The organism is Sphingopyxis sp. QXT-31, assembly GCF_001984035.1.
Taxonomy (GTDB): Bacteria; Pseudomonadota; Alphaproteobacteria; order Sphingomonadales; family Sphingomonadaceae; genus Sphingopyxis.
On record NZ_CP019449.1, the window covers coordinates 2,257,061 to 2,478,265 of the forward strand.

The window sequence follows — 221,205 nt, forward strand, 5'->3', positions numbered from 1 at the left end:
CGAGCGGGAAGTTCGCCATAGCCAGCGGATTCCAGTCCGGCCCCGGCGTAACGCCCGATTCATGGAACATCGGCTGCCCGCCCACACGCCACGCCGCGATGGCACCGCCCGCCTCGGGCACCAGTATCAGCCGCGCATCGCCCGAGGCCAGTGTCAGGGTATCAAGCAGGGTGGTGCAGCTCATTTCCCCAGTTCAACCGAAGGCGTGCCTTCGCGCAAGACATAGACCGGACCGATCTCGAGCGCCTGCTCCGCCCCCGCGGTGTGTAGCGCCAGCTGGCCCTGTCCCGCGGCAAGCGCCCGTGTGGCGGTCGTACCGATCTGGTAGAGCCGCCAGTTCGGCCCGACGATCAGGATATTGTCGGCAAAGCCATCGTAAGGCGCGCTATTCTGCTGCACCCGGATGGCGAGCTTGCCCTGCCCGTCGGGGGTCGCCGCCGAGACGGTGCGCGCGAGGACCGCGATGCGCAGCCGGTCGCCCTCGGCGATCGCGCCCTGCAGCGGCACCGAAGCCCCTGCGTCATAGGCATTGGCGCTGGCGGTGCCGACCGTCAGCAGCGTCGCGACGCGGCCATAGACATTGGTCGTGGTCGCCTTCGCCGTCTGCGCGGTGCCATAGAGCAGCCATTCGCGGTTCGCCGGATCGTTGAGCAGGTCGCCCTTGCCGACGAGCTGCGGCGGCAATTCGGGATCGGCGGCGGGCGCGGCCGGCGCCGCGGCCTGGCGGATCGTCTTCGCACCCTCGACGACGATCACCTGGCCGATCTCGATCGTCTGGCGCGCACCGGCGAGCTGCAGCCCGAGCACCGCCTGTCCCTTGGCGATGTCGCGATCGGCCTGCGCGGCGACTTCGTAGAGCTGCCACTCGGAGCCGATGGTCAGCGCGGTGTCGCCGAACCCGGCATAAGGCGCGACATTCTGCTGGAAGCGGACGCCGATCCGCCCCTTACCGTCGGGCGCGTCGGACTTGATCGTGCGCGCCCAGAAGGCGGCGACATAATCGCCCTTGCTGCGCAGTGCGGTGCGGATCGGCACATTGGCACCGGCGTCATAGGGCGCCGTGCCCAGCGATTGCAGCGCGAACTGCACCGCCGCGCCGCCGCCGGGGATATCGGCGGACCGGACGTTCTTCGCCTTCATGATCGCGCCGAAGGTCGCCCAGTCGAGCGCGGACGGATCGTTGATCAGATGGCCGGGCAGCGCGTCGTCGAGCGCCTGCAGTTCGGGGGTCGGCTGCCGTTCGCCGGCCACAGCGGCTGGCACCGCCGCGGGAGCGGGCGCGGTCGTCGTGTCGGGAAGGCCGATCGCCCCGCGCATCGCGGGCAGCCATTGCTTCTTGTCGCTGTCGTAAAAGGGGAAGGTGTTGGTGTAAGCCCAGGTGCACATGCCGATGCCCAGCGGCGCGAAGGCCTTGGTCACCGCGGCATGATATTTCACGCGCTGGTCGAGCGGCGCCGTCGTATGCGCGCCGGTCTCACCCATGAAGGGCAGCAGGCCGGTGCGCGCCGTGTAATCGCGGATCTTCTGCACATCGCGCACCAGCCGCGCGGCATCGTCGGCGCTGCCATATGTACGGCCGAGCGGCGGCACTGGCTCCACCCAGTCGGCGCCTTGGTGGGTAAATTCGAACGGCTCGTAATAATGGAAGGTCGGATAGACGTTGCGATCGTCCGGCAGCGTCAGCGTGGCGAGCGAATCGATCCCGCTCCAGAACTCGCCGCCGATGATCACCGGCCGGTCGGGATTGGTCGCGCGCACCGCCGCCAGCGCAGGCGACAGCGCTTCAATCAGGTTGGCGTTGGTGAATTTGTCGTGCGGCTCATTCTCCAGTTCGAACCACAAGGTCTTGATCGGCTGGTCGGCGAAGGCAACGGCGATCTGCTTCCAGATCCCGGCAAAGCGCGGTGCGCTGCCCAGCGGATCGCTGTGCATCGATTCGAAATTATGGCTGTCGAGGATGACGTTGAGGCCCGCCGCCTGCGCCGCGCCGACCAGATGCTTCACCCGCGCGAGGAAGACAGGTTCGATCGTGTAGGGCGCCTCCTTTCCTGCATGACTGTCCCAGCGCACGGGCAAGCGAATGGTCGTGAAGCCGGCTGAAGCGATATTGGCGAAATCGTCGTCGGCAATGCGATGCCCGCCCCATGCCGTTTCGGTTGGCGGCTCGAGGCTGTTGCCCATGTTGATGCATGTCCCGACGGGCAATCCACGCGGTGCCGCGATGCTGCGTACGGGCACCGCCATCGACGCCACGACCGCAGCCAGCAAAATTGCCCTTTTCATCCGGACCCTCCCAATCGGCCGTCGTTTGATCGCGGCTTACCACAATTTGGTAGCGCTACCAGTCTGCCGGGTCAAAACCTAATTGTCCCCATAAATGGGTCCCGCTCCAACGGGCGAAGGCGTCGCCGAATGCCCGTAATGCACTAAATATTGGTCATAAGCTGGGGAAGATGACCGGCGGCGCGACATCCGAATTGGACAAAAGCCAGCGCCAAAGTCCTCTATGGAAATACCCACTGAACGCGATGCCCGCCCGAAAGACTGGCACAGAGCGTACTTTTAAGCGTTCGTGATCGGCATGTTTCGGACGGCTGCCTCGCGGTCGGCCAGGACTCAAATCAGGCGAGATGCCGACTTCCCGGTCCGACCTGAAGGGGCCCTGCGCGGTGCCGGGATCCGATCAAGGAGACCACCCATGACCAGGACGACCACGCGCGCGAAGCTGCTCAAGCTCCCGGCCCTCGCGCTCGCATGGTCCGACCAGCGCCGACTGCTCGAATTTACCTGATCGAATCACCCCTGCGGTGGCCACCGAATTGCGCCGCAGAGACTTTCCGAGACGTTGCGCTGAATTAGCTCGCCGGACGCCCTGTCTCTGACCACGCCCGAGCGATTGACCGCGGGAACGGTCGCACAACCGCGCCGATTGCGTGTGAAGGGCTTAGAATAACCGATTTATATCAGTCACTTACATGTTCGTGGTGCACCCGACAGGATTCGAACCTGTGGCCCCCAGATTAGGAATCTGATGCTCTATCCTGCTGAGCTACGGGTGCGCCGCGGTCCGTTTAGCGGCGGCGGATGCGCAGCGTCAATCGGCCCGGTAACCCGCCCGGTCAATTCGTCGCTTCGGGCGGCACGAAGGGCACGAGCAGCGGCATCGCCGCAATGCCCTCGTCGCGCAACGCCTGCGCTTCCTCGGGCGAGGTCTGGCCGTGGATCAGGTCCTCGGCGGCGCGGCCCTCGTGCATCGCGCGCGCAGCATCGGCGAAATCGCGACCGACCCAGCGCGACTGCGGCAGCATCTCGGCCTGTTTGGCGGCGATCCCCGCCATCACCTTGCGCACCAGTTCGGGGGTCACCTCGCCCGCGCTTTCGGGGGCGGCAGGCGTAGCGGGCATGGCCGCCTGGTTCGACTTGGCACCGACGCGCGGCGCCATCACCGCCTTGGCCACATCGCTGTCGCCGCACACCGGGCAGGCGATCAGCCCGCGCACCTGCTGGTCGGCAAAGCTCTCGCTGCTCTGGAACCAGGCTTCGAACCGGTGATCGCCGACGGCGCAGCAAAGGTCGAAGACGATCAAGGGGTCAGGCCGTGCCGAGCAGCGGGTCGAGCGCGCCCTTGGCATCGATCGCGGCGAGGTCGTCGCTGCCGCCGATATGCTTGCCGTCGATGAAAATCTGCGGGACGGTGCGGCGCCCGCCGGCGCGCTCGACCATCGCTTCGAATCCGGCGCGGTCCATCGTCACGTCGATTTCCTGATACGCCGCGCCCTTGCCGTCGAGCAGCGCCTTCGCCCGCGTGCAATAGGGGCAGAAGAATTTGGTGAACACTTCGATCTTGGCCATGGCCGCTACCTTGTCATCCTTTCGTCAACCATATCGGAATCCAACGAAGCAAAGTCAAATATGTTGCCGCTGGCGAGCGCGTCGGGGACGACGCGCGCCCAGCATAATGCCGACACGCGCGCCGCGCCGCTGCGTTTGAGCGCCCGCGCAGCCGCGCGCAACGTCGCGCCGCTGGCATGGACATCGTCGATCAGCACCAGATGGCACCCCGCGGCGCGCGCCTTCGCGCCCTCGGCGAGCTTGAAGGCGCCCGCGACGATCTTTTCGCGCTCGCGCCGCCCCTTGCCGCGCAGCGACGCGGTCGCCTTGGCGCGCAGCAGCAGGTCGTGGTCGTGCGGCACGCCGGTCAGCCGCGTGAGCTCATCGGCGACCAGCGCCGCCTGGTTGAAGCCTCGCGACCACAGCCGCCAGCGGTGGAGCGGTACCGGCACCAGCAGCGCCTCGCCGCCGCCGACCAGGCTCGTCAGCGGCCGCACCATCAGCCCCGCCATCAGCCGCGCATGGCCGACGCGCCGTCCATATTTCAGCCGCAGCGCGACGGTGCGCGCCGCCGGGCCATAAGCGACCGCCGACGGCGCGCCGTCGAAGGGCGGCGCATCGGCGAGGCACGCGCCGCACTGCATCTCGCCCCCCGGCAGCGCATCGGGCAGCGGGATTGAACAGCGCGCGCAGGCGGGGCCGTCGAGGAAGTGCAGCGACTGCCAGCAAGCAAGGCAGAATTGCCGGTCGCCCGCGACGATCGTCCCGCACGCCGGGCAGCGCGGCGGCAGCGCATAGTCGACGAGCGCGCGGCCGGTCCGCTGCAGGCCGCGAAGGATCGCATCGGCCGCTCCCGCCGAGGGTCCGCTATCGACATCGCCCATCGCTGCCCCCATGTGCCGCTTGTGAAGCAGGACGCGAGGCGGCACAAGCGCCGCATGTCGCCGCCCCCCGTCCCGCTTTTCTCCGCCACACGCCTGCGCGCCCAGCGCGACCGCCTCGCGAAACTGGCGCCGGGCGCAGATTTCCTCGCGCCGATCATCGCCGAAAGCCTCACCGACCGGCTGGCGATGGTCACGCGCAGCTTCCCGCGCGCGCTGCTGATCGGCGGACACGACCCAGCGCTCGCGGCGCATCTGCGCGCTGCGGGCAGCGACGTGACGATTCTCGAGGCCGGGACCCGCCTCGCGGCGACCACGGGCGCGCTGGTCGGCGAAGCCGATGCGATCGACCTGCCCTTCGAAAGCTTCGACCTGATCCTCTGGCCCGGCGGGCTCGACAGCGTCAACGACGTACCCGGCGCGCTGGTGCGGCTGCGCGCGCTGCTCGCGCCCGACGGATTGCTGCTCGGCAGCTTCGTCGGCGACGGCAGCCTCGCGAAGCTGCGCCGCGCGGTGATGGCCGACGGGGTGCGCTCGATCGCGCGCCTGCATCCGCAGATCGATCTCGCGGCGATGGGCAATCTGCTCCAGCGCACCGGCTTCTCGCTGCCCGTGGTCGATGTCGAGGCGCTGAGCGTGCGCTACGGCGACTGGTTCGCGCTCGTCCGCGACCTACGCGCCGCAGGGCTGGCGAGCCGGCTCGCCGCCGCGCCGCCGCCGCTCACGCGCGAAGAGGTCGCCCATATCGCGCTCGCCTTTGCGGCGCAGGCCGACCCCGACGGCCGCGTCGCCGAAACCTTCCGCCTGATCCATTTCAGCGGCTGGGCGCCGCACCCCGACCAGCCGCGCCCCGCGCGGCGCGGCAGCGGGACAGCGTCATTGGCCGACGCACTCAAACCAAATGGCTAGAGCAAAGCCTCGAGCAGCCCGATCAGCGGCCGGTCGGCCGGGGGCATGTCGAGCGCATAGAGTTCGACGGGACGCACCCAGCGCAGCGCCGTCGCGTGCCGCGCCTCCGGCACGCCTTTCCATTTGCGCAGCGCATAGACAAGCAGCAGCAGATGCCGTTCGCCCAGCGGCTCGCTCGCAAAACAGGCGGGAGCGAGGCACGCATGGTCGACCTCGATCCCCAGTTCCTCGGCGAGCTCGCGGATCAGCGCCGCCTCGGGCGTCTCGCCCGGCTCCAGCTTGCCGCCGGGGAACTCCCACAGCCCGGCCATCGACGTGCCCGGCGGCCGCTGCTGGACAAGCACCCGGCCGTCGCGATCGACCATCGCCGCGGCGACCACAATGAGACAGTTTTCGGCGGCTTTTAACGAGGCAGGTGAGGACAAATTGTTAACCCTGATATGCGAAATCCATAGGCCTCGGGAACTCTAGGACCAGAATCCCCGAATTGCACGGCCAAGGTTTGAATTGCATTTCGTTCAGGGCAAAGGCGCGACGCGGCACGGACCAGTGACCGCCCGCACCGCATAAAAGCCACGAACAAAGGGCTTTGCGGTTCAGGGACAATGATCCTGTCAAAGGCAGGGGCAGGGACATGACACATATCGTGGAGCTGATGCGGTCGACCAGAGCCGCCACAGCTGTCGAATATGGGCTGATACTCGCATTGATCTTCGTGGCCGCCAGCGTCGCGATGACCAACGTCGGCAAATCGGCCAGCTCCATGTGGAACAACGTCGCGACGAAAAGTACGTCTGTCCTGTAACGGGACTCATCGAAAAATCCGGCGCGCCGCCACATTAAGAATTTCAAAACCAATAGCGCTTAGAACCGTCCCTGTTGACCAAGACCAGAGTGTCAACCGGGCAAGTGACTTGTTAGGAGACCAGACATGAAGTTCATCAAAAAGTTCATTCGCGACAACAAAGCCGCCACCGCCATCGAATATGGCCTGATCGCCGCTCTGATCGCCGTTGCCGGCATCACCGCGATGACCTCGGTTGGTAAGGGCGTGAGCAACACGTTCAACAACGTCAACGCCAAGCTCTAAGCTTCGCGTCGGCGCCCGGTTTTTCCGGGTACCAATGAGCAGAGATGGGGCGGTGGGTTTCCACCGCCCCATTTTCTTTGCGCGAGCAACGCGCCGCTGCTCCGGCTTTCGCCAGCCGCGAACTCAGCGGCTGGCGTAGACCACGATCTTGACCTTCTGCCCCGGGGTGAGCCGGCTCGTCGAATTCAGCCGGTTGAGCACCTGGAATCGCTCGGTCTGGTAATTGCTGTACGCCATGCGCCGCGCCAGCGTCGCCACGGTGTCGCCGCGCGCGACGGTCACCACGTCGATCCGCCGCGGCTTGATCGCCGCCGCCTCGGCGCTGCTCAGTCGCCGCACGCTGCCAAACATCGAGTTGAACGCCGATCCGCCGCCGGCCTTGGTCAGCGCGACGAAGTGAAAGGCGCTGGTCCGCGAAAATTCATAGGCGAAGACGGTAACATCGACCGCGCCCGACTGGGTGTTCGCGCGCGCGGTCGATGTATAGGCCGGAATGCCGTTCACCGTGGTGCGCTGAATGCTGCTGGGGCTGAGCGCCGTATTGCCCGCGACCGACTTAAACGCCGCGGCGACATAGGCGTTCATGTCGCCATTATAGGCGGCGGTCGTGAACTGTGCCTGCCCGCCGCTGCCGCTCACCGACACCGCGGTCGTGCCGTTCTGCATCCCGTAGCCGCTCGGCACCGCGAATTTCAGCCGCAGGTCGGGATGCAGGAACTCATTGCCCTCGACGACGCCCTGCGCGGGATCGTCGCCATAGAGCACGCCGTCGACCGACGCGTAAAAGGCATCGGCGTTGCGCACGCCGCCGGCACCGGCGCGCGCCGCCAGCGTCTGGGCGTTGCGCACGCGCGACGCGGGGTCGGGGTGAGTGCTCGCCCATTCGGGCAGCGAACGCGCGTCGCCGCCCGACAATCGCGCTTCGAGGCTGGTCTGGTTGGCGAGGCTCGCGAGCACAGTCGACAGCGCCTTCGGGTCGTAACCCGCGCTCTTCAGATATTGCACGCCCAGCTGGTCCGCTTCCAGCTCCTGGCTGCGCGAGAAGCCCAAAGTCGCGAGCTGTGCGACCTTCATCGCATTATTCTGCAGCAATCCGCCCAGTCCACCAAGCAATCCGCCATTGTCGCCGATCGCGCCGCCGAGCACCCCCGCAAGCACGCCGAGAACGGCGTTGCGCGTCGCCGCCGACTGGCGCTTCTTGCTGTGCTGCGCGGCGACATGGCCGACTTCGTGGCCGAGCACGCCGGCCAGTTCCGCCTCGTCGTTCATCAGCGCCATCAGCTGGCGCGTGACATAGACATAGCCGCCGGGGATCGCGAAGGCATTGTTCACCGGCGAATTGAGCAGGGTGACGGTGAAGTCGGAGCGCGCGTTGGACAGCCGCGACTGGACCGCGATATTTTGCCCGACGCGCGCGACATAGGCGGCCTGCGGCCCCGTATAGGTGCCACCGAATTCCTGGACCAACTCGGGATGCGCCTCGGCGCCCTGCTTGCGTTCGCTCGCGGTGATCGCGGTCGCGGTCTTGATCGTCTTGGTCTTGCCCTTGGTCTGGGCCTCGGCGCTGGTGCCGATGCCGCCGGCGCCCACCGCGGCGGCGAGGCAAATCGCCAATGCTGTCGTCATTTTCCGGGCCATTATCGCGCTCCCTTTGGTCCTGTTTGGCTTGCCATAGCCTATATCGGCGCACGACAAGACCCGCGATGAACATCTTGCTCAGCGGATTGTCAGGGAGAACGTCGATCCCGCGATCGGGTTCCGCTGGGCTCAGGCCCGGCCCATGGCGAGGAATTTCTCCTCGCGCGCGGCGAGGATCGTGTCGCGCGGCAGCCCCGCCAGCGCGTCCAATTCCTGCGCGATCGCGTCGCCCAGCGCCCTGATCGCGATCTCGGGCGCACGGTGCGCGCCGCCCACGGGTTCGGGGACGATGCGGTCGATGACCTTGAGCGCCAGCAGGTCATCGGGCGTCATCTTCATCGCCGCGGCCGCATCGGCGGCCTTGTCGGCGGTGCGCCACAGGATCGACGCACAGCCCTCGGGCGAGATCACCGAATAGACGGCATGTTCGAACATCAAGACGCGGTTCGCTGCGGCGATCGCGATCGCGCCGCCCGATCCGCCCTCGCCGACGATCGTCGCGACCATCGGCACGCCCAGTGCGAGGCATTGTTCGGTCGAGCGCGCGATCGCCTCGGCCTGCCCGCGCTCCTCGGCCTGGATGCCCGGGAAGGCGCCCGACGTGTCGACCAGCGACACCACCGGCAGCCCGAAGCGGTCGGCAAGCTGCATCAGGCGGATCGCCTTGCGATAGCCTTCGGGCTTCGCCATGCCGAAATTATGCTTCATCCGCGACGGGATATCGTCGCCCTTTTCGTGTCCGATGACCATCACGCGGCGCCCGCGAAAGCGCGCCAGCCCGCCGAGGATCGCCTGGTCGTCACCGAAATTGCGGTCGCCGGCCAGCGGCATCCAGTCGTCGAACAGCCCCGCGACATAATGTTTGAAATGCGGCCGGTCGGGATGCCGCGCGACCTGCGTCTTCTGCCACGGCGTAAGCTTGGCATAGATGTCGCGCAGCATCTTCGAGGATTTGTCCTCGAGCCGCGCGATGTCATTGTCGATGTTGAGCGACGGATCGTCGCCCATTTCGCGCAATTCGGCAATCTGGCGATCGAGCGCCGCGACCTGTTTTTCGAAGTCCAGAAAGGCTGTCATGGGGGACGTCGCTAGGCCGATGGCGGCGTCAGGTCAACGTCCGCCGGCGTCGGGACCATGTGCGCCAGCGGATGCCGCCGGTTGACCAGCTCGACCAGCCGCCGGCTGTCGACATGCGTGTAAATCTCGGTCGTCGCGATATCGGCGTGGCCGAGCATCAGCTGCAATGCGCGGAGATCGGCGCCGCCTTCGAGCAGGTGCGTCGCAAAGGCGTGGCGCAGCACATGCGGGCTCACCGCCGCGGGATCCAGGCCCGCGCGCGCCGCCAGTTCGCGCAGCATCTGGAACAACCGCACGCGCGAGACATGGCTCTTGCCCGACGGGAACAGCCAGGGCGACCCGTCGGCGACCAGCGGCAGCCAGCGATCGAGCGCCTCGCGCGCGCGCTCCGACAAAGGCGCCAGCCTCTCTTTGTCGCCCTTGCCGCGGATGATCAGATATTGGCGCTCGCCCGCGACCGCACGGCGCGGCAGTCCGACGAGTTCGCTCGCGCGCAGCCCCGATCCATAGAGCAGCTCGAGCAGCAGCAGCATCCGCACCGCGCTCGCCGGCGGCGCCTCGCCCGCAGCTTCCTCGCCCGCCTGCGCGAACAATCGCTCGACATCGTCGTGCGTCAGGATGCGCGGCAGCGGCCGGCGCGTCGCCGGGCGCGCAAGCGGCTGCGCGGGGTCGTCCGCCCGCTCGCCTTCGTCGCGGAGGAAGGCGTAGAACTGCCGCAGCGCCGACAGCTTGCGCGCCGCGCTGCTCGCCGCAAGCAATTGATATCCGGCCATGACCTGCCGCAGTGCCGCGGTGTCGGCGCCCTCCAGCCCCGCGGGCACCATCGCCGCCGCCTGCTCGAGGTCGCGGCGATACGCCAAAAGCGTGTTGCGCGCCGCGCCGCGCTCGGCGGCCATCATTTCGAGGAACCGGTCGATCAGCGCGGCGTCGCCGTCTTGCACCTCAAACCCGAACCAGCGCCTCGGCCGCGATCATCCGCGCCTCCGACGGCAGCCCGACTTCGCGCAGCGCGCGCACGATATGATAGAGGTGATAGGGCGGCATCTTCGACCAGTCGCCCTGCATCCCCGTCGCCGCGAGCAGCGCAACCATGCCCGGCTCGCGCCGCGCCGCGGCGTCCGAAATCGCCCGCGTCCAGCGCGTCTGCTTGCCAAGGTCGACGCCGAGGTCGCTCGCCGCCGACGCCGCCTCGCCGGGCTCGATCCGCCCGAGCCCCGCGAGTCCGGCGAGCAACAGCTTCGAACGCAGCGCGCCGGGGCTGCCGTCCTCGCCCGCGAAATTCGACACCGCACCGGCCGTCGTGCCACTCAGCGCACGCGGCGATCCGACTGCGAGCACACCCCAGGCGCGGCTGCCGACGTTGACCGACGGCACCCAATCGATCGCGCGATTGTCATACCCGCCCGCGAGCATCGATCCGATCAGCTGCCAGGGATCTTCGTCCACCGCGGTACCCACAGGCAGCGCCGCGGCGGCGCGCGACGTCGCGATCAGCGCGGCATAGCGGTCGATGTCGCCCGTGCCGCGGCCCCACAGCCCCTGCATCGCGGCATAGCGCGCGGTCGCCGTCTCGCCGCCAAAGGCGTTCTGCAGCAGATCGGTCTGCGCGGTCAGCGTCTCGGGCGGCTCCTCGGCGCTCGCGGCGGCGCTCAGGAGCGAGACATAGGCTTCGCTCGACAGCACGCCGCGCGCGGCGGCGTCGGGCGCGGCGGCGACGCGGTCGTTCATCTCGCTCATCGGCGCGAGCACGGTCCACGCGCGCATGGCGGGCGTCTCGCTGTTCCGCAGTTCAGCGGGGATCGGCGTCGCGGTCGCGGTCGCCATGCCGAAGCGCCAGCTGGTCAGCCGGTCGACCTTGTCCCACTGGATCGTGATCGAGCGTCCGCCCGCGATGCTCGCGCCCAGCACGCGCTCGGCGAGCAAAATGTCGAAAGCGGCGACCTTGCCGCTCGACCGCACTCGGCTCATCGCCCAGCTTGCCGGGCCGGCTTCGCCCGACAGCCCGGCGCAGATGCCGGCGGCGAGCCGCCAGCTATGCTGGTCGCCATGCGCGAGACCGCCGGGGACATAGGGGCAGAGGCCCGCCGGATCGGCATTCGCTAGAAACACCTGTTGCGCGATCTGCACCAAGCGCGGGCTCGCGCGGTCGTAATCGACCGACTGCACAATCGTGCGCGCGACATTCGCCTCGCCCATGCGCAGCAGCAGCCCGGCGCGGTCGGCGGCGAGGTCGGCACCGTTAATCGTCGCGGGCGTGTCGATCGCCGAGGCGAGCGAGCGGCGCAGCAGGATCGATCCCCAGCGCGAGGCGATCGGCCCGCGCGTCGCGCGCATCAGCGCCGCGGCATATTGGCCGCGCACCCCGAAAGCGTCGGGCGCCAGCCCGCCGGTCTCGGGCGTCAGCGGCCCGATACGCGTCAGCAAGCGCCGCGCGCCCGGCGGCAGGTCATATTTCAGCGTTCCGGGCTCGACCTCCTCGCCCTCTTCGAGCGTCTCGTCTTCGGCCGCGGCGCCGGTGGTCGGCACCACCGCGGGCGGGGCAACGCCGGTCGCGGTCGGGGCCGGGGTCACCGAAGGCGTCGGCGTACCCGGCCGCGGCGCAGGCGCCGGCGTCGGGGCGGGAGACGGCGCGGGCGTCCCGAAACCTTCGGGCAGCAGCGATTCCTGCGCCAGCGCGGGCAGCACCAGCGCCGCCGCGATCGCCGAGCCCGACAGCCCGAGCGCCAGCGTCCAACCCTTGCTCTTCCTCACCGCGCGCCCTCGCCAAATCCGTCGATCACAAACACCTCATGCCCAATATTTGCGCGCCGCAGCAAAACCATTGTCCCGCGCGCCGCGGGCGGTATAGCCGCGCCCAGCATGACGGGAAACCCGAAAAGCCCGGCCGGATCGACATCCGGGCCCGCAGCCGCCGATATCCGCGCGCGGCCGATCGTGCTCGTCGGGCTGATGGGATCGGGCAAGTCGACCGTCGGCCGCCGCCTTGCGCAGCGGCTCGGCATGCGCTTCGTCGACGCCGACGACGAGATCGAGCGCGCCGCGGGCATGAACATCTCGGAGATTTTCGCGCGCTTCGGCGAGGGGCATTTCCGCGACGGCGAGCGCCGCGTGATCGCGCGGCTGCTCACCGGCAAGCCGCTCGTGCTCGCGACCGGCGGCGGCGCCTTCATGAACGACGAGACGCGCGCGCTGATCAAGGACGCCAGCCTGTCGATCTGGCTCGACGCCGACATCCCGACGCTCGTCGAGCGCGTCGCGCGCCGGAGCCACCGCCCGCTGCTCAAGGGCCGCGACCCCGGCGAAGTGCTCCGCGACCTCGCCGCGGTGCGCAACCCCGTCTATGCCGAGGCGCATATCCGCGTCAGCTCGGCGTCGAGCCCGCACGAACATACGGTGCGCGCCATCATGGAGGCTCTCTCGACATGGAACGCCTGACCGTCGACCTCGGCAGCCGCAGCTATCCCATATTGATCGGTGACGGCCTGCTCGACGAGATCGGCACGCATGTCGCGCCGCTGCTGAAGCGCCCGCGCACGATGATCGTCACCGACGAGCATGTCGCGCCGCATTATCTCGCCGCGGTCGAGGCCTCACTGGCCGCCGCGGGCATCGCGCACAGCGCGCTCGTCCTACCCGCAGGCGAAGGCACCAAAGGCTGGGACGGCCTCGCGCGCCTCACTGAGTGGTTGATCGGCGAAGGCGTTGAGCGCAGCGACCATGTCATCGCGCTCGGCGGCGGCGTGACCGGCGACCTCGTCGGTTTCGCGTGCAGCATCGTCAAGCGCGGCTGCGCCTTCGTCCAGGTACCAACCACCCTGCTCGCGCAGGTCGACAGCAGCGTCGGCGGCAAGACCGCGATCAACGTGCCCGCGGGCAAGAATTTGATCGGCGCCTTCCACCAACCCGCGCTCGTGCTGATTGACCCGACCACCCTCGCCACCCTGCCGCGCCGCGAGCTCGGTGCGGGCTATGCCGAGGTCGTCAAATATGGCCTGATCGACGATGCGGCCTTCTTCGCCTGGTGCGAGGCCCATGGCGCCGCGCTGCTCGCAGGCGACAGCGCAGCGCGCCACAGGGCGATCGCGCATAGCGTCGCGGCGAAAGCGCGCATCGTCGCCGCCGACGAGCGCGAGACGCAGGACGTGCGCGCGCTCCTCAACCTCGGCCACAGCTTCGGCCACGCGCTCGAGGCCGAAACCGGCTATTCGGACCGCCTCCTCCACGGCGAGGCCGTCGCCGCGGGCATGGTCCTCGCGCATGAATTTTCAGCCGCCAACGGCCTTTGCCCGCCCGAAGAGGCTGCGCGCGTCCGCGACCATCTCGCGAGCGTCGATCTCCCCCACAGCCTTGCCAGCGCGGGCATCAACACCGGCGGCGCCGAACTCGCAGCCCACATGGCGCACGACAAGAAGGTCCGCGCGGGCAAGCTGCCGCTGATCCTGACGCGCGGCATCGGGCAAAGCTTCGTGACCGACGAATATGGGCTGGATAAGGTCGCGGCGTTTCTCGACGGCGCGCGCAGCTAAAGTTTCGCGCCCGATATTTTTGATATGCTTTGGTCCAGTAGACAGCCGGACCATCGCCACCCACATCCCCTGCATAGCTTGCTTCCCCGCCGCTCTCCCGCGCGCGATTATGGAGATTTGCCATGCAGCGTTTTGCCCAGAAGATTTTCATCGCCCCCGGCCTCCGCACGCCTTTCGGGCGCGGCGGCGGCGCGCTTGCCGACCATGATGCGATCAGCCTGTCGGTCCCGCTGGTCCAGGCGATGGCCGCCAAGGCGCGCCCCGACCTGTTCGTTTGGGGCACGGTGATCCCCAGCCTCGGCTGGAGCAACATCGGTCGCGAAATCTGGCTCGATGCCAAGCTCGACCCGACCGTGCCCGCCTTTTCGGCGGTGCTCGCCTGTTCGACCAGCATGATCGCGGCCTTTGCCGCCGCCGGCATGCTCGGCGGCTCGGCCGAGCTCGCGCTCGTCGGCGGCGCCGAAGTGATGAGCAGCCCGCCGATCGGGCTCAAACCCGCCAGCTCGAAGCGCATCGTCAAGCTGTTCCGCACCGACCCGCCCGCCGCGGTCGCCGCGCTGCAGGCGCTGACCGCCGACGACCTGACGCCGGTCAAGGGTTGGGCGAACCGCATCACCGGCCGCACGATGGGCGACCATATGGAAGAGACCGCGCAGGAGTGGGGCATCGCCCGCGAAGCGCAGGACGATTGGGCGCTGAAGAGCCACCAGCGTGCGATCGCGGGGTGGGAAAGCGGCTTCTTCGACGACCTGGTGCTGCCGCTCCCAGAGATCGCGCGCGACGCCAACCCGCGCGCCGACACCTCGGCCGAGAAGCTCGCGGCGCTGAAGCCGGCTTTCGACACGTCGGGCAAGGGCTCGCTCACCGCGGGCAACAGCTCGCCGATCACCGACGGCGCCGCGTCGCTATGGGTCGCAACCGAGGCAGGGCTCGGCAAGCTGCCCGAGGGCACGCCTTATGCCGAGCTGGTCGATCACGAGATTGCCGCGGTCGATCATCATGTCGACGGACTGCTGATGGCGCCGAGCTTCGCGATCCCGCGGCTGCTCGCGCGGCACGGGCTGCGTTACGAGGATGTCACGCTGTGGGAAATCCACGAGGCCTTCGCCGCGCAGGTGCTCGCCAATGTCGCCGCGCTCGAAAAGCCGGGCTGGACGCATGATCATGCGGGCGTCGACTTCGATTTCGGCCCTTTCCCTTGGGACCGCGTCAATCCCAATGGCGGCTCGGTCGCGATCGGCCACCCGTTTGCGGCGACCGGCGCGCGCGACCTCAGCCAGGCGGTGAAGGAGCTCTGGGACAAGCCCTCGGGCTCGTGCACGATCGTCAGCGTCTGCGCCGACGGCGGCCATGGCACGGTCTCGCTGCTGCGCCGCCGCTGACGCTCAGCCCCGTTCGCCGCAGCCCGGCGGGCGGGGCCGCAGCAGCGCGCGGCCGGCGGCGACGCCGGTCGTGCGCGAGCCGTCGACCGCCAGCTGGCCGTTGACGAACAATTTGTCGACCCCGACGCTCAGCTCGCGCGGGCGCACATAATCGGCGCGCGGCGCATAGCCCTCGGGGTCGAACACCAGCACATCGGCGAAATAGCCCGCGCGCAGATAGCCGCGCCGATCGAGCTTGTAGATGTCGGCGGTGCGCCCGGTCGACTGGCGTATGAACGTGGCAAGATCGATGACCTTCCGCTCACGCACATAACGCACATATTTTTCGGGAAAGGTCGCGAACATGCGCGGGTGCCCGTCGGAGCCGTCGGACGCGGTCACCATCCACGGCTGTTTCATCAGCAGGTCGACGTCGGCCTGCGCCATGTTGAACGACGCGACCGACGTACCGCCGCCGCTTTCGCCGCGCGCCTTCGCCTCGACGCTCGCGCGGATGATGCGCAGCGCCGCGTCGCGGCTGTCGAGCTTCCACGTCGCGGCGACCTTTTCGAGCGTCTGCCCGGTCCAGGGATAGCCCGCGGAGATCAGGAGCAACGCCTTCGCCCCGCCGCGCCGGCGCAGATTTTCCGCCATCTCGCCGCGAATCTTCGTCAGCGTCGCGGGATCGTCCAGCCGCTTCAGCAGCGCCTTGCCGCCGCCGTCGACCGCCCAGCGCGGCAGCAGCGAGGCGTCGAGGTTCGATCCCGACGCGAGCCAGGGATATTGGTCGGCGGTGACGTCGACCCCTTCCGCGCGCGCCTTCTCGATCGCCGCGATCACCGCGCCCGCCTGGCCGTGGACGTCGACGCCGAGTGCCTTCAGATGCGCGAAATGGACCGGCATGCCCGCCTGCTTGCCGATGTCGATGACCTCCTGCACCGATCCGAGCAGCCCGATGCTGTAGCTCGATTCGTCGCGCTGGTGCGTGTCGTAGATGCCGCCGCGGGTCGCCGCCTCGCGCGCTACCGCCACGACCTCGCCCGTCCTCGCGAAGCTCTGCGGCGCATAGAAGAGCCCGGTCGACAGGCCGACCGCGCCCTCGCACATGCCCTTCGCGACCAGCGCCTTCATCCGGTCGAGCTCGGCCGCGTCGGGCGCGCGCGCATCCTGCCCCAGCACGCGCTGGCGCACCGGCCCGAAGCCGACGAACGACACGACATTGGTGCCGATGCCCGACGCCTCGAGCTTCGCGGCGTCGGCGGCGACGTCGGGCGTGCCCGACCCGTCGACTCCGATCATCACCGTGCTCACCCCCTGGGCGAGCCAGGCGGCGTTGACGCGCATCGCCTTGTCGGGCGAGCGCAGAAAGCCGTCGGCATGGGTGTGCGGATCGACGAAGCCCGGCGCGACGATCATCCCCTTCGCGTCGATGATACGCGGTGCGGTAAAGCCGCCCGGCGGACCGACATGGACGATCCGCTCGCCGCGAATCGCGACGTCGCCGACGAAAGGCGCACCCTCGCCGCCGTCGTAGATCGTGCCGCCGCGGATGATGACATCGACCGCTTCGTCGGCCTTGGCGGAGGCCCCCGATATCGAGAGCAGAGCCGCTCCAGCAGGAAGCAGAGCCATGGTGCGCACGAGGCGAAGCGGGGCAAGCGGCATCGGCATAACCTTTCTGCGGGACGTCGGCGAACAGATGTCCCGAGCGGGCGCCCGACGTCCAGCCAGCGTTGTTGCACCCCCTATAACCCGATGGCATAGAGAGGAAAGTGCGCCGACATTTTCAGCCCGAGGCCCTTAAGCGATGAACCTGCGCCAGATCGAAATCTTTCACGCGGTGTTCCTGCACGGCACGGTCAGCGCCGCGGCGCGCTCGCTCAACGTGTCGCAGCCGTCGGTGACCAAGGTGCTGCGCCACGCCGAGCGCTCGATCGGCCTCACCCTCTTCGAACGTTCGAAAGGCCGGCTGATCCCGACGCAGGACGCGCACACTTTGTTTGCCGAAGTCTCGGACATCCAGGACCGCGTGCGCTCGCTGCGCCAGGCGTGCCAGAACCTCCGCCACGGCCGCGGCGGGCTGCTGCGCATTTCGGCGCTCCCCTCGCTTGGCCTCGGTGCGGTGCCCGAGGCGGTGTCGCGCTTCCTTGCCGATCATGACGACATCATGTTCGACCTCCAGACGCTTCACCACGACGAGATGGTGCGCAAGCTCTACGAGCATGAAACCGACATCGCGATCAGCTTCGAGGTGCCGCTGTCGGCCCCCGTCGCGCATCAGGTGATCGGCGAGGGCGAGCTGGTCGTGATCTATCGCGAGGAGGATATGCCCGGCGCCCCGCCGCGGCTGCACCTCGACGAGCTGCGCGGGCACAAGTTCATCAGCCCGGTGCAGAGCGGCCCGATCGGGCGGATGCTGTCGAGCGAGCTCAGCCGGCTCGAGGTCGAACTCGACGAGGTGGTGTCGGCCCGCACCTATTATGTTGCCGCGGCGCTGGTGAACGCCGGGGTCGGCATGGCCATCGTCGACAATTTTACCGCGCACGCCGCTTTGCCCCCCGGCCTGTCGAGCCGGCCGCTCCAGCCCGCGATCACCTTCGACATCAACGCGGTCTATCTGCAGAACCGCCCGCCGTCGAAAACCGCCTCGGCCTTCCTCGCGGTGCTCGCGACGGTGCTCGAGGGGTTATAGAGCCAGGCTATGGGATAGCGGGCGCTAGATATATACACCGCCGTCCCAACCGGGCGTAAGAACGCGGTTCCACCGTTACGCAGGTCTGCCGACATATGATCGAAACGCCCTATCTTCTCTACCTCGGCCACGCGACCGACCCCGCCGATATCAAGACCTCGCGCGGGCTCGCCGTCTTCCGCCCCGACATCAGCGTCGGCGAATTTCGCCACGACGATTGCCCGCTGACCTTGAACCTGCCGCGCATGGATTTCGCCGCGGCGCGCGCCGCCGGTGCCCGCACCCTCGTGCTCGGCATCGCCAACGCCGGCGGCAAGCTCGGCGAGCCGCTGATCCTCGATGCGCTCGCCGCGCTGGAGGCCGGGCTCGACATCGCATCGGGGCTGCACCACCGGCTGAACGCCGAACCGCGGCTGGTCGAGGCCGCCGCGCGGCTCGGCCGCCAGCTCCACGACGTGCGCGACCCGCGCCCCGACATCCCCGTCGGCAACGGCAAGAAGCGCGCCGGCAAGCGCCTGCTCACCGTGGGCACCGACTGTTCGGTGGGCAAGATGTACACGACGCTCTGCCTGGCGGACGCGCTCGCCAAGCGCGGCGTCGCCGCCGACTTCCGCGCCACCGGACAGACAGGCATCCTCGTCGCGGGCGACGGCGTGCCGCTCGACGCCGTGGTCGCCGACTTCATCTCGGGCGCGATCGAACAGGTGTCGCCGCCGCGCGATGACGACGGCTGGGACCTGATCGAGGGCCAGGGTTCGCTTTACCACCCCTCCTTCGCGGGCGTCTCGATGGGGCTGCTCCACGGCGCTCAGCCCGACGCGCTCGTGCTCTGCCACGATCCCGTGCGCCCGCATATGCGCGGCCTGCCGCATTATCCGCTCCCCGGCATCGCGCAGACGATCGAGGCCAATCTCAACGCCGCGCGGCTCACCAACGACGATGTCCGCGTCGTCGGCATCGCGCTCAACACCTCGGCGATGCCCGAGGCGGAGGCGCGCGCACTGTGCGCGAAGATCGAGGCCGAATTCGAGCTGCCGACCAGCGATCCCTATCGCTTCGGGGTCGAGACGATCCTCGACCGGCTGCTCGGCACCGAAGCCGCCGCGCAAAACGTCGCGGCCACCGCCTGACCGCATGCGCCGCTCCCTGACCGTCGCGGGTGAGACGCTGCCGCTGCACACGCCGTTCCGCATCTCGCGCGGCACGAAGACCGCGGCGCAGGTCGTCACCGTCGCGCTCAGCGAGGACGGGGTCACCGGCCGCGGCGAATGCGTCCCCTATCCGCGCTACGGCGAGGATGAAGAAAGCACGATCGCCGCGATCGAGGCGGCGCGCGATGCGATCGAGCATGGGATCAGCCGGCAGGATCTGCTCGCCCTAATGCCCGCGGGCGCAGCGCGCAACGCAGTCGACTGCGCGCTGTGGGACCTCGAACTGCGCCTCGCGGGGAGCGATATCGCCGCCGCGCTCGGCCTCGAAAAACCGCTGCCGCCGATCGTCACCGCGATGACGATCAGCCTCGACGCCCCCGATCGCATGGCGGCCGCCGCGGCAGCGCTCGCCGATGCGCCGCTGCTCAAGGTCAAGGTCGACCGCAGCGACCCCGCGGCGCAGATCAAAGCGGTCCGCGCGGCGGCGCCTCATGCCAAAGTCATCGTCGATCCCAACGAAAGCTGGACCATCGCCGAAGTCGCCCGCCTGCAGGATTTGCTCGTCGAGCTGCACATCGACCTGCTCGAACAGCCGCTGCCCGCCGACGCCGACGGGGACCTCGCCGGTTTCCGCTCTGCAATCCCGATCGCGGGCGACGAGGCGGTGCATGTTGCCGCCGATCTGGACACGCTGCCCGATGGTTATGGTGTGGTGAACATCAAGCTCGACAAGACCGGCGGACTGACGGCCGCACTCGAGCTGGCAGAGGCGGCGCGGACGCGCGGGCTCGGCGTGATGACCGGCTGCATGATCTGCTCGTCGCTCTCGATCGCCCCCGCCTGGGCGATTGCGGCGCAAAGCAGCTTCGCCGACCTTGACGGACCGCTCTGGCTTGCCGAGGATCGCCCGGGCGGGGTGAGCGCAGCGAACGGCATATTGTCGCCGCCGCAGCCCGGCTTCTGGGGTGGCATTTGACGGCATCGGGGCAAAACGGGGGTGAAGGTTGCGGGGCTGCGGTCCTGCAGTGGTTTTGGGGTGGGAATAATACAATCCTCCCCAGTTGTGGGGAGGTGGCAGTGCGAAGCGCTGACGGAGGGGGTTCGCCTCCTCGCGCAACGTCGCTTCAGGCCGCGCCCCCCCTCCACCACCCGCTTCGCGGACGGTCCCCCCCCCCGCAAGCGGGGAGGATTAATTGACCGCCGCCACCACCGCCCTCCCGTCGGAAACCCCCGCCAAGCCCTCCGCACGCCGCCTGTTCGGCCTCTACCTCCTGCTCGGCTTCTCCGCCGGCCTGCCCTTCTACATGTTCAACGCGGTGCTCACGCTGCGCCTGTCGAAGCACGGCGTCGACATCGTCATCATCGGTTTCTTCGCGTGGATCGCGCTGCTGCCGACCTTCAAATTCGCTTGGGCGCCGCTCGTCGAGCGCTACGATATCCCCGGCTTCGCGCGTTTCTGGGGCCGCCGCCGCGGGTGGATCATGCTGTCGCAGCTCGGCATTTTCCTCTCGATGGTCGCAATGGCCTTCACATCGAGCGACAAGAGCCTGCCGCTCACCGCGCTCTTCGCGATCCTGCTCGCCTTCTGGACGACGACGCTCGAGGTCGCCGCCGACGGCTGGCGCATCGAGCTCGCACCCACGCAGGCCGAGCAGGCGCCGATCGTCGCCGCGAACCTCTGGGGCTATCGCAGCGCGATGGTCGCTGCAGGAAGCGGCGCGATCCTGGTGGCGGCCTGGGCCGACTGGACCTGGGCTTATCTGGTCATCGCGGTCGCGGCCTTCGCGCCTTTCCCGATCCTTGCCGCGATGCGCCCCGACCAGCCGGGGACGGCCGGCCGCGGCGCCGCGCTGATCAAGGGGATATCGGCCAGCCTGCTGATTCTGCTCGCCGCGACGCTCGCCACCACGGCCGTCGGCTGGGTGCTGCTTTCCGCAGCGCAAGGCGCAGGCATCTCGGCCAAGACAAACATCACCCCCGTCGTTCTCGCCATTGCGCTGCTGCCCTTCGCCCTGCTCGCGCTCGCGCTGCCGCGCATCAACCGCCTGCCCGCCGACTTCCTGGCCCGCAAATCGGGCTTTGCCGCGGCCTATGTCGAGATCTTCTGGCGCTACGGTTATGCCATGCTCGCGCTGCTCGCCTTCGTCTCGCTCTACCGCATGGGCGACGTGCTCGCGCTGACGCTGTCGCACCCGCTGTGGAACGAGCGCGGCTACAGCCTGCACCAGATCGGCGTCGCCGACGGCGTCGTCGCCCTGTCGGCGAGCATGGCGGGGGTCGCGCTCGGCGGCTGGCTGTCGACGCGGCTGTCGCTCGGCTGGACGCTCGGCATCGGCGCGGTGACTGCTGCGCTCGGCAACTGGATCTACGTCTGGCTGTGGCACAGCGAGCCCGCGTCGTTCATCCTCTATACCGCGGTCGCGGTCGACCAGTTCGGCAACGGCTTCGCGGGCGCGGTGTTCGTCGTCTATCTCTCGATGCTCGTCAGCCCCAAATATCCCGGCGCGCAATATGCCCTGCTATCGGGCTTCGCCTTCCTGCTGCCGCGCCTGCTCGCGGGCGCCTCGGGGTCGATGCAGACCCAGATCGGCTATGACGGCTTCTTCCTGCTGTCGGGCGCGCTCAGCTTCGCCGCGATCTTCCTGCTCCCCGTCATCGTCCGCGTGAAGGGGCGCACGGCATGAGCCTCGGCGCCCTCTGCGAAGCGGGCTTCGCCCCCACGCTCGAAGCGACGCAAAGCGGCCGCATCCCCGGCGCCGCGCTCGGCGTGGTGAGCGCCGACGGCACAAGCGCGGTGCGCTTCGCGGGCATGGCCGCGCTCGTCCCCGAGCGCGAGGCGCTGACCCGCGAGCACTGGTTCGACCTGGCCTCGCTCAGCAAGGTGATCGCGACGACGGTTATGATCCTGACGCTCGCGGACGAAGGCCGGCTCGACCTCGACCGCCCGCTGACCGACGCGATCCCGGATCTCCGCCAATATGATGTCGCGAGTGCCGCCGAGCGGCGGCTGACCTTCCGCGACTGCCTGATGCACCGCAGCTTCCTGCCCGCGGTCGAGCCCATCTATACCTATGGCGACGATCCCGCACGGCTGCGCGCCTTCGTCCTCCAGCGCGAATGGCGCCATGGCCCGCCGGTCTATTCGGACATCAATTTCATCCTGCTCGGCATCGCGATCGAACGCCTCACCGGCGCGCCGCTGTCGGACTGGCCGCTCGGCGAAGGCCTCGGCTTCGGTCCGCCCCCCGGTCCCGCCGTCGCCACCGAAAATTGCAGCTGGCGCGGGCGTGTGATGCAGGGCGAGGTGCACGACGAGAACGCCTATGCGCTCGGCGGCGCGCCGGGACATGCCGGCCTGTTCGGCACCGTCGACGGCGTGCTCGGCTTCGCGCGCGCGCTGATGGCGGGCGAGATCCTGTCGGGCGCGATGATGGTCGAAATCCGAACCGCGGGCGAGCGCCACCGCACCTGCGGCTGGGAACGCGCCTTTGCCGGCTGGCACGGCGGCGATGCCTGCTCGGCCGAGACCATCGGTCACACCGGCTTCACCGGCACCGGCCTCTGGATCGATTTCGAACGCGGCCTCGCCTGGACCCTGCTCACCAACCGGGTCCATCCGACCCGCCATGCCGACAGCGGCATCACGGCCGTGCGCCCCGCGGTGGGCAATGCGGTCATCACAGCCTGGGATGAACGGACATAATATGACGCCAACGATCGCACGCTTCGCCCTCGGCTCGGCCCTCGCGCTGTCGCTTTCGCTGAGCGCTGCGAGCGCGCAGACCAGCCCGGCGCCCGTCCCCTTGCAGACCATGGTCGAACAGAAGCTCGCCGAGGGCCCGCCGGGGTCGCGCTTCGGCATGCTCGTCACCACGTTGGATGGCGAAATCCTCGTGTCGATCGCCCCCGATCAGCGCTTCATCCCCGCGTCGAACACCAAGATGTTCACCACCGCGATTGCCTATGCCGAACTGCCTTTGCTTCAGCAGACCGCCAAGGGTACCGGCGTCCGCCTCGAACAGGCGGGCGGCGCGACCGATGTCGTGCTCCACGGCCGCGGCGACGCGCTGCTGTCGAGCGCCGACGACTGCAAGACCGACTGCCTGCAAACCCTCGCCGACGCCGTCGCGGCGAAGACGCGCCACGTCCGCAACATCGTCGGCGACGACAGCTGGTTCCCCGACGAGCGCTGGAGTCCCGGCATGAGCTGGAACAATATCCAGTCGCGCTACGGCACCGGCAATTCGGCGCTGACGCTCGACGACAACGAGCTGGTGGTGAAGCTCAAGCCCGGCGCGATCGGCGCCGCGCCGACATTCCACACCTCGGGCTATTACAGCATCGACAATCAGGTCGTCACGATCGCGGGCAAGACAGAGGAGATCGAGGCCGACCGCATGCCGAACAGCCGCACCCTCCGCCTCACCGGCACCGTCGGTGCCGAGGCCGCACCGCTGACCCTGCGCTACGGCATCGACGACCCCGCGCATTATGCGGCGTGGCGCCTCGGCGAATTGCTGCGCGCGCGCGGGGTGAAGGTCGATGGCGAGATCGCGGTCCGCCATCGGCTGCTCGCCGCGACCGACAATCCCGAGAACCGCAAGGGCGCGCCCGCCACCCTGCCGACCGAGCCCGCGATGCTCGCCGAACTGCCCGCGCCGTCGCTCGCCGAGAATATGATCCGTATCAACAAGGAGAGCCAGAATCTCCATACCGAACTGATGCTGCGCCGCGTGTCGCGCCACGCGGGCAGCGGCTCGATCGCCGACGGACAGGCGGTGATGCACCGCGTAATGACCGCAGCCGGGCTGCCTGAGACCGGCTATCACTTCGCCGACGGCTCGGGCATGTCGAGCTACAACCGCATCAGCCCGCGCGCCGCGGTCGCCCTGCTCAGCTGGATATCGCGCCAGCCGTGGAGCATGGCGTGGCGCGAGACGCTGCCGATCGCGGGGCAGGACGGCACCCTCAAAAGCCGCTTCAAGGGCACGATTTTGGAAGGCAAGCTCTTCGCCAAGACCGGATCGCTCAACGCGTCGCGCGCTTTGTCGGGCTATCTCACGACCCGCAGCGGCAAGACGCTCATCTTCTCGGCGCTCGCCAACGACATGCCCGAGGACACCGACAGCCAGGCCACCGCCGCCGTCGACCGCGCTCTCGTCGCGATCGCCGAGGCGCTTTAAGCGGGGGTTAGGATTGTGCGCGCCGCGGCGTGGCGGTCCACCGCCGCCTTGCTGTACCACAAGGGCTGCATCGTCCCCGCGAGCCACAGCGGATAGAAGTCGCGGTAGCGCGGCGAGCGCGGGTCGGCCGACTGGCCGGGCAGCAGCAGGAAGCGGCTGTTGTCCCAAGCCCCGACGTCGGCGACGAACAAATAGCTCGCGCCGTGCGACACGTCGAAATTGCGGCGCGCGTTGAAACCGCGCGCCATCGGCGTGTTCCAGTCGCCGCCCGAGCGGCCGCCCATGATCTTCGGGAAGGCCGCGGCGATCGCGCGGTTCGAGGCCGCGAGGGGATGCTCGATGGTCACGCGGTGAAGGTCGCCCCATTGCCAGCCCGCGGGATCGGGCCCGCCGAGTTCGATCGCCTTTCTCCACCCGGCGACCAGCGCGCCGTCGACCAGCGCATCGCGCGCCGCGGCGGGATCGTCGCCCAGCCTTTTGTCGCGCTCCGCCAGCATGCGCAGCATCTCGGCGAGGTTGAGCGACGTCACCAGGTCGCGCGCCGCCGCGGGCACGACCCGCTCGTATACCGCAGTCGACAGCAAGGGCAGCACCATTTCGTAGAGCATGGCCGCGCCGCTGTTCGCCTCGATCCCGCAATCCCAGCGCTTGAGCAGCGCGACCGCCTGCGCCGCTTCGGCCGAGGGAGCGGCGGGCAGCATCTTGACCAGAGCGCGCGCGGGCAGCGACTGGACGTCGTGCTGCAGCGCGATGCTGTCCTCGATCCGGTGCTCGGGCTGCGCGCGCAGCACCTCGGCGCAGCGATCGTAGCGGAAGGGGTCGCTCCAGCCGAAGCTGATGATCCGCTCGCGATACGGATAATCCTTCGGCAGGTTCATCTGGTTCGCCGAGGCGAACCAGCCCTCGGCGGGGTTATAGACGTGCGGCATATCCTCGACCGGCAATATGCCCGTCCAGTCATAGTCGCCGTCGCCCGGCGCGGGGAACAGCCCGTCGTGCTTCGGCCGCCGCGGGGTGAAGCCGATCGTCTGCCAGCCGGTGTTGCCGTCGATGTCGGCATAATGGAAATTGGTCGGCGAGACGTGCAGCTTGAACGCCTGACGCAGCGAGGCCCAGTCGGTCGACAGGTTGATCGCGATCATCGCGAAACGCGCATTGGCGCCGGGCAGCATCGCGACGGTGGCGAAGGCGACCGCGCGGCCGCGCGCTGCATCCTCCGACACGATCGGCCGCCCGTTCGCATAGCGCAGGGTGACGCGCTCGGCGGGCGCGCCCTTGACGAGGATATCCTCCTCGAAACTCTCGAACGCCTTCCATTCGCCCTTGTGCCAGTAACGGCCCGGATCGCCTTCCTTCGTGCGCAGGATGAACAGGTCGGTCTGATCGATGTGGAAATTGGTGCGGCCGAAGGCGAAGCGGTCGGTGTGCCCCTGCATGATCCCCGGCAGCCCCGGCGCGCCCGCGCCGATCACGTCGAGCCCCGGCGCCGACAAATGGCACATATGCCGCGGGCTCGACCGCCCGATGCCGAGGTGCGGGTCGTTGGCGAGGATCGGACGCCCCGTCGCGGTGCGCGAGGGCGAAACGGTCCAGGCGTTGCTGCCCTGCGCGAAGCGGTCCTCGCGCCGCGCCTCGGGGTCGAACCACGCGGCCTCCTGCAGCGGCTCGAAGCCCCCCGGCCGGTTGGCGGGATCGAGCACGCCGAGGTCGGCCTCGCTCACCGCCGCGGTGTCGAGACCGTCGGGTATGGTGAAGGACCAGGCGGGGCGCAGCGGCGCCATCAGCCGGTCGGCCTCGAGCAATCCGCGCGCGTGAAGCATCGCGCGGCGTATCTCGTCGTCGGCGTCGCCCATGCCGATACCGCGGCCCCGCACCAGGTCGCGCACATCCCAGCGCAGCGGGCTGATCCCGAGGATGCCATATTCGAGCGGCAGATGCGACGGGTCGGCGGCCAGCTCGTCGATCCGCGCGTTCACGCCCGCGATATAGCCCTTCGCGCATTCGAGCACGTCGGCCGGTATTGCCGCCAGTTCGGCGTCGATATCCCCGCGATAGAGGAAGAGCCGCGCCGCCTTGTCGGCCGCGACGAAGCGCGGCCCGAAGGCCTCGGCCATGCGCCCCATGTCGCGCCGGCGCTCCATGTCGATCTGGAACAGCCGGTCGCGCGCGACCAGATAGCCCTGCCCGAAAAAGGCGTCGTGCTTCGACGCGGCGCGGATATGTGGCACACCTAGTTCGTCCTCGACCACCTCGATCGGCGCGCGCGCGCCGGCGAGCTTGATCTTTTGCGTGCCGCCCTTCACCCGCGGTTTGGCGAACAGGCTGCCCGGCATCGCGACGAACGCGGCGGAAGCCAGCAAGAATGCGCGGCGCTGGATCAACAGGCCCTCCCCGAAAGTGAATGACGATCGCGAACCAAAACCCTATCGCAGCCCCCCGGCGCGGCCCCATAACAAGCGGGGCGCCGCCTATAACTGCAAGCTATCCGCGTGATGGCGCCGCACGGCAACCCTATGCCCCCAGGCTATATGTCTATATCGCAAGGTTAGCAGCGGAGCAGTTGACCGGCTGCAACCACCCTGTAACCTCGCCGTCACGAAGCCGGACATCCGCGGCCCCCGGTCGCGGCCTTTGCCGGCCGGTTACGGTGACTATCCAAGAAAATAACGGGACGGGGCGACGCTCCGCCAGGCGGACAGGTGGGACGACAGGGCGAACCAGAGCACGCGGCAAGCGACGTGCGGTTCGACCTCCAGGGCAACAAAGGGGACGGTAGAAATGCGTAATATTGGACGAGTTCGTGGGTCGCTGGGCCGCAATATCGCCTTCGGCGCGGCGATGACCGCGCTGGCGCTGGTTCACAGCGTCCCGGCCATGGCGCAGGAAACGCCCCCGCAGGAAGAAAGCGACGAAGCGGCCTCGGGCGATCAGATCATCGTCACCGGTTCGCGCATCGCGCGCGACGGCTTCAAGGCGCCGACCCCGGTCATCGTACTGACGCAGGAGGATATTCAGAACACCTCGCCGTCGAACAATATCGCCGACTTCGTCAACCAGCTGCCCCAGCTCGCGGGCTCGACCAAGCCGGCCAACTCGCGCCTCAACATCTCCAACGGCTCGGCGGGCATCAACGCGCTCAACCTGCGCAACCTCGGCGAGAGCCGCGTGCTCGTGCTGGTCGACGGCCGCCGTTCGGTCGGTTCGACGATCTTCGGCTGGGTTGACATCAACACCATCCCGCAAGCGCTGATCGAACGCGTCGAGCTGGTCACCGGCGGCGCGTCGTCGGCCTATGGGTCGGACGCAGTCACCGGCGTCGTCAACTTCATCCTCAACAAGAAGCTGGAGGGGATTCGCATCACCGGCGACGTCGGCATCACCCATGTCGGCGACGGCTTCAACTATTCGGGCAGCATCGCGGGCGGCAAATCCTTCGCCGACGGCCGCGGCCATTTCGTCTTCAACGCCGAGATCGCGCATCAGGACGGCATCTACGAAGTCGATCCGAACGACCGGCCGTGGAACCACAAGGGCTATCTGGCCTTTGCCAACCCGGCCTATACCGCAACCAACGGCCAGCCCGCCTTCATCACCTTCCGCGAAAATGCAGGGCAGACCAACCAGGCGCCCGGCGGCTTCATCACCGGCTCGGCGGGCAACAACAACGGACTGCGCGGCCTCTATTTCGGCCAGAACGGCCAGGTCATCCCGTTCCAATATGGCTCGTTCAACTCGCCCGCGCTGGGCGGCGCGGCCGCCGTCACGCGCACGGTCGGCGGCGACTGGCGCGTCAACGATTCGGGCCGCCGCATCGGCCTTGCGCCGAAGGACGATCGCTACGGCTTCTACGGCCGCCTCAGCTTCGACGTCTCGGACGGCGTGACTTTGTTCGCCGAGGGCTCGTTCAACAAGCAGGAAGTCTTCTTCAACGCCGGCCCGAACCTCGGCTCGGCGACGCTCAACACCACCGGCTGTACGGTCGTCCCGACCCCGATCACCTGTAACGCCTTCGCGCTGCAGACGCTCGGCGCGCAGCGGCTCGCGGGCGTCACCAGCGTCAGCATCACGACGACGGCCGCCGATCTTCCCTTCCGCGGCATCAACAACAAGCGCCAGGTCCAGCGCTATGTCATCGGCGCCGAGGGCGAATTCGACGCCTTCGGCAAGTCGGCGCGCTGGGACGTCTATGGCCAATACGGCCGCTCCGACGTGCGCGAACAGCTGCGCAACATCATGCACGTCGCCAAGATGACGGCGGCCACCAACGCGGCCTTTGCGCCGGCGGGCAATGCCGGCGGCTATGCGGTTGGCTCGATCCAGTGCTTGATCAACGTCGATGCCGACCCCCTCAATAACGACGCCGCCTGCGTGCCGCTCAACCGCCTCGGGATCGGCGTCGCGGACCCGGCGGCGATCGACTATGTGCTCGGCGATCCGTTCCGCAAGCAGGTGCTGGAACAATATGTCACCGGCGCCAACCTGTCGCTGACGCCCTTCGCCACCTGGGCAGGCGACGTCAGCATCGCGATCGGCGGTGAATATCGCGAAGAGAAGATCCGCGGCAGCGTGCCCGCCGAGTTCCAGCCGATCATCAATCCCAACGGCACCACCTCGAACCGCTGGTCGGTCGGCAACTACCTGCCCTTCCGCGGCAGCTATAATGTGAAGGAAGCCTATCTCGAAACGCTGATCCCGCTGGGCTTCGGGCTCGAATTCAACGGCGCGGTGCGCGCGACCGACTATTCGACCTCGGGCTATGTCACGACGTGGAAGCTGGGCGCGACCTGGGCGCCGATCGACGACATCCGCCTCCGCGTCACGCGCTCGCGCGACATTCGCGCGCCGAACCTTAACGAGCTGTTCCAGGCCGGCACCGCGAACAGCGATTCGGTGCGCAACCCCGCCTTCACCCCCGACCTCGCCAATGGCCCGCAGTTCTTCCCCTATTCGGGACTGACCACGGGCAACCCCGCGCTCGAGCCCGAAAAGGCCGATTCGTGGAACATCGGCGGCGTGATCACCCCGCGCTTCCTGCCGGGCTTCCAGGCGTCGGTCGATTATTTCCGCATCGATCTGGAGGATGCGATCGACTCGATCAGCGCGCAGGAAGTGGTCAACCGCTGCAACGAAGGCATCCAGGCCTTCTGCGACGCGATCACCACCGATCCGGTGCGCTCGACCCCGACGACGCCCTATCTGCTGATCCGCACCCAGCCGTTCAACTATGTGCGCCGGCTGGTGCGCGGCATCGACTTCGATGCCGCCTATCGCCTGCCCGTGGGCGAAAACAGCAGCATCACCTTGAAGGGCACCGCGACGCGCTACATCGAGAATCTGTCGGAGACCGGCATCGCCGGGACGACGCCGGTCAACACGGTGGGCGCCAACGGCGGCCAGTTCAGCACGCCCAAGTGGATCTTCCGCGCCAATGTCAATTATTCGACCCCGACCTTCTCGGGCACGGTCACCGGCCGCGGCGTCAGCTCGGGCAAATATCTGGCGAACGCGATCGAATGCACCAGCGGGTGCCCGACCTCGACCAGCCAGTTCCCGACCTACGACAACAACCGCGTCAAAGGCACCTTCTACGTCGACCTCAACCTGACGCAGAAGATCAAGGTCGGCGGCGCGTCGGAGGCCGAATTCTTCTTTAACGTCACCAACCTGTTCGACGCCAACCCGCTGCTGCTCCCCGAAACGGGCCTTGCCGCGAACAGCACCTTCTCCGACCTGCTCGGCCGGACCTATCGCGTCGGCGTCCGCTTCAAGCTCGACTGACGCCAAGGCAAACCGAAGCGAAGAGGGGTGGACGCGAGTCTGCCCCTTTTTTCCGCTCGCTCGCTTCCTAGTGTAAGGCGGCGGCTTCTGCCTCTTCCTTCGCCAGCTTTGCCGCGCGCCGCGTCTCGCGCAATTTTTCGAGGATGCTTGTCCCCTCGCGGCTGCCACCCGGCTGGAAACGATGGTCCATGCCCGCCGACAGGTCGCCGCCCGCCATCTGCGCGCCGAGCCGAACCTCGTCGAGGTGGCGCAGCGCAGCCTCGACATCCTCGATCTCGCGCGCGTCGATGTCGAGCTGACGTAGCGCCATCAGCCCCAGCGCGATCGAGCTTTCGAACACCTCGCGCACCGCGCCGCTCGCGCCCGCGCCGTCGATCGCGATCAGCTGACGGCGGTCGAACACGCGGGTCAGGACCCGGGCGTGCGGAAAGGCCTCGACCACGGGGCGCAGCGCCTCGGCGTCGACGCTGCGGTCGTCGATGCAATAGACGATCAGCTTCGCCTCGTCGGCACCCGCGCGGCGCAGGAGATCGAGCCGCAGCCCGTCGCCGAAATAGACCTTGGTGTCGAAACGCTCGGACAGCTCGATCTGGCTCGGCTTCTTGTCGATCAAGGTCACCGAACAGTCGACCGCGTGCAGCATCTGCGACACGATCTGCCCGAAGCGACCGTAGCCGATGACCAGCGCCGACCCGCGCGGCGCATGTTCGGGGCCCGCCAGCTCCTTGCTGCTCTTGTCGGGGGCGAATTCCAGGTTGCGCGCGAAGAGCATCAGGAAAGGCGTCGAGACCATCGACAGCGTTACCACCGCGCTGAACAGGCTCGCCGCCTCGGGCGCAATCAGCAGCGCGTCGGCGGCCTGGGTGAATAGCAGGAAGCCGAATTCGCCGCCTTGGCTGAGCAGCAGCCCCAGCCCCAGCGCCGCGCGCCAGCCCATCCCATAAATCCGCGCGATACCGGTGAGCACCGCGACCTTGACCGCCACCAGCCCGGCGGCGAGACCGAGCACCAATAGCGGCCGCTCGAGCACGGCATCGACGTCGAGCACCATGCCGACCGCGAGGAAGAAGAGCCCGAGCAGGATCAGGCGGAAGGGTTCGACATCGGCCTCGATCTCGTGCCGGTACGGCGAATCGGCGAGCATCACCCCCGCGATGAACGCGCCGAGCGCGGTCGACAGGTGCAGGCTGTGCATGAACGCCGCGCTCGCCAGCACGACGAGCAGGCCGACGACGACGAACAATTCACGCTCGCCGTAGCGGCCGACGAGCCGCAGCAATGGGTTGAGCACGAAACGCCCGACGAGCACCAGCGCCGCGATCGCGCCGACCGTGTAGAGCGCCATCTGCCACCCCGGCGGCGCCGAGGGATCGGCGGGCGCGCGCGACAGCGCCGCGACGATGGTGATCATCGGTACGATCGCCAGATCCTGGAACAGCAGGATCGAAAAGGCCTTTTCGCCGAAGGGCGAGTTGATCGTGCCCGAACTCTTGAGGCTGGGCAGCACCTGCGCGGTCGACGACAGCGCGAGCGGCAGACCCAGCGCGAGCGCCGCCTGCCAGCTGAAGCCGAGCGTGGCGAGGATCAGCGCGGTCAGGATCAGCCCCGATATCACGACCTGCGCCATACCCAGCCCGAAGATCGCGCGGCGAAGATCCCACAAGCGCCGCGGATGGAGTTCGAGCCCTACGAGGAAAAGCAGGAAGGCGATGCCGAGCTCGGCGAAGGCGAGCTTCGATTCGCCGCCGCCGACGAGCCCGAGCCCGTGTGGCCCGACCAGCGCACCGGCGATCAGATAGCCGAGCACCGCGCCGAGCCCCAGGCGACGGAAGATCATCACGAACAGGGTCGCGACCCCGAGCAGGATCGCGCCTTCGAAGAGCAAGGTGTCGGTCGCGGTCTCGCCCGCCTTTTCGGCGGCGATGTTCGACGCCGCGGTAGCGAACAGCAACAGGCTCACGCCCGCGCCGCCTGCGGTTCGAGCGCCGCGATCGCCGCGTCGAAGGGCAGCAGGATCGCGCCGTGCCGCGCGGGATAATCCTTCGCCGGCGCGAGCAGGTCGAAACCGGGCCAGTCGGGCCGCGCGCCGCTGCCGCCGAACCAGCCCGCGATCGCCGCGCGCGCCGCGCGGATTTCGGCGAGCCCCTTGCCCGCCGCATGGCGCGCGAGCAGCGACGCCGACGCCTGCCCGAGCGCGCAGGCCTCGACATGCATACCGACCTTGGTCACGCGCCCGGCATCGTCGGTGTCGAGATCCAGCAGGATGCGGCTGCCGCAGAGCGGCGCGCGCAACGAGGCATGATGGCGCGCGCCCGGCAGCGGCAGATATTCGGCGGTCGCGACCGCCAGCGACAAGATGTCGCGGTTATAGAGCGGCGCGCTCATTTCGCGCCCGCGGCGGGTACGTCCTTGCCATTGGCCTCGGCCTCTCGCGCCGCGGCGCGGCGCTCGGCGATCACCTTGCTCATCGCCGAACTCGTCGCATTGAGCGCCGGATAGGTGCGGCTGGCGGTCATCCACGCAGGGCGCTGTGCATTGCCGTATCCGATGTCGTAGAGGAGGGTGATCAGCATGAAGCCGATCGTCGCGATCAGCAACCCCTTGATCGCGCCGAAACCCGCGCCGAGCCCGCGGTCGAAACCGCCGACGATCGACGCGCGGCTGCGCTGTCCCATCGCGCGCGATCCCCATTTGGCGAGCGCAAACACGCCGCCGAACAGGATCACGAAGGCAAGCACGGCAGCACCGCCTTCGGTGCCGACCCAGCCCGCGACCAGCCCGGTCACCGTGCCGTGGAGCAGCCGCACCGCGAGGATCGCGAGCACCCACGCAAGAAGCGTCGTCACCTCCTGCACCAGCCCGCGCGAAAAGCCGAGCACCGCGGAGCCGCCAACCAGCAGCAGCACGAGCACATCCAAAGCCGTCAAACTTCCCATGTGCCGGTCGCTAGTCGCGCCCGAGCATCAGGTCAACGAGTTCGCCGAGCCGCGCAAAACCGGTGACCGAAATCCCGCCGACGCCCTTCATCCCCTTCGGCCCCCAGCCGGTCGAAAAGCCGAGCTTCGCCGCCTCGCGCAGCCGCAGGCCGTCGTGCGAAACCGGGCGCACCTCGCCCGACAGCGACAGCTCGCCAAAGACGATCGCATCAGCGGGCACCGGCCGCTCGCTGAACGCCGAGATCAGCGCCGCCGCGACCGCGAGGTCGGCGGCAGGATCGGTGAGCCGATAGCCCCCCGCGATATTGAGATAGACCTCCGCGCCGCCGAGTTGCAGCCCGCACCGCGCCTCAAGCACCGCGAGCACCATCGCCAGCCGCCCGCTGTCCCAGCCGACCACGGCGCGCCGCGGGGTCGCCCCGCTCGCCAGCCGCACCGTCAGCGCCTGCACCTCGACCAGCACCGGGCGCGTGCCCTCCAACGCGGGGAACACCACCGACCCCGGCACGTCGCGGCTGCGGTCGGTCAGGAACAGGCTCGAAGGGTTGGCGACCTCGCCCAGCCCGCCCTCGCCCATCGCGAACACCCCGATCTCGTCTGTCCCGCCGAAGCGGTTCTTGACCGCGCGCAGGATGCGATATTGGTGGCTGCGCTCGCCCTCGAAGGCGAGCACGGTGTCGACCATATGTTCGAGCACGCGCGGCCCCGCGATCGTTCCGTCCTTGGTGACATGGCCGACGAGCACCAGCGCGGCACCGCTGTCCTTGGCAAAGCGGATCAGTTCCTGCGCCGAGGCGCGCACCTGGCTCACCGTCCCCGGCGCGCCCTCGATCAGGTCGCTGTGCATCGTCTGGATCGAATCGATGACGACGAAGTCGGGGTCGCTGCCGCCGAGCGTAGCAAGAATGTCGCGCACCGAGGTCGCGCTCGCCAGCTGCACCGGGGCTTTGCCGAGGCCCAACCGCTGGGCGCGCAGCCGCACCTGCGCCGCGGCTTCCTCGCCGCTGATATAGACCACTGCCTTGCCCGAAAGCGCCAGCCGTCCTGCCGCCTGCAATAGCAGCGTCGATTTGCCGATCCCCGGATCGCCGCCGATCAGCGTCGCCGACCCCGCGACGAAGCCGCCGCCCATCGCCCGGTCGAATTCGGCGATGCCGCACAGCATGCGTTCGGGCATGACGCTGTCGGCGTCGAGCGATTCGAGCGCGATCGTCCGCCCGCCCTTGCTGAGGTCGTGCTTCGCCGAAAAGGCGGTCTCGCCCGCTTCCTCGATCAATGTGTTCCACTCGCCGCAGTCGGCGCATTGCCCCTGCCAGCGATAGGTGACAGAGGCGCAATTCTGGCAGACATATTGACGCTTCGCTTTGGCCATGCCGTTCGCTTAATCGGAACAAATGCGGAACGCTAGAGTTTTCAGGAGAATGACGATAACCGCCCCCATCACCGATCGCCGGACGTTGCTGTCGGGACTCGCACTCGCGCCCATCCTCGCCTTGCCCGGCTGCGCCAGCCTGCCGGGTTTCAGCCTAACCGAGGCGATCCGCGAATTGCTCACCCTCTCGTCGCAGCGTGCCTTCGCTTTGCTCCTCAAACCGAACGGTTTCTACGACAGCCAGGTCGCACGCATCGACCTGCCGCCGCAGCTCGGCGGCAGCGGAGCTTCGTCGATCGTCGCGCGCGTGCTGCTGACAGGCGCCTTCAAGACGCGGCTAACGAAGCAGGTCAACAGCGCCGCGCGCGAAGGCGCCGAGCGCGCCGCGCCGCTCGTCGCCGACGCGATCCGCAGCATTAGCATCGCCGACGCCGCGGCGATCGTGCGCGGCGGCCCGACCGCGGCGACCGACCTGCTCGAACGCGCGATGGGCCGCAGCCTCGTCGGCGCGATGTTCCCGGGCATCGACCAGGGGCTGCGCCTCGCGGACAATGCCGTCGTCACCGAAGCGCTGCGCGCCGCGACCGGCATCGATTTTCGCGGGCTGGTGCAGGACGTCAGCGACCGCACGCATGACAGCATCTACCGGGCGATCGCCCAGGAAGAAGCCGCGATCCGCGCCAACCCGCGCGAAACCGGCAGCCCTCTGCTCACCGCCGTCTTTGGCCTCGCGCGCTAGGCCGCTATAGGCACCCTCACGAATCGACCTCCCAACAGGAAGCCCGCCATGAAATTCTTCGCCGACACTGCCGAAATCGCCGACATCCAGGAACTCGCCGCGACCGGCTTGCTCGACGGGGTGACCACCAACCCGTCGCTGATCGCCAAGTCGGGCCGCGATTTCAAGGAAGTGACGCGCGAAATCTGCGCGCTGACCACCGGCCCCGTTTCGGCGGAGGTCGTCGCGCTCGATCACGCGACGATGATGAAAGAGGCCGAAGTCCTGCGCAAGATCGCACCCAATGTCTGCATCAAGGTGCCGCTGACGATCGACGGACTTAAAACGTGCAAGGCGCTGACCAGCGACGGTACCATGGTCAATGTCACGCTCTGCTTCTCGGCGGCGCAGGCGCTGCTCGCGGCGAAGGCCGGCGCGACCTTCGTCTCGCCTTTTGTGGGCCGCCACGACGACAATGGCTTCGATGGCATGCAGCTCATCTCCGACATCCGCCTGATCTACGACAATTATGGTTATGAGACCGAAATCCTCGTCGCCAGCGTGCGCCACGGCATCCACGTCCTCGAAGCCGCCAAGATCGGCGCCGACGTGATGACCGCGCCGCCGTCGGTGATCAAGGGGCTGTTCAAGCATATCCTGACCGAGAAAGGCATCGAGGGCTTCCTCGCCGACTGGGCGAAGACCGGCCAGTCGATCTGATTCCAATGATCCTCCCTGTCGTGAAGCGATGGGGAGGTGGCAGCGCGAAGCGCTGACGGAGGGGCTATGACGCGGCCCCTCCACCATCCGCTTCGCGGACGGTCCCCCTCCCCACCGCTTCGCGACAGGGAGGATTACAGTTGACGTAAACGTCAACCTGCGCCGATACTCTCCCGCGACAAAGGGAGAGATCCGATGACCGACACCGCCGCCCCCGCCGTCCTCAGCGAACGCCGGGGCCATATATTGATCATGACGATCAACCGGCCCGAGGCGCGCAACGCGGTCAACGCCGCGGTGCATGTCGGCATCGGCACCGCGCTCGAGGAAGCCGAGAACGACCCCGAAATCCGCGTCGTGGTGATCACCGGCGCGGGCGAGAAGAGCTTCTGCGCGGGGGCCGACCTCGTCGCGCTCTCGCGCGGCGAACATCTCGCGCCGAAGGATCCGGCGCAGCAGGCATGGGGCTTCGCGGGCATGGTGTCGCATCCGATCTCGAAGCCGATTATCGCCGCGGTCAACGGCTTCGCCTTCGGCGGCGGCTGCGAGATCGCGCTGATGAGCGACATCATCGTCGCCGCCGAGCACGCGCAATTCGGCCTGCCCGAGGTCAAGGTCGGGCTGTTCGCCGCGGCGGGTGGCGCCTTCCGTCTCGCGCAGCAGCTGCCGCGCAAGCTGGCGATGGAATATATGCTGACCGGCGACCCCATCCCCGCCGCGCGCGCCGCCGAATATGGGCTGGTCAATCACGTCGTCTCGCTCGCCGACCTGCTCCCCACCGCGCTCGCGCTCGCCGAGAAGATCGCGGGCAACGCACCGCTGTCGGTGCAGGTGTCGAAGCGCGTCGCGCTCGGCATCCAGGACGGCCGCATCGCCTCCGATGCCGCCTATTGGGAGCACAACACGATCGAGCGGAGCGCGCTGATGCGCAGCGAAGACGCCCGCGAAGGCCCGCTCGCCTTTGCCCAGAAGCGCAAGCCCGAATGGAAGGCGCGCTGAGATGATGACCGCCGGCGCCCTCCAATGTCCGTTCGCATCGAGCGAAGTCGAGATGCCCATCGGCTCGGCGCTTGACTTCGGGTCGTCTCGACTTCGCTCGACACGAACGGAGAATCTGGATGACTGATCCCGAGCACATTCCCGTCATCATCGGCGTCGGCCAGGTCAACGACCGGCCCGAGGACCCTGATCAGGGGCTCGATTCTCTCGGCCTGATGGTCGCGGCGCTGAACGTTGCGGCCGAAGATGCCGGCGTCTCGCTGACGGAGCTCGACAGCCTCGCGATCGTCGACCAGATCAGCTTCCACAGCCTCGGCAAACTGCCCGAACCGCTCGCCGCCGCGATCGGCGCCAGCCCCAAGATCAACTACCAGTCCGACGCCCCGCACGGCGACACCCCGATCCGCCTGCTCAACGAAGCCGCGAACCGCATCGGCGCGGGCGAGGTGAAGCTCGCCGCAATCGTGGGCGCCGAGGCGCTGCGCACCGCCGCCGGCCGCGCCGCGAAGGCCGCGAAGGGCGAGGACAAAAGCTATAACGCGGTGCGCCAGGTCGCGACGCGCCGCGAGCCCAATTATGCGCAGGTCCACGGCCTGTCGGCGCCGGTCGACGTCTACCCGCTCTACGAAAACGCCACCCGCGCCGCCTGGGGCCAGAGCCTCGCCGAAGCACAGGACGAGAGCGCGCAAATATGGTCGCGCTTCTCCGAAGTCGCCGCCGCCAACGACGGCGCGTGGATCCGCAAGCCCGCATCCCCCGCCGACATCCTCCGCGTCGATGAACGCAACCGCCCGATCGCCTTCCCCTATTCGAAGCTGATGGTTGCCAACTCTTCGGTGAACCAGGGCGCCGGTTTCATCGTCACCAGCCTCGCCGAAGCGCGCCGCCGCGGCATCGCCGACGAGCGCCTGATCTACGTCGGCATGGGCGCCGCCGCGAAGGAGCCCGCGAGCATCCTCCACCGCGACCGCTACGACGGCAGCGTCAGCATGGAGACGAGCATTACCCGCACGCTCGACCTCAACGCCATGACCGTCGACGACTTCGACTGCGTCGAACTCTACAGCTGCTTTCCCTGCGTGCCCAAGATGGCGCGGCGCATCCTCGGCTGGCCGTGGGATCGCCCCGCGACGGTGTTCGGCGGCCTGACCTTCGGCGGCGGCCCGATCGCCAATTATATGAGCCACGCGGTGGTCTCGATGGTCGAGAAGCTCCGCACCGAGGGCCGCACCGGCTTCCTCTTCGCCAACGGCGGCTTCGCGACCGACAATCATTGCATCGTCCTGAGCAACGCGCCGATCGCTGCCGCGCGTTTCCCGCAAGACTTCGACTATCAGGCCGAAGCCGAGGAAAAGCGCGGACCCGTCCCCGAGCTGGTCAAGGATTACGCCGGCCCCGCAACGATCGAAAGCTACACCATCTTCTACGGCCGCGACGGCGCGCCCAAGGCCGGCGTCGTCGTCGCCCGCACGCCGGGTAACCAGCGCACGCTGGCGCATGTGGATGTCGGCGACGCCGCGATGCTGACGTTCCTGACCGACGGGGCGGCCGAGCCGGTCGGCACGGCGGGCGCGGTGGTGGCGCTCGGCGAAGATCGTTTCGGCTGGCGGGCGGCCTAATCCTCCCCGCTTGCGGGGAGGGGGACCGTCCCAAGGATGGTGGAGGGGGCGGTCGGCCTAGAGCAGCGTAGCCCGAGGACGCCAACCCCCTCCGTCAGCGCTTTGCGCTGCCACCTCCCCACTAGTGGGGAGGACCCTAAATCTCGAAACTCACCCCCTGCGCCAGCGGCAGCGCGTCCGAATAATTCACGGTGTTCGTTGCGCGCCGCATATATTGGCGCCAGCTGTCCGAGCCGCTCTCGCGCCCGCCGCCGGTCTCCTTCTCGCCGCCGAAGGCACCGCCGATCTCCGCCCCGCTGGTGCCGAGATTGACGTTGGCGATCCCGCAGTCGCTGGCCGCCAGAAACCGCTCCGCCTCGCGCATATCGTTGGTGAAGATCGCCGACGACAGGCCGGCCGCGACCGCATTATGCTGTTCGATCACCGCGTCGAGATCGTCGTAGCGCATGACATAGAGGATCGGTGCGAACGTCTCTTCGAGCACCGGCCCGACCTGCCCCGGCATCTCGACCAGCGCCGGGCGCGCATAAAAGCTCGCGCCCTCGCCGACGCGCTCGCCGCCCGTCACGACGCCGCCCGCCACCTTCGCCGCGGCCAGCGCCTCCTGCATCATCTCATACGCCGCACGGTCGATCAGCGGCCCAACGAGCACATCGCCTTCCAGCGGATTGCCGACGCCGACGCTCGCATAAGCCGCCTTCAGCTTGGCGACGAAGCCGTCGTAGATGCTGTCGTGGAGGAACAGGCGCCGCGTCGTCGTGCAGCGCTGCCCCGCTGTCCCCATCGCCCCGAACGCCACCCCGCGCAGCGCGAGGTCGAGATCGGCCGACGGCGCGACGATCACGCCATTGTTGCCGCCAAGCTCGAGGATCGGGCGCGCAAAACGCTGCGCCAGCCGCGGCGCCACCGCGCGGCCCATGCGCGTCGAGCCCGTCGCCGACAGCAGCGCCACGCGGCCGTCGTCGACCAGCGCCTCGCCCGCCTCGCGCCCGCCGATCAGCAGCTGCGACAGCCCTGCCGGCGCATCGCCGAAGCGTGCCACCGCGCGTTCGAAAATCGCCTGTGTCGCGAGCGCGGTCAGCGGCGTCTTTTCGGACGGCTTCCAGACCACGCTGTTGCCGCACACCAGCGCGAGCGCCGCATTCCACGCCCACACCGCCACCGGAAAGTTGAACGCCGAAATCACCCCGACGACGCCCAGCGGATGCCAGACCTCCATCATCCTGTGTCCCGGACGCTCGGTCGCGATCGTCAGGCCGTAAAGCTGGCGCGACAGCCCGACCGCGAAGTCGCAGATGTCGATCATCTCCTGCACTTCGCCCGCGCCCTCGGACGGAATCTTGCCCGCCTCGATCGTCACCAGCTTGGCGAGGTCATCCTTCGCCGCGCGCAACTCCTCGCCGAACAGGCGCACCAGTTCGCCGCGGCGCGGCGCCGGCACCTTGCGCCAGGCGCGAAACGCCGCGGTCGCACCGTCCAGCGCCTCCTCGATCGCCCCGGCATCGGCGACGCGCACCATCGCCACCTGCTCGCCGGTCAGCGGCGTCACCGACGGCATCGATCCCTCGGTCCACGTGCTGCGATCGACGCCGAGTCCATCGAGCAGCGCCGCGACCTGCTGGCCCATATCCGTCATTATCTGTCCCTTCATCGACGCGTGCGCGCCCTTGCAGTTTGTGGCTCGCGGGTTATCGCAGGCGGCGCACAATGCAAACCGAAAGCGGGAGACTCCAGTGTCCGAATTGCCCCCCTCCGAGCCCTTCGTTCCGGTCCCCGCCGACGCCGCCGCGAACACCCATTGCACCGCCGCCGACTATGACCGTCTCTATCGGCAGAGCGTCGAGGACCCCGACGCTTTCTGGGCCGAACAGGCCAAGCGAATCGACTGGATCACCCCGCCCACCAAAATCGCCAACTGGTCCTACGACCCGGTCAGCATCAAATGGTATGAGGACGGCGTCCTCAACCTCTGCCACAACGCCGTCGACCGCCATGTCGCCGCCGGCCATGGGATGCGCACCGCGATCATCTTCGAACCCGACGCCCCCGACGGCGAGACGCGCATAATCAGCTATGCCGCGCTGCTCGCCGACGTCATCCGCATGGCTAACACGCTCGGGAAAATGGGCGTCCGGAAGGGCGACCGGGTCACCATCTACATGCCGATGATCCCCGAGGGTGCGGTGGCGATGCTCGCCTGCGCACGCATCGGCGCGGTGCACAGCGTCGTCTTCGGCGGCTTCTCGCCCGAGGCGATCCACGGCCGGATCGAGGATTGCGCGAGCGACTGGGTGATCTGCGCCGACGAGGGCCTCCGCGGCGGCAAGACGGTGCCGCTGAAGGCCAATGTCGACAAGGCGCTCGAACGCATCGACGTGAAGGCGGTGCTCGTCATTTCGCACACCGGCGGCGACGTCGCGATGAAGGAAGGCCGCGACCATTGGTACGACGCCTTGTCCGCGGACGTTCCCGCCGACTGCCCGTGCGAGCCGATGAATGCCGAGGACCCGCTCTTCATCCTCTACACGTCGGGCTCGACGGGCAAACCCAAGGGCGTGCTCCACACCGTCGGCGGCTACAGCGTCTGGACCGCGACGACCTTCTGGTACGGCTTCGACTATCGCCCCGGCGAAATCTTCTGGTGCAGCGCCGACATCGGCTGGGTCACCGGCCACAGCTATGTCGTTTACGGCCCGCTTCAGAATGGCGCGACGACGTTGATGTTCGAGGGCGTCCCCAACTACCCCGACCACGACCGCTTCTGGCAGGTCGTCGACAAGCATCGGGTCAATATCCTCTACACCGCGCCCACTGCAATCCGCGCGCTGATGCGCGAGGGCGACGACTATGTGACTCGCCACGACCTCTCGTCGATCCGCCTGCTCGGCAGCGTCGGCGAACCGATCAATCCCGAAGCATGGCGCTGGTATCATCAGATCGTCGGCAATGTCCGCGTGCCTGTGATCGACACCTGGTGGCAGACCGAGACCGGTGGCATCATGATCACCACCCTGCCCGGCGCGCATGCGATGCAGCCGGGCAGCGCGGGGAAGCCCTTCTTCGGCATCCGCCCCGAACTCGTCGATGCCGAGGGTAACAAGCTCGTGTGCGAAGAAACCGGCGGCGCAGCCGAAGGCAACCTCTGCATCACGCACAGCTGGCCCGGGCAGGCGCGGACAATCTATGGCGACCATGGCCGCTTCGCCGAGACCTATTTCTCGACCTACAGGGGCAAATATTTCACCGGCGACGGCTGCCGCCGCGACGCCGACGGCTATTGGCGCATCACCGGCCGCGTCGACGATGTGATCAACGTCTCGGGCCACCGCATGGGCACCGCCGAGGTCGAAAGCGCGCTCGTCTTGCACGAGAATGTCGCCGAGGCCGCGGTCGTCGGCTTCCCGCACGTCATCAAGGGCCAAGGCATCTACGCCTATGTGACATTGAACGCGGGGGTCGAGCCGACCGAAGAGGTCGCGGCAGCATTGAAACAGCAAGTGCGCAAGGAAATCGGCCCGATCGCGACCCCCGACCATATCCACCTGACCCCCGGCCTGCCCAAGACGCGCTCGGGCAAGATCATGCGCCGCATCCTGCGCAAGATCGCCGAAAACGACTTCGGTTCGCTGGGCGACACCTCGACCCTCGCCGACCCAAGCCTCGTCGACGGGCTGATCGAGGGGCGGAAGAACCGCTAAGCCGCCACCGCATGCCCGCGTCGCATCGCCAGGATGCGCGCCTCCACCTGGTCGAGCGCGTCGAGCGCGGTGACCAGGTCGGCGTTGACCGACGCCCCGACCTCGCCGCTGAGCGCGTCGCCGGTGGCGAGCAGCTCGCGGAAGGTGTCGCGCTCGAAGCGGAGCAGCGTCGCCTGCTCGCTGGTGCGCAGCAGCCGGTCGTGCGGGACGCCCAGCAACAGCGGCGACAGCCCGACGAGCTGACCCGGACCGGTGACGGTGAGCTGGTAGACGCCGTCCTTGTGCGGCAGCGCGCTGCGCACCGCGCCGCGCACGACAAGCCATAAGCCATCCGACGCCGCGCCGACCGCGGTAAGGTCGGTGTCGGCGGCCAGATCGACCCGTTCGCCCGCGTCCCAGAACGCCTGCCGCTGCCTCGGGCTCATCTCCGCGCAGCAGGGCAGCTTCGCGAGGAACGCCTCGGCGGCGAAATCATCCTCGGCGACTGGCGGCAACGCCCGCTGCGGGCGCGGGGTGAAGCTGTCGGGCGCGTCGCTCAGCAATGCCGCAATATCGTGCGTCTTGCCCGCGACGCGCGCGGCGATCAATTCGCCGAGCGCCGCCTGCAGCTTGAGCGACGCCGGCTGCAGCCGCGCCAGCGCGGCGCGAAACTGGTCGGCGGGCAGATACCAGGTCGCCACCGGCCCGCGCGCGATGCCCATCGCCGACCGTTTGAGGTCGCGGCCGATCAGCGCCATGTCGCCGATCACCTCGCCGGGCCCGACCTTCGCCAGCAGCGCAAGCCCGCCGCCGGGCAGCCGCTTGCCGATATCGACCCGGCCGGTGTCGATCAGATAGAGCCCCTCGGCGCGCTCGTTCTGGACGAGCAGCGCTTGCCCGTCGGCGAAGTGCCGCGGCGAAAATCCGTCGGCGAGCTCGGCCAGCTCAGCCGCGTCCAATCCGGCGAAGAGCGGCGCGTCCGCCAGCTTCGCGGCGGACAACAGGCTCATCCCAGCACCGCCCAGGTCGGCGCATGGTCGCTCGCCTTCTCGCGCCCGCGATGGTCCTTGTCGACGCCCGCATCGACCAGCCGATCGGCGAGCGCGGGGCTCAGCAGCAGATGGTCGATGCGGAAACCATGGTCGCGCTGCCAGCCGCCCGCCTGATAGTCCCAGAAGGTCCACACCCCGCCCGCCGGATGGCGGCTGCGCACCGCGTCGGTCCAGCCGTCGCCGAGCAGACGGAACCAGGCATCGCGCGATTCGGGCTGCATCAGCGCGTCGTTCGCCATCGGCCCGCGGGGGTCCCAGACGTCGTCGTCGTGCGGGATGACATTATAGTCGCCGGTCAGGATCGCGGGGATTTCGGCCGCGAGCAGTTCTTTCGCGCGCTCGCGCAGCCGCGCCATCCAGCGCAGCTTATAATCGAACTTCGGCCCCGGATGCGGGTTGCCGTTGGGAAGATAGATGCAACCGACGCGCAGGCCGTGGATATCGGCCTCCAGATAGCGCGACTGCTCGTCCTCGGCCTCGCCCGCCAAACCGCGCTGCGTCTCGACCGGCATCGTGCCTTTCGCGAGGATCGCGACGCCGTTGAAGCCCTTTTGCCCATGATAGAGGAAACCATAACCGGCTCCCTCGATCTCCTTCGTCGGCATCGTCTCGTCGCTCGACTTCAGCTCCTGCAGGCAGGCGATGTCCGGCTGGGTTTCCTCCAGCCATTCGATGAGGCGCGGCAGCCGCGCCTTGATACCGTTGATATTGAAGGTCGCGATTTTCATGCCGCATCTATGGCAGCATGCGACGCCCCGCGAAAGGCGTCAGATCGAGAAGCTCGACCCGCAGCCGCAGCCCGAGGCCGCGTTGGGATTTTCGACCTTGAACGACGATCCGCCGAGCGAATCGACGAAGTCGACGACGCAGCCACGCACCAGGTCGATGCTCACCGGATCGACCACCAGCTTCACCCCGTCGGTCTCGGTGACGATGTCATCGGCGTCGATGCTCTCGGCCAGCCCGAAGCGATAGGTGAAGCCCGAACAGCCGCCGCCGTCGACCGCAAGCCGCAGCGCGGCGTCGGCCTCGCCCTTGCGGTTCGCGATCCAGCGGACGCGCGCCGCGGCGGCGGGGGACAGGGCGATATCGGAAAGCTGCGTGGCCATGGGGTCAAGATAGGGCGTGCGGGCGCGAATGGAAGGGGGGTGAAGATCCTCCCCATCGCGAAGCGTTGGGGAGGGGGACCGCCGCGAAGCGGTGGTGGAGGGGTCTCGACGGTGCGTCATGGCGAGAGGGTTGAACCCCTCCGTCAGCCCTGCGGGCTGCCACCTCCCCATCGCTGCGCGTGGGGAGGATCTTTACCGGCCCTCAAATGAAAAGGGCGCCCCGGCTTGAACCGTTGGGCGCCCTATCCTCTCCGACCCTGGAAGCTTGAGTTATTCGGGACCGCCCATCGCGGCCTTGTCGCCGGTAATCGCGGCGATCGCCATCGAATCCTGACGGCAGAAGGGCATCGGGTTGACCGGCGCGCCTTCGATGCGGACTTCATAATGGAGGTGGTTGCCGGTCGAGCGGCCGGTCGAGCCGACATAACCGACGATCTCGCCCTTCTTCACCTGCTGGCCGGGGCGAACGATGTAGGACGACATATGGCCGTAGCGCGTCTGGATCGCGTTGCCATGTTCGATTTCGACATAATTGCCGTAACCGCCGAGGCGCTGGGCGCGGCCCACGATGCCGTCGGCGGTGGCGTAGATCGGGGTGCCGTGCGGCGCCGGAATGTCGATGCCGTTGTGGCGCGCGACCTTGCCGGTGATCGGGTGGACGCGCATGCCGTAGGACGACGAGAGCGACATGTTCTGGATCGGAACCCGCGACGGGACCGACACGCCCAGGCTCTGCGTCAGCCCGGTGTCGAGGCGCTTCCACGCCTGGAAAATCGCGCGCGCTTCGCTGTCTTCGCCGACCTGCGGCACGCCCGCATCGAAGCTGTCGTCATCGGGTTCGTCGGGAACGACGATGCCCGCATCGGCGCTGTTTTCCGCGGCATGAACCGCCGGAGCGCTCACGCCCATCAGCGCGGTGGCACAAAAAATCAGTCCAAAACGAAACTTTTGCACCAGAAGAGTGTTAATCACTTACGACCCCGCATCTGCCTTGTCGCCGATGGTCCGAAACGGCCATCGGTGCCGGTTTAGTCTGCTTTTGGATGATTGATCATCCGCCCGGCATCCTGTCTGCGGGGGGAGTCGTTACGAAGCAACAACAGCATAGTATTCTTGCGTTAAACCGGCGTCGCGGCGCGCCGAGTCGTTGAACGGCGGCTTCAATTGACCCCGAAATCGCGATTTTACGAGGCTTTGCCAAGTTAACGCCGGGGCGAATCCCCGTTTGTCGCACGCCCATTCGAACCAGTCTGTGCCCGCGCTCACATGGCGAATTTCGTCGGCGTAGATGCGTTCCAGGATTTGCGCCGAGGCTTTGTCGCCGGTGCCGCGAAACCGTTCGATCATTGCCGGCGTGACGTCGAGCCCGCGCGCCTCGAGCACCATCGGCACGATCGCGAGCCGCGCCAGCGCGTCGTCGCTCGTTTGCTCGGCCGCTTCCCACAGCCCGGCATGCGCGGGGAGCGCGCCATAATAGCTGCCGAGCTGGCGCAGCCGCCGGTCGATCAGCGCAAAATGCATCGCCTCGTCGGCCGCGACGCCGATCCAGTCGTCAACGAAACCGCGCGGAAATTCGCCGCCGAAACGCCCGACCAGATCGACCGCGAGGTCGATCGCCACGAACTCGATATGCGCGAGCGCGTGGAGCATCGCGATCCGCCCGCGGTCGGACCCGCCCTTGCGGCGGCGCGGCATCTGGTTCGGCGGCAGCAGTTCGGGTTCGGCCGGCCAGGCGGGCCGGTCGGGCATCGCGACGTCGCAGCGATGTTCGAGCGCACCCTGCCGCCACGCCCGCGCCAGCCCCCGCGCCGCGCGGCGCTTGGCGTGCGGATCGGCGGTCAGCAGCACCGCGCGCGCGGCTTCGCCCAATGTCGTCACGGTTTCCCTATCCGGTTCGCGTCAAGCGAAGTCGAGACGCCCCTCGGTCCAGCGCGGCGTCTCGACTTCGCTCGACGCGAACGGAAATAGGGTGCCACAAACATTAGAGCGCCTTCGCCGCCTCCAGCACCGCGTCGGCATGGCCCTTCACGCGCACCTTGCGCCATTCCTGCGCGAGCTTGCCGTCGGCGCCGAACAGGAAGGTCGAGCGCTCGATGCCCATATAGGTCCGCCCGTAATTCTGCTTCTCGACCCACGTCCCGAAGGCCTCGCACACCGCGCCGTCCTCGTCGGAGGCGAGCCGCACGGTCAGCCCATATTTGTCGCGAAACTTGCAGAGCTTCGCCGGCGCATCGCGCGACACCGCGAGCACCTGCGCGTTCAATTTGGCGAACTCGGGCGCCAGCCGCGTGAAATCCTGCGCCTCGACGGTGCAGCCCGGCGTGTCCGCCTTGGGGTAGAAATAGACGACCAAAGGTGCGCCCTTGAGCGCCGCAAGGTCGATCGCCGCGCCGTCGGCGTCGAGCAGTTTCACGGCGGGTACGACATCGCCGATGGCAAGGGTCATCGTTGGTCTCCTCAATAAATAAATAGGGACAGTCCCTATTTATTGGCTGCGGTCGCGAATCGACGCCCACCAGTTCGCGATCTCCTGCCGCGCCGCGTCGTGCGCCGCAAGCAGTTGCGGCCAGCCGGGCTCGCCGCACGCCGCCGCGACCAGCTCGCGCGCCGCGGGGGTCGCGGGCTCGCCCTCGGGCGCGGTCAGCCGCAGCATCACCAGCATCCGCGCGAGCAGGCCGTGCGCATCGCAAATCTCGACCGGCGCCAGCCCCTCGACCCGCAGGCACGCCAGCGCCGAGCCGATATTGGGGTCGTGGCAGCGCCCGCTTTGGAGCTGCGTCACCTGCATCGCGAATTCGAGATCGACGAGCCCGCCCGGCCCGCCCTTGATGTCGAGCGGGCCCTTGGGCGGCTTGTGCGCCGCCATCTTGGCGCGCATCTCGGCGGCGTCCTGCGCCAGCTTCGCCGGATCGCGCGGGATCGCGAGCAGCGCATCGATGATCCGCTGCACTGCGGCCCTGGCACGATCCGAGCCATAGACCGGCCGCGCGCGGAGCAGCGCCATATGCTCCCACGTCCACGCCTCTTCGCGCTGGTAACGCTCGAAGCTGTCGAGCGTCACGACCAGCGGCCCCTGCGCGCCCTGCGGCCGCAGCCGCGTGTCGACCTCATAGAGCTTGCCGGCCGCGGTCGGCACCGACATCGCGCCGGTCAGCCGCTGCGCGAGGCGGTTGTAATAGGTCGTCGCGCCGAGCGGCCGCCGCCCGTCGGATTCGGCGAGATGGTCGCCGGTGAAGAGATAGATGAGGTCCAGGTCCGACGCATGCGTCAGTGCGCGCCCGCCAAGCCGCCCGAGCGCGAGCACGACGAGCTCACTATCGGCGATCCGCCCATGCGCCTCGACGAATTCGGCGACCGTCGCGTCGGCGAGCACCTGCAGCGCCGCCTCGGCGAGTTCGGAATAGCCGCAGGCGATCATCATCGGGTCGCTCGCCCCCGCGATCAGCTGGACGCCATAAGCGAAGCGCCGCTCGCCGACGCGGTCGCGCACGCGGTCGAGCAATCGCTCGTAATCGAGCCCCGCGAGCCCCGGCGCCCATTCGGAGAGCAGTTCGGCCTTGGTCGCGGGCGCCTCGAACGCGCGCTTGTCGATCAGCCCCTCGATCAGCTCGACGCGCGCGCCGAGCGCCTCCGCGAGCGTCGGTGCCAGCGTCAGCACGCGCACCGCGACCTTGGCCAACTCGGGCTGCGCCGCGAGCAGGTGGAAGAAGTTGATTGCACTCGGCAGGCCCGAGACGAGCTTGTCAAAACGCGTCAGCGCCGCCTCGGGATCGGGCGCCGCGCCCAGCGCGCGCACCAGCCCGGGCAGCACCGTCTCGAGCGCGTCCTGCGCCGCGGGGGTGCGCAGCGCGCGCAGCTTGCCACCGCGCCATTCGGCGATCGTGCGGAGCGCCGGCTCGGGCGGCTCGAACCCCGCCGCCATCAGCGCGCCCGCGAGTTCGCCCTCGTCGCGCGGCAGCCCGCTGGTCGCCGCGCGCTCGAGCACCAGCCGGTCGTAGCAGGCGGCGACATCCGCAGTCACCGGCTCGAGCATCGCGAGCAGCGCCGCACCGTCGGCGTGCCCGTCAAGCCGCGCCACCGCGTCGAGCGCGGCGGCATTGGTCGGCAGGCAATGCGTCTGCTGGTCCTCGATCATCTGCAACCGATGCTCGACCCGTCGCAGCAGCGCATAATGGCCGGTCAGCCGTGCCGCGATATCGGCGTCGATCCGCCCCGCCTTCGCGAGCGCCGCGAGCGCATCGACCGTCGCGGGCACGCGCAGCGACGGATCGCGCCCGCCATAGATCAGCTGGTGGACCTGCGCGAAAAATTCGATCTCGCGGATCCCGCCGCGCCCACGCTTCAGGTCGTAACCCGGCCCGAACGCCTGCCCCTGCGCAAAATGGTCGCGGATCCGGTCGCTCATCGCGCCGATTTCCTTCAATTGCCGGAAGTCGAGGCTGCGGCGCCAAATGAAGGGGCTGATCGCCGACAGGAACTCGGCGCCCAAGGCGCGATCGCCCGCCGAAGCGCGCGAGCGGATGAAGGCGGCCTGCTCCCACGCCAGTGCCTCGGACTCATAATAAGAGATCGCCGCATCGACCGGCAGCACGATCGGCGTCACCTCGGGATGCGGGCGCAGCCGCAGGTCGACGCGCAGCACATGGCCGTTCGCGGTGCGCGCGGACAATATCTCGGTCATCCGCCGCGCGATGCGCACCGCCGCCTCGGTCGGGTCGTCGCGCTGGCGGCGCGGCATCGTCTCGGGATCGAAGATCAATATCGGGTCGATGTCCGACGAATAATTGAGCTCATGACTGCCGAGCTTGCCGAGCGCGATCACCGACAGCCCGCTCGCTTCCTCGTCGGGCGTGCGTTCGGCGAAGGCGGCGGCGAGCGCGGCGTCGCAGGCGGCGTCGGCAAAGGCCGACAGGTGCCGCGTGGTCGTCGCGACGTCATGCTCGCCCGACAGGTCGCCGAGCGCGAGCAGCAGCGCCATCCGCCCGCGCCAGTGGCGCAGCGCCGCCATAATGTCGTCATCGCCCGGCGGCGGCGTCACCGCGGCGAGCGCGGCGTCGGTGCCGGCGCTGAGGAAAAGCGCGACATCGCCCGGATGGATTTCGGCAAGCCGCGCGAGGAACGGCGCGTTGGCGGTCAGGCGATCGAGCGCCGATTGGCGTTGGGACGTCATTACGCCCGGCTATCGCGCGCCCGGCCTCGCATGACAAGGCCAGCGGCGAGGGCATAAATAGGGACAGTCCCGATTTAACGGCATCCTTTTGGCGAAGGTCTATGCGCCAACGGTTAAATAGGGACTGTCCCTATTTATGAGCGTCAGGCCGGAACCGTGCTCTCGTCGAAGAACAGCACCTGCGCGATCGCCGCGCGCAGCGTCGCGGGCTGGTAGGGCTTGGTGAGCAGGAAGGCCGGCTCGGGGCGGTCGCCGGTGAGCAGCCGTTCGGGAAAGGCGGTGATGAAGATGACCGGCAGCTTCACCTCGGCCAGGATTTCCTGCACCGCCTCGATCCCCGAGCTGTTGTCGGCGAGTTGGATGTCGGCCAGCACGAGGCCGGGCTTGTGCTTTTGCGCTTCGTTGACCGCCTCGGCATGCGTGGTCGCGACCGCGACGACGTCGTGGCCGAGGTCGCGGACGATCATCTCGATATCCATCGCGATGATCGGCTCGTCCTCGATGATCAGGATGCGCGCGCGCGTCTGGCGGTCGATCTCGTCCATCGCTTCGGTGATCAGATTGTGCACCGTGCCGGCGTCGCGCCCGATGATGCGGCCGGCCTCGTCCTCACTGAAGCCCTCGACCGCGGTGAGCAGCAGCGCCTGCCGCGCGAGCGACGGGATACGGCGCAGCCGTGCGTCGGCGATCGCGATATCGGCGGCGGCGGGCTCGTCGGTTGCGGCGGCCTGTTCGCTCGCGAGCCCGAAATTGTCGTGCACCATGCGATAGAGCTGGATGCGCAGGTCGGCGCTGGTATCCACCGCGGCGGGGTTCGCCACCAAAGTCTGCAAAAGGCCCGCGACCAGCGCATCGCCGCTTTGCTGGCTTCCCGAAATCGCACGGCCATAGCGGCGCAGGTAGGGAAGATGCGGCGCGATCGCCTGACCCAATGACATATAGTACCTCCTAAAACAGGTCGATGCCTGCCCCGAAACTCGTGCAAAACCGGGCGAAAAGCGCGCACACGCCAACCGCGCCCGATATTATTGCGCTGTCACGGAACGATTTAGCCGCAAATTGGTTTCATGGGGAAGGAACAAAGCGTCATTGCGCTTTGCTCATCGCGCGGTTAGCTACAGGCCCCATGTCCATTGGATGTCACGATAATGTCGTCTGAAACCGGTTCCCAGCGGAAGGTCGCCGGAAAAGACGCCGACAAAAAAATGCCCAAAAAGGCGCAGGACGTGAACATCGCCCTGCGTCGCGCTTATGAGTCGGCGATCGAAGAGAATATCCCCGATTCGATGATGGACCTGCTCAACAAGCTCAACTGAAAGCCAAGCTGATCCGGAGTCAGCCGCCGCCGCGACGGTAGCGATCCTCGAAATTCGACTGGAAGGCCGCGAAGCGCCCCTCGGCGATCGCGTCCCGCATGCCCGCCATCAGATCCTGATAGAAATGCAGATTATGCTGCGTCATCAGCATCGCGCCGAGCATCTCGCCGGCGCGAACGAGGTGGTGCAGATAGGCGCGCGACCAGGTCGTACACACCGGACAGCCGCACGCCGCATCAAGGGGGCTCTTGTCCTCGGCATGCTTCGCGTTGCGGATGTTGACCGGGCCCAGCGAGGTGAACGCCTGACCGTTGCGCCCCGAGCGCGTGGGCAGCACGCAGTCGAACATGTCCACACCGCGCGCGACCGCGCCGACCAGGTCGTCGGGCTTGCCCACCCCCATCAGATAGCGCGGCTTGTCGGCGGGAAGCTGCGCGGGCGCGAAGTCGAGCACCCCGAACATCGCCTCCTGCCCTTCGCCGACGGCGAGGCCGCCGATCGCGTAGCCGTCGAAGCCGATATCGGTCAGAGCCGCCGCCGAGCGTGCGCGCAATGTCTGATCGAGCGACCCCTGCTGGATACCGAACAGCGCCGCGCGCGCGGCATGCTCCTCGCCCGCGTCGAAGCCGGCACGGCTGCGCGCCGCCCAGCGCATCGAACGCTCCATGCTTTGCTCGGCGCGCTTCGCATCGACGCCGTTCGGCGGGCACTCGTCGAACGCCATCACGATGTCGCTCCCCAGCAGCCGCTGGATCTCCATCGAGCGTTCGGGGGTCAGCATGTGGCGCGACCCGTCGAGGTGGCTTTTGAACGCGACGCCTTCTTCGCTCTGTTTGGTCAGCGCCGACAGGCTCATCACCTGATAACCGCCGCTGTCGGTCAGGATCGGCCGGTCCCAGCCCATGAAATGGTGCAGCCCGCCGAGCCGCGCCATGCGCTCGGCGCCGGGGCGGAGCATCAGATGATAGGTATTGCCGAGGATGATGTCGGCGCCCGTCGCGCGCACTTCGGCGGGGCGCATCGCCTTCACCGTCGCGGCGGTGCCGACGGGCATGAAGGCAGGCGTGCGGATCTCGCCGCGCTGCATCGCGATCGTGCCCGTGCGCGCGGCGCCGTCGGTGGCGGCGACCGAAAAGGCGAATCTTTTCGTCATGGCGCGCGCCTATGGCGGGGGCGGGGGGAAAAGTCGAGGTGGGGCGGTCGGTGGGATTTCCAGACCACCCATATTTCCGTTCGTGTCGAGCGAAGTCGAGACACGCCGAGTTAGCGCGTGCCTTCACGTGTCTCGACTTCGCTCGACACGAACGGGGTTTATAGGGCGGGTTGTCAGCGAGCGGCCCGGCCCTACTCCCGTTCATCCTCGCTCGACGGCTCTTCCGCGGCCGCCTTCGCCTTTTCCTTCGGCTTTTCCTTGGCAAAGATCTCGGCGATTTCCTTCTTGCGCGCCGCGCTCAGCCCTTCCTCGGCGGCGGGGAACATCTCTTCTTCTTCTTCCTCGATATGATGAAGGTAGCGGTGCTTCATCGTGCGAAAGCGCGTCAGGCAGCCGGTCGAGGCGAAGTCCATCTCGTAGAGCTCGGTGAGCATCTCGTCGATTTCCTTATGCTCGCTCGCGCTGTGCTGCGCGTCTTCGCGCAGGTCCGGCTTTCCCATCATCGTCGCATAGAGCGACAGCTCTTCGGACGCGGCATGCGCGGTCACCTCGACACGGAAGGCCTCGAACAATTGTTCGCGCTCTTCGCTGTCGCCATGCGTCTCGTCGATCCGGTCGAGCAGTTCGCGATGCCGGTCGTGGTCGGCCTTCAGCCGCTCGAAAATCTTGCTTTCCGCCATGATCGTCTCCGTCGTTGATCGTCAACGTGAGAACGGACGGCGCCGCGGGCGGTTCCCTGCCCGATGCGATCAGGGCGCCTTGGGAGCGGGCGGAGCCGCCGCCGGCGCGGGCCGCGCCAGCGGACCGATATATTCGGCGTAGATCGCATTGGCCTTGGCCGCGACGCGGTCGAGCACGTCGTTCTTCTGCCCCGCGAGCAGCCGCTCGCTCGTCGCCTTGCCCTGCGCGTCGCCGAGCAGGTTCGCGACCGAGAACCACGCCGCCGCGGTTTCGCCGTCCTTCGCGACCCCCTGCCCCTCGAGGTAGAGCAGTCCGATGCCGAAAAAGGCGTGCGGCTGGCCCGCCTTCGCTGCGGCCTGGTAACTCTCCATTGCCTTGGCGTAATCGACCGGCGTACCGCGCCCGTTGGCGTGCATCACCGCGAGGCTCATCTGCGCCTGCGGATTGTTCTGCGCCGCCGCCTTCGAAATCAGCGCCAGCGCCGCGGCGGGATCCTCCGCCACGCCCTCGCCGGTGTCGAGCATCACGCCGAGACGCCACTGGCACTGGCTGAGCCCCGCATCGGCGCATTTCCGGTACAGCCCCGCGGCCTTCGCCTTGTCGGCGGTCATATGCTCGCCATTGTCGTAGAACCAGCCGAGCGCGAACTGCCCCTCGGCATCGCCCTCGTTCGCTTTCGTCTGCGCCAGCGAAAAGGCCTCGATCGGCTTGTTCGCGTCGAGCAGGTCGGCGACCTGTTCGCCCGTCGACGGGCCCGGCGATGCGGCTATGAGCAGGGCCCAAGCCAGCGCAGCGGCACCCAAGGCTTTGATGTTGCGAATATCCCTCATGCCGCGCTTGTGACAGCATGGCGGCGAAAGCGCTAGAGCCTCAAAGCGGCCCCGATGATCATTTGCCCGCCCAGTCGCTCGTCGTCGTGAAATTGGGCAGCGCGATGCCCGCCTGCTGGCTCGCCGCGGCGATCAGATAGGGCGAGACGCGGTGCCGTGTACACAGCCCGCCATTGCCGTCGCTGACCATCGAGCTTTCGAATTCGATGCCCTGCTGGTGATTCTTCGAGCGGCGGACGGTCGCGGTGACCAGCTGGCCTTCGCCGAAATCGATCACGAACTGCGTGCCCAGCGGCACGTTCATGATGCCCTCGATAAAGGCGCCGGTCGCCGACAGGTTGCGCATCACGACGGTGTAGCGGTAATTGTCGTGGATCGCGCCGACCTTGCGGAACATCTGGAAGCGGTCGTTGCGCTGGCGCGCCGGGCCCGCGGGCTCGATCATCCAGTTGCCCGTCTCGGCATGGCCGAGCAGGTCGGCGTTCGAGACCGGCTTGCTGTAGACATAGCCCTGCACATGGCTGACGTTGAGCTTGCGGATCAGGTCGAGCTGGTCGAGCGATTCGATGCCCTCGGCGGTCGTTTCCATCTCCAGCGCCTCGGCGAGCGCGACGATCGCCGCGATGATCGCGCCGTTGCGCGACCCCGGGTCGGTCGCGCCGCGCACGAAGCTCTGGTCGATCTTGATCTTGTCGAACGGCGCCGACTGCAGATAGCCGAGCGACGAATAACCGGTGCCGAAATCGTCGAGCGCCAGCCGCACGCCAAGCCCCTTCAGCGCCTTGAACATCGCGGCGGTGTCTTTCGAATCGCCCAGGAACACGCTTTCGGTGATCTCGAGCTCGAGCTGCTCGGGCGGCAGTCCGCTGTTCGCGAGCGCGCTGGCGACAATCTTGGGCAGGTCGGGGTTGGCGAACTGGATCGGCGACACATTGACCGCGACGCGCATTGCGCCCGGCCACTTGGCAGCGTCTTCGCATGCCTTGCGCAGCACCCATTCGCCCAGCGCCCAGATCAGATTGGCTTCCTCGGCGATCGGGATGAACAAGGCGGGCGAGATCGGCCCGCGCTCGGGGTGCGTCCAGCGTACCAGCGCCTCCGTCCCCGTGACGACATTGGTCTTCGCCTTGACGATCGGCTGGTACGCCAGCGCCATCTCGCCCCGCGCCAGCGCGTCGCGCAAATCTTCCTCGAGCACGCGGCGATCCTCGGCCGCCTGGTGCAGGTCGCTCGAATAGAAGCTGAACCGCCCGCGCCCGTTGCCCTTGGCGGCGTAGAGCGCAAGGTCGGCGTTGCGGACGAGATTGTCGCTGTTTTCGCCGTCGAACGGGCTGATCGCGACCCCGACCGACGCGCCGATGATGCAGCGGCTGCCCTCGACCGAATAGGGCTGCGACAGGCTGTTGATGATGTCCGCCGCCATGTCGCCCAATTTGCCGCGGTCCTCGACGTCGGGCAGGATGATCTGGAACTCGTCGCCGCCCAGCCGGCTGACCATCTCCTTGTCGCCGACGATCTTGAGCAAGCGGCCCGCGACCTGCTTGAGCAGCGCGTCGCCCGCGGGATGGCCCAGCGTGTCGTTGACCTGCTTGAAGCGGTCGAGGTCGAGCAGCATGATCGCACAGCTGCGCTGCTGCTGCGCAAAGGCGGCAAGCGTGGTGTCGAGCTTTTTCGAGATGTTGAAGCGGTTAGCGAGCCCGGTCAGGCTGTCGTACATCGCGAGCCGCGAGGCATCCTCCGCCGAGCGGCGCTGTTCGGTGATGTCGGTGCCGCTGCCGCGATAGCCGGTGAAGCGCCCGCCGCCGTCGAAATGTGGCCGCCCCGACACCGCCCACCAGCGGTCGCCCTCGAAGGCGCAGCGCAGCGGCAATTCATCGAATTTGGACTGTTTTGTGAGCAGAAAGGGCAAGGTGCGCTGGCGCTCGCCATGGCTGTCGACGGGCAGGAACAGCTCGGCAAAGCTCGCGCCGATCAGCGTCGCGGCGGTGCGCCCCATCTGCTGCGCGACGGTGTCGGTGATATAGGTCAGCCGCCCATTGGCGTCGGTCGACCAGAACCAGCCCTGCCCGCTTTCCTCGTAATTGCGGAGGAGGAGCAGCGCTTCTTTGGTATGAATGCTGGGCACGACTTCGGCGCGCGGCGCCGCCGCGCGGCCCGCGCCGAACTTGCCCAGAAATCCCCGCCCGCCGCCGTCTGGCACCGCCTTATTCCCCTGGTCCTCCGGGCGCAGCGCCGGCCTATGCATGATGCATCGTCATACTGGTCCCCACCAATATGGACCATTTAGCAGGCAAGGCCTTGAAAATCGGTAAATGACTAAGGATTGGGTTCAGCCCGGCAGCAGCAGGCTCGAATCGCCATAGCTGTAGAAGCGATACTCACTTTCGACTGCATGCGCGTACGCCGCCTGCATCGTCGCCAAGCCCATCAACGCGCTAACCAGCATGAACAGCGTCGACTTGGGCAAATGGAAATTGGTCATCAGCCCGTCGATCGCCTTGAAGCGATAGCCGGGGGTGATGAAGATCGACGTGTCGCCGGCGAAGGGTGCGATCTGGCCGTCCTCGCCCGCCGCGCTTTCGAGCAGGCGGAGGCTCGTCGTGCCCACCGCGATCAGCCGCCCGCCCGCAGCACGCACGGCGTTGAGCCGCGCCGCGGTGTCGGGCTCGATCCGCCCCCATTCGGCATGCATGACATGGTCGTCGGTGTCGTCGGCCTTGACCGGCAGGAAGGTCCCCGCGCCGACGTGCAAGGTCAGCGTTTCGCGCTGCACCCCCGCGGCGTCGAGCGCGGCGAGCAGCTCCGGCGTGAAGTGCAGCGCCGCGGTCGGCGCGGCGACCGCGCCGTCCTCCTTGGCGAACATCGTCTGATAGTCGCTGCGATCCTCGGCATCGGTCGGGCGCTTGCCCGCAATATAAGGAGGGAGCGGCATCGTGCCCGCGCGTTCGAGCAGCACCTCGACCGGCTCGTCGCCCGCGAAGGCGAGGATGAAGCTGCCGTCGGCGAGCCTTTCCTCGGCGACCGCCTCCACCCCCGCGCCGAAATCGACGGTTTCGCCGACGCGCAGCCGTTTCGCGTTGCGCACGAAGGCCTGCCAGCGGCGGAGGTCGATGCGCTTGTGGAGGGTCGCGCCGATTTTGGCGTCCCCCCGACGGCCTTCGAGCTGCGCCGGGATCACCCGCGTGTCGTTGAACACCAGGCAGTCGCCCGCGCGCAACAGGCCCGGCAGGTCGCGCACGCCCCTATCGGACATCGCCCCGCCCTCGACCACGAGCATCCGCGCCGCGTCGCGCGGGCGCGCGGGGCGGAGCGCGATGCGCTCGCTGGGCAGGTCGAAATCGAAGGCGTCGACGCGCATCGCGCGCCTCTCCTTACTGGATCGGCGCGTTGAGCTGGTCGGCGGTGATCTCGGCCGGCGCCGGCTGCGTCTCGGTCAGCGCCGACAGCGGCGGCATCGGCTTGTTGTCGGCGGCGACCGACACCTGGACCATGCGCGACATCACCGCGGGCGGTTCGCCCTTCTGGATCGCGTCGACATATTGCATGCCCGACACGACGCGGCCGAAGGCGGTATAGCGACGGTCGAGGCTGAAGCGCGGCTGGAGCATGATGAAGAACTGGCTGTTCGCGCTGTCCTCGCTCTCTGCGCGCGCCATCGACACCGTGCCGCGCAGGTGCGGCGAGGGATTGAATTCGGCCTTGAGGTCGGGGAGCTGCGAGCCGCCCTGCCCCGTCGCGGTCGGATCGCCCGTCTGCGCCATGAAGCCGTCGATCACGCGGTGGAACTTGACCCCGTCATAGAAACCCGCGCGCGCGAGCTGCTTGACGCGCTCGACATGGACCGGCGCGACATTGGGATAGAGCTGGATCACCACCCGGCCGCCGGTGGAAAGGTCGATGTTGAGCATATATTCGGGGACGCCGATATATTGGTCGGGCGTCATCGACGGCACCGCGGGAGCCGCGGTCGCAGCCGTCGCATCGGCGGCCGGCGCCGGGGTCTGGGCGGGCGGCGTCACGGGCGTTTCGGGGGGCGGCGTCTCGGCAGGCGTCTCGGCCGGCGGCGCGCTGCCGTCGGGCATCGGCGCGGGCGGCGCTTCCTGCGCGACGGCCGAAGCCGCAAGGCCGAACGCCATCGCCGTCAGGATCAGGGGGCGGAAGGAAGAATTCATGCTGGATCGGCCTTTGTAAAAAACTGCAATGTGCGCCCCGTCTTGGCGCGCCCTAGCGGGAAAAAGCTGAACGCTCAATGATTGGGATCAGGCCATCCCTTGGCGCAAGCCCCGCTCGGCGATGCGCGATACCACGGCGTCTTTCACCGCAGGCGTCACGAATTTGTGGATGTCGCCGCCGAAGATCGCGATTTCCTTGACCAGCCGCGAGGCGATCGGCTGCAGGTTGACGTCGGCCATCAGGAACACCGTTTCGACGCGGTCGTTGAGCTGGCGGTTCATGCCAGTGAGCTGATATTCATATTCGAAGTCGGTGACCCCGCGGATGCCGCGCACCACCACCGAAGCGCGCTGCGCATCGGCGAAATCCATCAGCAGCGAGTTGAAACCGACGACCTCGATGTCGCCGTCGATGCCGGCAACCTCGGCCTTGACCATCGCGATGCGCTCGTCGTCGTTGAAGAGCGGCGATTTGGCGATATTGGTGGTGACCCCGATGATCAGCTTGTCGACCAGCTTCGCGCCGCGGGTGATGATGTCCATATGCCCCAGCGTGATCGGGTCGAACGTCCCCGGATAAACCCCCACCCGCATCAGCGATCCCTTTCCACGATATAGCGCGCGATCGCACGCAGCAGCGCCGCCTCCTCGCCGAAGCCCGCGAGGTGCTGGACCGCCTGCTCGACGAGCATGTGCGCCTGGTCGCGCGCACGGTCGAGGCCCATCAAGGTGACGAAGGTCGCCTTGCCCGCGGCTTCGTCCTTGTGCAGCGCCTTGCCCGCGAGCGCCTCGTCGCCCTCGACGTCCATGATGTCGTCGGCGATCTGGAAGGCCAGCCCGATATCGCGCGCATAACCGCGCAAGGGCGTGCGCGCCTCGGCCGGGATGCGCGCGAGGATCGCGCCCGCCTCGACCGAAAAGGCGATCAGCGCGCCGGTCTTGAGCTGCTGCAGCCGCGTCACCGTCGGCAGGTCGAACTGCGCGGTCTCGGCGGCGAGGTCCATCATCTGCCCGCCGGCCATGCCCGTGGGGCCCGCCGCGTGGGCGAGTTCGCGGATCAGTTCGTTGCGCACGAAGGGGTCGGCGTGAGTCGCGGGATCGACGAGCCATTCGAACGCCAGCGCATGCAGCGAATCGCCCGCGAGCACCGCGGTCGCCTCGTCGAAAGCCTTGTGCACCGTCGGCTTGCCGCGGCGAAGATCGTCGTCGTCCATGCAGGGAAGATCGTCGTGGATCAGCGAATAGACATGCATCGCCTCGACCGCCGCGCCGACGCGCAGGCTGGGCGCACGGTCGACATGATAGAGGTCGCCCGCCGCGCGGACGAGCAAGGGCCGCAGCCTCTTGCCGCCGCCGATCGCGGCGTGGCGCATCGCCTCGTAAAGCCGCCCGCGCGGGTCGTCGGGGACGGGCAGCAACTGGTCGAACAACCGGTCGATCGCGTCGACCACATCGGCCTGCGCCGCGTGGACCAGGTCCGTGCCGCTATCGATCTCCCCCTCCGCGACCGCCACCGGGTCAGCCTTCGCCGAACGGCGCGGTGCCCGCCGCGCGGCCGTCGGCGCCCAGGCTCACCTGCTCGATGCGCGCCTGCGCCGCGGCGAGCCGCGCCTCGCAATGCCCGCGCAGCGCATGGCCGCGTTCGTAGAGCGCGACCGATTCCTCGAGGCTGACGTCGCCGCTTTCCAGCCGCCGTACGATCGTCTCGAGCTCGCTCATCGCGGCTTCGAACGACAGCGCGGAAATGGCGGGGGCGGCGGGGCTATCGGGGGTGTCCGTCATGGCGCCTGCTTTGGCCCCTTCGCCCCCCGGTGGTCAAGTGCGGTCGAGCTTGACGCGGTCGAACATGGCCCTAGGCTCGCCCCATGTTCATCGGCCATTTCGCCCCGGCGCTGGTCGCCGCCGCCCGGCCGAAAGCCGCGGGCCTCGGGACGCTGTTCGTCGCGGCGCAGCTCGTCGACATCGGCTTCGCCGCGCTGCTGGTCCCGGGGATCGAAGCGATGCGGATTGAGCCCGGCATCACCGCGATGAACCCGATGGACCTCCATCATATGCCCTATACGCACAGCCTGCTCGGCAGCATTTTATGGGCCGCGGCCTTCGGCGGACTCGTGCTCGCCGCGACGAAGCGCCGCGCTGCCGCCATCGGCGCGGCGCTCGTTGTGCTGTCGCACTGGTTTGTCGACCTCCTCGTCCACATCCCCGACCTCACCCTCTTCGGCGCACCGCCCAAGCTGGGGCTCGGCCTGTGGAACCATCCCGCGATCGCCATTCCGTTCGAGCTCGCCTTCATCGGCGCCGCGCTTCTCTATTATGCGCGCCGCACAGAGGCCCCCACCGGCAACAGGCGCCTCTGGACCCTCGCCGCGCTGCTCGCCTTCGCGCAAGGCGTCGACTGGTTCGGGCCGAAGGAAGCGGCCTATTCGCTCGTCATCCCCGCCACGATGCTCGTCGCCTACACCCTGCTCGCCGCCACCGCCGCGTGGGCCGGGGCCAACCGCAAACTCGCCGGAGCCCGCACATGATCCCGCAATATCTTGCCGCCTATTTTTCCACCGCGCTGATCTTCGGCCTGCTCGACGCGGTCTGGCTGACCAAGGTAGGCCCCAAGCTCTACCGCCCCGAAATCGGCGAGTTGCTGATGGACGGCTGGCGCCCCGCCCCGGCGCTGGTCTTCTACGCGCTCTACATGCTCGGCATCCAGATTTTCGCCGTCGCCCCCGCGCTCGACGCCGGCCGCTGGCAGGTCGCGGCGCTCTACGGCGCGCTGTTCGGCTTCTTCTGCTACATGACCTACGACCTCACCAACCATGCGACGATGAAGACCTGGTCGCTGAAGGTCACCCTTGCCGACATCGCCTGGGGAACCGCCGCGACCGGCCTCGCGGCGGGCGCCTCGGCCTGGCTGGTGCTCGCGCTGCTTCCCCGCACCGCCTGACCCCTCGCTGCGCCGCGCAATCGCGATTCCATTCTTTGCAATTGCCGCGACTCTGCGGCCCCGTCATGCTGCACTGCACAAGAAGAGAGGGGCGTAAAGGCAAGTTTTGTTCATCCAGACAAGGACTTGCATCATGAAAAAAATCATCCTCCCCATGCTGACCCTGTTCGCACTCGTCCCCGCGGCGGCGCATGCCGAAGAGGTCCGCCGCTTCGAGCATGAGGGCCGCATCTACAGCTATACGATCAAGACCGTCGGCGAGCGCCGCGTGATCGACGGCGTCGACGAGGCGACCGGCAAGCGCTTCTCGCTCCGCGTCGGCACCCACAAGGTCCGCGGCACCGTCGGTTCGCAGCAGGTCGAATTTTCGCTCAAGGAAGTCGAGCCGCTGAAGGCCTCGGTCACCGTCCTCGCCGCGCGCTGATCCATCTCCGACCGCAGACCCCATGGCGCGAAATGCGCGATGGGGTCTGTTCGTTTTGCGCCTGTGTCGCTAAAGGCGCGCCATGACTCAGACCGCAACCGCGCCCGCCTCCGTCATCACCCCCGAGATCGTCGCCGAACACGGCCTCTCGCCGGAAGAATATGAGCGCGTCCTTCACGCGCTCGGGCGCGAGCCGAACCTGGTCGAACTCGGCATCTTCTCGGTCATGTGGTCCGAGCATTGCAGCTACAAGAGCTCGCGCATCCATTTGAAGAAACTGCCAACCGAAGCGCCCTGGGTGATCTGCGGCCCCGGCGAGAATGCCGGCGTCATCGACATCGGCGAAGGGCCGGACGGCAAGAAGCTCGCCGCGATCTTCAAGATGGAGAGCCACAACCACCCGTCGTACATCGAACCCTATCAGGGCGCGGCGACCGGCGTCGGCGGCATTTTGCGCGACGTCTTCACCATGGGCGCGCGCCCGGTCGCGAACCTCAACGCGCTGCGCTTCGGCCGCCCCGACCATCCGAAGATGAAGCACCTCATCTCGGGCGTCGTCCACGGCATTGGCGGTTACGGCAATTGCGTCGGCGTCCCCACCGTCGGCGGCGAGGTCAATTTCCACAAGGCCTATGACGGCAATATCCTGGTCAACGCGATGACCGTCGGCGTCGCCGAACAGGACAAGATCTTCTATTCGGCCGCCAGCGGCGTCGGCAATCCGATCGTCTATGTCGGCTCGAAGACCGGCCGCGACGGCATCCACGGCGCGACGATGGCGAGCGCGGATTTCGGCGAGGATGCCGAGGAAAAGCGCCCGACGGTGCAGGTCGGCGACCCCTTCACCGAAAAATTGCTGATCGAGGCGTGCCTCGAGCTGATGGCATCGGACGCGATCGTCGCGATCCAGGACATGGGCGCGGCGGGCCTCACCTCCTCCTCGGTCGAAATGGCGTCGAAGGGCGGCGTCGGCCTCCACCTCAAGATGGACGACGTGCCGCAGCGCGAAACCGGCATGACGGCCTATGAGATGATGCTGTCCGAATCGCAGGAACGCATGCTGATGGTCCTGAAGCCCGGCAAGGAAGAGTTTGCCAAGGCGATCTTCCACAAATGGGAACTCGACTTCGCGGTCATCGGCACCGTCACCGACACCGGCCGCATGGTGCTCGAGCATCATGGCGAGATCGTCTGCGACATCCCGCTCGCCCCGCTCGCCGACGACGCGCCGCTCTACGACCGCCCGCACGTGCCGACGCCGAAGCAGCCCGAATTGACGAACGTCCCGGAGACAAAGGACGTCGCCGCCGACCTCAAGACGCTCATGGGCACCCCCGACATCGCCTCGCGCCGCTGGATCTGGGAGCAGTACGACAGCCAGGTCGGTGCCGACACGGTGCAGACCGGCGGCGACGCCGCGCTCGTGCGTATCCACGGCACCAACCGCGCGCTCGCGATGTCGACCGACTGCACCCCGCGCTATTGCTACGCCGACCCCGTCGAGGGCGGCAAGCAGGCGGTCGCCGAAACCTGGCGCAACATCACTGCGGTCGGCGCCACACCCTTGGCGATCACCAACTGCCTCAATTTCGCCAACCCGCAGCGCCCCGAGATCATGGGCCAGATCACCGGCTGCCTCGACGGCATGGCACAGGCGTGCCGCGCGCTCGACTATCCGATCGTATCGGGCAACGTCAGCCTTTACAACGAGAGCAAGGCGACTGGCGGCGGCAGTGCGATTCTGCCGACCCCCGCAATCGGCGGCGTCGGCGTGATCGAGGATCTGAACCGCGCCGTCGGCATCGGTTTCAAGCGCACCGGCGACATCGTGATGGCCGTGGGCGAACGCGCCGGGCATCTCGGCCAGTCGGTGTGGCTGCGCGAAATCCACGGCCGCGAGGAAGGCCCGCCGCCGCCGGTGAACCTGCGCTGCGAAAAGCGCACCGGCGACTTCATCCGCACCGCGATCAACGCGGGCTGGATCACCGCGTGCCACGACGTGTCCGACGGCGGTATCGCAGTCGCGCTCGCCGAAATGGCCCTGAAGTCGAACATCGGCGTGCTGGTCAGCGAAGAACAGCCCTTCAGCATCGCCGAAAGCTTCTTCGGCGAGGACCAGGGCCTGTACCTCGTCACCGTCTGCGACACCTGCCTCGCCGACTTCCTCGACGCCGCTGGCCGCGCCGACGTGCCGGTCGATCCGGTCGGCCGCACGATCAAGGACCGCATCGTCTTCGAACTCCCCGAAAGCGACCATCAGGTGACGCTCGCCGAACTGCGCGAAGCGCATGAGGGCTTTTTCCCGAACCTGATGGGCGCCGACGCGGCGCTGGCCTAATTTCCCCACCGTCATCCCGGCGAAGGCCGGGATCTCGCCGGTGCGGCAAAACGCTACGATGAGATCCCGGCCTTCGCCGGGATGACGGAGGTATTGGCTTGATGAGCATCCACATCGGCATCGGCGGCTGGACCTTCGAACCCTGGCGCGGCACCTTCTACCCCGACAAGCATCCGCAAAAGCGCGAGCTCGAATATGCCGGCCAGCATCTGACCGGGATCGAGATCAACGGCACCTATTACAGCAGCCAGAAACCCGAGACCTTCGCGGGCTGGGCCGCCGCCGTGCCCGACGGCTTCAAGTTCAGCGTCAAGGCCTCGCGCTTCACCACCAACCGAAAGGTGCTGAAGGACGGCGCCGCGTCGATCGAGAAATTCCTGACGCAGGGTCTGACCCGGCTCGGCGACCGGCTCGGCCCGATCCACTGGCAGTTCATGGCAACCAAGAAGTTCGACGCCGACGATTTTGCGGGTTTCCTCGACCTGCTGCCCGACAGCCAGGACGGCGTCCCGCTCCGCCACGCGATCGAAGTGCGCCATGAAAGCTTCCGCGACCCGGCCTTCATCGCCATGCTCCGCGAACGCAACATGGCGGTCGTTTACGCCGACAGCGACGAATTCCCCTGCATCGAAGAACAGACCGCCGACTTCACCTACGCCCGGCTTCAGCGGAGCCAGGAGGATGTCGAGACGGGCTACGACGCCAAGGCGCTCGATAGCTGGGCGAAGCAGGCCATGGACTGGGCCAAGGGGGACCGCGACGTCTTCCTCTTCTTCATCTCGGGCGCCAAGGTCCGCAACCCCGCCGCCGCGCAGGCGCTGATCGCCCGGCTGTGACCACGGGCTACTCGGGCACGCCGCTGGCGAAAAAATTGTCGCTGAAGGACGGGATGACCGCGTGGTTCCACGCAATGCCGGCCAGCGTGCGTGAGGAGATCGGCGAGGTAGCGCTCGACGAACGCGAGGCGCCCGAAGCGGGATTGCAAGCCGCGCATATCTTCACCACCGAGCGCGCCGAACTCACTCGCCTGCTGACCGACCTACGTACGCTGATCGATCCCGGGGGTTTCGTCTGGGTCAGCTGGCCCAAAAAGGCGTCGAAAGTTCCGACCGACATCACAGAAGATGTCATACGCGCCATCTGCCTGCCGATGGGCTGGGTCGACGTGAAGGTCTGCGCGATCGACGCCGTGTGGTCCGGCCTCAAGCTGATGATCCGCAAAGAACTGCGCTGAATCAAAAGAACCCCGGCGAAAGCTGGGACCCATGAAGGTGCAAAGCTGGACCCCGGCTTTCGCCGGGGAGCATTCAACTCAAGCCGCCGCGGCCTGCGACGCAAGGAAATTATACGGATCGATGCCGCGGCTGCGATACGCCCGGTGCGCTTCCTTGTAGAGCGTCGGCTCGCCGATGCCGAGGCGCGCGCGCGCGGCGTCGAGCGGCTCGGCGAGCAATGCGCGAATGTCCTGTTCGATGATCGCCTGCGACGCCTTGCCGTGGCGCTGGCCCTGGCGGATCGCGCCCATCACCGGCGCGTTGCCCTTGACGCGGCGCTTCAGCTCATAACCACCGGCGTAGGCGATGAAGAAATTGCCGTAATTGCCCGTCTGGCCATAGGTGAAGCCGAGGACGCACTGCTCGCCGAGCGCATCGCGGCCATAGCCGGTCAGGATATGGAACAGGTCGTGCGTGTCGCGCAGGCGATTGGCATACCATTGGATCTGGTCGTCGAACTTCGGGCGGCCCATCTTGTCCGCCTCGGCGACGAGCCCCGCGGCCGACAACCCCTCGCGGCGCATGAAGGTGACATAGGCGTGGCCGACCGTGCCTTCGGGCAGTTCGTCGATCCAGCTGTGATCATCGAGCAGGTCCGGGAGATAGGGCTCGCTCGCCATCAGCCGCCGCCCCTTGTCGCTTTCTACGAAGGCGCGCGCGTCGTCCATGAAGCCCTTGCGCGGCAGATTCTCGAAGATGTGGAAGACCTGCTCGGTGTCTTCCTTGTCCTTGATGAGGTTGCGGAAGTGCTGGAACGCCTTCAACGGACGGAACTTAGCCGGCTGGCGGTCGGGGTGGGAGAAGAGGGACGGGATCGTCGGGGTCATGGAGGAAGCCTCGTATCGAATCTTTGCTGATGGCTATCTAGCACTACTGACATAGATGTCAATAGTTGATGAACGGAGGCCCGGCGCCGCAAAGAAACCGCTCGACGCTGCACGGGCGGAACGATAGCTCTACGCCCCGGTCCGGAGGGGGAACGCGCATGACGAACGGCAGTGCGGCGACACGCTATGAAAGCCTCGACGCGATCCGCGGCGTCGCGGTGATGGGCATTTTGGCGATGAACATCGTCGCCTTCGCGCTGCCGATGAGCGCCTATTTCAATCCCGCCGCGGGCGGCCCGCCGAGCGGCAGCGACCTCGCGACCTGGGCGTTCAACTTCGTCTTCGTCGATTCGAAGATGCGCGGGCTCTTCTCGATCCTGTTCGGCGCGAGCACATTGCTCGTCATCGAAAACGCGACCGCGGGCGGGCGCAGCGCCGCGGGCAGTCATTATATGCGCATGCTCTGGCTGCTGCTCTTCGGCCTCGCCCATTATTATTTCATCTGGTTCGGCGATATCCTCTCGCTCTACGCGGTGTGCGGGCTGCTGCTCTTCCTGTTCCGGAACCTCTCGATCCGCGCGCTGCTGATTTGGGCGGGCGTGTTCCTGCTCGTCTCGCTCGCGCTCCTCGGCTCGACCTGGATTTCCTTCGCCGCGCTCGAGGCGGGCCATCTGCCCGCCGCCGATGCCGCGGCGATGCACGAGCAGATGGACCAGTTCAACGCGATGATGGGCCCGAACTCGCCGACCTATGCCCAGGACGTCGCCCATTTCCTCGGCAGCTATGCCCAGATCGCGGGCATGCGTCTGGGCGAAGCCGCGATCGAACCGCTGATCCAGGTCATGCTCTTTTCGTGGGAGACGATGGCGCTGATGCTGATCGGCATGGCGCTCTACAAGTCGCGCATGCTGACCGGCGAATGGAGCGCCGCGCGCTACGCCAAATGGGCGGGCATCTGCTTCGCGATCGCGGCGCCAGTGCTCGCATGGATGGCGTGGCACAGCATCGAAACGGGCTTTGCGACGATGACGGTCTTTTCGACCAGCCTCGTCTTCTCGCTCCCCTTCGACATATTGATGGCGGTCGGCTGGGCAGCGCTGATCATGCTGCTGATCCAGACGCGCGCCAGCCCTTCCGTGCGCGCCCGCCTCGCCGCGACGGGGCGCATGGCCTTCACCAATTACCTTATCACCTCGATCGTCATGACCACGATCTTCTACGGCTATGGACTCGGCCTGTTCGGCAGCGTCGGCCGCGCGCCGCTCTACCTCTTCTGCTTTGGCATGTGGGCCGCGATGCTGCTCTGGTCGAAACCGTGGCTCGCGCGCTTTCATTATGGCCCGCTCGAATGGCTGTGGCGCAGCCTGTCGCGCCTTAGCCTGCAACCGATGCGTAAATCCTAATAACCGACGGCGCGCCCGAAGCCTGCGGGACGCCGCTGGACCAGCGGGTTCGCCTCGCGCTCCAGCTGCTCCAGCGTCTTTTCGAACAGCGGGCGCAGTTCGACGACGCGCGGCAGATATTCCTCGGGGCTGATCTGCGCCTCGACGCAATGGCGCGCGAAGGTTTCGATATCCTCGGCGAGGTCGGCGAGTTTCTCGGCGCCGAACTGGCGCGACTCGCCCTTCAACGTGTGCGCGGGCATGACGAGGCCGCGGGCGTCGCGGGCGCGCATGGCTTCCTCGATCGCGGCGACCGATTTGGTGCCGTCCTCGCGAAAATAGCCTAGAATCCGCACGAAGGCGGCCCCGAGCTGGGTGCGCGTCGCGCGGAATTCATCCCAATCGACCAGGATATCGTCCACTCTTCTGTCCCTTGGCGTTGAAGTCGGCTTGGTCCCGCGCCCGTCATGCCGCGAACCCGGTAAAAAAGCCGTTACGATTCGGCCCCGCCAAGCGAATGCGGCCCGTTTTGGGTCAGCTGCGGCGGACCAGCCAGCGCTCTTCCGTTTCGACCGCCAGCGACCACCCCTGTTCGGCCGCCAGTGCCGCGATCTCGCGCCCCGCCTGCGGGTCGTCGGCGAGCAGGATCACCGCGGCATCGCTACGCATCGCGCGCGCCAGCCGCAGCGCGGGCCAAGGGCAGCGCATGCCGCGCGTGTCGACGGTTGCGACGCTTCCCGCGTCACTCGTCATACGGATTGCGCGAATTGCGGAAATTCAATCGCACCGGTACGCCCTGAAAGCCCAGTTCCTTGCGCATGCCATTGACCAGATAGCGCTCATAGCTGCCGGGCAGCGCGTCGGTGCGTGTGCCGAAGACGACGAAGGTCGGCGGCCGCGTCCGCGCCTGGGTGATATAGCGCAGCTTGATGCGCTTGCCGCCGGGTGCAGGCGGCGGATTGGCGTCGACCGCCGCCTCGAACCAGCGGTTGAGCTTTGCGGTCGAGACGCGGTTGGTCCAGATTTGGCGCTGTTCGAAAGCGACGCGCACCAACGTGTCGATTCCCTTGCCCGTCGCGCCCGAGATGGTGAGCACCGGCACGCCCTTGACCTGGCTCAGTCCGTCGTCGAGCGCACCCCGCACGCCGTTGTACAGCGACGAAGGGTCCTCGGCGACGTCCCATTTGTTGAGCGCGACGATGAGCGCGCGCCCTTCCTGCAGCACCCTGTCGGCGATGCGCAGATCCTGCGCCTCCAGCCCCTTGGTGGCGTCGAGCAACAGCACCACGACCTCGGCGAAATCGACCGCGTGGAGCGCGTCCATCACCGACAGCTTTTCCAGCTTGTCGACCACCTTGGCGCGCTTGCGCATGCCCGCGGTGTCGAACAGCTGGATTTCGTGGATCTCGCCGTCGTCTTCCCATTGCCAATCGACGCGGATCGAATCGCGCGTGATCCCCGCCTCGGGTCCGGTGATCAGCCGGTCTTCGCCGATCATGCGGTTGATCAAAGTCGATTTGCCCGCGTTCGGCCGCCCGACGATCGCGAGCTTCATCGGGCCGAGCGGCGCGTCCTCATCTTCTTCGCCTTCGAGCGCCGGCGGTGCAGCCGCCTCGACCTCCGCGTCGAAGCCCTCGACGATCGGACGCAGCGCATCGAACAGGTCGACGACGCCCTCGCCATGCTCGGCGCTGAGTGCGACCGGATTGTCGAAGCCCAGCGAATAGCTTTCCATCAGGCCATTCTCGCCCTGCTTGCCCTCGGCCTTGTTGACCAGCAGGATGATCGGCGTGTCCTCGCTGCGCAGCCAGCGCGCGATTTCCTCGTCGAGCGGGGTTACCCCCGCGCGGCCGTCGATCATGAACAGCGCAGCATCGGCCCCGCGCACCGCTTTTTCGGTCTGCACGCGCATCCGCCCGGGCAGCGTCGCGGCATCGTCATCCTCGAAACCCGCGGTATCGACGATCGTGAATTTCAGGCCCAGCAGCTCGCCGTCGCCCTCGCGCCGGTCGCGCGTCACCCCAGGCTGGTCGTCGACCAGCGCCAGGCGCTTGCCGACCAGCCGGTTGAACAGCGTCGATTTGCCGACATTGGGCCGGCCGACAATGGCGATCGTCGCGGATCGCGCCATCTGCATTTCCTATCCATGGCCCAACCGACACGGTCGGGGCTCAGCCAGTTCCCATATAGCCGTTTGTCCTGAGGAGCCATTGAACTTGTCGAAATGGCGTCTCGAAGGACCTGGCGCGGCGCCTAGGTCCTTCGAGACGGGTCTTCGACTTCGCTCAGCCCCTCCTCAGGACGAACGGAGCGGGTATCTAAGTTCCGCTCAGCGCCAGGCGGTGATGCGCCCGTCGTCCGCCAGAATATAGAGGACATTGTTTGCGACGATCGGCGGCTGCGACAGCGGCGTGTCGAAGTCGGTCGTCGCCAGCGTCGATCCGTCGGTCGGCGAAAATTCGACCAGCTGGCCCTCGCTGTTCACCGCGATCAGCCGGCCGCCGGCCAGGATCGGGCCGGTCCAGCGGATCGGGTCCTTCTTCTTCTTCTCGGTCTCGACGCGGAAGCGCGACAGCTGCTGCAGCCAGCGCACCTTGCCCGTCGCGCGCGCGACGCACAGCAATTTGGCGTCGTCGGTCATCGCATAGACCCACTCGCCGACGACATAGGGCGTCGAGATACCGGCGATCGAGATTTCCCACGTGCGCTGGCCGGTGACGAGCTCGTAGCTCGCCATGCGCCCGCCCTGCCCCAGCGCGAAGACCCGGCCGCGGTCGATCACCGGATCGGCGTCGACGTCGGAGAGCGTCGACACCGACAGCGCCATCGAGGTGCGCGCCAGCGCGTCTTCCCACAGGTCGCGGCCGTTCTCGTAACGATAGGCCTGGACCTCGCCCGACGAATAGCCCGCGACGATCGTGCCCTGCCCGGCGGCGGGCGAACCCGCGCCGAAGATGCTGCCGGCCTCGAGCGACGCGGTCGCCTGCCACAGCACCGCGCCGTCGGCGGCGTTGAGCGCGATGATCTGATTATCCTGGCTGATCACATAGACCCCGCCGAAGGCAATCGTCGGCGCGCCGCGCAGCGGGCCCGCGGGCTTGACCTTCCACAGCACCGAACCGTCGGCGGCATTGAGCGCCGCGACGTCGCCGACGCCGCTGGTCGCATAGACGACATTGCCGTCGACCGACGCGCCGCCGCCGAACAGCGAATCCTTGAAATCCTTGCCTTCGCTGCCGATCGGCACGCGCCACAGCGCCGATCCGGTGTCGGCCGAAAAGGCATAGACGACGGCGTCGGTGCCGACCGCGAACAGGCGGTTGTCCGACACGACGGGCGCCGAGGCGAGGCGCTGCTTGTTGTTGCCGCCCGCGATGCTCGCCGACCAGATCTGGCTGCGCGACGCGCCGAGCGCAGGGTGGCCCATCGACTTCGACGCATTGCCGCCCGACTGCGCCCAGTTCGCGTTGACCGCGGGTTCGGGCAGCACGACCGCGACGGATGCCGTTGCTGAATCGACCTTGACGCTGTTGTCGTTCGACAGGATCGACACGCGTTCGCCGACCGTCGGAGTCTTCGGCCCGCCGTCGCCCTTGAAGACGCCGCAACCGGCGAGCGACAGGGCCATCAGCGCCGCGCCGGCAAATTTCGCATTACGCATTATTTCTTTTCCTCAGCTGCAGCGGCGGTGGCCGCCTTAGGCGCGACCCCGGCTTGCTTGTCCTTGGCGGCGCTTTCGGCCGCGCGATCCTTGACGGTGTCGACGCCCAACATGCCCGCCATCTGCACCGACCGCGACTGCAGCGACTTGGGCAGATTGGGGGCGTCGGTGATGCGGCCGTACAGCGCACCCGCCTCCTTATACTGGCCGAGTTGGTAATGCGCGATCGCGCTCAGCTCGGCGGCGCTCGAAAAGAAGCTCGACGGCGGGTCCTTGGCATCGACCAGCGGCTTCATCCGCGCGATCACCACCTCGGGCTTCAGCGTGTCGAACTCGAACGCGGTCTGGCGCAACAGTGCCAAGTCACGCAGCGACTGGTCGAGTTTGGTGTCGGCGGCCGCCTTCGCCATCAGCGCCGCGGCGGCTTTCGTATCGCCGCGCTCGGCCTTCATATTCGCCTGCTGGAACAGCGCCGCGGCGCGATAGGCATCGCCGCCGTCGGCTTCCAGCTTAGTCAGATCGGTGGTCGCCGCGGTCGGCTGCCCGGCCTTCGCCTTGTCGAAAGCACCCAGCAGAAGCTCGGCGTTCTCGCCGCGCGCTTCCTCCTGCCGATGGCCCCAATAGAGATAGCCGCCAAAGGCGAGCAGCGCCGCGATCACACCCACGACGATCCAGCGCCCGAACCGCTGCCATATATTGTCGAGCCGATCCTTGCGGACGGCATCGTCCACTTCCTGCATCAGGGCCGCATTGTTCGTCGGGCTCAGCGCCACGCATATCCTCCATGTCCGGACCGCGCGACGGCGCGGCCGGTGGTTTCCTTAGCGACGCGTCCGGAAAAGGCCAAGCTTTTCACTTTGTCGGCGCCACCGCTTCGCCCGGCTTATCCGGCGTAGATCTGATCTTCGGTGGGGAATGAACGGGACCTGACTTCGTCGGCATATTCCTTGACCGCGCCGCCGATGACGCCGGCGAGATCCCCATATTTCTTGACGAACTTGGGCACGCGTTCGAACATGCCCAGCATGTCGTCGGTGACCAGCACCTGGCCATCGCACGCCTTCGAGGCGCCGATGCCGATCGTCGGGCAGGCGACCTTGTTCGTGATCTCGATCGCGATCGATTCGAGCACGCCCTCGATGACGATCGAAAAGGCGCCCGCCTGCGCCACCGCAACCGCATCCTCGACGATCGAACGCGCTTCTTCCGCGCTCTTGCCACGCACGCCATAGCCGCCGAGGATGTTGACCGCCTGCGGGGTCAGCCCGACATGCCCCATCACCGGGATGCCGCGCTGGGTCAGGAATTCGATCGTCGGCGCCAGCACCTTGCCGCCCTCGACCTTCACCGCCGCCGCGCCGGTTTCCTTGAGCAGCCGCGCGGCGTTGTCGAACGCCTGCTGCGGGCTGCCCTCGTAGCTGCCGAACGGCATGTCGACGATCACCGCGGCATGATAGCTGCCGCGCACCACCGCGGCGCCGTGCAGCGCCATCATGTCCATCGTCACGCCGACCGTGTGCGGCAGGCCATAGATCACCTGCGCCAGCGAATCGCCGACCAGCAGCATGTCGCAATGCGGGTCGAGCAGCTGCGCCTGGCGCACCGTATAGGCGGTGAGCATGACGATCGGCTCGCCGCCCTTGCGCTGGCGGATGCGCGGCACCGTCAGGCGCTTCATCGGCTGCGGCGTCGGGTTCGCGCGGCTCGTCGAGGTGTCGAAGGTGAGCGTTTTGGAGGTCGTGGACATGGGTCGGCGGCTTAGCGGCTTAAGCGGGAACGCGAAAGCGGCAAAGCCGGGGCCATGTCATTCCATCTTGACTTCATGTTAAAAATAACAGACATAGAGTTCGAATCACCTGACATGGAGTTTGAAATGGCGTTCCGCGAGAAGATTCACTGGGTCACCTTGGTGACGATGGCCGCTGCCTTTGGCTGGTATTTCCTCGTCTATCCCTGGCAGATCGCCGACAGCCCCGCGGGCGTGTGGGCGACCGCGGGGCTACTCGTGCCCGTCACCATCGCGATCATCGTCGCGATGACGGTTGCGACGGCCTTCCTCGCGATCCGCAACCGCGCCGAGGTCGACCTCAAGGAGGACGAACGCGACCGCAGCTTCCACATGCGCGGCACCCATTATGCCTATTACCCGCTCGTCGTCGGCATCTGGGTCAACATCTTCCTGATCTTCTGGGGCGTCAGCCAGGCGCAGCAGCTCAACATGATGCTCGCGACGCTCGTCGTCGCCGAACTCGTGCGCATCGGCACCCAGCTCTACCTCTATCGCCGGGGCTATTGAACCATGTCCCCCGCGATCCTCGAATCCGCGCGGCAGCTTGCCGACGCCGAACCCGGAGACTCGTCGATGAACTTCCGTGAAAAGACCGCCTGGCTGAACGTCATCGCGATGGCCGCCGCCTATGCCCTCTATTTCGGGCTCCTGCTCTCGGGCCATCCCGCCGGGCGCGAGGTGTTTCCGATGCTGTGGCTGTTCGGGTCGATCGCCATCGCGCATGCGGTCACCGTCATCATCGGCACGATCATCCTCTCGGCGCAGGCGCCGAAGTCGGAGCGCGTGCGTGCCGACGAGCGCGACCGCGCGATCCGCCGCCGCGGGGCGACCGCGGGCTATTATGTGCTGCTGGTGGGGATGATGGTCGTCGGGGTCTATCTGCCCTTCGTCGAGAGCGGGGTGCCGGTCGCGAACGCCGGGCTGTTCGCGATCGTCCTCGCCGAGCTGGTGAACAGCGTCGTCGTGCTGATCAGCTATCGGAGGGGCTGGCATGGCTAGTCTCCCTTTCACCAACGACATCCGCACTTTGCGTTTCCTGGCGGGCGAGATGACGCAGGGCGAGCTCGGCGACCGCGTCGGAGTGACCCGCCAGACGATCGCGGCGATCGAACAGGGCAAATATTCGCCCTCGCTCGAAGTCGCCTTCCGCATCGCGCGCTGCTTCGACAAGCCGCTCGAGGCGGTGTTCCAGTGGACTGACGGGAATAGCTGAGCCGCGCGGCCGCGCCGGCCCGGCATCACGCTCTCCCCGGGGCGGATGCCGGGCCGAATATTTGAGGCGTGGGGAGCGGCGGCTTTGGGGTGGGAAGCTGCCGTAAAGCCCTCTCCCCTTGAGGGGAGAGGATAGCGCAGCTTGCTCCGTCAGGAGCTAGCGAAGCTTGGAGAGGGGTGCTTGGACGCCTCTGGCGGTCGGAAGCCCCTCTCAACTCCGGCTAGGCAGCAAGCTGCCAAGCCTGCGTATCTCTCCCCTCAAGGGGAGAGAGCATAACCCTGCGAACGACAGCTAACGCCCGAATACCTGCCGTCAGCGGTGACGCGATCAGTCCCGCCCCGCCGCGGTCAGCGCCGCGAGCTGCGCGTCGCTCAGCACCAGGTCTTCGGCGCCCATGATCTCATCGAGCTGTTCGGCGCTCGTCGCGCTGGCGATCGGCGCGTTCACGCCCGGCTGCGCGACGACCCAGGCGAGCGCGATCTGCGACAGCGTCGCGCCGGTTTCGGCGGCGACGGCGTCCATCGCCGCGAGCATCGCCGGGCCCTTGCCTTCGATATAGGGTTTGACGCGCGGCCCGCGCGCGCTTTTCCCGATATCGTCTTCGCTGCGATATTTGCCCGACAGATAGCCCGAAGCGAGGCTGAAATAGGTCACGACGCCGAGGCCCTCGGCGATGCACAAATTCTGCAGGGGACCTTCATATTGCCCGCGATCGAGCAGGTTGAGTTCGGGCTGCATCGCGGTGAAGCGCGGCAGGCCCTTCTCGTCGGCGACGCGCAGCACCTCCGCGAGGCGGTCGGCCGAATAGTTGGACGCTCCGATGGCGCTAACGATGCCCGCATCGAGCAATTCGGCAAAGGCGCCGAGCACCTCGTCAAGCGGCACGTCGGGGTCGTCCTTGTGCGCAAAATAGAGGTCGATCGTCTCGACGCCGAGGCGCTCGAGCGAACCCTGCACCGCCTCGCGGATGCGCTCGGGTTTCAGCCCACCGGGCATCATCCCGACCTTGGTCGCGATCAGCACCTGATCCCGCGCGCCGCTTTCCTTCAGCCACGCGCCGATCATGCTTTCGGACTCGCCGCCTTTATGGCCCGGCACCCACGCCGAATAGACGTCGGCGGTGTCGATCATCCCGCCGCCATTTTCCATGAAGCGGTCGAGCACCGCAAAGCTCGCATCGCGCCCCGCGGTCATGCCGAAGACATTGCCGCCGAGCACGAAAGGGCGGATCGAGAGGCCGCTGTTGCCGAGGGGGCGATCAGTCATTCTTTGCCTTTCATCACCGCGGCGGCCTCGCGGCTGTTGTCGCTGAACAGCCCGTCGATGCCAGTCCTGAGATACGCCGAAATCTCGGCACCGAGGTCGCCGTGCCCCGCCGGATCGATCCCCGTCTTGTCGCCCAGCGGCAGGAAATAATTCTCGCGGCGAAAGGTCCAGGGATGGACCTTGAGCCCCGCGGCATGCGCGTCCCTGACCAGGCTGGTCGGATCGCCGAGCGTGCCGAACGCGCCGCGCGGGATCACCATCGCCTTGTTGGGCCCGATGCCGTCGGCATAGGCCGCAACGGCTTTCAGACCGACTGGCGTCGCCATCGCCGCGTAACTGGTTTTGGCGTCGTCGGCGGGCCCGCCCTCGGCGTCCATCAGCTGGATCAGCGGCAGGTCGCTCTTGCCGCGGATCGCTTTCAGGTTCGCGACCTCGAAGCTCTGGATGAACACCGGTGCGCTGCGGCCCTTATAGCCATATTTGCCCAGCGCCGCGAGCAGCGCCGCCTCGTGCGGCAGGCCGATCTTGATGAAATAGCTCGGATGCTTGGTCTCGGGATAGACGCCGATCGGGACCTTGCGTCCCTTGTTGGCCGCGACGAGCAGATCGAGGATCTCGTCGAAGGTCGGCACCTCGTAGCGCCCGTCATAATCGGTCGAGCGGAGCTGCGGCAACCGTTCCTTCGCGCGCAATGTCTTGAGTTCGGCGAGGGTGAAATCCTCGGTGAACCAGCCGGTGAACTCCTGCCCGTCGATCGTCTTCGTCGCCTTGCGCGACGCGAATTCGGGATGGTCGGCGACGTTCGTCGTTTCCGAAATCTCATTCTCGTGCCGCGCGACGAGCACGCCGTCCTTGGTCAAAACCAAGTCGGGCTCGATATAGTCGGCGCCGAGTTCGATCGCGAGCTTGTACGCCTCCAGCGTATGCTCGGGCCGCTCGCCCGAGGCACCGCGGTGCGCGATCAGGATTGCCGGCTGGCCGTCGAGGGTGGGCGCCTGCGCCGCCATCGGCTCAGCTCCGCATGCCGCGAGCAGCAGCGCGAACAGCGCGGCGGGGCGCCGGATCATGCAAAGCGCTGCTGCCACTCGTCGGCCGAAAAGCCCACGCTCACCCCGTCGTCGGTCTCGACCACCGGCCGCTTGATCATCGCGGGCTGCGCGAGCATCAGCGCCTTGGCCTTGCCTGTGTCGAGCCCCGCCTTGTCCGCGTCGGGCAGCTGGCGAAAGGTCGTCCCGGCCTTGTTGAGCAATTTCTCCCAGCCGATCGCATCGATCCAGAATTGCAGCTTCGCGGGGTCGAGCCCGTCCTTGCGAAAATCGTGGAACGCGTGCGGGACGCCCTCCGCATCGAGCCAGCGCCGCGCCTTTTTTACCGTGTCGCAATTGGGAATTCCGTAGAGAGTCAGTACCATGTAAACCCACGCTAGAAGCTGCCGATGACAAATATGCGGCAGACCCTAAGCGATAGGCGGCAAGTCGGCAATGCGAGCGTTGGCGCTGGCGAGCTTGCCGCGCAGCGCGCGCGCGAAACCTTCGTGAAGCGCCGCGGCGATGTCGGGATTGGCGCCGAGATAGGCACGCAGCGCCGCGGCGGGCATGAACCACAGCCGCGCGTTGCTGGCGAGCAGCACCGTGCCCGTCGCATGGCTGCCGTCGAGCACCGTCGCTTCGCCGATCAGCGCGCCGCCGGCAAGCGTGCCGACGTCGACGCCCTCGCGGCGGATCGTCGCGGTGCCGTCGGCGAGGTAGAAGAGGCTGGGCGCCGCCTGGTCCTCGCGGATCAGCACTTCGCCGCGCCGCGCCGAAATCCAGTGGCCATGGTCAATCAGCCGGCGCACGTCGGCTGCGCCGAGCTTATCGAAATGGAGCCGCCGCAGTTCCTGCTCCTCCGGGGTGAAGCGAATCTGGCTATCGCCGATCCGTCCGCGCACCGCCTGCCCGAGATTGATCGCGGCGATGAGGATCACGAGCAGTGAATAGCCGGGGCCCGGCCAGTGGGAGATCGCGATCGGCAGCGCGAAGACTGTGGCGATCGCCAGCCCGATCCGGACATGCACGAGGCGCGCGGCGAAACTGGTCGCGAGGACTGCGAGCAGCGCACCGTACCCCAGCCATGCGGGATCCAAACTCGCCATATCCATCTTTTCGCTATGCAGCCCCTACACCAGGGCCACTAAGTGTATAAGGTTACGGATTGCCGAACGTCCGGCCGCGCTTTCCCCGTCGCCGGCCCCGAAACCATAGCAAACTATCAGTTTTTCGGCGCAAAGAAAAGCATAGGTGCGCAAAAGCGCCGCCGATGCTAATCCAGCTATCCTTGCCTCCCGCGCGGGTTCGCGCCATGACGGCGCGCGATTCGGATTTTGGATTTTTTGGTATGACACAGCAATGGCAGCCGCACAGCTGGCGCTCGCACGAAGCCCGCCAGCTTCCCACCTACAGCGACGACGCCGCGCTCGCCGCGGCCGAGCGCGAGCTGTCGAATTATCCGCCCCTGGTATTTGCCGGCGAAGCGCGCGACCTGACCCGCGATCTCGGCCGCGTTGCCGAGGGCAAGGCCTTCCTGCTGCAGGGCGGCGACTGCGCCGAAAGCTTCGCCGAATTCCATCCGAACAATATCCGCGACACCTTCCGCGTGCTGCTCCAGATGGCGGTCGTGCTGACCTTTGCGTCGAAGATGCCCGTCGTGAAGCTCGGCCGCATGGCGGGGCAGTTCGCAAAGCCGCGCTCGGCCGACATGGAAGAGATCGGCGGGGTCGAACTGCCGAGCTATCGCGGCGACATCATCAACGACATCGCCTTCGAGGCCGAGGGCCGCGCCCCCGATCCGCAGCGCATGGTCAAGGCCTATAACCAGTCGGCGGCGACGCTGAACCTGCTGCGCGCCTTTGCCGGCGGGGGCTATGCCAATCTGCACCAGGTCAACGCCTGGACGCACGACTTCATGGACCGCAGCCCCTGGGCGAAGAAATATCAGGAAACCGCGGCGCGCATTTCCGAGGCGCTCGCCTTCATGGAAGCGTGCGGGGTGACCCCCGAAACGGTGCCGCAGATCAAGGGCACCAGCTTCTACACCAGCCATGAGGCTTTGCTCCTGCCCTATGAGCAGGCGCTGACGCGGCAGGACAGTTTGACCGGCGGCTGGTACGACACCTCAGGCCACTTCCTGTGGGTCGGCGACCGCACCCGCTTCGAGGGTTCGGCGCATATCGAGTACCTCCGCGGCATCGGCAATCCGGTCGGCATGAAATGCGGCCCGAGCCTCGAGCCCGAGGTGCTGCTGCGCCTGCTCGATACGCTCAATCCGAACCATGTCGCGGGGCGCATGACGCTGATCACGCGCTACGGCCACGACAAGATCGAGGCGCATCTGCCCAAGCTGGTGCGCGCGGTGAAGGAATCGGGGCACCCCGTCGTCTGGTCGTGCGACCCGATGCACGGCAATGTCATCAAGACGCCCAACGGTTACAAGACGCGCCCGTTCGAACGCATCCTCGCCGAAGTGCGCGGCTTCTTCGCCGTCCACCGCGCCGAGGGCACACATGGCGGCGGCATCCATATCGAGATGACCGGCCAGAATGTCACCGAATGCACCGGCGGCGCGATGGACGTGACCCAGATGGACCTCGCCGACCGCTATCACACGCATTGCGACCCGCGTTTGAACGCGGGGCAGTCGCTGGAACTGGCGTTTCTGCTGGCCGAGATGCTCAACCAGGAAATGGCCGAGCGGGCAAAGCAGGCGGCCTAAGTCGCGAGATCGCCGCCCCTCTCCGGGGACGGCGCCCCTTTACTTCTCGGTGCCGCTCCAGACCTTCGTATCCGCAAACGCCCGCCCCAGCGCGACGTGCAGGTCGGCGTCCTCCGCCGCGCCGCCGAGCGGGATCGCATCGCTGAAATTGTCGGTCGCGCGGTGATAGTCGCTGCCGAGGAACGCCTCAAGCAGCTTCATGTCCGAAAAGCTGCCGCCGACCATCAGCGACGGCACACCCTTGGCGCCGAGCGCCCAGCCGTCCTGGCGCTGGACGAAGGCGTCGGCCTCGCCATCTTCGTCGAGCTTGCGCCCCAAATCGGTCGAGACCTTGCGGATCACCGCGTCATAGGCCGGGCGCCCGCGCCCGATCGTTGCCACCGGCGTGCCGCGCGGCGAGATCGCGATGGTGTCGATGTTGAGCGCGACGGTGATGTCGGTCAGCGGCACCACCGGATGGTCGGCGAAATAATAGGCGCCGATCAGCCCCTTTTCTTCCGCGGTGGTCACCATGAAATAGATGTCGCGGTCGGGGCGCGGACCCGCCGTCAGGCGCTTGGCGACGGCGTTGAGCACCGCAATGCCGCTCGCATTGTCGACCGCGCCGTTGCAGATGCGGTCGGCGTCGCCCTCTTCGCCGCAGATGCCGAGATGGTCCCAATGGCCGAGGAACAGCACCGCCTTGCCGTCGGGCTTGGCGCCGAGCAGCTTGGCGATGACGTTATGGCTCGCGAAGGGGCGCACTGTCGTCGTCGCCGACAGATCGGCGGTCAGCGGCAACGCGAGGCCGCGGTAATCGGCGCTCTTGGCTGCGGTCAGCGCGCCCTCGGCCTGCTTGCCGAGCAGCGTCTGGAGCGCGGGCTGCGCGATAAAGCCGCTCGCCTGCGCCCCCGGCTTGGCGCTCGCGAGGCGCACCGTCTTGCTGCCGAGCGAGGCGCTGAGGTTCTCCCACGACATGCTGTCCGGCGCGACCACCAGCACCGCCGCGGCGCCGGCATCGGCGAGCATCTGGCGCCGCTCGCGGTAGCGCGGCAGCTTCTCGCCGAAGGGCGCATTTTCGTATAGCAGGATCGCGAGCTTACCCGCGACATCGGCATTGACCTTGCCCCCGGCGTCGACGCCATAGCCCACGAAGACGACGGGCACATCAGCCAGCGCCAGCGACGGGTCACGTCCGGTCAGGATCAGGCTGTCGGCGGCAAGCTTGACCTCGCGGCCCTTGGCCTTGAACTGGACGCTGCCATCGACCGACTGGCTTTCGACCAGCGGCACCGGCTGCAGCCAAGGCGTCGCGCTGCCCGGCACGGGTTCGAGCCCCAGCTTCGCCCATTGGCCGACGATCCACGCGATGGTGCGGTCCTCGCCTTCGGTCCCCGGCGCGCGCCCCTCGAAGGCATCGCTTGCGAGGACGCTGATGTCGGCGGCAAGCTCAGCCTCGGTGACCGGGGCATCGACGGGCTTGGCGTGGACGGTGGGGGCGGCGAAGGCCAGGAGGGCGACGGCCGCGATCGCGGCGCGAAATTTAGTTGCGTGCATGGGCGCGCGGCATGGCACGACCGCGAAAGCCGGGCAAGACGCGTTCGTCGAAAGCAGCGGGTCGTCTATCGCCCCGCCCGCTCGATCAGCGCCCTTGCCGCCGCGACGTGCATGTCCTCGATCATCCGCCCCTCGTGCCGCTGCGCGCCGCCGGTGGCGGCCGCAACCAGCGCCTCGGCGGCAGCAATCTCGCGCGCCGACGGCGCGAAGGCGGCGTTGCACGGGTCGACCTGCGACGGATGGATCAGCGTCTTGCCGTCGAAGCCCAGCCGCCGCCCCTCGCCCGCCTCGGTGGCGAAACCCCCGGCATCATCGATCTTGTTATAGACGCCGTCGAAACACCATACCCCGACCGCGCGCGCGGCAAGGACAATGGCCTGTATCGCGTGGCTCATCGCGCCGCGGTCCATGCCATCGGGCAATTTGAGTTCGTGCGCGAGGTCGTTGAGCCCCGCGATCAGCCCCGCGACCGACGCATCGGCGGCGATGTCGCGCGCGGCGTAGATCGCGGCCGGCGTCTCGATCATCGCGAGCAGCGGCAAACCCAGCCCGCGCGCGGGCTCGAGATCGGCGATCGCATCGACCTTGGGCAGCACGACCGCATCGATCGTCAACCCCGCGACCGCGTTGATGTCCGCCGCCTGATGCTCGCTGCCCGTGCCGTTGATCCGCACCGCGACGCGCTTGCCGGGAAAGCCCGCCATCACCGCCGCGCGCATCGCCTCGCGCGCCTCGGCCTTGCGCTCGGCGGGCACCGCGTCCTCGAGGTCGACGATCAGCATGTCGGCGGCGAGCCCGCCCGCCTTTTCAAGCGCGCGCGCGTTCGAGCCGGGGACATAGAGGAGCGAGCGGGGGGTGAAGTCGGCCATGCGCTTTTGTCTGGCGCAAAGGGCCCAAAGCCGCAATAAAGAAGGACTTGCAGGTGGATATTTGCGGAGGGGGATGAACGATGGGTTATGTGGCGATTGCCGGGGTCGTACTGGCGCTGGTGTTCGTACTGTGGGCGCTGACGCCCGTGCGGCAGGGCTATGCCTATACGATCGAGCGGTTCGGACGCTTTACCCACACCGCGCAGCCCGGCCTCAACTTCATCATGCCGATCTTCGACCGCGTCGGGCGCAAGGTGAACATGATGGAGCAGGTGCTCGACATCCCGGGCCAGGAAATCATCACCAAGGACAATGCGATGGTCGCGGTCGACGGCGTTGTCTTTTTCCAGGTGCTCGACGCCGCGAAGGCCGCCTATGAAGTCAGCGACCTCTATCTCGCGATCATGAACCTGACGACGACGAACCTGCGCACCGTCATGGGCTCGATGGACCTCGACGAGACGCTGTCGAAGCGCGACGAGATCAACACCCGCCTGCTGCACGTCGTCGATGATGCAACGACGCCGTGGGGAGTCAAGATCACCCGCGTCGAGATCAAGGACATCCGCCCGCCCGCCGACATTTCGAACGCGATGGCGCGGCAGATGAAGGCCGAGCGCGAGAAGCGCGCCAACATCCTCGAGGCCGAGGGCATGCGAGCGTCGGAAATCCTGCGCGCCGAGGGCGAGAAGCAGGGCCAGATCCTGCAGGCCGAGGGCCGCCGCGAGGCCGCCTTCCGCGACGCCGAGGCGCGCGAGCGCGAGGCCGAGGCCGAAGCCAAGGCGACGCAGATGGTGTCCGACGCGATAGCCGGCGGCAACGCGCAGGCGATCAATTACTTCATCGCGCAGAAATATGTCGAGGCCGTCAGCCAGTTCGCGACCAGCCCCAATGCCAAGACGATCCTCTTCCCCGTCGAGGCGACGCAGCTGATCGGCACGCTCGGCGGTATCGGCGAGCTTGCCAAGGACGCGCTGGCGAGCCGCAACGGGGGGCAGTGAGATGCCCGACTGGCTGGCCAATCTCGACCCCCACTGGGCGTGGCTCGCGCTCGGCGTGCTGCTCTGCGCTGCCGAGATCGTCGCGCCGGGCTTTTTCCTCGTCTGGCTCGGCGCCGCGGCGATCGCCACCGGGCTGCTCGCCTGGGTGCTGCCGATCGGCATCCCGCTGCAGCTCGTCATCTTCGCGATCCTGTCCTTCGTCGCGCTCTACACGACTCGCCGCTGGCTGAAGGCGAACCCGATCACGACCACCGACCCGCACCTCAACCAGCGCGGCGCCCGGCTGGTCGGCGAAGTGCTGACGCTGACCCGCAGCATCGAAAACGGCCGCGGCCGCGCGAAAGTCGGCGACGGCGAATGGCCGGTGCGCGGGCCTGACGCGGCCGAAGGGACGAAGGTGCGGGTGGTGAGCGCCGACGGCGGCGTGCTGGTGGTGGAGCTGGCCTGACCCTCAATCCTCCCCGCTCGCGGGGAGGTGGCAGCGCGTAGCGCTGACGGAGGGGGCTATTGAGGCTTGCCGACGCTGCGCGAGAACGAAAACCCCCTCCACCGCTTCGCGGTCCCCCTCCCCGCAGGCGGGGAGGATTTATCCGCCCCGCACGCGCGCATAGATATTCACCACCTCGGCCAGTACGTCGCTCTCGCCGATCGGCACAAACCCCAGCTTCGCTGCGACGCGCTCCGATGCGCCATGCCCAGGCTCGATGATGCAGCGCACCTCCGCCGCGTCGAGGTAGGCATCGGCCCACGCCAGCACCGCGCCCATCGCCTCGGTCGCGAGGCCGCCGCCCCAATGGTCGGCGTCGAAGGCCCAGCCGGCCTCGGGCTGGCCCTCCAGTTCCAGGATGCCGCGGGCGAAATAGGAAAGCCCGCCCATGCCGATCAATTTATCGGTAACCTTATCGGCGAACACCCAATAGCCATAGCCCATCACCGGCCACAGCCCGGCGGCCGACAGGAATTTGCCCCAGCTGACGTCGGGCGCGCGGGGCTCGCCGCCGATGAAGCGCGTCACGCGCTCGTCGGCCCACATCGCGATATGGTCAGCCTTGTCGGAGAGGCGATGTTCGCGCAGGCGCAGGCGCGGGGTCTCGATGATCGGGGGCGATGTGAACATCGCGCCGGGCTAACAGCGTGCTTGCCCCGCGACAAGCCGCGCGGTTCCCGCGAAGGCGAAGCCCCGAATATGGGGAGAGAGAGAGCCCTTTGGAGGCTCCGCCTTCGCGAGCCCGTCAGGCGGCGGCCGCCGCCAATTCCTCGCGCGCCGGTGCCGAGGCCGAGCTATGCTGCGGCATCACCGCATCGGCATAATCGCTTTCATGGAGCTTGATCAGCGCGCGGTCATCGTGGTTCCACGGGTGGAAGCCCGGCAGGAAATAGCTGAGCCAGGGCAGGAAGCTGCGGCGCAGCACCCCGGGCTTGCCGAGCAGATACCACCAGATGCGCGCGGTGACGCGCCAGCCGGTCAGCCCATCCTGCTTCAGCAGCGCCTTCATCCCCTTGACGCGCTTCGGCCAGAAGCGGCTGGTGACCAGCAGCATCATGATCGACTTGGCGCGCCAGCGGCGGAAACGGTTCCAGTCCTTCGTCGCATGCAGCCAGGTGTCGTAAGCGACGCCCTTGTGCTCGATCTCCTCGATCGCGTGCCATTTCCACAAGGCGGCCCATTCGGGCTCGGCCCCCGCGTACATCTTGGGGTCCTTCAGCATCACCGCCGCCATCATCGCGGTATAATGTTCGAGCGCGATCGTCGCCATCAGGTTGACGATCTGCGGGCGCTGCTTGATCAGGTCGAGCACCTGGTTGACGTCGTTCTCGAGTTCGCTGAGGTCGTAACCCGCCTCCGCCGCCTTCTTGTTGAAAACGACATGCTCGCGGCTGTGGATCACCTCCTGCTGGGTGAAGGCGCGGATTTCGCGCGCCAATTTATCGGGCACGCCCTCGCGGTGCGCCTTCACCGCTTCGATGAACATCGCCTCGCCGCGCGGGAAGGTGACCGACAGCGCGGTGTGGAAGGCCGAGGCGATCGGGTCGCCGTTCAGCCACCAGCGGCCCTGCCGGTCGTCGCGGCCGAAGCGCATGTCGCGCGGGGTGATGGCAAGGTCGGCGGGGGTCGGGTTGTGGGAAAGACTGGACATATGGGCTGCACCGTCGAAAAGGAGAGGAAGGGCGTGGGGACGTCCTATGGGGTGAATGTTAAAGGTTACTTACAGTGGTGTCAATAGTAGCAAAAAAGCGCCTGAGCCCCGAGGAGAGCCGGTCGGCGGCGCTCGAGGCGGCGCGGACGATATTGGTCGAGATGGGGCCCGCGGCGGTCACTTTAAAAGCGGTGGCGGCGCGGATCGACCGCACCCACGCCAATCTGCTCCACCATTTCGGCAGCGCCGCGGGGCTGCAAAAAGCGCTCGCAGCCTATCAGGCCGAAACCGTCTGCGCGACGATCGGCAGGAAGATGGCCGAATCGCCACCGGGCGAGCGCAATGTGCGCGAGATCGTCGACCTCGCCTTCGACGCGTTCAACGAAGGGGGCGCGGGCGCGCTCGCGACGTGGATGGCGGCGACGGGCAACGAAGACGCGCTCGACCCGATCGTCGAGGCGATCCATCGGCTGATCGACGGCATGGCCCCCGACGCGCATGAAAAGCGCCTGATGCACGAGGATACGCTGGCGCTGGTGCTGATGGCGCTCGGCGACGCCCAGCTCGGCGGGCCCATGGCCGAGGCGCTCGACCTGCCGCGCGACACCTCGCGCGTGCTCGCGACCGAACTGATCACCGGGCGCATCGCCAAATTCTGGGCCGAGCACGGCGGAAAATGAGAAACGGCGGCCCCGGTTTACCGGGACCGCCGTTCCTTGTCGTCCAGCGGGAGCCGGATTAACTGGCGTTGAGCTGGTGCTTGAGCGCCGACATCTGGTCATGGCCTTCGCGGACCGAGGTGAACCCCGTCTGGATCAATTGGCGAACCGACGGATCGAGATCGTCGTCCTTCAGCGCGCTTTCGAACTTCGCCTTGATATGGTCTTCGCCGCGCTCGACTTCGGCGACGACCGCCTTGTCGTTGCGGTCCCCGGTCAGCGCGTCGCGAAGGCCAAGGAAGGCGCGATGCGCCGACGCGAGCACCGTGCCGTCGTCCTCGGGATTGCCGCCGAGTTCGCGAACCTTGGCCTGAAACTGGGTCGCGACCGCCTGCCGCTCGTTCGCACGGCTCAGAAACTGATCCTTGAACTGCGCGGCATTGGCCTCTTCGGCGGCCTTGCGATAGCCGTCGACGCTGTCGAGCGTCGTCGCGATGAGCGAATTGAGCGTGCTGACGTTCTTGTTGTCAAACATTTGAAATCCTTTCGGGAAAAACGATACCGACGATAGCCGGCATCTTGGCAGCCCAACGACCGGCAGCGCGCAAAGTTGCCTCGGCCCGGCGCCGCGGCGATGCGTTTCGCCGATCCGCGCGCGCCGCGATGACAAAACTGGCAATATCCGGCCGAAGGCGCTAAGGCGCCGCCTTCCCCACCCCGTTCGCATCGAGCGAAGTCGAGATGCCGCTCGGCTTGGCGCCGTGCTGCGGGGTGTCTCGACTTCGCTCGACACGAGCGGGTTGTGAGGTTTAGTTCCAGCTTCCCGCGCCCAAAGGCCCCCGCCATGCATTTCCTCGACCAAGCCAAGATCTTCATCAAGTCCGGCGATGGCGGCCCCGGCGCCGTGTCGTTCCGGCGCGAGAAATATGTCGAATATGGCGGACCGGACGGCGGCAACGGCGGCAAGGGCGGCGACGTGATCTTCGAGGCGGTCGCGGGGCTCAACACGCTCATCGACTTTCGCTACACTCAGCATTTCAAGGCCAAGCGCGGCACCCCCGGCGCGGGCCGCGACCGCACCGGCGCGGGCGGCCCCGACCTCGTCATCCAGGTGCCGATCGGCACGCAGATATTGGACGACGATGAGGAGCGCAGCCTGCTCGCCGACCTCACCAAGGAGGGCGAACGCCTTGTCTTCCTGCGCGGCGGCGACGGCGGGCGCGGCAACGCGAGCTACAAGACCAGCACCAACCGCGCCCCGCGCCAGCACGGTCCGGGTTGGCCGGGCGAGGAAATGTGGGTGTGGCTGCGCCTCAAGCTGCTCGCCGACGCAGGGCTCGTCGGCCTGCCCAACGCGGGCAAATCGACCTTCATCAACGCGGTGAGCAATGCGCAGGCCAAGGTCGGCGCTTATGCCTTCACCACGCTCCGCCCCCAGCTCGGCGTCGTCAGCCACAAGGGCAATGAGTTCGTCGTCGCCGACATTCCGGGCCTGATCGAGGGTGCCGCCGACGGTGCCGGCGTCGGCGACCGCTTCCTCGGCCATATCGAGCGCTGCCGCGTGCTGCTCCATCTCGTCGACGCCAATGACGCGGATGTCGCGACCAGCTTCCGCATCGTGCGCGACGAGCTCGAGGCCTATGGCGCCGACCTGATCGACAAGCCTGTGATCGTGGCGCTCAACAAGATCGACACGCTCGACGACGAACTGGTCGCCGCGCTCTCCGCCGAACTCGCCGAGGAAAGCGGCCACCCCGTGATGGCGCTGTCGGGCGCGAGCGGCGCGGGCCTCGAACCCGTGCTCGACAAATTGCTCGAGATCATCGCCGGCGACAAGGCGGGCGAAGACCCCGAGGACGACGGCAACGGCGACCGCGGATGGTCGCCAGTTTAGGAACGATGCGCGCCGCGGCGGATTGACCTAGGAACATCAAGGAGTTCCGTATGGCCATCCGCCGCATCGCCCTCGCCGCCCTTCCCCTGATCGCGCTCGCAATCCCGGCCCATGCCCAGGAGGACGGCGAAGCGCCCAAGCGCACCCGCATCATCCTCGGCCCGCAACTCGCGCCGTCGTGGCCCGGCGCCGACCAATATTCGATCGGCCCCTATGTCGACCTGTCGCGCGAGCGCGTCGGCACCGAATTCACCTTCGAGGCCGCCGACGAAAGCTTCGGTGCGCCGCTGATCCAGAGCGGCAAATTCGCCTTCGGCCCAGCCTTCGGCTTCGTCGGCAAGCGTACCGCCGCCGATGTCGGCGCGAACCTGCCCAAGGTCGGGCTGACGATCGAGGCGGGTGGCTTCGCGCAGGTGTCGCCAACGCCCAGCTTCCGCCTCCGCGCCGAAGCGCGGCGCGGCCTCGGCGGCCATGATGGTTTCGTCGGCGAAGTCAGCGCCGACTATATCGCGCGCGACGGCGACGACTGGCTCTTCTCGATCGGCCCGCGCGTCACGCTGGGCGACGGAAGATATCAGCGCGCCTATTTCGGGGTCAGTCCGGCCGCGGCAGCCACGTCGGGACTTCCGGCTTACGACCTCGACGGCGGCATCCATGCCGTCGGCCTGACCGCCGGCTACCTCCGGCAATTGAGCCCGAACTGGGGTTTCGCCGTCTACGGCCGCTACGACCGTCTCGTCGGCGACGCCGCGCGTTCGCCGATCGTGCGCCAGCTCGGCTCGCGCGACCAGCCATCGGTCGGCGTGGCGCTCAGCTACACCTTCGGCGGCGAACGCTAAGGCGACGGGTTTCGGGCGGCGGTAATCTTAATCCTCCCTGTCGCGAAGCGATGGGGAGGGGGACCGCCGCCGCAGGCGGTGGTGGGGGGGTGGCGGGCTGAAGCCGACGCCCAAGGCCTCGACCCCTCCCCCATGCTTCGCATGGTCCCCCTCCCCACGGCTTCGCCGCAGGGAGGATTAAGAGCGTCCGCTCCCCACCCCAAAGCCGCCGCATCGCCCCTATATTCGCATTGGCGCCGCGCATTTGCCGCGCTATCGGCGGCGGCATGTTGTTTGCCCCCGCCTCCTGCTCCCGCCTGATCGTCAAGATCGGCTCGGCGCTGCTCGTCGATCCGGACGGCGCGGTGCGGCGCGACTGGCTGGCGGGGATCGCCGCCGACATCGCGGCACGGACCAAGGCGGGCCAGCAGGTCGCGGTCGTCTCGTCGGGCGCGATCGCGCTGGGCGCGCGCCGGCTCGGGCTCGCCAAGGGTGGCCGCGCGACCCTCGAGGATGCGCAGGCGGCCGCCGCGACCGGGCAGATCGCGCTCAGCCAGGTCTGGGCCGAGGTGCTCGGCGCCGAAGGCCTCACCGCGGCGCAGATGCTGGTCACGCTAGACGACCTCGAGCATCGCCGTCGCTATCTCAACGCGGCCGCGACGCTGGGTCGCCTGCTCGGCCTCGGCGTCGTGCCGATCATCAACGAGAATGACAGCGTCGCGACCGAGGAAATCCGTTTCGGCGACAACGACCGGCTCGCGGCGCGCGTCGCGCAGGCGGCGGCGGCGGGCGGGGTGATCCTGCTCAGCGATATCGACGGCCTCTACGACCGCAACCCTGCGCAGCCGGGCGCGCAGCATATCGCGCGCATCGAGCGCATCGACGCAAGCATCGAGGCGATGGCCGACAGCGGATCGGCGTCGGGCATGGGGTCGGGCGGCATGGTGTCGAAGATCGCGGCGGCGCGCATCGCCAACGCCGCCGGCGCGCATCTCGCCATCGTGTCGGGCCATATCGACCGCCCGCTGTCCACCGAGGCGCGCCACAGCCTGTTCGTCGCCGAAAAGGGCGCGAGTGCGCGCAAGGCCTGGCTCGCGGGCGGGCTGACCGCCAAGGGCCGGCTGACCATCGACGCCGGCGCGGCGAAGGCGCTGCAGGGCGGCGCGAGCCTGCTGGCGGCAGGGGTCACCGCGGCGTCGGGACATTTCGCGCGCGGCGACATCCTCGACATCGCCGGCCCCGACGGCCGCGTCGTCGCGCGCGGCCTGTCCGAATATCCCGACGCCGACGCGGCCGCGATCCTCGGCCTCGGCCGCGACGCGCAGGAGGCCGCGCTCGGCTATGCCCCGCGCACCGCGATGGTCCACCGCGACCATATGGTGCTGCTGTGACCACCCCCACCCTCGCGATGACCGGCGCGACCGGCTTTGTCGGCGGCGCAACCTTGCGCCACGCATTGGAGCAGGGCTGGCACGTCCGCGCGCTCACCCGCCGCCCGCAGCCCGCGCGCGAGGGCGTGACCTGGATCATGGGCGCGCTCGACCAGCCGGACAGCCTCGCCGAAATGGCAGCGGGCAGCGACGCGGTGATGCATATCGCGGGCGTCGTGAACGTGCCCACCCGCGCCGCCTTCGAGGCGGGCAACGCCACCGCGACGAGCAACGTCGTCGACGCCGCCCGCGGCGCCGGGATCGCGCGTTTCGTCCATGTCTCGTCACTCGCCGCGCGCGAGCCCGACATTTCGAACTACAGCTGGTCGAAGGCGCGCGCCGAGACAATCGTCAAGGCGAGCGGGCTCGACTGGACGATCGTGCGACCGCCCGCGGTGTTCGGCCCCGGCGATACCGAGATGCTCGACCTGTTCCGCATGGCGCGGCGCGGCATCGCGCTGCTGCCCCCGGCGGGGCGCATGTCGGCGATCTATGTGGATGAACTCGCGCATCTGCTCGTCGCGCTCGCGACCGACCGCGATGCGAGCATCGGCCAGACCTACGAACCCGACGACGGCAAGCCCGGCGGCTGGTCGCACCGTAGCTTTGCGCGGATGATCGGTCGCGCGGTCGGGCGCAGCCATGTCTCGACGCTGTCGGTGCCCGCCGCGGTGCTCAAGGCGGGCGGGCGGCTCGACAAGCTGGTGCGCCGCGGCCGCGCCAAGCTGACCCCCGACCGCGCGCGCTACATCGCGCACCCCGACTGGGTCGCCGCCACCGGCGCATGCCCGCCGCCCGAGCTGTGGCGCCCTGGACGCGACACGGGCGAGACGCTGGCCGAGACGGTGCGCTGGTATCGAAAAGAGGGGTGGCTCTGACCGGCAGACGCCGTTCGCCCCCTCCCCGCCGCCCGCCCGTCGAAGCGTGCATTGCCAACGCCGGGCCGCATCCCTAGGTTTGCGGGCATGAGCGACACTACGACCAACAATGATTCCGCCGGCCCCTGGGCGATCCCCGTGCGCCGCCCGCTACCCGGCGACGACAAGCCGAAGAGCACGACCAGCTTTCCGCGCAAGGTCTGGAACCTGCTCGTCGCGATCAAGGACGGGCTGGCGCTGATCTTCCTGCTGCTCTTCTTCGTGACGCTCTTCGGGCTGCTCGCCGGGCGTCCCAACGCCGGGCTGCCGGTCAGCGAAGGCGCGCTGCTGATCGAGCTCGACGGCATCGTCAGCGAACAGCCGGCCGAGATCGATCCCTTCGCCGCATTGTCGGGCGGCAATAATCTGAAGGAAGTCCGCGTCCGCGACGTCGTCCACGCGCTCGAAAGCGCCGCCGACGACAAGCGTGTCACCTCGGTCGTGCTCGACCTCGACCGCTTCCTCGGCGGCGGACAGGTGTCGCTCGCCGAGATCGGCGACGCGATCGACAAGGTGCGCGCCAAGAAAAAGCCCGTGCTTGCCTTCGCCACCGCCTACACCACCGACAGCTATCAGCTCGCCTCGCACGCGAGCGAGGTCTGGGCCGACCCGATCGGCGGCGTCGCCATCGCGGGACCCGGCGGCTCGCGCCTCTATTACAAGGGGCTGATGGATCGCCTCGGCGTCACCGCGAACATCTACCGCGTCGGCACCTTCAAGAGCGCGGTCGAGCCCTATCTGCGCGCCGACCAGTCGCCCGAGGCCGAGGCCGCGAACCTCGCCTATGCCGGGGCTTTGTGGGAGCAGTGGCTCGCCGATGTGAAGAAGGCGCGGCCCAAGGCGAAGATCGATCCCTTCATCGCCGACACCGGCGCCGCGGTGCGCGCGGCGGGCAACGACCTCGGCAAGGCGTCGCTCGACGCGGGGCTGATCGACAAGCTCGGCAGCCGCATGGCGTTCGCCAGCCGCGTCGCCGAGATCAGCGGCACCTATGACGACAGCCAGCCGTGGAATTATAACGCCATCCCCCTGGAAAACTGGGTTGCCGCCAATCCCCCGAAAGAGCCGGGCAGCGCAATCGCGGTCGTCCCGGTCGTCGGTGAGATCGTCGACGGCGAGGCGCCGAACGGCGTCGCGGGCGGCGAGACGATCGCGCAGCACATTCTCGACGCCGCAGCCGACGACAGCATCAAGGCGATCGTGCTGCGCGTCGATTCGCCGGGCGGTTCGGTGCTCGCCTCCGAACAGATCCGTCAGGCGCTGCTCGCGGCAAAGGCGAAGAAGCTGCCCGTCGTCGTCTCGATGGCGAATGTCGCGGCATCGGGCGGCTACTGGATCTCGACCCCCGCCGACCGCATCTTTGCCGAGCCCGACACAATCACCGGCTCGATCGGCGTCTTCGGCATCCTGCCCAGTTTCGAGCAGACGCTCGCCAAGGTCGGGGTGACCACCGACGGCATCGCGACGACGCCGCTGTCGGGCCAGCCCGACATCCTCGGCGGGGTCAATGCGGAGTTCAACGCGCTAGCGCAGGCCAGCGTCGAGGACATCTATGCGCGCTTCACCGGGCTCGTCGCAAAGAGCCGCAAGCAGCCGCTCGCCAAGGTCGAGGAAATCGCCGAGGGCCGCGTCTGGGCCGGTGGTACCGCGCGCCAGATCGGCCTCGTCGACCAGTTCGGCGGCCTGCCCGACGCGATCGCCGCCGCGGCGAAGCTCGCCAAGGTCGACGGCGAGGTCCACGCCAAATATTTCGAGAATGAGCCGAGCGAGTTTTCGAAGATGCTCGCCAAATGGACCGGCGCCGAGCAGCCCGAAGAGACGGCGGCGCTCCCGCGCGGCTGGTTCGGCATCGCGGCGATGAACCGCCAGATGGTCGAGCGCCGGGTGATCCAGGACCTGACCCTGCTGACCCAGGCGGGATCGGTGCAGGCCAACTGCCTCGACTGCCGCGCCTACCTCCCCGCGGTCCCGCGCCCGGGCAAGGCGGAGGCAAAGGGCTTTCTCGCTACGCTGGCGCTGCTGATGCGGTAAGGCGGCCACATTGGTCGCGCATGCCCGGGTGAATGTCGTCTTTGGGGTGGATTTAAGATATTCACCTATTTCCGTTCGTGTCGAGCGAAGTCGAGACACGTGAAGGGGGGCGCTTCCCACGCGTGTCTCGACTTCGCTCGACACGAACGGGCTTTATAGGGCGGTTCGTCCATAAACGCCCGATATCGGCCGCTCACGCCGCCACGGCATAATCCCGCGCATGCCCCACGACCGCATCAGCCAGCGTGTCGACCAGCGCGAGCGGCAGGTCGTGCCCCATGCCGGGGATCGTCAGCAGCCGCGCACCGGGGATGTTCGCCGCGGTGTCCTTGCCGCCCGCCAGCGGCACGAGCGGATCGGCCTCGCCATGGATCACCAGGGTCGGCGCCTTGATCGTCGCCAGCATCGCGCGGCGGTCGCCATCGGCGACGATCGCCGCCATCTGGCGTGCAACGCCCTGCGGATACCAGCCGCGCTCGAAATCATGGCGCACGCGGCGCTGCAACCGCTGCTCGGCCGCCGGATAGGCGGGACTGCCGATCACGCGCGCGGCGCGCACCGAATAGGCGATCATGGCCTCGGGATCGCCGCTCATCGGGCGGTTGGCGAGCACCGCCATCGCTTCCTTGTTGGCACGCGGCAGGCGGGGATTGCCGGTGGTCGACATGATCGACGTCAGCGACAGCACCCGATCGGGATAGCGCGCCGCGATATGCTGCGAAATCATGCCGCCCATCGATGCGCCGACGATATGCGCCTTGGCGATCCCCAGATGGTCGAGCAGGCCGATGCCGTCCGCCGCCATGTCGGCGAGCGTATAGGCCGGCCGGACGGGCAGCCGCAGCGCCGCCTTCACGAACATCCATTTGAGATTGGGCACGCCCGCGCTCTCGAAGCGTGTCGACAGCCCGACGTCGCGATTGTCGAAGCGGATGGTGCGAAAACCGTGCGCGACGAGCGCATCGACGAACTCGTCGGGCCACAGGGTCAGCTGCCCGCCCAGCCCCATCACCAGCAGGATGACGGGGGCATCCTTCGCGCCTTTGTCCTCATAGGTGAGCTTGATGCCGTTCACTTCTGCTTCGCCGATCGTCATATCCGCGCCTGCCCTTGTTGTTCGAATGTCAGTGTGCCGCACCCCGCGCCGCGGTCAAGCCGTTGCCGGGCGATATTGCGAAGCGTCGGAGCGGAACTCGGCATGGCCATAGCCCGCGAGCTGGCGCTCGATGCGGCGGATGAGGTCGCGGTCGGCGAGGCGGCGCACCCCGGGCAGCCGCGACGCCGCGCGATAGGCCGCCATGCGCCCCGCGACGCCGAGCATCGTCGCGCCATAGATCAGGTGATCGCGCTTGCCGACGGGCACCCCGACGCTCGCCGCACGCTCCTCGTCGCCGTTGAGGAAAGCCTTCACGAAAAACACCCGGCTCGCCGAACGTTCGAGCCGCCGCGTGAGGCGCCCCTTGGGCGACTCGTTCTTCGACAGCTCGGCCTCCATCGTCGCGCGCAGCAGCCCGCCGCAGATGCGGTCGTCATATTCGTAGCGGAGCGTCGCGCTGCGTGTGCGCCAGATACGCACGATCTCCTGCGGCGTGTCGGCGAGCAAATCCTCGGGCAGCCCGAGCAGGTAGCAGCGATAGCGGGCCAGCTCGACACGCCCCTGCTCCTCGCGGTTGAAGCTTGTGCGGCCCTTGGCCAGCACCTCCTGCGACAGGAAATAGATGGGGATCAGCCCCGCGGGCATCTGGTCGAGCTGCGGAATCGGCATGCCATAGGTCTCGACGTCCCACATCCCCGGGCGCGACAGCACGTTGACGCGCACCATCGAATGCATCAGCCGCACCATCGCCGCCGCCTTGAACCCGGGGCCGAAGCGCTCGAGCGCGTGCGGAAGCGCGGTGGTGGCGAAGAAGGTCGCGGTTTCCTTCACGCGCCGCGCCGCGGTCGCATGGCCGAGCGTGCCGGTCAGCGCCATCGGCAGCGCCGAATATTTGTTGAGGAAGGTCGCGATGAAGGCGCCGCGGATCAGGAAGGGCGCGAGGTTCGCAGTGGCGTTGCGCTCATAAGCGGCGCCCGCCTCGACCAGTTTCATGTCGAGCCAGTCGGGGACCACCTCCATCTCGGCGATCAGCGCCGCAAGCTCGGGCGGCGCTTCGGCGACCGCATCGATCCCCTTGTCGCACGCCTCAATCAGCATCGCGACGGTGCGCTGGAAGCCCAGCTTCGGCATCAGCGCTGCATAGGCGTCGCCGCTGCGGTCGCCGAGCATCGTATATTCGCGGATGCGCGCGACGAGGTCGTCGTCGCCCAGATAGTCGGCGCGATCGACCCCGCGCACGCGGCCGAGTTCGGTGACGTCCGCCGCCTCTGCCGCCCAGCGCTCGGGCGCGCGGTCGAAGTCGAAGCGGCCGAAGAGCTCAGGCAGCGCGACGGCCTGGTCGCGCACCCGGCGGGCGATGGTGCTGACATCCATGTTCATAAGCCGAACCTGCCACAGATTCGCGATTTGGCAAGCCCGCGGGGTTTCAGCTGGTGGCGGGCGCCGCTTCGGCTTCGGGCATCAGGCGATCGACGACGGTGCGCGCCGCCGCGAGCAGCCGGTCGCGCCAGATGACCAGCATCAGGACCGGCGGCATGACCAGCAGCATCGCCCCGGCGGTGCCCGACGCGTTGCAATCACCCGTGTAACCGGCCGGCGCGACCCCTGCGCCGAAGCTGATCAGCAGTATGTCCAAGGCCCCCACACGCCCCTTTCGCAGCGGGGCTAGGCGAGCCGGGTTAATCCTTTCCGACGGCTGATCGCGGTTAGGGACGCGGTCGTCCCGAAGCGGGACGGCTCAGCGCGCTAGGTCGCGATAGGCAGGCAGCGCGAGCGACCAGCGGATCGCCGCGCCGCGCAGGACGAAACCCGCGAGCGCGCCGCTGACCGCGGCGATCGGCGTCCCCACCCCCGCCCATAACAGCAGTAGGTAGAGCCCCGACGCGAGCGCCGCAGCGGTAACATAGATTTCGGGCCGCACGATGATCGACGGCACCCCCGCCAATATGTCGCGGATCGTGCCGCCGACGCAGCCGGTGATCACCCCCATCAGCAGCGCAGGCACCGGCGGCACGCCCCAGGCGAGCGCCTTCGCCGTGCCGAACACGGCGTAAGCCGCCAGCCCGACGGCGTCGGCCCATTCCAGAAGCTGCCCCTGCCACCAGCGCTCGGGGGTGACCCACACGACCAGCGCGATCGCGATGCACACCGCGGCGATCGCGCCGTCCTGCACCCAGAAGACCGGCGCGCCGATGAGCAGGTCGCGCACGCTGCCGCCGCCGACCCCGGTGACGAGCGCGAAGAACATCGCGGTCACGAGCGTCTGCCGCAGCCGCACCGCCATCAGCGCCCCCGACAGCGCGAACACCCCGATGCCGACGAGGTCGAGCAGCCGGACGAGCAGCAGATTGTCGAGGCCGAGCATCGGCGGGCGCTATTTCGCCGCGGGGCGGACGCCGCCGACGATCGACAGCGTGATCGCGGTCACCGCATTGCGAATCGCCGGCCCAGCCTGCGGCGCGAAAAAGGGCGAGTGGTTGGTCGGCGCAGGCTCGCCCTTTGCCTTCAGCGCGGCGAGCAGGGCGGGATCGTAACCGCCGATGCCGAAGAAGAGCGAGGGCACGCCCGCGTCGACGAACTCCGAATAATCCTCGCTGCCCGACATCGGCGCCGCGCTCGCGGGGGCGAAGACCAGCCCCTTGCCGAATACGGGAGTCAGCGCGTCGACCGCGGCCTTCGCCATCGTCTCGTCGTTGGTCAGCACCCCGGTGCCGGCAAGATAGCGGATCGTCGGTTCGGGGGCATTGCCCATCGCTGCCGCCGACTTCGCGACCCGCGCAGTGCCGTCCTGCAGCAATTTGCGCACCTCGGGCGACTGCGAGCGGAGGTTGACCTTCACTTCGGCGCTGTCGGGGATGATGTTGGGCGCGCTGCCCGCGTTGATCCCGCCGATCGTCAGCACGCCGAACGCCGCGGGATCCTTTTCGCGGCTGATCACCACCTGCGTGTCGGTGACGAAGCGCGCGGCGATCGGGATCGGGTCGATCGTCGCCGCGGGCATCGAGCCGTGCCCGCCGCGGCCATGGAAAATGATCGAATAGCTGTCGGACGCCGACGACCCCGCCCCCGCCTTGATCGCGACGACCCCCGACGGCAGGTTCGAGACATGCGCGGCAAAACCGAAGTCGGGCTTGGGGAAACGTGTGAACAGCCCATCGCCGAGCATCGCGCGCGCGCCCTCCAGCGATTCCTCGGCGGGCTGGCCGATCAGCATGACCGTTCCCGACCAGCTGTCGCGCATCGCCGACAGCGCCTGCGCGACCCCGACCAGATAGGCGACATGCGTATCGTGGCCGCAGGCGTGCATCACGGGAACGTCGCGCCCGTCATAGGTCGCGCGCGCCTTGCTCGCCCAGCCGAGGCCTGTCTTTTCCTCCATCGGCAGCGCGTCCATGTCGGCGCGTACGAGGATCGTGGGACCCTCGCCGTTCCTGAGGATCGCGACGACGCCGGTGCCGCCGACCTTCTCGGTCACGGTGAAGCCCTCCGCACGAAGATGCTTGGCGAGGATGCCCGCGGTGCGCACCTCCTGCATGCCGAGTTCAGGATTGGCATGGAGATCCTTGTAGATCGCCTCCAGCGCCGGATATTTTTTGTCGAGTAGCGCGGTCAGCCGAGCGCTCGCCGCGGCCATGTCGGGCGCCGCCTGCGCGCTTGTGGCGGACAGCGAGAGGGCAAGCGAAGCCGCTGCCCAGATTCCGTGCTTTGCCATCACCCTGTCTCCTCCTGCACTCGCCAGGTGCGGACCGGCGTTCGGATGTCCATCGATTTGCCGCCCGCCGCCGCCCGCGCGAGCGCTATCATCCCGCCTTGGAGGGCACAACGGGCATGCGCAGAAGGGCAAGAGCCAGCGCATAGCCAAGGATCGGCGATGCGCCGTAGCCGCCGAGCGGGACGGGATAGGCGCCGACCAACGACACAAGCATGAAGCCCCCGATCACCCCGGTCAGGGCCCTGGCCGCCCGGGGATTGCCGCTACGCGCGAACAGGGGTGCGGCGCAGGCAAAAAGGAGCGCGAGGCCAATCAGAAGCGCGAGCATCGCGTTGGCCGCGAAAGCGTCGGGCAGCACCCGCTCGACGAATTTTGCGGCAGCCAGCGGGTCGGGCCGAACCAGCGTTATCGCAATCGCGGTCATCGAGACGGCGGCACCGATTCCGGTGACCAGATGTTCTCCCCCGCCGGGGCGGGACAAGATAAAGCCCGCGGCCAGCGCGAGCGCCGCCGCAAAGTCGGGCTGTATGGCAAAGACAGTGGCCAGTACGATCACAGCGGCGAGTTGCATGCGACCGGAAAGATGCGGCATCAGGACGGCGATCGCCGGCAGAAACAGCATCCCCGCATGCAGGCGAACCGAACCAAGCGGAAGCCAGCGCCTTATGCCTTCAAGATCGAATCCGCTCACCAGCGTCGCCGCGATACCGGCGACGCCAAGCACGACGGCCCCTATCGCCGCGCGTTCGTTCATCCGGCCCGCCGGAAACGCGACGACGAGGACCAGCCCGAGCAGGAGCGCCAGTCCATTCAACGCGATATAGGTCGACGGCGCGCCGCCGAGCAGGAAGAAGAGCATCCCGCTCGCGGTCGCGACGACGAGCGCTGCCGCGCCGACCCATGGCACCGGCCGCGTTTCGGTCGTCGGCGTCGTGAAGCTCATCGTCAGATGTGGATCGGCTTGCCCGTCACCGCCATCGCCGCTTCCTTTACCGCTTCGCTGTGCGTCGGGTGCGCGTGGCAGGTGTAGGCGATGTCTTCCGACGTCGCGCCGAATTCCATCGCCTGCGCGGCCTGCGCGATCATCGTGCCCGCGACGCTGGCGATGATCCACACGCCCAGCACGCGGTCGCTGTTCGCATCTGCGATCACCTTCACGAAGCCGTCGGGTTCGTGATTGGTCTTGGCGCGGCTGTTGCCCGCCATCGGGAATTTGCCGACCTTGATCTCGCCGCGCTCCTTCGCCTGCTCTTCGGTCAGGCCGACGCCGGCGATCTCGGGCAAGGTATAGACCACCGACGGAATGACGTCGTGATTCACGATGCCGGTCAGCCCCGCGATATTCTCGGCCACCGCAATGCCCTCGTCCTCGGCCTTGTGCGCGAGCATCGGGCCGGGGATGACGTCGCCGATCGCCCAGATGCCGGGGACCTGCGTCGAGAAATCATGGTCGGTTTCGATCTGCCCGCGTGCGTTGACCGCGAGGCCCGCCTTGTCGAGCGCCAGCCCCTCGGTGTTCGGACGCCGCCCGATCGACACCAGCACGACATCGGCCTCGAGCGTCTCGGCCTCGCCGCCCGCGGCAGGCTCGAGCGTGAGAATGGCCTTCTTGCCCTTCACTTCGGCCTGGGTGACCTTGGTCTTGAGCTTGAATTCGATGCCCTGCTTCTTGAAGATGCGGTTCGCGTCCTTGCGCACGTCGGCGTCCATGCCGGGCAGGATCTGGTCGAGATACTCGACGCAGGTCACCTTGGCGCCCAGGCGCCGCCAGACGCTGCCGAGTTCGAGCCCGATCACGCCGCCGCCGATCACGACCATATGGCCGGGAACCTTGGCGAGTTCGAGCGCGCCGGTCGAATCGACGATAATCTGCTTGTCGTTATCGACCTCGACGCCGGGCAGCGGAGTGACCGACGAGCCGGTGGCGATGACGATATTCTTGGCGCGATAGCTCTTGCCCGCGACCTCGACACTGTCCTTGCCGGTGAATTGCGCATAACCTTTGAGCCAGTCGACCTTGTTCTTCTTGAACAGGAATTCGATGCCGCCGGTCAGCCCCTTGACCGCGTCGAGGCGCTGGCCGTGCATCGCGGGCAGGTTGAGCTTGGGGGTCACGTCGATCCCCATCTTCGCCATCGCGCCGTTCGCGGCCGCATCGAAATATTCGGACGCGTGGAGCATCGCCTTCGACGGAATGCAGCCGACGTTGAGGCAGGTGCCGCCGAGCGTCTCGCGCCCTTCGACGCAGGCGGTCTTGAGGCCCAGCTGCGCCGCGCGGATCGCCGCGACATAACCGCCGGGACCGGCACCAATGACGAGGACGTCGTAGTCGTAATCAGCCATCATTCACTCCATCTCGAGCCCCGGTGCCGCGACATAGACCCAGGCACTTTCGCCCGATTCCAGTGCGACGCGCCGCCGCTCATAATCTTCGGCCTGATAGATATCGGCCGCGTCGAGTTCTTCCCTGGTAAGCCAATATAGGGTGCCCGTGACCCGCTGCGAACCTTCGTCGTCGGGAACGAGCACCGGATAATGGCTTTCACCGCTTATCCGCACCACTTCGGGGTCGGCGTTGACGATCCGGCGGAGCCGGAACCCGGTGAGCGCATCGGCCGAACCCGCGAGCAAGCGGCCGAATTGTTCGCACTGCACGTCGGGATACTGGAGCGTGCCGTAGGAGAACAAAGGCTCGGTCGCGTCGCTCACGCCGCTTTCCCTATCAGAGGTCGATCAGCAGCCGCGTCGGATCCTCGATCGCTTCCTTGATCGTCTTGAGGAAGGTCACCGCCTCGCGGCCGTCGACCAGGCGGTGGTCGTAGCTCATCGCGAGATACATCATCGGGCGGATCACGATCTCGCCGTTGCGCACGACCGGGCGGTCCTCGATGCGGTGGAGGCCGAGCACCGCCGACTGCGGCGGGTTGATGATCGGGGTCGACATCAGGCCGCCGAACACCCCGCCGTTCGAGATGGTGAAGGTGCCGCCGGTCATGTCGTCCATGGTCAGCGTGCCTTCCTTGGCGCGCTTGCCGAGGTCGGCGATCGCTTTCTCGATCTCGGCGAACGACAGGCTGTCGGCGCCCCGCACGACGGGCACGACGAGGCCGTTGGGCGCGCTGACCGCGACCGACACGTCGAGATAATTGTGATAGACGATCTCGTCGCCCTCGATGCGTGCGTTCACCGCAGGGATGTCGTGCGCGGCGAGCGCGACCGCCTTGGTGAAGAAGCTCATGAAGCCGAGGCGCACGCCATGCTTCTTCTCGAAGCTTTCGCGATATCTGTCGCGCGTCGCCATCACCGCCGACATGTCGACGTCGTTGAACGTCGTCAGCATCGCCGCGGTGTCCTGCGCGGCCTTGAGCCGCTTGGCGATCGTCTGGCGGAGGCGCGTCATCTTGACGCGCTCTTCCTGACGGCCGGGTGCCGATGCGGCAGGCGCGGGCGGAGCGGCGGCAGGCGCCGGCGCGGGCGCCGCGGCCGGGGCGTTGTTCGCGGCGGCGAGCACGTCTTCCTTGGTCAGGCGGCCGTCCTTGCCCGTGCCCTTGATCTTGCTGGGGTCGAGACCATGCTCGAGCACGAGGCGGCGCACCGCTGGCGACAGCGTGGTGACCCCGTCGCCGGCGTCTTCGGCGGCGGACGCAGGCGCGCTGGCGGCCGGCGCGGGCGCCGCCGCTTCGGCCTTGGCGGGAGCCGGCGCCGGAGCGGCGGCGACGGGCGCAGCGGCCGCGCCGCCGGCCTCGACCGTCGCGATCGTCGCGCCGACATTGACCGTGTCGCCGACCGCGGCGAGCTGCTGCCCCATTACCCCGGCAACGGGCGACGGCACTTCGACCGCAACCTTGTCGGTCTCCAGACTGGCGATCGGCTCGTCGAGCGCGACCGCCTCGCCGGGCTTCTTCAGCCACTCGCCGATCGTCGCTTCGGTGACGCTTTCGCCCAGCGTCGGGACTTTGACTTCGGTGCTCATCGCTCTTTCCTTTGGGGCGCTTATTTATTCTTGGTACGGCGGATTTCAGCGCGGACGCTCAGGCCCAGCGCGTCGGCGACCAGCGCCGACTGTTCGGTCTGGTGGCGGCTCATCAGGCCGGTCGCGGGCGACGCCGCGGCGGCACGGCCGGCATAGCGCGGACGCATGCCCTTCTTGTCGGCCTTGGTCAGCGCCTCTTCGATGAAGGGTTCGACGAAGGACCAGCTGCCGTTGTTGCGCGGCTCTTCCTGCGCCCAGACGACGTCCTCCAGCTTCGGCAAACGCTTCAGGCGCACAGTGAGCGGCTCGCCCGGGAAGGGGTAGAGCTGTTCGAGGCGGATCACCGTCGTATCGGTCAGCCCTGCGGCATCGCGCGCCTCGATCAGGTCGTAGCCGACCTTGCCCGAGCAGAGCACGACGCGCTTGATGTCGGCATCGGCGGGCGGGGTGCGGTCCGACATGATACGGCGGAAATGCGCGTCGCCGATGAAGTCCGAGCGCTGCGACACCGCCAGCTTGTGGCGGAGCAGCGACTTGGGCGTCATGATGATCAGCGGCTTGCGGAACGGGCGCAGCATCTGTCGGCGCAAGACGTGGAAATAGTTCGACGGAGTCGAAATATTGCACACCTGGATATTGTCGCCGGCGCACAGCTGGAGGAAGCGTTCGAGGCGCGCCGAGCTATGCTCGGGGCCCTGGCCTTCATAGCCGTGCGGCAGCAGCATCACGAGGCCATTGGCGCGCAGCCACTTGGCTTCGCCCGACGCGATGAACTGGTCGATCATGATCTGCGCGCCATTGGCGAAGTCGCCGAACTGCGCTTCCCAGAGCACGAGGCTCTTCGGATCGGCCATCGCATAGCCATATTCGAAGCCGAGCACGCCATATTCGGAAAGCGGGCTATCGAGCACTTCGAAGCGGCCGTGCGGCACGGTGGTCAGCGGCACATATTTTCGCTCGGTCTTCTGATCGACCCACACGGCATGGCGCTGGCTGAAGGTGCCGCGGCCCGAATCCTGCCCCGACAGGCGGACCTGATAGCCTTCGCTGAGCAGGGTGCCGAAGGCGAGGCTTTCGGCGGTCGCCCAGTCGAACACTTCCGTGTCGCTCTTGTCGGCGAACATCGCGGCGCGCGCGTCGATCACGCGGCGCAGCGTCTTGTGCACCTCCAGGTCGTCGGGGACCGTCGTCATGATCCGACCGATCGAGTCGAACAATTTCTCGCTCACCCCGGTCGCGATGTTGCGGCGGGCGTTTTCGGGATCGGCGGGGGCGTGCAGCCCCGACCAGCGCCCGGCGAACCAGTCGGCCTTGTTCGGCTTGTAGCTCTTCGCCGATTCGAAATCTTCCTCGAGCCGTGCGACAAACTCGGCGCGGCGGGCGTCGGCCCAGCCGGCGTCGATCACGCCCTCGGCCTCCAGCTTGGCGGCGCAAATCTGCGACACCGGCGGGTGCTGGCGGATGATGCCGTACATGAGCGGCTGGGTGAACGAAGGCTCGTCGCCCTCGTTATGGCCGAAGCGGCGATAGCACCACATGTCGATCACGACGTCGCGCTTGAAGCGCTGGCGGAAGTCGATCGCGAGCTTGCACGCGAACGTCACCGCCTCGGGATCGTCGCCGTTGACGTGCAGGATCGGCGCCATCACGCCCTTCGCGACGTCCGACGGATAGGGCGACGAGCGTGCGAACTGCGGGCTGGTCGTGAAACCGATCTGGTTGTTGACGATGAAATGGATGCAGCCGCCGGTGTTGTAGCCGCGGATGCCCGAGAAGCCGAGGCATTCCCACACGATCCCCTGCCCCGCGAAGGCCGCGTCGCCGTGGATCAGCACGGGCAGCACCTGCTCATGCTTGTCGAGGTCGTCGCGCACGACCTGCTGCGCGCGCACCTTGCCGAGCACGACGGGATCGACCGCCTCGAGGTGCGAGGGATTGGGGACCAGCGACATATGCACCGACGCGCCGCCGAACTCGCGGTCGGTCGAGGTGCCGAGGTGATATTTGACGTCGCCCGAGCCGCCGACATCGTCGGGGTTGGCGCTGCCACCCGCGAATTCGTGGAAGATCACCCGGTATGGCTTGGCGAGCACGTTCGCGAGCATGTTCAGGCGCCCTCGGTGCGCCATGCCATAGACGATTTCCTTCACGCCATATTGGCCACCATATTTGATGATGGCTTCCATTGCGGGGATCATGCTCTCGCCGCCGTCGAGGCCGAAGCGCTTGGTCCCAACATATTTGCGCGCGAGGAATTTCTCCCATTCCTCGGCCTCGATCACCTTGTTCAGGATGGCGCGTTTGCCCTCGACCGAAAATTCGATGATCTTGTCGGCGCCTTCCATGCGTTCCTGCAGGAACTGGCGCTCCTCGATGTCGGCGATATGCATATATTCGAGGCCGACATTGCCGCAATAATTGGCGCGCAGGATCGCCACGATTTCGCGGATCGTCGCTTTCTCGAGTCCCAACGCGCCGCCGATGAAGATCGGGCGGTCCTGGTCGGCGCCGACGAAGCCATGATATTCGGGGGTGAGGTCGGCGGGCAGCTCGCGCGTGCTGAGCCCCAGCGGGTCGAGATTGGCCGCGAGATGCCCGCGCACGCGATAGGTGCGGATCAGCATCATCGCGCGGATCGAATCATTCGCGGCGCGCTCGACCTCGGCGTTCGACAAAGGCGCGCCGGCTTTCGCGGCCGCCGCCTTCACCGCGACCTGCATCTGCTGGGGGTCAAGCGCGGCGGTCAGGTCGTCGCTGTCGACTTGCGGCCAGTTCTTCGGCGCCCAGCTGGGGCCGGCCTGCGGCTCGTCGATATCGAAGCTCTGTCTCTCGAGGTTCATCTGCTTTTCCACGGGGAGGTAGGGGGTGGTTATATATGGGAGCGGGAGGCCCGCCGGCAAAGGGTGCCGGCGGGCCGTCCGGTCAGACGCGTTCCTTCAGCACTTCGACCAGGGTCGTGCCGAGTTCGGACGGGCTTGCCGACACCTTGATGCCCGCGGCTTCCATCGCCGCGATCTTGCTTTCGGCGTCGCCCTTGCCCCCCGACACGATCGCGCCGGCGTGGCCCATGCGGCGGCCCGGAGGCGCGGTGCGGCCCGCGATGAAGCCCGCCATCGGCTTCTTGCGGCCGCGCTTGGCCTCGTCGATCAGGAACTGCGCGGCCTGCTCCTCCGCGTCGCCGCCGATTTCGCCGATCATGATGATCGACTTGGTCGCCTCGTCGGCGAGGAAGAGTTCGAGCACGTCGATGAAGTTGGTGCCGTTGACCGGGTCGCCGCCGATGCCGACCGCGGTGGTCTGGCCGAGGCCCGCGTTGGTGGTCTGGAACACCGCCTCATAGGTAAGCGTGCCCGAGCGCGAGACGACGCCGACGCTGCCCTTCGAGAAGATGCTGCCCGGCATGATACCGATCTTGCACTCGCCCGGCGTCAGCACGCCGGGGCAGTTCGGGCCGATCAGACGCGATTTCGAACCCGAAAGGGCGCGCTTCACCTTGACCATGTCGAGCACCGGAATGCCCTCGGTGATGCAGACGATCAGCTCCATCTCGGCGTCGATCGCCTCGAGGATCGAGTCGGCGGCGAACGGCGGCGGGACATAGATGCAGCTCGCGGTCGCGCCGGTCGCGGCCTTCGCTTCCTCGACGGTGTTGAAGTTGGGCAGGCCGATGTGCGTCGTGCCGCCCTTGCCGGGGGTCACGCCGCCGACCATCTGGGTGCCGTAAGCGAGCGCCTGTTCGGTGTGGAAGGTCCCCGTGGCGCCGGTCATGCCTTGCGTGATGACCTTGGTATTCTTGTCGACGAGAATGGACATTGTTCAGTTAACTCCGTGGATTTGGCCACAGGGACGGCCAGGGTTGGTCAGGACGCCTTCTTTCTTTCGAGAAGGGCCAGGTGAATGCGATGCTCGCTGCCACGCGACAGCGAACGGGCGAAAAGGACACGCTCATGCGTCGGCGCCGAGCCGGCGAAGATCCAATAAGGGCGGGTCGTGTCGTTGGGCTTGCCGTCGGGGCCGAACATCTCGGCATAATTGGCGGGCTTGCCGTAACGCGCGGTGAGCACCGGGAAGAGCTCGGCCGCGGGATAGTTGGTCGCGGTCGACACCGTCAGCACGCATTGCGGGTTGGGCGAGAAGAAGACGTCCTTGGCAACGCCGAGCGAATGATCCTCGCCCTGCCAGCCGCCCAGATCGACCTCGCCCGAGGCCATCGCCATCATGCTCGGCATATATTGCCCGCCCCAATCAGCGGTGCCCGCGATGATAGGGTTGACCCGCAGCTTGTCGAAATCGGTCTTCATGCACAGCATGTCGAACCCGTCGACGATCTGCTGCGGCGTGCGGGGACCGGCTTTCAGCGCCTCGACGGGCGCGCCCTCGACCGCGAGCCCCGACAGGCCGCCGCCGGGATTGACCCACATGATGTCGGGCGCCGCGAGCGCGGGCGACGCAAAGGCCAGCAGCGCGGCACCGGCCGCGAGGGTGCGGATGACGGAAATGTTCATGTCCACTCCTTTCCTTCGCGACCCATATCCATCGTGCCCCACAACCTGCGAGGCGACGATATTGCTACTTGCCGACCCGCGGGCCGACCGCCAGACGAACCGCCGGCGCATCCTTCGAACCCGTTCTGGCGATCATCACCGGGTGGCCTTCCGCCATGAAGCTGGCCTCGCCCTTCTTGTCGAACTTGATGCCCTGCCATGCCGATACGAGTTCGTCGAACGCCGCCGCGCTTTCCAACTTGGCGACGACCGCACACATGCCATTGTCGCCTTGACCGCCGACGATGATCAGCGGGGCGCGGGTGACGTGCCCGAATATCTTCGGATCGGCGCTCGGCTTTCCATCGATATCGGCCAGCTTCCAGCCGAGCGGTTCGAGCTTGCCGGCATCGACCCCGTCAGCGGTCGCAACGAAGCAATCGTTGTAGCTCTCATAGATATCCGGCAGCGGCGCCACCGGAACCTTCGCTACGGCAATCGGCGCGAGGCCGATTGCCGCCGCAGCGACGAGCAGCGCTTTAAGCAAGGCTCGGGTCCAGGCCTTTGCACGCTTCGAGCAGTTCCTTGACCGCGTCGACCGAGACCTGCAGGCCGGCCTTGTCCTCGGCATCGAGTTCGATCTCGACGATCTTCTCGACGCCGCCGGCGCCGATCAGCACCGGTACGCCGACATAGAGGCCATCGAGGCCGTACTGGCCGTCGACATAGGCGGCGCAGGGCAGGATGCGCTTCTGGTCGCCGAGGTAAGCTTCGGCCATCGCGATGCCGCTGGCGGCGGGCGCGTAGAAGGCCGAGCCGGTGCCGAGCAGCGCCACGATCTCGCCGCCGCCGCCGCGGGTGCGCTTGACGATCGCGTCGATCTTATCCTGCGACGACAGGCCCATCTTGACGAGGTCGGGAACGGGGATGCCGTTCACAGTCGAATAACGCACGACGGGGACCATCGTGTCGCCATGGCCGCCGAGCACGAAGGTGTTCACATCCTTCACCGACACGTCGAATTCGTCGGCGATGAAATGGCTGAAGCGCGCCGAGTCGAGCACGCCGGCCATGCCGACGACCTTGTTATGCGGCAGCCCCGAGAATTCGCGCAGCGCCCAGACCATGGCGTCGAGCGGATTGGTGATGCAGATGACGAAGGCGTCCGGAGCGTTCGCCTTGATGCCCTCGCCGACGGCCTTCATGACCTTGAGGTTGATGCCGAGCAGGTCGTCGCGGCTCATGCCCGGCTTGCGCGCGACACCCGCGGTGACGATGATGACGTCGGCGCCGGCGATGTCCTTATAGTCGTTCGAGCCGGTGATCTTCGCATCGAAGCCCGCGATCGGACCGACCTGCGACAGGTCGAGCGCCTTGCCCTGCGGCACGCCTTCGACCACGTCGAACAGAACGACATCGCCCAGTTCCTTCTGCGCCGCGAGCAGCGCCAGCGTTCCGCCGATATTCCCGGCTCCGATCAAAGCGATTTTCTTGCGTCCCATGGCGCGCGGCACTCCCTTCGTGGCAAGCCCGGCGATGAAGCACAAAACCGGCCGGCGCACGGGCTAAAGCGCAGGCTGGTCCCTAGACTGGGCGCCGCCCTACGCCGATTCCCTTAAGGAAACAACCGCGAAAAGGGCTAAAATCCGGGTTTTTATGCAAATAGTTCGCAATAGCTATAGACCGGCTAAATCGCCGCAATATCCCCGCTCCGAAGGCGATGGTCGAGCCAGCTTCGCCAATCTGCAACCCGGGCCGCGGCACCGGGTTCCCCGCCGTCATCGATCGCGGGGCCCATCATCGCCGACCAGAAATCGCGCCAGCGGATTTCATGCGCAAAATCGTCCCAGCCCTTCCCGCGCCGAAAGCCGAACAGCTCCATCGTCACCATTTCCAAGACATGCGCCGCGCGCATCCTCGTGTCTTCGGAAGAGCTGACGAGCAAGGGGATCAGGCCCGGCAACGCCGCCTCGCCGATGTCGATCAGCGCCTCGGTCGCCGGGGTCGATTCGGCGTGCAGCAGATCGGGCTCGGCGTCGATCGCGGCGATCAGGTCGGCGAGCGCGGCCGCATCAATGTCACGGATTTGCATAGAATTTGTTGAAGACGGCGATCGCCGAGCGGAAGGTGGCGGAGGGCTGGAAATGTTCGGCCGTCGTCGTCAAGGCCGCCGTGCCCGCGGCGTCGTTCGTGAACCCCCAGTCGACGCAGCCCAGATAAGTGCCGGTATCGGCGCAGCGCGCGCAGGTCTCGAACTCGAAAACATAGTTGGCAGGCCCCTGCGGGGCGTCGAACAGCGAGGCCGCCTGGCCGGTGGTTCCGTCGAAGCTGCCGTCGCGCGACCGATGGGAGTTGGGGGCATGGTCGCGATAATAGATCGAACAGGCGTTGCCCTTGCTGCATTTGGCGGCAAAATGGTCGACGAAAAAATTGCCGACGATCCCGTTCTTCTTGTCCGCCTTCGTTTTCACCTTGTCGCGGTTCCGCTCGGCGGTGCCCGCGAATTTATGGTCAGCGCCGCCCGTGGCATAAACGCGGACGACCTGCACCAGCCGGATCGTGCTGCATTTCGGGCATTTGGCGTTCGGCGTGAAACTCACCGTGCCCGAGACCTTGCCGGCCCCCGGGAACATGGCGACCGCCATGTCGCCGAATTTGAGCGGCGGCATCGGCGTCCCGAGCACCTCGTTGTTGCAATAATCCTCGCTGCGCGGTCCCATGATGCGCATGCAGTCGAGGAGATTGGTTGCCTCGCGATAGGGCAGGGTGCCGCCCATATTGCCCGGCTGGTCTTCGAGGCCACGTTGTGGCTCGCGGCGCAGCACACCGCCCTGCGGCTGAATCACATGCGCCAGTTCGTGCGCCAGCAAGCGGCGGCCCTCGCCCGTCCCCGGCCGATATTCGCCGCGCGCAAAGGCGATGTCGCTGCCCAGCGTGAACGCGCGCGCCGCGACCGATTGCGACGCAGCGTCGGCCGCGGCGCCATCATGGATGCGCACCCCCGACAGATCGCGGCCGAAGCGCGGTTCGAAAAAGGCGCGTTCGCTTGCGGGCAGCGCCGTTCCCGCCCCGAGCCCCGACAGCGCCTTTTGCGCCTGCGGCCCGGCGGGCGCCCGGCCTGCTCGGCCCGCCCCGGCGGCTTCACGCCGGATGGTGGCGCCGGTCGACGTTCCGACCGTCGCCGGCACCGGCGCGGCGCCCGCGCCCATGACCCGGTCGGCCGCGGCATCGGCTGCACGCTCGGCAGGGTCGTTGGCGGCCCCGATGACCAGCGGCTCGCGCGACGGCACGTCGGCGAGCGAGCTCAAGGGCGACCAGGCCGCCCGGGGTGGCGCCGGTTGCGGCGCGGCCGCCATGCTGTTGACACGCTGTTTGCGCCGGATCGCGCGCCGATACATGGCACTTCGCCTTTCGACTCGACGGACATGTTGCGGGGCAAATATAGCCGCGATTGCGGCCAAAGGCATTGGACCGATCCGCCACAGTCGCATTGGGCGTCCGATTGCGTTATGCAGCCGTCATCGAGGCGTCACAAACGCCTGCAGCAAAGGCGAGGCAAATCCATGCGTTACCCCCTGACCCTCACCGGAGCCGCGCTTGCACTGACCCTCGCCTCCCCCGCACAGGCGAGCGAAAAGGGCTGGGACGACGCCGGCACCGTCGCCAAGAACGCGCTCGTCGTCGTCGCCTTCGGCGTGCCCGCGGTGCAGGGCGACTGGGGGGGAGTGCTCGAGGCGGGGGGCAGCATCGGCGGCACGATCCTGATCACCCAGGGGCTGAAGGAAGCCTTCCCCTCGCGCCGCCCGGACGGCAGCGACAACAAGAGCTTCCCTTCGGGCCACACCTCGACCAGCTTCGCCGCGGCGGCGACCTTGCACAACCGCTATGGCTGGGAGGCCGGCCTGCCCGCCTATGTCGTCGCGTCGTTCGTGGGCCTCAGCCGTGTCGAGGCGCGCAAGCACCGCGTCGGCGACGTGCTCGTCGGCGCGGCGATCGGCACCGCGACGGGGCATCTGATCACCACCAAGGCCGACGACCGCGTGCAGATTTTCCCGTGGGGCAGCACCAACGGCGCCGGGGTGGACGTCACCCTGCGCTTCTGAGCGGCGATTAACCCTCCCTATACCCTGCGTCTGCTAGGCTCGCGGGGATGACGCGGGCAATCATCAGTTTCGACACCGAATTGTCGGCGGGCCTCTATCAACGGGGCGCCGACGCGCGCGCCAATTTCGAAAGCTCGATCCTCGGCCGCTGCCGCGAGGGCGATTATGGCATCCACTTCCAGATGGACATGCTCGAGCGCCACGGGCTGACCGGGGTCTATTTCGTCGATCCGATGCCCGCATTGGTCTATGGCCCCGAGATCGTCGACGCGATCGTCGAGCCGATCCTGGCGCGCGGGCACGAGGTCCAGCTCCATATCCACACCGAATGGCTGGCCTTCGCGCGCTTCAATCCGGTGGGGCGCCACACCGGCCGCAACATCGGCGACTTCCCGCTCGCGGCGCAGAAGAAGCTCATTGGCCTCGCGCGCGACATCCTCGTCGGCGCGGGCGCGCCCAGGCCGACCGCGTTTCGCGCGGGCAATTTCGGCGCCAACGACGATACGCTGTGCGCGCTCGCGGCGCTGGGCTTCCGCTTCGACAGCAGCTTCAACGGCGCCTGGCGGGCGCATGGCTGCGCGATCTCGCTCGACCCCGGCAACCTCGCGATGCGCGAACATCAGGGGGTGGTCGAAGTTCCGGTCAGCGGGCTGATGGACCGCGTGGGCAGCTTTCGTCCCGCGCAGCTCTGCGCGATGTCGGAAGAGGAGATGCGCGATGCGCTGGGTCACAGCGCGGCGAGCGGCGCGATTCAATTCTCGGCCTTCAGCCACAGTTTCGAACTCCTGAGCCGCGACCGCGCCGTGCCCAACGGCCTGGCCATCGCGCGGATGGAGGCGCTCTGCCGCGCCGTCGCCGAGGACGCGCGCGTGACCAGCGGCGGCTTTGCGACGCTGCCCGCGCCGCCCGCTCGCGCGCCGAGGATCGAGCTGGCCGCGCCAAAGCCGCTGCGCACGCTCCGCCGCACGGTCGAGCAGGCGGTCGGGCATGTCTTGCACGAGATAGGCTATGTCCGCGACCTGATCACGGTAACGATCAACTCGTCGCGCTGGGGCAAGATCACCGGCGGCGTGCTGCTGGTCTTCGCCTGAGCGAACGCCCCCTAGGCCTCGTCCTGCCCATGGCCCAGCGCCAGATAATCGTCGGACTGCATTTCGGAGAGGCGGCTTGCGGTGCGCTCGAATTCGAACGCCCCGTCGCCCGCGACATATAAGGCGTCGGGCTCGGACGCGGCGCTCGCGAGCAATTTGACCTTATATTCGTAGAGCGCGTCGACCAGCGTCACGAAGCGCGCCGCCTCGTTGCGGTTCTCCGGCCCCATGCGCGGGATGCCGACGAGGATGACGGTGTGGAAATGCCGCGCGACCGCCAGATAGTCCGACGCGCCGCGCGCCTCGCCGCAAAGCTTCTTGAACGAAAACACCGCGACGCCCTTCAGCGCCTTGGGCACATGAAGGATGCGGCCGCCGCCAAGCTCGAGGTCGAGCGTAGGGACATGCGCGCGGTCCTCGGGCGGATAGTCGGTGAGGCGGAAAAAGGCCGCCGACAGCGCCGCGCTGGCCGTATCGTCGCCGGGCACGAACCAGCGCGCGCCATCGCCCAGCCGGTCGCGGCGATAATCGGTCGGACCATTGAGCCCCATCACGTCGAGCTTCGCCTCGACCAGCGCGATGAAGGGCAGGAAATGCTCGCGGTTGAGCCCGTCCTTGTAGAGATCCTTCGGCGGCCGGTTCGAGGTCGCGACCACGGTCACGCCCTTGTCGATCAGCGCGGTGAAAAGGCGTGAGAGGATCATCGCGTCGGCGCTATTGTTCACCACCATCTCGTCGAAGGCGAGGCAGCGGACATTCTCGACCAGCGCCGCCGCGACTTGCGGGATCGGATCGCCGCTCTCGGTCTTCCTGACCTCGCGCATCCGCGCATGGACGTCGATCATGAAGGCGTGGAAATGCACGCGCCGCTTCCGCTCGATGGCGAGCTGGTCGTAGAAGAGGTCCATCAGCATCGACTTTCCGCGCCCGACCGCGCCCCACAGATAGACGCCGCGCGGCGCCTCGGGCTTGCGCCCCGCGATGCGCCACAAGAGGCTGCCGCGCGGCGGCACCGCCTCGAGCTCTTCCTGCAACCGGTTCAGCCGCTCGGCAGCCGCGCGCTGCTCGGCATCGGGCTGAAGCTCGCCGCCCGCGACCAGCGCGTCATAGGCTGCGAGCACGCCTGTCATTTGCTCGCCTTGCGGATCGTACCGGCGAAGGTCAGCACGATATGCTCGTCGCGCTCGCCCTGCACGACCAGCCCGCGCAGGAAGATCAGCCGCCCGGTCTCGCGCACCAGCTCGACGATGGCGTCGAGCGGCTCGCCGAGCCGGCCCGCGCCGACGAACTGCGTCGACAGGTCGAGCGTCACCGAATGGCCGGCGTTGAGCGAGCCGAACTGGTGCGACGCCGCGAACAGCGCGATGTCGACGAGCGCCAGCGTCACCGCGCCATGGACATTGTCGCCGAGGTTGCTGTGCTTGCGCTCGGGGATCATCCGCACCCGCGCCTGCGGGCGCCCGTCAGTTGTGTCGGGCTCGACGCGCACCGACAGCGGTTCGATGAAGGCATTGAAACGGCTCGGGTCCTTGAGGTTCCAGCTGACCCAGCCGCCTTCCAGTTCCTCGGCACTGAAATTGTCGCGGCGCTTGGGTTCCTCGATGCCGTCGTTCATGCGCTGCAATATCCGTCCAGTTTCCCCGAGCGTATCCGCCCGGCATAAGAGAGAGCCATCGCCCCCGCGAGCGAAGTATCGGGCCCGATCCAGCGCGCCGCGTCCTTCAGCCAGCCGCCCGAACAGGCCTCAAGCGCGCCCTGCCCCTGCGCGCAAGCGATAAAATCGGCGAAGGCGCTTTTCCACGCGCCGAACTCTGCCATGTCCATGATCGGGCCGTGGCCGGGAACGACCTGTTCGGCGCCCGACGCGGCGACTTCGCCCAGCGCCTTCAGCCAGCCTTCGGGGCAGGCGGTGTCGAGGAAGGGCACCGGCACGGTGACGAGGTCGCCGACGATCGCACGCTTCTCGGCGGCGTCGTAGATCCAGAGGTCGCGCTCGGTAACCGCGCGGTGCGCGACGCGCAGCGACAGCGGCCGCCCCGCGATCGCCATGTCGCGCGATTCGTCGACGATCACGTCGGGCCGCAGCTCGGCCCCGCGGGCGATCGTCGCGAGGTCGCCCTCGATATCCGCCCGCGCGCCGATCGGGATATTATTCTCGGCGATCGCCTTGCGGTACGATTCGGCAGTCCGTGCGAGGAAGGTCGCGAGCGCGCCGTCGATCGCCGAGGTCGCATAGACCTCGATCTCCGGAAAAGCGGCCTTGAGTTCGGGATTGCCGCTGACATGGTCGAGATGCCAATGCGTGTTGACGACCGCGACGGGCGGCATGCCGATCCCGCTCAGCCCGCGCTTGATCGACGCGAGATGCTCGGGATGGCGCCCCGTATCGATCACGAAGGCGCCCTCGGGGCCGTAGAGGATCAGGCTGTTGCCGTCGGGCTGGCTGAAGGGCTGGAAGCTGCCGCCGACGAGGAAGGTCGCGCCGCCGATGCCATGCGCATAGGTGCGCGGCATGTCCTCATAGACGACCTTCGGATTGGCCGCGCAGCCCGCTAGTGCCAGCGCCAATAGCGCTGGCAGCCAGCCGCGCATCAGACCTGCCGCTCGGCTTCCAGTTTCTTGATCTCGGCGATCGCGCGCGCCGGGCTCAGCCCCTTGGGACACGCGTTCGAGCAGTTCATGATCGTGTGGCAGCGATAGAGGCGGAAGGGATCCTCCAGCTCGTCGAGCCGCTCGCCGGTCATCTCGTCGCGGCTGTCGGCGAGCCAGCGATAGGCCTGGAGCAGGATCGCCGGGCCCAGGAACTTGTCGCTGTTCCACCAATAGCTGGGGCAGCTCGTCGAGCAGCAGGCGCAGAGGATGCACTCGTAGAGGCCGTCGAGCTTTTCGCGCTCGGCGGGCGACTGCAGCCGCTCCTTGCCGCTCGGCGTCGTCGTCTTGGTCTTCAGCCAGGGCTCGATCGAGGCATATTGCGCGTAGAAATGCGTGAAGTCGGGGACCAGGTCCTTGATCACATCCATCGACGGCAGCGGGGTGATGCGGATGTCGCCCTTCAGATCCTCGATCGCGGTGGTGCAGGCGAGGCCGTTCTTGCCGTTCATGTTCATCGAACAGCTGCCGCAGATGCCCTCGCGGCACGAGCGGCGGAAGGTCAGCGTCGAATCCTGCTCGCTCTTCATCTTGATCAGCGCGTCGAGCACCATCGGTCCGCATTTGTCGGTGTCGATCTCGAAGGTGTCGAAATGGGGGTTCTGGCCCTTGTCGGGGTCGTAGCGATAGACTTTGAACGTCTTGACGTTGGTCGCGCCCACCGCCTTGTGGGTCTGGCCGCCCTTGGTCGGGCGGCTGTTCTTGGGCAGGCGAAATTCGGCCATGTCGCTGGCTCCCCTGATGCAGTCGGGGTCGGACTAGACCCGTTGCGCGGCGGGGGCAAGAGGGTGGATGGCGCGAAACATATATCCTTCTCCCTCGATGGGAGAAGGATACGAAGCCTTATCGCGCAGCGTTGCTTCGTACCGAACGGAATGGCGCTCCTGGCTAGATCCTTCCGGCGTTGATCAGGACGTCGCGAAAATCTGTAAGGGTCTCGCGAGTGTGGTCGATCCGTGTATCTTGCAACCGCAGTAACGCCGCAAAATCCTTCCGCCGGTCAAGCTCTCCTCTCATAATGCGGGTGAACTCCTGATTGGTATACCAGGCCAGCATGTCAGCCGCTTGCAACGGCTTGACCTTTCTTTTGTCTTCGAAAGCGTGCGAGATATATCGGTAGTCCGCCGTAGCAGCCGGGTTAGAAAGAAGCTCCGATACGAATCCATCGGCATCGCCCTTGTGCTTGTAGCCATCCTCGAAAAAGTAAGCGATGTCGCCGACATAGCCGGTAGTCTCTATCCAGTGCCGGACAATATTCATGCAGCCCATCAAGGCGTAGCTGTAGGCGGATGGTGCTCGCGGATAGTCTTTGAAGATGTCTTGGTAATCGTCGAGATTGATACTCGCGGCGCAAGCCTTGAGGGCGCGTCGCTTGATGTTGGCACGGAGGAGGTCCTGTGCCTTGATCCTCTGCGCCATCGAGAGACTGGCATATTCGCCATTCCCGTTTGCGCAGTCAGTTTGGTGAAAGTGGCTTAATCCCAGCCTGTCGAGATGCTTTTTCGCATCGCGAGAGAATCGCATCGATTGCTCGGATTTGAATAAAAAGCCGGCCACGGTAATCACGCGCGGTCGCGAAACTTGCCCCTCGCTTTCGTCAAAATATGCTTCGACCAGCATTAATTGCGAGCCGCCGTTTGGCAGCGCTGCATAAAGTAGGGCCTTTGTGATTTTCCGATCAAGGGCATCCACTTATCACCTACAATCGCGATTGGGTATGCGAAACGCGATTCCTTTATCAAGTTAGAAGCGCGGAGAAGCTTCCTTTTGCTCCAATGTCTCTCTAGGGCGCCGCCATGAGCGAAGACACCGCCCAGCCCGCCGTCACCAGCCGCAGCGTCGCGAAGGGCCTCGGCACGACCGTGCTCGCGCGGCTGGGCGCGGTGGTCGAGATCGTCGCGCAGCCGCTCTATGTGCTGATGTTCGGGCTCGCGGGCTACGGCCTCTATGCGGTGCTGTGGGCGACGATCAACCTGCTCGAAAATCTCTTCGACCTCGGCATGACCAGCGCGATGCAGCGCACCGTGCCGCAATCGGCAAGCGACGCCGACGCCGCCGCGGCGCTACGCACCGCGATGCTGTGGGGCGTCGGCCCGTGCCTCATCGTCGCGGCGCTGATCGCCTTCTTCGCCGCCGACCTCGCGCCCTTCCTCAACGTTGCCGCGAAGGACCGGCCGCTCGTCGTCCCCGCTATCCAGCTCTTCGTCTGGGCGCTGCCCTTGTGGGCCTTCGTCGAGATCGCGACGAGCGCGATGCGCGCGCGCATGGTGTTCGGCGCCGAGATTCGCCTGCGTATCGTGTGGGAACAGATCATGCGGCTGGTGTTCGCCGGGCTGTTCTTCGCGGGCGGGTTCGGGCTCAAGGGCCTGTTCGTCGCGCATCTCTGTTCGCTGGCGATCACGGCGGTGCTCTGCGTTCGCCTGCTGCGCCGCTATTATGTCTTCGGCGAACTGCTGCGCGGCGGACGCGGCGGCGAGACGGCGAAGAACACCTTCTGGGCCGGGCTCTCGATCCTGCCCTCTAACGTCATCGCGCGGCTCTTCGGCGATGCGCCCGCGTTGATCCTGAACCTGATCCTGCCCGGCGCGGCGGGCGCAGCGGCGGCGGGTCTCTTCACCATCGCGCGCAAGCTGTCGAGCGTCGTCCAACTCGTGCGCATCGCCTTCGTCTATGTGCTCGCACCGCTGGCCGCGAGCGCCGAGCGCGCCGACCGGGCACAAGTGGCCGACATCTATGCCTATGCGACGCGGCTGATCATGGCGATCGCGCTGCCGCTCGCCGCCGTGCTCGCCGCGGGCAGCGCACCCTTGCTCAGCCTGTTCGGCCATGAGGCAAAGATCGCGCAGGCCGCGGTGATCATCCTGCTCTTCGCGCGCGCCGCCGAAGCGGTGCTCGGCATCTCGCTGCCGGTGCTCCAGGTCGTCGCCGCCTTCCGCCACCAGCTCACCGCGAGCATCGTCGGGGTGATCGTCGCGGTAATCGCCGGCTGGCTTATCGTCGGCCATATGGACGCGCTCACCGGGGTGACGCTCGCGATGTCGATCGGGCTCGTCGTGATGGGCGGCATCCCGATGCTCCAGCTCGCGATGAACGAGAAGCTCCATCCCTTCGACCATCAATTCCCGATGGTCGCGCTGCGCGGCATCGGCATCACCCTCGTCGCGGGCGGCGCGGCGCTGCTCGCGGGGCGGCTGCCCGATGCGATCGCGCTGCCGCTGATCGTCCTGCTCGCGGTCGCGGCGATCTGGCTGTCGCTGCGCTTCGCCCTGCCCCACGCCGACCGCGCCTCGCTGGGCAAGACGGCGCGCAAGCTCAAGCTGATCTGAAACTTTTCCGTCTTAATTTGGCCGCAAAAATCGCTAGAGACGTGCCACTTTATTCTGACGCCGCGCATCCGCGGCCAACAGGCGGACCCACATGTACCAGACCGAACTCGCGCGCAGCGGCAAGCGCCTCTTCTTCATTCGCGGCACCTACATCTACATCACCATCGCGATCTCGGTGCTGATCGCCTGGTGCAGCAAGGATTGGGGCCCGTTCCGGACTGCAACAGGAGATTGCGCCTGGTTCTGGCTGTCGCTCGGCGTCGCGAGCGCGGGTGCGATCGTGCGCATCTTCACCAGCGGCTGGGCCGCGCTCGGTACCTCGGGCCGCGCCAAGGTCGCCGCCGAAGCCAGCGAACTCAACACCACCGGCCCTTACAGCCTGGTCCGCAACCCGCTCTATGTCGGGCGCATCCTGAACTTCACCGGCCTTGCGATGCTCTCGGGCAGCTGGGTGTTCGGCGCGATCGTCTTCCTGCTCGCGATCCTCATCTACGAGCGCATCTCGATCTATGAGGAAGAGTATCTGCGCGAAAAGTTCGGCGCGGCGCACGCCGAATGGGCCAAGGACGTCCCCGCGCTGCTCCCGCGCCTGCACGGCTGGGTGAAGCCCAAATATCCCTTCTGGTGGAAGCGCATGATCTGGCGCGAACAGAACAAGCTGTTCCTGCTCGCGACGACCGTGTTCCTGACCTGGTTCGCGCGCCTCGACTTCAACTTCGACGCGCTCACGCCGGCCCAGTGGAACTGGGTCTATGCCTTCGGCGCGCTCGTCGTCATCCGCTTCATCATCGGCGGGCTCAAGATGGTCGGCTTCTTCAAGGAACTGAGCTGAGTTCATGGGGAGCGAGCTCGCTCCCCTGATCGCAGTCGTCGGCAGCGACGGGTCGGGCAAGTCGACCCTGTCGGCCGACCTGCTCGTCCATATCCAGCAAACACGCGCCGCCGAGAGCGGCTATCTCGGCCTCGGCTCGGGCGAGCAGGGGCGGCGCATCGGGCGCTGGCCGCTCATCGGCCCACCGCTGCACCGCTTCCTCGACGGCATCGCCGACCGCTTGCGCGAACCCGGCGAGCCGATCCCCGGATATCTCGCGGCGCGCTATGCGCTGAACAAGTCGAAGAAGCGCCGCGCCAAGTTCGACGCGCTGCTCGAACAGCGCCGCGCGGGCAAGGTGATTGTCACCGACCGCTATCCGCAGGTCGAGGTCCCCGGCCTCCACGACGGCCCGATCCTCGCGGGCGTCGCGACGAGCCCGCGCCTCGCCGCGATGCAGGCCGAGGAACGCGCGCTTTATGCCGAGATGGCGGCGTACCGGCCGACGCTCGTGATCCGCCTGCACGTCGACGTCGACACGGTAATGCTGCGCAAACCCGACCACGACCGAGCGCTGATCACGCGCAAGGTCGAGACGGTGCCGCAACTCGCGTTCAACGGCGCCCCGATCGTCGATATCGACGCGACGATTCCTTATGCGGAGGAACTGGCAATCGCGGTTGCGGCGGTGGACAAGGCGCTGGCGGCCGCCTGAAACCCCCTTCCGTTCGTGTCGAGCGAAGTCGAGACACGTGAAGGCACGCACGAACTCGGCGTGTCTCGACTTCGCTCGACACGAACGGAAATGGAGGACGGCCCTCGAATTAGAGGGCGGCCCTGTCCGCCATAATCTTCTCGATCAGCTCGATATCGACCGGCTTGTCGGCATCGATGCACGCCTCGGGATCGCTCATCGGCACCACGGTCGCATTCAGCCCGAAACGCAGCCCCGCACGCGCCACCCCCTGCTGGATCGTGAACATGCGCAGCAGCGCCCCGATCAGCAGCCACGGCCCGAAGGCCGCGACGATCTTGAGCCCCTTCTTGCGGTCGCGCTCGATCCGCCCCCAGAAGTCGAGCAAAGGCAGCACGCGCCGACCGCGCAGCCGGAACATATTCGCCCCCGACCAACAGCCGCCGCGGAACTTCAGCCAGGTCCGCTTCGATTCGGGATAGCGCGCGAGCAGCACGTCGCGCTCGACCATCGCCACCGCCACGTCGCTCCCCTCGGCGCCATCGAGGAATTCGGCGATCATCGCGGGCGTCAGCAGCACATTATCCGCAGTCGTCACCAGCACGGGATCGTCGCCCGGCGGCAGCGCAGCCGCCAGCGAACTGCTGATCCCCTGCCCCGAATCCGAAAAATGCAGGTCGGCCAGCCCCGCGAGCCCCGGCTCGGCGGCGAGCTCGGTGCTGTTCTGCGCGAGGATGGTGATCGGCCCGACGCGCGGGCAGGCGCGCAGCGAGGTCACCACATGCACCAGCATCGGCCGCCCCGCGATCGGCAGCAGCGCCTTGGTCGACACATTGGTGCCGCTGAGCAAGGGGTCGGGGCCGGGCCGGCTGCCCGCCATCACGATCGCCGGTATCTTGATGGTCATTCCGCGGGCGCCACCCGCTTCGCGGTCGCGCCGCGCAGGAAGTCGGTCGCCTCGGCCAATATCGGCCCCTTGTAGGCGAGCGGCCCGGTCAGAGCCATGACGAGGTCGTTGTGGCTGAGCCCTTCGTACGTCCGCAGCTGCGCCTGCCCGCCGGCCTTCGCCATCGCCGCCGCCAGCCGCTCGCTGTTGCGTACCCGCACGACGGTGTCGGCGGTGCCATGCCCCAGCCACAACGGCGGCGCGTCGGCGCGCACGAAATGGATCGGCTGCGTCCGCTCGACCGGCCGGATATCCCCCATCGCGACGTCGGCGCGCCCGCCCTTTTCGAAAGGAAAGAAGTCATAGGGGCCCGCCAGCGCCGCGACGCCGCGGATCACTGACGTATCGCTCCCCGCCGCTTTCAGCCACTGCGGGTCGAGCGCGATCATAGCCGCATTATAGGCTCCCGCCGAATGGCCCGCGAGCGCGATACGCTCCGCATCGCCGCCATAATCGCCGATATGCTTCTCGGTCCACGCCACCGCCGCCGCGCTGTCCTCCAGGAAGTCGGGCCAATGCCCCTCGGGCACGATGCGGTAGTCGGGGATCACGACGATAAAGCCCTGCTTCGCGAACGCGCGCCCGGCAAAGCCATAATCGTCGCGCTGACCGCTGTACCAGCCTCCGCCATAGAGCCAGACGAGCACCGGCAGCCGGTCGCTCTTCTTCGTCCCGGTCGGCACCCAGATATTGAGCTTGCCCCGCGGCCCCGGACCATAGGGCTGCCCCGCGACCTGCAGCGTCGCACCATCGCCATTGCCGAGCAATCGGTCGCCGAGGTTGAGCGATTTCGCGCCGCCCGCGAGCACGAGCCGCGTGCCGCCGCCGAACAACAGGATCAGCAGCCCGATGAGTATCAGATATTTGATCAACCGCCGCTGTCCCTTGACTGGCTTGTCCATTGGTCCCGCCCTTCGCCTGCGCCCTACCGCGACGTGCACGCGCGAACAAGCGGGCAACGGCGCGACCTTTTTCGCGTTCGTGCGTAAGGGTGAGCATGACCAACAGCTATCGACGCCCGGCGCTCGTCTGCAACAGCCAGAGCGGCAGCTATGACGAAGCCGCGCAGGCGGCGATCGAAGAGGCATGCCGCGCGGCGGGAGCGCCCCTCGGCGCGACCTTCGTATTGCCCGATGCTTCGCTTCCCGATGCCAAGATGCTCCGTGCGCAGGATATCGACCTGCTGATGGTGTGGACCGGCGACGGCACGATCAACGCTGCCGCAGCGCAGGTCGAAGGATGGCCGGGCGCCGTCCTGCCGCTCCCGGGCGGCACGCTGAACCTGCTGTCCAAGCAGTTGCACGGCGACCGCACGGCGCCCGAAATCGTGGCCGACGCGCTGGACGGAAAGAGCCGGCGCAGCCGGATACCGATCATCCGTTCCGCGGCCGACCTCGCCTTCATCACCATCGTCGCGGGCCCCGCGACGCGCTGGGCAGAGGTTCGCGAAACGATGCGACAGGATGGCCTGATCGAGGCGAGCCGCGCCGCACCCGAGGCGCTCGACCGGATGATGAACGCGCCGGGCGTCCGGGTCGCGGGACATGAATCGATCTATTCGGCGGTGATCCTGACCCCGACCCGGCAGGGCATTCAGGCCGACGGCATACTGACCGATGGTACAGGCGATGTCTTGCGCCATGGTCTCGCCTGGCTCGGCGGCGATTTTCGCGACGGACCCAGCGAGCGGATCGCCACCGCCGAGACGATCATTCTGGAAAGCGAGGCGGTGATCAGCCTCGAATATGACGGTGAGCTGGCCGAAACACCGGCACCCGCACGCTTCGCACTGGGGACCAGCGCGGTCGATTTCCTCGCGACCGCATGACCCGCCTGTTCCACATCAGCGACCTGCATTTCGGGCTCGAGGACCGGACCGCGCTCGCCTGGTTTACCGACTGCGTGCGTCGCGAGCAGCCCGACGCGGTGCTGATCACCGGCGACCTCACGATGCGCGCGCGCTCCCATGAATTCGCCGCCGCCTGCGACTGGATCGAGCGGCTCGAGGTGCCGGTGACGGTCGAGGTCGGCAACCACGACCTCCCCTATTTCAACCCCTTCGCGCGCTTCTTCTGGCCCTATCGCCGCATTCGCCGCATCGAGCGGCTTGTCGAACGCGAACTCGAACTGGAGGGCGTCGCGGTCGTCCCGCTCAAGACCACCGCCCGCGCGCAGTGGCGGCTCGACTGGTCGAAGGGCTGGGTGACGCGCGCCGCGCTCGACAAGACAATGGCGGCGATCGACGCGCTGCCGCGCGGCACCACGGTCTTCGTCACCGCGCACCATCCGCTGGTCGAGGCGGGCACGCGCGGCCGCGCCCTCACCCGCGGCGGCGAGACCGCACTGCGCGCGCTCGCCTCGCGCGGCGTCGCGGCGGTGCTCACCGGCCATGTCCATGACGCCTTCGACTTGGTGAAGGACACAAAGGACGGCCCGATCCGGATGATCGGCGCGGGCACGCTGTCGCAGCGCATCCGCTCGACCCCGCCCAGCTTCAACGAATTGCGCATCGATGGCGCGACGATCGACGTGCGGGTGCGCAACCTCGAAAAAGTTCCGACCCCCGACATGCAGATCGACGCCATCCCGCCCGACGCCCTGCCCCCGCGCGCGCCGGGCGAACCCGTCGCGCCGGTCGGTGCGGTCCCGCCAGTCGACCCGCCGGTGCATTGAGGCGGTCGCGATCGGGCGACAATCGTCGGTTTGGGGGGTGGAAAGCGGACGTTCTTAATCCTCCCTGCGGCGAAGCCGTGGGGAGGGGGACCGCCCGAAGGGCGGTGGAGGGGGTCGAGCGTTGCAGGCCTTGGCCCAAGGCCGCGCCACCCCTCCACCATGCTTCGCATGGTCCCCCTCCCCATCGCTTCGCGACAGGGAGGATTAGGATGGCCGCTCCCTCCCGTCAGCGGACACCCCTTCCCATCCCCTAAACACCGCGATAGGTTGCAACGAAAAACGGGATGAGGACATACCATGCTGACCAGAGGCGACGATTATCCGCTGCACCAGACCAGCGAGCCGATCGCGTTCGCCGGCACCGACCGCAATTTCTACGACCGCTATTTCTTCAACGGCTACAGCCCAGACGGGTCGGTCTTATTCGCCGCGGCGATGGGTTTCTACCCCCAGCTCGGCATCGTCGACGCCAGCTTCTGCGTCATCCTCGACGGCGTGCAATATAATCTCCGCGCCAGCCGTCGCTCGGCGGGCGAAAGGCTGAACCTGTCGGTCGGGCCGATCATCCTCGACGTCGACATCCCGCTGCAGGTGCTGACGCTCCACATCTCGCCGAACGACGGCCCGCTCGAGGGCGAGCTGCGTTTCATGAACCGGCACTTCCCGATCGAGGAACCGCGCTTCATCCGCCGCAACGGCACGCGGCTGTTCATGGACTATACGCGCATGACGCAGAACGGCCGCTGGTCGGGCTGGCTGTCCGTCGGCGGCGAGAAGATCGAGCTCAGCGACGGCTGGAGCGGCACGCGCGACCGCAGCTGGGGCGTGCGCCCCGTCGGCGCGAGCGAACCGCAGCCGCCGCCCGAGGGCAATTTCAACCAGTTCTTCTGGCTGTGGACGCCGTGCAATTTTGGCGATCGTTCGCTCTTCTTCCACAGTAACGACGACGGCGCGGGCAGCCCGTGGAACCGCCGCGGCGTGATCGCCGGCGACAGCGAGACCAGCGAGGACGGCACCGAGCTGCATTTCGCCGATGCGAGCTACGCAATCCAATGGACGCCCGGAACACGCCGCATCGCGCGGATGACTGCCGAGCTGGGGCATGGCTGCGCGCTGACGCTCTCCCCGAGCGGCCCGGTCTTCGCGATGAGCGGGCTCGGCTATACGCACCCGCTGTGGGGCCACGGCCTCGACCATGGCCCCGAACTCGCGGTCGCGCACGATAGCCTGACCGAGGCCGAGCGCGGCTGGGGCAATCCGCTCGCGATGCACATCCAGGCGCTGGTCACCGCCGAACTCGTCGACGGCGGCACCACGCATCGCGGCATGGGGGTGCTCGAACAATTGTTCGTCGGCCCGCACGCGCCGACTGGGCTCGCCGGCCTGATGGACCCCGTATCTTGAGCTTCCCGACCGCGCCAGAGGCGATAAAGCCCGCGTGGCTCGCCGAAAAATTGGGACAAGCGCCAACCGCGCTTCGCGGCTTCACCGTGGGCAAGGTCGGCACCGGCCAGATGTGCGACAGCTATCGCCTGACGCTCGACTGGGCGGAAGGCACCGACGCGCCGGCGAGCGTCATCGCCAAATGCCCGAGCCACGACGAGGCGAGCCGCAACATCGCCAAGCTTACCGGCACCTATGTCAAGGAAGTCAACTGGTACCGCCATCTCGCGGCGGCGAGCAGCGTGCCCGCGCCGACCTGCTATTTCGAGGCGATCGCCGACGACGATGTCGAATTCCTGCTGATCCTTTCCGACCTTGCCCCCGCGACGCAGGGCGACCAACTTGCGGGGCGCGGCCTCGCCGGGCTCGTCCCGTGCATCGAGGCCGCGGCAAAGCTCCACGCCTTCATGTGGAACGACGCCCGGCTCGCGGACATGCCCTATATCGCGCGCGACAATGGCGACCTCATCCGCGCGATGTTCCCGCAACTCTACCTGGGCTTTCGCGAGCGCTATGCTCAGCGCCTGTCGCCCGAGATCCTCGACATCGGCGCGGGCATCGTCGAGCGGCTCGACGCCTATCTCGCGCGCGAACCCGCCGCGCGCTCGCTCGTCCACGGCGACCTTCGCATCGACAATATATTGTTCAGCCCCGCGGGCGACCGCTGCTGGCTCGTCGACTGGCAGACGCTGGGCCGCGGCAGCGGCGCAAACGACCTCGCCTATCTGATCGGCACGAGTATCGCCGACCCCTTCGAGCGCGCCGCCGCCGATCGCCCCGCCTTCGACCACTGGATCGCGGCGCTGAAGGCCGAGGGCGTCGATCCCGACGCCGACGCGCTCTGGACCGACTACCGCATCGGCGCGCTCAGCGGCTATTTCATGGCCGTCTTCGCCTCGATGAGCGTCGAGCGCACCGCGCGGGGCGACGAGATGTTCGCGGTGATGGCCGAACGCCCGGCCCGGCAGGCATTGGCGCTGGGGAGCCTGGATTTGCTCTGACGCGGAAAGTGCGCATTAGGCGGCCATTTACCATCCCGCCCTAAAGCGGGTCCATGGGCGATCCAGCGGACCTCGCAGCAATATTGTCGTCATGGGCACCCCCTGTGCTCACGCTCGTAGCGGCGCTGATCGCGCTCGCGCTGATGCTGCGCTTCGCGATCCCGCGGGACCGCAAAAGGCCGGTGCGCGGGAAGGTGCTGCTCCGCGCGCTGCTGCCCGCTCGCATCGTGCGCAGCGCATCGGGCCGCGCCGATATCGCCTGGTTCCTCTTCGGCGTGCTGTTCTCGGCGAGCGCATTGGGCTGGGCGCTCTGGTCGAGCGAATGGTTCGCGGGTCATATATTGCAGGGCCTTCATGCGTTGTTCGGATCGCCCGCGCCGATCGCGGTTCCAGCGTGGGTCGCCGGCACCGTCATGACGCTCGCGCTATTCGTGTCCTATGAATTCGCCTACTGGCTCAACCACAGCCTCAGCCACCGCGTCGGCTGGATGTGGGAATTCCACAAGGTGCATCACACCGCCGAATCGCTGACCCCGCTCACCAATTTCCGGGTCCATCCGATCGACACGATCCTGTTCTTCAACATGGCGGCGGCATCGGCGGGCATCGCCATGGCGCTGGTTCATTTCGCCTTCGGGCGCGTCGGCGGCGGTTTCCTGATCCACGGCACCAATGGCCTCACCTTCCTCGCCACGATCCTCTTCAGCTATCTTCAGCATTCGCATCTGTGGATCAGCCTGCCCGGCCGCGCCGGGCGCTGGCTGCTCAGCCCGGCGCACCACCAGATCCATCATTCGGTCGAGGAAAGGCACCACGACCGCAATTTCGGATCGACACTGGCGATCTTCGACCGGCTCTTCGGGACGCTGCACCTGCCGGCCGCGAAGCGCGAAAGGCTGCGCTTCGGCGTCGACGGCATCGCCTATGATCCGCACGGTCCGGCAGGCGCGCTGCTGATGCCCTTCGCCGACGCAGCGCGCCGGATCGCGCAGGACCTCGATACCGCGAAAAGGGGCGGCGCGTCGCCTGACCGTCCGCTGCAGTCGCTTCGCGAGAACGCCTAGCTCGCTGCCGCAATCCCGACGAAAGCCGCCAGCCCGACCGCCGATCCGATCATGGCGCCGCGACGCATGGCCGGGACCTTCAGCGCGACGATCAGCCCCGAGGTGACAAGGAAGAACAAGCCAAGCGCGACGACCACCGCATAGATTTTGAACGGCGTGCCGCCCTTCGCCTTGTGCAGCTGGACGAAGAAGCGGTGCCAACCGGTGTCCTTGACGACCAGCTTCGCGGTGCCGGCAGCCTCGCCGGGCTCAAGCGTCACGTCCCGGTTCGATCCGGTCCAGTCGATCTGGAAGCTGTCGCCCGCGGACTTGACCGACGCCGTACCCGTCGGCGGGGCCAAGTTGCGCGCCGCCAGCTCCCTGACGACCAGCGCCTGCATCGCCGCCTTGTCCTCGGTCAGCGGCGCCGACAGCGTCACTGGATAGTCGGTCGTGACATAGTCGCCCTTCGCGCCCCAGGTGTAGAGCGCGCCGGTCAGCAGATAGAGGAGGATCGCCGGAAACAGGAAAGCGGCGACCAGCATGTGCCAGCGGATCAGAAGACGGTGCATGAAAACTCCCGGATGAACGACGTCGAACGGCCGCCTTTAATCAGTCCGGCTGCGGCACTTGCAACAGGATAATATGGGGTCCGGCGCTGCCGCTATCCCAGCCGTGCGGGATTCAGCAGCGCGCAGCGAAGGTCGAACACCATGGCCGCAATCCAGGACTCAACGCGCGCGCCCGCAATGCGCCCAGCAAAAAGGGCGGCCCGTTGCCGGACCGCCCTTCCTGTTTCCGCCCGTCGGCGGAAAAGCTCTTAGCGCTTCGAGAACTGGAAGCTGCGGCGGGCCTTGGCCTTGCCGTACTTCTTACGCTCGACCGCGCGGCTGTCGCGGGTCAGGAAGCCGGCCGCCTTGACCGGGCTGCGCAGCGCCGGTTCGAAGCGGGTCAGCGCCTGCGCGATGCCGTGCAGCACGGCGCCCGCCTGGCCCGACAGGCCGCCACCCTTGACGGTCGCGACGACGTCATACTGGCCGGTGCGCTCGGTCAGGCCGAAGGGCTGGTTGATGACGAGACGCAGCGTCGGACGCGCGAAATAGACTTCCTGATCGCGGCCGTTGACGGTGATCTTGCCCGTGCCGGGCTTGACCCACACGCGGGCGACGGCGTCCTTGCGGCGGCCGGTCGCATAGGCGCGGCCCTGCGCGTCGACCTTCTTCTCGCGAAGCGGCATCGTGCTCGTCGGCGTAGCGACGGTGCCTTCAACGGCGCCGCCGAGATCCTTGAGATCGGTCATGGTCTGTTCGTCGGCCATTATGCACCCACCTTGTTCTTGCGGTTCATCGACGCGACGTCGATCACTTCGGGGTTCTGTCCGGCATGCGGATGTTCGGTGCCGGCGAAGATGCGCAGGTTGCGCATCTGCTGGCGGCCGAGCGGGCCGCGCGGGATCATACGTTCGATCGCCTTTTCGAGCACGCGCTCGGGGAAACGGCCTTCGAGGATCTTCGCGGGGCTGGTTTCCTTGATGCCGCCGGCATAACCGGTGTGCTTGTAGTAACGCTTGTCCTGCAGCTTCTTGCCGGTGAACGCCACCTTCTCGGCGTTGATGACGATGACATTGTCACCGCAATCGACGTGCGGGGTGAACGACGGCTTGTGCTTGCCGCGCAGGATATTGGCGATGATCGATGCAACGCGGCCCACAACGAGACCCTCGGCGTCGATCAGCACCCATTTCTTTTCGACCGTGCCGGCATTGGCCGAAGCGGTCGCCTTGGTCAGCGCCTTCATCATGGCGACCTCCTTGAGACATGGGGAGCGGCAGGAGCCGCCCGAAACAAACCGCGCCGCAAGGTCCGGATGGACGCCGCGGCGCTTCGAAGCGGGCCAATGACGATTTGGAGTCGGAAAGTCAAGCAAGGAGCGGCTTTGCTGACGGGTAAAATAATACCTCTAGCCGGGACCGGCACCAGGATCGCCCGGCGTAAGGGCGCGAATCCGCTCCTCGACCAGCGTCCGCGCGTCCGTGCCGGACTCGCGCATCCAGCTCTGCCGCCGCTCGGTCAGCACAAGGCCCGTCGCCGTATCGACGGTCCAGAGCGTGTCGATGTCGAGCGCGCCCGACGCCAGTTCGGCGCGCTCGGTCTTGGCCACGGTGCGATGGCCCCCTTCCCGCCGGATATCGACATCGTCACCCGCCACCGCCGGAATCGATGCGTTCGCCGGCGCGACCAGCGCGCGGATGTCGGCGGTGAGCAACTTGTCGCGCTCGGCCTCGGGCAGCGCGGCGAGCAGCGCCGCGATCTGCTGCGCCTCGGGCGTCGTCGCCGCCGCGGCGATCTCCTGCGTCCGCTGCCCGACACGCGCCCAGAGCTGCGCCGGATCGGCGAGCGCGATGCTCCGCCCGCCAGCATCGACGAGGTAGGAGATTGTCTCGCCGACCAGCGGCTGGAACAGCGCCGTCAGCTTGCCCACCAGTTCGGGCCGCGCATCGGATTCGATCCGCCGCAGCACCGTGTCGAGCCGGTAGCCGCGCCCCGCGCCCTGCCATTGCACTGCATAGACGAGCGCGAAGCTGATCAGCGTACCGCTGCGGCTCACCCGGCGGGTGGTGACGCGATAGGTCATCGGCTGGGCGATCGGCGGCGCGAAGGCCTGCGCGGCCGCGGCCTCCCGCACCGGCTGCGCCAGCGAAGCTTCGGGCGCGAGGAGCAGCAGCGCGAGCGCGCCGCTCCACAGGCCGCGTCTCGTCATGCGGGAGGGCGGCCCAGCCGGTGCAGCGCCGCCGCGGCGGTCGCGACGAGGACCGCGCCCACCACCTGATGCAGCACCGCGATCCACAGGGACACGCCGCTGAGCACGGTCGCGATGCCGAGCGTCATCTGCGCCGCGACCACGAACAGAAGCAGCCCTGCCTCGCGCTTCGCCCCGCGCCGCGCGAGAATGTGCGCGAGCCAGAGCAGCGCGAGCGCCGCCGCCCACGACCACCAGCGATGGAGAAAGTGGAGCAGAAAGGGGTCGTTGGTGATCGCCATCCACGCGCCGCCGCTCCAGTCGATCCCCTCGGGCACCAGATGGTCGTTCATCATCGGCCAGGTGCTCGCGACCTGCCCCGCGTTGAGCCCCGCGACCCACGCGCCGAGCAGCAACTGGACAAACAGGATCGCGACCACCGCGAGCGAAAAGCCGGTCAGCCGCGCGGGTCTCGCTGCAGGATCGCGCGCCAGCGCCGACAGGTCGCGCGCGGTCCAGACGAGCCCCGCGAGCAGGAACAGCGCGGTGAGCAGATGCGTCGCGAGCCTGTAGTGGCTGACGTCGGTACGATATTCGAGCCCCGAGGCGACCATCCACCAGCCGATCGCGCCCTGCAGCCCGACGAGCGAGGTCAGCGCGAAGAGCCGCCAGCCATAGCCAGCCGGGATGGCGCGCCGGAACGCGAACCAGGCGAGCGGGATCAGCATCGCAGCGCCGACGAGGCGCCCGAGAATGCGGTGCAGCCATTCCCAGAAGAAGATCGCCTTGAACGCGTCCAGCGACATCCCCTTGTTGATCTCCTTATATTCGGGGATTTGTTTGTATTTCTCGAACTCCTGGACCCAGTCGGCCTCGTTGGTCGGCGGCACCACCCCCGACACCGGCCGCCATTCGGTGATCGACAGCCCCGATTCGGTGAGGCGCGTGATGCCCCCGACGCCGACGACGACGATCACGAGCAAAGCGACGAGCCAGAGCCAGCGCGCGAGCGCCGCGGGACGGGAACGGGAGGAGGAATCCGACATGGCCGCCCTATCGGCGCTGGCCCGGCGATAGGCAAGGGGGATGGGGCGATTGGAATGGCGGTTTTGGGGTGGAAACAAGACGATCCTCCCCACTTGGGGAGGTGGCAGCGCGAAGCGCTGACGGAGGGGGCTTTCGTCCTCAAGCGGCGCGTCAGGCCGGTAGCCCCCTCCACCACGCCCTTCGGGCGCGGTTCCCCTCCCCGCAGGGCGGGGAGGATTACGATGACCGCTACCGCCCGAGGCCCGCCGCGACCGCCGATTTGCAAACCACGCAATCCGCCTCGATAAGAGACGCCATGCGCCCCCGGCTCCCCCTGCTCCTGTTAGCCGCCGCCGTGCTCGCCCCGGCCAGCGCCGCTGCAGCCGATCCCGCCGAAATCGCGCATCAGGAAGCGCGCCTCGCCGCCATCGGCTGGCGGCTGACCAGCGGCGGCGCGCGCTGGTGCCCGGAACTCGCGCCGCAGCCCGGCTGGATCCTCGGCGACGCGCGGCGGTTCGACACGCGCGAGCGCGCGGCGGTGCAGCTTGCTTATGGCGCAAGTGGCGACGGCCCGTTCGTTGCGGCGGTCGCGTCGGGTTCGCCCGCCGATCGCGCGGCGCTGGCCCGCGGCACCGCGATCGCCGCCATCGACGGCCAGCCCGTCCCGACGCTTGGCGACGGACCAACCATGCGGATCGACGCGGTGCAGGTGATGCTCGCCGCGCGCGAACCCGCCGCCGCCCTGACCGTTACCGACGATGGCGGTCGGCGATACCAAATCGGCGCATCCCCCGGCTGTGCGAGCGGCTTCCGGGTCGAACGCAGCGGGAAACAGGCGGCCGCCAATGGCAAGCTGGTGCGCGTGACCCTCCGCCTCGCGGCATCGGTCGCGGCCGACGACGAACTCGCCGCGGTCGCCGCGCACGAGCTGGCGCACAATATCCTGCGACACCCCCAACAGCTCGCCGCGAGCCGATCCGTCGACCGCGTTCGCGCGACCGAGATCGAGGCCGACCGGCTATCGGTCTGGCTGCTCGCCGATGCGGGCTACGACCCGCGCGCTGCGATCCGTTTCTGGCAGCGGCACAAGAAGCCGTTGATCCGCGCCGCCACGCACCCGCCGCGCCGCGAGCGGATCGCCGCGATCGAGGCCGAAATCGCTGCGATGACAAGCGCGCGCGCGGCCGACCCCGCCGCACGCCCGCCGCTCGTCGCGGCGCTCGCACCCTTGGAATAGGCGCGCGGCTTCCTATTTTGAGCGCAATCCCCCCTTCCCCCAGCAAGGACCGATCCATGACCCAGGAAACCGCCATTTTTGCCGGAGGCTGCTTCTGGTGCACCGAAGCGGTGTTCCAGTCGCTCGCCGGCGTCGACACGGTCGAAAGCGGCTATATCGGCGGCAGCGTCGCCAACCCCACCTACAAGCAGGTGTGCGGCGGGGACACCGGGCATGCCGAGGCGATCCGGATTACGTTCGACCCTGCGGTCATTTCCTATGACGACCTGCTCGACGTCCATTTCGCGACGCACGATCCGACGACGCTCAACCGCCAGGGCAACGACATCGGCACCCAATACCGCAGCGCGCTCTTCCCGCTCGACGCCGCGCAGGGCGATGCCGCCCGCGCGGGCATCGAACGCGCGCAGGCCGACCAGTCGGCGCCGATCGTCACCACGATCGAGCCGCCCGCGACCTGGTATCCCGCCGAGGATTATCACCAGTCCTATTGGGAGGGCGAAGGCCAGCGCAATCCCTATTGCATGGCGGTGATCCCGCCCAAGCTCGCCAAGCTGCGAAAGGGATTCGCCGAGCGGCTGCGCGGATAGGGCCGGTCGCGGACTAATATAGATCAGGATTTGAGCAATATCCTTACCCAAATCGGGTGCTTGGCGTAGCGCTATTGCGAAATGGCGGCGTGACGTCACTTCTCGTTGACTTGCCCGCGGTTTAGGCTAGCGGACGCCGCCAACTTGGGGCAGCGTGCCCAAGTGCGGTGGGGGTCGCGAACGGGGTGCTGGCATCATTGGTCCTGATCGGCGCGCTGTTGTCGTCGCCGCAGATGTCGGTGCAGGCGGCCAGTCAGACGATCGTCGACGATGGCGTCGATGGGCTAACCCGCGCGGTCGATCGCATGCTCGGCGGCATCGTCAGCTACGTTCGCTGGCCCGGTGCCGAGCAGCGCAGCCGCACCCTCTGCCTGGTTGGTGCACCGCGGCTGACCGACCGCATCGCCCCCGGCGTGCCCGGCAACGGCCCTGCGATTGCGGTGCGGCGGATGACCGCGGCGGCGGTGACCGGCGGCAGCGACTGCGACATCCTCTTCCTCGGCCGCATGCCCGCCGACGACCGCCAGCGCCTGATCGGCTGGGTGCGCGGGCGCGCGGTGCTGACGATCAGCGACGACGATCCGGCGTGCCTCCATGGCGCGATGTTCTGCCTGGCGCGCAAGGCCGAGGGCTTGAGCTTCTCGGTCAATCTCGACGCGATCGGGCGTGGACCGCTGCGCGTCGATCCGCGCGTGCTGAAAATCGGCCAGAGCGACGGAGGCGCGGCATGAGCGCCAGGACGCCCCCGCGCACGACGTTGCAGAAGCTGCTGTCGCGCTTCCATTTCGGCATTACCCTCTTCGCCGTCGCGCTGTCGGGCCTCACGATCCTGCTCGCGGGCGTCACCGCGATGCGGGGCTATGCCGACCGCAATATCGAGCTCGCGGCACAGCTCGGCGCCTATGGCGTCGAACCCGCGCTGGTGTTCAACGACGCGTCGGCGGCGCGCGAGGGGCTTGCGCCGCTGATGCGCATTCCGGGCATCGCCAAGCTGCGCGTCCTCGACGACCGCGGCCAGCCGCTCACCGAATGGGCCTCGCCGAACCCCGATCCCGCGCCGCTGCTGACCCGCGCCTTCTTCCCCAAGCCCTATGCGGTCACCATCCGCCGCAACGGGTCGGCGATCGGTACGATCCAGGTCTGGGGCGATAGCTCGACCTTGATCGACTATGTGCGGATCGGGCTGCTCGCCGGGCTGGCCTGCCTGATCGTCACCGCGCTCGGCGCGATCGTCATGGCGCGGCGCTTCGAATATGAGCTGGTCAAGCCATTGAACGCCATCGCCACCGTGGCGCACGACGTCCGCCTGCACCGCCGCTTCGAAAAACGCGTCCAGCCGCTCGGCATCGCCGAACTCGACCGGCTGGGCGGCGACATCAACGCTTTGCTCGACGAACTCCAGGGCTGGCAGGGATCGATGGAAAGCGAAAGGGCGATGCTCGCGCACCGCGCCTCGCACGATGCGCTGACCGCGCTGCCCAACCGCGCGGCCTTCGACGAACAGCTGGCGCTGCGCCTCGCCGCGGCGCGGCAGCGCGGCGGACGTTTCGTCCTGCTCTTCATCGACGCCGACAATTTCAAGGAAGCCAATGACGCGTTTGGGCATGCCGCGGGCGACGCCGTGCTCGTCGCGCTGTCGAGCCGGATTCGCGAGACGCTGCGCAGCGGCGATTTTGCGGCGCGTATCGGCGGCGACGAGTTCGTCGTGCTCGTCGACCCGCTCGACCCTGCGGTCGAACCGCAGGCGATCGCCGACCGGCTGCGCGCGAGCATCGCCCAGCCTCTCGCGCTGCCGGGCGGCGAACTTTATCGCCCCACGGCCAGCATCGGCTTCGCGGTCTTCCCTTTCCAGGCCGACGGGGCCGCCGAGCTGCTCACCGCCGCCGACGCCGCGATGTACGCCGACAAATTGTCCAACCGGACGCGTAGCTGACGAAAGCCGAAGCGATGACCGCCACATTCAAGACCTTCTTCACCCTCGCCGCCGCCGCGCTGCTCACGGCGTGCCAGAGCCTCCCGGCGCCCAAGGGGTTCAGCCCCGAACAGGTCGCGATGCTCCAATCGCAAGGGTTTGTCGAAACAGAAGGCGGCTGGCAGCTGACGCTCTCGGAACGCCTACTGTTCGCGACCGACGACGCCAATCTGAAGCCCGAACAGATCGACGCGATTTCCGCGGTCGCGCGCGGCCTCGCCAGCGTCGGCATTGTCTCGGCGCGCGTCGAGGGGCACACCGATTCGACGGGCACCAGCGCCTATAACCGCAAGCTGTCGCAGGCGCGCGCCGATGTCGTCGCGGGTGCGATGCGCAGCAACGGCATGGCGCTGGCCCCCGACCAGGTGATCGGTCGCGGCGAGACGCTGCCGCTGTCGAGTAACGCCACGCCCGAGGGGCGGCAGGACAACCGCCGCGTCGTCGTGATCGTCGCGCCGCAATAGCGCGGCTTTTCTTGGCTCTCGTTCGCCGCTAAGCCCGCGCGCATGAAACCCATCCGCAAAGCCGTCTTCCCCGTCGCTGGCCTCGGCACCCGCTTCCTCCCCGCGACCAAGGCGATCCCCAAGGAGATGCTGCCGGTCGTCGACCGCCCGTTGATCCAGTACGCGGTCGACGAGGCGCGCGAGGCAGGGATCGAACAGATGATCTTCGTCACCGGGCGCGGCAAGAGCGCCATCGAGGACCATTTCGACATCGCTTTCGAGCTCGAAAAGACGATGTCCGAGCGCGGCAAGGATTTGTCGGTGCTCGAACCGACGCGCCTCGGCCCCGGCAATTGCGCCTATGTCCGCCAGCAGGAGCCGCTCGGCCTCGGCCACGCGATCTGGTGCGCGCGCGACATCGTCGGCGACGAGCCCTTTGCGATCTTCCTGCCCGACGAGTTCATGCACGGCAGCCCCGGCTGCATGAAGCAGATGGTCGACGCGTACCACAAGGTCGGCGGCAACCTGATCTCGGTGCTCGAAGTGCCGCACGAACAGGTGTCATCCTATGGCGTGATCACCCCCGGCGCGCAGGACGGCGCGCTCACCGAAGTGCGCGGCCTCGTCGAAAAGCCGAAGGTCGAGGACGCACCCTCGAACCTGATCGTGTCGGGGCGCTACATCCTCCAGCCCGAGGTCATGCGCGTGCTCCAGCGGCAGGAAAAGGGCGCGGGCGGCGAAATCCAGCTCACCGACGCGATGGCGGAGATGATCGGCAGCCAAGCGTTCCACGCGGTCACCTTCGACGGCGCGCGCTACGACTGCGGCTCGAAGGCGGGCTATATCCAGGCCAACCTCGCGGTCGCGCTCGAACGCCCCGACATGGCGGACGAGGTCCGCGCCTTCGCGCTCGACCTGCTCAAATAGGAACCGGCGGGCGCCGAAGCCCCCGCCGGCCCCGCGTCAATTGCCCTCGATATTGGGCTTGGGAAAAGCGTCGGCGCCGACCGTGCGATAGAGCCAGCCGCCCACGAGCCCGCCGACCAGCGGCGCGAGCCAGAACAGCCACAATTGCTGCAGCGCGAGCCCGCCGACGACGAGCGCCGGCCCAGTGCTGCGCGCGGGGTTGACCGAGGTGTTGGTCACCGGGATCGAGATGAGGTGGATCAGCGTGAGCGCGAGCCCGATCGCGAGCGGCGCGAAACCCGCGGGCGCGCGGCCGTCGGTCGAGCCCATGATGATCCACAGGAAGAAGGCGGTGAGCAGGATCTCGATGATCAGCGCCGAGGTGAGGTCGTAGCCGCCCGGCGAGCCGCCGCCCGCGCCATAGCCGTTCGCCGCGAGCCCGTTGGTCGCGAGGTCGAAGGCGGTGCTGCCCGCCGCGACATGCCACAGCAGGAAGGCCGCGACGATCGCGCCGAGCACCTGCGCGACGACATAGAGCGGGATGTCGCGCGCGTCGAAGCGCCCGCCGGCCCACAGCCCCACGGTCACCGCCGGATTGAGGTGGCAGCCCGAAATATGGCCGATCGCATAGGCCATGGTGACCACCGTGAGCCCAAAGGCGAGCGACACGCCGAGCAGCCCGATCCCGACCTCGGGAAACGCCGCCGCGAGCACGGCGCTGCCGCAGCCGCCGAACACGAGCCAGAAAGTGCCGATGAACTCGGCGAGCCCCTTTTGCATATTCGTCATATGACCCTCCTCCCCGCCGGCGGCCATCGCGCCGCTGGCGCGGGGCGAGACTATCAGAGTCGCGCGGAGCGGCAAGCCCATGGGACCCGAGCACGAATCACGCCGCGGCGACCGCCTCGACGAAGTGCCGCGCGCGCTGGTTCATCGATTGCGCGGCGCGCGTCAGCCCCGCGGAAAGCCGGCCGAGCGACTGCGCGTCCTCACCGACCGCGCTCGCCCCCCGGCCGATGTGCTGGACGCGCGTGTCGATCTCGCGCCCCGCGGCGACCGCCTGCTCGACATAGGTCGCGATCAGCAGCGTCGTCGCGCTCTGCCCGTCGACCGCCTGGTCGACCGCGTCGGAAAAGCCGTTGTTGGCGACGATCGCCCTCTCCACCTCGTCGAACCCCTCGTTGACCTGCCCCACGATGTCCCGGATGCGGTCGATATGCTGCGCGATGTCGCCCGCGGCGGCGCGCGTCTGCTTCGCCAGCGCCTTGACCTCGGTCGCGACCACCGCGAAGCCGCGCCCGGCGTCGCCCGCATGCGCCGCCTCGATCCCGGCGTTCAGCGCGAGCATGTTGGTGCGGCTCGCCATGTCGATGATCAGCGCCAGCATCTGCTCGATCGACTGGCTGGCGGTCTTGAGCGCCGCGGCGCGTTCGCTCGCGGCTTTGACCTTGCGGTGGGCGTCGCTGCGCACCGCGCGCGCTTGGGTGCCGTCGTCGACGATCCGCCGCATCGCCGCCGCCAGCGCATGGCCGCGATCGCCGAGTTCGCCGAGCCCGGCCAGCGTCTGCGCCGTCGCGCCCGCGACCGACACCGCGTCGCGGCCGGTGTGCTGCGCGCGCTCGGCGAGGTCGCCGGCGACGCGCTCGACCTGCCGCGCGGTATCCGACAGCGCCGCGGTCAGCCCCGCGATATCCTCGTGGAACCGGTCGCCCGCCTCGTCGACCCGCGCCGCGCGGGCGCTGCGCTCCTGCGCCAGCTCGACCTCGCGCAGCATCGCGAGCTTGGCGAGCTGACCGCTGTCGAGCGTTTCGACGAAGCGCCCCTCGCGGACGAGCACCAGCCCTTCGGCGCCCGCCGCGCGCGACACGATCGCCAGCAGCGCCGCGGTCGTCTCGCCGATATCGGCGATCAGGCACGGCTCGACCATGCTCGCAATCGAGCCGCCGATCGTCGGATTCTGCATCAGCGAGAACCAATAGGGGCAGAAGAGCAATTCGCGAACCTTCTGCTCGCGGACGATCCCGACCGGCCGCCGATCGGCGTCGAGCACCGCCAGGATGCGCAGATGCGGCTGGTGGCGGAACAGGTCGATCATCTCCGACAGATGAGCATCGGTGCGGACCGCGGCCGAATGTCCGGCGGTGGGGGCAAGGGCGAGATCGGCGGTGGTCATGGCTCTCTTCGGCTTGGTGGGGCGGGCCAGCACGACCTAGAGCGCGATGGTAAATAGCAATTTAACCATTTGTTTCAGTGATATGACATGGTGGCCGATGCACGGCGCAGGTTACCGCAACCTCCTGTTCAGCCGCGCCGCGATATGCGAAGAAAACCGCCCGGGTCGAAAGGAAAAACCATGCGCGCGATACTCCTCGTTTTGCTGGCGGTGCCGCTGCTTGGCGGCTGCGTGAGCGCGGTGAAGACCGTCGTTACTGCGCCCGTGAAGGCGGTGGGCAAGGTCGCCGACTGGTCGACGACCAGCCAGGACGAAGCCGACCGCAACCGCGGTCGCCAGCTGCGCGAACGCGAGGAAAAGCTCGGCAAGCTGTCGCGCCAGCGCGACAAGGCGGCCGAGAAATGCCAGGGCGGCAACGAGGAACAGTGCCAGCGGGCCGAAGTGCTCGAGCATGAAATCGAAGCGGAGATGGCGGTGCCTTACTAGAGATCCTTCCCATCGCGAAGCGTTGGGGAGGGGGACCGCCGCCGCAGGCGGTGGTGGAGGGGTTTAGACGGTAGTGATATTACCCCTCCGTCAGCGCTCCGCGCTGCCACCTCCCCATGGCTGCGCCAAGGGGAGGATCTGATTCACCGCACCCGCCGCCCGGTCCACACGACGCGGCCCACCAGCTGCACCGCATTCATCGGCAGATCGTCCCAGCTGCGGTATTGCGCATTGTCGCTGATCACCGAGATCCGCCCCGGCCCCGGCGCGCGTGCGACGCGCTTCACCATCAGCGCGTCGTCCATGCGCAGCACATAGATGCCGTCGCGCAGCCGCGTCGCGGCATCGCCGCCGTCGACCAATATATCGTCGCCGTCGTTCAGCGTCGGCGCCATCGAATCGCCTTCGACGCGGATGATGCTGAGCGCGCGCGCGTCGGCACCGAGCTCGCGCAGCCATTTGGGATCGAAGGCGACCGCGCCCTCGACCGGCTCGCCGTCGATCGTCCGCCCCGCGCCCGCCGAGGCGCCGATCGCGAGCTTGGGCACCAACACCATCGCCGATCCGCCCGGCCGCGCCGGCGCGGCGACGCGCTGCACCGGCCCGCCCAGCATCGCCTCGGGCACCCCCAGATAGGCGGCGATGCGCGCGCGATCCTCTTCGGCCAGGCGCCGTGGCGAGCCGCGCTTGATATATTGCTGGATATAGGCGGGGTTGCGCCCGATGCGCGCGGACAGCTGCGCGTAATCGACCCCCCGCTCGGTGAGCAGCCGGTCGAGCGCGGCGCGCGGATCATCACCAAAATCTGCCACGGGTCGATCCTTCCTATTTCATATCTAGCAATAGGATTTGTCCTAGACAAGTAGGAAAATGATCCTCAAATAGGAAATATCCTATCGGGCGAGTCGCCCGGCAGCCGGAGCGATCAGGGAGGATTTATGAAACAGACGCTGTTGCAACGGATCGAGGCCTTTCTCGTCGAATCGGCGATCCCGCAGAGCGTCTTCGGGCGCGAGGCGGTGCGCGACCCGCGGCTCGTCGCCGACCTGCGCGAGGGGCGCATCGCCGGGCTTCGTATCATCTGTCGTGTGGAACATTTCATGAACAAATGGCGTGCCGATTATCGTGCAGGCCGCGTCGGGCCGCGCGGCGACCGGCGCAAGCATAGCGTCCGCGCGGGAGAGCAGGCATGATGCGCTGGTCCCCCGCCGCCCCGCCGCGCCCCGGTTGTCCGCACGGGCGCCTGCGCCGCCTGCTCGCGCGCGAACTGCCGCACGGCGTGCTGCTGGAACCGTCGACGCTGCGTCCCTGGGCCAGCGCCAACTTCGTGGGCGCGCGCCACCTATATCCCTGTGCTGTCGCGGACGACGATGCCGCGGCGCTGCGCCCGCTGCTGCAGGCGCGGCTCGAGACGATCGAATGGCGATTGCCGGGGCATATCGTGGCCGACCTCGTCGTCGAGGCGGCGGCCGAGGGCGGGCTCCGGATCGAAGTGCTGACGGTCGAGGATTAACCCACCGCGCGGTGCGTCATGCGCTGCAGCGTGCTCAGCGCCGCTTCGAGCGCGAAGTCGATCGCGGGCTCGCTGTCCTCGTTCGCGGGAACCGCGGTCGGCAGCATCGCGGTCGCGGGGGCCGCGGCAGCCGCGCGGCGGCGCTGCGCGAGCCCCGCCTCGAACCGCGCGACCATCGCGCCGAGGCTGTTGTCGGCCGGATCGGGCATGGCCGGCCCCGACAGTTCGGCAGGCTGGAGCCACGGCGCTTCGGCGCTGCCTTCCTCATAATCGACCGGCGCCAGGTCTGCGAGCACCAGCTCGTCGGCTTCCTCTTCAGCTACCGCCATGTCCATTTCAGCCAGGTCGAGTTCGTCGCCGACGTCGACCGTCGCCGGCGCCACCAGCGGGCCCAGCCCGCCTTCAGGCAGGTCGCGGCCCGCGCGGATCGGCGGGCGCGGCGCATCGTCGGGATGCGCATCGGCGCGGCGGCGCGGCAGCGCGGCTTCGGTATCGGCCTGCTTCTTGGCGCGCGCGGCGACGCGGCGGTTCATCGCGCCATTGCCCTTCACGACGGGCTTGGCGAGCACGAGCGCGATCAGCCCGGCAAGCAGCGCGGCGATCGCCGTCATGCCGACCGCCAGCGCGAGCCGCCCGCCATTGCCGACCGGCGGCACGAACAGGTCCGACAGGCGGTCGAGATAGAGGTTCCAGCTGATCGCGGCGACCCAGGCGAGCGGCATCACCGCGGCGAAGAGGAAGGTCAGCGCCGCAGCGCCGATCACGGCCGGCATTGCAGGACGCAGCCCGCGCCACAGCGCCGCAGCGACATTCCGTACCGATTTTTCGCGTGTCTCGTCCATATCGTCCAAACCTGTCGCGTCAGGCGGCGAGCGACCCTGGGTCGCTGCCGAGCAGCCGCTGGTAAACCGGTTCGTAACGTAAAATGTTTGACGACCAGTTACGATGTTTTTCGACGAAAATACGTGCAGTGCGGCGACGTTCGCTCCACATTTCGCGTTCCGCCAGCAATTTCGCGAGCGCAGCCGCCGTCGCCGCGGGGTCGTCGGGCGTAAACAAAGTGCCGGTGACCCCGTCCTCGATCAGCTCGCGGTGGCCGCCGACATCCGACGCCGCGACCAGCTTGCCCTGCGCCATCGCCTCGAGCGGCTTCAAGGGCGTGACCAGATCGGTGAGCCGCATCTTCTTGCGCGGATAGGCGAGGATATCGATCAGCGAATAATAACGCTCGACCTGGCTATGCGGCACGCGGCCGACGAAATGGATGCGGTCCGCGACCGGCGAGGCCACGGCCTGTGCCTTGAGCGCCGCCTCCATCGGCCCACCGCCGACGAGCAGCAACTGGGCCATAGGCTGCGCCGCAACGAGCGCGGGCATCGCGGCGATCAGGTCGTCGATGCCCTCATAATCATAATAGCTGCCGATGAAGCCGATCACCGCATCGTCCGTACCCAACCCCAGCTCGGCCGCGAGCGCGGCGTCGCGCGGCGGCGGATCGCCGAACAGCTCGAGGTCGACGCCGTTGGGCGACACGACGATCTTGGCGGGATCGACCCCGCGCGCGATCAGGTCGCCGCGCAGCCCTTCGCAGATCACCGCAACGGCGTCGGCCGACTTGACCGCATGGGTTTCCAGCTGGCGCGTCAGGAAGTATTTGGCGCTCCCCTCGCGCCCCGTGCCGTTGCCGACCGCGGCATCTTCCCAGAAGGCACGGATCTCGTACAGCACCGGAATGCCCAGCCTTTTGCCGACGCGCAGCGCCGCCATCGCGTCGAGCACCGGCGAATGCGCGTGCAGCAGGTCGGGCTGCCAGTCCTTCACCAGCGCCTCGATCCGCGCCGCGAGCGCGCCGATCTCGCGCCACTCGCGGATCGGTGAGCGCGCGGGGGCGATGGGTGGGGTGCGGTAGAAGGTCAGCCCGTCGACGGTCTCGCCGTCGGGCCCTGCTTCGGGGTGGCGCACCCCGGTGACGCCCGCGACCTGCCAGCCCTTCACGACCTGCGCCTTCATCAGCGCGCGGGTGCGGAAGGTATAACCGCTGTGCGCGGGCAGGCTGTGGTCGAGGACGTGGAGAATGCGGGTCATGACCTGTGTTCATATGGCACACAAGCCTTAACGCGCCGTCAACCCCGATGGCGTAAGCCCCGACCAATGGTCGACAATTTCTCCATCGGGCTGACGCACGTGCTGCTGGCGATCGCCCTGTGGCGCCTCTTGTACCGCGACGACCTCGACCGCGAGGTCAGCCCGCGCATGCTATGGCAGCGGCGCCAGGAGGAAGCGGCCAAAAAGGAACGGGGCGATGCGTGACATCGCCTTCGTCGCCTTTCTCTTCGCCTTCATCGGGGTCGGCTTTCGCAAGCCGTTCCTGTTTGTGCTCTGCTTCTGCTACATCGACATCGTCGCGCCGCAGCGGCTCTCCTACTTCCTGATCAACTCGATCCCGATCTCGCTGATCGTCTTCGGACTGGCGATCGTCGGCTGGCTCGCGGTCGACGACAAGCGCGATACGCGGTGGTCGAGCCGACAATTCCTGCTCGTCGCGCTCTTGCTCTATTGCTGGATGACGACGGTCAACGCCGATTTCCCGGTCGAGGCGGCGGACAAATGGAGCTGGGTATGGAAAGCGCTCGTCTGGGCGATCTTCCTGCCGCTGACCTTGCGCACCAAGCTCCGCATCGAGGCGCTGATCGTCACGATGCTGCTCTCGGCCGCGGCGATCGCGATCGCGGGCGGGATCAAGACCGCGGCGGGCGGCGGCGGCTATGGCACGCTCCAGCTGCTGCTCAACGAAAATTACGGTCTCTACGAAGGCTCGATCATGTCGGCGGTGGGCATCTCGATCATCCCGCTGATCCTCTGGTACCGCAACCACGGGACGATCTTCCCGCCCGACTGGCGCGTGACGATCTTCTGCTTCGCGCTCGTCTTCGCCTGCGCCTTGCTGCCGATCGGCACGCAGGCGCGCACCGGACTCGTCTGCCTCGCGGTGCTTGCGGTGCTGTCGCTGCGCGCGGTCAAGCACCGCTTCCTCTATATGGCGGGCGCCGGGCTGCTCGCGATCGCGTCGATCCCCTTCCTGCCGCAAAGCTTTACCGAGCGCATGGAGACGATCCGCGACCATAAGGCCGACCAGTCGGCGTCGACGCGCGTCGCGGTGTGGGCGTGGACCTGGGAATATGCGAAGGACAATCCCTTCGGCGGCGGGTTCGAGGCCTATATCCAGAACCATGTTCGCGTCGAAAAGGCCGCGAGCGCCTATGACCCCAACAAGCCGCAGGAGGCCGTCCCCTCGGTCTATGAGGAAAAGTCGCGAGCCTATCATTCGAGCTATTTCGAGATGCTCGGCGAACAGGGCTATCCGGGGCTCGCGCTCTGGCTACTGCTCCACCTCACCGGCCTCATCCAGATGGAGCGGCTGCGGCGGCGCTATCTCAAGACGCGGCGCGCCGAGGAGCAATGGATCGCCCCGCTCGCGACCGCGCTCCAGCACGGGCACATCACCTATCTCATCGGCTCGCTCTTCGTCGGCATCGCCTTCCAGCCGTTCATCTACATGATGCTCGCGCTGCAGATGGGGCTTTCCACTTACGTCCGTCGCCGCGAGCGCGAGGCCGGCTGGCGTCCGCTGACCGCCCGCCCGGCGCAGGTCCCGGCGCGGCATCCGGCGATAGCGGGCACTCCGTCCTGAGTTGATCGTCAACCCGGCGAAGGCCCGGAAGAAGGACGCGGGAACCATCCCGCGTCCCGAAACTTTATCCCCTCATGGCCGCAGACCGCCTCATCCATGTCGACGACAGTCTGCCGGGCATAGGCCGCGAACGGCTCGCCGACGGCTGGCGTTACCGCGACGCCAAGGGCCGGATCATCCGCGACGCCGCCGAAATCCGCCGCCTCAACGCCATCGCCCTGCCCCCGGCGTACGAAGACGCCTGGTATTGCCCGGCGCCCAACGGCCATATCCTCGCGACCGGTTACGACGCGCGCGGGCGCAAACAATATCGCTATCACCCCGACTTTCGCCTTGCGCAGGAGGCCGATAAATATGACCGCTGCGCCGCCTTCGGCCATGCTCTGCCCTTGCTCCGCGCGCGGCTCGAGGAGGATCTCAGCCGCCGCACGCTCTGCCAGGAACGCGTCGTCGGCGCGGTCGTGCGTCTGCTCGATCTTGCGGCGCTGCGCGTCGGCAACGAGCAATATGCCGCGGCCAACAACAGCTTCGGCGCGACCACCTTGCGCCGCCGCCACGCCAAGCTGACGGGCAAGTCGCTCCGCCTCAACTATCGCGCCAAGGGCGGACATCAGCGTGAGGTCGTGATCAGCGACCGCAGCCTGACCACCCTCGTGCGACGCCTGCAGGACCTGCCCGGCCAGCATCTCTTTCAATATGAAGACGAGGGCGCGATTTGCGCCGTCGCGTCGGACGAAGTAAACGGCTATATCCGCGACGCGATGGGCGACGCCTTCAGCGCCAAGCATTTCCGCACCTGGTCCGCGAGTGTCGAGGCCTTCGCCTTTCTCTACGACGCACCCGAGCCGCCGACACTCAAGCAATTGCTCCAGCATGTCGCCGACCATCTCGGCAACACCCCTGCGATCGCACGCAAGGCCTATGTCCACCCCGCGATGATCGCCGCGGCACAGGCGCGCGGCGACTTTGCCGCCGCGGTCGGCCAGCTGCCGCGCGCGACGCGCTATCTTTCGCGTGTCGAACGCGGATTCCTCGCCTATCTGGAGCAGACTCCCGACGCGGCCGAGCTGCTCCGCTCTGCCTGACCGACCAAAAGGACCGACGTGACCTTCGCCCCGATGACCGCTGCCACCAAGGCGGCCCCCGCAACGCCAACCACCGCGACCAACCCGCTCGACGACCTGCATTACTGGTGGGACGCCGGCCTCGCGTGGGTCAACAGCCACTGGCTGCAGATTGCCATCGCGGTCGGCGCGGGGCTGATCATCTATTTCCTGCTGTCGATGCTTCGCGGCGTCGCGCTGCGACATGCGCAATCGGCCGAGGGCGAGTTCACGATCAGCCACATCGCCGGTCGCGTCCTCCACAAGACCAAATCCTTCGTGATCGCGATCGTCGCGATCCGCCTCGTCGCGGGCTACGCCAATCCACCCGCGCTGATCCTCCAGATCATCCAGTTTATCTTCACCATCGCGGTGGTGATGCAGGTCGCGATCTGGGCGCGCGAGATCGTGCTCGGGCTGATCCAGCGCCGCGCCGCCGAGGGCAACAACGAGACGCTGTCGAACGCGATGGGCATCATCCGCCTGCTGATCAGCGTCGCCTTGTTCGCGATCGCGGCGATCGTCATCCTCGACAATATGGGGGTCAACGTCACCGGCCTGATCGCGGGCCTCGGCATCGGCGGCATCGCGATCGGCCTCGCCGCGCAGGGCATCTTCTCCGACCTCTTCGCTTCGCTGTCGATCATCTTCGACCGCCCGTTCCGCGTCGGCCAGACGATCAAATATGACACCAGCACCGCGACGGTCGAACGCATCGGCTTGAAAAGCACGCGCCTGCGCTCGGTCAACGGCGAGCAGCTGATCATCTCGAACACCAATTTGCTGGCGAAGGAGATCACCAACTTCGCGCATCTCCAGCGCCGCCGCGTCACCTTCACGCTCGGCGTCGTCTATCAGACCAGCCCTGAAAAGCTGCGCGCGCTGCCCGACCTGATTAAGGACGAAGTCGAGGCCGCGGGGCACGAGTTCGTGCGGTCGAGCTTCGTCATGTTCAACGCGTCGAGCCTCGATTTCGAACTGCTGTTCGACGTGTTCAGCGACGATTACGAGGTCGTCACCGCGGCACGCACCGATGTTGCGATCCGTGTCTTCGACGCCATGACCAAGGCGGGCTACGACTTCGCCTATCCGACCCAGACCAGCTTCACCGCCGCCCCCGACGGGACGATGGTGCTGCCCTATCCCGAGTCCCCCAAGCCCAAGGCGCGCGCGCCGCGCGGCGGTTCGGCTTCCTGACGCTACGGCAGGCAGGCGGGACCGCTAGCCTCTTGTGCAACCCCGCCGCACGGGCCTAGAACGCGCGCCTCAAGAGGTTTTGGCAGGGGACGATCGATGGGTTCAATCACGCCGCAGGAGCTGCAGGCCAAGGTCGGCGAGACGATCGGCACCTCCGAATGGGTGCTCGTCGATCAGGAGATGATCGACAAATTCGCCGATGCGACGGGCGATCACCAGTTCATCCATATCGACGAGGAAAAGGCCAAGCTCACCCCCTTCGGCGGCACCATCGCGCACGGCTTCCTCACCCTGTCGCTGATCCCGATGCTGGGCGCGAAAACCGACTCGCCCAAGATCGACGGCATCAAGATGGGCGTGAATTATGGCGGCAACAAAGTCCGCTTCCTCGCCCCCGTCCGCTCGGGCAAGCGCGTGCGCAGCCATATCAAATTGCTCGAACTCGACGAAAAGCGCCCCGGCCAGTGGCAGCAGACCAACGAAATCACCGTCGAGATCGAGGGCGAGGAAAAGCCCGCGCTGATCGCCGAATGGATTACGCAGTTTTTCATCTGATAACCGGCAGACCTCCCCCGAAAAGATAACCGGAACCTAGCAGAAGGACCCTCATCATGCGTGACGCCGTCATCGTTTCCACCGCCCGCACCCCGCTGACCAAGGCGGCGCGCGGATCGTTCAACAACACTCTGGCCCCGACGCTGGGCGCCTATTCGGTCAAGGCTGCGATCGAACGCGCCGGCCTCGAAGGCGGTGAGATCGACGATGTCGTGTTCGGCGCCGCGATGCAGCAGGGCTCGCAGACGATGAACGTCGCGCGCCTCATCGCGCTGCGTTCGGGGCTGCCCGTCACGGTTCCCGGCATGTCGATCGACCGCCAGTGCTCGTCGGGCCTGATGACGATCGCGACCGCCGCGAAGCAGATCATCGTCGATCGCCAGGACATCGCGGTCGCCGGCGGCCTCGAGAGCATCTCGAAGGTCAGCGGCAGCGGCAGGGCGTTCATCGAGGTCGATCCCGAGCTGATCGCGATGCACAAGGACACCTATATGCCGATGATCGGCACCGCCGAGGTCGTCGCGAAACGCTACAATATCAGCCGCGAAGCGCAGGACGAATATTCGCTCCAGTCGCAGCAGCGCACCGCCGCCGCGCAGGCTGCCGGCAAATATGACGACGAGATCGTCGCGTGCAAGGCGACCATGGGCGTGATGGACAAGGAGACCAAGGAAGTCAGCTTCCACGAAGTCGTCGCCGACAAGGACGAGTGCAACCGCCCCGACACCACGCTCGAAGGGCTCGCCAGCCTGAAGCCGGTGATGGGCGAGGGTCACACGATCACCGCGGGCAACGCCAGCCAGCTCGCCGACGGTTCGTCGGCCTGCGTCGTGATGGAGGCCAAGGTCGCCGAGAAGCGCGGCCTCCAGCCGCTCGGCCGTTATGTCGGCATGGCGGTCGCGGGCACCGAACCCGACGAAATGGGCATCGGCCCGGTCTTCGCGATCCCCAAGCTGCTCGAACGCTTCGAGCTCAAGATGGACGACATCGGCCTGTGGGAACTCAACGAAGCCTTTGCCGTGCAGGTCCTCTATTGCCGCGACAAGCTCGGCATCCCCAACGAGCTGCTCAACGTCAACGGCGGCTCGATCTCGATCGGCCACCCCTTCGGCATGACCGGCGCGCGCTGCGTCGGCCACGCGCTGATCGAGGGCAAGCGCCGCGGCGTGAAATATGCCGTCGTCACCATGTGCATCGGTGGCGGCCAGGGTGCAGCAGGTCTGTTCGAGGTCTTCTGATTTGCGTCTGAGCAAACCGCGTATCGAGCCGGTCGATCTCGACCGGCTCGATGCCGACCAGCGCGCGGCGCTCGAACCCTTTTTCGCGACCGATGGTGGCCGCGTCGGCGACGGTCGGATCCTCAACATCTTCCGCACGCTGGCGCACGCGCCCAAGGCGCTGACCGCCTTCCTCGGCTGGGGCAATTATATCCTCTCGCGGCGCAGCGCGCTCAGCCCCCGCAACCGCGAACTCGTCATCCTGCGCACCGGCTGGAACTGCCGTTCGGGTTACGAATGGACCCAGCACAAGCGCATCGGGCTCGATAGCCACCTGTCCGAGGACGACATCGAGCGGATCAAGGCGGGTGCCGACGCCGCCGGCTGGAGCGAACTCGACCGCGCGATGCTGCGCGCGACCGACGAACTGACGTCGGACCATTTCGTCACCGACGCGACTTGGGCCGCGCTCGCGCCGCTCGGCGACAAGGGGCGGATGGACCTGGTGATGACCGTCGGGCAATACACCCAGGTTTCGATGATCTTGAACAGTTTCGGCGTGCAGGTCGAGGACGGCTGGACCGTCGATCCCGACCTCAGGGCCTGATCGAAGGAGAAAAGACATGAGCGGTATCGGCGTCATCGCGACCTTGCGCGTCCAGCCTGGCAAGGAAGCCGAATTCGAGGGTGTGTTTGCCGAACTCGCCCCCGCGGTCCGCGCGAACGAGCCCGGCAACAGCTATTACAAGCTGTTCCGCACCGCCGAGGCGGGCGTCTACAAGGTGCTCGAATGCTATGACGATGAGGCGGCGATCGCGGCGCACCGCGCGTCGGACCATTTCCGCACCCTCGGTGCCAAGCTCGGCCCGTGCCTCGCCGGCGCGCCCGAGATCGAGAGCCTGCCCGCGGTCTGACCCCGGTGCATAGCGCGGCCTTCCTGATCCCGCTCGCCTTCGCGGGCGCCGCGGCGGCGAGTGCGCCGGGTCCGCAGGCGGGCAAGTGGACGCATGTGACCCAGCTGGTCAGCGCCGACATCCCCGGCGTGCCCGAAACATTGATCCGCGCCGCCGACACGCGCGCGCCGCGCACCAGCTGCCTCACCGCGAAGCAGGCCGCCGATACGCCGCAAATCCTGCTCTACGCGCCGGGCGCGACCTGCTCGTCGCGCAGCTATACGCTCGCCGCCGGCAAGATCCGCGGCCAGTCGCTGTGCCGGATCAAGGACCTGCCGACGCCGGTAAAGACCGTCACCACCGGCACCTATAGCGCCAAGGGCTATAGCACCCGCAGCGTCACCACCGGTACCCGGGGCGGCCGCCCGCTGAAGGTCGTCACCGCGAGCAGCGGCAAATGGCTGGGCAGCGCCTGCCGCTGACGTCGGTCAGCGCTCCGCAATCTCGCCCGCGCGGTCGCCCATCAGGTAGCGCGGCCCCGCCCCGCGCTGCGCCGCCTTGTCCTGCGCGTTATAGAGCCCGCACTTCTTGAGGCTCAGGCATCCGCAGCCGATGCACGTGCCGAGCAGGTCCTGCGTCCGCTCGAGCGCCGCGATCTGCGCTGCGATCCGCGCCTGCAGCGCCGTGCTGATCCGTGCCCAGTCGGCGGCATTGGGCGTGCGCTCGGCCGGCAGCCGCACAAGCTCGGCGGCGATCTCCTCGAGGCTCAGCCCCAATTGCTGCGCGATCAGGATGAAGGACACGCGGCGGATGTCGGCGCGCAGGAAGCGCCGCTGCCCGCCGCGCGTGCGCAGCGCGGCGATCAGCCCCTTCGCCTCGTAGAAACGGATCGCCGACACCGCGACCCCGGTGCGCGCCGCGAGTTCGCCTATCGCGATGAGGTCGGTGCGGTGCATTTCACAGTCCTTCGGAAAGCGCTTGATCTAAACCTCAGTTGAGCTTTCATAAGTCGCTGCGTCAACCCGAATCACGAAAGCCAGACCATGACGCACCCCTTCATCGAACATGTGAACCTGACCGTCAGCGACCCCGACCGCACCGCCGGCATATTGTCGGCGATCTTCGGCTGGCACGAGCGCTGGCGCGGCCCTGCGCAGGGCGGCGGGCGCACGATCCACCTCGGCAGCGACGCCGCCTATGTCGCGCTCTACACCGGCCCCGACGACCAGCACGCCGACCTCGCCTATCCGAAGGGCGAGCCGCTCAACCATCTCGGCGTCCAGGTCGAGGATCTCCATACGATCGAGATGCGCGTGAAGGCGGTCGGGCTCACCCCGTTCAACCATGGCGACTACGACCCCGGCCGCCGCTTCTATTTCCTCGACCCCGACGGCATCGAATATGAGGTCGTCAGCTATAATGAGCCGCGCCCGCGCTGAGCGGGGCAACGTCTGGGCGGCTCCGGCGTTGGGCCATCATACCCACGCAAAAGAGGAGCCTCCCCATGAGCAAGGATATCAAGGAAACCTTCTGGAAGTCGCTGGCCGACAGCCCCTATGTCATGATCGGCCTGACCGGTGAACGCGATCACAATATCCCGATGAACGCGCAGCTCGACAAGTATGCGAACAGCGCCTTCTGGTTCTTCACCTCGACCGACAACCGCATCGCCCCCGGCGGCCCGGCGATGGCGCAATTTTCATCGAAGGGGCACGACCTCTTTGCCTGCATCGCGGGCACGCTGCGTACCGAGACCGATCGCACGGTGCTCGACAAGCTGTGGAACAACAGCATCGAGGCCTGGTACGAGGGCGGCAAGAGCGACCCCAAACTCGTCCTGCTGCGCTTCGACCTCGACAATGCCGAAATCTGGACCGCCGACGCGAGCCTCAAGGGCCTTTTCAAGATGGCGACCGGCCTGACGATGAAGGAAGGCGAACTCGGCCAGCACGCCGAGGTTGCGCTCTGAATGCCCTCTCCCCTTGAGGGGAGAGGATAGCGCAGCTTGCTCCGTCAGGAGCTAGCGAAGCTTGGAGAGGGGCCCAACCGTCGAAGGCCGGAAACCCCTCTCAACTCCGGCTAGGCAGCAAGCTGCCGAGCCTGCGTATCTCTCCCCTCATGGGGAGAGCGCGCTTTTTCTTTCTCGCTACCGGCAGGAAACCGGTCAGCTGCCCTACCCGCTGTTGCTGCGGATCCAACCCTCGACCACCGGCGCGATTTCCTCGCGCCACTTGCGGCCGTTGAAGATGCCGTAATGGCCGACCGCCTTGGCCATCAGATATTTCTTCTTCTCGGTCGGCAGGTTTTTCGCCAGCGTCAGCGCCGCCTTGGTCTGACCGATCCCTGAAATATCGTCGCGCTCGCCCTCGATCGCCAGGATCGCGATATCCTCGATCGCATTCAAGTCGACCTTCTGCCCGCGGTGCAGCATCTCGCCCTTGGGCAGCAGATGGCGCTGGAACACCACGTCGACGGTCTGGAGATAGAATTCGGCGGTCATGTCGCACACCGCGCGATATTCGTCGTAGAATTCCTTGGTCTTGTCGGCGCTCTCGCCGTCGCCGTCGACCAGATGCCGGAACATCTCCCAATGGCTCATCATGTGGTTGCCGAGGTTCATCGACATGAAGCCCGCGAGTTGCAGGAAACCCGGATAGACGCGGCGCCCGGCGCCCGGATACCAGGCCGGCACGGTGACGATGACATTTTCCTGGAACCAGGCGTGCGGGCGCGTCATCGCATGTTCGTTGACCGCGGTCGGCGCCTTGCGCGTGTCGATCGGCCCGCCCATCATCGTCAGCGTCTTCGGCCGGCACTTGTGCTTGTTCGCCGCCATCACCGCCGCGGCGGCGAGGCTGGGTACCGACGGCTGGCACACCGCCAGCATATGCGCGCCCGGCCCGATATGTTCGAGCCATGAAATCAGATAATCGACATAATCGTCGAGGTCGAACTTGCCCGCCGACAAGGGCGCGTTGCGCGCGTCGCGCCAGTCGGTGATCCACACGTCGTGCCCGGGCAGCATCCGCTCGACGGTGCCGCGCAGCAAAGTCGCATAGTGACCCGACATCGGCGCGACGATCAACAGTTTGGGCGCGCCCTTCGACGCCTTGTGGGTGAAATGCTTGAGCTGGCCGAAGGGCTTGCGCGCTTCGACCTTCTCGGTCACGCGCACGGTCTCGCCATCGACGACGGTCTCATAGAGCTCGAACCCCGGCTTGCCGCGCGGCGCCGCAGCGTGCGCGAATACCTCAAGCGCCGAAGCGAACATCGGGCTGCCGCCGAAATAGCCGAGCGGGTTGGCGGGATGCTGGATCACCTGCGCTCCCGCGGTCGCGAGCGCGCTGGCCCCCGCGAGCCAGCTCTTCTGCATGTCGAAAGCGTGATACAGCATAAACCAATGTTCCTTGCGTGGCCCCGGCGGCGCTCTGCGGCGCGCTTCTGTCCGGAACAGTCTAGGCGCTCCGTCCCATTGTGCAATGCATCAAAACCGTTGCGACACGCTTCGGATGCGAATAATCTGCCCGCGCGGCGGATCGTTCCGCCGATGGAGGGAATATGCCGGAGATTGCGGGCAACCGCTGACATCCCCGCAAGGTGCGATGTCCTGAACGCCGCCGGACGAGGGTCCGGCGCGCCCGTTGCCATGCCCAATTCCGGACATTTCCGCATGAATATTTCAAAAAACGAACAGCGTGTGCTCCACGCGCTGGCGCAGGGCGGTGCGATTCGCCACCGCCGCGACCACGACGGCCGTATCGTCGAGGCGCTCTGCTTCACCCGCGAGGGCTTCGTCCTTGCCAATATGAACCTGCCGCTCTTCCACCGCCTCCGCCGCCGCGGCTTCATCGGCTCGCTCGGCGGCGCGCCGTATCGCATCACCCAGGCGGGACTGCGCGCGGTAAGAGCCCAGCTCGACAATCGTTAGTCGCCATCATGTGCGCTGGCTTCATAACGCATGAAGCCAGCGCACCACTCTGCGCCGTTGAGCGCCGCCGCCGCCGCTGCTAGGGCCGACACATGGCGACAAGATCAGACCAGACGGCCACCGCTGACCCGCAGGACAAGCGACCCCGCAAGCTCGGCAGCCTCCGGATGATCTGGCGCTACGCCAGCCGCTATCCGCTACAGATCCTGATCGCCGCGGTCGCGCTCGGCGTCGCGGCGCTCGCGACGCTGGCGATCCCCTGGCAGTTCAAGGAGATGATCGACAGCGGCTTTGTCGCCGGTGGCGGTGACGTCGCCCCGCATTTCCGCCTCTTCTACCTGATCGTCATCGCCCTGGCGCTCGCCACCGCGCTGCGTTTCTATTTCGTCAGCTGGCTCGGCGAGCGCACCGTCGCCGACATCCGCCAGGCGGTGCAGCAGAATCTGCTGCGCCTCGCCCCCGGCTTCTTCGAAGAAAACCGCCCCTCCGAAATCGCCTCGCGCATGACCTCGGACACCACGGTGATCGAACAGGTCGTCGGCACCACCGTCTCGGTCGCGCTGCGCAACACGGTGATGGGGATCGGCGGCATCGTCTATCTCTTCTCGCTCTCGCCCGGGCTCACCGGCGGCATATTGCTCGGCATCCCGGTGATCATCCTGCCGATCGTGCTGCTCGGCCGCCGCCTGCAGAATGTCTCGCGCTCGAGCCAGGACCGCGTCGCCGACATCGGCGCGACCACCGCCGAGCAACTGGGCGCGATGAAGATCGTCCAGGCCTTCGGACAGGAGCGCCGCGAGGCCGAGCGCTTCACCCAAGCCGTCGAGAGCAATTTCGCGACCGCCAAGCGCCGCATTCGCCTCCGCGCGATCATGACCGCGATCGTCATCGGGCTGCTCTTCGGCGCGATCACCACCTTGCTCTGGTACGGCGCCGCGGGCGTCGCCGCGGGCACGATCACCGGCGGCACCATCGCCGCCTTCGTGCTCACCGGCGGGCTCGTCGCGGGGGCCTTCGGCGCACTCACCGAAGTCTATGGCGACCTGCTCCGCGCCGCCGGCGCCGCCGAGCGCCTCTCCGAACTGCTCCACGCCGAACCGAGCATCGCGCCGCCCGCCAACGCGCGCCGCTTCCCCGACCCGCCGCACGGCGCGCTCGAGTTTCGGGGTGTAGAGTTCCGCTATCCGACGCGCCCCGACGCCCCTGCGCTCCACGACTTCAGCCTCGCCATTGCCCCGCGCGAGACCGTGGCGATCGTCGGCCCCTCGGGCGCGGGCAAGTCGACCCTGTTCCAGCTCGCCGAGCGTTTCTACGATCCGCAGGGCGGCGCGATCCTGCTCGACGGCGTGCCGCTGGTCGACGCCGACCCCGCCGACATCCGCGCGCGTATCGCGATGGTGCCGCAGGAAACCGTGATCTTCGCCGCCTCGGCGCGCGACAACCTCCGCTACGGCAATTGGGCCGCGACCGACCAGGAACTCTGGGACGCCGCGCGCGCGGCCAATGCCGAGGAATTCCTCAGCAAGCTGCCCGACGGCCTCGACACTTTCATGGGCGAGGGCGGCGCGCGCCTCTCGGGCGGCCAGCGCCAGCGCGTCGCGATCGCGCGCGCGCTGCTCCGCCGCGCGCCGCTGCTGCTGCTCGACGAGGCGACCTCGGCGCTCGACGCCGAATCCGAAAAGCTCGTCCAGGACGCGCTCGACACGCTGATGCACGACCGCACGACGATCGTCATCGCGCACCGCCTCGCGACCGTCCGCGCCGCCGACCGCATTATCGTCATGGACGACGGCCGCATCGTCGAGGAGGGCAAGCACGACGCGCTCGTCGCCGCTGACGGCCTCTACGCGCGTCTCGCGCGGCTGCAATTCCAGGACAATCTCGCCGCCGCCTGACCGCGGTCCGCTCACCCCTTCGAAGGATGCGACGATGCTCTACGACATGACGATACCCGCCTACCGGAACGGCCTTCGCGCCCTCTCGGCGCAGCTCGACAAGGCGCTCGCCTGGGGCGCCGAGAACGGCGTCGGCGAACTGCAGTTCGTCGCCGCACGCCTCGCGCCCGACATGTTCCCGCTCGCCTCGCAGGTCCGCTTTTCGTGCCTGCAGGCGATCCAGGCGCCGACCCGGCTCGGCGCGACCGGCGCCCCCGCCTTTGCCGAGGATGCGACCGACTTCGCCGGCCTGCAGGCGCAGATCGCCGAAACTTTGGCCTGGCTTGACACCGTCGACGCCGCGGCGATCGACGCCGACCCCGGCCGCGCGGTCGGCTTCGACCTGCCCAACGGCATGGCCTTCGACATGACCGCGGCGACCTATGTGCGCGACTGGGCGCAGCCGCAATTCTACTTCCACCTCGTCGCGGCCTACGGCATTCTCCGCCACATGGGCGTCCCGCTCGGCAAGGCCGATTACGTCAGTTACATGATGGCCTATCTACGACCGGGGACGGCACCGGCGGGCTGAAGCAGAACGTAACGAAACGCGGCTTACTGGCGACTGGCGGGTTTTGGGCGATTGCTGCCGCCGGAAGAATGATGCTCTCTCCCCTTGAGGGGAGAGATACGTAGGCTTGCCGGTTTATCGGCTAGCCGGAGTTGAGAGGGGAATCGCCATGCCCCCCCTCTCCCCTGAAGGGGAGAGGGCTAAAGGGCAACTCCTCACCGTAAAACGGCGCCCTAGATCAGCCCGCCATATTGCTGGATCCCCGGAAAGGCGAGGCTCGTCCCGCCGTTGCGGCGGATCGCGCCGATCGCCTGATCGACGCGCAGATAGCGCGCCCGCGCATCGGGCTCGAACAGGATCGTCGCGGGTTCGGGCCGCTCCGACGCCGCTTTCACCAACACGCCCAGCTGCGCGAGATCGACCGGCTCGGTGTTCCAGCGGATGACGTCGTCGGTGCCGATGGTGATGCGGTTCTCGTCCGCCACCGGGGGGCCGCCGTCGATGCCCGGCAGCGTAATGTCCACGCTGTGCGTCGGCGGCGGGATGGTAATGATGAACATCACCAGCATCACCAGCATCACGTCGATCAGTGGGGTGGTGTTGATGTCGGGATCGCCGCTCGGGTCGGCGCGGAAAATGCTGCGGTGGAATTGGCTGCGTCGGCGCATCGTCTCTCTCCCTCTAGCGAGATGCAGCGCCGGTATCGCTATGTTCGCGAGCCAAAGCCCCGCACCGCGGACCGGCCCCCTCGCGCCGCTCGCAAGCGGTCGCCGATCCGATTGTTATGGTATATCATTATTTCGCCGACGCAAATAAAAAGCGTGCGGGCGCGGATTCCCCACGCCTTGCCCGCAAAAAGAAAGGGCGGCACCTTGCGGTACCGCCCCTCTTTTCTCTGTCCGAAACCGGACGGGGAAATCTTACATGCCCGAGCCCGGGCCGTAGGTGATTTCCACGCGGCGGTTCTGGTCGTTGCGGACGCCATCGGCGGTTGCAACGGCCGGACGGGTTTCACCGAAGCCCTGCGCGCTGATCGAGCCATCCGAGATACCGCGAGCGGTGAGATAGCTGCGAACGGCGTCGTTGCGACGGTTCGACAGGCCGACGTTGTAGGTCGCCGAGCCCGAGCGGTCGGCGTGACCGGCGAGCATGACCTGCGTCCCCGTGCAACCACGGTTGTAGGCGCTGATGGCGTTGTCCAGCGTCGACGCCGCTTCGGGCGTGATGTTCGACTGATCCCAGTCGAAGTAGACGATGTACGGGCCAGGCGCACACACCACCGGCGGAGGCGGCGGGGGAGGCGGGGGCGGCGGGGGAGGCGGCGGCGGCGGCGGGGGAGGCGGCAGCGGAGGTGCCACCGGTTCCGCACCACCGAAGTTGTACGTCAGCGTGCCGAGGATCGAGTGCGAACGGAAGCGCGTCGAAACGTCGCGGCCGCGCTGATCGACCAGGTCGAGATTGTCGGCGTTGAAGAAGCGATACTTCAGGCCGACGTCCCAGTTGCGGGTCAGCGGCGCGCGGACGCCGGCGATCGCCTGCCAGGCGAAGCCCGTGTCCGAATCGTCGAGCCACGGACCGGCGAGGACCGGAGCGACATCGACGCGGGCCACACCGACACCGCCGCCGACGAAGCCCTGAAGGCCGTCATCGTCGCCGAAGTCGAGCATGCCGTTGACCATGAAGCTCAGCGCGTTGGAATCGCCGTTCATCGGGAAGTTGCCGGTGATCAGGTTGCCCGTGCCATTGGCCGAGCCCGGAATGCCGGGGGTGTTGATGCGACCGGCCTTGATGTCGGCTTCGCGATAGCCGACTTCGACTTCCGCGCGGAAACCGCCGAAATCATAACCGACGACGCCTTCGAAGTCGTAGCCGGTCTTGTGGTCGAGCGTGGCTGCATTGTTGAAGGTAGCGATGTCGAGGTCCAAGTCCTCGACGATCATGACACCGCCCCCAACTCCTACGTACCAGGAGTCGTCGCGCGCCAGAGCCGGCGTCGCAAGGGCAGTGGAGGCCAACGCCACGGCGGCGGCAAGCTTCCTCATAGTAGATTCCCCTTTCAAATGAGATTTAACGTCTCGCAGACGTCCTACCCCCGCCTTTGGTTCCGCGCAAGCGAACAAATTGCCAATCTGTTGCCAAAAAGCCGCACTCGCCGCGCGATAGGTGGTAAATTTCGCCCTAAATCAGAAGACCATGGCCGACGAGAGCCAGAATCAGCGCGTCGATCGCGGCGCGCGCTTGGGAGTCGACCGTCGCACCGCCCGCCGGACTCGCGATCGTGTCGGGTTCGAACCAGTCCGCGTCGTCGAATCGCAGCCAAGCTCCGTCGCTTAGCCGCACGACCCGCATGCCCGGACGCGGCGCCACGAAACGCCAGCCGCCGGCGGTCCACAGCGCGACCGCGCCGTCCGCGTCAGCCCAGGCGCCGGTCGCGCCCGCGCCGACGATCCAGCCCTGCCCGGCGAGCGGCGCGACGGGCGGATCGGCCTGCGGTCCGTCCTCGACTGCGGGCTGGACCAGGAGGTCGAGCAGCGCCAGCGCCTCATTGTGCGTCACCTCCTTCTGCGCCTGCGCCATCGCAAGCAGCGGCAGCGCCAGGCGCGGGGTGCTCGGCAGGTCGGTCATCGGCTAATCCTTTCAATCCAGGGGAAGAACAAGCGGCGGCGACAGCGCGAAATCGCCGACCTGCCGGATCTCGAAACTGGTCCCCGGCGGCAGCCCGGCGACCTCGGCCGCGGCCAGATGCAGCGTCGGCGCGGTGCAGTCCCACGGGCCGACGCCCGGGATCGCGGGCACCGCCGCCACACGCCACGCCTCGCGCCCTTCGCCCAGCGGCAGGTCGACCCCGTCGCGCCAGCCGGGATCGACGCGGCTGCGGCGGATCCAGCCGAGCAGCAGCCCGCCCGCCCCGTCGGACACCGCGCGCCCATGCACCGGCGCCAGCGGGCGCAACGCCGCCCCGCCGCCGGGCACCGCGACGTCGATCGTCGCGCTGTCGTTCCGCGCCGCCCATTGCAGCACCGCCGCCCCACCCTCGGCCCATCCTGCCAGCGCGTCGGGCAGCGCCAGCAACGCCGCATCGTCGAGCCACACGAACGGGGTTCCCGCAGCGTGCGTCCCCACGGTTTCGGTCCCCGCGCGGCCGCGCAGCAGGTGCGACAACCGCCACAACCCAGCACCCAGCGCTTCCGCCCGGCCGAACTGGACCAGCTCGCCGCCGACCATCGCGCGATTCGCGCCGCCGAGCAGGTGGACATCGTCGACCGACACCAGCGCCATCGTCGGATTCTCCAGCAAAACCAGAATATTATTCACGTCGTCGAACAGCGTCGAGTCGCCGCCCGCCAGCGGCTCCGATAGCGTACCGAGCGCCGCCGCCGGACGGATCGCGCCCACCGGAACGGGCTCGGCGCCCGGCGCCGGAACCAGCCAGGCGTCGGCGCCGCGCCAGCCGTCATTCTCGCCTGCCGCCGCAACCAGGATGCGCGGTGCGGTCGCCGCCGTCCCGCCAAGGCTCGGCAGATCGAACAGCCTGACCAGTCCTTCGCTGTCGGGCCAGTCGGGCGCGAGCACCGGCACCCCCGGCTCGGCCGCGCCCTCCTCGACCGCGAGAGGCTGGTGTCGCCGCAGCTCGAGCCGCACCGTGGCATCTTTCACCGTCCGCGCTGCAACGCGCCAGGCGCTCCCGTCGGCCAGCGTCGCCACGCCGCCGACCGGCAGCGCCAGCGCCGCCAGATCGCCCTGCCATAGTCGCGTCTCGCGCCCGTCGCCCGCCGCCGCGGCGATCCGCCGCGCCAGCGCGCGTGCCCCTTCGGCGGGCAGCACCGCGGGCAGGTCGATCCGCTCCTCGCGCCGCCCCCCGCCCGCCACTGCGCTCGTCTGCTGGCCCAGCTGATAGTCGCGCTCGGGCTCGTAATGGCGCAACCGGATCGCCCCCGGCAGCGCCGACAGCGGCGCGCGGCGCGTCTCGGCGATATCGACCGGCGCCTCCACGCGGCGCGCCTCGGCGAAATCCGCCAGCGCGACCGCCGCGCCCGTCGCATCCGCCGGCGCCAGCCGCCAGTGGCCGGGCGCGCTCACCAGCCGCACCGCATCGACCTCGAACAGCGGCGCGAGCGCGTCGCGCACCCGGTCGCCCGACGCCGCATAGCCGGAAAACACGGTCTGCCCCGCGGAGAACTCCGCCTCGCCGGTCAGCGCGCTACCGACCAGCCCGGCATCGACCCCGGCGTCATCGGCCTCGACCTCGAAGGTCAGCGACGGGATACGATTGCCGAAACTTGCGAGCTCCAGCTCCTCGAACACCGCATAGGCGAGCCCGCGGAACGCGCTCGCCTCGTCCATCCCCACCGCCGCCGCGATAAGCGGATCGACCGGCTGGTCCTCGCCGCCTGCATACCAGCGAAAGGTGCAGCGCTCCTGAAAGGTCCCGCTCGTCCCACGCAGCAGATTGCCGTCGGCCCAGATGCGCCGGATCGCGCCGATCGGCCGCGACGACAGCGCGACCGCCAGCGACACCGCATAGCTATATTCGGTCGTCGATGGCCGTCCCTTGCCGCCGCCATGCTTCTCGCGCCGTTCGATCAGGTCGGTCGCCCAGATCACGCTCCCCGCAACGCGCATCGTCCCGAACAGCTTAGGGATCTGCTGACCATAGGTCGATGCCTGCACCTTGAGGTCGGCGAGCCGCGGCCCCTCGCGCCCCTTGGGCTTGAATATCTGCGCGTCGATCTGCTGCCCCGCAAAGGCCCCGATCGCCGCCCCGATCGGCCCGCCAACGATCCCGCCGACCACCGTCAGCACCAGCGTTGCCATGCTCACGCTCCTTGAAAAAGCCGCCACCGCGCCGCCGCGCGAACCCCATCTTCGAGCGGCGCCTCCACCACCCGCCGCAGCCCGGCATGCGCGTGCACCAGGCTCGCCGGCCCGATCAGCCCCAGATGAAATTGCCCGGCCGCAAAGGCGAACAGCGCGACATCGCCCGTCCGCGCGCCGTCGCAAACCAACCCAAACCCCGCCGCAACCAGGCCCGCCTCGATCCGCCCCCGCGCCCATCCGCGCAGCGGATAGTCCCCGGGTCGCACCAGCCGTACCCCCGCCGCCGCATAGGCCGCCCACACCAGCCCCACGCAGTCGAGCCCCATCGCCGGATCGCTCCCCTGAACCCGGAACCGCGCCCCGACCATGCCTCGCGCCGCTGCAAAAGCGCGCGCGCCCACCAGTTCGTCGAGCGCCTCATCCACCCGGATAGCGCGTGAGCAGATCATTGCCCGGCAGATGCGCCTCGCCGCGAAAATTCACCGCGTTGCCGAAGCGTGCGCGGCACGTCGCGAGCTGCTTGTCGCACCCCTCGGTCAGCCGCACCCGCGCCGGCAGCGCGGGGAGCACGGCCGGAACCTCGGCCAGCTGCAGCGCCGTCCCGTCGTCGGCGATCACCGGCGACGCCAGCCCGCATGCCGCGCCCTCGATCCACAGCAATTCGCCGAACGCCATGCTTCCCGCCGCCACCGGCGCGTCGAGCGTCACCGACCGCCCCTCGATCGCCACCACGCGCCGAACATGCGTCAAAGGCGCCAGATCGACCCGGCACGCCCGGTCGCCGAGCGCCGCACGGCACGACGGCGAGGTCGCCGGGCACGCCGGTCCATCGAGCCGCCGCAGCACCCCCTGCAGTTCGGCCGCGAACGCCGCGCCGCGCCGCTCGACCGCGCCGAGCTCGCCGCGCGCGACCACGATCGGCGCCTCCGCCTCGGGCGCGCGCCAGTCGGTCACCATCAATAGCAGTTCGGCCCCGTCCCAGCGCCCGGCATCGAGGTCCGCGGCGGCAATCGCCACGCTCGACACCGCGCCCTCCAAGTCCATCGTCTCGACCTCCAGGCTGTCGCTCGTCTCGAGCGCCGAAGGCTTCATCCCCGGCGCCGCGCGATAGGGGGTGCCGTCGATGACGAGGTCGCGGTCGTGCGAGGTCAGCCCGACGACCACCCCGTCGCGCCGGGCCAGCCGCCAGCACCAGGCAAGCGTGACCAGTTCCTCGCGCAGCCAATCGGGCGCGGCGGTCAACATCACCATGGCGCCCGCACCTCGACCAGCGGCACATTGGCCATCTCGCCCGCCAGGAAGGTCGCGCGGCTCACCTCCAGCCGGTCCTCGGCAAAACGCACCGGTACGTCGAAGCGGAACCCAGCCCGCACCGCGATCCCCGCCGCAGGGGCTACGTCGAGCAGCACCTCGCCCTCCCCGGTCACCTCGAACGCCCCCGTCTCGACCCCGCCGACGGATACACGCACGCTGCCCGCGACCGGCAGGCGGATCGGCCGCAGCTGCACCGCGTCACCCGCGCCATAATGCTTCACCAGCGCGAACTGCCGCCGGCTCCCGTCGCCGGTCCCCAGCATCTGGTCGTCCGCCGCCGGCAGCCCGCCATCGGCAGCCGACCCATGATCGAACGGATCGCGAAAGCGGAACGCCCGCGCCGCCCCGCGCCGCGCGCGAAAAAAGTCTGCGAGCGCGCGCACATCGGCCTCGGACCGCACCCCGGGACCCGCATCATAGCGCATGCGCGCCTCGGCCCATTCGCTCGCGCGCTGCTCGTGCCCCGACGGCGAGCTCACGATCTGCGTCGAAAATTCGGTGATGCACAGCGCCTCGCGCCCGATCGCCAGCGGGAAATCCACCGCATCATAAGCCTGCACCTCATCCTCCCCGTCGAACCAGACGAACCCGTCGCGCGCGACCTGCGGCAACGCCCAGACGAACGTGCGCGCCACCCCCGCGCGCGCGCTCGCCCCGGCCGCCTCGGCGATCGCCGCCCAATGGCCGCGATCCTCCGCCAGCAGCACGAAACCCGCAAAATAATGCTGATCCTCAATGGGATAGCCCAACCGCGCCACCATCGCGTCGCGCGCCGGCCCGGTCTCCGCCCCGCGCCCACTCGTCACCCAGTCATAATCCTCGAGCTGCAGCACATCGAACGCCGGCGCGCCCCAACCGAGCGGCACATTCGCGCGCCGCAGCTCGGGCGCCGCCGGATCGAGAACCGTCGGCAGGAAGACCAAGAGATGGCTGGTAAAATCGCCCGCCCCCGCCTCGTCGCGCGCCGCTTCAACCAAGGCCTCCGTCGACGTGGCGAGCAGCGCCCCCAAAGCATCGAGCATCGCCACCTGCCCCGCATCGAGCGTCCCGCGCACATCGGCGATCGCCACGCTAGCCCCGCCCAGCGCCGCGCCCGTCGCCGCGTCATAGCCGTAGATCTTGCCGCCCGCATTGACCCACCACCAGGGCTCGCCGACCTGGAACTTCACCGGCAGCTCCGCCGCCACCGCGAGTCCCACGAACGCCCGCGCGACCAGCTGCAAATAGCCCATCGCGCTCGCATTCGCGGGCGACAGCAAGGTCGACGGCGGCACCCAGCCGGTCAGCGCCGGCACGCCCTCGGCGTCGCGCTGCTTCCAGTCGCCCCAGCAATAGTCGTCGAAATATTCGTAGGACAGCGACCAGATCAGCCCCAACCCCGCCGCCGCGCTTTCGCTCGCCAGCGCCGCGTGCCACGCCGCGCAAGGCGCATTGATCGTCCCGCCCGCCAGGCTCGCATAAAAGCCCCCGCCCGACGCCTCGAGCCGCATATAATGGCTCATCCCGACATAATGGACGACGTCGCCGCGATAGCCGAGCGCCATCACCTGCCGCACCACCCGCGCGGGAGTCAGATGGTAACAATCGTCATAGCCGTTGGTCATCCCCAGCCGATGCTCGGGCAGCATCGCATCGCCGATCGCCAGCACCGATCCCGAGCCTGCCACTGCAATCTCGCTCATCTCAGCCCAGCCCTCGGCCGGGTCCGCGAGCACGCCTTCCCCACCGTCGTAACCCGGCGGCACCAGCGACACGAACATCCGGTCGATATCGCCCGCCCATACCGGATCCGCCTCGCCGGGCAGCAGAAAACCGCCGTCGAGCGCATCGAAATCGAGGCTGATCGCCGCATCCTCGGGATCACCGACAGCATAATTCCACAGCCGCACATACCAGGCGCGCGGCTCTCCCGCGGCATCGCGCCCCTCGATCGTCAGCGTCGGCCCGTGCAGCGCATCGAGCGGCTTCACCCCGCCCGACCGCCAGCGGAACGAAAGCTGCGTGTGCCGGAAATCGCGCTTCGTCTCATAAGCCAGCAGCGGATGATCCCACCGATCCTCCGCCGCCCAGATCAGCCCCGCCAGATCGTGCTTCCGATAGAAGACCGTCTCGACGCGCAGCGCTTGCGGCCCCATGGTCGTCACGCTCGCCATCATCGGCCGCGCAAAATCGACCGTCCAGAAACGCGGATCGAACCGCTTGATCCAGACCTTCCTCTGATGCGGCTCGGCCGCCACCAAGGCCCAGCCCATCACTCGGCCTCCACCGCGCGCCGCACCGCGCGCGCCAGCTGCCGCCCGGTCTGCGCCAGCCGCCCCGGCTCGCTCCCCGCCTCGCCGCGCACATTCACCGTGATCGCGATATTGCGTACGCCGCCGCCCGCCGCCTCGATCCGCCCGCTCGCCGTCGGCACGAACAGCTCGGGTCCGCGCTCGCCGACGCGGTACGCGCGCCCGGCGCTCACCGGCCCGCCCGTCGCGCGCCCCGGTGCGCCGAACAGCGCCTGCGCGATCGAAACGCCCAGCGACAGCAGCCCGCCGCCGCTACCGCGCCCCTGCTGCCCGCCGCCGAAAGCGTTGGAGATCGCCGCGCGCGCGATATCGGCCATCACCGACAGCGCCAGCCGCTTCAGATCCTCGAACCCCAGCTTGCCCGTCACGATCGCACGCGTCAGCGCATTCTCGATCCGCCGCCCCGCCGCATCGGCCCCCGCCGCGAGCGATCCTTCCAGCTCGGCGCGCAGGCTTGCCACGTCGCGCCGGAACGCGCCGGTGTCGGCGCGCACCGTTACCAGCGCCTCGTCGATGTCATCGCCCATCGGGAAAAACCTCCATCATCGCCGCCAGCGCGTCGCGGTCCACCCCGGCCGCCGCTGCGTCGTCGTCCACCCAGCCCGCCAGCACCGCCGCCGCCTCGGCCGGCGTCGCCGCCCAAAATTCACCCGGCCGCCACCCCGCCAGCCGCGCCATCAGCCCCGCCAGCCGCACCGCGCCCGGCCCGAACGCGCCGCTCATCGGCCCTGCAAAATCTGCCCGAGCAATATACGCAGCGCCGGCGTCACCGCCGCCAGCCCTGCCGCGACCACCGCTTCGCCGACCGCCTCGCGCGTCAGCCCTTCGGGCCGCTCGCTCACGCAATGCCAGAACAAGGCCGCCAGTTCGCCCAGCCCCAACCGCCCATCGGCGGCACGCTCGACCAGCGCGAACAGCGGCCCCAGCTCGCCCTCGGCCTCGACCAATGCTGCAAAGCTCGGCCGCAGCACGAACGCCTCGCCCGCGACGATCAGCTCCGCTTCGCCGCGCAGCATATTTGCTCCGCCGCTCACAGGCTCACCACCGCGCCGCTCGACTCGAGGTTCAGCGTATATTGCCGCTCGCCATTATAATCGCCGGCATAGTCGAGCCGCGTCACCAGGAAGCGTCCCTGCATCCGCTCGCCGCTCTCGAAGCTCAGCTCATAGGCGTCGATCGCCCCCGACAGCGCATGGCCGCGCAGCCGCGCCTCGGCGTCGGAGCCGGTGAAGATGCCCGCCGCGCTCACCGACACCGAACGCACTCCGGCGCCCGACAACAGCTCGCGCCAGCCGCCCGAATCCTTGGTCGTGACGTTCACCGCCTCGCCGTTCACCGACAGCTGCGTCGTGCGCAGCCCCGCCACCGTGGCATAGGCCGGCGGCACCGCGCCGTCGCCGATCTTGAGCAAAAATGCGCTCCCATTTTCGATTGCCATCGTCTATTCTCCTTGCCTCACAAGAACATCCGCAAACGGGGAGTCGCAGGATGCTGTTCACATCGATACTCTTGGCCGCCATGGCGCCCGCTTCGACCGCGAACGTCGACACGGCGCGCGCCGCCTTCACCAAATGCCTGCGCACCGACATGAAGAAGTCGCTCGAGGCCAAGATGGGCGAGGCCGAATATGAAATGGCGCTGAAATCCAACTGCTCGGAAGAACGCGACGCCTTCCGCGCCGCGGTCATCGCCTTCGGCCGCGCCGCCGGCGACAGCGAAAAGAACGCAACCGACGACGCCGACATGCAGATCGAGGATTATCACGCGAACTTCACCGACAAATTCAAGGACTACAGCTCGACCAACACCCTCCCGGGCGAGTGATTTTGCTGCGGTAGACCTGCAGCAAAAAGTGCAGCAAAACACCGGGCTCCCCTCACTGAAAGGGAGGGGTAGCGAGACTTGCGAACTTGTTCGCCAGTCGCAGCTGGGGGTGGGTCCGCGGGATAAGACAGACGCTCGCTTCGCTCGCACCCACCCCTCCCTTGCAGGGAGGGGAGCTATAACGCCACCAAACACCGGCACCGCACGACAATCTCGTGCCGCCACCCTCCATCCTTCGCAAACGCAAAGCGCGTCCGCACCACCCGCGCGCTGACGATCGACCAGCCACCCGCCCCGCCGCGCATCTCCGGCACCAGCGCCTCGATCCGCCCCGCCGCCGCGTCGCCCGCCGCCTCGCCGGCTCCGACCAGCGCCAGCGTCATGCGCACCTCGCGCCCGGCGGCATCCTTCGTCCCCCAGTCGCTCCCCTCGGCCCCGCCGATACTGACATAGGGCGCGCTCGCCCGCGCCGGCACGCCGTCGAACACCCCGTGCACCAGCCCCGCCAGCACCACATCGTCCGCCAGCACGCGCAGCGCCCGCGCGCGTATCGCTGCCTCGGCGCCGCTCATCGTCCCAGCCTCACGCGCCGCCACGGCTGCCACAGCGCCGCGACGATCGCCGGCGGCGCGCACCCGAATTCGCCCCGGGCTTCGCTCCGCGCCTCGTGCAGATGCTGGATCATCCGCGCCAACCCCTGGCGGATCGCCTCGGGAACCCCATTGACCTCGCTCGCCAGCCCGGCGCGATAGGTCATGCGCACATGCGTCGCGTCGCCCGGCGCGTCGATCCGCACCCGCGCGGCGCCATCGCGGTCGATCTCGCACCGCCAGGCATCGCCCGCCAGTGCCGTCTCGGCGCCGCCGACCAGCCCCGTCACCGCCTCGACCGCCACCACCGGCCGCTTGATCAGCCTGATCCAGCCCGCCGCCACCGGCATCTCTTCGGTCACCGCGCGCGCGATCAGCATCTGCCCGGTAAAGGCCTCGCACAGATCGGCCGCGCTCCGGATCAGCCCCGCGACCACCGCGTCGTCCTGGCCCGCGCCCAGCCGCAGCCACGCCTTCGCCTCGGCGACGCCCACCGGCGCCGCGCCCTTCTCGATCGCGGTGATCATCAGCGTTCCTCCACCCGCAGCATGATCGAACGTTCGTCGATCTGCCCGTCGCTCAGCGTGACCCGGTTGGTCACGCGATACAGGCCGCCCGCGACCCCGCCCGCGATCGTCGCGGCACAGCGCAGCAAGTCGTGGCTCGCGCCCGCCACCGCCACGCCCCCGTCGACATCGGGCTCGACCGCCCAGCTCGCATCTTCGATGGTCTGCCCGTCCAGATAGGCATCGCCCCAGTCGAACGCATAATCGATCCGCGCCCCCGGATCCTTGATCAGCAACATCTTATTTCTCCCGCCCGCATCCGATCCTCCCCACTTGTGGGAGGTGGCAGCGCGAAGTGCTGACGGAGGGGGCTGGCATCCTCACGCGACTTCGCGTCGGGACGCCAGCCCCCTCCACCATGCTTCGCATGGTCCCCCTCCCCGTTCCGGGAGGATTTCGTCTTCACCTCTTCCTCGCGACCACCCGCCGTTCGCGCGCTTGCGCCCCGGCCCCGCCGCCGCGCCCCGCGCCCAGCACGGCCCCCAACCGCGGCCCGGCCCACTCGCCCGCCAGGTCGCGGACCCCGGCATCGCCGATCGCCGCGCCCGACAGCGCGCGCGCGCCCATCATGCCGCCGCTCCGGCGACCAGCCCCGCGATCAGGAACAAAGCCAACTGGTCGCTGCGCACCCCGAAGCGGTCGTGCCAATCGCCGTCCGCATCCTGCCAGCGGTCGAAACAGAGGAAGGCATAAGGCGTGCGCCCCGGCCGCCCGTCGGCCCCGATCGCATCGACCAGCCCCTCGTCGGCCATCACCGCCCAGACATGCTGCGCGCGCACCCCGAAATGCCGCCGGGCGTCATCGGCGCCCTTCGCCGCGATCGCATCTTCCCACTGGAAAAAGCCCAGCACGCCCGCGATCCGCTGCGCCGCGCGCAGCTCGGCCGCGCTCGCGCCGCCCTGCCAGCGTTTCTCGCGCGCATCCGATGTGTTGATCGTCCCCGTCGCCGCATAGACCGTCGACCAGCGAAAGCCGCTCAGCCCCAATGTCTGCGCATTGTCGGCACCCGGCCGAAACCGCCCGGCATTGTCGAGCACCGCCGCCTTGTCGAGCAGCCCCGCGTTCGACACGCTGAATTTCAGGTCGGTCTGCCCGCCATGCCCCACGGGCATCGTCGCCGCGATCTACGCACGCACCCCGGCGCCGCTCACCGATCCATCGGCAGAGCGAAAGTTCAGCGCGGCAAAGGCCGCATTCGCGCTCCACCCCACGGTCCCCGCCTGCGTATCGGCGATCTCGATCACCACCGGCGCGCTGCCGTCGACCGCCGAACTGCCCTTGACCACCAGCCGCTGCCCCGGCGCCTCTTCGCCCACGCCCAGATTGCCCGCGCAGACGAAGCCGCCGCCGCTCCGCTGGTGAACGAGCGCGCTCGCGGGCACATTGACCCAGCCGCTGCCGCGCCGCACCGTCACGCTGTCCGCCGCCTCGACAGCGCTCGCCGACGAATGCCCGGTCGAGACCGGCTGCTTGCCCGCAATCGCGCCATCATGCCCCGCGACCGCCGCCTGTGTCGCCGCCAGCGCAGTGCCCTGCGCCGTCACCGTCGTGCCGAGCGCCGCCAGCCCCGCGGCATTGGCGGCGACGCCCGCCGCCGCACCGGCCAACGCCGTATCGGCGGCGGAGAACCACCCCGCCCCCGCGGTCAGCGCGACCGTCTTGATCCCGCCCGCGAACGCCACCGCCGCGCCGCCGTTCGACGAAGCCGCGACGACATCGCGCACCAGCCGCCCCTCGGCGTCGAGATGCCCGGTCCCAGTCTCCCATTCGCCGGCATGCGTCACCCCGGCGATCGCATAATGAAAGCTCGCCCCGCCCGGCACCGCCGCGCCGAACGCGCGATGCCCCGGCAAGGCCCCGCCCAGCACCAGCGCACCGCTCCCCGTCCCCGTGCACCGCTCGCGCACCAGGTCGGCAAAAAACAGGCTCGGCATGATCGGCCGTCCTTTCGACTATGATCGATGGAAAAAGACGGACGGGTCGAGCTTCGACCCGTCCGTATGCGCCCGGCCCAATCCCGAAAGGGGAGGGAGCCGGGCCGGGCGCCGCATCGCGCGCCAGCTCAGCTGGCGGCGAATTTCATCAGCTTGATCGCGTTCGAATCGATGATCGCGCCGCCCACCCTTTTGGTTGCATAGAAATGCACGAAGGGCTTGTTGCTGAACGGATCGCGCAGGATGCGCGTCTCGCCGCGGTCGGCGACGAGGTAACCCGCGCGGAAATTGCCGAAGGCGATCGACAGGCTGTCGGCGGCCAGCGCCGGCATGTCCTCGGCCTCGACCACCGGATAGCCAAGCAGGCTCGCCGCCTGCCCCTCGACCAACCCCGGCTGCCAGATAAAGGCGCCGTCGCTCGTCTTGAACTTGCGGATCCGCGCCAGCGTATCGCTGTTCATCACCCAGCACGCCCCCTGGCGGTACGGCGCGCGCAGCGAGTGCACCAGGTCGACCAATTTGTCCTGCGGGTTCGACGCCGCAAACGCCCCCGCGGCCCCCGACGCGATATATTGCAGCTCGCCGAAATCGCGCACCGCATCGGCCTCGTTCGTGGCGGTATAGGACAGGAAGCCCTTGGGCCGGTTGGTCCCGTTGCCGCCGACGAAGGCCGTGCCCTCGGCCACCGCGAACTCGCGCCCGATCTCGTCGGCCAGCCAGGCCTCGACATCGAACATCGCATCGTCGAGCATCGCCTGGCTCGCCGCCGGATTGGCGTAAAGCTCGCCCGACGGCGGCGCGATCTCGGCGAAGCTTCGCGTGTCGGTCTCGGGCCGCGCTGCCGTCTCGCCGACCCAGCCGGCTTCGGTGGCGCCGGTCGCGACCAGCTTGCGATAGCCGCTCGTCCCCGTCTGCACGACGGTCGCGATGCGCCGGATCGGCGACAGCGATTTCAGCGTCGAGGCGATCGACCCGTCGATCTCGCGCGGCACCGCATAGCCGCCCTCGGCGGCGCTAGCGCCCGACAGGCTCTTCATCTCGACCCCCGCATCGATCCCGCGCCGCAGATAGCGCTCGACAAAGGCATCGCGCGCCGGATCGGCGGCCTTCGCCCCATCGAGCGGCAGCCGTCCCGCCGCCACCGCCTGCGCGTCGAGCTGCGCCTTCAGCGCCGACACCGACGCCTTGAGCTCGTCGACCGCCTCGGCCGCCAGCACCGCATCGAACGCGCCCTCCAGCGCATCCGCCTTCACTTCGATATCCACTTCCATGCCCGTCACTCCTTCACCTGATCCACCGCAATCACCCGCGCCAGCGCCTGCATCGGCGCCGCCACCAAACTCACTTCCATGAGGTCGAGCCCCAACAGCTCGCGCGGGTTCGCGCCCCGTGCCGCGGTCACCCGGTACCCGAACGACAATCCCGTCAGCGCCCCGCGCGCGACCAGCGCCGCCGCCGTCGGATGCGTCACCCGCGCCACGACGCGCAGGCCCCGGCTGTCCTCGGCCAGCGCCTCGACCACGCCGACGACGGCCCCCGCCCGATGCTGCCACAACAAGGGCACCCCGCGCCCACGCGCCAGGCTGCGCGCAAAGGCCCCGCCGCGCACCACATCGCCCCCGCGATCGACCCGGTCGAACACCGAGGCGTATCCCGCAAAACGGACCGAAGAACTTTCGCGCAGAGACGCAGAGGACGCAGAGAAAGAAGAAGGCGGCAAAGCCGCCCCGATCTCCGCAACTTCGATCACCGATGCTTCTGCCGTTTTCACGCCCAAAATCTCTGCGATCTCTGCGCCTCTGCGCGAATCCTCTTCTTCGCTTCGCGGCGCCGCGCCGCCGCGTGAACCTGTTCCCCCGACCGCCGCCCTCACCGCAGCAACCCCGGCAGCCCCATCTTCACGGCCAGCCCCACGACGACCAGCGCCAGAACCCCACGCACGGCCCAGTCGACCGCCGCCTTCCACGCGCTCGTCTTCGCATCGCGCCACGCGCCCAGCAGCTGGCGCAGATCGCTCACGTCGCCGCGCGCCGCCTCGTCGGCGAGCCCCAGCCGCGTCAGCGCCCGCCGCGCCCCCATCTCGCTCGCCTCCTCGATCAATGCGCGCAGGATCGCCGCATCGACGGGCGCACCCGCCCCCGCCAGCGCGACCAACCGCGCCAGGGCCTCTTCTTCATCCATGTCGAAATCCTTTCTCGCCTCTCCCCTTGGGGGAGAGGCAGCGAGACTTGTCCGCGCGCAGCGCGGGCTTAGTCGCAGCGGTGAAGGCCCGTCGGCCTCACCCCACCCCCAGCATCGCCTTCTTCTCGTCCGCGGTCAGCCAGTCCGCCGCCGACACCTCGCGCCACAGCGCCATCCGCTCCTCGACAAGCGCCGGCACCTTGTTGAGATCGACCCCCAGCGCCGCGCCCGGAAACCACCCGCGCAACCCCTGCGCGATCGCGCCCAAAATCTTCGCCGCCAGCGGCAGCACCGTCAGCCGCCACAACGCCCGGTTCGCCTCGCGATAATTGGCATAGGTCGCGTCCCCCGGCAGCCCCAGCAGCATCGGCGGCACCCCGAAGGCCATCGCGATCTCGCGCGCCGCGCTGTGTTTCAGCTCCAGGAAATCCATCTCGGCGGGCGACAGGCTCAGCGCCTGCCATTTGAGCCCGCCCTCCAGCAGCAAAGGCCGCCCCGCATTCGCCCCGCCGGCAAAACCCTCGGCCAGCTCCTCGCGCAGCCGCTCGACCTGCTCGGCCGACAGCGGCACGCCCTTGTCGCCCGGATCGTGCACCAGCGCCCCCGACGGCCGTGCCGCATTGGCGAGCAGCGCCGCATTCCACTTCGTCGCCGCATTATGCGCCGCGATCGCCGCCGCCGCCGCGCCCAGGCACCCCGCGCCATAATGATCGTCGAGGGGATGCAGCGCCTTCACATGCACCACCGCGGTCCGCCCCGCGCCATGCTCGGCAGGCAGCGTCACCCCCGACCCGCCCGCGCTGTACCGATAGGCAACCGGCCACCCGCGGCTGTCCGCCTCGACCGTCACCCGCTCGGGCCGCAGCGCGAACAGCTCCGCCGGCGCCCCCGCCCCGTCGGCCAGGATCTGCACATAGCCGTTGCCGTGCAGCAGCAGCTGCGAGGCCAGCGTCTCCACCAGCCCCTGCCCGCCCGACGTCGCCGCGACCAGCGCCGCGAGCCCCGCATCGCTCGCCTCGACCGGCGCGCTCCCGACCGCCTCGGCGACCAGCCGCACCGATCGCTGCACGATCGGGTTCGCCAGATACCCCTCGCGCAGCTGCGCCTCGAACGACAGCGGCGCCGGCGCGCTCCACGCCCCATAGACCCGCGACAAAGCCGGCCGCGCAGAGCCCTGCGCCGCCTTGCGCCCAAACCAGTTCATAAAATTCTCCCACAAGATCCTCCCTGTGGCGAAGCCATGGGGAGGGGGACCGCCCGCGAAGCGGGTGGTGGAGGGGCCGAGGCGGTTTACGCCGCCGCAGCCGGAAAAATGCGCGCAGAGGCGCAGAGACCGCAGAGAAAAAGGTTCACGCGGAAACGCGGAGCCGCGGAGAAAAACAAAGGCGGCAAAGCCGCCATTCTTCTTCCTCAGCGCCCTCTGCGCGAAAACCCTCTTCCTCTTTTCTTCTCCGCGTCTCCGCGCCTCCGCGTGAACTAGATCCTCACCACCCCCGGCTCCCGTCCACCGCGCTGCTTGGAAAGCAACTCCGCCAAGGCCCAAACGCACGCATCCGCCCGATCGGGCGACCGCCCCGGCCCCGCATAACCGCCCCCGATCTTCAGGCCGCAAAGCTCGTCCTCGAGCGCCGAGAACACCCCCGCATGCACCACGTCGCCGCGCTCGTAAGCCAGCGCCACCGGCTCCGCGCGCCGCGCCTTGCCGACGCTCGCGTGCACCGCGACCACCGGCAGCGTCACCGTCGCCGCGCGCAACGTGCCCAGCACCATCTCGCCCCCCATATTGCTCTCGGCCACGACGCGCTCGGCGCCCCAGCGCGCCGCCGCCGCCGCCACGGCTTGGGCCCACACCGCGGGCGAGGCCTTTTCGACGCTCGCATCCTCAACCACCGCCAGCTTGCCGTCGCGCAGCAGGGCCGCGACGACGATCCCGCACGCATCGCCGGTCGAGGTCGCCGGCGGATCGACCCCGATCACCACGCGCACCGGCTTGCCGATCGCATCGGCCTCGACCCGGCACGCCTCGACCAGCGCGCGAGTCCACAGTGCCCCCTCGGCATCCTCCAGCATCTCGCCGTCCAGCTCCTGCCGCCCCAGCCGCGTCCCGCCGTAACTCGCCAGCATCGCCTCGACGAAGCTCGCCGGCAGATGCTTGTTGTCGCGCGTCCGCCCAAAGGTCTCGGCCAGCCCCGGCGCCGCCTTCACCCGCCGCATGACCTCGTTGGTCTGCGGCGTCGTCGTGACCAGCACGCGCGGATGCTCGCCCAGCCGCATGCCCAGCATCAGATTGTCCCACGCCGCCGTCCCGCGCCGCCATTTCGCCAGCTCGTCGCACCAGGCCGCGTGATGTTCGGGCCCGCGCAATTCCTCGCCCGCCTCGGCCGAATAGAGCGTCGCCACCGCACCGCTATCGAAGCTGAGCTCGCGCCGCCCCGGCGCCCAGCGTATCTCCTCATGATCGCGCGCGACCGCGATCAGCCCGCTCGGCCCCTCGATCATCACCCGCTGCCCGTCGGCGATCGTCGCCGCGACCAGCGCGATCTGCGCCCCCGGCATGCTACGCGCGACCTCGCTCACCCATTCGGCCCCCGCACGCGTCTTGCCGAACCCGCGCCCCGCCTGGATCAGCCAGATGCGCCAGTCGCCCGGCGGTTCGCGCTGGCCGGCGTGCGCCTGCCCGTACCAGCGCCGCGCCAGTTCGCGCCGTTGCGCCACCGTCATCAGACGCATCACCGTCCGCAATTCCCGGGGGGTCAACCCCGCGAGCTGCGCAAAGACGACCTCCGACCAGGCGCTCAGCCGCTGCGGTGTCCATTTTTTCACCGCGCGCGACTTCGGGGCAGCCCATCTCCTGGTCACGCGCTCTCGTCCACCGGCGAAGGCAAGCGCCGGTCGGCGACCGCCACCGGGAATTGTATGACCGCGGACCCGTCCCGGTTGCGCAGCACCCGGCGGCGCTTCACCATGCGGATGCGCTTGATCAACAGCGCGTCGACCTCCTGCTGCGTGGCGACATGTCGCGCCGCGGAACGCCGACCCCGCACCGCGCCGCGTTCGACGCTCGGCCGATGCTGGCGCAGCACATTCATCGCCTCGGCGACCGTCATCTTCTCGACCGGCTGGCGCGCCTCGTCTTCGGCGTCGAGCGTCAGCCCCTCGACCGCTTCGATCGCGCGGCGCAGCAGCGCCATCTCCAGCCGCTCATATCCGATCTCCAGCGCGGCCTGCCATTGTTCGGCAAACAGCGGATCGCGCTGGCGCACGCGATACACGCACGGCGACAGAACCCCCGCCGCCTTGCGCGCCCGCTCGACGTTGCAGCTCGCCGCCAGCTCGTCGAGAAACAGCTTGCGCTTCGCGGCGGTAAAACTGTTGGGGCGGGGCCTGCGCCGCTGCAGCGGCCCGACCGACCCCGCCCCGATCTCATCCTCGCGCTCGTCCATCCATCGCCTCCAGACACAGATCGGGCCGGCAGCCCCAAAGGAGGCCCCGGCCCGACTCGCAATTTTCCATGATGAGATATATGTGCCAGATCAGCGTAACGATGTCAAGATATTTTTACCTATTTGGTTATTTCTCACATTTGTCGCGGTCTGTGGCTTTTGGATTCTTGCGGCGTTTTATGCCCCCCCAATGGGGATGGCGCCGCGCCGCGCATGTCTCCAACGCTCGCTATGTCTTTGTACTGGAGCGCTATTCACATGATCCGCATGCTTTTCTCGTCTGCCGCCGCTCTCGGTCTGGCCTTATCTGCGACCTGGGTTCCGTCATCGGCACAGACAAAGCCGGATTTCCAACGCATTCCGTCGCTGCCGCTCCCTTGGTGGCAGGCAAAGATCGGCGATAGGGGCTGCATGGTCGTCCAGTTCGATCCGGACAACCGCGAACACAGCTTCGGCTTCATGAAGGTAGCAGGCAGCGCTGGCATTCGTGAGCTTGTGGCCTTTTCGGGCGGCGCCGGATGGCCCAGGCCTGCGAGCGGTACGCGCATGAAGGCGAAATTTCAGGTCGCCGGACGCGACATCCTGCCGATCGAGATCGAATATTCGAACACCGGCTTGTGGAACGCGGCGGTCAACGATCCCAAATGGTTGCGCGAATTCACCAACTGGCCCGACATGGGCATCAGGCTCGACAACCCCGAAACCCGAACGCTCCCCGCGCGCGCCATTCGGCTGCCCGTCGCGCAGCTCAAGGAAGCGCGCAAGCTCGTGCAGCGTTGCTGATCCCCGACCTCGAAAGGACCTGCCATGCCTGGCTCACTTCTCGCCTTCGCGTCGATGCTCGTCGCGCTTCAGGGCACCAGCCCGGTCACCGATTCCGAAATCGCTCTCTGTGTGAAATCGGCCGAGTTCATCGACAAGGCATCGCGCACGGGCCAATGGGCGAACACCACAAATCGCACGATCCTGACCATGCGGTCGGTGTCCGGCCAATTGCTCGCGCGCTACGTCGACCGGACGACCGGCCCCGGCGCCGCGGCGTTCGACCAGCTGGGCCGGGCCGAATTCAACCGCAAGTTCGGCAGCGGATCGACGGTGCAGCAGATATGGGAAATGGTACAGGCCTGCACCCCGGCGGCGGCGTCAGCATCCTGATGCGGTTCAGGCGGCGTCGTGAAAGATCACGCCCAGCACGCGCCGCTGCCCCGACCGCACTTCGCTCACCCCGTGGCGCATCGTCACGCGGTAATCGCCCCGCGAGCCCCGCACCGGCCGCGCGTTCACCGCGCACACTACCGCGTCGCCCTTGCCCAGCGGCACGACGGCGGCGCGCGACTGCATGCGCGGGCGCTGTTCGGTCAGCACGAACTCGCCCCCTGTGAAATCCGCCCCCGGCGCCGACAGCAGCACCGCCGCCTGCAGCGGAAAGACATGCTCGCCATATAGGTCCTGGTGCAGGCAATTATAATCGCCCGGCCCATAGTTCAGCAGCAACGGCGTCGGCCGCGCCTGCCCTGCAGCGTGGCAGCGCGCGAGAAATTCGGCGTGCTTCTCCGGAAAGCGGACATCGATCCCCATCCGCGCGTGCCAGCGGTTGGCTAGGGGCGCGAGCCGCGGATAGAGCGCCGTGCGCAGCGCCCCCACCGGCTCCGGCAGCGGATAGGCGAAATAGCGATATTCGCCGCGCCCGAAGCCGTGCCGCGCCATCGTAACCCGGCTGCGAAACTCCGCCGCGGCATCGTAGCGCGCCGCAAGCGCATCGCATTCGCCGGCGCCGAGCAGCCCCGGCAGCACCGCCCAGCCCCGGGCATCGAGCGCCGTAGCGGCGGCTTCCCAGTCGCTCGTCGCGATACGGGTGTCGAAGTCATTGGATGCGTTGTTCATCCCGCGGCCATGGCACCCGCCGCACCGCGCCGCGCCCCGTTTCTTGCGCTCAAAACCAGGCGCGCCCGCTCCGGCGTCAGATGACGAAATCGGCCCCCGACAGCGACGCGATATTCAGATTCTGGATCACCAGGAACTGCCCCGTCGCATATTCGATCACCGCATCGGCGCCCTGCTGCGTGATGTGCGGCTGCAGCGCCGCGAAATCGGTGTAGCCGTGGATCTGGATCTGGTCGACGCCGTCCTCGAAATCGAGGATATAGTCGATCGAGGACGCCCCCAACGCCTTGACGTAGAAGCGGTCGCCTGCCGCGCCGCCGACCATGATGTCGTTGCCCGCACCGCCGTCGATGAAATCACGCCCCGTGCCGCCGTCGATCACGTCGTTGCCGCCATAGCCGTACAGGCTGTCGTTGCCGTCCTCGCCATAGATGCCGTTGGTGACGTCGTTGCCCCAGATCATGTCATGACCCGCGCCGCCGAGCAGGGCGACATTGTTCTCGCTGGCCGCATTGCCCTGCAGGTCGCGCGCCGAGATGAAATTGCCCAGCTCGTTGCCGACCCCAAAGCTGGTATTGCCCCAGACGTAAAGCGCGTCGACATGGGCATAAAGATAGACGCCGGCGCCCTCGATCCTCGCGTAAACCGTGTCATATCCGCCGCCTGCGGCTTCGAAGGTCAGGTCGGCGGGCGTGTCGACATGATAGATATCGTCGCCCGAACCGCCATCCATCAGGTCATAGTCGCCCAAGCCGCCGGCGCCGTAGAGCTCGTCGTTCCCCGCACCCCCGACCATGATGTCGGTGACGAAATCCTCGCCGCCATGCAGCAGGTCGTCGCCGTCCTCGCCATAGAGCGCGTCGGCGCCGTCGCCGCCGTACAGCAGGTCGAACCCCGCGCCGCCGGCCAGATAGTCATTGCCGAACACCCCGAACAGCCAGTCGTTGCCGTCCTCGCCGAACATGCTGTCGTTGCCGCCGAAGGGCTCGCCATCGCCGCCGCCGTAGATCCGGTCGTTTCCGGCGCCGCCGAGCAACAGCTCGTCCGCGGCGCCGCCATAGATCTCGTTGTCGCTCGCATTGCCGACCAGAAAGGTCACCGTGTCCGACGCAGCACGGATATTCTCGACATTGGCGTGCGCGTACCAGCCGCCGTTCTGGATGCGAACAGAAACCGTGTCGCGGCCATAGAGGCTGAGGCCGGGCGAGTCCGCCTGTTCGAACACGATATCGCCGCTATGGTCGATGCCATAAAAATCGTCGCCTATTCCGCCATAGAGCAGGTCGGCCGACGGCGCTTCGGACGGATCGAAACGGATGTCGAGCGAATCAGTGCCCGGCCCGCCGACCAATGTGTCGGTCCCCCGGCCGCCGCTCAGCGAATCGTCGCCGTCGTCGCCATAGAGGACGTCGTCGCCGTCCCCGCCATCGACCTCGTCCTGACCGAAACCCGCATCGACACGGTCGTTGCCCGCCCCGGCGCGAATGACGTCGCCCTCGTCGGTCCCGACGATCTTGTCGTCCGCGTCCGTCCCGTGGATTTCCTTGGTCAGCATCTTCTTCGACATGGTTTCCCCGCTCATTGTGCGCGCCCCCGCGGCTCACGATGGGCTGATATTCGGCGACGGTCGGTCGCACAACGGCAATTGCACGCGGTTCGTCCGATTCCGGGAATCGGGCCGCTTCGACCACCCAGGCCAACGGGCGGCCGCAGGCGCGCCCTGCCCACCGCCACCCCATTGACCACCACGCGCGAAAGGCCCAAACCCCTCGCCTCCACCAAAAAAGGGGCAGCAATTTCATGCACAAACTGGCCTTCCTCGGCGCGAGCCTGCTCGCCTTCGCCGCTCCCCACGCCGCCGCGCAGGACACGCCGCCCGCCGCCCCGACCGCAGCACCCGCCCCCGCCGCCCCGACCTCGGCCTCCGCGGTCGGCAGCGCGCGCACCGCGCCCGAGCGGCGCTTCACCGGCGCCGACCTCTTCGACCTGTCGATCGCCGCCGACCCGCAGATCAGCCCCGACGGCCGCCACATCGCCTATGTCCGCCGTTCGAACGACATCATGACCGACCGCGCGGTCAGCTCGATCTGGCTGATCGACACCGCGACCGGCGAAGAAACCCCGCTCGCGGGCCGCAGCGGCGGCGCCTTTTCGCCGCGCTGGTCGCCCGACGGCAAGCGCCTCGCCTATGCCTCGACCGAGGGCGGCAGCGCGCAGCTCTGGGTCCATTGGCTCGCAGGGGGCGAGGCGGTGCGCCTCACCGGCCTGCCGACCAGCCCGTCGAGCCTCGCCTGGTCGCCCGACAGCCGCTCGATCGCCTACACCATGCTCGTCAAGGACGACGGCCCCAAATTCGGCAAGGCGCCGGCGAACAAGCCCGAGGGCGCCAAATGGGCCGAGCCGCTCGAGGTCCACGACCTGCTCGCCTATCGCGGCGACGGCGAAGGCACTATCGAACCCGGTTTCGAGAAGATCTTCGTCGTTCCCGCGACCGGCGGCTCGCCGCGCCAGCTGACCTTCGGTCCCTATCACGACGGCGGGCCCTTGAGCTGGTCGCGCGACGGCCGCACCCTCTATTTCGGCGCCAACCGCAAGCCCGACTGGGAGAATGACCCGGTCGAGGGCGAAATCTACGCGCTCGACGTCGCCAGCGGCGGCGTGCGCCAACTCACCGACCGCAACGGTCCCGACGCGAACCCGCTCGTCTCGCCCGACGGCCGCACCATCGCCTGGCTCGGCTTCGACGACAATCTGCGCGCATACGAGAACACCCAGCTCTACATCATGAACCCCGATGGCTCAGGAAAGCGCAGCCTGACAACCAAATGGGACTATGGCATCGACGCGATCCTCTGGGCCGAGGGCGGCAAGGCGCTCTACGCGCAATATGACGATCATGGCGAAACCAAGGTCGCGCGTATCGGCCTCGACGGCGCGATCCGCACCGTCGCGACCGGCCTCTCGGGCGGCGGGCTCGACCGGCCCTATACCGGCGGCAGCTTCAGCGTCTCGAACGCCGGCGCGGTCGCGTTCACAGGCGGCACCCCCACCCGCCCCGCCGAGGTCCAGCTCATGAGCGGCGGCAAAGCCCGAACGTTGACGGACCTCAATCGCAGCCTCCGCGACGTGAAATCCTTCGGCGAAGTCCGCAAGATCAGCACCGGCTCCAGCCACGACGGCAAGGAGATCGAGGGCTGGCTGACCCTGCCCCCCGGCTATGTCGAGGGCACCAAGGTGCCGCTGATCCTCGAAATCCACGGCGGACCTTTTGCGGCTTACGGCCCGCATTTCTCGACGGACAACCAGCTCTACGCCGCCGCGGGCTATGCCGTGCTCTCGCCCAACCCGCGCGGCTCGACCAGCTATGGCGCCGCCTTCGCGAACGAGATCGACAAGGCCTATCCGGGCAATGATTATTTCGACCTGATCAGCATCGTCGACCGCGCCATCGCGCTCGGCATCGCCGACCCCGACGCGCTATTCGTCACGGGCGGTTCGGGCGGCGGCGTGCTCACCAGCTGGATAATAGGCAAAACGAACCGCTTCAAAGCCGCCGTCACCCAGAAGCCCGTTATCAACTGGACGACGCAGGCGCTCACCGCCGACGGTCCCGCCTTCTTCGGCCGCTACTGGCTCGGCGCGATGCCGTGGGAGAAACCCGAGCTTTTCTGGGCGCGCTCGCCGCTGTCGCTCGTCGGCAATGTCGAGACCCCGACGATGGTTGTCGTCGGCGCCGAGGATTATCGCACCCCGGTCAGCGAGTCCGAGCAATATTATACCGCGCTCCGCCTCCGCGGCGTCCCCACCGCGCTGATCAAGGTTCCGGGCGCGAGCCACGGCGGCATCGCCGCGCGCCCGTCGCAATCGGCGGCCAAGGCCTCGGCGATCCTCGCCTGGTTCGAGAAATACAAGAAAGGCTGGACGCGCCCGGCCGCCGATTGAGCGGCGCCCGGCTTGGAATTTGGTGATTATTGTGCGGATCCAATCGCAGAATAGGGGTTCGCGGGCGGGGCCACTGTTCCCCGGCGAAAGCCGGGGCCCAGAAGGCAAAGGCGACCTGCGAGTCCTGGGCCCCGGCTTTCGCCGGGGAACGGCTCACCTCGGCAAACCGCAGTCGGCGGAGGTCGTTTCGATATCTAAAATCTGATCTCGACCGACGGCGCGCTCCGCTCGTGCGCGCCGTGATAGACCGCCTCGATATTGTTACCGTCGGGGTCGAGCAGAAAGGCGGCGTAATAGCCGGGATGATAGGGCCGCTCGCCCGGCGCGCCATGGTCGGTGCCGCCCGCGGCGAGCCCCGCCGCGTAAAAGGCATCTACCATCGCGCGATCGGCGGCCTGAAACGCCAGATGGTGCCGCCCGGTCAGCTCGCCCGTCGCGGCCTGGCTGTCCTTCGACGACACGAACAGCTCGTCGACCCAGAAATAATCCTCGGCCTCGCCGCCGATCGGCATCTTCAGCACGTCGAAGACCGCCTCGTAAAAGGCGCGGCTGGCCTTCAGGTCGGCGACGACCAGCTGGATATGGTCGATCAGCCGGCCGCGGTGCAGCAATTGGGTTTCCATGCGTTTCGCTCCTCGTCTCGCGCCCCGCCTGCCGCCCCTCGACAACCCGCCCGCGATGAAGATCGTTCCGCGCGCTTGCCTCGCATCGATATACAATATATTGCGCAATATATTGTATAGATTGATTCGGAGCTCCCCCCATGACCCGCTGGCCCCTCCTGCTCACCACTGCTCTCGTCTGGATGGCATCCCCCGCCGCCGCGAGCGAGACCCCGCTCACCCCTGCCGAAAAGCGCGCCGTAGTCGAACAGCTCGGCCAGGCGCTCGAGGCCAATTATGTCTTTCCCGACAAGGCCAGGACCATCGCCGCGACCTTGCGACGCCGCCTCGACGCCGGCGATTACGACGCCGCGCCCGACCGCCGCACCCTCGCGAACGAACTCACCGACGACCTGATCGCCGCCAGCAATGACCTGCATTTCTCGGTCGGGGTCGATCCCGACTGGGTCGCGGGCTACGCCGCGAAACAGGACCCCACACGCGCCGCCGCGCTGCGCGAGCAGGAACGGCAGGGCGAGGCGCGCAGCAATTTCGGCTTCGCGGGGCTGCGCTATCTCGACGGCCATATCGCCTATGTCGATCTCGCCTATTTCGCGAACCCCGAGTTCGGCTATGACGCGGCGGCGGCGGCGATGCGCTTCGTCGAGAACGGCGACGCGGTGATCTACGACCTGCGCTACAACAATGGCGGGCACCTCGAAATGGCGCAGCTGCTCGCGAGCCAGCTCTTCCCCGGCGACAAGGATCAGGAGCTGTTCGATTATTACTATAATCTCGACGGCCGCCGCGTCGAACGCGGCCAGTGGGTGCTCCCCGCGCTCCCCGCCAAGCGCCTGACCGGCAGGCCCGTCTATGTCCTCACCGGCTCGACCAGCTTCTCGGCGGCCGAATGGTTCGCCTATACGCTCAAAAAGCTCGGCCGCGCGACGCTGATCGGCGAGCGCACCGCGGGCGGCGCGCATCCCGTCGACCGCAAGCCCGTCGGCACCGACTTCTTCCTCCAGGTCCCGATCGGCCAGATCCGCGACCCCGTCGACCGCGGCGACTTCGAGGGGCAGGGCGTGACCCCCGACCATCAGATCGCCTCCGCCGACGCGCTCGCGGCGGCGCACCGCCTCGCGCTCGCCGACCTCGCCAAAGCCGACCCCGCAAAACAGGCCGACGCCGACTGGTTCGCGCCGACGCTCGCCCCGCGCACCCCGCCAACCACCGCCGCGCTCGAGGCCATCGCCGGCCGCTACGAAGGCCGCCGCATCGACCTCGCCCAGGGCAAATTGCGCTACACCTGGCGCGAGCGTCTCCGCCTGACGCTCGAACCGCTCGGCGGCGGCCTGCTCGCCATCGAGGGGGTGCGCGACTTCCGCTTCCGTATCGTCCGCAAAGGCGGCAAGATCGTCGCGCTCGACCGCATCAACCGCGACGGAACGATCCAGACCTATGCCCGCCTCCCCTGACAGCGCCGCCGACCTCGACGACATCAGCTTCCTCGGCCGCCTCGCCGAGGCGCTGAGCACGCGCATCGAGGAACAGACGCGCGACCTGTTCGCCGACGCGGGCATCGTCATCCCCGTCCGCTCCTGCTCGCTGCTCACCGCGCTACGCCAGGCCGGCGAGGCCTCGGCCGCCGAGCTCGCGCGCACGCTCGGCCAGTCGCACCAGCTCGTCGTCCAGAAATGCCCCGCGCTGCTCCGCCTCGGGCTCATCACCCAGCACCCCGACCCCGCCGACGCACGCCGCAAGCTGTTCCGCCTGACCGCCAAGGGCGCCGCGCAAATGGCGCTGCTCGACGCCTATACCGCCGGGATTTCGGGCGTGTACGAACGCCTCTTCGAAGAGACCGGCAACACCCACGCCGTCCTGCTGAAAACGCTGCAAGCGCTCGAAGACCGCCCGCTCCGCGAACGGGCGGCCGCCACCCCCTAAAAAACATTGGGATTGCTGGGATTTACCCCCGCACCTAGCCTCGGGCGTCGAAAACCAGCGGGGGCCTTGTGGTGATCCTATCGAAAAAACAGATTCTCGGCACCGACGGGCCCGACACGATCACGGGCTCGGCCGAAGACGAGGAGATCGCGACCGGCCCCGGCAAGGACATCGTCCGCGCCGGCGACGGCAACGACGATGTCTACGGCGGCCTGGGCGACGACACCCTCTACGGCGAGGGCGGCAACGACCGGCTGTTCGCCGAACTCGGCAACGACATCCTCTACGGCGGCGACGGCAACGACTATCTCGAGGGCAGCCTCGAACTGCCCGCCAATTATGATTTTGCCAGCGTCGGCCTGCCCGCCGACGGGCGCTTCGTGAACTATCTCTACGGCGGCGCGGGCAACGACACGCTGATCGCCGAAACGACGGGTCCGACCGGCGGCACCGGCGCGCGCACCACTCATATGTACGGCGGCACCGGCGACGACATCTATTATGTCCGCTTTTCCGACCAGAACCGGATCTTCGAAAGCCCCGGCGAAGGCACCGATCGCATCATCCTGATGTATCGCGACACCCCGGGCAGCGGCACCACCTTCTACATGCCTGCCAATGTCGAGCGGCTCGACGGGGTCCTCGGCACGCGCACCGTCAACGGCGTACGCAGCTCGGCGACGATCGTCGGCAACGAGCTCGACAACAGCATCCAGACCGACGGCGAGCTCGGCGGCGTGATCACCCCCACCGGCAACATGACGGTGCTGGCGGGTGCGGGCAATGATTCGGTGGTGACCGGCGCAGGCAACGACATCGTGTTCGGCGAGGCGGGCAACGACTATCTGAGCGGCGGGATCGGCACCGACGTGCTCATCGGCGGCGCGGGCAACGACGTGCTCGACCAATCCTATTACGCATCCGACCCCGCGTCGGCCGACGCACTGTACGGCGGCATCGGGGACGACGTCTATGGCATCGACCATTCGGGCGACATCGCGTTCGAAAACACCGGCGAGGGCCATGATCTCGCGGTGCTGCGGATCAACGGCGGCGGCTGGTATGCCCATGCGAATATCGAGGATATCTGGGTCCAGGGGGGGCAGACCGGCGTGACCTTCATCGTCGGCAATGCGCTCAACAACTATATCTGGGCGGGCGCCGGCAACGAGCTGCTGCTCGGCGGCGGCGGCGACGACCTGATCCTGGGCGAGGCCGGCAACGACACCATCTTCGGCGAAAGCGGCAACGACAGCCTGAACGGCGGCGCCGGGGTCGATTATCTCGCGGGCGGGATCGGCAACGACATATTGAACGGCGGCGACGGCGCCGACGCGCTCTACGGCGAGGACGGCGACGACCAGCTCTATGCCGGCAACGACTTCGCAACCGACATCCTCGTTGGCGGCGCAGGCAACGACACGCTCGTCGGCCAGAGCGGCAAGGGCGACTACGACCTGATGGACGGCGGCGCCGGCGACGACCGCTATTTCGTCGACACCCCAGACGACCTGACCTTCGAGGCGGCGAACGGCGGCACCGATTCGGTCTACGCCAACATCAACGGGGCGGGCTATTATCTCTATGCCAACACCGAAAATCTCTACATCGAGGGCAAGACCAGCTTCGGCGTCGGCAACGAGCTCGACAATCTGATCGACGCGCGCTGGAACAACGACCACAGCATCGGCGTCGCGCTGCTCGGCGGCCGCGGCAACGACCAGATTCACGGCAACAACGCCGCCAACGGCATCTATGGCGAGGACGGCAACGATACGCTCTACGGCTATGGCGGCAACGACGTCATCGTCGGCGGCGCGGGCAACGACATCATCGACGGCATGGACGGCAACGATATCATGGTCGGCGGCGCCGGGGCTGACCGCTTTGTCATCAACACCTATGGCCAGAACATCGACCATATCCTCGATTTCGAGCGCGGCATCGACAAGGTGCAGATCGGCGGATACGCAAACTATGCGTCGCTCCAGTCGCACATGTACCAGCAGGGCGCGGACACGGTGATCGAATATAGCACCGGCCGCTTCCTCGTGCTCCAGAACGTCGACCTCGGCACGCTGACCGGCGCCGACTTCGGCTTCTGACGCGCCGGGCTACAGCGTCCTGACCATCACCAGCGCATCGACGAAGCCCAGCGCGGGATGCTCGAACGCGCCCGGCAGCCGCCCGACGACCGCGAAGCCCAACGACTCCCACAGCCGCACCGCGCGCTCGTTGCTCGCCACGACGAAGTTGAACTGCATCGCCCGAAACCCGCGCGCCTTTGCTTCGTCAAAGCTATGCAGCGCCATCGCCTGCGCCACCCCGCGCCCCGTCGCCGCGGCACCAGTCATATAGCCGCAGTTCGCGACATGCGCCCCGCCGCCCGCTTGATTGGCGCGCAGATAATAGGTGCCGAGCACGACCCCGCCCTCCTCCGCGACAAACACCGCCTTGTCCGCCCCGAACCAGTAAGCGAGCGCCTCGGCCTCGCTCATGTCGCGCGCCAGCGTATAGGTCTCGCCCGCGCCAATCACCGGGCCGATGATCGCCCAGATCGCGGCGCGATCACCCGCATCCGCCGGCCGGATGACCAGGCTCACACCGCGCGCCGCATCAAGAACGAGCCCGCGCCATAAGGCCCCTCGCCCCCCGGCGCTGCATAGTCGTACCCTTGCGCCGCCCAATAGCTGTCGGCCCCGTTCACCGCGACCAGCCGGACCTCGCGGCACCCAGCCGCCTTCGCCTGCGCCAGCACGAAAGCCGCCGCCGCCGCGCCCGCTCCCATACCCCGCGCCGCAGGCAGCAAGGCGATGTCATGGAAATAATAGATGCCGGCCGCCGCGGGCAGCGCCCCGAGCAGCGCCCCGATTTTAGGCACCGCGCCGTCGTGCCACGGATGCGTCACCAACAGCCCGGCGACCACATCATCGACCTCGAACACCCGGCATCCGTCGGGATAGAGCGCCAGCCGCTCGGCATAGACCGCCAGCGGCTCGGTAAATTCGCCATGCACCGCATCCGCAATCGCCACCACCGCGGGCAGGTCGTCCGCGCGCATCGCGCGCCAACCGCCGCTCATGCCGCGCCCGTGAAGGGCGCCACCACCTCCGCCGTCACGCGCAGCGGCCGGCCGCTCGCCTTGTCGAGCAGCGCCCATACCGTCCGCGCCCGCACATGCACACGCCCGTCGGCGCCGGTGAACTCCATGAACCGGTCGAACTTCGCCCCCTGCGGCTTGTCGGCGACCCACGTCCGCGCGGTCACTGTCTCGCCGGGCCCCAGCGCGCGCAGATAATCGATCTCGTGCCGCACCACGACCCAGATATAGGCATCCTTATGCGCCTGCGGCGCCGCCGCCGCCCAATGTCCGGTAGCGACCTGCTGGATCCACTGGACCCACACCGCATTATTGACATGGCCAAGCTCGTCGATGCTGTCGGGGGTAGCGGTGAGGGCGAGAGCAAAGGATTTCATCGCGGCACCATAGCAATCCCCTCCCGCAAGCGGGAGGGGCAGTGAGACTTGCGAACTTGTTCGCTAGTCGCGACGGGGTGGGCAAGAACCGCGGCGGGACTGCCCACCCCGCTACAGCTAGACAGCAAGCTGCCAAGCCTCGCTGCCCCTCCCGCGAGCGGGAGGGGGGAAAATCACGCCAACTCGACAGTCGTCACCATATACCCCGCCTCACGCAAGGCTGCGACCAGGCTGTCGAGATGCTCGCGGTCGCGCGCTTCGCATTCGATGTCGGTAATCAGGCCCTTCGCCGGCAGCGTGGTGAAGATGCGCTGGTGATAGATTTCGATGATGTTGACCTGCTTCTCGTCGAACAGCTTCATCACCTTGAACAGCGCGCCCGGCCGGTCCTGCAGCCGAATGCGCAGCCGCGCGATGCGCCCCGAGCGCGCAAGGTCGCGCAGCAGCACGTTGGCGAGCAGCCGTGTATCGATATTGCCCCCGGTCAGCACCAGCCCGACCTTCCGCCCCTTGAACTCCTCGGGATGCGCGAGCATCGCCGCGAGGCCCGCCGCCCCCGCGCCCTCGACCACGGTCTTCTCGATCTGCAGCAACAGGCTCACCGCGCGCTCCAGATGGCGCTCGGCGACCAGCACGATATCGTCGTTGAGTTCGGCGACCAACTTGCGGGTGTACGAACCCGGCTCCTTCACCGCGATGCCCTCGGCCAGCGTATCGCCCTCGCACGCCATGTCGACGCCGTTCAGCTCGGCGTACATCGACGGATAAAGCTCGGCCTGCACGCCGACGAGGCGCATGTCGTTCTTGATCCCGCGCGCCGAGGTGCCCATGCCCGCGAGCAGCCCGCCGCCGCCGATCGGCACGATCAAGGTATCAAGCTCGGGCACATCCTCGAGCATTTCGAGCGCGACCGTCCCCTGCCCCGCCGCGACATGCGGATGGTCGAAGGGATGCACGAAGGTCAGCGCGCGTTCCTTTTCCAGCACGCGCGCATGCGCATAAGCATCGTCGAAACTCTCGCCGTGCAGCACGATCGTCGCGCCATGGCTCGCGGTCTGCGACACCTTTACCTGCGGCGTCGTGCTCGGCATCACGATCGTGACCGGCACGCCGAGCCGCTTGCCATGATAGGCCAGCCCCTGTGCATGATTGCCCGCCGACGCCGCGATCGCGCCGCGCGCCTTCGCCTCGTCGTCGAGCAGCAGCAGCGCATTGAGCGCGCCGCGCTCCTTATAGGCCGCGGTGAACTGGAGATTCTCGAACTTCAGCCACACCTCGGCGCCGACCAGCTCGGACAGCGTCTGCGAATGCAGCGTCGGCGTCCGCACGACCGCGCCCTCAATTCGCCCCGCCGCCGCACGCACATCGTCCAATGTGATCGCCGGAAGCTCGGCGGCGGGGGTCAGGGTGAGTTGATCGGTCATAGGCGGCGGCCCTACCGTCATGCTCCCCTCCCTGCAAGGGAGGGGTTGGGGGTGGGTCGGACCAAGGCGCAGGAAAAGCGGCGGTCCGGCATCGAGCCCGCCCGCCGCTTCACCCATCCCTTGCCCCTCCCTCGCAGGGAGGGGTGGTTCTCGACAACAACCATGGGTATGGACCCCATATGAGCGAACAGAAATTGCGCATCAGCTTCCTCGGCATCGGCGTCATGGGCGGGCCGATGGCCGGCCATCTCGCGAAAGCGGGGCACGACCTCACCGTCTACAACCGCACCCGCGCCAAGAGCGACGCCTGGGTCGAAAAGCATGGCGGCCGCGCCGTCGCGGCACCCGCCGAGGCCGCCGACGGCGCCGATGTCGTCATCACCTGCGTCGGCAACGACGACGATCTCGCGCAGGTCACGCTCGGCCGCTACGGGGCCTTCCGCGCGATGAAGCGCGGCGCCTTGTTCATCGACCACACCACCGTCTCGGCGCGCATCGCGCGCCAGCTCTCGGTCGAGGCCGAGGAGCCCGGCCTGCTCGTCGTCGACGCGCCGGTCTCGGGCGGCGAGGCGGGGGCGCAGAACGGCACGCTGTCGATCATGTGCGGCGGGCGGAAGGCGGCGTTCGAGGCCGCGGCGCCGATCATGCAGGCCTATGCCGGACGCATGGTCCACATCGGCGGCCCCGGCGCCGGACAGACGACCAAGATGGTCAACCAGATCGCGATCGCCGGCGTGCTCCAGGGGCTCTCCGAAGCGCTGCGCTTCGCGCAAGCGTCGCGGCTCGACACCGACAAGGTGTTCGAGGCCGTCTCGGGCGGCGCGGCGGCGAGCTGGCAGATGCTCAACCGCTGGGGCACGATGGCGAAGGACGAATTCGACTTCGGCTTCGCGGTCGACTGGATGCGCAAGGACCTCGGCCTTGCGATCGACGAAGCGCGCGTCAACGGCGCGACCCTCCCATTGGCGGCGATGGTCGACCAATATTATGCCGACGTGCAGAAACTCGGCAACGGCCGCCGCGACACCAGCTCGCTCGTGACCCGGCTGCCCAAGTGAAGCGCCTCGCCCTGACCGCGCTGGCGCTGGCCATCGCCGCCCCCGCGCACGCCGACACGCTCGTCGATAATGTCAACGGCATCACGCTCGACGCGGACGGCAAGCTCGTCCGCTTCACCGGCCTCGTCATCGGCAGCGACGGCAAGGTCAAACAATTGCTCGACCGCAAGGACAAGCGCCCCGAGCGCCCCGACTTCAAGGAAGACGGCAAGGGCAGGACGCTGATCCCCGGCCTAATCGACGCGCACGGCCATGTCATGGGGCTCGGCTTTTCGCTGATGCTGCTCGATCTCAGCGACACCAATTCGCTCGAGGAGGCGCAGGCTGCGATCCGCAAATATGCCGCCGAAAATCCCGAAATGCCGTGGATCATCGGGCGCGGCTGGAACCAAGAGAAATGGGACCTCGGCCGCTTTCCGACCGCCGCCGACCTCGACGCCGTGGTTCCCGACCGCGCCGTCTGGCTCGAACGCGTCGACGGCCACGCCGGCTGGGCCAACACCGCCGCGATGACCGCCGCCAAGGTCACCGCGGCCAGCAAGTCGCCCGAAGGCGGCCGCATCGAAATGGCCGCGGGCAAGCCGAGCGGCGTCTTCGTCGACGCCGCGATGAGCCTCGTGGACAAGGCCAAGCCCAAACCGCTCGCCCGCGACGTCGACCGCGCGCTCTATCTGGCGCAGCAGAAATTGCTCGAACAGGGCATCACGACGATCGCCGACATGGGCACGACGATCGAGGAGTGGCAGGCCTATCGCCGCGCCGGCGACAAGAAACAGCTCGCGGTGCGGATCATCAGCTACGGCGGCGACATCGACAATATGGCGCTGATCGCGGGCGGCGAGCCGACCCCCTGGCTCTACGAAGACCGTCTGCGCATGGTCGGGGTGAAGCTCTATCTCGACGGCGCCCTGGGCTCGCGCGGCGCCTGGCTCAAGGCGCCCTACAGCGATGCGCCGGGGCAGAAGGGCCTCCCCCTCCTCACCCCCGCGCAGCTCCGCAACAAGATGGTCCGCGCCTCGATGGACAAGTTCCAGGTCGCGATCCACGCGATCGGCGACGCCGCCAATGCCGAGGCGCTCTCGGCGATCGAGGACCTCAGCCGCGACCTCCCCGGCGAGCGCCGCTGGCGCATCGAACATGCGCAGGTGATCGATCCCGTCGACATTCCGCGCTTCGGGCAATCGAAGGTCATCGCCTCGATGCAGCCCGTCCACCAGACCAGCGACCGCCTGATGGCCGAGGCCCGCCTCGGCCCCGAGCGGCTGAAGGGCGCCTATGCCTGGCGCAGCCTGTCGGCCGCGGGTACGCGCCTCGCCTTCGGCTCCGACGTTCCGGTCGAAAGCGCCAACCCCTTCGCCGGCATCGCCGCCGCCATCTCGCGCACCGACGCCGCTGGCCAGCCCTTCGGCGGCTGGCGCCCCGAGGAAGCCGTGAACCGTGAGACCGCGCTCGACGGCTTCACGCGCACCGCGGCCTATGCGGGCTTCGCCGAGGACCGCATCGGCACGCTGATGCCCGGCATGCGCGCCGACTTCCTGATCGTCGAAACCGACCCCATGCTCGCCGGCCCCGACGAAATTCGCCGGATGGTGCCACTCGAGACGTGGATCGGGGGTTATCGATACTACAAACGCAAGGAGTAGTATCATGACCGCAATCCGCCTCACCCCGCGCCGCGTCGCCAAGCCATGGGGCCGCACCGACATCGGCCCGCTGTTCGACGCGGGGGGCGAGCGGATCGGCGAGATCTGGTTCGAGCTGCCCGCGGGCAGCGCCGAGCCCGCGCTGCTCGTCAAATATCTCTTCACTTCCGAAGCCTTGTCCGTGCAGGTCCACCCCGACGACGCCCAGGCGCATGCGGTCGGCGCGCGGCAGGGCAAGGAGGAGGCGTGGGTCATCCTCGACGCCGCCGACGACGCGGTGATCGGCCTCGGCCTCGCACAGCGCGTGTCGCCCGACCAGCTCCGCGCCGCCGCGCTCGACGGCAGCATCGAGGATCTGATCGACTGGAAACCCATCGCCCCCGGCGATCATTTCCACGTCACCCCCGGCACGATCCACGCGATCGGGGGCGGCCTGTCGCTGATCGAGGTCCAGCAATATGCCGACATCACCTACCGCCTCTACGACTATGGCCGCCCGCGCGAACTCCACCTCGACGAAGCGATGGCGTGCGCCGAGGCGGGCCCTTATCTGACCCCGAATCCTCGAATCCCGATCGCGGTCGGCATCGACGGCCTCGTCGCCGGTCCGAAATTCGGCCTCGTCGACGCGCATAGCGAGGATTTCGCCGCCCTCCCCGAACTCGGCGCTTATGGCCCCGTCTGGTTCATACCGGTCGAGGGTAGCGGCCGGGTCGACGGCCAGCCTTGGCAACCCGGCGAATGCTGGCTGCTGGACGACGCGGCCGGCCTCGCCGCGCTCGGCGGCAGCGGCCGCGCGCTCATCGCATGGGCGACCGCATGACCACCCGCCGCACGCTCCTCGCCGGCCTCGCCGCGCTCCCCGTCGCCAGTGCCGCCGCGGCGGCCGAGCGCAAGGAGCGCAAATCGAAGAAGCGCAAACCCGCCAAGCCCACCGTCCAGCATGTCGACGTCGCGGTGATCGGCGCGGGCGTGTTCGGCGCCTGGACCGCGTGGCACCTGCTCCGCGCGGGCAAGTCGGTGCGCCTCTTCGACGCCTATGGCGCGGGCCACGTCCGTTCCTCGTCGGGCGGTGAGAGCCGCGTCATCCGCATGGGCTACGGCGCCGACACCATCTATTCGGAGATGGCGCGCGAATCCTTGCCCTATTGGAAGACCCTCTCCGACAGCGCCAGCGCCCCGATCTTCCACAACACCGGCGTGCTCTGGTTCGCACCATCGGGCGACGCCTACACCCAGCAGTCGCTCGCCTGGCTCCAGGCGAACCGCGTCGGCCACGAACATGGCGACGTGAGCTGGCTCCAGAACAAATACCGCCAGATCCAGTTCTACCAGGGCGAGACGGGCATCCTCGAGACCGAGACCGGCGCGCTGATCGCGGGCCGCAGCGTGCAGGAGGTGATCGCCGACGCGCAGATCAAGGTCGAACCCGTGGTCATGCCCGCGCCGCTTCTCTCGAAGAAGATCCAGCGCCACACCTTGCCCGACGGCGGCACCGCCGACCATCTCGTCTATTGCTGCGGGCCGTGGCTCGCCGAGCTTTTCCCCCAGCAATTGATGAACAAGATCGTCGCGACGCGGCAGGAGGTCTATCATTTCGGCGCGACGCAGGGCGACACGCGCTTCGCTCCGCCGAACCTCCCCGTCTGGGCCGATTTCAACAACGGCCGCATCGTCTATGGCATCCCCGACCTGGAAGGCGCGGGGTTCAAGATCGCGATCGACGCGCACGGCCCGGTGGTCGACCCCGACACGCAGGACCGCGCGCTCAGCCCCGCGGGCATCGCCGAGGCGCGCGCCTATGTCGCGCGCCGCTTCCCCGGCCTCGCGACCGCGCCGCTGATCGGCGGACGCGTCTGCCAGTACGAGAACAGCTCGACCGGCGACTATCTGATCGACCGCTTCCCGGGCCAGCCGCACGTCTGGCTCGTCGGCGGCGGCTCGGGCCACGGCTTCAAGAACGGCCCCGCGGTGGGCAAGCGCGTCGCCGCGCATATCCTCGACGCGAATCTGTCCGTCGAACCGCGCTTCAGCTTCGGAAGTAAGGGCGCCGTGGCGGCGCGCACGGTGTTTTGATGCCCGGCGCGAACCTCCATTCCCGTTCGTGTCGAGCGAAGTCGAGACACCCATCGGCAGAGCACGCCTTCACGGCATCTCGACTTCGCTCGATGCGAACGGAATAGGGAAGGCATGAAACTCACCGACTGCCACAATATCGAAGACTTCCGCGCCCTCGCGAAGCGGCGCCTGCCCTGGCCGGTGTTCGACTATATCGACGGCGCCGCCGACGACGAGGTCACCCGCCGCCGCAACCGCGCCGCCTTCGACGATTGCGACCTCGTCCCGCGCGTGCTCGCCGGGGTGCAGAGCGTCGACATGCGCACCACGCTCTTCGGGCGCGAGGTGGCGATGCCGCTTTTCCTCTCGCCGACCGCGCTCCAGCGCCTCTTCCACTGGCAGGGCGAGCGCGCCGTCCTCCGCGCAGCCGCGAACGCGGGCACCGTTGCTGGGATCTCCAGCCTCGCTACGATCAGCCTGGCCGAAGCGGGGGCGCTGACGAGCGGCCCGAAACTGTTCCAACTCTACGTCCACCACGACGAGGGCCTCAACCAGGCGATGCTCGACGCCGCGCGTGCCGCCAGGTTCGACGCCGTCGCGCTCACCGTCGACACGATCGTCGGCGGCAACCGCGAACGCTGCCTGCGCTCGGGCTTCACCTCGCCCCCGCGCTTCACGCCGGGCAATATGCTGAGCTATGCGATCAAGCCCGGCTGGGGGCTAAATTATGTCCTCCGCGAGAAATTCAGCCTGCCCAATCTCGCGACGCATGTCTCCGAAGGCTCGAGCGTCCCCAAATCGGTCGCCGAATATTTCACCTCGATGCTCGACCAGAGCCTCGACTGGAACCGCGCCGAGGCGATCCGCAAGAAGTGGGATGGCCCCTTCTGCCTCAAGGGCATCGTCGCGGTCGAGGATGCGCGCCGCGCGGTCGACATCGGCGCGACCGCGATCATGGTCTCCAACCACGGCGGCCGCCAGCTCGACGGCAGCCGCGCGCCCTTCGACGCGCTCGCCGAGATCGTCGACGCCGTCGGCGACCGGATCGAGGTGATCTGCGACGGCGGCATCACCCGCGGCACCCATGTGCTCAAAGCCTTGTCGGTCGGCGCCAAAGCGTGCTCGGGCGGCCGCCTCTACCTCTACGCGCTCGCCGCCGCGGGCGAGGAAGGCGTCACCCGCGCCATCGCCCTGCTCCGCGCCGAAATCGAGCGCGGCATGAAGCTGATGGGGGCGAAGACCCTCGCCGACCTGTCGCGCGACAATCTACGCTGGCGGTGAGTGGTCCTCCCTGTGGCGAAGCCATGGGGAGGGGGACCGCCGCGAAGCGGTGGTGGGGGGGCAGCGACGCTACAGCCCCTCCACCACGCCCTACGGGCGCGGTCCCCCTCCCCACCGCTACGCGGCAGGGAGGATCTTTCAGGCCGCCACCTCCCCCTTCTTCCCGACCCCGCCCCAGTCGATATTCCGCGTCATGTACATCACGCCTGCCAGCGCGAAGAACATCAGCACCGACCCGATCAGGAGCGAATAGGCCTCGAGGTTCAGCAGCACATAGAGCAAGGCATAAAGCCCGACGAGCATCGCCGCCAGGAAGCGCGCCCTCTTCCAGCTCTTGAGCACCGCCGCGCTGTAGAAGGTCAAAAGTCCAATGATCCCCGCCGACGCCAGCAGATAGGCCGGCGTAAAGCCGATCACCTCGGCGAAGGCCAGCAGCAGCACGAAGAACAGCACCAGCGCCACCCCTGTCAGTAGATATTCGGCCGCCGCGACGCGCGCCCCGCCGATCACGTCGAACATCAGGAAAGCGACGAAGGTAAAGCCGATGAACAGGAAGCCATATTTAATGCTCCGGTCGACCTGGCTGTAGAGGTCGACGGGCTCGATCAGGCTGATCGCGATCGCCTTGGCGGTGCCGCCCGACGCTTCGGACGGCGACGCTTCAGCCACCGCGGTTTCGACCGCGATGTCGGCATAGCGCGGCTCGCCGCCACCGCCATAACTGACCTGCGGCGCCGCCAGGTCGCCCGTCAGCAATTGCGCCTGCCCCAGCGCCAGGTTCGAGATCGCATAGGTCGCGCTGAACCCGTCGCCGCCGATCACGCGCTTCACCGGCAGGAAATCGCCGCCGAAGCTCGGGTTCGGCCAGCTCGACTTCACCGTCCAGCGCGTATCGACCCCGCGCGGGACCAGCCGGAAATCGCCCAGCCCGCGCACCCCGATCCGGTAATCGACCTTCATCGGCGCGGCGCCGGTCCAGTCGACGAAGGCGAAGGCCCCCGAATTATTCGTCGAGAGCAGCCCCTTGCCCGGTTTCAGCGGCACCGCGGTGCCGTTCACCGCCAGGCTGTTACCGTCGACCAGCCCGCGCGCGTCGCTGACCCCCAGCCGCACCTCGGCACGGTCGAGCAACAGCGCCTCGCGCGCGACGCCGTAGCGCGCGATATCGGCGGGCAGCACGAAATTCGCACTCCCCGATATCTGACTTTCATAAACGACCGTCTCGTAAATCGCTTTCTTGCGCTTCTCGGGCTTGATCACGACGTCGGCCTTGTTCGCCTCGGGCGACAGGTACAGGCTGCGGATCGTCTCGACCGTCCGCGTCACGTCGCGGCCATTCTCGGTCACCGTCTGCTCTTCGGTCGCGCGATAGGGGATGACGATCACCGGCCCGGCGATCGTCTGCTGCCCGCCCCAGCCCTGCCCGATCGACTGCTGCGCGGTCTCGGCCTGCTGCTGGCGATCCCACAGCAGGCCATAGACCATCAGCAGAGGCACCATCAGCGCAACCGCGATCAGCACCGCGATGACCAGTTTCATTCCGGGGCTGCGCTCACGCTTCTCGGCCTCGCCCCACGGCGAGGGCGGAACGGGCGGCACGGTCGGGGATGCAGGGGAAGACGGCGACGGCATGGGGGAAACTCCTCTCGCTCAACTCGTCGCCAGAAATAAACGGTTCGTCGATGCCGTCAAGCGGCTTGCGATGCGCTGCGGGGCTGCTATCGCTGGCGCAGGATCGCGACACAAAAGGGACAGAAGGTTGCGACGGCCATGACTGCAGAGGGGGCGGACGCGTCGGCGATGCGTCCCTATGACATTTTTATCAGCTACAGCCGGGTCGACGCCGACCGGGCGATACAGCTGCGCGACCTGCTGCTCGCGCGCGGCCACCATGTCTTCTTCGATGCCGAGGGGATCGACGCGGGCGCCGAATTTCCCGACGTCATCGACCGCGCCGTCAAGGGCGCGAAGGTCGTGCTCGGCTGCTGGACCCCCGCCGCGATCCAGCGCCGCTGGGTGCGCATCGAAAGCCGCATCGGGCTCGACCGCGGCTCGCTCGTCGCCATCGCGCTCGAAAAGATCGATCCCGAGGCGCTTCCCGCCGAATTCTACAATGTCAACGTCCTCGACATGTCGGGCTTCGACGGCAGCGAGGCGCACCCCGCCTGGCAGCGCGTGCTCGTCGCGATCGACCGCCGGCTCAACAAGACGACCGCCGCCCCCACCGCCGACGACATCCGCCCCGCGGGTCCGAAGAAGCGCCACTTCTCCCCGCTCGCGCTCGGCGCCGCCGCGGCGCTCGCCATCGCCGCGGTCGGCGGGGGCGGCTGGTATCTCGCGAACAGCGCGCCCGCCTTCGACCATGCCTCTACCGCCGCGAGCTTCGACCGAACCGTCAAGGCCACCGAACCCGTGATGGCCAACGCGCTCGTCAGCGCGCTTAACGACGTCGAGACCACCAGCAACGGCAAGGTCTTCTGGGCGCTCGCGCAGCTCATCGCGGTCGAAAAATCGCCGAGCGCCGAGGAGCTCGCGCGCTTCGAGGCCGCGGTGACCAAATTCCTCGGCGGTGACTGTCGCTGCGTGATGGTCGAGGGTGCGCCCTTTACCATCGTCTCGACCTGGACGCTCACCGCCTATGGCGTGATGAACCGCGCGCCGCCTGCATCCGTCGTCGACGCTTTGCTCGCCGCGCAGAACCGCGAGGGCTGGTGGTCGAGCACGATGGACGCCGCCGACCGCCCCGACAATGCCGCGACCTATATCACCGCGCTCGCGGTCATCGCGCTCCGCGACATCGACCCTGCGCTGAAGGCCGACCCGGCCTTGCAGGCGCGCGCCAAGGCCGCGCGCGCCCGCGCGGTCGAATGGCTCAAGAAGCGCCGCCCCAAACCCGGGGTCAACTGGGCGGATTACCCCGATAACAGTCTGCGCACCGAAGCGCCCTCGGTCTCGGCAATGGCGACGCTCGCCTTGCTGCCCGAGGTCGGCCCGGCCGAAGCGAAGGAGATCGCCGAGAATTATGTGGCGGGCATCGACAAGCTCTCGCCCGTCGACCAGAATATCTCGAACGACGTCAACGTCATCCGCGCCGGCGGCGACACCTATGTCGACACATATCGGCATGTCCCCTTCGGTTGGGAAGTCTATGCGCTGGGCAAATCCTACCCCCTGCTGACGGGCGACGCCGCGGACAAGGCCGCCGCCCTGCTCGATCAGGCGAAGGCGATAAGCCTCTCGGATCCCAAGCTCGCCCGCCAGGACTGGATGCTGGCGGAACAGTTCCTCGGCCTACGCGGCGCGCGCGATGCGCTGAGCGCGAAGAAGCGCTAGGCGCTGCAGCTGTTTTGGGGTGGAAACGAGACGATCCTCCCCACTTGTGGGGAGGTGGCAGCGCGAAGCGCTGACGGAGGGGGCTCTCGTCCTTGCGCGGTGCGTCAGGCAGAGAGCCCCCTCCACCACCCGCTTCGCGGGCGGTCCCCCTACCCGCAAGCGGGGAGGATTAAGAACGTCAGCTAACGCCCGAAACCAGTCATTCAAAAGAAAAAGGCCGACAAAACGCCAGCCCCCTCCCACCGAGAACGCAAGAAAGGGAGGCGGCCTCCCCCCAGAGGCCGCCTCCGGGCACGGCGTCAGAAAGCTGCGCCGAGCGAAAAGAGCACCGCACCGTCGGCCCCCACGGCTTCCTTATAGCCGAGAGTCTTGGGCGCATCGGTGTTGACGTAGGAAATGCCGAAGGTCAGCACCTTCCAGGTGAAATCAACCCCGACCGAATAGTCGAATACCTCGCCGTCCAGCCCGCCGAGGAAACTGTCGCTCTTGGCATAGCCGAGGTGGCCCTTCAACTTGATCGGGGTGTCGGGAATCGCGACGCCGATGTCGGTATAGGCATAGATGGCGCTCGCATCGCCGAGCGAATCCTGGCCGCCCGGCGCCCAGGCGAGGCCGCCCTTGACCGACGCCGGACCGATCGTGCCGGTCAGCGCGACATAGGGCTCGACCACGGTCGTGTTGTCGACGCCCGGATAGAGATAGACGGTCGCGCCGATGTCGCCGGTCAGGCCGGGCGCGATTTCCTTCGCGAAACCGCCATAGACGTCGATCTCGGTGCCGTTGTTGAAGCCGATGCTCGACCCCCAGGTGCCGAGGTAGAAGCCGCTGTCGTGCGCGATGGTGAAAGTGCCCTGAATCGCGGCTTCTTCGTTCGACTGGCTGAAACCGCGGAAACGATAGTCGCTGACGACAGTGGCACCACCGGTGATCGTGATGCCGTCGCTATCTTCCTCGGCATCCTGGGCGAAAGCGGTGGACGGCATCGCGACGGCGGCGAGGAGCATGCCGAGGCACGCGCGGGAGAGTTTCTTCATGGACTGATCCCCTAGAAAGGAAAATGGATCGTCCCTGCCTGCTGCGTGATGGCCGGCCTCTGTGTCGGGCCAGCCTTTTCATGCGAGGCTCCCTTTTGGCGAAGTTGCTGCGGCGCACAACAGAAAAAATGGCGTCCCCTGCCCATAAATTGGGCACTGTGACAATTATGCAACAATTACCTTGCGCAAAACCGGTTTCACTCGAAACAATATTGCGCGATCAGAAGGCGAAACCAACCGATGCAACGATCGTCGGGTCGTACAGGCTATCGACGGCCTTCACCCCGGTCTTGCCGATGTCGGTGTCGACATATTTCAGCCCCAGCGTGAAGCGGTCGAAACTCGCGCGCGCGCCGATCGACCAGTCGAGATAATCGCCGTCGCCCGGCGCGAGCGACCCGTCGCTATAGCCCACCCCCGCGGTCAGCGTGACCGGCGTGTTCGGAATCCCCGACGACAGCCCGAGGCCGAGATACAGGCTGTCGTCCGATCCCAGCGCCGCCTGGTCCCAGGCATAAGCAAGTGTCCCCGTCGCCTCGACCGGCCCCAGCATGTACGAAAGCCGCGCGGCGGCCTCGCCATAGTCGCTCGGCCCGAACGCCTTGTCGCCGCCCGGATACCAATAATAGGTGAGCCCCAGGTCGAGCCGCGTCCCCGACGCGATCTCGGCCTCGTACCCGCCGTAAAGCTGCGCCTCGACATCGCCAGTGGCCGCCCCGCCGTCGACATTCGACCCCCACGCACCGAGGTAGAAACCGCTGTCGTGGCTGACCGCGACCGTCGGCTGCACCGCGACATCGTCGCCCGACCGCGAAATCCCGCGAAAGCGATAGTCGGACACCAGATCGACGCCGCCCGACACCGACAGCGACCCCGCGGGCGGATCGGCGACATCCTGCGCGGCGGCGGGAACGGCGATCAGCAGCATGGGCACGGCAAGCAGGCGAAGCATCGAATATCCTCGGGGTTTTGGGGGAGCGCGACCTTGGCGCGGTGCGCGACGGGAGGCAACCGCTAGTGGGCGAGTGGCGGGTTTGGGGGGTGCCAGACCATCCTCCATTTCCGTTCGTGTCGAGCGAAGTCGAGACACCCTAAGGCATGCGCTCCCGATGGGTGTCTCGACTTCGCTCGACACAAACGGGATTTATAGGGCGGCTTGTCCACGACCGCCCGAAACCGGTCACGCCGGCTGAGGGCTTCATCTGGACACAATCCTGCTCTAAAGGACGCTCACCCTCTCCCAAGGACGAAGCGATGAGCGACCATAACCCCGGCCTGCGCCCCTGGCGCGACATTGCGCGGCGCACATCGCGTCAGATCATGGTCGGCAACGTCCCCGTCGGCGGCGGCGCGCCGATCAGCGTCCAGACGATGACCAACACGCTGACCAGCGATCCCGTGGCGACGATCGACCAGATCCGCCGCTGCGAGGAGGCGGGCGCCGACCTGATCCGCGTCTCCTGCCCCGACACCGATTCGACCGCCGCGCTGCCCAAGATCGTCCGCGCCGCACGCATCCCGATCATTGCCGACATCCATTTCCACTATAAGCGCGCGCTCGAAGCCGCCGACGCCGGCGCCGCGTGCCTGCGCATCAACCCCGGCAACATCGGCTCGTCGGAGCGCGTCGGCGAGGTCGTGCGTGCCGCCAAGGCCAATGGCTGCGCGATCCGCATCGGCGTCAACGCCGGCAGCCTCGAAAAGGATCTGCTCGAAAAATATGGCGAGCCCTGCCCCGAGGCGCTGACCGAAAGCGCGCTCGACCATATCAAGCTGCTCCAGGATCACGACTTCCACGACTATAAGGTCGCGGTGAAGGCCAGCGACGTCTTCCTCGCGGTCGCCTCCTATATGCAGCTCGCCGACGCGGTCGACTGCCCGCTGCACCTCGGCATTACCGAAGCGGGCGGGCTGATCGGCGGCACCGTCAAATCGGCGCTCGGCATCGGCAACCTGCTCTGGGCCGGCATCGGCGACACGATCCGCGTCAGCCTCTCGGCCGAGCCCGAAGAGGAAATCCGCGTCGGCTACGAGATATTGAAATCGCTGGGCCTGCGCACCCGCGGCGTCCGCGTCGTCTCCTGCCCCAGCTGCGCGCGGCAGGGCTTCGACGTCATCCGCACCGTCCAGGCGCTCGAGGAAGCGCTGAGCCACATCAAGACCCCGATGTCGCTCTCGGTCCTCGGCTGTGTCGTGAACGGCCCCGGCGAGGCGCGCGAGACCGACATCGGCATCACCGGCGGCGGCAATGGCAAGCATATGGTCTATCTCTCGGGCGTCACCGACCATCATGTCGCCGACGCCGACATGATCGCGCATGTCGTGAAACTCGTCGAAGCCAAGGCCGCCGAGATCGAGGCGGGCAGCGCGGTGAGCATGGACACGCTCCACGGCAAGGCCGCGTGAAGACGAAGAGCGACATCGTCGTCGAACCCCCGGTCGCCCGCAAGGCGGCCGCCACCGGCGCTTCGGCAACGGGTGCCGCTACCCTCGGCGCCGGCCATGTCGCCGCACTCGCGATCGGCGCGTTCGCGCTGGGTGCCTTCGCGGTCGGCGCACTCGCCATCGGTCGCCTGCGCATCGGTACGGCGCGCATTCGCAAGCTGCGCATCGACGAGCTCGAGGTCGGGAAGATCACCGGCATCGACCACGACCGGCGCTAACCGCAACGCTTTCCCCTAGCCAAGCCCCCTCGCCTGAATTAGCCACGGGAGTCATGGGGTTGCGGAGGGGATTATGAACAGCGAAAGCCAGCAAGCGCCGCGCGGCGAGCAAGCGGGGCCCGCTCGCCTCGCCGCCTTCTTCCGCACCATCTTCTCCGCCATCGGCGACTATCTGACCCGCACCTTCAGCCTCTTCTGGCTCGGCCCCGCGGTCGCCGCGCTCGTCGTGATCCCCGAGTTCGCGCAGCATGTTGCCGAGATTCACCTCGGCATGTTCGCCAGCGCCGACAGCTTCCGCACGCTCGCGGCCGACCCGCTGCGCATGGGTTTCGGCTATGTTAAGATCGCGGGCCTGTCGCTTACCTTCCTCGCCTCGGCGCGCTTCTGGTGGTGCCGCACGCACGGCGGCCGCTGGTACGACATCCGCCGCCTCGCCTGGGCGCGCCTGCTGCTCGGCTTCGTCCTGTTCATGGCGATCGGCTCGCTGACCGAACTGGTCAAGCCGCTGACCGGAAACGAGGCGCCGCTCGCCCTCATCGTCCTCGCCAGCCTGCTGTCCTTTCCCTTCCTCTTCATGATGATCGCAGGGCTGTTCGGCGACCGCGCGACCCCGCTCAAGGCGCTGATCCTGCGCAGCTGGCCATGGATCCTGCTGCTCGCGCTGCTGCTGCCGATCCTCTTCGGACCGCTCTTCCTCCTCCACGGCCTCAACCACAAATGGGCGCTCGGCGCCCCCGGCGCCGCGGTCTGGGCGCTGATGGTCTTCGACTCGATCGTCGTCGGGCTGATGGCCTCGCCGGTGGGCGCCGCGCTCTTCACCGCCTATAACCGCTTCGACCGCGCCCGGCAGGTGCGGTCCTCATGACCTGGCTCGCGCTCGCCGCGCTGCTGCTGGCCGCGCAGGCGCCAGCGCACGACCCCGCCGCGGTCGACAAGGCCAAGGCCCGGCTCTCGGCGGAGATCGTCCGGCTTACCGCCGACGACGCGGCCTACCGGCGGCGCTGCGCCCGCTTTGGGAACGTGCCCATCGACCTGGCGCGCGACGATCTGACCGACGATCAGGTCGTCTGCGCCCACGCGCGCTACCGCCGCACCGCCGGTCACGCCCTGCCGCCGCATTGGGCGGCCGATGTCCCGCCGCCGCCGGCCGAAGCGGCTCCCTCTGCGCCCCTTTCCGAAAGGCCGAAATGACCCTCGCGATCCGTTCCGCCACGCCCGCCGACCTGCCGCTGATCGCGCAGTTCATCCGCGACCTCGCCGACTATGAAAAGCTCGCGCACGAGGTCCGCTTCGACGACGCGACACTGGGCGACCGCCTGTTCGGCGCGCGGCCCTATGCCGAGGTCGTGATCGGCGAGATCGACGGCGCGCCGCAGGGCTTCGCGCTCTTCTTCCACAATTTCTCGACCTTCGAGGGCAAGCCCGGCATCTATCTCGAAGATCTGTTCGTCCGCCACGCCGCGCGCGGCTCGGGACTGGGCAAGGCGCTGCTCGCGCATCTCGCGAAGCTCTGCGTCGAACGCGACTGCGCGCGCCTCGAATGGTGGGTGCTCGACTGGAACACGCCGTCGATCGGCTTCTACCAGAGCCTGGGCGCGAAACTGATGGACGAATGGACCGTGATGCGTGTCGACGGCGACGCGCTCACCGCGCTCGCGGGTCAATAAGGCCCCTCCCGCAAGCGGGACGGGCTATTCGGGTCACCCCGGCTTCTTGAACCGCAGCACGAATTGGTCGGTCTTGCCCTGGATCGACCGGTCGAACACCGCGACCGTGCGCGTATCGGCCTTGTTCGCGAGCAGCGGGCTTTCGCCGTCGAGCACGAAACCCGCCGCGAGCACCTCGGCCTTCACCGCCTCGGCGTCGATGCGGTGCAGCGTGTCACAATCGCGCGTTCCCGATCCTGCGGCGGCGCTATGGTCCAGCACGACATAATAGCCGCCGGGCTTCAGCGCCGCGAACGCAGCCCTATTCAGCCGCTCCGCGGCGTCCGTCGGCGCCTTCGCGCCTTTTATGTCGTGATAGTTGCGCGACGTCCAGACGACGTCGGCCTTACCCGCCGGGCCGATGCTGTCGAACGATCCGCTCAACAGCGCGACGTTGCTGCGGCCTGGCTCGCGCGCGAGCGCCTGCATCGCGCCGCTGCTGCTCGGCTCGACGGCGATCACCTTGCCGAAGCGGCCGACAGCGTTCGAAAACACGCGCGTGAAATAACCGCCGCCGGGCAATATTTCGATCACCCGATGGCCGCGCTTGATGCGCGCGAAGCGTACCATCATCGCTGGCTTGCGCTGGGCGTCCTGCGCCTTGTCGGCGGCCGGACGGCCAGGATCGGCCGCGGCGACCTGTGCCCGTACCGGTTCGACCGGCACGACCAGTGCAGTGCCCGCCACGGCGAGGCCCAGGGCGGCGAAGAGATAGCTGGTATTCCGCAGCAGAGCCTGACGCGTCATGATATTCCTCCCTTTGGCGGCAGTTGTCGGCGATTAGACGTCGACAAGCGTGCGATTGGATGCAGCAATAGGGCGAATGCGTCGCGCGCATGCGTATTATTCTACCAATACACCTTGGGTACCGACCAACCGACGAACGGCGTAACGACGGGCACCGGCGGCGCACCGACGCGTTTTCGTCGCGGGCGATCGCCTTCGCGACCCGAACCCGCGATCCTTCGCTATCGGTGAACCGCGGCCGTCAATGCCGCGGCCAGGTCAGCCGCCGGTGGCCGGGGCCGGTGCCGACCGCGGACGCCGCCGTTCCATCGGCGCTCCGGGCACATGCGCATCGGACAGACGCTTCGCCTCGTCTGCCGCCACGCCCAGGTCCGTGAGCACGCGCACCAGCGCATCGGCCGCCGGCACCGCGACGTCTGGGGCGACGCCGTCGCCCTCCCAATCCTTGCCGGTCACCGGGTCATAGGTGCGCCCGACGGGGATGAAGGCCTGAAAGCCGCCGCCCAGTTCCTCGCCATAGCCGAAATGATTGGCGCCGCCGGTCGCGTCGCCGACCAGCGTGCCGCGCTTCGTATGCTTCATCGCCAGCGCGAAATGCTCGGCCGCCGAGCCGCTCGCGCCCGATGTCAGCACATAGATTTTGGCATCGCGCAGCCGCGTGTCGGCGTTCGGCGTCGCCCAATGCTCGCGCGTCACCATGCCCGCGTCGCCCTTGGCGGCGCGCATCGAGGCGAGCCCCGCGATCGGCGATCCGCCCTGCGCATCGACCGACTCGCGCGTCGCCATCGTCACCAGCCGCGTCGGCTCGGCGAACAGCCAGGGGAACATGACGTCCATCTGGTCCATCCCGCCGCCGCGATGCGTGCGGATGTCGAAGATGATCGCCTTGGCATCGGCATGATCGGCCATGAATTTCGCCGCCGCCGCGGTCACCGCTTCGTCCTGCGGGAACAGGTTGAAGCGGATATAGGCGATGCCCGGCGCGATCCATCCCGGCTGCTCGATCGCGGGCAGGTTGGGCGAGCGCGGGCGGGGCGGAGCGCCGCCCGGCACCGCCGCGGCGGGGGTGCTGCCCGCGGGCGGGCGCACGCGCAAATGGCCGTCGGGCGATACCGCGTTGACGTCCTCGTCGATCGCCTTCGCCAGCGCGTCGCCCGACAGCGAGGCATAGCGCCCCGCCTTGATCGCCGCGCGGATCGCCGCGGCATAACGCTGCCCCGTCTCGGGATAGACATAGTCGCGCGCCAGCAGCACGGCATAGGCTTCGGCAACGGCATCGCTCTTCACATCGGGCGCCGCCGCCGCTTCCTCGGCGTGGACAGGCATGGCGGCAAGCGGCATCGCCGCGGCGAGCAGGAGCGGCAAAAGGCGCTGCGAACGAATCATTCTTCTCTCCAATCCAACCCGGTTCGGGGGGAGGTGTATCAGAGTTACAATACAGATCAACTACAATTGTAGTCGATACGCGCTCACGGCTTTTTGCGCGCGAACCAGATCAGCACGACGCCGACCACCGCGAGCACGACGCCGTTGCGCGTCCAGGTCGTATCGCCCAGCATGAAGCTGCTCGCCGGCCAGCGCACGATGTCGAGTCCCTGCAAGATCCAGAGGCCACCCATCAGGATCGCTGCGATCCCGATCATGGCCATGATGCCCTTTACCGTACCCATGTCGCTCTCCCCTATCGACGCTGCAGTCCGATCAGCGGCCGCAGCCAGTCGATGCTGCGCCCGATCCAGTAGAAAAGCCAGCATCCCGTTACCGTCGCGGCGACCAGGATCAGGAAGGAGGGCAGCGCCGCGACCTGTCCCTGCAGCAGCCACCAGCCGACGACGACGATGATCGTCTGGTGGACGATGTAGAAGGGAAAGACCGCCTCGGCGAGCATCGCGCGCCGCGGATGGTCGCGGTTCCACTTGGCGTCGGCGATGCCCAGCAGCGCGATGATGATCAGCCAGCCGTTGAGGTGGCGCGCGACATGATAGGGCAGGAACACCCACTGCGGCGCTCGGGTGTCGCCCGGCCACGTCCACTCGATCCAAGCGACGGGCAGGAAGGCGAGCAAGCCCAGCACCAGCGCGACCTTCCACCAGCGCGCCACCGCCTCGAACAGCACGGGCCGCACCCGCAGCAGCCAGCCCACACCGAAAGCCGCCAGATAATGGAGATGCGACGGCCCGTCGTCGAACAGGCCATGCGTCTCGTCATGGTCGGGAAAGGCCAGATAGATCGCCACCCACCACAGCGCGGGCAGCACGAGCAGCCGCCATCCGCCCAGCAGCCGCGCCGCGCCGTCGGCGACTTTCGCGCGCGCCGCCCCGGGCACGATCGCCAGCAGCAACGCCGCGAGCATCGTATAGACCCACAGGTACACGACGAACCACAGATGCTGCCACGTCGGCAGCGCGATGCCATCGATGAACTGGAAGCCGAAATAATCGTGCAGCCAGAAATGCAGGAAACCGTGCGGATAACCGTGCTGGCCGGCAAGGTCGATCCACGGCTGCGGCGGGATGATGACGACCACGGCAAACACCAAAGGGATCAGCAGCCGCGCGCTCCGCGACCGCGCGAACCCGCCCGGCCCGCCGAGCTTCGCGAACAAGGCCGCGCTCGCATAACCCGGCACGAGGAAGAGCAACGCCAGCCGCCAGCTGTTCGTCGCGAGCATCGGCAGCGCGACCCAGTCGAGCGGCTCGGCGATCTTCACATGCCAGCCCCACGGCACGAAATACATGCCGATATGATAGAAGATCAGCAGGCCGAATGCCGCGATCCGCAGCCAGTCCATGCCATAGTGGCGTCCGCCGGTCATAAGCCCCCTGTCCGCTGCTCGCTGACGCCAGCCTAGCGAAGCAGTCCGGCATCGCGCAAGGCCGCTCCGCCGCGCGGCGCGGCAGCGCGCTCAAAGAATGAAGTCGGTCGCGGCCAGCTGGCTCATCTGAACATTGTGCAGCACGATCACATCGCCATTGCCCAGCACGATGCCGCCCACCGATCCGTCTTGGACGAAGCGCGCCTGCAGCTGCGCGAAGCTGGTGAAGCCGAAGGCGCTGAGGTCGATATCGTCGGTCCCGCGCTGAAAATCGCCGATCACATCGCCGCCCGTGCCGCGCTCGAATATGAAGACATCGGCTCCGGCCTCGCCGAACAGGACGTCGGCGCCGCCCTTGCCGTTCAGCCGGTCGTTGCCGCCCCCGCCGAGCAGGTAATTGGCCGATGCGTTGCCGGTAATCATATTGGCGAGTGCGTTGCCGACCCCGAATGGCGTCGTCCCCGCCAGCGTCAGATTTTCAATATTGTCATAGAGATAATAGCCCGCGCCGTTGATGTTGGCGTAGACCGTGTCGGTACCCTGCCCCGCCTGTTCGAACACCAGATCGTCGGGGGTATCGACGTAAAAGCTGTCGTCCCCCGCATTGCCGTAAAGCAGATCGTAGTCGCCGAGCCCGCTGTCGCCGCGCAATATGTCGTTGCCGACCCCGCCGACCAGGATGTCGGTCGAAAATCCCGCGCCGCCAATCAGCGTGTCGTTGCCGTCCTCGCCATAGATCTCGTCGGCGTCGATGCCGCCGTCGATCATGTCGTTGCCGAGCCCGCCGACGATATAGTCGATCCCCGCATCGCCGAACAATTGGTCGTCGCCGCCCTCGCCAAAGATCGAATCGCGCGCGCCGCCGCCGCGGACCGTATCGTTGCCACCACCGGCGATCAGCAGATTCTGCCCTTCGTTGCCGGTGATGATATTCCCGAGCGCGTTGCCGACCCCGAAGATGTTGCCCGCGCGGACCGACAGCGTCAGATTCTCGACATTGGCGTGCAGATAGGCGCCGACCGTCGCCACCACCTCGTCGGTGCCGCCATTGGCGTCCTCGAACGCCAGGTCGCCGCTGTCGTTGAAATAATAGATGTCGTTGCCGGCACCGCCGTGCATCATGTCGTTGCCGAGCCCGCCGGCGAGCCGGTCGTTGCCGCCGCCACCGAAAAGCGTGTCGTTGCCGTTCTGGGCACCCAGTATCGGCGTGTAGCGCGTCGTGTCGCCGTCATAGTTCGGGCCGGATACCGTCGTCGGGATAAAGCCGTTCGCTTCGCCGCGCTGCTCGAGCGCCGTCTGCGCCGCGCCCGCCGCGATCCCGGTATCGGCGGACAGCGTCAATATGCCCTGCGACGCGAAATCGGCGAGCGCCCGGCTGATGCCGTTCTGATTGTTCGTCGAAAGATAATTTTCGGCGAGGATGGCGTCGATGGCGTTGTAGTAGCGCGCTGCGGTTGCCGGGTCCGACAACGAATCGATGACGATCGACGGCGCCCCGTTGACGATGATCGCAAAGCGGTCGGCCGCAGCCGCGCCCTGCGTCGAGCGGACCAGGTCGCGCGCATATTCGGCAAGGTCGATGATCAGGTCGCGCACTTCGCGCGCATTATTCTGCGACAGCGGCACATTCTGATCGACGAAATAGCGCACGACATCGTCGAAGAAGATGCCGTCGAACCCCTGTCCGATCATCTCGGCGATCCGCGCCTTGAACAACGGGGTCACCCCGGCGACCCAATTGGGGTCGTCGAGGTTGATCAGGCGAGTGTCGGCGGTGTCGATCGCGCCGAGCCAGCTCGGCGCGGCGCCCGTCAGCGTCCCGGTCGCAAGGCCGTTCGACGTCCAGCTCTCGTTCCAGAAGCCGACATAATCGTTGATCTTGGTCAGGTCGAGATAGCCGATCACCAGCTTGCCGTTCGATCCGATATTGGCGATCTGCGCCGCGGTCCACAGCGTCTCGCTATGGTTCGGGCCGGCATTGATGATCACCCTCGCCGAATTGATGATCAACAGATCGTGGTTGCTCTGCTGCAGCGCGCTCTCGGTATAACCGTTGCCGCTGTAGATGATCGCATGGTCGCGGACGCCCTGCAGCGCCGCGTTGCGCGCAAACACCGTATCGCCGAACAGCACATCTTCGCCCGAATTGCCGCGCAGGATGTCGTTGCCGCCATGGCCGATCAGGATCTCGCCGGTCGGCACCGGCTCCAGCGGCGACCCCGGCGGCGGGTTCGCGGTCAGATCGTCGGCGCCGCTCGTCCCGATATTCCGCTTGCCGTCGCGCGCCATCATCCGTCTCCCACCACGAAAGCGGCGACATCACGCGTTACGGTCCTCCGCACAACGCGCCGCAAACAAAAACAGAAGACAAAATGATCCCATTACTACGATTCGGCCAGCGCTATTCGATGAACCGTTGAGTAAAAACGAAAGACGGGACAATCCCGGCCCTATTGGCGCAGCACGCGCCACGCCAATTCCGCAAACTCGCACAGCAACGGCCGCGTGTCCCTGGGGTCGATGATGTCCTCGACCCCATATTTCTCGGCCGTGCGGAACGGCGAGCGCACACGATTGAGCCGCGCCCGGATCGCCTCCAGATGCGCCGCCGGATTCTCCGCCGCCTCGAGCTCGCTCTTGTACGCCACCTCGACCCCGCCCTCGATCGGCAGGCTGCCCCAGTCGCCCGAAGGCCAAGCGAAGCGGTACTGGAAGCGTTCGGCGTTCGACATCGCGCTCCCTGCGATGCCATAGGCGCGCCGCACCACCACCGACGCCAGCGGCACCGACGCGCGATAGATCGCGTTCATCGCCTGCACCCCATACCGAATCGTTCCCGTCCGTTCGGCCTCGCCGCCGATCATGAAGCCGGGGTTGTCGACCAGATGCACGATCGGCAGCCGGAACTGGTCGGCCAACTTGACGAATCGCTCGGCCTTCTCGCTCGTCTTCGCATCCCACGACCCGCCGAGGTAGGAGGGATCGCTCGCCAGCACCGCCACCGGATAACCATCGAGCCGCGCGAAGGCGGTGATCACCGCCCGCCCCCAGCGTGCGCCCATCTCGAAAAAGCTGCCGGAATCGAACACCGCACTCGCGATGCGCCGCATCGCATAGACCTGCTTCGCCTCGCGCGGCACGACCGACAGCAGGCTCTCCTCACGCCGGTCCACGGGATCGCTGCATTCTGTCCGCGCCGCACGCTCGTGGATCGACGACGGCAGGTAAGACAAAAACCGCCGCGCCGCCGCGAACGCCTCGGCCTCCGACGCCACCTCGTCATCGACCACGCCGTTGCGCGTGTGCACATCGACTCCGCCCAGCTCCTCGCGACCCAGCGTATCGCCGATCGCCGCCGCGACCGCCGGCCCCGCCGCGAACAATTGCGACAGCCCGCGCACCATGATGCTGTAATGGCTCGCCACCACGCGCGCCGCGCCCAGCCCCGCGGTCGGTCCCAGCGCCAGCGCGACCACCGGCACCGTGTCGAGATTGGCGATGATCCGGTCCCAGCCGGGCACCGCGGGGATATAGGTATAACCCATATCCTCCAGCGTCTTGACCGACCCGCCGCCGCCGGTGCCGTCGATCATGCGGATCAGCGGCAGGCGATATTCATGCGCCATCGCCTCGCACTGCACGAACTTGCGGTGCAGCGCCGCATCGGCCGCGCCGCCACGCACGGTGAAATCGTCGGCGCTCGCAACCACCGGCCGCCCGTCGATATTGGCGCGCCCGAAAATGAAATTGCTCGCCGCCAGATCCTCGAGCTCGCCGTCGGGGCCGTAACTGCCGCGCCCCGCGATCTTGCCGATCTCGCGAAAGCTGCCCGGATCGACGATCGCCGCGAGCCGCGCCCGCGCGTCCATCTTGCCGCGCCCATGCTGGCGCGCGACCTTTTCCGCGCCACCCATCTTCTCGGCCATCGCGCGGCGCTGCCCGAGTTCCTCGACTTCTTTTTCCCAGCTCATGGCGCGAAGGCTAACTGACGTTGACGGAAACGTCATGTAAAACCTATCGTCGCGCCATGACGCGCCAGATCGCCCTCGCCTTCGCCGCCCTGCTCCTGCCGCTCACCCCCGTGTCGGCGAGCGAAGACGCCCCGCTCCGCAGCATCCCCGGCGTCGCCGCGCCCTATGAAAGCACCGCCTTCGACCCCAAAGCGGATGCGATGGCCGCGGTCGATGCCGCGCTCGCTGCCACGCGCCAGTCGGGCAAGCGCGTGCTGCTCGTGATGGGCTCGAACGACTGCCACGACAGCGCCTGGTTCGCCAATGCCGTGATCAGCCCCGACCTCGCCGCGACGCTTGCGCCGCGCTACCATATCGTCTTCGTCGACATCGGCATGCCGCAGGTCGGCCGGGGCAAGAACCCCCAAGTGCCGGCGCGCTTCGGCTTCAGGAAGATCAAGGGCACGCCGACCGTCGCGATCCTCGACGCGCGCGGCCAGGTCCTCAACCGCAAGACCGCGCCGCAATGGCGGAACGCCGCCAAGCGCAGCGTGAATGAGATCCAGACCGAACTGACAAAATAGGGAGAGCAACATGGCCGAGATGAACCTTGCGGCGCGCACCGCGCTCGTCACCGGCGCCTCGCGCGGCATCGGCCGCGGCATCGCGCTGGCGCTCGCCGAAGCGGGCGCCGACATCGCGGTCAACTACACCCGCGACGAAGGCGCCGCCGCCGAAACCGTCGCCGCGATCCAGGCGATGGGCCGCAAGGCGAAAGCGTACCAGGCCTCGGTCACCGACGAGGAGGCCTGCGCCGCGATGGTCGCCGCGATCGAAGCCGACTTCGGCCCCGTGTCGATCCTGATCAACAACGCCGGCATCGCCAGCCGCGGCCGCGGCGTCGCCGACACCGACGCGGCTGAGGTCGAGAAACTGCTCGCCGTCCACGCCATCGGCCCGCATCGCCTGTCGCGCCTCTGCTTGCCGCAGCTGCGCCAGCACGCACGCAGCGACGTGATCGTCATCTCCAGCATCGCATCGACCCAGCACGCGCCGTTCAGCGCTCCCTACACGATGGGCAAGGTCGCGGGCGAAGCGCTGGCGATGGCGCTCGCCAAGGAGGAACTCAAAAACGGCGTTCGCGTCAACATCGTCGCCCCCGCGCTCACCGTCAGCGACATGGGCGAACGCCTGTCGCGCGCGATCACCGGCCAGGACGACATCCACCACCTCGCGAGCAAGATGCCCTTCGGCCGCGTCGCCGAACCGAGCGACGTCGCCGCGGCGGTGCTATGGTTCGTCAGCGACGGCAACCCTTATTGCTCGGGGCAAAGGCTGGCGATCGACGGCGCGGGGATGGCGACTTTTCGGTGATTATCCCGCAATCGGGTGCCATGTCATTCAACCGAAGATCGAAGTGTTTACTCCGGGCCCAAGAATTCCTCGTTCGAGATCCCTCAGGCGCTCGCCAACTAGCGACAACAAATCCGCGACATCGCCAGCCTGCATAAAATCGAACAGGATGCGCTGATGATCTAAATCTGGCGAGAGTTGGAATCTATCAGATCCATCGTAGAAGCGCAGATATGCGGGATATTTTTCCAGCCGCTTTTTGCCCGCTTCGGTTATGTGAAAGCGGTTGCCATGGGCCACCGCATTTCGCACATGATATAAGAGTTCAAATTCTGGTTGGTGATCGAAGTACTGATGCGCCGCCAGCAGATCGCCTGCCGAAATAAGCACGCCGCAATACCACGATCTTGCGATTCCATCCCGCGTAAACGCATGATCTTTTCCTAACTCAAAATAGTATCGCAAGTCGAAAATGTGTTCGGAACCATCGACCCGGGAAAGGGTCCCGGACGCTCCAGCTCCGACGGGCAACGCCGGGATTGCAATTTCGGCATCTTTGGAAGCAGCCGCATATGTGAAGGCTTCGAAGGCATAACAGCCTTGAGCCAGCTCAAAAAGCACCTCACCTACATCAAATGCTCCGGGAAACCGGCTTTTGAACTCCTCACCCAATTTCAATTACTCCAGATAATATTTGCTCACGTCATCCCATGCGCCACCGGAATTCCCGACGGCGGCCCGTCGGGGATCGCCATCAATTCGGCCTCGCTCGCTCCCGCCTCGTACCGAGCGAGCAGCACATCGGGGTCATATTCGACCCCGATCGGATTGCTCCCGAACAGCTCGCTCTTCATATAGGCGACGCCGTCGGCGACGCTGCCATGGTCGACCTGAAACTCCATCCGGTTTCCGTCGGGGTCCTGATAATACATCGACAGCGCGATACCGTGGTGGATCGGCCAATAGGGCGTGATGCCCGCGGCCTTCAGCCTCTTGTACGTCGCGAGCAGATCGCCCGCGCTCGCAAACGTATAGGCGACATGATTGACCCCGACATCGCCGCGACCGCCGTCGCCGCCGGGCTTCAAAAGCTCGAGATTGGCGAAGGCGAAACGGTGATGCTCGTCGTCATAGGTCAGGAAAGCGAGCGCCGGGTCCCGGTGCACCACCTCGGCATGGAACACCTTCTGATACCAGGCGATCATCTCGTCATAACGCCGCGTCTGATAGACGACATGCGCGAATTTGCTCGGCTTGGTCATCGCTCCGTCTCTCCCCAAAGACCCGCGGCGATGCTGCGCGCGCCGGCGCGGATGTGCAAGCCCGAAGCGCTCCGCTACAGCCCCCGCCATGCGCCCCGATTCGCCCTCGCCCCTGCTCCCCTTCCTGATCGCCTGCGCGGGCATCGCGACCTTTTCGGCGATGGACGTGCTGATGAAGGGGCTGTCGATCGAGCTCGGCGCGTATAACGCGGTCCTCTGGCGCACCGGCTGCGGCACGCTCGTCAGCGGTGCGATCTATTTGTCGCTGTGCCCGGTCTGGCCCGACCGCGCCACCATGCAGATCCACGCCTGGCGCTCGCTGTTCGTCGCCGCCATGGCGCTCTGCTTCTTCTGGGCGCTCGCGCGGCTGCCGATCGCCGAGGCGATCGCGCTCGCCTTCGTCGCGCCGCTGATGGCGCTCTACATGGCGGCGATCTTCCTCGGTGAGAAGATCGGCCCGCGCTCGGTCGCCGCCTCGCTGCTCGGGCTCGGCGGGGTGCTCGTCATCGTTGCGGGCAAGATCGGCGGCAGCGATTACGAACCCGACGCCCTTTGGGCGGTCGGCGCGGTGTTCCTGTCGGCGGTCTTTTACGCCTACAACCTGATTCTCGCGCGCCGGCAGGCGAAGATGGCCGAGCCGCTCGAGATCGCCTTTTTCCAGAATTTCTTCGTTGCCGCGATCCTCGCGCTCGGCGCGCCGTGGTTCGCGGTGGTGCCGAGCTTCGACCATGCCCCGCACATCCTCGGCGCCGCAATCCTCGCGACCACCTCGCTGCTGCTGCTGAGCTGGGCCTATGCCCGCGCCGAGACGCAGATCCTCGCCACGACCGAATATACCGGCTTCCTCTGGGCGATGCTCTTCGGCTGGATCTTCTTCGCCGAGCCCGTCACCCTGCCGACGATCGCTGGCGCCGTCCTGATCGTCGCCGCCTGCCTGATCGTGGCGCGCAAGGTGCCGCACGACGATCCCGTCGAGCCGGCAGCGGCCTGATCTTCTCCCCTCCCGCAAGCGGGAGGGGCAGCGAGACTTGCGAACTTGTTCGCTAGTCGCAGCCGGGTGGGCATTCGCAACGCGGCTGGCCCACCCCTGACCCCTCCCGCCTGCGGGAGGGGAGATCACACCGCCGCGCGCATCAGCCGGTCGTTGATAGCAGCGCCCAGCCCATCTTGCGGGATCGCGGCGACCGCGATCTTGGTCTTTGCGCTCGCCGCCCCCGCGTGCAGCGCATCGAACAGCCGCGCCGCCGCCTCGGTCAGGTCGCCCGCGGCGCTCAGCTGGTAATCGCCCAAGACCCGGCCGAAGCCGATTCCATATTCGTCCGGCGCAAAACCCGTCGCGCCCAGCCGCACCGGCTTGCCCGGCGCATAATGGCTCGCGAGCATCCCCGGCGCGACGATCTCCGATCCTGCGACCCCGGCCACCAGCAACCCCGAAGCCTCGGCCAGCATATCAGCCGTCACCGGCCCCGGTCGCAGCACCTCCACGGCATCGTCCTTCACCCGCACGATCGTCGATTCGACCCCCGCGCTCGTCGGCCCATCGTCGATCACCAGCGCGATCCGCCCGTCCAAGGTCGCGAGCACATGCTCCGCCTTGGTCGGGCTCACCCCGCCGCTCGCATTGGCGCTCGGCGCCGCCAGTGGCGCGCCGCTCTCCGCCATCAAGGCCTGCATCGCACGATGCCCCGGCACACGCAGTGCGATCGTATCGAGCCCCGCCGTCGCGATGCTCGCCACCGGGCAATCGGCGGTCCGCGGCACCACCAGGGTCAGCGGCCCGGGCCAGAAATGCGTCGCCAGCGCGCGTTCGACCGCGCCGAAAACCCCCAGCTTTTCCGCCGCTTCCAGCCCCGGCACATGCACGATCAGCGGGTTGAAATCGGGCCGGCCCTTGGCGGCATAGATGCGCGCCACCGCCGCCGCATTGCGCGCATCGGCGGCAAGCCCGTAGACCGTCTCGGTCGGCACCGCGACCGGCCACCCCTCCCCGACGAGCCCCCCGGCGCGCGCGATTGCCTCCGCCGAGAAAGCGCGGGTATCGGTCGCGAAAAGCGGTGTTGTTTGACCCTCGGCCATGCCGCGCTATAGCGCCGCCACCTGTGGAATCATCCCTAAAAGGGGAGCCGTGCCTTGACCTATACGCCGCCGACCACCGAACAGCTTTTTGTCCTGAACCATATCGCGCGCGTCGACGCGATGGCGCAGCATGAGCGTTTCGCCGATGCGACCCCCGACATGGTCGAGGCGATCGTCACCGGCATCGGCGAATTCGCGGCCGAGGTCTATGCGCCGCTCAACCGCGTCGGCGACGTGAACAACCCCAAGTGGCAAGACGGCAAGGTCACCATGCCTCCGGGCTTCAAGGAAGCGTATCAGGCGTTCGTCGATGCCGGCTGGGGCAGCATCGACGGCCCCGTCGAATATGGCGGCCAAGGACTGCCCTTCACCCTCGCGACGGTGATCATCGAGGCGCTCGGCACCGCCGACATGGGCTTCACCCTCTGCAACATCCTCACCCCCGGCGCGATCCACGCGCTGATGGCCTATGGCACCGAGGAACAGCGGCAGACGTGGCTCCCCAAGCTCGTGTCGGGTGCGTGGAACGGCACGATGAACCTGACCGAGCCCGCCGCGGGCAGCGACGTCGGCGCGCTGCGCTCGACCGCCGAAAAACTGACCGAGGGCGAGAACGCCGGCCTGTACCGGATCAAGGGGCAGAAGATCTTCATCACCTTCGGCGAGCACGACCTCACCGACAATATCGTCCACCTCGTCCTCGCGCGCACCCCCGGCGCGCCCGAGGGAACGCGCGGCATCTCGCTGTTCCTCGTCCCCAAATACCGCCTCGACGCCGCTGGCAATCCGACGATCTCGAACGGCGTCCATTGCGCGTCGATCGAGCACAAGCTCGGCATCCACGGCTCTCCGACCGCGGTGATGGTCTATGGGGAGGGAGAAGACTGCCTAGGCGAAATAGTGGGCGACGAAATGGGCGGCATGCGCGCGATGTTCGTGATGATGAACAACGCCCGCCTGATGGTCGGCTGCCAGGGCGTACAGATCGCCGAGCGCGCGACGCAGCAGGCGCAAAGCTTCGCCGCCGAGCGCGTCCAGTCGGCACTCGCGGGCTCGCCCGACCGCAATCCGGTGACGATCGACCGGCACCCTGACGTCCGCCGCATGCTGTGGCGGATGCGCGCCCAGACCGAGGCCGCGCGCGCGCTCATCTATTATGCGTCGGCGCAGACCGACTTCGGCAAATTGGGCGACGAGGCCGCCGCGATGCGCGCCGAAATCCTGATCCCGCTGGCCAAGGCGCACGCCACCGACATCGGCTGCGAGGTCGCCAGCCTCGGCATCCAGGTCCATGGCGGCATGGGCTTCATTGAGGAAACCGGCGCCGCGCAGCATTATCGCGACGCGCGCATCGCCCCGATCTATGAGGGCACCAACGGCATTCAGGCGGCGGATCTGGTCGGACGCAAGCTCGGCATGGCAGGAGGCGACCTCGTCCGCGCACTCATCGACGATATCGCGCAGGGTGCGGCGGATTTCCCCGAGTTGCAGCAACTCGTCGACTCGTGCCGCGCAGTCACCGACTGGCTGGTCAGCGCGAATACCGGCGACCGTCTTGCGGGCAGCTATCCCTATCTCACCATGCTTTCGACCGCGACCTGCGGCTGGCTGATGGCGCTCCAGCATAAGGCGGCCAAGACCGCACTCGACGAAGGCAATGGCGACGCCGCCTTCCTCGAAGCCAAGATCGCCTCGACGCGGTTCTACCTCCAGCAGATCGTTCCGGCCGCCACCGGCCTGGCGCCATCCGCGCTGGCGGGCGATGCGGCGCTTCCGGCGCTCGGCTGAGCGCCCGGAAAACCGCAAGCTTTTCTTCATGATTAACGCGATGATAACCATCGCACACTAGGCACGCACGGTAACCGCTGGAGACGTGCGCGCGTGCCATTGATAGTCAACAGGATGATCGTCAGCTGGCGCACACTCGGGCTTGCGCTGCTGCTCAGCATCATCGTGGGCATTTCGGGCGCGGGCGAGGTTCCCGACCGGATGATCGCGATGGCGACCAGCCGGCTCGGCGACCGGCCGGTTTCGGGCGATATCGTCATCGTCGCGCTCGACGACCGCACGCTCGGCCAGACGCCGGGCGGCGAATTTTCAATGACCCAATATGGCGAGGTCGTGAGCGCGATCGACAAGGCCGGCGCGAAGCGCGTCTTCCTCGATTTCTATTTCGACCGCCGCGAATCCGACCCCGATTTCTCGAAACTGACCGAAGCGGTGCGCAAACTGGGCAATCGCGCGGTGCTCGCGGTCGCGACCAAGTCGATGCCCGGCACCGACCGCAGCCGTTCGATCTTCCCCAATCCCGCCTTCGGCGAACAGGCGCAACTTGCCAGCATCGCCTGGGATTATGAATTCTGGCAGGTCTGGAACGTCCCGATCACCTACCTCGCCGACGGCCGCAAGCTGCCGAGTTTCGCTTCGCTGCTGGCGAACAAGAGTTCGCCCGAGCCGAAGATGTTCCGCCTCGACTTCTCCTACGACACCGGCAGCATCCCGCAATATGGCGCCGCCGACCTGCTCGCGGGACGCGTGGGCGCGGCACAGCTCAGGGGCAAGGACGTCATCTTCGCGCCCACGGCGTCCACCTTCCAGGACGCGCATTATCTCCCCGGCCACGACCTCGTGCCCGGGGCCTATATCCATCTGATCGGCGGCGAGACGCTGAAGCGCGGCAATCCGGTCGATATCGGCTGGATGCCCGCGCTTGCGCTGATGGCACTCACCCTCTTCGTCGCGCTGCTGCCGCGCTTCCAGCGCTGGTACGCGCCGACCGCGATCGCTGCGGTCGGGATCGCGGTCGTCGGCAAGGTGCTGCTCGCGACCCTGCTTGTGACCAGCTCGATCGGCGCCGCGCTCTTCTTCGTCGCCGCGGTCAGCGCCAATGTGTCGCGCAAACGCCGCCGCGCCTCGGCGCAGCGCGAGAATCCCGTCTCGGGCCTACCCAATTTCGAGGCGCTGCGCGCACAGGCCGCTTTCGGCAGCGCGACGGTCATCGCCGCGAAACTGGTCAACTTCGAGGATCTGGCGGCGTTCCTTCCCGGCCAGGGCAGCCAGCAGCTCGTCGACCAGGTCGCGCGCCGGCTAACATTGGCCTGCCACGGCACCCAGCTCCACCACGATCTCGACGGTACCTTCGCCTGGCTCGTGCCCTATTATCAGCACAGCCAGATCGAGGGGCATCTCGCGGGTCTCGCCGCGCTGTTCAACGCGCCGCTAACGATCGGCGAGCTGCGCGTCGACGTCGCGATCGCCTTCGGGGTCAACGACGAGTTCGAGGGCTCGAACGCGCAGCGCCTCGCTGCGGCGCTCGTGGCGGCCGAGCGTGCGATCCGCACCCGAGCCCTCTGGACCAAATATTCGCCGCGGCAAAAGGAAGACGCGGGCTGGCAGCTCTCCTTCCACTCGCAGCTCGAGGACGCGCTCACCGGCGGCGACATCTGGGTCGCCTTCCAGCCGCAATACGACATCCGCACCCGCGCGCTCGTCGGGGTCGAGGCGCTCGCGCGCTGGACGCACCCGACGCGCGGCCCGATCCCGCCCGACGAGTTCATCGTCCAGGCCGAAAAGAGCCAGGACATCTACCGCCTCACGCTGTTCGTTATGGACCAGGCGATCCGTTCCGCGGCACAGCTGCAGGAACGCGGGCTCAAGATCCATATGTCAGTGAACCTGTCGGCGACGCTGCTCGACCATGCCGACCTGGTCGGCACGATCCGCGTGATGCTCACCGCGCATCATCTCCCGCCCGAGATGCTGACGATCGAAATCACCGAAACGGCCCAGATCGAAAACAGCCGCCAGGCGCGCCAGACCCTCGCACAACTTCGCCGCGCGGGCATCCGCCTGTCGATCGACGATTATGGCACCGGCCAGTCGAACCTCGAATATCTGACCGAGATCGAGGCAGACGAAATCAAGATCGACAAGCGATTCGTGATGACCATGCGCGATTCGCAGCGCAACTTCGAAGTGGTTAAGTCCACCATCGATCTGGCGCACCGACTGGGCGCCGTCGCGGTCGCCGAGGGTATCGAGGATGCCCCCACAATGGCGTTGCTCGAAGAACTCGGCTGCGATGTTGGCCAAGGCTATCATCTTGGCAAACCGCAACTATTTTCCGAACTCGCCGCCTCGATCAGCGCCGCACCCCACAGCCGCACCGCCTAATCGTTACCAAAATGGTACCAAAGTTAGTTAAGACTCGATTTACCACGCCTGTTAGGGTATACGCTCCGTTAACTGCTCTGCATGGGCAGTCATGCAGTTGCATCTAGGAGACGTCCGATGGGTTGGTTTTGGCGTTGGATGGGCGGCGGCGGCACCGGTAGCGGTGGCGGTCAAGCCTGATCCGAAAACGAAATAGAGAAAGGGCCTCGGCATAGCCGGGGCCTTTTTTCATTTGTGGGTCTGGAAAGCGGCTAACCGCCCGACCGCACGCGGAGCCGATGGTGCCGCGACCGCTTCGCTTCCCATGATTTGCTTGCCCGTGGGCAGCTCCGGCCGGGAGATATCCTGAAGGAAACGCCCGGCCCCCGAAGGACCTGCCTCCGAGGGCCGGGCGCCCGGCATCGTCACCTCACGCTTTCACCCGGCGACTTCGGTCACCAGCCCCGCGCCGACGGTCTTGCCGCCTTCGCGGATGGCGAAGCGCACGCCCGGTTCGATACCGACAGCGCGGCTCAGTTCGAAGCCGACCTCGACCTGCGAGCCGGGCTCCACGACCGCGCCGTCATTGGTGTGGATCGCGCCCGTGACATTGGTCACGCCGAAGAAGAATTGCGGCCGATAGCCGCTGGCGAACGGCGTGTGCCGGCCGCCTTCCTCCTTCGACAGCACGAAGACCTGCGCCTTGCCCCGCGCGTGCGCCTTGATGGCACCCACGGCGCTCAGCACCTGTCCGCGTTCGACGTCGTCGCGCTTGAGACCGCGCAGCAGCAGTCCCACGTTCATGCCGGCGCGCGCCTCCGGAACATCCTTCCGGAAGGCCTGCGTGCCGGTCACGACCAGCGCGACGCCCTCATTGTCGACCCCGACGATCTCCACCGCGTCGCCGACGCGCACGATGCCGCGCTCGACCCGGCCGGAAACGACCGTGCCGCGGCCCGGGATCGTGTGGACGCCCTCGATCGGCATCAGGAACGGGCTGTCGACATCCCGGACCGGGTCCGGAATATGCGCGTCGAGCGCCGCGACCAGATCGACGATCGCCTGGACGGACGGATCGCCAAGATCGCCGCGCGCCACCGCCTCGAGCGCACCGAGCGCGCTACCGAAGACGAACGGCGTATCGGCATAGCCCTGACGGGCGAGCAACTCGCCCGTCTCGAGTTCGATCAGCGCGACCATGTCCGCACGGTCTTCGACCGCAACCGCATCCATCTTGTTCACGAACACGACGATGTGGCGAACATTCACCTGCCGTGCGAGCAGGATATGCTCGATCGTCTGCTTCGCCGCGCCTTGCGTCGCGTCGACGAGCAGAATCGCGCCGTCCATCTGCGACGCGCCGGTGATCATATTCTTCACATAGTCGGCGTGACCCGGACAATCGATGTGGGCATAGTGTCGGCTCTCCGACTCATATTCCACATGGCTGGTGTTGATCGTGATCCCGCGGGCCCGTTCCTCGGGGGCCTTGTCGATCTGATCGAACGCCAGCGCCTTGCCGCCGAGCCGGGCCGCCTGGACCTGCGTGATCGCGGCGGTCAGCGTCGTCTTGCCATGGTCGACATGACCGATGGTTCCAACATTCACATGCGTTTTGATAGGCATTTTAACCTCCTGCCTATTGTGGGCGCCGCCTGAACCGGGATGGCCAATCCCGATCCAGGCGGCCATTGGCATTGGCGCGCCAATTCGGTGTGGACCGCGGGGGCAGCCCGAAACAAAAAAGAGCCCACCGGACGGGACCGGCGGGCTCGTGCTGTTCGAGTGTCCGGGTCCCTTTCGGCGGCCCCCGGCGGATGTGCCTGGGGCGTCAGCTCGCAAATCGCCAAGCGCGATCGGCGCGCGGTGCGGCGCACAGTTCGGTGCTAGCGATGGTCAACGTCGTGCGGGTCATGGTCCCGGCTCCTTGTTCGTCGGCGCGGGAAAAGCGCCCAATAAAAACCCTGAAAGGTCGGGCCTTCCAGGGTCATCGGACGCAGGGAGGCCTTTCGCCTCCTCGAAATCGAGAGGCGGATCAGAAATCGATATAATAAAGCGCGGCGGCGGCCCCGGCCGTCGCATTCAGCGCTGCTTGTTTCTGGTCCACGATCAAATTGCTCCGTCTTAAAACGTCGACGGCACATAGCGACCTCGCCCGCCGTTTTCAAGCGATCAGCTTGGCAATGAGAGCGAGCACTCCGGGATGTCGCGAAATGCATGTCACCGGCTGGCTGGGGCGGCAGGATTCGAACCTGCGCATGGCGGCATCAAAAGCCGCTGCCTTACCGCTTGGCGACGCCCCAACGGCCGGTGCGAGCGCGTCTATAGCGCGCGCCCGATGAATGGCAAGTTGGTGTAGGCCCTTAAAGCCGCGTCACCCAACCGTGCGGATCGGCGGCGCGGCCGCGCTGGATGTCGACCAGCTTGTCCTTGAGCTTCGTCGTCACCTGTCCGGGCCCGCCCGCGCCGATGGTGAAGCTGCTCTCCCCCCGCGTCACCCTGCCGACCGGGGTCACCACCGCGGCGGTGCCGCAGGCGAAGCTTTCGGTCAGCTTGCCGCTCTCCGCATCGGCCTGCCACTGGTCGATCGCATAGGGTTCCTCGCGCACCGTCAGCCCGGCGTCGCGGGCCAGCGTGATGATCGCGTCGCGCGTGATGCCGGGCAGGATCGTTCCCGTCAGCGGCGGGGTGACGATGCTGCCGTCGTCGAACACGAAGAACATGTTCATGCCGCCCAGTTCCTCGATCCAGCGATGCTCGGCGGCGTCGAGGAAGACGACCTGGTCGTGCCCTTTGGCGATCGCCTCGCGCTGCGCGACGAGGCTCGAGGCGTAGTTGCCCCCGCATTTGGCGGCGCCGGTGCCGCCCGGCGCGGCGCGGGTATAATCTTCCGAAACCCACAGCGAGATCGCGGGGGCGCCCGACTTGAAATAATTGCCGACAGGCGAGGTGATCACGAGGAAATGATATTCGGCCGCGGGCTTCACGCCCAGGAACACCTCGCTCGCGAACATGAAGGGGCGCAGGTACAGCGCGCCGCCATCGACCGGCGGGAACCAGTGCGCGTCCGCGGCGACGGCTTCCTTCACCGCGGCGATGAACAATCCCTCGGGCAGTTCGGCCATCGCCATGCGGCGTGCGCTGGCGTTGAAGCGCGCGGCGTTTGCCTCGACACGAAACAAGGCCATCGACCCGTCGTCGAGCCGGTACGCCTTCAGCCCCTCGAAGATTTCCTGCGCATAATGGAGCACTGCGGTCGCGGGATCGAGCGTCAGCGGGCCGCGCGGCATCACCTGCGCATCGTGCCAGCCCTTCCCCTCCGAATAGCGGATCGAGACCATATGGTCGGTGAAGACGCGTCCGAAAACGGGGTCCGCGATCGCCGCCGCGCGTACCTCGTCCGCGACCTTGCTGGGGTGCGGCAGGTGGGTGAAGGCGGATGCGGACATGCGGTAGGCCTACTCGGTCGGGGGTGAATCACGCGCGCCTCTTGCCAAAGCCGGGCGCGGCGCGCAACGGTAGTGACTATGCCGAACGATAATTTTCTTTCACAAGTTCCCGGCGCCTCTGCTCTTTTCTTGCGCGAGGCCGAGGTGCGCCGCGGCATCGAATATCTGTTTTTCGCGCATGGATCGCTGTGGCGAGCGGTCGATGCGCGGCTCGCCGAACAGGGGCTCGGGCGCGCGCATTACCGCGCGCTCTACTTCATCGCGCGCCAGCCCGGGCTCACCATTTCCGACCTGCTCGCGCTGCTCGGCATCACCAAACAATCGCTCGGGCGCGTGATCAAGGACCTCGAGGCGCGCGCGATGCTTGCGACGCGCCCGGGCAACCGCGACCGGCGGCAGAAGGAATTGCGGCTCACTGAGGAGGGACGCGCGATCGAAGCGGCGGTTTTCGCGCTGATGCGCGACGCGATGAGCCGCGCCTATACGCAAGCGGGCCAGGCGGCGGTGACCGGATTCTGGCAGGTCAGCGAGGCGCTGCTGCCGCCGCGCGAACGCGGGAGGGTGGCCAAGCTCGGCGAGGCCTAGCCCTCGCCCCGCGCGATATCGGCGAGCTCGCGCCCGCGGTCGCGCGCCGCGCGCAATACATTGGTCATCAGCGCAACGAGCTGCCCGCCCTCGTCGAGGATATCGAGCCCCGCCTGCGTCGTGCCGCCCTTGCTCGCGACCTGCGCCACCAGCACGCCCGGCTTTTCGCCGCTGTCGGCGAGCAGCGCGGTCGACCCGCCGAAGGTCGCGGTCGCGAGCTTCAGCGCATCCTCGCTGGGCAGGCCGAGACGTTCGCCCGCCGCGGCATAGGCCTCGATCAGGCGAAAGACGAAGGCCGGGCCGCTGCCGGTGAAGGCGGTGACCAGATCCATCGTCGAATCATCATCGAGCGGCACGACCTGCCCCAGCGGCGTCAGCAGGCCATCGATCGCCTTCGCGTCGGCACGGCCGAGGCTGGCGAACGCCGTCACCCCGGCGCCGATCCGCGCCGCGAGGTTGGGCAGGATACGCACCTGCGCGCGCGCATTCGGGAAGCGCGCGGCGAGGTCGGTCAAAGACACGCCCGCCAGGATCGAGAGCAGATGGACATCGTCGGCGACCACCGCGCCGAGTTCGCCGGCGACCTCGCCCAGCTGCTGCGGCTTCATGCCCAGCATGATCCAGTCGGCGCTGCCGCCCGCCGCCTGCCATTCGGCGAGCGCGGCATAGTGCGCGATGCCTTCGCGCGGCGCCGCGAAAGGATCGACGATCGCGACCTGCGCCGGGTCGAGCCCCGCGACCAGCCAGCGATCGAGCATCGCCCCCGCCATATTGCCGCAGCCGACCAGCAGCAGCCGGCCGGAAAAGTTCCGCAAAGTCTTCGCCATGATTCCTACTTCGTCCCTAGCGGC

226 protein-coding genes and 2 tRNA genes (2 of these 228 only partly in view) are annotated in these 221,205 nt (G+C 67.6%); 95 read left to right on the plus strand and 133 right to left on the minus strand.

Translation table 11 applies throughout. From position 1 onward, the window contains the following. The 6 genes from BWQ93_RS10750 to BWQ93_RS10780 all read right to left on the minus strand — a co-directional run. A protein-coding gene (locus tag BWQ93_RS10750; RefSeq protein ID WP_077030545.1) for an aldose 1-epimerase crosses the window boundary here: on the minus strand, positions 1-184 show its 5' portion. It extends 713 nt beyond the left edge of the window; 184 of the gene's 897 nt are visible here — the first part of the coding sequence; the start codon lies at positions 182-184; the stop codon falls past the left edge of the window. Next, complete coding sequence (locus BWQ93_RS10755; RefSeq protein ID WP_156878206.1) at positions 181-2,283, minus strand: glycoside hydrolase family 5 protein; 2,103 nt, start codon at positions 2,281-2,283, stop codon at positions 181-183. The genes BWQ93_RS10750 and BWQ93_RS10755 overlap by 4 nt, the downstream gene beginning before the upstream one ends. A 699-nt stretch (positions 2,284-2,982) precedes the next feature. Continuing rightward, a tRNA-Arg gene (locus BWQ93_RS10765) sits at positions 2,983-3,059 on the minus strand. Positions 3,060-3,119: 60 nt separating this feature from the next. After that, positions 3,120-3,587 carry a DUF1178 family protein gene (locus tag BWQ93_RS10770; RefSeq protein WP_077030548.1) on the minus strand — a complete coding sequence of 156 codons (468 nt, stop codon included), beginning with the start codon at positions 3,585-3,587 and terminating at the stop codon, positions 3,120-3,122. A 4-nt stretch (positions 3,588-3,591) separates the two neighbouring features. Continuing rightward, positions 3,592-3,852 (minus strand): glutaredoxin 3, encoded by a 261-nt coding sequence (gene grxC, locus BWQ93_RS10775; protein WP_077030549.1) that lies wholly within the window; start codon positions 3,850-3,852, stop codon positions 3,592-3,594. 5 nt (positions 3,853-3,857) lie between these two features. Continuing rightward, the gene (locus tag BWQ93_RS10780; RefSeq protein ID WP_083720811.1) at positions 3,858-4,715 is read right to left on the minus strand and encodes a ComF family protein; all 858 of its coding nucleotides are present in this window, start codon (positions 4,713-4,715) and stop codon (positions 3,858-3,860) included. 54 nt (positions 4,716-4,769) lie between these two features. Here BWQ93_RS10780 and BWQ93_RS10785 point away from each other — a divergent pair, with 54 nt between their 5' ends. After that, positions 4,770-5,621 (plus strand): methyltransferase domain-containing protein, encoded by an 852-nt coding sequence (locus tag BWQ93_RS10785; protein WP_077032331.1) that lies wholly within the window; start codon positions 4,770-4,772, stop codon positions 5,619-5,621. On the opposite strand, the gene BWQ93_RS10790 is transcribed toward BWQ93_RS10785, so the two are convergent. Beyond that, complete coding sequence (locus BWQ93_RS10790) at positions 5,618-5,986, minus strand: (deoxy)nucleoside triphosphate pyrophosphohydrolase (RefSeq protein ID WP_077032332.1); 369 nt, start codon at positions 5,984-5,986, stop codon at positions 5,618-5,620. The two genes, BWQ93_RS10785 and BWQ93_RS10790, sit on opposite strands and share 4 nt — an antisense overlap. Positions 5,987-6,276: 290 nt before the next feature. On the opposite strand from BWQ93_RS10790, the gene BWQ93_RS10795 reads away from it, so the two are divergent. Together BWQ93_RS10795 and BWQ93_RS10800 are read left to right on the plus strand one after the other, a co-directional pair. Then, positions 6,277-6,426 (plus strand): Flp family type IVb pilin, encoded by a 150-nt coding sequence (locus tag BWQ93_RS10795; protein ID WP_232314589.1) that lies wholly within the window; start codon positions 6,277-6,279, stop codon positions 6,424-6,426. Between the two features lie 126 nt (positions 6,427-6,552). Next, on the plus strand, positions 6,553-6,711 hold the full coding sequence (locus BWQ93_RS10800; RefSeq protein ID WP_077030552.1) for a Flp family type IVb pilin: 159 nt from the start codon (positions 6,553-6,555) through the stop codon (positions 6,709-6,711). Between the two features lie 123 nt (positions 6,712-6,834). Here the strand turns inward: BWQ93_RS10800 and BWQ93_RS10805 are convergent, their stop codons facing one another. The 4 genes from BWQ93_RS10805 to BWQ93_RS10820 form a co-directional block, all read right to left on the minus strand. Next, complete coding sequence (locus tag BWQ93_RS10805; RefSeq protein WP_083721174.1) at positions 6,835-8,337, minus strand: M48 family metalloprotease; 1,503 nt, start codon at positions 8,335-8,337, stop codon at positions 6,835-6,837. A gap of 141 nt (positions 8,338-8,478) precedes the next feature. Continuing rightward, positions 8,479-9,426, minus strand: a complete 948-nt coding sequence (locus tag BWQ93_RS10810; protein ID WP_077030553.1) for an acetyl-CoA carboxylase carboxyltransferase subunit alpha — start codon at positions 9,424-9,426, stop codon at positions 8,479-8,481. An 11-nt stretch (positions 9,427-9,437) separates the two neighbouring features. After that, positions 9,438-10,367, minus strand: coding sequence for a tyrosine recombinase (locus tag BWQ93_RS10815; protein WP_156878207.1), 930 nt, complete (start codon positions 10,365-10,367; stop codon positions 9,438-9,440). Position 10,368: 1 nt separating this feature from the next. After that, positions 10,369-12,177, minus strand: coding sequence for a hypothetical protein (locus BWQ93_RS10820; protein ID WP_083720813.1), 1,809 nt, complete (start codon positions 12,175-12,177; stop codon positions 10,369-10,371). Between the two features lie 108 nt (positions 12,178-12,285). Here BWQ93_RS10820 and BWQ93_RS10825 point away from each other — a divergent pair, with 108 nt between their 5' ends. From BWQ93_RS10825 to BWQ93_RS10835, 3 genes are all read left to right on the plus strand, one after another. Further along, on the plus strand, positions 12,286-12,861 hold the full coding sequence (locus BWQ93_RS10825; protein ID WP_077030554.1) for a shikimate kinase: 576 nt from the start codon (positions 12,286-12,288) through the stop codon (positions 12,859-12,861). Next, entirely contained in the window at positions 12,849-13,952 is a 1,104-nt protein-coding gene (gene aroB / locus BWQ93_RS10830) for a 3-dehydroquinate synthase (protein WP_077030555.1), read from the plus strand. The genes BWQ93_RS10825 and aroB overlap by 13 nt, the downstream gene beginning before the upstream one ends. Before the next feature lie 122 nt (positions 13,953-14,074). Continuing rightward, positions 14,075-15,334, plus strand: coding sequence for a thiolase family protein (locus tag BWQ93_RS10835; RefSeq protein ID WP_077030556.1), 1,260 nt, complete (start codon positions 14,075-14,077; stop codon positions 15,332-15,334). Positions 15,335-15,337: 3 nt separating this feature from the next. On the opposite strand, the gene BWQ93_RS10840 is transcribed toward BWQ93_RS10835, so the two are convergent. Next, entirely contained in the window at positions 15,338-16,978 is a 1,641-nt protein-coding gene (locus BWQ93_RS10840; RefSeq protein ID WP_083721176.1) for an N-acyl-D-amino-acid deacylase family protein, read from the minus strand. Positions 16,979-17,120: 142 nt separating this feature from the next. Here BWQ93_RS10840 and BWQ93_RS10845 point away from each other — a divergent pair, with 142 nt between their 5' ends. The 6 genes from BWQ93_RS10845 (at position 17,121) to dacB (ending at position 24,339) form a co-directional block, all read left to right on the plus strand. Further along, positions 17,121-18,005, plus strand: coding sequence for a LysR family transcriptional regulator (locus tag BWQ93_RS10845; protein ID WP_077030557.1), 885 nt, complete (start codon positions 17,121-17,123; stop codon positions 18,003-18,005). Positions 18,006-18,100: 95 nt separating this feature from the next. After that, entirely contained in the window at positions 18,101-19,135 is a 1,035-nt protein-coding gene (gene dgcN, locus BWQ93_RS10850; protein ID WP_077030558.1) for an N-acetyltransferase DgcN, read from the plus strand. A gap of 4 nt (positions 19,136-19,139) precedes the next feature. Next, positions 19,140-20,132, plus strand: coding sequence for an N-acetyl-D-Glu racemase DgcA (gene dgcA, locus BWQ93_RS10855; RefSeq protein WP_077030559.1), 993 nt, complete (start codon positions 19,140-19,142; stop codon positions 20,130-20,132). A gap of 217 nt (positions 20,133-20,349) precedes the next feature. Then, the gene (locus tag BWQ93_RS10860; RefSeq protein ID WP_077030560.1) at positions 20,350-21,840 is read left to right on the plus strand and encodes a permease; all 1,491 of its coding nucleotides are present in this window, start codon (positions 20,350-20,352) and stop codon (positions 21,838-21,840) included. Continuing rightward, positions 21,837-22,859, plus strand: coding sequence for a serine hydrolase domain-containing protein (locus BWQ93_RS10865; RefSeq protein ID WP_077030561.1), 1,023 nt, complete (start codon positions 21,837-21,839; stop codon positions 22,857-22,859). The genes BWQ93_RS10860 and BWQ93_RS10865 overlap by 4 nt, the downstream gene beginning before the upstream one ends. Before the next feature lies 1 nt (position 22,860). Next, entirely contained in the window at positions 22,861-24,339 is a 1,479-nt protein-coding gene (gene dacB, locus BWQ93_RS10870; protein WP_077030562.1) for a D-alanyl-D-alanine carboxypeptidase/D-alanyl-D-alanine endopeptidase, read from the plus strand. On the opposite strand, the gene BWQ93_RS10875 is transcribed toward dacB, so the two are convergent. Then, a complete protein-coding gene (locus tag BWQ93_RS10875) occupies positions 24,336-26,720 on the minus strand; it encodes a penicillin acylase family protein (RefSeq protein ID WP_077030563.1) in 2,385 nt (794 codons plus the stop codon). The two genes, dacB and BWQ93_RS10875, sit on opposite strands and share 4 nt — an antisense overlap. A gap of 397 nt (positions 26,721-27,117) precedes the next feature. Here BWQ93_RS10875 and BWQ93_RS10880 point away from each other — a divergent pair, with 397 nt between their 5' ends. Further along, positions 27,118-30,117 carry a TonB-dependent receptor plug domain-containing protein gene (locus BWQ93_RS10880; RefSeq protein WP_077030564.1) on the plus strand — a complete coding sequence of 1,000 codons (3,000 nt, stop codon included), beginning with the start codon at positions 27,118-27,120 and terminating at the stop codon, positions 30,115-30,117. Positions 30,118-30,184: 67 nt separating this feature from the next. On the opposite strand, the gene BWQ93_RS10885 is transcribed toward BWQ93_RS10880, so the two are convergent. The 4 genes from BWQ93_RS10885 to radA are packed head-to-tail and all read right to left on the minus strand — an operon-like array spanning position 30,185 to position 34,425. Beyond that, positions 30,185-32,041, minus strand: coding sequence for a cation:proton antiporter domain-containing protein (locus BWQ93_RS10885; RefSeq protein ID WP_156878353.1), 1,857 nt, complete (start codon positions 32,039-32,041; stop codon positions 30,185-30,187). A gap of 32 nt (positions 32,042-32,073) precedes the next feature. Beyond that, positions 32,074-32,502, minus strand: coding sequence for an iron-sulfur cluster assembly scaffold protein (locus tag BWQ93_RS10890; protein WP_077030566.1), 429 nt, complete (start codon positions 32,500-32,502; stop codon positions 32,074-32,076). After that, complete coding sequence (locus BWQ93_RS10895; protein ID WP_083720814.1) at positions 32,499-33,053, minus strand: CvpA family protein; 555 nt, start codon at positions 33,051-33,053, stop codon at positions 32,499-32,501. Before BWQ93_RS10895 ends, BWQ93_RS10890 begins: the two co-directional genes overlap by 4 nt. A 10-nt stretch (positions 33,054-33,063) precedes the next feature. After that, complete coding sequence (gene radA / locus BWQ93_RS10900) at positions 33,064-34,425, minus strand: DNA repair protein RadA (protein ID WP_077030568.1); 1,362 nt, start codon at positions 34,423-34,425, stop codon at positions 33,064-33,066. A 49-nt stretch (positions 34,426-34,474) separates the two neighbouring features. On the opposite strand from radA, the gene BWQ93_RS10905 reads away from it, so the two are divergent. The 4 genes from BWQ93_RS10905 (at position 34,475) to BWQ93_RS10920 (ending at position 38,481) form a co-directional block, all read left to right on the plus strand. Beyond that, a complete protein-coding gene (locus BWQ93_RS10905; protein WP_077030569.1) occupies positions 34,475-35,164 on the plus strand; it encodes a DUF4197 domain-containing protein in 690 nt (229 codons plus the stop codon). A gap of 48 nt (positions 35,165-35,212) precedes the next feature. Beyond that, on the plus strand, positions 35,213-35,863 hold the full coding sequence (gene fsa / locus BWQ93_RS10910; protein ID WP_077030570.1) for a fructose-6-phosphate aldolase: 651 nt from the start codon (positions 35,213-35,215) through the stop codon (positions 35,861-35,863). 195 nt (positions 35,864-36,058) lie between these two features. Continuing rightward, complete coding sequence (locus BWQ93_RS10915; RefSeq protein WP_077030571.1) at positions 36,059-36,862, plus strand: crotonase/enoyl-CoA hydratase family protein; 804 nt, start codon at positions 36,059-36,061, stop codon at positions 36,860-36,862. A gap of 119 nt (positions 36,863-36,981) precedes the next feature. Next, positions 36,982-38,481, plus strand: a complete 1,500-nt coding sequence (locus BWQ93_RS10920) for an acetyl-CoA acetyltransferase (protein WP_077030572.1) — start codon at positions 36,982-36,984, stop codon at positions 38,479-38,481. 136 nt (positions 38,482-38,617) lie between these two features. Here the strand turns inward: BWQ93_RS10920 and amaB are convergent, their stop codons facing one another. Next, a complete protein-coding gene (gene amaB, locus BWQ93_RS10925) occupies positions 38,618-40,108 on the minus strand; it encodes an L-piperidine-6-carboxylate dehydrogenase (protein WP_198040531.1) in 1,491 nt (496 codons plus the stop codon). 106 nt (positions 40,109-40,214) lie between these two features. Here amaB and acs point away from each other — a divergent pair, with 106 nt between their 5' ends. Further along, a complete protein-coding gene (acs, locus tag BWQ93_RS10930; protein WP_077030574.1) occupies positions 40,215-42,179 on the plus strand; it encodes an acetate--CoA ligase in 1,965 nt (654 codons plus the stop codon). Here the strand turns inward: acs and BWQ93_RS10935 are convergent. From BWQ93_RS10935 to BWQ93_RS10970, 8 genes are all read right to left on the minus strand, one after another. After that, positions 42,176-43,168, minus strand: a complete 993-nt coding sequence (locus BWQ93_RS10935; RefSeq protein ID WP_077030575.1) for a cyclic nucleotide-binding domain-containing protein — start codon at positions 43,166-43,168, stop codon at positions 42,176-42,178. The genes acs and BWQ93_RS10935 overlap by 4 nt on opposite strands. Continuing rightward, a complete protein-coding gene (gene xth / locus BWQ93_RS10940; protein ID WP_077030576.1) occupies positions 43,165-43,938 on the minus strand; it encodes an exodeoxyribonuclease III in 774 nt (257 codons plus the stop codon). The genes BWQ93_RS10935 and xth overlap by 4 nt, the downstream gene beginning before the upstream one ends. Positions 43,939-43,977: 39 nt before the next feature. Then, positions 43,978-44,319: an iron-sulfur cluster insertion protein ErpA gene (erpA, locus tag BWQ93_RS10945; protein WP_077030577.1), complete on the minus strand. Its 342-nt coding sequence runs from the start codon at positions 44,317-44,319 to the stop codon at positions 43,978-43,980. A gap of 270 nt (positions 44,320-44,589) precedes the next feature. After that, entirely contained in the window at positions 44,590-45,228 is a 639-nt protein-coding gene (locus BWQ93_RS10950; protein WP_077030578.1) for a M23 family metallopeptidase, read from the minus strand. 177 nt (positions 45,229-45,405) lie between these two features. After that, positions 45,406-46,197: a ferritin-like domain-containing protein gene (locus BWQ93_RS10955; protein WP_198040367.1), complete on the minus strand. Its 792-nt coding sequence runs from the start codon at positions 46,195-46,197 to the stop codon at positions 45,406-45,408. A gap of 103 nt (positions 46,198-46,300) precedes the next feature. Then, positions 46,301-46,765 (minus strand): thioredoxin-dependent thiol peroxidase, encoded by a 465-nt coding sequence (bcp, locus tag BWQ93_RS10960; RefSeq protein ID WP_077030579.1) that lies wholly within the window; start codon positions 46,763-46,765, stop codon positions 46,301-46,303. 39 nt (positions 46,766-46,804) lie between these two features. Continuing rightward, complete coding sequence (locus tag BWQ93_RS10965) at positions 46,805-49,489, minus strand: bifunctional [glutamine synthetase] adenylyltransferase/[glutamine synthetase]-adenylyl-L-tyrosine phosphorylase (RefSeq protein ID WP_077030580.1); 2,685 nt, start codon at positions 49,487-49,489, stop codon at positions 46,805-46,807. 143 nt (positions 49,490-49,632) lie between these two features. Then, positions 49,633-50,427: a response regulator gene (locus tag BWQ93_RS10970; protein ID WP_077030581.1), complete on the minus strand. Its 795-nt coding sequence runs from the start codon at positions 50,425-50,427 to the stop codon at positions 49,633-49,635. 288 nt (positions 50,428-50,715) lie between these two features. Between BWQ93_RS10970 and BWQ93_RS21120 the strand changes: the two genes are divergently transcribed. Then, entirely contained in the window at positions 50,716-50,805 is a 90-nt protein-coding gene (locus BWQ93_RS21120; RefSeq protein ID WP_198040368.1) for a NepR family anti-sigma factor, read from the plus strand. 19 nt (positions 50,806-50,824) lie between these two features. Here BWQ93_RS21120 and tgt read toward each other — a convergent pair whose 3' ends face one another. From tgt to BWQ93_RS11020, 9 genes are all read right to left on the minus strand, one after another. Beyond that, the gene (tgt, locus tag BWQ93_RS10980) at positions 50,825-51,958 is read right to left on the minus strand and encodes a tRNA guanosine(34) transglycosylase Tgt (RefSeq protein WP_077030583.1); all 1,134 of its coding nucleotides are present in this window, start codon (positions 51,956-51,958) and stop codon (positions 50,825-50,827) included. Positions 51,959-52,149: 191 nt separating this feature from the next. Beyond that, positions 52,150-52,638, minus strand: coding sequence for a hemerythrin domain-containing protein (locus tag BWQ93_RS10985; RefSeq protein ID WP_077030584.1), 489 nt, complete (start codon positions 52,636-52,638; stop codon positions 52,150-52,152). Between the two features lie 69 nt (positions 52,639-52,707). Beyond that, positions 52,708-53,469, minus strand: a complete 762-nt coding sequence (locus BWQ93_RS10990; RefSeq protein ID WP_077030585.1) for a tetratricopeptide repeat protein — start codon at positions 53,467-53,469, stop codon at positions 52,708-52,710. Positions 53,470-53,527: 58 nt separating this feature from the next. Continuing rightward, positions 53,528-55,669: an EAL domain-containing protein gene (locus BWQ93_RS10995; protein ID WP_232314591.1), complete on the minus strand. Its 2,142-nt coding sequence runs from the start codon at positions 55,667-55,669 to the stop codon at positions 53,528-53,530. A gap of 129 nt (positions 55,670-55,798) precedes the next feature. Further along, on the minus strand, positions 55,799-56,827 hold the full coding sequence (gene queA / locus BWQ93_RS11000; RefSeq protein ID WP_077030587.1) for a tRNA preQ1(34) S-adenosylmethionine ribosyltransferase-isomerase QueA: 1,029 nt from the start codon (positions 56,825-56,827) through the stop codon (positions 55,799-55,801). A gap of 13 nt (positions 56,828-56,840) precedes the next feature. Next, the gene (locus tag BWQ93_RS11005; RefSeq protein ID WP_232314592.1) at positions 56,841-57,641 is read right to left on the minus strand and encodes a peptidylprolyl isomerase; all 801 of its coding nucleotides are present in this window, start codon (positions 57,639-57,641) and stop codon (positions 56,841-56,843) included. Between the two features lie 87 nt (positions 57,642-57,728). Then, on the minus strand, positions 57,729-58,235 hold the full coding sequence (gene coaD / locus BWQ93_RS11010; RefSeq protein WP_077030588.1) for a pantetheine-phosphate adenylyltransferase: 507 nt from the start codon (positions 58,233-58,235) through the stop codon (positions 57,729-57,731). Further along, positions 58,235-59,155, minus strand: a complete 921-nt coding sequence (locus BWQ93_RS11015) for a polyprenyl synthetase family protein (protein ID WP_077030589.1) — start codon at positions 59,153-59,155, stop codon at positions 58,235-58,237. The genes coaD and BWQ93_RS11015 overlap by 1 nt, the downstream gene beginning before the upstream one ends. Before the next feature lie 4 nt (positions 59,156-59,159). Continuing rightward, entirely contained in the window at positions 59,160-59,423 is a 264-nt protein-coding gene (locus BWQ93_RS11020; protein ID WP_077030590.1) for an exodeoxyribonuclease VII small subunit, read from the minus strand. 83 nt (positions 59,424-59,506) lie between these two features. Between BWQ93_RS11020 and BWQ93_RS11025 the strand changes: the two genes are divergently transcribed. The 6 genes from BWQ93_RS11025 (at position 59,507) to BWQ93_RS11050 (ending at position 64,575) form a co-directional block, all read left to right on the plus strand. Continuing rightward, the gene (locus BWQ93_RS11025; protein ID WP_077030591.1) at positions 59,507-60,166 is read left to right on the plus strand and encodes a hypothetical protein; all 660 of its coding nucleotides are present in this window, start codon (positions 59,507-59,509) and stop codon (positions 60,164-60,166) included. Beyond that, positions 60,163-60,579, plus strand: coding sequence for a DUF2177 family protein (locus BWQ93_RS11030; RefSeq protein ID WP_232314593.1), 417 nt, complete (start codon positions 60,163-60,165; stop codon positions 60,577-60,579). Before BWQ93_RS11025 ends, BWQ93_RS11030 begins: the two co-directional genes overlap by 4 nt. A 133-nt stretch (positions 60,580-60,712) precedes the next feature. Further along, a complete protein-coding gene (locus BWQ93_RS11035; RefSeq protein ID WP_077030592.1) occupies positions 60,713-61,003 on the plus strand; it encodes a hypothetical protein in 291 nt (96 codons plus the stop codon). A gap of 82 nt (positions 61,004-61,085) precedes the next feature. Continuing rightward, on the plus strand, positions 61,086-63,341 hold the full coding sequence (gene purL, locus BWQ93_RS11040) for a phosphoribosylformylglycinamidine synthase subunit PurL (protein WP_077030593.1): 2,256 nt from the start codon (positions 61,086-61,088) through the stop codon (positions 63,339-63,341). 101 nt (positions 63,342-63,442) lie between these two features. After that, positions 63,443-64,177 carry a DUF72 domain-containing protein gene (locus BWQ93_RS11045; protein ID WP_077030594.1) on the plus strand — a complete coding sequence of 245 codons (735 nt, stop codon included), beginning with the start codon at positions 63,443-63,445 and terminating at the stop codon, positions 64,175-64,177. Then, positions 64,174-64,575: a hypothetical protein gene (locus tag BWQ93_RS11050; protein WP_077030595.1), complete on the plus strand. Its 402-nt coding sequence runs from the start codon at positions 64,174-64,176 to the stop codon at positions 64,573-64,575. The genes BWQ93_RS11045 and BWQ93_RS11050 overlap by 4 nt, the downstream gene beginning before the upstream one ends. A gap of 78 nt (positions 64,576-64,653) precedes the next feature. Here BWQ93_RS11050 and BWQ93_RS11055 read toward each other — a convergent pair whose 3' ends face one another. Continuing rightward, positions 64,654-65,442, minus strand: coding sequence for a Coq4 family protein (locus tag BWQ93_RS11055; RefSeq protein WP_077030596.1), 789 nt, complete (start codon positions 65,440-65,442; stop codon positions 64,654-64,656). Positions 65,443-65,600: 158 nt separating this feature from the next. Between BWQ93_RS11055 and BWQ93_RS11060 the strand changes: the two genes are divergently transcribed. Beyond that, complete coding sequence (locus BWQ93_RS11060) at positions 65,601-66,845, plus strand: DUF418 domain-containing protein (protein WP_077030597.1); 1,245 nt, start codon at positions 65,601-65,603, stop codon at positions 66,843-66,845. Here BWQ93_RS11060 and BWQ93_RS11065 read toward each other — a convergent pair. The 6 genes from BWQ93_RS11065 to panB form a co-directional block, all read right to left on the minus strand. Then, positions 66,842-67,246: an Hpt domain-containing protein gene (locus tag BWQ93_RS11065; RefSeq protein WP_077030598.1), complete on the minus strand. Its 405-nt coding sequence runs from the start codon at positions 67,244-67,246 to the stop codon at positions 66,842-66,844. The genes BWQ93_RS11060 and BWQ93_RS11065 overlap by 4 nt on opposite strands. A 112-nt stretch (positions 67,247-67,358) precedes the next feature. Continuing rightward, positions 67,359-67,577 (minus strand): sulfurtransferase TusA family protein, encoded by a 219-nt coding sequence (locus BWQ93_RS11070; protein WP_077030599.1) that lies wholly within the window; start codon positions 67,575-67,577, stop codon positions 67,359-67,361. Beyond that, on the minus strand, positions 67,567-68,955 hold the full coding sequence (gene der / locus BWQ93_RS11075) for a ribosome biogenesis GTPase Der (protein ID WP_077032340.1): 1,389 nt from the start codon (positions 68,953-68,955) through the stop codon (positions 67,567-67,569). The genes BWQ93_RS11070 and der overlap by 11 nt, the downstream gene beginning before the upstream one ends. A gap of 198 nt (positions 68,956-69,153) precedes the next feature. Then, positions 69,154-70,485 carry an outer membrane protein assembly factor BamB family protein gene (locus BWQ93_RS11080; protein WP_077030600.1) on the minus strand — a complete coding sequence of 444 codons (1,332 nt, stop codon included), beginning with the start codon at positions 70,483-70,485 and terminating at the stop codon, positions 69,154-69,156. Then, positions 70,485-71,258 carry a tetratricopeptide repeat protein gene (locus BWQ93_RS11085; protein ID WP_077030601.1) on the minus strand — a complete coding sequence of 258 codons (774 nt, stop codon included), beginning with the start codon at positions 71,256-71,258 and terminating at the stop codon, positions 70,485-70,487. The genes BWQ93_RS11080 and BWQ93_RS11085 overlap by 1 nt, the downstream gene beginning before the upstream one ends. A gap of 110 nt (positions 71,259-71,368) precedes the next feature. Then, positions 71,369-72,232: a 3-methyl-2-oxobutanoate hydroxymethyltransferase gene (gene panB, locus BWQ93_RS11090; RefSeq protein ID WP_077030602.1), complete on the minus strand. Its 864-nt coding sequence runs from the start codon at positions 72,230-72,232 to the stop codon at positions 71,369-71,371. A gap of 126 nt (positions 72,233-72,358) precedes the next feature. Here panB and BWQ93_RS11095 point away from each other — a divergent pair, with 126 nt between their 5' ends. From BWQ93_RS11095 to BWQ93_RS11105, 3 genes are read left to right on the plus strand one after another with little or no spacing between them, the layout of a single operon-like run. After that, positions 72,359-72,781, plus strand: coding sequence for a hypothetical protein (locus tag BWQ93_RS11095; RefSeq protein ID WP_077030603.1), 423 nt, complete (start codon positions 72,359-72,361; stop codon positions 72,779-72,781). A gap of 3 nt (positions 72,782-72,784) precedes the next feature. Beyond that, the gene (locus tag BWQ93_RS11100) at positions 72,785-73,273 is read left to right on the plus strand and encodes a hypothetical protein (protein ID WP_232314594.1); all 489 of its coding nucleotides are present in this window, start codon (positions 72,785-72,787) and stop codon (positions 73,271-73,273) included. Beyond that, positions 73,266-73,487 carry a helix-turn-helix transcriptional regulator gene (locus BWQ93_RS11105; protein ID WP_058810251.1) on the plus strand — a complete coding sequence of 74 codons (222 nt, stop codon included), beginning with the start codon at positions 73,266-73,268 and terminating at the stop codon, positions 73,485-73,487. Before BWQ93_RS11100 ends, BWQ93_RS11105 begins: the two co-directional genes overlap by 8 nt. Positions 73,488-73,814: 327 nt before the next feature. On the opposite strand, the gene BWQ93_RS11110 is transcribed toward BWQ93_RS11105, so the two are convergent. The 4 genes from BWQ93_RS11110 to BWQ93_RS11125 are packed head-to-tail and all read right to left on the minus strand — an operon-like array spanning position 73,815 to position 76,887. After that, positions 73,815-74,753, minus strand: coding sequence for an aldo/keto reductase (locus tag BWQ93_RS11110; protein WP_077030604.1), 939 nt, complete (start codon positions 74,751-74,753; stop codon positions 73,815-73,817). Beyond that, positions 74,750-75,820 (minus strand): glycerophosphodiester phosphodiesterase, encoded by a 1,071-nt coding sequence (locus BWQ93_RS11115; protein ID WP_077030605.1) that lies wholly within the window; start codon positions 75,818-75,820, stop codon positions 74,750-74,752. The genes BWQ93_RS11110 and BWQ93_RS11115 overlap by 4 nt, the downstream gene beginning before the upstream one ends. Then, positions 75,817-76,164 carry an ArsC family reductase gene (locus tag BWQ93_RS11120; protein ID WP_077030606.1) on the minus strand — a complete coding sequence of 116 codons (348 nt, stop codon included), beginning with the start codon at positions 76,162-76,164 and terminating at the stop codon, positions 75,817-75,819. The genes BWQ93_RS11115 and BWQ93_RS11120 overlap by 4 nt, the downstream gene beginning before the upstream one ends. A gap of 45 nt (positions 76,165-76,209) precedes the next feature. Beyond that, positions 76,210-76,887, minus strand: coding sequence for a cyclic nucleotide-binding domain-containing protein (locus BWQ93_RS11125; protein ID WP_232314595.1), 678 nt, complete (start codon positions 76,885-76,887; stop codon positions 76,210-76,212). A 242-nt stretch (positions 76,888-77,129) separates the two neighbouring features. Between BWQ93_RS11125 and BWQ93_RS11130 the strand changes: the two genes are divergently transcribed. Continuing rightward, positions 77,130-78,503: a class II 3-deoxy-7-phosphoheptulonate synthase gene (locus tag BWQ93_RS11130; protein WP_077032342.1), complete on the plus strand. Its 1,374-nt coding sequence runs from the start codon at positions 77,130-77,132 to the stop codon at positions 78,501-78,503. 39 nt (positions 78,504-78,542) lie between these two features. On the opposite strand, the gene BWQ93_RS11135 is transcribed toward BWQ93_RS11130, so the two are convergent. Together BWQ93_RS11135 and BWQ93_RS11140 are read right to left on the minus strand one after the other, a co-directional pair. After that, positions 78,543-80,039, minus strand: coding sequence for a M28 family peptidase (locus tag BWQ93_RS11135; RefSeq protein WP_077030608.1), 1,497 nt, complete (start codon positions 80,037-80,039; stop codon positions 78,543-78,545). A 65-nt stretch (positions 80,040-80,104) separates the two neighbouring features. Next, positions 80,105-80,908 (minus strand): HpcH/HpaI aldolase/citrate lyase family protein, encoded by an 804-nt coding sequence (locus tag BWQ93_RS11140; protein WP_077030609.1) that lies wholly within the window; start codon positions 80,906-80,908, stop codon positions 80,105-80,107. 80 nt (positions 80,909-80,988) lie between these two features. On the opposite strand from BWQ93_RS11140, the gene BWQ93_RS11145 reads away from it, so the two are divergent. Together BWQ93_RS11145 and BWQ93_RS11150 are read left to right on the plus strand one after the other, a co-directional pair. Next, on the plus strand, positions 80,989-81,909 hold the full coding sequence (locus BWQ93_RS11145; RefSeq protein ID WP_077030610.1) for an SPFH domain-containing protein: 921 nt from the start codon (positions 80,989-80,991) through the stop codon (positions 81,907-81,909). Between the two features lies 1 nt (position 81,910). After that, a complete protein-coding gene (locus BWQ93_RS11150; RefSeq protein ID WP_077030611.1) occupies positions 81,911-82,357 on the plus strand; it encodes an NfeD family protein in 447 nt (148 codons plus the stop codon). Between the two features lie 138 nt (positions 82,358-82,495). Here BWQ93_RS11150 and BWQ93_RS11155 read toward each other — a convergent pair whose 3' ends face one another. Together BWQ93_RS11155 and BWQ93_RS11160 are read right to left on the minus strand one after the other, a co-directional pair. Further along, positions 82,496-83,026 carry a GNAT family N-acetyltransferase gene (locus tag BWQ93_RS11155; RefSeq protein WP_077030612.1) on the minus strand — a complete coding sequence of 177 codons (531 nt, stop codon included), beginning with the start codon at positions 83,024-83,026 and terminating at the stop codon, positions 82,496-82,498. Between the two features lie 115 nt (positions 83,027-83,141). Beyond that, positions 83,142-84,047 (minus strand): metal-dependent hydrolase, encoded by a 906-nt coding sequence (locus BWQ93_RS11160; protein WP_077030613.1) that lies wholly within the window; start codon positions 84,045-84,047, stop codon positions 83,142-83,144. An 83-nt stretch (positions 84,048-84,130) separates the two neighbouring features. Here BWQ93_RS11160 and BWQ93_RS11165 point away from each other — a divergent pair, with 83 nt between their 5' ends. Next, positions 84,131-84,727, plus strand: coding sequence for a TetR/AcrR family transcriptional regulator (locus BWQ93_RS11165; RefSeq protein ID WP_077032343.1), 597 nt, complete (start codon positions 84,131-84,133; stop codon positions 84,725-84,727). Positions 84,728-84,785: 58 nt separating this feature from the next. On the opposite strand, the gene BWQ93_RS11170 is transcribed toward BWQ93_RS11165, so the two are convergent. Beyond that, positions 84,786-85,241, minus strand: a complete 456-nt coding sequence (locus BWQ93_RS11170; protein WP_077030614.1) for a PA2169 family four-helix-bundle protein — start codon at positions 85,239-85,241, stop codon at positions 84,786-84,788. A 309-nt stretch (positions 85,242-85,550) separates the two neighbouring features. Between BWQ93_RS11170 and obgE the strand changes: the two genes are divergently transcribed. The 5 genes from obgE (at position 85,551) to sppA (ending at position 91,796) form a co-directional block, all read left to right on the plus strand. Next, positions 85,551-86,600: a GTPase ObgE gene (gene obgE / locus BWQ93_RS11175; RefSeq protein WP_077030615.1), complete on the plus strand. Its 1,050-nt coding sequence runs from the start codon at positions 85,551-85,553 to the stop codon at positions 86,598-86,600. 50 nt (positions 86,601-86,650) lie between these two features. After that, positions 86,651-87,439: a MipA/OmpV family protein gene (locus tag BWQ93_RS11180; protein WP_077030616.1), complete on the plus strand. Its 789-nt coding sequence runs from the start codon at positions 86,651-86,653 to the stop codon at positions 87,437-87,439. 266 nt (positions 87,440-87,705) lie between these two features. After that, on the plus strand, positions 87,706-88,809 hold the full coding sequence (gene proB, locus BWQ93_RS11185; RefSeq protein WP_077032344.1) for a glutamate 5-kinase: 1,104 nt from the start codon (positions 87,706-87,708) through the stop codon (positions 88,807-88,809). Between the two features lie 17 nt (positions 88,810-88,826). Further along, a complete protein-coding gene (locus tag BWQ93_RS11190) occupies positions 88,827-89,726 on the plus strand; it encodes an NAD-dependent epimerase/dehydratase family protein (RefSeq protein WP_077030617.1) in 900 nt (299 codons plus the stop codon). 87 nt (positions 89,727-89,813) lie between these two features. Beyond that, positions 89,814-91,796 carry a signal peptide peptidase SppA gene (gene sppA, locus BWQ93_RS11195; RefSeq protein ID WP_083720823.1) on the plus strand — a complete coding sequence of 661 codons (1,983 nt, stop codon included), beginning with the start codon at positions 89,814-89,816 and terminating at the stop codon, positions 91,794-91,796. Positions 91,797-91,989: 193 nt separating this feature from the next. On the opposite strand, the gene BWQ93_RS11200 is transcribed toward sppA, so the two are convergent. The 16 genes from BWQ93_RS11200 to BWQ93_RS11275 form a co-directional block, all read right to left on the minus strand. Beyond that, positions 91,990-92,892: an alpha/beta fold hydrolase gene (locus BWQ93_RS11200; protein ID WP_077030618.1), complete on the minus strand. Its 903-nt coding sequence runs from the start codon at positions 92,890-92,892 to the stop codon at positions 91,990-91,992. A gap of 54 nt (positions 92,893-92,946) precedes the next feature. Next, a complete protein-coding gene (locus tag BWQ93_RS11205) occupies positions 92,947-94,272 on the minus strand; it encodes an oxygenase MpaB family protein (protein ID WP_077030619.1) in 1,326 nt (441 codons plus the stop codon). A gap of 46 nt (positions 94,273-94,318) precedes the next feature. Then, the gene (locus BWQ93_RS11210) at positions 94,319-94,528 is read right to left on the minus strand and encodes a hypothetical protein (RefSeq protein WP_077030620.1); all 210 of its coding nucleotides are present in this window, start codon (positions 94,526-94,528) and stop codon (positions 94,319-94,321) included. Positions 94,529-94,630: 102 nt separating this feature from the next. Beyond that, positions 94,631-95,257 (minus strand): trimeric intracellular cation channel family protein, encoded by a 627-nt coding sequence (locus BWQ93_RS11215; protein ID WP_077030621.1) that lies wholly within the window; start codon positions 95,255-95,257, stop codon positions 94,631-94,633. Between the two features lie 9 nt (positions 95,258-95,266). Further along, positions 95,267-96,604 carry an amidohydrolase gene (locus tag BWQ93_RS11220; protein WP_077030622.1) on the minus strand — a complete coding sequence of 446 codons (1,338 nt, stop codon included), beginning with the start codon at positions 96,602-96,604 and terminating at the stop codon, positions 95,267-95,269. Between the two features lie 88 nt (positions 96,605-96,692). After that, positions 96,693-97,547: a hypothetical protein gene (locus tag BWQ93_RS11225; RefSeq protein WP_077030623.1), complete on the minus strand. Its 855-nt coding sequence runs from the start codon at positions 97,545-97,547 to the stop codon at positions 96,693-96,695. Positions 97,548-97,549: 2 nt separating this feature from the next. Next, positions 97,550-98,947, minus strand: coding sequence for a dihydrolipoyl dehydrogenase (lpdA, locus tag BWQ93_RS11230; protein ID WP_077032346.1), 1,398 nt, complete (start codon positions 98,945-98,947; stop codon positions 97,550-97,552). Positions 98,948-98,950: 3 nt separating this feature from the next. Beyond that, positions 98,951-99,313: a gamma-glutamylcyclotransferase family protein gene (locus tag BWQ93_RS11235; protein WP_077030624.1), complete on the minus strand. Its 363-nt coding sequence runs from the start codon at positions 99,311-99,313 to the stop codon at positions 98,951-98,953. A gap of 13 nt (positions 99,314-99,326) precedes the next feature. Then, on the minus strand, positions 99,327-100,577 hold the full coding sequence (gene odhB, locus BWQ93_RS11240; RefSeq protein ID WP_077030625.1) for a 2-oxoglutarate dehydrogenase complex dihydrolipoyllysine-residue succinyltransferase: 1,251 nt from the start codon (positions 100,575-100,577) through the stop codon (positions 99,327-99,329). 20 nt (positions 100,578-100,597) lie between these two features. Further along, complete coding sequence (locus BWQ93_RS11245; protein WP_077032347.1) at positions 100,598-103,417, minus strand: 2-oxoglutarate dehydrogenase E1 component; 2,820 nt, start codon at positions 103,415-103,417, stop codon at positions 100,598-100,600. 82 nt (positions 103,418-103,499) lie between these two features. Then, on the minus strand, positions 103,500-104,390 hold the full coding sequence (gene sucD / locus BWQ93_RS11250) for a succinate--CoA ligase subunit alpha (protein ID WP_058808860.1): 891 nt from the start codon (positions 104,388-104,390) through the stop codon (positions 103,500-103,502). Positions 104,391-104,437: 47 nt separating this feature from the next. Continuing rightward, positions 104,438-105,082, minus strand: coding sequence for a hypothetical protein (locus tag BWQ93_RS11255; protein ID WP_077030626.1), 645 nt, complete (start codon positions 105,080-105,082; stop codon positions 104,438-104,440). 64 nt (positions 105,083-105,146) lie between these two features. Further along, entirely contained in the window at positions 105,147-105,608 is a 462-nt protein-coding gene (locus BWQ93_RS11260; protein WP_077030627.1) for a hypothetical protein, read from the minus strand. Beyond that, positions 105,601-106,563 (minus strand): malate dehydrogenase, encoded by a 963-nt coding sequence (gene mdh, locus BWQ93_RS11265; protein WP_077030628.1) that lies wholly within the window; start codon positions 106,561-106,563, stop codon positions 105,601-105,603. Before mdh ends, BWQ93_RS11260 begins: the two co-directional genes overlap by 8 nt. A gap of 185 nt (positions 106,564-106,748) precedes the next feature. Next, positions 106,749-107,153, minus strand: a complete 405-nt coding sequence (locus BWQ93_RS11270) for a hypothetical protein (RefSeq protein ID WP_077030629.1) — start codon at positions 107,151-107,153, stop codon at positions 106,749-106,751. Further along, the gene (locus BWQ93_RS11275) at positions 107,140-108,459 is read right to left on the minus strand and encodes an eCIS core domain-containing protein (RefSeq protein ID WP_077030630.1); all 1,320 of its coding nucleotides are present in this window, start codon (positions 108,457-108,459) and stop codon (positions 107,140-107,142) included. Before BWQ93_RS11275 ends, BWQ93_RS11270 begins: the two co-directional genes overlap by 14 nt. A 165-nt stretch (positions 108,460-108,624) precedes the next feature. On the opposite strand from BWQ93_RS11275, the gene BWQ93_RS11280 reads away from it, so the two are divergent. Together BWQ93_RS11280 and BWQ93_RS11285 are read left to right on the plus strand one after the other, a co-directional pair. Next, positions 108,625-109,164 (plus strand): phosphatase PAP2 family protein, encoded by a 540-nt coding sequence (locus BWQ93_RS11280; protein ID WP_077030631.1) that lies wholly within the window; start codon positions 108,625-108,627, stop codon positions 109,162-109,164. A gap of 47 nt (positions 109,165-109,211) precedes the next feature. After that, entirely contained in the window at positions 109,212-110,255 is a 1,044-nt protein-coding gene (locus BWQ93_RS11285) for a polysaccharide deacetylase family protein (protein WP_077030632.1), read from the plus strand. An 11-nt stretch (positions 110,256-110,266) separates the two neighbouring features. Here the strand turns inward: BWQ93_RS11285 and zapE are convergent, their stop codons facing one another. The 5 genes from zapE to BWQ93_RS11310 form a co-directional block, all read right to left on the minus strand. Then, a complete protein-coding gene (gene zapE / locus BWQ93_RS11290) occupies positions 110,267-111,385 on the minus strand; it encodes a cell division protein ZapE (protein WP_077030633.1) in 1,119 nt (372 codons plus the stop codon). Next, positions 111,382-111,870: a PaaI family thioesterase gene (locus BWQ93_RS11295; protein ID WP_077030634.1), complete on the minus strand. Its 489-nt coding sequence runs from the start codon at positions 111,868-111,870 to the stop codon at positions 111,382-111,384. The genes zapE and BWQ93_RS11295 overlap by 4 nt, the downstream gene beginning before the upstream one ends. Then, positions 111,867-112,847 carry an MBL fold metallo-hydrolase gene (locus tag BWQ93_RS11300; RefSeq protein ID WP_077030635.1) on the minus strand — a complete coding sequence of 327 codons (981 nt, stop codon included), beginning with the start codon at positions 112,845-112,847 and terminating at the stop codon, positions 111,867-111,869. The genes BWQ93_RS11295 and BWQ93_RS11300 overlap by 4 nt, the downstream gene beginning before the upstream one ends. Then, a complete protein-coding gene (locus BWQ93_RS11305; protein ID WP_077030636.1) occupies positions 112,847-113,629 on the minus strand; it encodes a succinate dehydrogenase iron-sulfur subunit in 783 nt (260 codons plus the stop codon). The genes BWQ93_RS11300 and BWQ93_RS11305 overlap by 1 nt, the downstream gene beginning before the upstream one ends. Positions 113,630-113,792: 163 nt before the next feature. Continuing rightward, positions 113,793-114,596, minus strand: coding sequence for a DUF3800 domain-containing protein (locus BWQ93_RS11310; protein WP_156878209.1), 804 nt, complete (start codon positions 114,594-114,596; stop codon positions 113,793-113,795). Between the two features lie 104 nt (positions 114,597-114,700). Here BWQ93_RS11310 and BWQ93_RS11315 point away from each other — a divergent pair, with 104 nt between their 5' ends. The 3 genes from BWQ93_RS11315 (at position 114,701) to BWQ93_RS11325 (ending at position 117,756) form a co-directional block, all read left to right on the plus strand. Further along, positions 114,701-116,230 (plus strand): lipopolysaccharide biosynthesis protein, encoded by a 1,530-nt coding sequence (locus BWQ93_RS11315; RefSeq protein WP_077030638.1) that lies wholly within the window; start codon positions 114,701-114,703, stop codon positions 116,228-116,230. Positions 116,231-116,321: 91 nt separating this feature from the next. Then, the gene (locus BWQ93_RS11320) at positions 116,322-117,062 is read left to right on the plus strand and encodes a methyltransferase family protein (protein ID WP_077030639.1); all 741 of its coding nucleotides are present in this window, start codon (positions 116,322-116,324) and stop codon (positions 117,060-117,062) included. Between the two features lie 4 nt (positions 117,063-117,066). Next, a complete protein-coding gene (locus BWQ93_RS11325) occupies positions 117,067-117,756 on the plus strand; it encodes a hypothetical protein (RefSeq protein ID WP_077030640.1) in 690 nt (229 codons plus the stop codon). 109 nt (positions 117,757-117,865) lie between these two features. On the opposite strand, the gene BWQ93_RS11330 is transcribed toward BWQ93_RS11325, so the two are convergent. Next, the gene (locus tag BWQ93_RS11330; protein ID WP_077030641.1) at positions 117,866-118,642 is read right to left on the minus strand and encodes a nucleotidyltransferase family protein; all 777 of its coding nucleotides are present in this window, start codon (positions 118,640-118,642) and stop codon (positions 117,866-117,868) included. Beyond that, complete coding sequence (locus BWQ93_RS11335; protein ID WP_083720826.1) at positions 118,639-119,583, minus strand: alpha/beta hydrolase; 945 nt, start codon at positions 119,581-119,583, stop codon at positions 118,639-118,641. The genes BWQ93_RS11330 and BWQ93_RS11335 overlap by 4 nt, the downstream gene beginning before the upstream one ends. A gap of 95 nt (positions 119,584-119,678) precedes the next feature. Between BWQ93_RS11335 and BWQ93_RS11340 the strand changes: the two genes are divergently transcribed. From BWQ93_RS11340 to BWQ93_RS11360, 5 genes are all read left to right on the plus strand, one after another. Then, on the plus strand, positions 119,679-120,509 hold the full coding sequence (locus BWQ93_RS11340) for a diacylglycerol/lipid kinase family protein (RefSeq protein ID WP_077030643.1): 831 nt from the start codon (positions 119,679-119,681) through the stop codon (positions 120,507-120,509). Then, positions 120,506-121,354 carry a metallophosphoesterase family protein gene (locus tag BWQ93_RS11345; protein WP_077030644.1) on the plus strand — a complete coding sequence of 283 codons (849 nt, stop codon included), beginning with the start codon at positions 120,506-120,508 and terminating at the stop codon, positions 121,352-121,354. Before BWQ93_RS11340 ends, BWQ93_RS11345 begins: the two co-directional genes overlap by 4 nt. 297 nt (positions 121,355-121,651) lie before the next feature. Continuing rightward, the gene (locus BWQ93_RS11350; protein ID WP_077030645.1) at positions 121,652-122,758 is read left to right on the plus strand and encodes a hypothetical protein; all 1,107 of its coding nucleotides are present in this window, start codon (positions 121,652-121,654) and stop codon (positions 122,756-122,758) included. Continuing rightward, a complete protein-coding gene (locus tag BWQ93_RS11355) occupies positions 122,755-123,798 on the plus strand; it encodes a phosphotransferase (protein WP_077030646.1) in 1,044 nt (347 codons plus the stop codon). Before BWQ93_RS11350 ends, BWQ93_RS11355 begins: the two co-directional genes overlap by 4 nt. Before the next feature lie 53 nt (positions 123,799-123,851). Then, a complete protein-coding gene (locus tag BWQ93_RS11360) occupies positions 123,852-124,862 on the plus strand; it encodes a sterol desaturase family protein (protein ID WP_083720828.1) in 1,011 nt (336 codons plus the stop codon). Here BWQ93_RS11360 and BWQ93_RS11365 read toward each other — a convergent pair. The 5 genes from BWQ93_RS11365 to BWQ93_RS11385 form a co-directional block, all read right to left on the minus strand. Next, complete coding sequence (locus BWQ93_RS11365; protein WP_077030648.1) at positions 124,859-125,413, minus strand: PepSY domain-containing protein; 555 nt, start codon at positions 125,411-125,413, stop codon at positions 124,859-124,861. The two genes, BWQ93_RS11360 and BWQ93_RS11365, sit on opposite strands and share 4 nt — an antisense overlap. 248 nt (positions 125,414-125,661) lie before the next feature. Then, the gene (gene rpsI, locus BWQ93_RS11370) at positions 125,662-126,159 is read right to left on the minus strand and encodes a 30S ribosomal protein S9 (protein ID WP_077030649.1); all 498 of its coding nucleotides are present in this window, start codon (positions 126,157-126,159) and stop codon (positions 125,662-125,664) included. Next, positions 126,159-126,638, minus strand: a complete 480-nt coding sequence (gene rplM / locus BWQ93_RS11375) for a 50S ribosomal protein L13 (RefSeq protein WP_077032348.1) — start codon at positions 126,636-126,638, stop codon at positions 126,159-126,161. The genes rpsI and rplM overlap by 1 nt, the downstream gene beginning before the upstream one ends. Before the next feature lie 162 nt (positions 126,639-126,800). Next, entirely contained in the window at positions 126,801-127,601 is an 801-nt protein-coding gene (locus BWQ93_RS11380; protein ID WP_077030650.1) for a hypothetical protein, read from the minus strand. Continuing rightward, a complete protein-coding gene (locus BWQ93_RS11385; protein ID WP_077030651.1) occupies positions 127,598-128,626 on the minus strand; it encodes a COX15/CtaA family protein in 1,029 nt (342 codons plus the stop codon). The genes BWQ93_RS11380 and BWQ93_RS11385 overlap by 4 nt, the downstream gene beginning before the upstream one ends. A 296-nt stretch (positions 128,627-128,922) precedes the next feature. On the opposite strand from BWQ93_RS11385, the gene BWQ93_RS11390 reads away from it, so the two are divergent. From BWQ93_RS11390 to galU, 6 genes are all read left to right on the plus strand, one after another. Further along, positions 128,923-129,843, plus strand: coding sequence for a M48 family metalloprotease (locus BWQ93_RS11390; protein WP_077030652.1), 921 nt, complete (start codon positions 128,923-128,925; stop codon positions 129,841-129,843). 56 nt (positions 129,844-129,899) lie between these two features. Beyond that, entirely contained in the window at positions 129,900-130,433 is a 534-nt protein-coding gene (gene msrA, locus BWQ93_RS11395; protein WP_058809069.1) for a peptide-methionine (S)-S-oxide reductase MsrA, read from the plus strand. Between the two features lie 185 nt (positions 130,434-130,618). After that, complete coding sequence (locus BWQ93_RS11400; protein WP_077032349.1) at positions 130,619-131,164, plus strand: YfiR family protein; 546 nt, start codon at positions 130,619-130,621, stop codon at positions 131,162-131,164. Then, a complete protein-coding gene (locus BWQ93_RS11405) occupies positions 131,161-132,366 on the plus strand; it encodes a diguanylate cyclase domain-containing protein (protein WP_077030653.1) in 1,206 nt (401 codons plus the stop codon). Before BWQ93_RS11400 ends, BWQ93_RS11405 begins: the two co-directional genes overlap by 4 nt. Positions 132,367-132,380: 14 nt before the next feature. Further along, positions 132,381-132,869: an OmpA family protein gene (locus BWQ93_RS11410; RefSeq protein ID WP_077030654.1), complete on the plus strand. Its 489-nt coding sequence runs from the start codon at positions 132,381-132,383 to the stop codon at positions 132,867-132,869. A 42-nt stretch (positions 132,870-132,911) separates the two neighbouring features. Next, on the plus strand, positions 132,912-133,775 hold the full coding sequence (galU, locus tag BWQ93_RS11415; protein ID WP_077030655.1) for a UTP--glucose-1-phosphate uridylyltransferase GalU: 864 nt from the start codon (positions 132,912-132,914) through the stop codon (positions 133,773-133,775). 36 nt (positions 133,776-133,811) lie between these two features. Here galU and aqpZ read toward each other — a convergent pair whose 3' ends face one another. Further along, on the minus strand, positions 133,812-134,543 hold the full coding sequence (gene aqpZ / locus BWQ93_RS11420; protein ID WP_077032350.1) for an aquaporin Z: 732 nt from the start codon (positions 134,541-134,543) through the stop codon (positions 133,812-133,814). Positions 134,544-134,640: 97 nt separating this feature from the next. Further along, complete coding sequence (locus BWQ93_RS11425) at positions 134,641-135,927, minus strand: methyl-accepting chemotaxis protein (RefSeq protein ID WP_083720830.1); 1,287 nt, start codon at positions 135,925-135,927, stop codon at positions 134,641-134,643. A gap of 180 nt (positions 135,928-136,107) precedes the next feature. On the opposite strand from BWQ93_RS11425, the gene BWQ93_RS11430 reads away from it, so the two are divergent. Beyond that, entirely contained in the window at positions 136,108-136,413 is a 306-nt protein-coding gene (locus tag BWQ93_RS11430) for a hypothetical protein (RefSeq protein WP_077030656.1), read from the plus strand. 143 nt (positions 136,414-136,556) lie between these two features. Here BWQ93_RS11430 and BWQ93_RS11435 read toward each other — a convergent pair whose 3' ends face one another. Further along, entirely contained in the window at positions 136,557-137,225 is a 669-nt protein-coding gene (locus tag BWQ93_RS11435) for a S24 family peptidase (protein WP_077030657.1), read from the minus strand. A 126-nt stretch (positions 137,226-137,351) separates the two neighbouring features. On the opposite strand from BWQ93_RS11435, the gene BWQ93_RS11440 reads away from it, so the two are divergent. Then, positions 137,352-137,606 carry a hypothetical protein gene (locus BWQ93_RS11440; protein ID WP_077030658.1) on the plus strand — a complete coding sequence of 85 codons (255 nt, stop codon included), beginning with the start codon at positions 137,352-137,354 and terminating at the stop codon, positions 137,604-137,606. Continuing rightward, a complete protein-coding gene (locus BWQ93_RS11445) occupies positions 137,603-137,926 on the plus strand; it encodes a hypothetical protein (RefSeq protein WP_232314596.1) in 324 nt (107 codons plus the stop codon). Before BWQ93_RS11440 ends, BWQ93_RS11445 begins: the two co-directional genes overlap by 4 nt. Here BWQ93_RS11445 and BWQ93_RS11450 read toward each other — a convergent pair. Together BWQ93_RS11450 and BWQ93_RS11455 are read right to left on the minus strand one after the other, a co-directional pair. After that, positions 137,923-138,768 (minus strand): hypothetical protein, encoded by an 846-nt coding sequence (locus tag BWQ93_RS11450; RefSeq protein ID WP_077030659.1) that lies wholly within the window; start codon positions 138,766-138,768, stop codon positions 137,923-137,925. The genes BWQ93_RS11445 and BWQ93_RS11450 overlap by 4 nt on opposite strands. Positions 138,769-138,787: 19 nt before the next feature. After that, positions 138,788-140,011, minus strand: coding sequence for a TIGR04063 family PEP-CTERM/XrtA system glycosyltransferase (locus tag BWQ93_RS11455; RefSeq protein ID WP_077030660.1), 1,224 nt, complete (start codon positions 140,009-140,011; stop codon positions 138,788-138,790). A 66-nt stretch (positions 140,012-140,077) separates the two neighbouring features. Here BWQ93_RS11455 and BWQ93_RS21125 point away from each other — a divergent pair, with 66 nt between their 5' ends. The 9 genes from BWQ93_RS21125 to BWQ93_RS11495 all read left to right on the plus strand — a co-directional run bounded on the left by BWQ93_RS21125 (position 140,078) and on the right by BWQ93_RS11495 (position 147,064). Next, the gene (locus BWQ93_RS21125; protein ID WP_198040369.1) at positions 140,078-140,236 is read left to right on the plus strand and encodes a hypothetical protein; all 159 of its coding nucleotides are present in this window, start codon (positions 140,078-140,080) and stop codon (positions 140,234-140,236) included. Beyond that, positions 140,229-141,617 (plus strand): putative O-glycosylation ligase, exosortase A system-associated, encoded by a 1,389-nt coding sequence (locus tag BWQ93_RS11460; RefSeq protein WP_077030661.1) that lies wholly within the window; start codon positions 140,229-140,231, stop codon positions 141,615-141,617. Before BWQ93_RS21125 ends, BWQ93_RS11460 begins: the two co-directional genes overlap by 8 nt. A gap of 74 nt (positions 141,618-141,691) precedes the next feature. Continuing rightward, on the plus strand, positions 141,692-142,702 hold the full coding sequence (locus BWQ93_RS11465) for a DNA topoisomerase IB (RefSeq protein WP_077030662.1): 1,011 nt from the start codon (positions 141,692-141,694) through the stop codon (positions 142,700-142,702). A gap of 33 nt (positions 142,703-142,735) precedes the next feature. Further along, positions 142,736-143,917, plus strand: coding sequence for a mechanosensitive ion channel family protein (locus BWQ93_RS11470; RefSeq protein WP_077030663.1), 1,182 nt, complete (start codon positions 142,736-142,738; stop codon positions 143,915-143,917). 96 nt (positions 143,918-144,013) lie between these two features. Then, a complete protein-coding gene (locus tag BWQ93_RS11475) occupies positions 144,014-144,472 on the plus strand; it encodes a MaoC family dehydratase (RefSeq protein ID WP_077030664.1) in 459 nt (152 codons plus the stop codon). Between the two features lie 56 nt (positions 144,473-144,528). Then, the gene (locus BWQ93_RS11480) at positions 144,529-145,710 is read left to right on the plus strand and encodes an acetyl-CoA C-acyltransferase (protein ID WP_077030665.1); all 1,182 of its coding nucleotides are present in this window, start codon (positions 144,529-144,531) and stop codon (positions 145,708-145,710) included. Position 145,711: 1 nt separating this feature from the next. Then, complete coding sequence (locus BWQ93_RS11485; protein WP_077030666.1) at positions 145,712-146,296, plus strand: carboxymuconolactone decarboxylase family protein; 585 nt, start codon at positions 145,712-145,714, stop codon at positions 146,294-146,296. A 16-nt stretch (positions 146,297-146,312) separates the two neighbouring features. Next, the gene (locus tag BWQ93_RS11490) at positions 146,313-146,603 is read left to right on the plus strand and encodes a putative quinol monooxygenase (protein ID WP_077030667.1); all 291 of its coding nucleotides are present in this window, start codon (positions 146,313-146,315) and stop codon (positions 146,601-146,603) included. Positions 146,604-146,608: 5 nt separating this feature from the next. Continuing rightward, positions 146,609-147,064, plus strand: coding sequence for a DUF3617 domain-containing protein (locus BWQ93_RS11495; RefSeq protein ID WP_077030668.1), 456 nt, complete (start codon positions 146,609-146,611; stop codon positions 147,062-147,064). A gap of 6 nt (positions 147,065-147,070) precedes the next feature. On the opposite strand, the gene soxR is transcribed toward BWQ93_RS11495, so the two are convergent. Further along, positions 147,071-147,538, minus strand: coding sequence for a redox-sensitive transcriptional activator SoxR (soxR, locus tag BWQ93_RS11500; protein WP_077030669.1), 468 nt, complete (start codon positions 147,536-147,538; stop codon positions 147,071-147,073). 87 nt (positions 147,539-147,625) lie between these two features. On the opposite strand from soxR, the gene BWQ93_RS11505 reads away from it, so the two are divergent. After that, complete coding sequence (locus BWQ93_RS11505) at positions 147,626-148,021, plus strand: VOC family protein (protein ID WP_077030670.1); 396 nt, start codon at positions 147,626-147,628, stop codon at positions 148,019-148,021. A 65-nt stretch (positions 148,022-148,086) separates the two neighbouring features. After that, positions 148,087-148,551 carry a pyridoxamine 5'-phosphate oxidase family protein gene (locus tag BWQ93_RS11510; RefSeq protein ID WP_077030671.1) on the plus strand — a complete coding sequence of 155 codons (465 nt, stop codon included), beginning with the start codon at positions 148,087-148,089 and terminating at the stop codon, positions 148,549-148,551. Between the two features lie 204 nt (positions 148,552-148,755). Here BWQ93_RS11510 and BWQ93_RS11515 read toward each other — a convergent pair whose 3' ends face one another. Further along, entirely contained in the window at positions 148,756-149,976 is a 1,221-nt protein-coding gene (locus BWQ93_RS11515; RefSeq protein ID WP_077030672.1) for a polyhydroxyalkanoate depolymerase, read from the minus strand. 276 nt (positions 149,977-150,252) lie between these two features. On the opposite strand from BWQ93_RS11515, the gene BWQ93_RS11520 reads away from it, so the two are divergent. The 3 genes from BWQ93_RS11520 to BWQ93_RS11530 all read left to right on the plus strand — a co-directional run bounded on the left by BWQ93_RS11520 (position 150,253) and on the right by BWQ93_RS11530 (position 152,976). Continuing rightward, positions 150,253-150,510 (plus strand): YjhX family toxin, encoded by a 258-nt coding sequence (locus tag BWQ93_RS11520; RefSeq protein WP_077030673.1) that lies wholly within the window; start codon positions 150,253-150,255, stop codon positions 150,508-150,510. A gap of 92 nt (positions 150,511-150,602) precedes the next feature. Continuing rightward, positions 150,603-152,405, plus strand: a complete 1,803-nt coding sequence (locus BWQ93_RS11525) for an ABC transporter transmembrane domain-containing protein (protein ID WP_077030674.1) — start codon at positions 150,603-150,605, stop codon at positions 152,403-152,405. Positions 152,406-152,439: 34 nt separating this feature from the next. Beyond that, the gene (locus tag BWQ93_RS11530; protein ID WP_077030675.1) at positions 152,440-152,976 is read left to right on the plus strand and encodes a DUF1993 domain-containing protein; all 537 of its coding nucleotides are present in this window, start codon (positions 152,440-152,442) and stop codon (positions 152,974-152,976) included. A 212-nt stretch (positions 152,977-153,188) separates the two neighbouring features. Here the strand turns inward: BWQ93_RS11530 and BWQ93_RS11535 are convergent, their stop codons facing one another. The 11 genes from BWQ93_RS11535 to BWQ93_RS11585 all read right to left on the minus strand — a co-directional run bounded on the left by BWQ93_RS11535 (position 153,189) and on the right by BWQ93_RS11585 (position 162,816). Beyond that, positions 153,189-153,623, minus strand: coding sequence for an ExbD/TolR family protein (locus tag BWQ93_RS11535; RefSeq protein WP_077030676.1), 435 nt, complete (start codon positions 153,621-153,623; stop codon positions 153,189-153,191). 252 nt (positions 153,624-153,875) lie between these two features. Next, positions 153,876-154,997, minus strand: coding sequence for an OmpA family protein (locus BWQ93_RS11540; protein ID WP_077030677.1), 1,122 nt, complete (start codon positions 154,995-154,997; stop codon positions 153,876-153,878). 136 nt (positions 154,998-155,133) lie between these two features. Beyond that, the gene (locus BWQ93_RS11545) at positions 155,134-155,580 is read right to left on the minus strand and encodes a DUF2793 domain-containing protein (RefSeq protein ID WP_077030678.1); all 447 of its coding nucleotides are present in this window, start codon (positions 155,578-155,580) and stop codon (positions 155,134-155,136) included. A 12-nt stretch (positions 155,581-155,592) separates the two neighbouring features. Beyond that, positions 155,593-157,770, minus strand: coding sequence for a phage tail protein (locus tag BWQ93_RS11550; RefSeq protein ID WP_077030679.1), 2,178 nt, complete (start codon positions 157,768-157,770; stop codon positions 155,593-155,595). A gap of 2 nt (positions 157,771-157,772) precedes the next feature. Next, complete coding sequence (locus BWQ93_RS11555; RefSeq protein ID WP_232314598.1) at positions 157,773-158,198, minus strand: NlpC/P60 family protein; 426 nt, start codon at positions 158,196-158,198, stop codon at positions 157,773-157,775. Continuing rightward, the gene (locus BWQ93_RS11560) at positions 158,191-159,024 is read right to left on the minus strand and encodes a DUF2163 domain-containing protein (protein WP_443029338.1); all 834 of its coding nucleotides are present in this window, start codon (positions 159,022-159,024) and stop codon (positions 158,191-158,193) included. Before BWQ93_RS11560 ends, BWQ93_RS11555 begins: the two co-directional genes overlap by 8 nt. Next, entirely contained in the window at positions 159,018-161,339 is a 2,322-nt protein-coding gene (locus tag BWQ93_RS11565; protein WP_077030680.1) for a DUF2460 domain-containing protein, read from the minus strand. The genes BWQ93_RS11560 and BWQ93_RS11565 overlap by 7 nt, the downstream gene beginning before the upstream one ends. Beyond that, complete coding sequence (locus BWQ93_RS11570; protein WP_077030681.1) at positions 161,339-161,905, minus strand: tail tape measure protein; 567 nt, start codon at positions 161,903-161,905, stop codon at positions 161,339-161,341. Before BWQ93_RS11570 ends, BWQ93_RS11565 begins: the two co-directional genes overlap by 1 nt. Then, a complete protein-coding gene (locus BWQ93_RS11575; protein ID WP_077030682.1) occupies positions 161,895-162,101 on the minus strand; it encodes a phage tail assembly chaperone in 207 nt (68 codons plus the stop codon). The genes BWQ93_RS11570 and BWQ93_RS11575 overlap by 11 nt, the downstream gene beginning before the upstream one ends. Beyond that, the gene (locus tag BWQ93_RS11580; RefSeq protein WP_077030683.1) at positions 162,098-162,394 is read right to left on the minus strand and encodes a gene transfer agent family protein; all 297 of its coding nucleotides are present in this window, start codon (positions 162,392-162,394) and stop codon (positions 162,098-162,100) included. The genes BWQ93_RS11575 and BWQ93_RS11580 overlap by 4 nt, the downstream gene beginning before the upstream one ends. 14 nt (positions 162,395-162,408) lie before the next feature. After that, complete coding sequence (locus BWQ93_RS11585) at positions 162,409-162,816, minus strand: phage major tail protein, TP901-1 family (protein ID WP_077030684.1); 408 nt, start codon at positions 162,814-162,816, stop codon at positions 162,409-162,411. A 50-nt stretch (positions 162,817-162,866) separates the two neighbouring features. On the opposite strand from BWQ93_RS11585, the gene BWQ93_RS11590 reads away from it, so the two are divergent. Next, complete coding sequence (locus BWQ93_RS11590) at positions 162,867-163,202, plus strand: hypothetical protein (protein ID WP_077030685.1); 336 nt, start codon at positions 162,867-162,869, stop codon at positions 163,200-163,202. Between the two features lie 176 nt (positions 163,203-163,378). Here the strand turns inward: BWQ93_RS11590 and gp17 are convergent, their stop codons facing one another. From gp17 to BWQ93_RS11645, 12 genes are all read right to left on the minus strand, one after another. Beyond that, a complete protein-coding gene (gp17, locus tag BWQ93_RS11595) occupies positions 163,379-163,798 on the minus strand; it encodes a tail completion protein gp17 (protein WP_156878211.1) in 420 nt (139 codons plus the stop codon). Further along, complete coding sequence (locus BWQ93_RS11600) at positions 163,771-164,319, minus strand: head-tail connector protein (RefSeq protein WP_077030686.1); 549 nt, start codon at positions 164,317-164,319, stop codon at positions 163,771-163,773. The genes gp17 and BWQ93_RS11600 overlap by 28 nt, the downstream gene beginning before the upstream one ends. Beyond that, on the minus strand, positions 164,319-164,597 hold the full coding sequence (locus tag BWQ93_RS11605; RefSeq protein ID WP_077030687.1) for a phage fiber-tail adaptor protein: 279 nt from the start codon (positions 164,595-164,597) through the stop codon (positions 164,319-164,321). Before BWQ93_RS11605 ends, BWQ93_RS11600 begins: the two co-directional genes overlap by 1 nt. Positions 164,598-164,760: 163 nt before the next feature. Then, entirely contained in the window at positions 164,761-164,928 is a 168-nt protein-coding gene (locus BWQ93_RS20815) for a hypothetical protein (RefSeq protein WP_156878212.1), read from the minus strand. Beyond that, entirely contained in the window at positions 164,925-165,470 is a 546-nt protein-coding gene (locus BWQ93_RS11610) for a tail fiber domain-containing protein (protein ID WP_077030688.1), read from the minus strand. Before BWQ93_RS11610 ends, BWQ93_RS20815 begins: the two co-directional genes overlap by 4 nt. 12 nt (positions 165,471-165,482) lie before the next feature. After that, positions 165,483-166,292, minus strand: a complete 810-nt coding sequence (locus tag BWQ93_RS11615; RefSeq protein WP_077030689.1) for a hypothetical protein — start codon at positions 166,290-166,292, stop codon at positions 165,483-165,485. Positions 166,293-166,420: 128 nt separating this feature from the next. Continuing rightward, positions 166,421-167,563, minus strand: coding sequence for a phage major capsid protein (locus BWQ93_RS11620; protein ID WP_077030690.1), 1,143 nt, complete (start codon positions 167,561-167,563; stop codon positions 166,421-166,423). Positions 167,564-167,568: 5 nt separating this feature from the next. Further along, positions 167,569-167,976, minus strand: a complete 408-nt coding sequence (locus tag BWQ93_RS11625; protein WP_077032356.1) for an HK97 family phage prohead protease — start codon at positions 167,974-167,976, stop codon at positions 167,569-167,571. 185 nt (positions 167,977-168,161) lie between these two features. Continuing rightward, positions 168,162-168,473, minus strand: coding sequence for a DUF6127 family protein (locus BWQ93_RS11630; RefSeq protein ID WP_077030691.1), 312 nt, complete (start codon positions 168,471-168,473; stop codon positions 168,162-168,164). A gap of 97 nt (positions 168,474-168,570) precedes the next feature. After that, complete coding sequence (locus BWQ93_RS11635) at positions 168,571-169,677, minus strand: phage portal protein (RefSeq protein WP_077030692.1); 1,107 nt, start codon at positions 169,675-169,677, stop codon at positions 168,571-168,573. Positions 169,678-169,949: 272 nt separating this feature from the next. Beyond that, positions 169,950-171,203, minus strand: coding sequence for a terminase large subunit domain-containing protein (locus BWQ93_RS11640; RefSeq protein WP_156878354.1), 1,254 nt, complete (start codon positions 171,201-171,203; stop codon positions 169,950-169,952). 125 nt (positions 171,204-171,328) lie between these two features. Next, a complete protein-coding gene (locus tag BWQ93_RS11645; RefSeq protein WP_077030693.1) occupies positions 171,329-171,916 on the minus strand; it encodes a hypothetical protein in 588 nt (195 codons plus the stop codon). 213 nt (positions 171,917-172,129) lie between these two features. Here BWQ93_RS11645 and BWQ93_RS11650 point away from each other — a divergent pair, with 213 nt between their 5' ends. Further along, positions 172,130-172,699 (plus strand): hypothetical protein, encoded by a 570-nt coding sequence (locus BWQ93_RS11650; RefSeq protein ID WP_156878213.1) that lies wholly within the window; start codon positions 172,130-172,132, stop codon positions 172,697-172,699. Between the two features lie 24 nt (positions 172,700-172,723). Next, positions 172,724-173,071, plus strand: a complete 348-nt coding sequence (locus BWQ93_RS11655; protein ID WP_077030695.1) for a hypothetical protein — start codon at positions 172,724-172,726, stop codon at positions 173,069-173,071. Positions 173,072-173,077: 6 nt separating this feature from the next. On the opposite strand, the gene BWQ93_RS11660 is transcribed toward BWQ93_RS11655, so the two are convergent. Continuing rightward, a complete protein-coding gene (locus BWQ93_RS11660) occupies positions 173,078-173,800 on the minus strand; it encodes a 2OG-Fe(II) oxygenase (RefSeq protein WP_077030696.1) in 723 nt (240 codons plus the stop codon). Between the two features lie 76 nt (positions 173,801-173,876). Next, positions 173,877-175,382 carry a calcium-binding protein gene (locus BWQ93_RS21420; protein WP_077030697.1) on the minus strand — a complete coding sequence of 502 codons (1,506 nt, stop codon included), beginning with the start codon at positions 175,380-175,382 and terminating at the stop codon, positions 173,877-173,879. 218 nt (positions 175,383-175,600) lie between these two features. Here BWQ93_RS21420 and BWQ93_RS11670 point away from each other — a divergent pair, with 218 nt between their 5' ends. Beyond that, complete coding sequence (locus BWQ93_RS11670) at positions 175,601-177,742, plus strand: S9 family peptidase (protein WP_077030698.1); 2,142 nt, start codon at positions 175,601-175,603, stop codon at positions 177,740-177,742. A gap of 194 nt (positions 177,743-177,936) precedes the next feature. On the opposite strand, the gene BWQ93_RS11675 is transcribed toward BWQ93_RS11670, so the two are convergent. Then, complete coding sequence (locus BWQ93_RS11675) at positions 177,937-178,365, minus strand: VOC family protein (RefSeq protein ID WP_077030699.1); 429 nt, start codon at positions 178,363-178,365, stop codon at positions 177,937-177,939. Between the two features lie 140 nt (positions 178,366-178,505). On the opposite strand from BWQ93_RS11675, the gene BWQ93_RS11680 reads away from it, so the two are divergent. From BWQ93_RS11680 to BWQ93_RS21430, 3 genes are all read left to right on the plus strand, one after another. Continuing rightward, entirely contained in the window at positions 178,506-179,819 is a 1,314-nt protein-coding gene (locus BWQ93_RS11680; RefSeq protein WP_083720836.1) for a S41 family peptidase, read from the plus strand. After that, on the plus strand, positions 179,803-180,288 hold the full coding sequence (locus BWQ93_RS11685; protein WP_077030700.1) for a MarR family winged helix-turn-helix transcriptional regulator: 486 nt from the start codon (positions 179,803-179,805) through the stop codon (positions 180,286-180,288). The genes BWQ93_RS11680 and BWQ93_RS11685 overlap by 17 nt, the downstream gene beginning before the upstream one ends. Positions 180,289-180,359: 71 nt before the next feature. Further along, on the plus strand, positions 180,360-182,393 hold the full coding sequence (locus BWQ93_RS21430; RefSeq protein WP_077030701.1) for a calcium-binding protein: 2,034 nt from the start codon (positions 180,360-180,362) through the stop codon (positions 182,391-182,393). A gap of 9 nt (positions 182,394-182,402) precedes the next feature. Here BWQ93_RS21430 and BWQ93_RS11695 read toward each other — a convergent pair whose 3' ends face one another. The 4 genes from BWQ93_RS11695 to BWQ93_RS11710 form a co-directional block, all read right to left on the minus strand. Further along, complete coding sequence (locus tag BWQ93_RS11695) at positions 182,403-182,885, minus strand: GNAT family N-acetyltransferase (RefSeq protein WP_077032359.1); 483 nt, start codon at positions 182,883-182,885, stop codon at positions 182,403-182,405. 2 nt (positions 182,886-182,887) lie between these two features. Beyond that, positions 182,888-183,370: a GNAT family N-acetyltransferase gene (locus BWQ93_RS11700; RefSeq protein ID WP_077030702.1), complete on the minus strand. Its 483-nt coding sequence runs from the start codon at positions 183,368-183,370 to the stop codon at positions 182,888-182,890. Then, the gene (locus tag BWQ93_RS11705; RefSeq protein WP_077030703.1) at positions 183,367-183,765 is read right to left on the minus strand and encodes an acyl-CoA thioesterase; all 399 of its coding nucleotides are present in this window, start codon (positions 183,763-183,765) and stop codon (positions 183,367-183,369) included. Before BWQ93_RS11705 ends, BWQ93_RS11700 begins: the two co-directional genes overlap by 4 nt. Positions 183,766-183,938: 173 nt before the next feature. Next, the gene (locus tag BWQ93_RS11710; protein ID WP_077030704.1) at positions 183,939-185,189 is read right to left on the minus strand and encodes a threonine ammonia-lyase; all 1,251 of its coding nucleotides are present in this window, start codon (positions 185,187-185,189) and stop codon (positions 183,939-183,941) included. A 179-nt stretch (positions 185,190-185,368) separates the two neighbouring features. Between BWQ93_RS11710 and BWQ93_RS11715 the strand changes: the two genes are divergently transcribed. The 5 genes from BWQ93_RS11715 (at position 185,369) to BWQ93_RS11735 (ending at position 191,229) form a co-directional block, all read left to right on the plus strand. Continuing rightward, on the plus strand, positions 185,369-186,247 hold the full coding sequence (locus BWQ93_RS11715) for an NAD(P)-dependent oxidoreductase (RefSeq protein ID WP_077030705.1): 879 nt from the start codon (positions 185,369-185,371) through the stop codon (positions 186,245-186,247). Continuing rightward, on the plus strand, positions 186,244-187,890 hold the full coding sequence (locus BWQ93_RS11720) for an amidohydrolase (RefSeq protein ID WP_077030706.1): 1,647 nt from the start codon (positions 186,244-186,246) through the stop codon (positions 187,888-187,890). Before BWQ93_RS11715 ends, BWQ93_RS11720 begins: the two co-directional genes overlap by 4 nt. Before the next feature lie 4 nt (positions 187,891-187,894). Continuing rightward, the gene (locus tag BWQ93_RS11725) at positions 187,895-188,713 is read left to right on the plus strand and encodes a class I mannose-6-phosphate isomerase (protein ID WP_077030707.1); all 819 of its coding nucleotides are present in this window, start codon (positions 187,895-187,897) and stop codon (positions 188,711-188,713) included. After that, entirely contained in the window at positions 188,710-189,966 is a 1,257-nt protein-coding gene (locus BWQ93_RS11730; RefSeq protein WP_198040370.1) for an FAD-dependent oxidoreductase, read from the plus strand. Before BWQ93_RS11725 ends, BWQ93_RS11730 begins: the two co-directional genes overlap by 4 nt. Positions 189,967-190,080: 114 nt before the next feature. Further along, entirely contained in the window at positions 190,081-191,229 is a 1,149-nt protein-coding gene (locus BWQ93_RS11735) for an alpha-hydroxy acid oxidase (RefSeq protein ID WP_077030709.1), read from the plus strand. A 138-nt stretch (positions 191,230-191,367) separates the two neighbouring features. Here the strand turns inward: BWQ93_RS11735 and creD are convergent, their stop codons facing one another. Further along, positions 191,368-192,861, minus strand: coding sequence for a cell envelope integrity protein CreD (gene creD / locus BWQ93_RS11740; RefSeq protein ID WP_083720840.1), 1,494 nt, complete (start codon positions 192,859-192,861; stop codon positions 191,368-191,370). Between the two features lie 138 nt (positions 192,862-192,999). Here creD and BWQ93_RS11745 point away from each other — a divergent pair, with 138 nt between their 5' ends. After that, complete coding sequence (locus BWQ93_RS11745; protein ID WP_083720842.1) at positions 193,000-194,562, plus strand: toll/interleukin-1 receptor domain-containing protein; 1,563 nt, start codon at positions 193,000-193,002, stop codon at positions 194,560-194,562. Positions 194,563-194,861: 299 nt separating this feature from the next. Here BWQ93_RS11745 and BWQ93_RS11750 read toward each other — a convergent pair whose 3' ends face one another. Then, on the minus strand, positions 194,862-195,596 hold the full coding sequence (locus BWQ93_RS11750) for a TorF family putative porin (RefSeq protein WP_077030712.1): 735 nt from the start codon (positions 195,594-195,596) through the stop codon (positions 194,862-194,864). A gap of 220 nt (positions 195,597-195,816) precedes the next feature. Further along, positions 195,817-196,548: a TorF family putative porin gene (locus BWQ93_RS11755; protein WP_077030713.1), complete on the minus strand. Its 732-nt coding sequence runs from the start codon at positions 196,546-196,548 to the stop codon at positions 195,817-195,819. A gap of 302 nt (positions 196,549-196,850) precedes the next feature. On the opposite strand from BWQ93_RS11755, the gene ispG reads away from it, so the two are divergent. The 5 genes from ispG to BWQ93_RS11780 all read left to right on the plus strand — a co-directional run bounded on the left by ispG (position 196,851) and on the right by BWQ93_RS11780 (position 199,926). Then, a complete protein-coding gene (gene ispG / locus BWQ93_RS11760; RefSeq protein WP_077030714.1) occupies positions 196,851-198,002 on the plus strand; it encodes a flavodoxin-dependent (E)-4-hydroxy-3-methylbut-2-enyl-diphosphate synthase in 1,152 nt (383 codons plus the stop codon). Then, positions 197,999-198,259: a hypothetical protein gene (locus BWQ93_RS11765; protein ID WP_232314599.1), complete on the plus strand. Its 261-nt coding sequence runs from the start codon at positions 197,999-198,001 to the stop codon at positions 198,257-198,259. Before ispG ends, BWQ93_RS11765 begins: the two co-directional genes overlap by 4 nt. Positions 198,260-198,332: 73 nt before the next feature. Further along, positions 198,333-199,124, plus strand: coding sequence for a hypothetical protein (locus tag BWQ93_RS11770; RefSeq protein ID WP_077030715.1), 792 nt, complete (start codon positions 198,333-198,335; stop codon positions 199,122-199,124). Next, positions 199,121-199,450 (plus strand): hypothetical protein, encoded by a 330-nt coding sequence (locus tag BWQ93_RS11775; RefSeq protein ID WP_077030716.1) that lies wholly within the window; start codon positions 199,121-199,123, stop codon positions 199,448-199,450. Before BWQ93_RS11770 ends, BWQ93_RS11775 begins: the two co-directional genes overlap by 4 nt. Further along, positions 199,447-199,926 (plus strand): GNAT family N-acetyltransferase, encoded by a 480-nt coding sequence (locus BWQ93_RS11780; RefSeq protein WP_077030717.1) that lies wholly within the window; start codon positions 199,447-199,449, stop codon positions 199,924-199,926. The genes BWQ93_RS11775 and BWQ93_RS11780 overlap by 4 nt, the downstream gene beginning before the upstream one ends. A gap of 33 nt (positions 199,927-199,959) precedes the next feature. On the opposite strand, the gene BWQ93_RS11785 is transcribed toward BWQ93_RS11780, so the two are convergent. The 6 genes from BWQ93_RS11785 to BWQ93_RS11810 form a co-directional block, all read right to left on the minus strand. Then, positions 199,960-200,712 carry a class I SAM-dependent methyltransferase gene (locus tag BWQ93_RS11785; RefSeq protein ID WP_077030718.1) on the minus strand — a complete coding sequence of 251 codons (753 nt, stop codon included), beginning with the start codon at positions 200,710-200,712 and terminating at the stop codon, positions 199,960-199,962. 258 nt (positions 200,713-200,970) lie between these two features. Then, complete coding sequence (locus tag BWQ93_RS11790) at positions 200,971-202,098, minus strand: S41 family peptidase (protein ID WP_077030719.1); 1,128 nt, start codon at positions 202,096-202,098, stop codon at positions 200,971-200,973. 83 nt (positions 202,099-202,181) lie between these two features. Continuing rightward, positions 202,182-202,382 (minus strand): hypothetical protein, encoded by a 201-nt coding sequence (locus tag BWQ93_RS11795; RefSeq protein ID WP_077030720.1) that lies wholly within the window; start codon positions 202,380-202,382, stop codon positions 202,182-202,184. Between the two features lie 11 nt (positions 202,383-202,393). Continuing rightward, positions 202,394-203,527 carry an acyltransferase family protein gene (locus BWQ93_RS11800; protein ID WP_077030721.1) on the minus strand — a complete coding sequence of 378 codons (1,134 nt, stop codon included), beginning with the start codon at positions 203,525-203,527 and terminating at the stop codon, positions 202,394-202,396. 90 nt (positions 203,528-203,617) lie between these two features. Beyond that, entirely contained in the window at positions 203,618-205,819 is a 2,202-nt protein-coding gene (locus tag BWQ93_RS21425; protein ID WP_077030722.1) for an endo alpha-1,4 polygalactosaminidase, read from the minus strand. Positions 205,820-205,977: 158 nt separating this feature from the next. Next, positions 205,978-207,498: an acyl-CoA carboxylase subunit beta gene (locus tag BWQ93_RS11810; RefSeq protein ID WP_077030723.1), complete on the minus strand. Its 1,521-nt coding sequence runs from the start codon at positions 207,496-207,498 to the stop codon at positions 205,978-205,980. Between the two features lie 56 nt (positions 207,499-207,554). Between BWQ93_RS11810 and BWQ93_RS11815 the strand changes: the two genes are divergently transcribed. Beyond that, entirely contained in the window at positions 207,555-208,061 is a 507-nt protein-coding gene (locus BWQ93_RS11815; protein ID WP_077030724.1) for a thioredoxin family protein, read from the plus strand. A gap of 10 nt (positions 208,062-208,071) precedes the next feature. Beyond that, on the plus strand, positions 208,072-208,851 hold the full coding sequence (locus BWQ93_RS11820) for an SDR family NAD(P)-dependent oxidoreductase (protein ID WP_077030725.1): 780 nt from the start codon (positions 208,072-208,074) through the stop codon (positions 208,849-208,851). 27 nt (positions 208,852-208,878) lie between these two features. On the opposite strand, the gene BWQ93_RS11825 is transcribed toward BWQ93_RS11820, so the two are convergent. Together BWQ93_RS11825 and BWQ93_RS11830 are read right to left on the minus strand one after the other, a co-directional pair. Further along, on the minus strand, positions 208,879-209,508 hold the full coding sequence (locus tag BWQ93_RS11825) for a hypothetical protein (RefSeq protein ID WP_198040371.1): 630 nt from the start codon (positions 209,506-209,508) through the stop codon (positions 208,879-208,881). Positions 209,509-209,528: 20 nt separating this feature from the next. Continuing rightward, the gene (locus BWQ93_RS11830; protein WP_077030727.1) at positions 209,529-210,092 is read right to left on the minus strand and encodes a VOC family protein; all 564 of its coding nucleotides are present in this window, start codon (positions 210,090-210,092) and stop codon (positions 209,529-209,531) included. An 88-nt stretch (positions 210,093-210,180) separates the two neighbouring features. On the opposite strand from BWQ93_RS11830, the gene BWQ93_RS11835 reads away from it, so the two are divergent. Beyond that, positions 210,181-211,083, plus strand: a complete 903-nt coding sequence (locus BWQ93_RS11835) for a DMT family transporter (protein ID WP_077030728.1) — start codon at positions 210,181-210,183, stop codon at positions 211,081-211,083. Between the two features lie 125 nt (positions 211,084-211,208). Here the strand turns inward: BWQ93_RS11835 and BWQ93_RS11840 are convergent, their stop codons facing one another. Beyond that, positions 211,209-212,168 carry an L-threonylcarbamoyladenylate synthase gene (locus BWQ93_RS11840; RefSeq protein WP_077030729.1) on the minus strand — a complete coding sequence of 320 codons (960 nt, stop codon included), beginning with the start codon at positions 212,166-212,168 and terminating at the stop codon, positions 211,209-211,211. Positions 212,169-212,222: 54 nt separating this feature from the next. Here BWQ93_RS11840 and BWQ93_RS11845 point away from each other — a divergent pair, with 54 nt between their 5' ends. Both BWQ93_RS11845 and BWQ93_RS11850 read left to right on the plus strand, forming a co-directional pair. Continuing rightward, the gene (locus tag BWQ93_RS11845) at positions 212,223-213,956 is read left to right on the plus strand and encodes an acyl-CoA dehydrogenase (protein ID WP_077030730.1); all 1,734 of its coding nucleotides are present in this window, start codon (positions 212,223-212,225) and stop codon (positions 213,954-213,956) included. 114 nt (positions 213,957-214,070) lie between these two features. Continuing rightward, positions 214,071-216,341 carry an EAL domain-containing protein gene (locus BWQ93_RS11850; RefSeq protein WP_232314600.1) on the plus strand — a complete coding sequence of 757 codons (2,271 nt, stop codon included), beginning with the start codon at positions 214,071-214,073 and terminating at the stop codon, positions 216,339-216,341. A gap of 417 nt (positions 216,342-216,758) precedes the next feature. On the opposite strand, the gene tuf is transcribed toward BWQ93_RS11850, so the two are convergent. The 3 genes from tuf to BWQ93_RS11865 all read right to left on the minus strand — a co-directional run bounded on the left by tuf (position 216,759) and on the right by BWQ93_RS11865 (position 219,769). After that, positions 216,759-217,946, minus strand: coding sequence for an elongation factor Tu (gene tuf, locus BWQ93_RS11855; RefSeq protein ID WP_077030732.1), 1,188 nt, complete (start codon positions 217,944-217,946; stop codon positions 216,759-216,761). Positions 217,947-218,548: 602 nt separating this feature from the next. Beyond that, a tRNA-Gln gene (locus BWQ93_RS11860) sits at positions 218,549-218,623 on the minus strand. A 60-nt stretch (positions 218,624-218,683) separates the two neighbouring features. After that, the gene (locus BWQ93_RS11865; RefSeq protein ID WP_077030733.1) at positions 218,684-219,769 is read right to left on the minus strand and encodes a branched-chain amino acid aminotransferase; all 1,086 of its coding nucleotides are present in this window, start codon (positions 219,767-219,769) and stop codon (positions 218,684-218,686) included. Between the two features lie 78 nt (positions 219,770-219,847). On the opposite strand from BWQ93_RS11865, the gene BWQ93_RS11870 reads away from it, so the two are divergent. Beyond that, on the plus strand, positions 219,848-220,354 hold the full coding sequence (locus tag BWQ93_RS11870) for a MarR family winged helix-turn-helix transcriptional regulator (protein ID WP_077030734.1): 507 nt from the start codon (positions 219,848-219,850) through the stop codon (positions 220,352-220,354). Here the strand turns inward: BWQ93_RS11870 and proC are convergent. Together proC and BWQ93_RS11880 are read right to left on the minus strand one after the other, a co-directional pair. Continuing rightward, complete coding sequence (gene proC, locus BWQ93_RS11875) at positions 220,351-221,181, minus strand: pyrroline-5-carboxylate reductase (protein ID WP_077030735.1); 831 nt, start codon at positions 221,179-221,181, stop codon at positions 220,351-220,353. The two genes, BWQ93_RS11870 and proC, sit on opposite strands and share 4 nt — an antisense overlap. Positions 221,182-221,197: 16 nt before the next feature. Continuing rightward, positions 221,198-221,205: the final stretch of an alkaline phosphatase family protein gene (locus BWQ93_RS11880; protein ID WP_443029339.1), read on the minus strand. Its footprint extends 1,663 nt past the window's final position; only the last 8 of its 1,671 coding nucleotides appear in the window; its start codon lies off the right edge, out of view — the gene reads right to left on this strand; the stop codon is at positions 221,198-221,200.

Excerpts from the sequence above, each read along its gene's own strand:
- BWQ93_RS11615 (WP_077030689.1), bottom strand. The coding sequence starts at position 166,292 with ATGCCGAGCCTGTTTTTTGCCGACCTGGTGCGCGAGCGGTGCACGGGG.
- BWQ93_RS11150 (WP_077030611.1), top strand. The coding sequence starts at position 81,911 with ATGCCCGACTGGCTGGCCAATCTCGACCCCCACTGGGCGTGGCTCGCG.
- BWQ93_RS11550 (WP_077030679.1), bottom strand. The coding sequence starts at position 157,770 with ATGGCAACGCTGGTGCTGACGGTGGTCGGCGGGATCGTTGGCGGGCCG.
- BWQ93_RS10835 (WP_077030556.1), top strand. The coding sequence starts at position 14,075 with ATGCAGCGTTTTGCCCAGAAGATTTTCATCGCCCCCGGCCTCCGCACG.
- purL (WP_077030593.1), top strand. The coding sequence starts at position 61,086 with ATGACTCAGACCGCAACCGCGCCCGCCTCCGTCATCACCCCCGAGATC.
- BWQ93_RS11790 (WP_077030719.1), bottom strand. The coding sequence starts at position 202,098 with ATGATTCGTTCGCAGCGCCTTTTGCCGCTCCTGCTCGCCGCGGCGATG.
- BWQ93_RS10965 (WP_077030580.1), bottom strand. The coding sequence starts at position 49,489 with ATGACGTCCCAACGCCAATCGGCGCTCGATCGCCTGACCGCCAACGCG.
- BWQ93_RS10880 (WP_077030564.1), top strand. The coding sequence starts at position 27,118 with ATGCGTAATATTGGACGAGTTCGTGGGTCGCTGGGCCGCAATATCGCC.
- BWQ93_RS11810 (WP_077030723.1), bottom strand. The coding sequence starts at position 207,498 with ATGAGCTGGGAAAAAGAAGTCGAGGAACTCGGGCAGCGCCGCGCGATG.
- BWQ93_RS11275 (WP_077030630.1), bottom strand. The coding sequence starts at position 108,459 with ATGTATCGGCGCGCGATCCGGCGCAAACAGCGTGTCAACAGCATGGCG.
- BWQ93_RS10795 (WP_232314589.1), top strand. The coding sequence starts at position 6,277 with ATGCGGTCGACCAGAGCCGCCACAGCTGTCGAATATGGGCTGATACTC.
- BWQ93_RS11135 (WP_077030608.1), bottom strand. The coding sequence starts at position 80,039 with ATGCACGCAACTAAATTTCGCGCCGCGATCGCGGCCGTCGCCCTCCTG.
- BWQ93_RS11215 (WP_077030621.1), bottom strand. The coding sequence starts at position 95,257 with ATGCTCGGCCTCGACAATCTGCTGCTCGTCCGGCTGCTCGACCTCGTC.
- BWQ93_RS11730 (WP_198040370.1), top strand. The coding sequence starts at position 188,710 with ATGACCACCCGCCGCACGCTCCTCGCCGGCCTCGCCGCGCTCCCCGTC.
- BWQ93_RS11515 (WP_077030672.1), bottom strand. The coding sequence starts at position 149,976 with ATGCTGTATCACGCTTTCGACATGCAGAAGAGCTGGCTCGCGGGGGCC.
- BWQ93_RS11715 (WP_077030705.1), top strand. The coding sequence starts at position 185,369 with ATGAGCGAACAGAAATTGCGCATCAGCTTCCTCGGCATCGGCGTCATG.
- der (WP_077032340.1), bottom strand. The coding sequence starts at position 68,955 with ATGGCGCGATCCGCGACGATCGCCATTGTCGGCCGGCCCAATGTCGGC.
- BWQ93_RS11130 (WP_077032342.1), top strand. The coding sequence starts at position 77,130 with ATGACACAGCAATGGCAGCCGCACAGCTGGCGCTCGCACGAAGCCCGC.
- dacB (WP_077030562.1), top strand. The coding sequence starts at position 22,861 with ATGACGCCAACGATCGCACGCTTCGCCCTCGGCTCGGCCCTCGCGCTG.
- BWQ93_RS11505 (WP_077030670.1), top strand. The coding sequence starts at position 147,626 with ATGACGCACCCCTTCATCGAACATGTGAACCTGACCGTCAGCGACCCC.
- BWQ93_RS10935 (WP_077030575.1), bottom strand. The coding sequence starts at position 43,168 with ATGAGCCTGTTGTCCGCCGCGAAGCTGGCGGACGCGCCGCTCTTCGCC.
- BWQ93_RS11080 (WP_077030600.1), bottom strand. The coding sequence starts at position 70,485 with ATGCGTAATGCGAAATTTGCCGGCGCGGCGCTGATGGCCCTGTCGCTC.
- BWQ93_RS11755 (WP_077030713.1), bottom strand. The coding sequence starts at position 196,548 with ATGCTTCGCCTGCTTGCCGTGCCCATGCTGCTGATCGCCGTTCCCGCC.
- BWQ93_RS11870 (WP_077030734.1), top strand. The coding sequence starts at position 219,848 with ATGCCGAACGATAATTTTCTTTCACAAGTTCCCGGCGCCTCTGCTCTT.
- BWQ93_RS11680 (WP_083720836.1), top strand. The coding sequence starts at position 178,506 with ATGACCCGCTGGCCCCTCCTGCTCACCACTGCTCTCGTCTGGATGGCA.
- ispG (WP_077030714.1), top strand. The coding sequence starts at position 196,851 with ATGAGCGACCATAACCCCGGCCTGCGCCCCTGGCGCGACATTGCGCGG.
- BWQ93_RS11660 (WP_077030696.1), bottom strand. The coding sequence starts at position 173,800 with ATGAACAACGCATCCAATGACTTCGACACCCGTATCGCGACGAGCGAC.
- BWQ93_RS10840 (WP_083721176.1), bottom strand. The coding sequence starts at position 16,978 with ATGCCGCTTGCCCCGCTTCGCCTCGTGCGCACCATGGCTCTGCTTCCT.
- BWQ93_RS11630 (WP_077030691.1), bottom strand. The coding sequence starts at position 168,473 with ATGGATGAAGAAGAGGCCCTGGCGCGGTTGGTCGCGCTGGCGGGGGCG.
- BWQ93_RS11160 (WP_077030613.1), bottom strand. The coding sequence starts at position 84,047 with ATGTCCAGTCTTTCCCACAACCCGACCCCCGCCGACCTTGCCATCACC.
- BWQ93_RS10890 (WP_077030566.1), bottom strand. The coding sequence starts at position 32,502 with ATGAGCGCGCCGCTCTATAACCGCGACATCTTGTCGCTGGCGGTCGCG.
- BWQ93_RS11440 (WP_077030658.1), top strand. The coding sequence starts at position 137,352 with ATGAAACAGACGCTGTTGCAACGGATCGAGGCCTTTCTCGTCGAATCG.
- BWQ93_RS11295 (WP_077030634.1), bottom strand. The coding sequence starts at position 111,870 with ATGAACGACGGCATCGAGGAACCCAAGCGCCGCGACAATTTCAGTGCC.
- dgcN (WP_077030558.1), top strand. The coding sequence starts at position 18,101 with ATGATCGAAACGCCCTATCTTCTCTACCTCGGCCACGCGACCGACCCC.
- BWQ93_RS21420 (WP_077030697.1), bottom strand. The coding sequence starts at position 175,382 with ATGAGCGGGGAAACCATGTCGAAGAAGATGCTGACCAAGGAAATCCAC.
- BWQ93_RS11795 (WP_077030720.1), bottom strand. The coding sequence starts at position 202,382 with ATGGGTACGGTAAAGGGCATCATGGCCATGATCGGGATCGCAGCGATC.
- BWQ93_RS11180 (WP_077030616.1), top strand. The coding sequence starts at position 86,651 with ATGGCCATCCGCCGCATCGCCCTCGCCGCCCTTCCCCTGATCGCGCTC.
- BWQ93_RS11560 (WP_443029338.1), bottom strand. The coding sequence starts at position 159,024 with ATGGTGATGTTGACCGCCGCGCCCGATTGGCTGCGCGAGGAACTGGTC.
- BWQ93_RS11220 (WP_077030622.1), bottom strand. The coding sequence starts at position 96,604 with ATGGCAAAGCACGGAATCTGGGCAGCGGCTTCGCTTGCCCTCTCGCTG.
- BWQ93_RS11670 (WP_077030698.1), top strand. The coding sequence starts at position 175,601 with ATGCACAAACTGGCCTTCCTCGGCGCGAGCCTGCTCGCCTTCGCCGCT.
- BWQ93_RS11445 (WP_232314596.1), top strand. The coding sequence starts at position 137,603 with ATGATGCGCTGGTCCCCCGCCGCCCCGCCGCGCCCCGGTTGTCCGCAC.
- BWQ93_RS10915 (WP_077030571.1), top strand. The coding sequence starts at position 36,059 with ATGACCGACACCGCCGCCCCCGCCGTCCTCAGCGAACGCCGGGGCCAT.
- BWQ93_RS11345 (WP_077030644.1), top strand. The coding sequence starts at position 120,506 with ATGACCCGCCTGTTCCACATCAGCGACCTGCATTTCGGGCTCGAGGAC.
- BWQ93_RS11545 (WP_077030678.1), bottom strand. The coding sequence starts at position 155,580 with ATGACCGACCTGCCGAGCACCCCGCGCCTGGCGCTGCCGCTGCTTGCG.
- BWQ93_RS11020 (WP_077030590.1), bottom strand. The coding sequence starts at position 59,423 with ATGACGGACACCCCCGATAGCCCCGCCGCCCCCGCCATTTCCGCGCTG.
- BWQ93_RS11800 (WP_077030721.1), bottom strand. The coding sequence starts at position 203,527 with ATGACCGGCGGACGCCACTATGGCATGGACTGGCTGCGGATCGCGGCA.
- BWQ93_RS11530 (WP_077030675.1), top strand. The coding sequence starts at position 152,440 with ATGCTCTACGACATGACGATACCCGCCTACCGGAACGGCCTTCGCGCC.
- tuf (WP_077030732.1), bottom strand. The coding sequence starts at position 217,946 with ATGCCTATCAAAACGCATGTGAATGTTGGAACCATCGGTCATGTCGAC.
- BWQ93_RS10950 (WP_077030578.1), bottom strand. The coding sequence starts at position 45,228 with ATGGGCGTGAGCGCTCCGGCGGTTCATGCCGCGGAAAACAGCGCCGAT.
- BWQ93_RS11470 (WP_077030663.1), top strand. The coding sequence starts at position 142,736 with ATGACCGCTGCCACCAAGGCGGCCCCCGCAACGCCAACCACCGCGACC.
- BWQ93_RS11585 (WP_077030684.1), bottom strand. The coding sequence starts at position 162,816 with ATGGCAATCGAAAATGGGAGCGCATTTTTGCTCAAGATCGGCGACGGC.
- BWQ93_RS11430 (WP_077030656.1), top strand. The coding sequence starts at position 136,108 with ATGCGCGCGATACTCCTCGTTTTGCTGGCGGTGCCGCTGCTTGGCGGC.
- BWQ93_RS11575 (WP_077030682.1), bottom strand. The coding sequence starts at position 162,101 with ATGAGCGGCGCGTTCGGGCCGGGCGCGGTGCGGCTGGCGGGGCTGATG.
- BWQ93_RS11365 (WP_077030648.1), bottom strand. The coding sequence starts at position 125,413 with ATGCACCGTCTTCTGATCCGCTGGCACATGCTGGTCGCCGCTTTCCTG.
- zapE (WP_077030633.1), bottom strand. The coding sequence starts at position 111,385 with ATGACAGGCGTGCTCGCAGCCTATGACGCGCTGGTCGCGGGCGGCGAG.
- BWQ93_RS20815 (WP_156878212.1), bottom strand. The coding sequence starts at position 164,928 with ATGATGGGCGCGCGCGCGCTGTCGGGCGCGGCGATCGGCGATGCCGGG.
- aqpZ (WP_077032350.1), bottom strand. The coding sequence starts at position 134,543 with ATGACGAATATGCAAAAGGGGCTCGCCGAGTTCATCGGCACTTTCTGG.
- BWQ93_RS11070 (WP_077030599.1), bottom strand. The coding sequence starts at position 67,577 with ATGACGAGTGACGCGGGAAGCGTCGCAACCGTCGACACGCGCGGCATG.
- BWQ93_RS10920 (WP_077030572.1), top strand. The coding sequence starts at position 36,982 with ATGACTGATCCCGAGCACATTCCCGTCATCATCGGCGTCGGCCAGGTC.
- BWQ93_RS11410 (WP_077030654.1), top strand. The coding sequence starts at position 132,381 with ATGACCGCCACATTCAAGACCTTCTTCACCCTCGCCGCCGCCGCGCTG.
- BWQ93_RS21125 (WP_198040369.1), top strand. The coding sequence starts at position 140,078 with ATGGTCGACAATTTCTCCATCGGGCTGACGCACGTGCTGCTGGCGATC.
- BWQ93_RS11335 (WP_083720826.1), bottom strand. The coding sequence starts at position 119,583 with ATGGACAAGCCAGTCAAGGGACAGCGGCGGTTGATCAAATATCTGATA.
- BWQ93_RS11300 (WP_077030635.1), bottom strand. The coding sequence starts at position 112,847 with ATGCGCGGCTGGCTGCCAGCGCTATTGGCGCTGGCACTAGCGGGCTGC.
- BWQ93_RS11525 (WP_077030674.1), top strand. The coding sequence starts at position 150,603 with ATGGCGACAAGATCAGACCAGACGGCCACCGCTGACCCGCAGGACAAG.
- BWQ93_RS11170 (WP_077030614.1), bottom strand. The coding sequence starts at position 85,241 with ATGTTTGACAACAAGAACGTCAGCACGCTCAATTCGCTCATCGCGACG.
- BWQ93_RS10800 (WP_077030552.1), top strand. The coding sequence starts at position 6,553 with ATGAAGTTCATCAAAAAGTTCATTCGCGACAACAAAGCCGCCACCGCC.
- rpsI (WP_077030649.1), bottom strand. The coding sequence starts at position 126,159 with ATGGCCGACGAACAGACCATGACCGATCTCAAGGATCTCGGCGGCGCC.
- BWQ93_RS11025 (WP_077030591.1), top strand. The coding sequence starts at position 59,507 with ATGTTCATCGGCCATTTCGCCCCGGCGCTGGTCGCCGCCGCCCGGCCG.
- BWQ93_RS11785 (WP_077030718.1), bottom strand. The coding sequence starts at position 200,712 with ATGACGCGTCAGGCTCTGCTGCGGAATACCAGCTATCTCTTCGCCGCC.
- BWQ93_RS11840 (WP_077030729.1), bottom strand. The coding sequence starts at position 212,168 with ATGGCCGAGGGTCAAACAACACCGCTTTTCGCGACCGATACCCGCGCT.
- creD (WP_083720840.1), bottom strand. The coding sequence starts at position 192,861 with ATGCCGTCGCCGTCTTCCCCTGCATCCCCGACCGTGCCGCCCGTTCCG.
- BWQ93_RS11685 (WP_077030700.1), top strand. The coding sequence starts at position 179,803 with ATGCCCGCCTCCCCTGACAGCGCCGCCGACCTCGACGACATCAGCTTC.
- BWQ93_RS11055 (WP_077030596.1), bottom strand. The coding sequence starts at position 65,442 with ATGACCCCGACGATCCCGTCCCTCTTCTCCCACCCCGACCGCCAGCCG.
- BWQ93_RS10985 (WP_077030584.1), bottom strand. The coding sequence starts at position 52,638 with ATGGCGGAAAGCAAGATTTTCGAGCGGCTGAAGGCCGACCACGACCGG.
- BWQ93_RS11145 (WP_077030610.1), top strand. The coding sequence starts at position 80,989 with ATGGGTTATGTGGCGATTGCCGGGGTCGTACTGGCGCTGGTGTTCGTA.
- grxC (WP_077030549.1), bottom strand. The coding sequence starts at position 3,852 with ATGGCCAAGATCGAAGTGTTCACCAAATTCTTCTGCCCCTATTGCACG.
- lpdA (WP_077032346.1), bottom strand. The coding sequence starts at position 98,947 with ATGGCTGATTACGACTACGACGTCCTCGTCATTGGTGCCGGTCCCGGC.
- BWQ93_RS10780 (WP_083720811.1), bottom strand. The coding sequence starts at position 4,715 with ATGGGCGATGTCGATAGCGGACCCTCGGCGGGAGCGGCCGATGCGATC.
- radA (WP_077030568.1), bottom strand. The coding sequence starts at position 34,425 with ATGGCCAAAGCGAAGCGTCAATATGTCTGCCAGAATTGCGCCTCTGTC.
- BWQ93_RS11140 (WP_077030609.1), bottom strand. The coding sequence starts at position 80,908 with ATGGCCGACTTCACCCCCCGCTCGCTCCTCTATGTCCCCGGCTCGAAC.
- BWQ93_RS11280 (WP_077030631.1), top strand. The coding sequence starts at position 108,625 with ATGCGTTACCCCCTGACCCTCACCGGAGCCGCGCTTGCACTGACCCTC.
- BWQ93_RS11350 (WP_077030645.1), top strand. The coding sequence starts at position 121,652 with ATGCTGACCAGAGGCGACGATTATCCGCTGCACCAGACCAGCGAGCCG.
- BWQ93_RS11650 (WP_156878213.1), top strand. The coding sequence starts at position 172,130 with ATGTCTCCAACGCTCGCTATGTCTTTGTACTGGAGCGCTATTCACATG.
- BWQ93_RS11155 (WP_077030612.1), bottom strand. The coding sequence starts at position 83,026 with ATGTTCACATCGCCCCCGATCATCGAGACCCCGCGCCTGCGCCTGCGC.
- soxR (WP_077030669.1), bottom strand. The coding sequence starts at position 147,538 with ATGCACCGCACCGACCTCATCGCGATAGGCGAACTCGCGGCGCGCACC.
- BWQ93_RS21425 (WP_077030722.1), bottom strand. The coding sequence starts at position 205,819 with ATGATGGCGCGCGACGGCAAGCGGAATATCGGGACGAGCGGCGCCGAC.
- erpA (WP_077030577.1), bottom strand. The coding sequence starts at position 44,319 with ATGGCCACGCAGCTTTCCGATATCGCCCTGTCCCCCGCCGCCGCGGCG.
- BWQ93_RS11535 (WP_077030676.1), bottom strand. The coding sequence starts at position 153,623 with ATGCGCCGACGCAGCCAATTCCACCGCAGCATTTTCCGCGCCGACCCG.
- mdh (WP_077030628.1), bottom strand. The coding sequence starts at position 106,563 with ATGGGACGCAAGAAAATCGCTTTGATCGGAGCCGGGAATATCGGCGGA.
- xth (WP_077030576.1), bottom strand. The coding sequence starts at position 43,938 with ATGAAAATCGCGACCTTCAATATCAACGGTATCAAGGCGCGGCTGCCG.
- proB (WP_077032344.1), top strand. The coding sequence starts at position 87,706 with ATGTTGTTTGCCCCCGCCTCCTGCTCCCGCCTGATCGTCAAGATCGGC.
- BWQ93_RS11115 (WP_077030605.1), bottom strand. The coding sequence starts at position 75,820 with ATGATCCGGCGCCCCGCCGCGCTGTTCGCGCTGCTGCTCGCGGCATGC.
- BWQ93_RS11450 (WP_077030659.1), bottom strand. The coding sequence starts at position 138,768 with ATGGACGAGACACGCGAAAAATCGGTACGGAATGTCGCTGCGGCGCTG.
- BWQ93_RS11225 (WP_077030623.1), bottom strand. The coding sequence starts at position 97,547 with ATGAGCTTCACGACGCCGACGACCGAAACGCGGCCGGTGCCATGGGTC.
- msrA (WP_058809069.1), top strand. The coding sequence starts at position 129,900 with ATGACCCAGGAAACCGCCATTTTTGCCGGAGGCTGCTTCTGGTGCACC.
- BWQ93_RS11820 (WP_077030725.1), top strand. The coding sequence starts at position 208,072 with ATGGCCGAGATGAACCTTGCGGCGCGCACCGCGCTCGTCACCGGCGCC.
- fsa (WP_077030570.1), top strand. The coding sequence starts at position 35,213 with ATGAAATTCTTCGCCGACACTGCCGAAATCGCCGACATCCAGGAACTC.
- BWQ93_RS11655 (WP_077030695.1), top strand. The coding sequence starts at position 172,724 with ATGCCTGGCTCACTTCTCGCCTTCGCGTCGATGCTCGTCGCGCTTCAG.
- BWQ93_RS11330 (WP_077030641.1), bottom strand. The coding sequence starts at position 118,642 with ATGACCATCAAGATACCGGCGATCGTGATGGCGGGCAGCCGGCCCGGC.
- panB (WP_077030602.1), bottom strand. The coding sequence starts at position 72,232 with ATGTCCACGACCTCCAAAACGCTCACCTTCGACACCTCGACGAGCCGC.
- BWQ93_RS11620 (WP_077030690.1), bottom strand. The coding sequence starts at position 167,563 with ATGGAAGTGGATATCGAAGTGAAGGCGGATGCGCTGGAGGGCGCGTTC.
- dgcA (WP_077030559.1), top strand. The coding sequence starts at position 19,140 with ATGCGCCGCTCCCTGACCGTCGCGGGTGAGACGCTGCCGCTGCACACG.
- BWQ93_RS11425 (WP_083720830.1), bottom strand. The coding sequence starts at position 135,927 with ATGACCACCGCCGATCTCGCCCTTGCCCCCACCGCCGGACATTCGGCC.
- coaD (WP_077030588.1), bottom strand. The coding sequence starts at position 58,235 with ATGCGGGTGGGGGTTTATCCGGGGACGTTCGACCCGATCACGCTGGGG.
- BWQ93_RS11405 (WP_077030653.1), top strand. The coding sequence starts at position 131,161 with ATGAGCGCCAGGACGCCCCCGCGCACGACGTTGCAGAAGCTGCTGTCG.
- BWQ93_RS11490 (WP_077030667.1), top strand. The coding sequence starts at position 146,313 with ATGAGCGGTATCGGCGTCATCGCGACCTTGCGCGTCCAGCCTGGCAAG.
- BWQ93_RS11565 (WP_077030680.1), bottom strand. The coding sequence starts at position 161,339 with ATGGGCTGGGCCTTGGTGGCGGCCGAGCCGCATCAGAGGAAGGTCTGG.
- BWQ93_RS11775 (WP_077030716.1), top strand. The coding sequence starts at position 199,121 with ATGACCTGGCTCGCGCTCGCCGCGCTGCTGCTGGCCGCGCAGGCGCCA.
- sppA (WP_083720823.1), top strand. The coding sequence starts at position 89,814 with ATGAGCGACACTACGACCAACAATGATTCCGCCGGCCCCTGGGCGATC.
- BWQ93_RS11005 (WP_232314592.1), bottom strand. The coding sequence starts at position 57,641 with ATGAATTCTTCCTTCCGCCCCCTGATCCTGACGGCGATGGCGTTCGGC.
- BWQ93_RS11095 (WP_077030603.1), top strand. The coding sequence starts at position 72,359 with ATGGCGTTCCGCGAGAAGATTCACTGGGTCACCTTGGTGACGATGGCC.
- BWQ93_RS11385 (WP_077030651.1), bottom strand. The coding sequence starts at position 128,626 with ATGTCGGATTCCTCCTCCCGTTCCCGTCCCGCGGCGCTCGCGCGCTGG.
- BWQ93_RS11480 (WP_077030665.1), top strand. The coding sequence starts at position 144,529 with ATGCGTGACGCCGTCATCGTTTCCACCGCCCGCACCCCGCTGACCAAG.
- BWQ93_RS11750 (WP_077030712.1), bottom strand. The coding sequence starts at position 195,596 with ATGAAGAAACTCTCCCGCGCGTGCCTCGGCATGCTCCTCGCCGCCGTC.
- BWQ93_RS10865 (WP_077030561.1), top strand. The coding sequence starts at position 21,837 with ATGAGCCTCGGCGCCCTCTGCGAAGCGGGCTTCGCCCCCACGCTCGAA.
- rplM (WP_077032348.1), bottom strand. The coding sequence starts at position 126,638 with ATGAAGGCGCTGACCAAGGCGACCGCTTCGGCCAATGCCGGCACGGTC.
- BWQ93_RS11030 (WP_232314593.1), top strand. The coding sequence starts at position 60,163 with ATGATCCCGCAATATCTTGCCGCCTATTTTTCCACCGCGCTGATCTTC.
- BWQ93_RS11460 (WP_077030661.1), top strand. The coding sequence starts at position 140,229 with ATGCGTGACATCGCCTTCGTCGCCTTTCTCTTCGCCTTCATCGGGGTC.
- BWQ93_RS11645 (WP_077030693.1), bottom strand. The coding sequence starts at position 171,916 with ATGGACGAGCGCGAGGATGAGATCGGGGCGGGGTCGGTCGGGCCGCTG.
- amaB (WP_198040531.1), bottom strand. The coding sequence starts at position 40,108 with ATGGGCCAGCAGGTCGCGGCGCTGCTCGATGGACTCGGCGTCGATCGC.
- aroB (WP_077030555.1), top strand. The coding sequence starts at position 12,849 with ATGGAACGCCTGACCGTCGACCTCGGCAGCCGCAGCTATCCCATATTG.
- BWQ93_RS11110 (WP_077030604.1), bottom strand. The coding sequence starts at position 74,753 with ATGACTGATCGCCCCCTCGGCAACAGCGGCCTCTCGATCCGCCCTTTC.
- BWQ93_RS11580 (WP_077030683.1), bottom strand. The coding sequence starts at position 162,394 with ATGCTGCGCGGCGAAGCGGAGCTGATCGTCGCGGGCGAGGCGTTCGTG.
- BWQ93_RS11770 (WP_077030715.1), top strand. The coding sequence starts at position 198,333 with ATGAACAGCGAAAGCCAGCAAGCGCCGCGCGGCGAGCAAGCGGGGCCC.
- BWQ93_RS11100 (WP_232314594.1), top strand. The coding sequence starts at position 72,785 with ATGTCCCCCGCGATCCTCGAATCCGCGCGGCAGCTTGCCGACGCCGAA.
- BWQ93_RS10755 (WP_156878206.1), bottom strand. The coding sequence starts at position 2,283 with ATGAAAAGGGCAATTTTGCTGGCTGCGGTCGTGGCGTCGATGGCGGTG.
- BWQ93_RS11520 (WP_077030673.1), top strand. The coding sequence starts at position 150,253 with ATGAATATTTCAAAAAACGAACAGCGTGTGCTCCACGCGCTGGCGCAG.
- BWQ93_RS10810 (WP_077030553.1), bottom strand. The coding sequence starts at position 9,426 with ATGACAGCCTTTCTGGACTTCGAAAAACAGGTCGCGGCGCTCGATCGC.
- BWQ93_RS10845 (WP_077030557.1), top strand. The coding sequence starts at position 17,121 with ATGAACCTGCGCCAGATCGAAATCTTTCACGCGGTGTTCCTGCACGGC.
- BWQ93_RS11340 (WP_077030643.1), top strand. The coding sequence starts at position 119,679 with ATGACCAACAGCTATCGACGCCCGGCGCTCGTCTGCAACAGCCAGAGC.
- BWQ93_RS11455 (WP_077030660.1), bottom strand. The coding sequence starts at position 140,011 with ATGACCCGCATTCTCCACGTCCTCGACCACAGCCTGCCCGCGCACAGC.
- BWQ93_RS11675 (WP_077030699.1), bottom strand. The coding sequence starts at position 178,365 with ATGGAAACCCAATTGCTGCACCGCGGCCGGCTGATCGACCATATCCAG.
- BWQ93_RS10805 (WP_083721174.1), bottom strand. The coding sequence starts at position 8,337 with ATGACGACAGCATTGGCGATTTGCCTCGCCGCCGCGGTGGGCGCCGGC.
- proC (WP_077030735.1), bottom strand. The coding sequence starts at position 221,181 with ATGGCGAAGACTTTGCGGAACTTTTCCGGCCGGCTGCTGCTGGTCGGC.
- BWQ93_RS11305 (WP_077030636.1), bottom strand. The coding sequence starts at position 113,629 with ATGGCCGAATTTCGCCTGCCCAAGAACAGCCGCCCGACCAAGGGCGGC.
- BWQ93_RS11745 (WP_083720842.1), top strand. The coding sequence starts at position 193,000 with ATGACTGCAGAGGGGGCGGACGCGTCGGCGATGCGTCCCTATGACATT.
- BWQ93_RS11850 (WP_232314600.1), top strand. The coding sequence starts at position 214,071 with ATGATCGTCAGCTGGCGCACACTCGGGCTTGCGCTGCTGCTCAGCATC.
- BWQ93_RS11320 (WP_077030639.1), top strand. The coding sequence starts at position 116,322 with ATGTACCAGACCGAACTCGCGCGCAGCGGCAAGCGCCTCTTCTTCATT.
- BWQ93_RS11270 (WP_077030629.1), bottom strand. The coding sequence starts at position 107,153 with ATGCAAATCCGTGACATTGATGCGGCCGCGCTCGCCGACCTGATCGCC.
- BWQ93_RS11360 (WP_083720828.1), top strand. The coding sequence starts at position 123,852 with ATGGGCGATCCAGCGGACCTCGCAGCAATATTGTCGTCATGGGCACCC.
- BWQ93_RS11570 (WP_077030681.1), bottom strand. The coding sequence starts at position 161,905 with ATGGGCGATGACATCGACGAGGCGCTGGTAACGGTGCGCGCCGACACC.
- BWQ93_RS11475 (WP_077030664.1), top strand. The coding sequence starts at position 144,014 with ATGGGTTCAATCACGCCGCAGGAGCTGCAGGCCAAGGTCGGCGAGACG.
- BWQ93_RS11390 (WP_077030652.1), top strand. The coding sequence starts at position 128,923 with ATGCGCCCCCGGCTCCCCCTGCTCCTGTTAGCCGCCGCCGTGCTCGCC.
- BWQ93_RS11125 (WP_232314595.1), bottom strand. The coding sequence starts at position 76,887 with ATGGCGAGTTTGGATCCCGCATGGCTGGGGTACGGTGCGCTGCTCGCA.
- BWQ93_RS11590 (WP_077030685.1), top strand. The coding sequence starts at position 162,867 with ATGCTGTTCACATCGATACTCTTGGCCGCCATGGCGCCCGCTTCGACC.
- BWQ93_RS11045 (WP_077030594.1), top strand. The coding sequence starts at position 63,443 with ATGAGCATCCACATCGGCATCGGCGGCTGGACCTTCGAACCCTGGCGC.
- BWQ93_RS11725 (WP_077030707.1), top strand. The coding sequence starts at position 187,895 with ATGACCGCAATCCGCCTCACCCCGCGCCGCGTCGCCAAGCCATGGGGC.
- BWQ93_RS11610 (WP_077030688.1), bottom strand. The coding sequence starts at position 165,470 with ATGCCCGTGGGGCATGGCGGGCAGACCGACCTGAAATTCAGCGTGTCG.
- BWQ93_RS11540 (WP_077030677.1), bottom strand. The coding sequence starts at position 154,997 with ATGAGGAAGCTTGCCGCCGCCGTGGCGTTGGCCTCCACTGCCCTTGCG.
- BWQ93_RS11735 (WP_077030709.1), top strand. The coding sequence starts at position 190,081 with ATGAAACTCACCGACTGCCACAATATCGAAGACTTCCGCGCCCTCGCG.
- BWQ93_RS10895 (WP_083720814.1), bottom strand. The coding sequence starts at position 33,053 with ATGGGAAGTTTGACGGCTTTGGATGTGCTCGTGCTGCTGCTGGTTGGC.
- BWQ93_RS11815 (WP_077030724.1), top strand. The coding sequence starts at position 207,555 with ATGACGCGCCAGATCGCCCTCGCCTTCGCCGCCCTGCTCCTGCCGCTC.
- BWQ93_RS11465 (WP_077030662.1), top strand. The coding sequence starts at position 141,692 with ATGGCCGCAGACCGCCTCATCCATGTCGACGACAGTCTGCCGGGCATA.
- BWQ93_RS11200 (WP_077030618.1), bottom strand. The coding sequence starts at position 92,892 with ATGACGATCGGCGAAGCAGAAGTGAACGGCATCAAGCTCACCTATGAG.
- BWQ93_RS11710 (WP_077030704.1), bottom strand. The coding sequence starts at position 185,189 with ATGACCGATCAACTCACCCTGACCCCCGCCGCCGAGCTTCCGGCGATC.
- BWQ93_RS11315 (WP_077030638.1), top strand. The coding sequence starts at position 114,701 with ATGAGCGAAGACACCGCCCAGCCCGCCGTCACCAGCCGCAGCGTCGCG.
- BWQ93_RS11205 (WP_077030619.1), bottom strand. The coding sequence starts at position 94,272 with ATGAACATGGATGTCAGCACCATCGCCCGCCGGGTGCGCGACCAGGCC.
- BWQ93_RS11190 (WP_077030617.1), top strand. The coding sequence starts at position 88,827 with ATGACCGGCGCGACCGGCTTTGTCGGCGGCGCAACCTTGCGCCACGCA.
- BWQ93_RS11105 (WP_058810251.1), top strand. The coding sequence starts at position 73,266 with ATGGCTAGTCTCCCTTTCACCAACGACATCCGCACTTTGCGTTTCCTG.
- BWQ93_RS11865 (WP_077030733.1), bottom strand. The coding sequence starts at position 219,769 with ATGTCCGCATCCGCCTTCACCCACCTGCCGCACCCCAGCAAGGTCGCG.
- BWQ93_RS10790 (WP_077032332.1), bottom strand. The coding sequence starts at position 5,986 with ATGGTCGATCGCGACGGCCGGGTGCTTGTCCAGCAGCGGCCGCCGGGC.
- BWQ93_RS11705 (WP_077030703.1), bottom strand. The coding sequence starts at position 183,765 with ATGAAATCCTTTGCTCTCGCCCTCACCGCTACCCCCGACAGCATCGAC.
- BWQ93_RS11640 (WP_156878354.1), bottom strand. The coding sequence starts at position 171,203 with ATGCGTCTGATGACGGTGGCGCAACGGCGCGAACTGGCGCGGCGCTGG.
- BWQ93_RS11830 (WP_077030727.1), bottom strand. The coding sequence starts at position 210,092 with ATGACCAAGCCGAGCAAATTCGCGCATGTCGTCTATCAGACGCGGCGT.
- BWQ93_RS11285 (WP_077030632.1), top strand. The coding sequence starts at position 109,212 with ATGACGCGGGCAATCATCAGTTTCGACACCGAATTGTCGGCGGGCCTC.
- BWQ93_RS10785 (WP_077032331.1), top strand. The coding sequence starts at position 4,770 with ATGTCGCCGCCCCCCGTCCCGCTTTTCTCCGCCACACGCCTGCGCGCC.
- BWQ93_RS11700 (WP_077030702.1), bottom strand. The coding sequence starts at position 183,370 with ATGAGCGGCGGTTGGCGCGCGATGCGCGCGGACGACCTGCCCGCGGTG.
- BWQ93_RS11255 (WP_077030626.1), bottom strand. The coding sequence starts at position 105,082 with ATGAACATTTCCGTCATCCGCACCCTCGCGGCCGGTGCCGCGCTGCTG.
- BWQ93_RS11120 (WP_077030606.1), bottom strand. The coding sequence starts at position 76,164 with ATGGTACTGACTCTCTACGGAATTCCCAATTGCGACACGGTAAAAAAG.
- odhB (WP_077030625.1), bottom strand. The coding sequence starts at position 100,577 with ATGAGCACCGAAGTCAAAGTCCCGACGCTGGGCGAAAGCGTCACCGAA.
- BWQ93_RS11325 (WP_077030640.1), top strand. The coding sequence starts at position 117,067 with ATGGGGAGCGAGCTCGCTCCCCTGATCGCAGTCGTCGGCAGCGACGGG.
- tgt (WP_077030583.1), bottom strand. The coding sequence starts at position 51,958 with ATGACGAAAAGATTCGCCTTTTCGGTCGCCGCCACCGACGGCGCCGCG.
- galU (WP_077030655.1), top strand. The coding sequence starts at position 132,912 with ATGAAACCCATCCGCAAAGCCGTCTTCCCCGTCGCTGGCCTCGGCACC.
- obgE (WP_077030615.1), top strand. The coding sequence starts at position 85,551 with ATGCATTTCCTCGACCAAGCCAAGATCTTCATCAAGTCCGGCGATGGC.
- BWQ93_RS10990 (WP_077030585.1), bottom strand. The coding sequence starts at position 53,469 with ATGAGGGATATTCGCAACATCAAAGCCTTGGGTGCCGCTGCGCTGGCT.
- BWQ93_RS10905 (WP_077030569.1), top strand. The coding sequence starts at position 34,475 with ATGACGATAACCGCCCCCATCACCGATCGCCGGACGTTGCTGTCGGGA.
- queA (WP_077030587.1), bottom strand. The coding sequence starts at position 56,827 with ATGCGCGTCGACGCCTTCGATTTCGACCTGCCCAGCGAGCGCATCGCG.
- sucD (WP_058808860.1), bottom strand. The coding sequence starts at position 104,390 with ATGTCCATTCTCGTCGACAAGAATACCAAGGTCATCACGCAAGGCATG.
- BWQ93_RS11600 (WP_077030686.1), bottom strand. The coding sequence starts at position 164,319 with ATGATCACCGCGATCGAGAAGGGCGCGGCGCCGGTGGGCGTCGCCGAG.
- BWQ93_RS11060 (WP_077030597.1), top strand. The coding sequence starts at position 65,601 with ATGACGAACGGCAGTGCGGCGACACGCTATGAAAGCCTCGACGCGATC.
- BWQ93_RS11245 (WP_077032347.1), bottom strand. The coding sequence starts at position 103,417 with ATGAACCTCGAGAGACAGAGCTTCGATATCGACGAGCCGCAGGCCGGC.
- BWQ93_RS11510 (WP_077030671.1), top strand. The coding sequence starts at position 148,087 with ATGAGCAAGGATATCAAGGAAACCTTCTGGAAGTCGCTGGCCGACAGC.
- BWQ93_RS11605 (WP_077030687.1), bottom strand. The coding sequence starts at position 164,597 with ATGTTGCTGATCAAGGATCCGGGGGCGCGGATCGATTATGCGTTCGAC.
- BWQ93_RS11780 (WP_077030717.1), top strand. The coding sequence starts at position 199,447 with ATGACCCTCGCGATCCGTTCCGCCACGCCCGCCGACCTGCCGCTGATC.
- BWQ93_RS11835 (WP_077030728.1), top strand. The coding sequence starts at position 210,181 with ATGCGCCCCGATTCGCCCTCGCCCCTGCTCCCCTTCCTGATCGCCTGC.
- BWQ93_RS11635 (WP_077030692.1), bottom strand. The coding sequence starts at position 169,677 with ATGAACTGGTTTGGGCGCAAGGCGGCGCAGGGCTCTGCGCGGCCGGCT.
- BWQ93_RS11035 (WP_077030592.1), top strand. The coding sequence starts at position 60,713 with ATGAAAAAAATCATCCTCCCCATGCTGACCCTGTTCGCACTCGTCCCC.
- BWQ93_RS10825 (WP_077030554.1), top strand. The coding sequence starts at position 12,286 with ATGACGGGAAACCCGAAAAGCCCGGCCGGATCGACATCCGGGCCCGCA.
- BWQ93_RS10970 (WP_077030581.1), bottom strand. The coding sequence starts at position 50,427 with ATGTCATTGGGTCAGGCGATCGCGCCGCATCTTCCCTACCTGCGCCGC.
- bcp (WP_077030579.1), bottom strand. The coding sequence starts at position 46,765 with ATGACCCTTGCCATCGGCGATGTCGTACCCGCCGTGAAACTGCTCGAC.
- BWQ93_RS11380 (WP_077030650.1), bottom strand. The coding sequence starts at position 127,601 with ATGACGAGACGCGGCCTGTGGAGCGGCGCGCTCGCGCTGCTGCTCCTC.